Below are 221,315 nucleotides of genomic sequence, written 5' to 3'. Positions count from 1 at the left end.
ACAAGCAGACGCCGTTCAAGTCCTGCCGCATGCTTGTGCTTGCGCCGACGCGCGAACTGGCCGGCCAGATCGCCCAGAGCGCCAAGGATTACGGCGCGCTCGCGGGCCTCAAGGTGCATTCGATCGTCGGCGGTACGAGCGTAAACAAGGACCGCAACAAGCTGCACCGCGGCACCGACATCCTCGTCGCGACGCCGGGCCGCCTGCTCGACCTTATCGACCAGAAGGCCTTCAAGCTCGACGGCGTGGAAATCCTCGTCCTCGACGAAGCGGACCAGATGCTCGACCTCGGCTTCATCCATGCGCTCAAGCGCATCAGCCAGCTGGTGCCCAAGGAACGCCAGACACTGTTCTTCAGCGCCACCATGCCGCGCTCGATCAAGGACCTCGCCGCGCAATACTGCCAGTCGCCGGTGCATGTCTCGGTGACGCCCGAGAGCACGACGGCCGAGCGGATCGACCAGTATCTCTTCATGGTCCAGCAGGACGAGAAGCAGACGCTGCTCGAACTGATCCTGTCCGAACGCCACGACACGCCCGGCGATTTCGAGCGCGTGCTGGTCTTCGCGCGCACCAAGCATGGCTGCGACCGGATCGTGAAAAAGCTGGCGCAGAAGGGCATTCCGGCCAACGCCATCCACGGCAACAAGTCGCAGCCCCAGCGTGAGCGGGCGCTGGGCGAATTCCGCTCGGCCCGCACGCCGATCCTCGTGGCGACCGACGTGGCCGCGCGCGGGATCGACATTCCGGGCGTCAGCCACGTGATCAATTACGAGCTGCCTAACGTGCCCGAGCAATACGTCCATCGCATCGGCCGGACCGCGCGCGCCGGCAAGGACGGCATCGCCATCGCCTTCTGTGCAGAGGACGAGCGCGATTACCTCAAGGACATCCGCAAGAAGACCGACGCCGAATTTGAGCGCCTGCCGCTACCGGACAACTTCCGCGCGGTGGTCGAAGGTGTCGGCCCGACGAAGCGCGAACAGAAGCCGCGTCTTGCCAAGCCCAAGGTTCGTCCCGCAGGCGGTGCAGCCAAGAAGCCGAAGCCCAAGAACAAGCACCAGAGCCGCGCCGGCGCGCCCAAGCGCGACGGTGCCGGCGGCGGCGGCAAGCCCGGCGGCGGCCGGCCCGGAGGCAATCGCAACCGCAACCGACGCCGTTCCGGGCGATAAGCCCTCCGCCGAAATGGCGTAAATTTCCAAACCTTTACCGCGCACAATGGCTAGTCTCTCCTGCCAAAGGGGAGGGGCGATTGGCCAGGGGCAATTACGGCTTTCGTCGTGCGCGTGCACTTGGCGCGATGGGCGCTGCCTGCGCGCTCGCGGGATGCACGGTCGTGAACGTCGATGGCCCGGCGACCGTTACCCGCACTTATCCCGGTGTCTTGCGTATCCTCCCGGCGGAGGATGCGTCCACGGTCGCCTACACCGCGCGCGGTTTCGGGCTCGTCCCGGGACGCAACGGCGCGACGCTGGGCTTCGCGCGCGAAACCGTCGTGGCTGTTTCGGATCCGGAAGAATGCCGGCTGATCCTGATCGAACCCGATGAAGAGGAAGCGGGCAGGATCGCCGAGTTGCTCGGCCAGGCCGTCGAGGACGGACAGATTTGCAGGGGAGGGTGAGATGAAGAGGAACGCAGCAGGATTGGTGCTGGCCGCGCTGGCGGTGACCGGGTGCAGCTCGGTCGATCAGGTGCCGCTGGTCTACGTGTCGACCGCGAAGGTCGGGGTGAATGTGGAGAGCGGCTCTGCCGAAACGCCGGGCGCCAGCATCCTGATCGGTGTCGACCTGACGGACGCGGCTTATGTGCCGGTCGCGGTTGCGCGAAAGTGCGATGACCAAACCGGCAACGCCCTCAGCAGATGCGTTGATAGCGTGGTACAGATAGCCAAGATATTCGGCACCTCCAATGATGTAACGGAAAACGATCGTGAGAAGTATCTCGGCATCGCAACCGAAGCGCGCGTGTTGGAAGAGCAAATTTCGCAAGCGGATACGGCCTACAGAACCGCGCTGAGCGACGAGGAATCGAGGCAAAAGGAGTTGACTGAGGCGAAGGCTGCAAAGAGCTTCATCGAGAGCTTCGCGTATGACGAGGCGAGCGACGACTTCAGTAAGCTGCCCCCGGACGCCCAGGAAAAGTATCGGACGGAAAAGGCGCGGGCTGACAGTCTTGCTGGCTTGGAGACCGCCGTAGAGCGCTCGCGCCAGGAATCCGGAAGGCGACTTCAGGCTTTGAACGAGAGGCGTCAGAGTCTTTTGGAATTGGCGAAGAAGCTTGAGGAAAGCGTGCCGCTTCAGAACAGCACCGCTCTGCGCCAAAATGATGCGCTTTCCGTTTTTGGGACCTTCTCTGGAGATATCAACGGATCGGCTGGGCAGGACAGCGGTGCGAACGTACGGCTTGGGAAAAGCTTCAGCACTGGTGTAGCCGCCCAGAACCTTGCTCGTGGCGTAGCCGACTCGTCCGTGGAACTGGCGAAGAACCGCTCGAACTGCCTAAGCTCGGTGGCGACTGCGTTCGAGAGCCTCAAGCCAGAAGAGCGGACAACGGCAACACTCGAAAAGCTATTGGCTCGATGCTGAAGCGGCACTCTTGTCCTATGGGGGGATGCCGCTTCAGGGCGAAAGTTTCTGGCTAGCTTGTAATCTTTGGCGCGCTCCTTACGAACACCCCCGCGCTATCCGAGGAGCTGCCCGCATGTCCGAGACTTACGACTACGACCTTTTCACCATTGGCGCCGGATCGGGCGGCGTGCGCGCCAGCCGCGTGTCCTCGGCCCACGGGGCGAAGGTCGCGATTGCGGAAGAGCACCGCGTGGGCGGCACCTGCGTCATCCGCGGCTGCGTGCCGAAGAAGATGCTCGTCTACGGCGCGCATTTCGCCGAGGATTTGGAAGACTGCAAACGCTTCGGCTGGGAGGTCGAGGGCAAGAGCTTCAACTGGCAGACCCTGCGCGACAACGTGCTGGCGGATGTCGACCGGCTCGAGGGCGCCTACACCGACACGCTCGAAAACCACAAGGTGACCGTGTTCAAGGAACGCGCCGAGATCACCGGCCCGCACGAGATCACGCTGGCGAGCGGCAAGGTCGTGACGGCCAAGCACATCCTGATTGCCACCGGCGCGCGCCCGCAGGTGCCGACCTGCAAGGGCGCCGAACACGCGATCACCTCGAACGAGGCGTTCCATCTCGAAAAGCTGCCCAAGAAGATCATCATCGCGGGCGGCGGCTATATCGCCAACGAATTCGCCGGCATCTTCAACGAGTTCGGCTGCAAGGTCTGCGTGGTCAATCGCGGCGACCAGCTGCTGCGCTCCTATGACGAGGCGCTGCGCGAACGGCTGCTGTTGATCTCCTTGAAAAAGGGCATCGAGTTCAAGTTCAACACGGTGTTCGAATACATCGAGAAGACCGAGGACGGCCGCTTCAAGGTGAAGCTGTCCGATTGCGACGAGGAGATCGTCGACCAGGTGATGTTCGCCACCGGCCGCAAGCCCAACACCGAAGGCCTGGGGCTGGAGAACGCGGGCGTCGAGCTGGGTGAGAAGGGCGAGATCAAGGTCGACCGCTTCTCCAAGACCAATGTCGACCACATCTACGCCGTGGGCGATGTGACCGACCGCGTGCAGCTGACCCCGGTCGCGATCCGCGAAGGCCAGGCCTTTGCCGACACCGTCTTTGGCGGGCACGAGCCGATTGCGGTCGATCACTCCTGCATCCCGAGCGCGGTCTTCAGTCACCCGCCGATTGCGGCGGTCGGCATGACCGAGGGCGAAGCCAAGAACAAGCTCGGCAGCGTGAAGGTCTACCTGTCCGATTTCCGCCCGATGAAGAACGTACTCGCCGGACGCGACGAACGCAGCCTGTTCAAGATGGTCTGCGACAGCGACACGGGCCGCATAGTCGGCATCCACATGATCGCGCCCGAAGCGGCCGAGATGATGCAGGCCGCCGCCATCGCGGTGAAGGCCGGCCTCACTAAAGAGGATTTCGACGCGACGACGGCAATCCACCCGACCATGGCGGAAGAGCTGGTGCTGATGCGCTGACGCGCGGCTCCTAGACCCTCTCGAGAGGGTGATGGGGCAGGGGCGGCGGCTCGACCGCGATCGCATCGCCGGGGCGGATAACCCCGCCCGTGCGGGCAATGGCCATGATCCCGCATTTGCGGATGATCGTACCATCGGGCCGCTTGTCGAGGACAGCAGCAAGCAAACCCTTCTGGAAAGCTTCGATCTGCGCGCAGGGGTTGCGCAGGCCCGTGACTTCCAGCTCCGCGCCCGATCCGAAACGCAAGGTAGTGCCGCGCGCGAGGCCGAGCAGGTCGATCCCGCGCGTCGTGATGTTCTCGCCCAGATCCGCTGGGCGGACCGAGAAGCCCTTGCCAGCAAGCTCGTCAAACAGCTCGGCGTGGATGAGATGCACCTGCCGCAGGTTCGGCTGAGTCGGATCGACCCTGGCTCGCGAGCGATGCTGGACGCGGTCCCCCAAGTGGGCATCGCCGCGCACGCCGAGACCGGCGACGATCTCGATCCGCTCCCGGGCCTGCTTGGAGAAATTGTGCGCGCCATCGGAGGCGACCGCGAGCACCTGCGCGCCCATCACGCGCGCTCCAACCGGCGGGGCGAGAGCATGGCGGCTTCGACCCCTACAGCCCGCAATTCGTCCGGCCACTCGCTTCTCGTCGCCAGCGCCTGCGCCGCCAACGCCATCGCGGGCGAGGTCTGCAAGCCGAAGCCGCCTTGGCCCGCCAGCCAGAAGAAGCCCGGCGCCTCCGTGTCGAACCCGCACACCGGCAGCCTATCGGGCGCAAAGCTCCTGAGGCCCGCCCATTTGCTCGCAAGGCGCGGGATGTTGAGGGTGGTGACTTCCTCCACACGCCAGGCGGCGAGGGCGACGTCCTCCTCCTCGGGCTGGGCGTCGCAAGGCTCGCTCGGGTGTTCGTCCATCGGGCAGGCGAGCAGGCGGCCGCTGCCTTCGGGCTCGATGTAGAAGCCCGGGCCCACCGTCTTGGTGAAGGGCCATGCGGAGACGTCTTCGTTCACGTCGAAGGTGATCACCGTGCGCCGCAAGGGACGGATGCCGATGGGCGCGACGCCTACGAGCCTCGCCACCTCGTCCACCCACGCCCCCGCAGCATTCACCACTACCCGCGCGGCGAAGCTTTCCCCCCGAGTGTCGACGATCCAGCGGCTGCCGTCGTGATGCAGGGCCGTCACCGGCGCCTTGACGGCAATCCGTCCGCCACCTGCGACCAGCGCCTTGCGATGCGTCTCGAGCAGCGCATGCGCGTCGAGCTTGCGCCCAGCCGGATCGAGCAGCGCCCCGGCAATCGCATCCCCGCGCAGGACTGGCACAAGCTCGCGGGCCTCGTCCACCGACAGTCGCCGCACATCGCCCGACCACTCGCGATAGTTTGCCTCCAGCCCGTCGAGCGTCTCATCCTGCCCCTTGAGCGCCAGGAACAGCGCCGGATGTGGACGCGCGCCCGGCTCTTCCAGCAGCGGTATGCTCGCCGCCGTCAGCGCGCGGACCAGCCAGCTGTCCATGTCGAAATGCGCAAAAGCAGCGCTGCGGCCCGAGGAATGGACGCCTGGCGCCGCTTCCGCCTCGCACACCACGGTCTCGCCATGCCGCGCCAGCCGCGCCGCTGCCGAGAGGCCGGCAATCCCGGCACCCACCACGAGGAAATCGACCGCCTTCACTTGCGACTCCGTTGCTCGCCTGCCGCAACCGGCCTAGTCTCTCCTGCATCAAAAGACACAAGGGGAGCGGGCCGATGGCTGGCACTGTACTGGTAACCGGGGGCACGGGCTATATCGCAGGCGAGCTCATTCGCCAGCTCTTGGCGAAAGGCTGGACCGTCCATGCGACCGTCCGCAACAAGGCGAAGAGCGAAGCGCTGCTGCGCAGCCGCGTCGGCGATCCGGGCGAGGACCGTTTCAAGGTCTTCGAGGCCGAGCTGATGAGCGACGATGGCTGGGCCGAAGCGGTCGCGGGTTGCACGCATGTGGCGCATGTCGCCTCGCCCATCGCGGCCTCCACGCCCAAGGACGAGAACGAGATGATCGTGCCCGCGCGCGAAGGCACGCTGCGGGCGCTGCGCTTTGCGCGGGATGCGGGCGTCAAACGCTTCGTCCAGACGAGCTCCATGGCCGCGGTCGCCTATGGCCGCAGCGAGAAGGAATACACCGTCGACGAGAGCGACTGGACCGATGTCAGCCACCCCGATGTCTATCCTTACGTCAAGTCGAAGACCATCGCCGAGCGCGCCGCGCGCGACTGGATGGCGGCCGAGGGCGGGGATATGGAATTCGTCTCGGTCAACCCGGCGATGGTGCTGGGCCCGGTCGACGATCCCGACTTCAGCCCCTCGGTCGAGGCGGTGAAGCAATTGCTCAACGGGTCGATGCCGATGGCGCCTGACCTCGGTTTTGCCATCGTCGACACGCGCGATGTGGCGGACCTGCATGTGCGGTGCCTGGAAGAGTCGGGGCTGGCGGGTGAGCGGTTCCTGGCCGCGGGCAAGTTCTACAGGATGATCGAAGTGGGCGAGGCGCTGCGCCGCGGCCTGCCGGCCGAGCATACGAAGAAGGTGCCGACCAAGGTGATGCCCAACTGGATGGTCTCCGTCCTCAGCCTGTTCAACGCGGGCGTGCGCTCGATCAAGAGCGAGCTTGGCAAGAGCCGCCATGTCGATGCGAGCCATGCGCTCGAGCGGCTCGGCTGGAAGACCCGCAGCGAGGAAGAAAGCATCGTCGATTGCGGACGCAGCCTCATCGAACACGGCGTGGTGAAGCCGTAATGGAGGTGGCGGGCAAGCGCGTGCTCCTCACAGGAGGCACGGCGGGTATCGGCGAGCAGATGGCGCTCCAGCTCAAGGCCAAGGGCGCCGAGGTGATCATCACCGGCCGCTCGCTCAAGAAGCTGGAGGCGATGCGCAAGGCCGGGTTCGAGGCGATCGAGGCGGACCTGCATTCGCCGCTGGGTGCGGACCGGATCGTGCAGGCGCTAGGCGGCCGCACTCTCGATGTGCTGATCAACAACGCGGGGCAGGGCGTCGACCATGATTTCCGCGAGGAAGCGCCCGATGCGGACGCGGCCGACGATTGCATCTACGCCAATCTCAACACGCCGATCCGCCTGATCACCGCGCTGCTGCCGCGCCTCAAGGAACGGCCCGAGGCGGCGATCATCAACGTGACCAGCGGACTTGCGATTGCACCGCGCGCGGGCGGGCCGGTCTATTGCGCTACCAAGGCGGCGCTCAGGAGCTACACGCAGGCCATTCGTGCGCAGCTTGCCGATACGAATGTCGCGGTGATCGAGGCGCTGCCGCCGGTGGTCGACACGCAGATGACCGCCGGCCGGACGAACAAGAAGATGGCTCCGCAGGAATGCGCGCGGCAGATCCTCGATGCGCTGGAGAAGGGCCATGCGGAAGCCAATGTCGGCATGGTGAAGGTACTCAAAGCGGTTCACTCCGCATCGCCCGCCCTCGCGCGCAAGGTGATGCTGCGCTTCTGACCTGACCGCACCGCCTTGGGACGAACGGGCCTTGCCGCATTGCAACAGGGCCGGGCCCTCGTCACAAGGCGCAGGAAACGAATCGCAATCGGGGTATTCGCATGAACATGCTGGCGTCGCGCGGGCAGCTGCGCGCAAGTTTCCTTCGTTGGGCCCTTTTCCTGGTGCCGCTGTGTGTGCTTCTGGGGTTCCTTTCCGGCATGTTCGGCAGCCCCAACACGGCCTGGTTCCAGGGGCTTGAAAAGCCTGGCATCTATCCCGAGCCCAGGTGGTTCGGCATCGTGTGGACCATCCTCTACGTCATGATCGGCCTGTCGGTTGCGCTGGTCGCCTCGGCCTGGGGCGCGCGCGGGCGCACGGCGGCGCTTTCGGTATTCGCCGTGCACTTCGTGCTGAACCTCTCGTGGAGCTACGTGTTCTTCGGCGCGCAGCAGATCAGCGGGGCGCTGTACCTGCTGGTCGCAATCGTGCTGTCGCTGCTGGTGGTGATGGCGCTGTTCTGGCGCGTGCGGAAGCTCGCCGCTGTCCTGCTCATTCCCTACCTCGCCTGGGTCTGCTTCGCGACGGCGCTGAATTACCAGTTCCTGCAGCTGAACCCGGACGCTGACGGCGGGAACGCGGACGGCGCGGTGGAGCGTGTGAGGATTTAGTTTTTTGTTTTGCGAACCCGCATCTGCGGGTTCGTCCTCGCTAGACGTGCAGCAAGCTGCACCCGCTGCGGGCGGGCGTGCAGGTGGCCTTTGGCCAGCGCACCTATGGTGCACTTCCGCCCTTGCCGGGCCTCCGCCGGCCCGGTGCTCTTGCGATCTCGGTCAGCGTTCCGAGCCGCTAGGCGAGGCAAGGCCGACTGGCCGCCCGCAGCGACGCGACCGCAAGGTCGCATGAGCGAGGATAGCCTAAGGCCGCGGACGCGGCCGCCGGCGCTTGAGGCTAGACAAAATCCGCAGCGCGTCCCAAGGGGACGGGATGCAATCTCAAAACCCCCTGATCGCCGACTTCGTCAAACTCGCCAATTCGGCGGCCGGTACGCTCGCTGGCATGGGCCGCGAGGCGCGCGATGCGGCGCGTGAGCGGGCCAAGGGCAGCTTTGCCGGAATGGACTTCGTCAGCCGCGAGGAATTCGACGCGGTGAAGGCGCTTGCGAGCAAGGCCCGCGAAGAGGCGGAAGACCTCAAGGCCCGCGTCGAAGCGCTCGAAGCCAAGATCAAGTGACCCGCGCCCCTGCCGCAGGGTAGGGACGCGCCATGCACCTTTCCGCACCCGCCATATTGATTGCCGCGCGCCCGCATGGGGAGACGGCGGTCATCGCGCGCCTGCTGACGGAAGAGAGCGGCGTCGTTGCCGCCTATGTCGCGGGCGGGCGCGGGCGGCAACTGCGCCCGGTGGTGATCCCGGGCAACCTCGTCCAGGCCGAAATCCGCGCGAAATCCGACAGCCAGCTGCCCTTTGCCCGACTTGAGCTGGTAAAGAGCCGCGGGCCGTGGCTGTCGGAACCGCTGCCCGCTGCGGCAATCGCCTGGGCCACCGCGCTCACCGCCAGCGCGCTGCCCGAACGCAACCCCTATCCCACGCTCTACGCCGCACTCGGCGGGGTGCTCGACGCGATCTGCTCTGCCGAGGCCGCGCGCCAATGGGTCGAGGCGCTGGCGATCTACGAAGCGCTGCTGCTGCGCGAGCTGGGCTATGGCGGCGAGCGTCCGGCAATAGCGAACCTTGGGCAGGCCTTGGAAATTCTCGACCGCCAGGAGCCGCTAATCGCGCGCTACCTGCTTGCCGACACCCACGCCGACGTCCTAGCTGCACGGCAACTCTTGCGGCAGCGTTTGGCACGGATGGTGGAATGAAGATTGCGGTATTTGCAGGCGATGGAATTGGCCCTGAAGTCACGGCGCAGGCGCTGCGCGTGCTTGAGGCGCTGGAGCTGCCCGGCCTGACGCTGTTCGAAGGCGATGTGGGCGCCGCCGCCTATCGCCGCCACGGCCACCCGCTGCCTGAAGAAACGCTGGAGATGGCGCGCGCCGCCGATGCGATCCTGTTCGGCGCGGTGGGCGATTTTTCCTGCGACGATTTGCCGCGCAACCTGCGGCCCGAACAGGCGATCCTGGGCCTGCGCAGCGAACTCGGCCTGTTTGCAAACCTTCGTCCGGCCGCCGGTTTCCCGGGGCTGGAGCACCTGTCGTCGCTCAAGCCCGATGTCGCGCGCAGCATCGACCTGCTGGTCGTTCGCGAACTCAACGGCGACGTCTATTTCGGCGACAAGGGCGAACGCGAGAGCGCCGGCGGTCGCGAGGGCTGGGACGCGATGAGCTACAACGAGGCGGAGGTGCGCCGCATTGCGCACACCGCCTTCCGTGCGGCGATGGGGCGGTCCAAGCGCCTGACCAGCGTCGACAAGGCCAACGTGCTGGAAACCAGCCGCATCTGGCGCGAGACGATTATCGAGGTGGCGAGCGAGTATCCCGAGGTTGAGCTCGACCACATGTATGTCGACAACGCGGCCATGCAGCTGGTGAAGTCGCCCGGCCAGTTCGACACCATCGTTACCGGCAACCTCTTCGGCGATATCCTCTCCGACCAGGCCAGCGCCTGCGTCGGCTCGATCGGCCTGCTCGCCAGCGCTTCGTTGGGCGAACGGCAGACCGAGTTCGGCACTTTCGGCCTTTATGAGCCGATCCACGGCAGCGCGCCCGATATTGCGGGCGAGGGCAAGGCGAACCCGGTCGCCGCTGTCCTCAGCCTCGCCATGCTGCTGCGCCATTCGCTGGGGCGCGAGGCGGAAGCGGCCCGGATCGAGCGCGCGGTCGAAGCTATTCTGGCCGATAGCGTCTTCGGCGGGGACCTGGGCGGAACCGCCTCCACCGCGGAGGTTGGCGATGCGATTGTTAGGAAGCTGGTAACCATATCTTGAGGATTGCGGCATAACCGGGTCATGCAATGGATATGAACCCGGAAACGCAGCCCACCATGGCTACCGCCGCCGAGCCCAGCGCAAAGCCGCTGGACCTTGCCATCATCCTGCCGACGCTCAACGAGCGCGACAATCTCGAGCCGCTGGTCGAGCGGATCGAGGGCGCGCTGGGTGTGTCGGGCTGGGAAGTGCTGATTGTCGACGACAATTCGGCCGATGGCACCAGCGATGAAGGCCGCCGCCTGTCGCTCACCGATCCGCGCGTGCGCGTGATCCAGCGCATTGGCCGCCGCGGCCTGTCGAGCGCGGCAATCGAAGGATTCTGCGCCACCGCCGCGCCCTATGTCGCGGTGATGGACGCCGACCATCAGCACGATCCCAAGCTGCTGGTCGACATGCTCGCAGCTGTGAAATCGGGCGAGGCCGAAGTCGCCGTCGCCAGCCGTTTCGCCGAAGGCGCGAGCATGGAGGAATGGGGCCGCCCCGACCGCGAGAAGCTGTCGAGCGTTGCCAATTTCCTCGCCCGCAAACTGACCGGGGTGGAACTGTCCGACCCGATGAGCGGCTTCTTCCTGCTGCCCGCTGCCACCGCGCGCCGCCTGGTGCCGAACCTGTCGGGCATCGGCTTCAAGATCCTGCTCGACCTGCTCGCTACTTCCGAAACGCCGCTCAAGGTGAAGGACTTCCCGATGAATTTCTCCGCTCGCCGTTCGGGCGAATCGAAACTCGACCGCGCCATCGCGCTCGATTTCCTCGCCGGGCTCTACGACAAGAGCTTCGGCCGCATCATCCCGACCCGCTTTGCCCTGTTCGGCACGGTCGGGGTGCTCGGCATCGGCGTGCACATGGCGATCCTCTACGCCTTCCTGCTGGTCGCCGGCACGAACTTCAGCTGGAGCCAGGCGGTCGCCACCTTCGGGGCGATGACCTTCAACTTCTGGCTCAACAACTTCCTCACCTATCGCGACCGCCGCCTTAAGGATGCCGACAAGGTCTTCTGGGGCTGGGTCAGCTTCATCGCGGCCTGTTCGATCGGCGCTTTCGCCAATGTCGCGGTTGCCACGACGCTGCACGACCGGGGCCTGCACGAGGTGCTCGCTGCGCTGGTTGGCATCGGTATCGGCTCGGTGTGGAACTACGCCCTGTCGAGCCGCTTCGTGTGGGGTCGGTATTGAGGTTCGAGGTGTGCGCTATCGACATCCGTCGATAGCTTGCGGCTGCGCCATCCCACGCCTGAGTTTTCCGGTGCGTGAAGCGCTTCCGCGCTTCCCTTAGCTGTGCCGTTCCACGCCCCCACCCGGCCACCCACGGAATTATCCTGAATGGGTGGCCGGGTGGGGGCGTGGGCTGGAACAGCAAGCCTTCGACGGATGTCCTGACCGCACCCCAACCAAAACCCTCTATCTCCAGCTTTCCAGCCAGGTCCACACCGCGAAACTATCCGGTCCAGCCAGCGGGTCGCCGCTGATGATCGGGTAGAACCACGCAAAGACCAGCGCGCTTGCCACCACCGGGGCCAGCGCGCTCTTGCGCCAGCCGTTTTGCCATAGCCGGTCGCAGGCCAGCGCCAGCGCGGCGAGCAGCGCCATGCTGGGCAGGGCGTAGTGGTAGTAGAACTGCACCGGCTTGCTCGCGACGATCCAGAAGCCGAGGCTGACCGCGTAGAGCACCGCCACGCCAAGCGCCGTCCAGTGGCGGCGCAGCACGCCATGCCAGGCGCACCAGGCGAGGGCGGGCAGGCCCAGCAGCATCGTCAGCGGGTTGCCGATCAGCATGATGCCGCGCTGCACCCCGTCGATCGGCTCGTAGAGATACCAGATCGAGCGGGCATTCAGCACCCATTGCTCCCAGGTCGACTGGTAGGGATGCGCCTTGATCACCTGTTCCTGCTGCGAGAGCATGAACTGGTGGTGGAAGACGAGCCCCTCGGTGATCGGGTGGAAGCGGAAGAAGAAGGCGGGCGTATAGGTGGCGGCGTAAACTGCCAGCGGCACGAGGCCGAGCCACAGCGCGGCTTCCACCAGCGTGATCCCCGGCACGGGCGCGCCCCTGCGGCTGAGAAATAGCCGGCGGCGGCCGGCGGCGGCGCGGGCGAAGAAGAACACGAGGCCCGGCAGCATCGCCACCACCAGCGCGTTCCATTTCGACCCCATCGCAAGGCCCAGCGCCACGCCGGTCAGTGCAAGGCGCCAGCGGCCTTCCTCGGGCTGGCGGATCGCGGCGGCGAACTGCCAGGCGGCTAGGCTGAGGAAGGCGAGGTAGAATATGTCCAGCATCGCGATGCGCGCGTGGATGAACAGGTGGAACCCGGTCGCCAGCAGCACGCCGTAGGCGAGGGTGGCAAAGCGGCTCTGGGTCGCGAACCACAGCGCGCGCATGGCGCCGAACAGGGCGAGCGTGCCGAACAGCGTCGGGACAAGGCGCCAGCCCCAGGGATTGTCGCCGAACAGCGCGATTCCGGCAGCGATCAGCACCTTGCCCAGCAGCGGGTGCTCGCGGTTGGTGAACTCGCCCATGACCAGCAGCTCGCGCGCGGCGGGCAGGTAATGGACCTCGTCGAAATAAGGGTGCGGGATCGCGGTGAGGTGTGGCAGGCAAGCCACCCAGAAGGCGAGCGACAGCGCGGCGCACCAGCGCAGGGGATCCTGGGGTTGCTCCGGCGCGCGGGTCATGGAGCGGCGGTGTAGAAAGCCGCCGCCCGCGCTTCAAGCGCTAAGCTTCGGCGCGCCCGCGCTTTTCGAGCCAGAACAGGCGCGCGATCATAGCGAGCAGGCCGATGCTGGCGGTCGCGGCGATGAAGAGCAGCCACAGAGGGATGTTCATCCCCTGCGCCCTTGCGCGCGGCACGATGAAGAACGTCGCGATCCCGACAGCAAAGAGCAGGTCCCACCAGACCTGCACGCCCCACAGGTTCGTCGTGTGGTTCTCCCACACGGGAAGGATGCCTTCGCGGGCGATGGTGATGACAGAGTAGCCGAGAAACAGCACGAAGAGGACCGCGGCAAGCGCGCTGCTGCCCGTCGCCTCGCGGGTCATGGCGATATGCAGCAGGACGAAGACTACGGCGAGGAGGCCGCCGGCGGCGAGATACTCGAACGGTGTCATGACGTCAGGCTCCCGAATCGTATGTAGCGAGTGCTACACTTGTAGCTTCATGTAGCACTCGCTACAAGTGCGCGCATGGCACCCTCCCGCATGTCCCGCGAAACGCTCCTCCCGCTGCTGGCCGCCCATGTCATGCAGCACGGGCTCGCCGAGCTCTCCCTGAGACCGCTCGCCAAGGCCGCGGGGACGAGCGACCGGATGCTGATCTACCATTTCGGCAGCAAGGGGCAGCTTGTCGCCGCGCTGCTCGATTACCTTGCCGACCAATTCGCGCTGGCGCTCGACACCGCCTTTCCTGCCGAGCGCAGCGCCTCGCGCCGGGCCTGCGCGCAAACGGTCTATGCCATTACCGGCGATCCGGCCTTCGCGCCGTTCTTCCGGGTGTGGTGGGACATCGTTTCGGGCTGCGCCAACGGCAACGCCGCCTATCTCGAAGCGGCCGGGCGGATCATGGACCGGCTGCTCGATTGGGTGGTCGACCATCTCCCCGAAGACGAGCCCGACCCGCAGGCCGGCGCCCGGGCCGTCCTCACCGCGATCGAGGGATCGCAGATGCTGCGCGCGGTCGGGCGCGGGGATATGGGCGAAGCGGGGCTTGCCGCCTTGGAAGGCTGAGCCGCTTGCCGCGTCACGCCCGCGTGCTATTCGCTGCCACCATGAAGAAGACCACCGGCACCGACCGTTCGATCACCTCCAAGTGGCGCCCCGCGACGCAGGCTGTGCGCGGCGGCACCTGGCGCTCCGAGCATGGCGAGACCAGCGAAGCGCTGTTCCTCTCCAGCGGCTACACCTACGACAACGCGCAGACCGTCGCCGACCGGTTCGCGGGCGAGGCCGAGGGCATGACCTATTCGCGTCTCCAGAACCCGACCGTCGCCATGCTGGAAGAACGCATCGCGCTGATGGAAGGGGCGGAGGCCTGCCGCGCGCAGGCAAGCGGCATGGCGGCGATGACGACCGCGCTCCTGTGCCAGCTTTCGGCGGGCGACCACGTGGTCGGCGCGCGCGCCGCCTTCGGATCGTGCCGCTGGCTGCTCGACAGCCTGCTGCCGCGTTTCGGGATCGAGACCACCGTGGTCGACAGCGCCGATGACGACGCCTGGGAGGCCGCGATCCGGCCGAACACCAAGGTCTTCTTCTTCGAAACGCCGGCCAACCCGACGCTCGACGTGGTCGACCTTGCTCATGTCTGCGCCGTCGCCAAGGCGCATGGGATCACCACGGTGGTCGACAACGCCTTTGCCACCAGCGCGCTGCAGAAACCGATGGAGTTCGGCGCGGACGTTGTCGCCTACTCCGCCACCAAGCTGATGGACGGGCAGGGCCGCGTGCTCGCAGGCGCGGTCTGCGCGAGCCAGGATTGGATCGATGAGGTGCTGCTGCCCTTCCAGCGCAACACGGGTCCGAACATTTCGCCCTTCAACGCCTGGGTGGTCTTGAAGGGCCTCGAGACGCTGGACCTGCGAGCCCGCCGGCAGAGCGAGAACGCGGTGGCGCTCGGCGCGTTCATGGAGCCCCGCGTGCCCAAGATGCTGCACCCGGGCCTTGCCAGCCACCCGCGCCATGCGCTCGCTACAAGCCAGATGGTCGCCACGGGTCCGATCTTCGCCTTCGACGTGGGCGACCGGGCGACCGCCTTTGCCGTGCTCGACGCGCTGCAGCTGGTCGATATCTCCAACAACATCGGCGATGCGCGCAGCCTGATGTGCCACCCGGCCAGCACCACCCACGCAGGCATGACTGCCGAAGCGCGCGACGAGATGGGCGTGACCGAAGGCCTGCTGCGCATCAACGTAGGGCTGGAGGATGTCGAGGACCTGAAGGAAGACCTCGACCAGGCGCTCGCTGCCGCGGGGCTTTAACGTCGCCAGCCGTTGCGCAGGGCGACGGCTTCCAGTTCCTCGCCAAGGGCGTGCGCGGTGGTCAGCGCCGTGCGGCAGCGCGCGTCGTCGGTCAGCGCGCCGTGCACGTCGAGCCCGCCGCCGCCGACCATGGCCATGAGCAGCCCTTCGTCGCGCGTCATGCCTGCCGCGCAGCAGGGCGCGAGGCGGATCTTGCGCTGTGAACTGCGCGCAAGGTCGACCACCAGCGCCCGTGTCAGGACCAGCAGCCGGCGGAAGCCCGGCCCGGCCGCGTCGAGCGCAAGCATGGTCGCGCGCGCATCCTGCAGGCCATGCGCCACCATCCGGCGCAGGAGCACGAGGCCCAGCGTCTGGCTGCGCAGGGCGGGGAGGGGAAGGTCGAGGGCGGTCGAATCCGATCGGTCGGTCATGGGCGTCTCCTTGCCTGCCCGATAATATGCTATTGCAAATCATTCGCAACAGTGAAGCGGCAGAAAGATGCGCTTTGCCCTTTGCTGCCGCATCTGGAAGAAGGGCGAGCAAGGGAGAACGCCGTGACCAAGACCGTCGAGTTCATTTTCGATTTTGTCAGCCCAAACGGATACCTCGCGTGGTATCCGCTCAAGGGCGTGCTGCAGCGCACCGGAGCCGAGCTGGTCGTGACGCCCGTGTTCCTTGGCGGGATGCACCGCCTGACAGGCAACGCGCCGCCGATGATCCGCGACAAGGATGTGAAGGGCAAGGTCGAGTATTCCTCGCTCGAGATGCGCCGCTTCATCGAGCGGCACGGCTACGACAAGTTCCGTCTCCATCCGCAGTTCCCGTTCAATTCGGTGACCTTCCAGCGCATGCTGCTGGCGGTTGAGGGGGAGGAGCGCGTAAAGCTCGTCGAAACCCTGCTCGTCGCGCTGTGGGAAGAAGGGGTCGCGATCGACGATCCCGCCGCCATAGGCGCAAAGCTCGCCGGCGCGGGGTTCGATGCCCAGGCCTTGCTTGAAAAGACGCAGGACCCGGCAATCAAGCAGCAGCTGATCGACAACACCTCCGCCGCGGTGGAACGCGGTGCCTTCGGCATCCCGACCTTCTATGTGGACCGGGGCGAGGGGCCGGAAATGTATTTCGGCAAGGAACGTCTCGGGCAGATCGAGGAGTACCTAAACGGCGGTAAACCCTGAGCGGATTATTTTTCCGCAGAAATACCCGTTCGGCGGTTGAATCCTCTTTGTCTTGCGATACCGTGAAAAGCGGATCGTAATACTTGAGGGGTCGTCATGTTTCGTATTAGCGCGCTTGCCGCGTCGTTTGTCGCTTTGTCCGCCGTTCCGCTGTCCGCGCCGCTCGCGCAGACCGCACAGGCTTCCGCCGAAGCCCGCCCGGCACAGATTCCGGAAGCCGCCTTTGCCAAGCGCAGCCCGTTCACCCGGGTCACCGTTTCGCCCGACGGGCGCCTGATTGCCTCGCGCGCTCGCGCAGGCGGCAAGGAATTCGTCGCCCTGATCGATGCCTCGACGCAGAAGCTGGTGCAGCGCTACTCGGTCGGCGAAGGCAACGAGATCACCCGCATCCGCTGGGCCGGTCCGAAGCAGCTGCTGGTCTCCATCCGCGGCACGGCGGAGCGTGCGGGCAATTCCTATTCGGCAACCCGGCTTGCCTATGTCCATGTCGAAACCGGCGCGATGGAAATGCTCGGCGATTTCGGCGGCCGTGACGGCGACAACGTGATTTTCATCGCCGAGGATGGCTCCTACGCGCTCGTTTCCGTCCAGCGCCTGCGCACGCAGTATCCCTCGGTAGTGCGGTATGATTTCGGGTCGGAAGTGCGCACCTCGATCGCGCAGCGCCCGATCGAAGGCGTGTGGGACTGGTACGCCGACAACGAAGGCGTGGTGCGCCTCGGCCTTGGCCTGCGGTCGCGCAACCTGCGGGTTCACTACCGCTCGGGCCCCGACGACAAGTTCCGCCTGGTCGAGAAGATCAAGGACCGGGACATCGAGGACAATTACCTCGACGTGACCTACATCCGCGCCGGGTCCGACCAGGCCTATGTCCTGACCAAGGGCGATAGCGAGCGCATCGGTCTCTACACCTTCGACCTCGCCACGCGCGAGGTCATCGATCTCGTCTACGAAAACCCGGATGCGGATATCGACAGCGTGCAGATGCGCGATGGCAAGCCGATGGGCGCGTTCTGGACCAACGACCAGTCGAATGTTCACTGGTTCGACGAAGGGCTGGCCCAGACCTACGACGCGCTGTCCAACGCGCTGCCGGAAGAGCTGGTGTGGATCCAGTCGCGTTCCGAAGAGGACGAGCGGCTGGTCATCTGGGCCGGCGGACCGGCCGACCCGGGCGCCTATTACGTCTACACCCCGGCCGAAGGCCGCCTGTCGCTGCTGACCGAGCAGCGGCCCGAGATCGACGAGACCCAGCTCGCGCGGCCCAAGGCCATCGGCTACACCGCGCGCGACGGCACGAAGATCCGCGCGATCCTGACCCTGCCCAAGGGACGCGAGGCGAAGGACCTGCCGCTGATCATCCTGCCGCATGGCGGGCCTTACGAAGTCCACGACACGCTCGACTACAGCGACGAGGTCCAGCTTCTCGCCAACCGCGGTTACGCCGTGCTCCAGCCCAACTTCCGCGGCTCGGGCGGCTACGGCGAAGCCTTCGTCGAGCTCGGCTATGGCCAGATTGGCCAGGCGATGCAGGACGACCTCGACGATGCGATGGACTGGGCCGTTGCCGAAGGCATTGCCGACAAGGACCGCGTCTGCCTCGTGGGCAGCTCCTATGGCGGATACGCCGCGCTCTGGGGCGTCATTCGCAATCCGGAACGCTATCGCTGCGCGGCAAGCTTTGCCGGGGTGACCGATTGGGAGCTGGTGCTTGAACACGACGACCAGTTCTTCCGCAACTGGGCGAACGAGCGGCGCGAGGCGAAGATCTTCGGCGAGGGAGACTTCGATTTCGACGCGGTTTCGCCTTACCGGCTCGCCCACACGCTGACCCGCCCGATCCTGATTGCACAGGGCAAGGACGATGAGCGCGTGCCCTATTCGCAGTTCACCAAGTTCCGCAGCGCGCTGAAGAAATCCTCGATCACGCCGGTTGAGCTGGTGTTCGAGGACGAGGGCCACTCGTTCAAGGAACCGGAGAGCGAGCAGCAGTGGTACGAGGCGCTCACCGCCTTCCTCGCCCAGCACAACCCGGCGGACTGAGGCCGCCGGGGAAGGGCAGGGGCCGGGCCGGACGCGCGGCGCGCGTCAGTTCGGCAGGTAGATCGTCTTCGTCTCGGTCAGCGTAATCGGCGGGACCGCGGCGAAGGGGATCACCGGCGTCAGGCGCAGCGTCAGCGTGAGCGTGCCCTGTTCGATATTGTTGGTGGTCGACCGGTTGAAGGTCAGCGTCTGGATTCCGGTCTGGTTGACGCCCAGCAGCTGCGCCTTGACGCGGTCGGTCACCTCGGTGTCGGTGGCCGTGGTGTCGACCTTGGCCAGGCGCAGGCCTTCGCCCATCGCGTGCCGCATCGCGCCGTTGGCGTTCAGCACGAGGCCGAACTGCAGCACGCCGATGATCAGCGCGACCAGCACCGGGATGGCGATGCCGAACTCGAGCCCGACCGAGCCGCGCTCGTCCCTTACAAGCCGCCGCATCACTGGAGCCTCACCACGCTGTCACCGGTCACGGTGACCGGGCGGTAGGTGCCGCTGCCGCCGCCGAACATGGCGGCGATGGCGCGCCAGTTGAACCCGGTCGAAACCTGCCGCTTGATGGCAACCTCGGCAAAGCGCGCGGTGACCTGGCCGGAGCTGCAGCTGTCGGTGAAATTGGCCTGCACCGTGCCGTCGCATTCGAGCGTCAGCTTCACGGTCACATCGGCGGTGTTGGTCACGCCCGAAGCGTTCTTGGCCTCGGTCACCAGATAGGCGGTGTTCCCGTTGGGCGGACGCTTGGCGAGCGCGAAATCGGTGGTGCGCTGGGCGGCCTGTTCGAGGTCGACGCGGGTGGTCACGATCTTGGACAGGTCGATCATGCCGAGGAACAGCAGCGCCAGCAGCGGCGCGACCAGCGCCAGTTCGACGAAGCCGACCCCGTTCTGGTCGCGCAGGAGACGTTGGAAAAAGGCAAACAGCATGGGTGCTTACTCCACCACGCGAACGACGCGGGCGACAGCGTCCACGCTGTCCACGTCGGAGTTGCAGTTGTTCTCGATATTGTTGGTCCCGCCGAAGCGGACCCGCTCGGTGATCAGCAGCAGGCACTGCGCATCGGCCGAAGCGCTGCCGTTATAGGTCACGTCGCCCTTGGGCATATAGATGATGCCTTCAAGATCGATATCCGCGCCGCCGTTGATCGTGTGAACCGCGGGCCCCAGCGGGTCCTGGTAGAACAGGATGCCGCCCCAGGTGGCGTTCTCGGCCGAGGTCGGCGCGGCGATGTCGATCGTGGCGCTGCCGTTGATGGAGATTTCGGCAATGGTGCTGGCGTTGTTGCCGGTGAGGATGAAGGTCACCCCGCCGCTGCCGGCCAGGTACACCTCGGCGCCCGAGTTGATCTTCAGGTCCCCGCCATCGATGATGTAGACCCCGCCTTCGAGATAGGCGGTGCCCTGGATGGTCAGGCCGTTGCACCAGCGCTTGTCGCCCGGCAGCGTTTCGGTGTCGCTCGGATTGATCTTGTAATTGTTGGCGTGACAGGCGCTGGGGCTGCTCGGCGGGGTGAGGCCGCGGCTGGCCAGCGGGTCTTCTACCGGCAGGCCGTAGGAAACGATCGCCGCGTCGGAGGGAAGGTTGCCGCTGGCGTAGTCGATCCCGCCGACCGAGTTGACGAGGTCCGTGTCTAGATAGGCGCCGCCGTTGAAGTCGATCGACACGCCCCCGGGGGAATTGCTGGCCACCGGGCAATCGAGCGAGACGGTTGCGCTACCGAAAACCTCGACGCCCGTGCCGCTGTCGGCAAGGCCGATGACGCAGGGCTCGCCCACGGCCACGGCGCGCGCGACGGCGCGGGTGCGGATGGTCGGGGCCTGCGCGAGGAAGACCGAGGAGAAGGGCAGCGAGGCGCTGGTCGTCGCGATGACCTCGATCGCCGAGGCATCGCCTGCGAAAGTGCCCGTCGCTGGCGGCGTGTTGACCGCTTCAAGGACATAGGCTGTGTTGGCAGTACGCGTGATCTCGCTGGTGACGGCGGCGGAATGCGCCAGCCCCTGCGTCTTCATCAGCGCGCCGGCGACCGCGCCGGTATCGACCGCCTGCTGCATCTGGCGCTTCCACAGGTACCACTGGACGGTATCGACGCCGATACCGGCGGCGCCGACCATCCCGGTCAGCGCCGCACCGGCGATCAGCAACACGTTGCCCTTCTCGTTTCGCCCCAGGCGGCGCAACAAATCGGCGATACGCGCGATCATGCCGTTTTCTCCCTCGTCAGGTGCGACCCATTTCGACGCTGACAGGGCTAGGGCGCACGCGGTTAGGGGAGTGTCACATTTCCCGGTAAATCCATTTTAACCATGTTCGGGAGGGCGCAGGTAAGCGCGCTGCCGGGGAAAATCGCCGGAATCGCCTTGCACGCGGGGGCAGGCGTATTACGTTGAGGGTGTGATCAAGGAGCTCTTCCAGCATGCTGCGACGACCGACGGGGTTACCGTCCGGGTCGCTGTGAACTTTCTGCCCGAACAGTCCCGCCCCGAAGCGGGCAAGTGGTTCTGGGTCTATCACATCCGCATCGAAAACGGCTCGCATGAGCGCGTCCAGCTGGTCACCCGCCATTGGCGGATCACCGATGGCGCGGGCATGGTCAGCCATGTCGATGGCGAAGGGGTGGTCGGCGAACAGCCGATCCTGCACCCGGGGCAGAGCCACGACTATGTCTCGGGCTGCCCGCTCGACACGCCGCATGGCTCGATGGAAGGCTTCTACACCTTCCACGCGGAAGACGGGTCGCCGCGCGAAGTGCGCATCCCCTTCTTCCCGCTGGCAGCACCGGCCACTGCGGACTGAGGGTCAGTCGTCCTCTTCGTCTTCTCCGATGCCGGAGAACTTGAAATCGCCGATCTTGATCTTGGGCTTCAGGTCCAGCCAGTCGGCCAGCATCTCGAAGTCCTTGGTCGCCGGGTAAGCGGCGAGCGCCGAACGGCTTTCGTTGAGGCGCAGGACGAGGCTCTTCTTCTTGCGCCTCAGCGCGCTGGTCGAAAGCGACACCTTGCTGCCCCCGCCAAGCCGGCGGGCGAGACGGAAGCCGAGGCCCCAGGTCATGCCTTCGCGCAGATCGTCGTCGCTGGCGAGCTCGCGCAGCTTTTCGGGCAGTGCGGTGCGCCCGAGGCTGCCGAACAGAGCCGCGCAGATCATCGCGCGGCCGCGCGCGTCGAGATCGATCCAGCGTTTGCCCAGCGCCCATTCGATCGCGTGGCTCGACCGCAGGTTCGGCTCAACGCGCTGGAGCGCACCCGATAGCTGGGCGGCGGCGAGGCGCAGCCGCTCGTTCACCCGGCCATCGCCATCGGCAAGATCCACCGTCCAGGCCGCCAGCAGCGTGGCTTCGGTGACCGAGGCGTCGCGCGGCGCGGTGTAGGCGGTGACCCCGGCCAGCAGCGGGTCGGCGCGCATCTGCGCCGGTGCCAGCCGCGAATAGAGCAGGCCTTCGCGAATGCCCCATGAAGAGAAGATCAGCTCGTCCGGTTCCACCGCGTCGAGCAGCGGGCGCAGCAGCGCCGCTGCATCGGGCAGGTAATGCGCGCGCATCGGGCTGATACCGCTGATCTCCATCAGCTTTTCCGGCTTCGCGCCGTCAAGCTCGCGCGCCAGGCGGCGGGCGTCGTCAGGCATCAGCGTGTAGCCATGCGGGTCGGTCAGCGGGTAGTCGAAATAGCGCATGGCGTAGGCGGCCAGCGCGCGCCAGGTGCCGCCGATCATGTACATCGGCCCCGAATGCGCCGCAGCCCAGCCGACCGACGCGAGTTGGTCGTGCACGGCGGCGGTGAAACCTTCCGGCCCCTTTTCGCGCAGCGCGGGCAGGCGCAGCGTGCCGAGCTGCAGACTGGAGGCCTCGTGGCATTCGTTCTCGGCGATCGAAACCAGCTCGAGGCTGCCGCCGCCAAGGTCTGCAACCACGCCGTTCGCGCCGGGGAAAGCGCCCAGTGCGCCCATTGCCGAGGCGCAGGCCTCTTCCTCGCCCGAGAGCAGGCGCGGCTCGAGGCCGAGGTCGGCCACGGCCTTCAGGAACTCCGCCCCGTTTTCCGCGTCGCGCGCGGCTGCCGTCGCGACCGTCTGGATGTCGTCGATCCCCAGGTCGCCCGTTATCAGCGCGTAGCGGGCGAGGGCGGCGATGGCTTCGTCCCAGGCCTCCTGCGGGATGCGCCCGGTCTCGGACAGGTCGCGGCCAAGGCGGGCGGCGACCTTCTCGTTCCAGACCACTTCGGGCGCGCGGGCGGTGCCTTCGTAGATCACCATGCGGACCGTGTTTGACCCGATATCGATAACCGCGCGCGGCGGCTGGATCAGCCGGCGTTGCCACTTCGCCGAACGGGATTTCTTCACTGATCGGCTCCTGGCAGGCTGAGGCGCGGCACTTCATGATCCGCTAGCGCGGCACCGCGCCCGGACAGCGAGGGGTTGGCCATGAAATATTCGTGGCAATTGAAACCGCCATCGCCCTGCCGCATGCGGTGGTACTGGCCGTCGGGCGCGAGGCTCCAGCTCTGTTCGGTGTCGAGAATGTTGGCGAGCATGACCTGGCCCAGCACCTGGTCGTGGACGGTCTTGTTGGTGATCGGCACCAGCACCTCGACCCGGCGGGTGAGGTTGCGGCTCATTGCATCGGCGCTGGTCACGAACAGCTTGGCCTGGCGGCTCGGCAGCTCCTTGCCGTTGGCAAAGGCCCAGACGCGCGAATGTTCGAGGAAGCGGCCGATGATCGATTTGACGCTGATGTTCTCCGATACGCCGGGAATCCCCGCGCGAAGGCTGCAGATGCCGCGCACGACCATGCGGATTTCCACGCCCGCCTGGCTGGCTTCGTAGAGCTTGTCGATCATCGCCTTGTTGGTGATCGAATTGAGTTTCACCCAGATGCCGGCGGGCTTGCCGTCGCGGGCGTTGGCGATCTCGGCATCGACCATCTGGAACAGCTGCTCCTGCAAGCCGATGGGGGAGACGGCGATCTTCTCCAGCTCGTCGGGTTCGATGTAGCCGGTGATGAAGTTGAACATCTTGGCCGCATCGCGCCCCAGCGCCGGGTCGGCGGTGAAGAAGCTGAGGTCGGTGTAAATCTTGGCGTTGATCGGGTGGTAGTTGCCCGTCCCGAAGTGGCAATAGGTGCGGTAGCCGTCTTCCTCGCGCCGGACGACAAGGCTGACCTTGGCGTGGGTCTTCCACTCGGTGAAGCCGTAGATCACCTGGACGCCCGCGCGTTCGAGCTCGTTCGCCCAGTGGATGTTGCGCTCTTCGTCGAAGCGGGCCTTCAGCTCGACCACGGCGGTCACCGCCTTGCCGTTCTGCGCCGCCTGGATCAGCGCGGCGATGACCGGCGACTGGTCGCCCGCGCGGTAGAGCGTCTGCTTGATCGACACGACCGCCGGATCGCGCGCCGCCTGCGACAGGAAATCGACCACCACGTCGAAGCTTTCGAAGGGGTGGTGGATGACGATGTCCTTCTCGCGGATCGCGGCGAAGCAATCCCCGTCATGTTCCAGGATGCGTTCGGGATAGCGCGGCGCGAAGGGGGCGAACTTGAGGTCCGGGCGCGGTTCGTTGCAGATCGCCGACAGATCGGCGAGGCCGAGCATCCCGGCGCTCTTCACGATCATGCCCTCATCGACCTCGAGCTGTTCGCGCAGCAGCGCTTCGGCCACCTCGTCGCACTCGTCATCGAGTTCCAGCAGCACCGTGCGCCCGCGGCGGCGGCGCTGGATCGCGGTGCGGAAGAAGCGCACGAGGTCCTCGGCCTCTTCCTCGACCTCGATATCGCTGTCGCGGATGACGCGGAAAATGCCGTCGCCGAGGATCTTGAAGCCGGGGAAGAGCTGGCCGGCAAAGCGCGTCACCAGCTGTTCGATGGCGACGTAGACCGCCTTTTCGCCCGGTACGCGCACGAAGCGCGGCGCCCCGCTGGGGATCAGGACCATCTCGATGAGGTCGGCCTTGCGCTTGCCGCGCTTCAGCCGGAAAATCACCCCGATCCCCTGGTTGGCGACGAAGGGGAAGGGGTGGCTGGGATCGATCGCCTGCGGCGTGATCAGCGGCAGGATGTCGCTCTCGAAATACTCGCCGAGCCACTTTTGCTGGTCCTTGGGAAGCTCGTCGATCGCGGCCAGCAGGATGCCTTCCTCGGCGAGCAGGCCGCTCAGCGTGTCGAGGTTCTTCTGCTGCCGGACTTCGAGCGCGAGCAATTGGTCGCGAATGGCCTCGAGCTGCTGGCGCGGCGAGGCGCCGTCGATGCCCTGCGTTTCGATGCCGCGCTGCACCTGGCCTTCGAGGCCGGCCACGCGGACCATGGTGAACTCGTCGAGATTGTTCGCCGAAATCGACAGGAAGCGCAGCCGTTCGAGCAGCGGATAGCGCTCGTTCTCGCATTCGGCGAGCACGCGGCGGTTGAACGAGAGCCAGCTCAGCTCGCGATTGGTATACCGATCCTCCGGCGCCGTGGGCGCGTCGGCTCCCGGATCGTTGGCCGGGAGTTGGGGGGAGACGTCGGCAGGCATTTCGCGTTGGCTTTCGGGCATGATCCTCGTGTGTGACGGTTCGGTTACAATGTGCGCATTCGGGGCGCTAATGCAAAGCCTTGTTCGCTGCACCTTGTTTAAGGCCCCTGCCGCATTTATGTCGCAATGCACCATGAAGCGCACCCATCTGCCCCTGAACGCCCTGCGCGTGTACGACGCCGCCGCCCGGCACCTGTCCTTTACCCGCGCCGCGGACGAGCTTGCCGTTACGCCTGCAGCCGTCGGCCAGCAGATTCGCGCGCTCGAAGATCACCTAGGCACCGTATTGTTCCGCCGCACGAGCAAGGGGCTGGAGCTGACGCAGGAAGGCTCGGCCGGTCTCGACGCGCTGCGCGAAGGGTTCCTGAAGTTCGAGGAAAGCGTGTCGGCCATGCAGGCTGGACAGGCGTCCGACAGCTACACCATCGCCTGCCCGCGCGAATTCTACGCCCAATGGCTGGCCCCGCGCCTGGCAAAGTTCGGCGAGGCAAACCCGGACATCAAGTTCACCTTCGTCGCCGACGAACACGCCGATTTCACCGAGGCAAACCTCGACTGCGCGATCCGGCTGGTCGACGGCCCGGGCGACTTGCAGGGCATCGAGCTCGACGAAGCGCGCCGCGTCACCGTCGCCCGGCCGAAGGAGCATGGCGGCGCGCCCGACCAGTGGATCGACTGGGGCCTCCCCCTGCAGGATGGCATTGCCGCGCATGTTACCGTTTCGAACGCCGGACAGGCGCTGTCCTCGGCGCTTGCGGGTCTCGGCAAGGCGATCCTTCCCGAGCTTCTCGCCAAGGAATCGATCGAAGCGGGCAAGCTCGAAGTGCTCGACGGACCGCACACGGGCACGCGCGCCTACTGGTTGGTCGCCCCGACGCCGCAATGGCGAACGAAGAAGGTAAAGGCGCTGGTCGGCTTCCTCGCCGAAAATTAGGCGTCCGCCGCGCAGGTTCTGCGCCCCTAGCGTTAACCATTGGAAGCTCCCGAAGTCTTGGGAACGCTCCCAATAAGGGGGCCGAGTAACCTCCTGTAAACCATAGACGGTTCCGGTATTTTACGGAATTTGTCCGATAGCCTGTGGTCGGGTTGACTATGGGGCATTGGCTTATGAGGGGCTTTCTACGGAAGCTTTGGAGTGATCAGAAGGGCAACGCGCTGGCGATTTTCGCCGCCGCGCTGGTGCCCCTGACCGTGGTGATCGGCAGCGGTCTGGACCTGAGCTTTGCCTATATGGCCAAGGCCAAGTTGCAGAACGCGTGCGACGCCGCCGTCCTTGCCGGGCGCCAGTCGATGACCGGCACCGCCTGGACGACCGCCAACGAAGACGAAGCCGACAAGTTCTTCCATTTCAATTTCCCCTCCGGCACGCTGGGCACGACCGACCTCGCGTTCACCGTAGCCCCCAACGCGAGCGACGCGGCCGAACTCGTCGGCTCCGCCAGCGTTACCGTGCCGACCTCGCTGATGTTCATTTTCGGCTATGACAGCATTCCGGTGGCAGCCAGCTGCGATGCGCGCCGCGACCAGGGGCATAACGATGTCATGCTGGTGCTCGACGTGACCGGCTCGATGAACAACGCCCCGTCGATCGGTGGCGATACGAAGATCGTGCGCCTGCGCAACGGCGCTGCGGGTCTCTATCGCGCGCTGGAAGACACCACCGGCAACGTCACCACGCGGTTTGGCATCATGCCCTATTCGCACACGGTCAATGTCGGCCGGAGCCTGAAGAACCGCGATATTATCAAGAACCAGCTCTACGCGTCGGGCGAGTACACCTACCAGTATTGCGATACGGACGGGTACTGGATCTGGGACTGCGTCGAGACGGTGACCGAAGAGCGCCAGATCACCGGCTTCTTCGAAAGCAACACCAAGTACCGCTACATGTCCTCCTTCAGCTATGACGGCGAGGAATATGTGAACATCAACCGTTCGACCTGGAACTTGGGTCAGGGCGGCACGGTCGGCGGCAACCGCCAGGCCTTCCGCACCAGCGGCGATGCCTGCATCGAAGAGCGGTCCAGTATCGGCCAGGGCGACGATCCGATCGTGATCCTGCAGACGGTCAGCCAGTCCGACATCGACGACCTGGCCAACAACGGCAACGACAAGGAACGCCAGTTCGGTCGCTACGACCCCGGTGTGCAGGCCGGCTACACGCAGGATGGCTGCCCGGCCGAAGCGACAAAGCTGACGGAATACGCCAACGAAACCGCGTTCAACACCGCAATTTCCACCGCGACCGCGCGTGTCACGGGCGGCACCTATCACGACATCGGCATGCTGTGGGGCTTCCGCTTCATCTCGCAGACCGGCTTCTTCGAGGACGACAACCCCTCGGAGATCAACAACTTCCCGGTCAATCCGCACATCGTCTTCATGACCGATGGCAAGCTCGACACGGGAGGCACGCTCTATTCGGCCTATGGCGTCGATACCTACCAGGACCGTGTCGACGGGACCGAGAGCCGCAACCAGAAGCACATCAACCGCTTCCACGCGATCTGCAACCTCGCCAAGGCGAACGGCATCACCATCTGGGTCATCGCGTTCGACGTCACCGATACGGACGATATCGACGACTGCGCGACCAGCGATGCGCATTTCTACACCACCGACGGATCGGATCTCGAGGACATCTTCGAGCAGATCGGTTCGGGCATCGGCAATCTGAGGCTGACCCGCTGATGCGACCGGTGGGCATCCTTCGCCAGCTGCGCCGGGACGAGGAGGGCGCGACCATCGTGGAATTCGCGATGATCGCCGCTCCCATGCTGCTCTTGCTGCTGGGCGGGCTCGATCTGGGCTACCAGAGCTATATCCGCTCGACCATGCAGGGCGCGCTGAACGATGCCGCGCGCGCCGCCGCGGTCGAAAACCCGATCATCGGCGTTTCGGGCAACACCGTGGAAGAGCAGGTCGAGAACCTGATCAAGAACACCGTGTCCCCCATTTCTCCGAACGCGACCATCAGCGTCACTCAGAAAAGCTACTTCGACTTTTCCAGCGTCGGAAACCCGGAGAAGCTGATGACGGACAACAACGGGAACGGTCTTTACGACGACGATGACGGGGATTGCTTCGAGGACGCGAACGGCAACGGGACCTTCGATACCGACGCGGGCGCCGACGGCATCGGCGGGGCGGACGATGTCGTGCTCTACACCGCGACCATCTCCGCGCCCCGCCTGATGCCGATCCACGCTTTCCTGCCCGGCCTCGGCTCGACCATCGAATACACGCTGGAAACCGCCGTGCGAAACCAGCCCTATGAAACCCAGGCAACCCCATCGGTGATCTGTGCGTAAGCTGCTGGCGAACCTTCGCCGCGACACGCGCGGCCTGGCGCTGATCGAGTTCGCCTATGCGGCGCCGATCTTCCTCACCATGGTGCTCACCGGGCTCGAGCTGTCGAACCTGGCGCTTGCGCACATGCGCGTCAGCCAGATGGCCATGACGGTCGCCGACAACGCGGGCCGCGTGACCTCGGGTATCGACGAAGCCAATATCTACGAGGTCTTTGCCGGTGCCGAAGTGACCGCCGGAGGCATCGATTTCGAGGATAACGGCCGCATGGTGCTCTCGAGCCTTGAAGACAACGGGAAGAACGGCTCGAACGCCGGACAGGTGATCACCTGGCAGCGCTGCTGGGGCAACGACACCACCATCCTGCCGGCCTATGGCGAAGAGGGCGACGGGGCGGACGACGACAGCCTCGAAGACGGGCTGGGCGCGGGCACCAACAAGATCGCGGCCATGTCGGGCACGGCGGTGATGTTCGTCGAAGTGACGTACCAGTACCAGCCGCTCGTCACGACCGGCTTCTTCGATGCGCCCACGATCCGCTACGAAAGCGCCTTCAACGTGCGCGGGCGGCAGAACAACGCGATCAGCAACACGCAGGGCCTCACGGTCCACAGCTGCTGACTTGCGCGCGCGGGCAGGCGCGCTAAACGCGCCGCCATGCCTGCTCCCGATACCTTCTCGACCGAGCGGTTCGCCCTGCGCCCCTTGCAGCGCGCCGATGCGGCCGCGCTTATGGGCACGCTGGGCGATGCCGGCCAGTGCCGCTTCCTCAGCCGCGCGGAATTTACCTCGGAAGAGGAGCTGTGGGGCTGGCTCGCCGATCCCGAGTGGGACGGACGCACGTGGATCGCCGTGGATGGCGAGGACAGGGTCGTGGGCCGCTTCGTCGCGGTTCCGGGGCACGAGGATGGCGTGGTCGAGATCGGCTACATCACCTGTGCCGAGACCCAGGGCAGGGGCGTCGCGCGCGAATGCACCGCCGTGCTGGTCGAACACCTGCTGGCCGAGGGCAACCGCAAGATCCTCGCCGAGATCGATTTCGAGAACACTCCCTCGATCCGGCTGGTCGAACGCCTCGGCTTCACCCGCGAGGCGCTGTTCCGTGAGCATGAGACCACGCACGCAGGCCTGCGCGATGTGGCGATCTACGCGCTGCTCGCGAGCGGGCGGGGCTAGCCGCCGCCCTCCAGCGCGTCGAAATGGGCGAAGATGTCGGCAAGGCCCGGCGGTTCGCTCTCTTCTCGCAGGCGGGCGAGCGCCTCGGCTATGTCGAGCCGGAATTCCAGCGTCCCCCCGTCGCGGTCCACTTTCTCGGCCCCGAGCCGCTTGATGAAGCGCATCGCGGCGGTGTTTTCGTAGAGGACATGGGCGGACAGGGCGTCCAGATCGTCGTCGCGCGCGTCGAGCAGCAGGGTCGCCGCCAGCATCCGCCCGAGGCCGAGGCCGTGATACTCGTCGACCACCCCGATCGAGAATTCCGCCACCCGCTCGCCCGGGTCGGGCCGCATGGCGTGGACCACACCCATCGCCGGCTGGGCGGGGTCGGAGGTGTCGATCGCCCCCCAGGCGAGGTGGAGGACCCCGTCGACGTCCAGCAGCCGCTCGATCACCCAGTCGGGCGGGCTCGCGGCGCCGGAGAAGAAGCGCAGATAGCGTGAGCGCGGGCTCATGCGCGCAATGCCTTCGCGCAGTCGCTCCTCGTCATGGGCGGCGACGGTGCGTATGCAGATGTTGCGCCCGTCTTCCAGCTGCGTGTTGATCGAGGCGTCCCCGCAGGCGCCCTGCCAGCGAAGCCCAGGATCGGTGTTGCGATCGTCCTGCATGGCGAGGGTTTCCGAATGACGCGGCGCGACCCGCTGGTTCCTTGCCTTATATCCGGATAGCCGCCCGGACGCGAGGCTAATCCCCGGGCGATTATCTCACTGCCCTTGCAGGTTGCGCTCGGGAGGCAATCAGCCCTCGGCCGTCACATACATGAGGATCGAGAAGAGCGAGATGCTCAGCATGAAAAACAGGCCGCTGGTGAGATAGAGGAAATACAGCTTGCCCAGCGGTATGCGGACGCGTTTCTGGAGGTAATCGAACAGGGGGGTGTCCTCATCGCCTTTCTCCGGGTCTGCGCTGTCCTTTTGAACAGCGCTTTCCTCTGTCCGCTGGAGTTCCAGCACGGGCGCGGGGTCGGACTGACCGGCGAGGTCGGGATAGGCAATCGGCAGCGGCGCGGCGCTGGCGCGATAGTCGCGGATCGGGATGTAGATGTAGAGCCCGTGGTCAGGGGGATTGCGGGTGTAGGTCTTGGCATAGACTTCCGACAGCATGCGCCGCAAGCGCGAGACCTGGACACGGGGGTAGCTGTCGTCGCCGTCGCTGGGCTTGTCGAGACCGGCCTCGGCCACCTCGTACTGCGAAATCGGATCGCTTGACGCGAGGGACCGTTCCACCAGAAAGGACAGCAGCTTCTTGCCCACGGGCGAGCTTTTGAGCGGTTCGATCAGCGACAGCCGACCGACCTCCTTTCGCATGAAATCGGCAAGCAGCGGACTGCCTGTCATCGCGAAGGTTTCGATCACTCCATCCCGGACCATAGAATCACCCAATACTTTCTGGCTTAAACTCTCTCCATTCCGTCCATCGGCGCGTTGAAGGCCCTCTAAGCCTTACATGCTGGCGTTCAGCGCGTGGCATCCCTTTGAATTACAGCGCGATAGGCTGGAATCCCTTACCGCACTTGTACGTATGCGTCACTTTCCGAGTTGTTCCCCGGTTTCTTGCAACTAGGGTGTTTCACGTAGGTTACGCAGCAGAAAACCGTGAATCGCGGTCAAATACTGGTTCTGCAAATTGAGACCGTTCATTGGTAGGATTACGGAAAGCAGGGACAATAACCCGCCTCCGAGTTCTTCGAACGCTGGTCATTTAACATATGACGGGTCGCAACGCCTCGCTTTCGGGTCGCGGGGCCTGGAAAGCTTGGGAGTTGTGTTTGTGTCGTTCATGAAGTTGTTGCCGGAAGTATCGGGCAGGATGGCGGACCCGGCCGCGCCGCGTGCAGCGGGTGGTCAGCCGGCAGCCAGCGCGCTGGACCTTGCCACCCGGAACGGGGCGGTGAAGGTCATGCGGCCCTGCGGTATCGAGCTGGGGGACAAGGTTTTGCCAGGCATCCTGCGTGCGCTGTCGCACCAGGGCGGGCAGATCGAGGTCCTCCACCCCATCGAACCGGGAACCCGCATCGCCTATTTCGCCGACGGCGACCGCGCGCTTCCGGCCCATGTCCTGTGGGCCGAGCGCGGGCTGATCGGCTTTCGCAACCTGCGCCCGATCCAACCGCGCCACAGCCTGCGCCCGCGCTGCGCCCGCATTCCCTGCAGCATCCCGGTGGAGGTCGAGGCCGGGGGCGGCCTGCACCGGGCCCGGATCGTCAACGCCTCCATGCGCGGCGTGCAGCTGCTCGACCTGCCGCCGACCGAATTCGACACGCCGCTCATCGTCCGCAGCGAAGACGGGCGCAGCTTCAGCGGCGTCACGCGCTGGCACCGCGCGGGCCGCACGGGCGTCTACCTGCGCAGCGCGATGGGCCTGCCCGACCTCACCGAGCTGATCGAAACCCAGTTTCCCGAGAGCGAGCGGGGTGAGGCGCAAGCCCGGGTCCGCACGGGCGACAGCCCGCCGGACAATCGCATCTCGGACCGCCAGCTCGCCTATTGGAAGGATGTTCTCCACGGATAGACAAGGATCCACAAACACGCCGCCCGGCCCCCTGGGACAGTTCCAAACTTCGCAAGAAGAGTCCCGCTTTCACCGGGTGGCGCAGCGCCGGTATGCCGGACGGAAAGCCACGATCTCCTAACCAAGCGCTTTCCCGATGGGCCATGCCGGACATCGAAGCCGGGCCGACGGGTCCGGTCACAGGGGCCGCGTCGACGGGCGCGGCCCCTTTTCCGTGCGCGCTGCCTCTCGACAGGGGAGGGGCGCTATTCGCGGGTGAGGGCGAAGAAGGCGTCGCGGTCGGCGTCGATTTCGCGCTGTTCGGCCTCGGACGGGGTGAGCTCGCCCAGGAGCAGCATCTTGCGCCGCTGGACCTCGAAGCGAAGGTTCAGCCGGTGGAGGAAATCGTCCGATTCCTCGTAAGGGTCCTTCGCTGGCGAGGGTTCGGGCGAGGGCGCAGGCGCGGCGCCCTTCATCCCCACGGCCACGCGCTGCACGCCGTAGGTCTGCGGCAGGCGGTGGGCGAGGAGGAAGCGCAGCAGCGCGTTGTCGGGCTTGTCCCAATGGCCGAGGATTTCCCCGCCGGAGACGATCGGCGTGCGCGTGCCGAGCATGGCGCGCTCCATCGCCAGGTCCTCGAGCCGCCGCGCCCCGCGCTCCACCGCCGCGTCCCAGGCCTCGGCAAACCCCTCCGCCCCGGGCCGCGCGCGCAGCTTGTAGAGCGCCTCGATGCTCTTCCCGATCCGCTTGGCCGCGACCTTGACGATGCCGGTGGCCGCCAGCGTGGCGACGAACCGGCGCTGGAGATCGGGCGTGATCGAATTGCGGCGCGGCTGCGTGTGGAGGAACGGCTCGAACGCCAGCAAGGGATCATCGGCCCCCGGCTCCTCGCCGACAAAGGCGACGGCGGAGGTCGCCTGGCGGGGAGTGGCGCGGGTGGGGGCAGGGCGGTCTGAACTCATGGCCCACCCCAAAATGCATATTCCAGAGGAGTAGGAAAATGGTTTCTTGAGGCCGCAAGCATAAGCCCTTTGATGAGAGCAGAATTAGCTTGTCTTACGACAAATTGTAAAGTGACGAATAAATGAGAGATGAATTCGCCTTCGGAACAGGGAATAGCGAGACTTATCGCATGGAATGAGGAGAAAAGTGTGCCAGATTATTGAATTCGATTGATCGCGATGCGAAGAAGATAGAATACCGAGAAAGTGCGGAGGTAAGTATGCGCAGTTGGAATGAAGATCTATTTGAGCGTCGACAACTAGCTCAAGATCTGATTGCCTACTGCAAGACTGTCTCTCGACACGGGACACTCCTTGATGGGGACCGGTCGCTAGTCGTTGCGGTGGATGCGGACTACGGTATTGGAAAAAGCTTCTTTCTCCGAGGTCTTGAGCTTGAGTTGGAGGGGGGCAACCCGGTCGCGTTCATAGACGCTTGGAGCGGCGATCTTCTCGATGATCCTCTGACAGCGATTGCGTCTGTGTTGAAGCGATCAATTGGATCACAGATTGCCAAAGACGATAAGGTGAAGGCGAAGTGGCTGGAGTTTGCTTCGAAAGCCGGACGGGTAATGATTATCGGAGGCAAGGGTGCGTTAAAGCGCGGGGCGCAGCTAGCTGTCACTCAAGGAGCGGTTGAGGGAATTTCGCAGGTTTTAAGTGGTGCTTCAGAAGGGGTGATGGATGATGTGGAAGATGCGATTGATGATGCCGTCAAGGACTCGATCGAGGAGTTTGATCGAGAGCTGAAGGCAATCGACTCGAATAAAATAATCTCTGCGAGAATTACCGAATTCGAATCTGGCGTAAGAGCTATCGAAGATATGAAAAGGTCGCTCGCGGCCTTGGTTGCTTCACTTAGTGAAGGGAGTGACGGTAAATCGATTTTTATTATCGTCGACGAGCTAGATCGTTGCCGTCCTTCTTATGCGATAAAATTCCTTGAAGAGATAAGGCACTTGTTTGGTGTTCCGGGTGTCGTCTTCATTCTCGGCGTGAATTCCGACCAGCTAGGAAAGGCGGTCTCTGGTCTCTACGGAAATCGCTTTGATGGAGGTGCGTATCTGCAGCGCTTCATCGACCGCAGGATTAATCTGCCATTCCCTCCGCTAACCGCGCTTGTGCAGAAACTCTTTTCCCGCCTGCAAGATGGTGAGTGTCTTGCCTTCCCCAAGATCAATGATGCAAATCGGCGCGAGATTGGTCGAGACCAATACATTTCTTCCCTGCTAAGTTTCTACAACGTTTCCCCAAGAGATGTTTTTAAGTTTTTTGACATGCTGCAGACGTCTATCGCGATATTAAGAAATGATGACATTGAGGCAATTCATCTAACTGAAACAATTTGTAGAAATATTGTCGGTGAAGACAGGGCGGAGGGTCGAAATTGGTCATTCGGATTCGGCAACAGTATTAGGCAATTTAAATGGGTTGAAGCTGATTCTGTCATTAGAGTTCTTGGGGATATTTACCGGCATTCGGATCGCGATGCGATGCGTGTTGCCGGTGACTCGGAGGACCCAATGTATGAGTACATTTCTTGGTTCTTGGGTAAGACCAATCTCCGGGCATCCCCAACGAATTATCCGAACTTGTTGAACGATGTCGCCGCGTTGACAGGGGAGGATTGACCGTTCCTCCACCCTTGACCCATCCCCCCTCCCGCACTATGTGCGCGCCCATCCGGTGTAGGGTCCGCCTTGTGCGATTCCCTCCAACGGGCAGATAGAGCTGAACATTGCCGGTCATGTCCCGGGGCTCCCCTTTTACCAGGCGGGCCCTTTTCTATTGCAGCGAAAGCTGGGGGCAGCCGTCAAAGTAACCCGGTGGCCGTGTGGGCCGATGGGTGGAGCGTTTCAGGCTCGTGCGATCACGCCGCCCCGGTGCTTTTCCAGCGCCGCGCGCGAGCCAGGCACGAACCCGACGCATCGCCGATCAACCCGCTAGTCGCCACTTAGTATGCTGATCCATCCGGGCGCAAAACCGGTGCCCACTTTTGCTGATGGGTCAGTCCAAACGGTGAAGAGAAGAGTATTCTATGCCGACGATTAACCAGCTGGTCCGCAAGGGCCGCGTTCCGCAGAAGGCCAAGAGCAAGGTCCCTGCAATGGAGCAGAACCCGCAGAAGCGCGGCGTTTGCACCCGCGTCTACACGACGACCCCGAAGAAGCCGAACTCGGCTCTGCGCAAGGTCGCCAAGGTTCGCCTGACGAACCAGCGCGAAGTCATCTCCTACATCCCGGGCGAAGGCCACAACCTGCAGGAGCACTCCGTTGTGCTCATCCGCGGCGGCCGTGTTCGCGACCTTCCCGGCGTCCGCTACCACGTCCTTCGCGGCGTGCTCGACACGCAGGGCGTGAAGGACCGCAAGCAGAGCCGTTCGAAGTACGGCGCCAAGCGTCCGAAGTAAGGGATTTTTGTTGGGTGCGCTGACGACATCCGTCGTCAGCTTCGGCACCGGCCCGCTCCCCCACCCGGCCACCCAAGGCATTATCCTCATAGGGTAGCCGGGTGGGGAAGCGGACCGGAACCGAAGGCCCAAGGTTTCAACGCGGGGACAGTCCTCTCCTCCGCCCGGACACCATACGAAGGTAGTGTCCTGGTGGCCGGCCAAAGGGCCGGAGACTCGGAGAGGGCTGGCACCGCAAGGCGGATCGGATGATCCGCCGCACTCCAAAGGAGTTTAAAAAGATGTCACGTCGTCGTCGTCCCGAGAAGCGGGAAATCCTGCCTGATCCGAAGTTCGGTGATCAGGTCCTGTCGAAGTTCATGAACAACCTCATGCTCGACGGTAAGAAGGCTGTTGCCGAAGGGATCGTCTATTCGGCCCTCGATACGGTCGAAGCCAAGGCCAAGTCGAACCCGGTGGAACTGTTCCACGCAGCGCTCGACAACATCAAGCCGCAGGTCGAAGTGCGCAGCCGCCGCGTCGGTGGTGCGACCTACCAGGTGCCGGTCGAGGTTCGCCCCGAGCGTGCCCAGGCCCTCGCGATCCGCTGGCTGATCTCGGCCGCGCGCGGTCGTCCGGAAACCACCATGTCGGCGCGCCTGTCGGGCGAGCTCATGGATGCGGCCAACAACCGCGGCAACGCGGTCAAGAAGCGCGAAGACACGCACCGCATGGCGGACGCGAACCGCGCCTTCTCGCACTACCGCTGGTAAGGCTCGGCCGGTGGCTGGTTCCGCGAATGGGCGGAACGGTCACCGGGCGGTCACATTGATCATCAAAGGGGTGGCGGCACGTCACTCCCCCTCACGAGGAATTCCACATGGCACGCGAATATCCGCTGGAGCGGTACCGCAACATCGGCATCATGGCCCACATCGATGCCGGCAAGACCACCACGACCGAGCGTATCCTCTACTACACCGGCAAGTCCTACAAGATCGGCGAAGTCCACGACGGCGCTGCGACCATGGACTGGATGGAGCAGGAGCAGGAACGCGGCATCACCATCACCTCGGCTGCGACGACCACCTTCTGGTCGGCCGAAGACGGTGAAGGTCCCAAGCACCGCATCAACATCATCGACACGCCCGGCCACGTCGACTTCACCATCGAAGTTGAACGCTCGCTGCGCGTGCTCGACGGCGCCGTCGCCGTTTTTGATGGAGTCGCCGGCGTAGAACCCCAATCCGAAACCGTCTGGCGCCAGGCCGACAAGTACGGCGTTCCCCGCATGTGCTTCGTCAACAAGCTCGACCGCACCGGCGCTGACTTCTACTACTGCGTGCAGTCGATCATCGACCGCCTCGGCGCGAACCCGCTGGTCCTCTATCTCCCGATCGGCGCGGAAAGCGACCTTCAGGGCGTTGTCGACCTCGTCAACATGCGCGGCATCGTCTGGGAAAACGAAAACCTGGGCGCGACGTTCAACTACGTCGACATCCCGGCCGACCTGGCTGACAAGGCTGCCGAATACCGCGAAAAGCTGGTGGAAACGGCTGTCGAGCAGGACGACGACGTGATGGAAGCGTATCTGGAAGGCGAAGAGCCCGACGCCGCGACCCTCAAGCGTCTCATCCGCAAGGGCACCATGGAGCGCGCGTTCGTTCCCGTGCTGTGCGGCTCGGCGTTCAAGAACAAGGGCGTTCAGCCCCTGCTCGACGCGGTTGTCGACTACATGCCGTCGCCGCTCGACGTTCCGGCCATCAAGGGCGTCCTGCCCGATAGCGACGAAGAACAGACCCGTCCGTCGTCGGACGAAGCTCCGTTCTCGGCTCTAGCCTTCAAGATCATGAACGACCCGTTCGTCGGCTCGCTCACCTTCACCCGCATCTATTCGGGCCAGCTGACCAAGGGCAGCGTCCTGAACTCGGTGAAGGACAAGAAGGAAAAGATCGGCCGCATGCTGCTCATGCACTCGAACAACCGCGAAGACATCGATGAAGCCTTTGCCGGCGACATCGTTGCTATCGCCGGCCTCAAGGAAACGACCACCGGCGACACGCTGTGTGACGCTTCGAAGCCGATCATCCTCGAGCGCATGGAATTCCCCGAGCCGGTGATCGAACTGTCGGTGGAACCGAAGACCAAGGCCGACCAGGAAAAGATGGGCGTCGCCCTCAACCGCCTGGCCGCCGAGGATCCGAGCTTCCGCGTTTCGACCGACCACGAGTCGGGTCAGACGATCATCAAGGGCATGGGCGAGCTTCACCTCGACATCCTCGTCGATCGCATGAAGCGCGAATTCAAGGTCGAAGCCAACGTCGGCGCTCCGCAGGTCGCCTATCGCGAATACCTGAGCAAGCCGGTGGACGTGGACTACACCCACAAGAAGCAGTCGGGTGGTTCGGGTCAGTTCGGCCGCGTCAAGCTCAAGGTCACCCCGGGTGAGCGCGGGCAGGGCTTCGTGTTCGAAGACGAGATCAAGGGTGGTAACATTCCGAAGGAATACATCCCCGCGATCGAAAAGGGTCTGCGCGAGCAGGCCGAGAGCGGTCACCTGGTCGGCTTCCCGATCATCGACTTCACCGTCAACCTTTACGACGGTGCGTACCACGACGTCGACTCGAGCGCGATCGCGTTCGAAATCGCCGGTCGCGGTGCGATGCGCGAAGTGGCCGAGCGTTCGGGCATCAAGCTGCTCGAACCGATCATGAAGGTCGAGGTCGTGACCCCCGAGGATTACCTCGGTGACGTCATCGGCGACCTCAACTCGCGTCGTGGCCAGATCCAGGGCACCGACAGCCGCGGCAACGCCCAGGCAGTCGAAGCCTTCGTGCCGCTCGCGAACATGTTCGGCTACGTCAACGAGCTGCGTTCGTTCACGCAGGGTCGTGCGCAGTACTCGATGCAGTTCAGCCACTACGACGAAGTGCCGGCAAACGTCGCGCAGGAAGTCAAGGAGAAGCTTGCGTAAGCCAGCTTTGAGGTCTAGGGGCGGCGCCTGATTCCGCGGGCGCCGTTTCCTCCCCGCAGAAATCCCAAATTTTAAGACAGAGGTTATTGGAAAATGGCGAAGGAAAAGTTCGAGCGTAACAAGCCGCACGTCAACGTTGGCACCATCGGTCACGTCGACCATGGTAAGACCACGCTGACCGCGGCGATCACCAAGGTTCTCGGTTCGGCCGTCGACTTTGCAAACATCGACAAGGCTCCCGAAGAGCGCGAGCGCGGCATCACGATCTCGACCGCACACGTCGAGTACGAGACCGACAACCGTCACTACGCTCACGTCGACTGCCCGGGTCACGCCGACTACGTGAAGAACATGATCACCGGTGCTGCCCAGATGGACGGCGCTATCCTGGTCGTGAACGCTGCTGACGGCCCGATGCCGCAGACCCGCGAGCACATCCTGCTCTCGCGTCAGGTCGGCGTTCCGGCTCTGGTCGTGTACATGAACAAGGTCGACCAGGTCGACGACGAGGAAATCCTCGAGCTCGTCGAACTGGAAGTCCGTGAACTCCTCAGCGAGTACGGCTTCGACGGCGACAACATTCCGATCGTCAAGGGTTCGGCTCTGGCCGCTCTCGAAGGTCGCGATCCGGAAATCGGCGAAAACTCGATCAAGGAACTGATGGACGCCGTTGACGCGAACATCCCCGAGCCCGACCGTCCGGTCGACCAGGCCTTCCTGATGCCGATTGAAGACGTCTTCTCGATCTCGGGTCGTGGTACGGTTGTCACCGGCCGTGTCGAAACCGGCATCGTGAACGTTGGCGACGAAGTTGAAATCGTCGGCATCAAGGACACCACCAAGACGACCGTCACCGGCGTTGAAATGTTCCGCAAGCTGCTCGACTCGGGCCAGGCTGGCGACAACATCGGCGCCCTGATCCGCGGCGTTGGCCGTGACGAAGTCGAGCGTGGCCAGGTTCTCGCGAAGCCGGGTTCGGTTACCCCGCACACCGAGTTCAGCGCAGAAGTCTACGTCCTGTCGAAGGACGAAGGCGGCCGTCACACGCCGTTCTTCGCGAACTACCGTCCGCAGTTCTACTTCCGCACCACCGACGTCACCGGCGAAGTGATCCTTCCCGAAGGCACCGAAATGGTGATGCCGGGCGACAACGTGACGATCAACGTCAAGCTGATCGCTCCGATCGCCATGGACGAAGGTCTGCGCTTCGCAATCCGCGAAGGCGGCCGCACCGTCGGCTCGGGCGTTGTTGCGAAGATCACCAAGTAATCTTCGCGCTTCGGCGCTTTGAAAAACGTGGGCCCGCCTCTCCAATCCGGAGGGGCGGGCCTTCGCTTTAAGTGAGGGCAGTCAAACCACGCGAATGCACGGTTTGTCGCGTCACAATCCGTCACATGGAAATGGGCGGAAAACGGGGGTTGCCAGATACGGGAGTCATCCGTATATGCGCGCCCACAGACGGGGATTCGTCCCCGACACACAATTTCAGTAGGGCCGCCCACTGACGGGAAACCGATGTGGGGCAGGCCTTTGTTTTTTGAGGGGCGGGAACGCTCCTTTGGCTCTTTCGCATCGGTGTAGGTAATGGAAGCTCAGAATATCCGCATTCGCCTCAAGGCGTTCGACCATCGCGTTCTCGACCAGGCAACTGGCGAAATCGCAGACACCGCGCGTCGTACGGGTGCTCTTATTCGTGGCCCCATTCCCATGCCGACGCGTATCGAGAAGTTCACCGTGAACCGCGGCCCGCACATCGACAAGAAGTCGCGCGAGCAGTTCGAGGTGCGCACCTACAAGCGGCTGCTCGACATCGTGCAGCCCAACGCCCAGACCGTCGACGCGCTGATGAAGCTCGACCTCGCTGCGGGCGTGAACGTGGAAATCAAGCTCGCCTAAATCGCGATTTGGTTTCCGTCCTCCTGCCGGACGTTAAGCGGGCAGGGAAGTTAAGGGGCGCTCGATAGCCCCGCCCGATCGCGAGATCAGGCAAGACATCGGGATACCGCCGGATCTGATCCGGGTCTGCGTCCCCCGTCTCGCTACCAAGGCTTTCCAGGCTGCGGTGGCACTCAGCCCGGACGGGGCGACGCATCATAAAACGGGCTGGCAAGCACCTCGGATGGGCCGGGGTGCCTCTGTTTAGGAGTTTTACGATGCGCACTGGCGTTATCGCAAAGAAAGTCGGGATGACCCGCCTCTTCCAGGAGGACGGTCGGCACGTGCCGGTCACCGTTCTCGCTCTGGAAAACTGCCAGGTCACTGCTCACCGCACCGAAGAGCGCGATGGTTATTTCGCGGTCCAGGTCGGTTCGGGCGAAGCCAAGCAGAAGAACGTGAACAAGCCGCAGCGCGAAGCCTTTGCCAAGGCCGAGGTTCCGCTGAAGATGAAGGTCGCCGAATTCCGCGTCGACACCGAAGAGGCGCTGCTTCCGGTCGGTGCCCGCATTTCGGCAGAGCACTTCATTGCCGGCCAGAAGGTCGACATCACCGGCCACACCCAGGGTAAGGGCTTTGCCGGCGCCATGAAGCGTTGGGGCTTCGGCGGTCTGCGCGCCACCCACGGTGTTTCGCTCTCGCACCGCTCGCACGGTTCGACGGGTAACCGTCAAGATCCGGGCCGCGTGTTCAAGGGCAAGAAGATGGCTGGCCACATGGGCGACCGTCAGCGCACCCAGCAGAACCTCGAAATCGTGCGCACCGACGCCGACCGCGGCCTCCTCTTCGTCAAGGGCTCGGTCCCGGGTGCGAAGAATGGCTGGCTGCTGGTCAAGGACGCGGTCAAGATCAACCACGAGGAACTGCCGTTCCCGGGCGTGATGTACCGCAACCAGGAAGAGTTCGCTTCGGAAGATGCGGCACCGGGCCTGGTCGAGAGCGCCGCCGAGCACGAAGTGGGTACCGAAGTTTCCGCCGAGCAGCAGGAAAAGCTGGCTGCCGAGCAGGAAGCCGGTGCTGACACCGAAACCACCACCGATACGCCCGCAGCCGACACCGGCTCGGACGAGAACAAGGAGGGCTGATCCGTGAAGGTGAAGGTCCAGAAAATCGACGGCAAGGCGTCGGGCGACATCGAACTTAACGATGACGTGTTCGGTCTCGAGCCGCGTGCCGATATCCTGCATCGGGTTGTCACCTGGCAGCTCGAAAACCGCCGCGGCACCGCCCGCCCGACGCGTGAGCGTTCGGACGTTGCGCGTACCGGCAAGAAGTGGGGTCGCCAGAAGGGCGGCGGCACGGCTCGTCACGGCGACCGCGGCGCTCCGATCTTCATCGGCGGCGGCAAGGCTCACGGTGCGCGCAAGCGTGACTTCGAGCAGTCGCTGAACAAGAAGGTCCGCGCTCTCGGTCTGAAAATGGCTCTTTCGAGCAAGGCGAAGGACGGCCTCGTCGTCGTCGACAGCCTCGAGCTCAAGGACGCCAAGACCAAGGCTCTCAAGGGTCACTTCGACAAGGCTGGCTGGAACGGCAAGGTCCTCGTGATCGACGGCGAAAGCGTCAACGACGGTTTCAGCAAGGCTGCCCGTAACCTGCCCGGCGTCAATGTGCTGCCGGCCATGGGCGCCAACGTCTACGACATCCTGAAGCACGACACGCTGGTCCTCACCAAGGACGCGGTCGAAAAGCTGGAGGCCCGTTTCAATGGCTAAGAAGCAGGAAGTGGAAGCGCGTCACTACGACGTCGTGCTCGCACCGCACATCACCGAGAAGGCAACCCTGGCGTCGGAAAACAACGCCGTGGTCTTCAAGGTCGCCAACGACGCCACCAAGCCGCAGATCAAGGAAGCCGTCGAGGCGATCTTCGGTGTCAGCGTCACCGGCGTGAACACCATCAATGTGAAGGGCAAGACCAAGCGCTGGAAGGGCAAGCCCTACAAGCGCAACGACCTCAAGAAGGCCGTGGTCACCCTGAAGGACGGCGACTCGATCGACGTCACCAGCGGTATCTGAGGGGCTAGAGAGAAATGGCACTCAAGAACTACAAACCTACGAGCCCGGGCCGTCGCGGCCTGATCCTCGTCGACAAGTCGGGCCTCTACAAGGGCAAGCCGGTCAAGTCGCTCGTCGAAGGCAAGCGCAAGACCGGTGGCCGTAACAACAAGGGCCACGTCACTTCGCGCGGCATGGCCGGTGGCCACAAGCAGAAGTACCGCTACGTCGACTTCAAGCGTCGCAAGTGGGACGTCGAAGGCACTGTCGAGCGTCTGGAATACGACCCGAACCGCACCGCGTTCATCGCGCTGGTGAAGTACGACGACGGCGAACTGGCTTACATCCTTGCCCCGCAGCGTCTCGCTGTCGGCGACAAGGTGATCGCTGCCGAAAAGGCCGACACCAAGCCTGGCAACGCCATGCTGCTGGGTCAGATGCCGGTCGGCACGATCTGCCACAACGTCGAAATGAAGCCGGGCAAGGGCGGTCAGATCGCTCGCGCCGCTGGTTCCTATGTCCAGCTCGTCGGTCGTGACCGCGGCATGGTCATCGTGCGTCTGAACAGCGGTGAGCAGCGTTACCTGCGCGCCGATTGCATGGGTACGGTTGGCGCGGTTTCGAACCCCGACAACCAGAACCAGAACCTGGGCAAGGCCGGTCGTCGCCGTTGGATGGGCATCAAGCCGCTGACGCGCGGTGTCGCCAAGAACCCGGTCGACCACCCGCACGGTGGTGGTGAAGGCCGCACCAGCGGTGGCCGTCACCCGGTTACGCCGTGGGGCAAGCCGACCAAGGGCGCCCGCACCCGCAAGAACAAGCAGACGGACAAGATGATCATCCGTTCGCGCCACGCGAAGAAGAAGAGGTAATCCGACATGGCTCGTTCCGTCTGGAAAGGTCCGTTCGTCGAGCTCAGCCTTCTGAAGAAGGCCGAGACCGCTCAGGACGCTGGTGGCTCCAAGCCGATCAAAACCTGGTCGCGCCGTTCCACCATCCTGCCGCAGTTCGTTGGTCTGACGTTCAACGTCTACAACGGTCACAAGTTCATCCCGGTCTCCGTTTCGGAAGAGATGGTCGGCCACAAGCTCGGTGAATTCGCGCCCACGCGCACCTTCCCGGGTCACGCCGCCGACAAGAAGGGTAAGCGCTGATGAGCAAGCAGAAGGCACCCCGTCGCGTTGCCGACAACGAGGCGCTCGCCGTCGGGACCACGATCCGTGGTTCGGCGCAGAAGCTCAACCTCGTCGCCGGCCTGATCCGCGGCAAGAAGGCCGAAGAGGCCATGAACATCCTCGCGTTCTCGAAGAAGGCGATGGCGAAGGACGCCAGCAAGGTGCTCGCTTCGGCGATCGCCAACGCGGAAAACAACCACAACCTCGATGTCGACGCCCTGGTCGTCGCTGAGGCTTCGGTCGGCAAGTCGATCACGATGAAGCGTTTCCACACCCGTGGTCGCGGCAAGTCGACGCGCATCCTGAAGCCGTTCAGCCGCCTGCGCATCGTCGTTCGCGAAGAGGAAGAGGCGTAAGATGGGCCATAAGAGCAACCCGATCGGTCTGCGCCTGCAGATCAACCGCACCTGGGACAGCCGCTGGTACGCCGAAGGGCGTGACTACGCCAAGCTGCTCAGCGAAGACGTCGAGATCCGCAAGTACATCGTCGAGAACCTGCCGCAGGCAGCGATCTCGAAGGTGGTGATCGAGCGTCCGGCGAAGCTGTGCCGCATTTCGATCTACGCAGCCCGTCCCGGTGTGATCATCGGCAAGAAGGGCGCGGACATCGAGAAGCTGCGCGCCAAGCTGTCGACCATGACCGAAAGCGAAGTGAAGCTGAACATCGTCGAAATCCGCAAGCCGGAAATCGACGCCAAGCTCGTCGCCCAGGGCATCGCCGACCAGCTGATCCGCCGCGTCGCTTTCCGCCGCGCCATGAAGCGTGCCGTGCAGTCGGCTCTGCGTCTCGGCGCAGAAGGCATCAAGATCACCTGCGGCGGCCGTCTCGGCGGCGCAGAGATCGCTCGCGTCGAATGGTACCGCGAAGGCCGTGTGCCGCTGCACACCCTGCGCGCCAACATCGACTACGCGGAAGCCGAAGCGCTGACCGCCTACGGGATCATCGGCATCAAGTGCTGGATCTTCAAGGGCGAGATCATGGCGCATGACCCGACCGCCCAGGACCGCCTGATGATGGAAGCCCAGACCTCGGGCGTCCGTCCGGCGCGCTGATTGCAGGATTAGGAAAGAACCATGCTGCAACCGAAGAAAACCAAGTACCGCAAGGCGTTCAAGGGCAAGATCCATGGCAACGCCAAGGGCGGCACCACGCTGAACTTCGGGTCGTACGGCCTGAAGGCGATGGAACCGGAGCGTATCACTGCGCGCCAGATCGAAGCGGCTCGCCGTGCGATCACCCGTCACATCAAGCGCCAGGGTCGCCTGTGGATCCGCGTCTTCCCGGACGTTCCGGTGTCGAAGAAGCCTGCCGAAGTCCGTCAGGGTAAGGGCAAGGGTTCGGTCGAATACTGGGCCGCTCGCGTGAAGCCGGGCCGCATCCTGTTCGAACTCGACGGCGTTGCCGGCCCGCTGGCCGCCGAAGCGTTCGAGCGCGCAGCAATGAAGCTGCCGATCAAGACCAAGGTCGTTGCCCGCCTGGGCGACACCTCGCACCTCGGAGGCGAATGATGGCCAAGACTGAAGACCTGCGCCAGAAGTCGGACGACCAGCTGGCCGAAGAGCTGACGACGCTCAAGCGCGAGCAGTTCAACCTCCGCTTCCAGGCGGCGACGAACCAGCTCGAAGCCCCGGCTCGCATCCGCGAAGTGCGCCGCACGATCGCCAAGATCAAGACGCTGCAGAGCGAGCGTTCGCGCTCGGCTGAAGCGAAGGCCTAAGGAGTAGACCATGCCCAAGCGTATCCTGATCGGGACCGTCACCTCCGACAAGACCGACAAGACCGTGACCGTGCTCGTCGAGCGTAAGGTGAAGCACCCCCTCTACGGGAAGATCATCCGTCGCTCGAAGAAGTACCACGCCCACGACGAGAAGAACGAGTTCACCCTCGGCGACGTCGTGCGCATCGAAGAAACGAAGCCGATCTCCAAGACCAAGACCTGGCAGGTGATCGATCGCGTTACCGCAGGTGGCACGCAGGCTGTCGAGGCTGACCTCGACGTCGAAGCCGCCGGTAACTGAGCCAAGTTTGACGTAGGAACTGCCGGGCACCTGTCCCGGCAAGCCATTGAGAAGGAACCGGATCGATGATCCAGATGCAATCCAATCTCGACGTCGCGGACAACAGCGGCGCAAAGCGCGTCCAGTGCATCAAGGTACTGGGCGGCTCGAAGCGCCGGACTGCCTCCGTGGGCGACGTGATCGTGGTTTCCGTCAAGGAAGCCCAGCCGCGCACCAAGGTGAAGAAGGGCGATGTCCATCGCGCTGTCATCGTGCGCACGAAGAAGGACGTTCGCCGCCCCGATGGCAGCGTGATCCGCTTCGACAGCAACGCCGCGGTGCTCGTGAACAAGAGCGAAGAGCCGATCGGTACCCGTATCTTCGGCCCGGTGGTGCGCGAACTGCGCGGCCGCGGCTTCATGAAGATCATCTCGCTTGCTCCGGAGGTGCTGTAATGGCCGCCGCTAAGATCAAGAAGGGTGACAGCGTCGTCGTCCTGTCCGGCAAGGACAAGGGCAAGACCGGCACCGTCGCGAAGGTCATGCCGAAAGACGGCAAGGTCGTCGTCGAAGGCGTGAACGTCGCTGCCCGTCACCGCAAGCCGACCCAGCAGAACCCGCAGGGTGGCATCGACCGCTTCGAAGCGCCGATGTCCATCAGCAAGGTTGCGCTGGCCGATCCGAAGGATGGCAAGCCCACCCGCGTCCGTTTCGAAGAAAAGGACGGCAAGAAGGTGCGCGTCGCCGTTAAGTCCGGGGAGACCATCGATGGCTGATTACACGCCCCGCATGAAGCAGCGCTACGACGAGCAGATCGTCAAGGCGATGACCGAGAAGTTCGGCTACAAGAACCGTCTCGAAGTCCCGAAGCTGGAAAAGATCACGCTCAACATGGGCGTTGGCGAAGCCAGCCAGGACAAGAAGAAGGTCCAGACGGCCGCGGAAGAAATGGCTCTGATCGCTGGTCAGAAGCCCGTTATCACCAAGGCAAAGAAGTCGATCGCGCAGTTCAAACTGCGTGAAGGCATGCCGATCGGCTGCAAGGTCACCCTGCGCCGCGACCGCATGTACGAGTTCATGGATCGTCTGGTGACCGTGGCCATGCCGCGCATCCGCGACTTCCGTGGCCTCAACCCGAAGTCGTTCGACGGCCGTGGCAACTACGCCATGGGCCTGAAGGAACAGATCATCTTCCCCGAAATCTCGTACGACCAGATCGACAAGGTCCGGGGGATGGACATCATCGTAACCACCACGGCGAAGACCGACGAAGAGGCGCGCGAGCTTCTCAAGCTGTTCGGTTTCCCGTTCCCGGCTGAAAAGTCGGAAGAGAAGGAGGCGGCGTGAGCCGCTAATAGAGGAACTTAAGTCCAATGGCGAAACTGAGTTCGATCAACAAGAACGAGCGTCGCAAGAAGCTCGTCAAGCAGTATGCGGACAAGTACGCGAAGCTGAAGGCTATCGCGAACGACGAAAGCCTCGACGAGACCGAGCGTCTGATCGCTCGCCTCAAGATGGCGGAACTGCCGCGCAACGCGAACCCGACCCGGGTGCGCAACCGCTGCTCCACCACCGGCCGCCCCCGCGGCTACTACCGCAAGTTCGGCCTCAACCGCATCGAACTGCGCGACCTCGGCAACAAGGGCCTGATTCCGGGCCTGACCAAGTCGAGCTGGTGAGGTAAAGACAGATGGCTATGACCGATCCCCTGGGTGATATGCTCACCCGCATCCGCAACGGCCAGCGCGCGAAGAAGGACAGCGTCCTTTCGCCCGCGTCGAAGCTGCGTGCAAACGTCCTCGAAGTGCTCCAGCGCGAAGGCTACATCCGTGGCTATAGCGACGACGCTTCGGGCAAGCACCCGCAGCTGCGGATCGAACTGAAGTATTTCGAGGGCGAACCTGCGATCAAGCACGTCGCTCGCGTCTCCAAGCCTGGCCGCCGCGTCTACTCGGGTTCGAAGGAACTCCCGGTTGTGCGCAATGGCCTCGGCATCACCATCGTCTCGACGCCGAAGGGCGTGCTTTCGGACAACGAAGCGCGCACCGAAAACGTCGGCGGCGAAGTGCTGGCGGAGGTGTTCTGATGAGCCGCATCGGCAAGAAGCCGGTGGCGATCCCTAGCGGCGTCACCGCCAACATCGAAAACGGCACGCTCAGCGTGAAGGGCCCCAAGGGCACTCTCACCATGGGTCTGTCGGATCTGATCGAGTACAAGCTCGAAGACGGCGAGATTTCGGTCAAGCCGGCCAACGACACCCGCGCCGCCCGCAACCACTGGGGTATGCAGCGCACGCTCGTGTCGAACCTGGTCGAAGGCGTGACCGAAGGCTTTACCAAGGTCCTCGAGATCAACGGTGTCGGTTACCGTGCGCAGGCGCAGGGCAAGAAGCTCAAGCTTCAGCTCGGCTTCAGCCACGACGTCGACCTCGATGTGCCGGAAGGCCTCGAGGTGAAGACGCCCGACCAGACCACCGTCGAGATCAGCGGTATCGACAAGCAGGCCGTGGGCCAGTTTGCGGCGAATGTCCGCAAGTGGCGCAAGCCCGAACCCTACAAGGGCAAGGGTATCAAGTACCGCGGCGAGTATATCTTCCGCAAGGAAGGGAAGAAGAAGTAAGATGGCAAAGCTCTCTCTCTTTGAACGCCGCCGTCGCCGTGTCCGCACCGCGCTCCGCAACGTGTCGGGTGGCAAGCCCCGCCTGTCGGTGCACCGCACCGGCCAGCACATCTACGCGCAGATCATCGACGATGCTGCCGGCAAGACCGTTGCCGCTGCCTCGACGCTGGGCGCGAAGGGCTCGGGCGCCAATGTCGAAGCCGCCAAGAAGGTCGGTAGCGACATCGCTGCTGCTGCCAAGAAGGCCGGCGTGACCACCGTCGTGTTCGATCGCGGTGGCTTCCTGTTCCATGGCCGCGTCAAGGCGCTGGCCGACGCCGCTCGCGAAGGCGGGCTGGAGTTCTGATGATGGCTGACGAAAACAAGACCGAAGAAGCCGTGACGGCTGAAACCGCACCTGCGGTGACCAACGAGCAGCCGGCTGTGGCCGACACGCCGTCGGAAGCAGCGGCCAACCAGTCGCCCGCACAGGGCGACGAAGGCCAGCCTCGCCAGGGCCGTGGCCGTGGTGGCAACCGTGATGGCGGCCGTGGCCGTGGTCGTGGTCGCCGTGACGACCGTCGCCGCGAGGAAGAAGATGATGGCATCATCGAAAAGCTCGTCCACATCAACCGCGTCAGCAAGACGGTGAAGGGCGGTAAGCGCTTCGGTTTCGCTGCTCTCGTGGTTGTCGGCGACGGCCAGGGCCGTGTCGGCTTTGGCAAGGGCAAGGCCCGCGAAGTGCCTGAGGCGATCAGCAAGGCGACTGCCGCTGCGCGCAAGAAGATGATCCGCGTTCCGCTGAAGGAGGGCCGTACCCTCCATCACGACGGCAAGGGTCACTTCGGTGCCGGCAAGGTCACCGTTCGCACCGCGCCTCCGGGTACCGGCATCATCGCCGGTGGTCCGATGCGTGCCGTGTTCGAGAGCCTCGGCGTTGCCGACGTGGTGACCAAGTCGGTCGGCACCTCGAACCCCTACAACATGATCCGCGCCACCTTTGACGCGCTGACCGACCAGACTTCGCCGAAGTCGGTTGCCCAGCGTCGCGGCAAGAAGGTCGCCGACCTTCTCGGTCGCGGTGGCGCATCGGAGGCCGAGGCTGAAGCCGACGCCGCCGCAATCGCGGAGTAAGATCGATGGCCAAAGCGAAAACCGTCAAGATCAAGCAGATCGGTTCGCCGATCCGTCGCCCGGAAAGCCAGCGCCAGATCCTCATCGGTCTGGGCCTGAACAAGATGCACAAGGTCGTTGAGCGCCAGGACACCCCCGAGGTGCGCGGCGCGATCGCCAAGATCCCGCATCTGGTGACCGTGGTCGACTAAGACCGCTTCGCCGCAAGCGATAAGGAAAGCCCCGGCCTTTGTGCCGGGGCTTTTCGTATGCGCGGCGCTCGCCTATCGCTTCGCCCATGAGCGAGGCTGACGAAACGGGGCAGAGAGCCAGCGAGACCTTCGTCTGCGTCTTCAACCGGGATCGCGATAGCTACCAGGTACCCCTGGCTCTGCACGAAGCGGGCATGCTGGAAGCGCTCGTCACCGATTACTATGCGCCCGACAAGGCCAGCTCCCGATTGCCGGGTTTTCTGCGCCGAAAGCAGCACCCCAATCTTCCTCGCAAGCGCGCCGTCGCGGATCGGCTTGCCTTTGCAGTCCAATATGCGGCGCTTGCGCTGCGCTTCCCGATGGGCCCGGTATGGCGCTTCGTCGGCCGCCGCTTGGGCGAGCGAGCCGCAAAGCTTGCCCAGGCTCGGGAGGCGCATCTCTACTGCTATCATCACTACCTTCCGGCGCAGGTCGATGAGAGGGCGGCGCTGGTCACGTTCGTGTTCCATCCCTTGCCGCAGCGGTACCTGCCCGCGTTGAGGGAAGACGCAGAGGCCTATCCCGAGGCCCGGCGATCCTTCGAGGAAGAGCAATCGCGCGAGCCGGCGTTCCACCCGCCGATCCCGTGGGATCGGATGGACGCAATCGTCTGCGCGTCGCAGGTCACAGCGGACACCCTGGAGGCGGAAGGCGTCGATCCGGAAAAGCTTGCGGTCATCCCCTATGGCACGCCGAATACGGAACGCGTTCAGCAGGTGGAGCGAAGGGAAGGCGGTTGCCGCTTCCTGTTCGTGGGGCAGGGCGTCCAGCGCAAGGGGTTGCACCATCTCATCCGCGCCTGGCAATCGGCGCCGCGCGGGGATGCAGAGCTCACCATCGTGAGCTACGCCTGCGATCCGGATATTGCAGCCATGATCACCGACCCGTCGATCCGCCTGCTCGGTTACCAGGAGCGCGAGGCGCTGGCCGAGCTGTTTGCGCAAAGCGATGTCTTTGCGATGCCCTCCATGGTCGAAGGGTTTGGCCTCGTCTATCTCGAGGCGCTGGCGCATGGCTGCCATGTGCTCGGCACCCGCCAGACGGGGCTGCCTGATCTCGATCTTAACGAGGCGAGCGCGACACCCGTCGAGGCGGGCGACGTCGACGCGCTGGGCGTGGCGCTCGATGCTCTGATCGAGCGGGCAAACGGCGAAGGCTTCGATCGGGCCGCCATCGCTGAGCAAGCAAACCGTTGGACGGAGGCCGATTTTCGCGCTGCAATCGCGGATCATGCGCTGCGGGTCCTGTCTGCGAAACGGGGGCAGGGGGCGTATCCCACGGCCTACCGCGCCGGCCCCGGTCGCCGGGGGTAAACGGCTGGCCCCCTCAAGGCCGCTCTTGGGGGTCGACAAAGGCGGCGAATCCGCCTATCGGGCCCGCTTCCCAACAGCGCGAACCCCGTTTCGGGGCGTTAGAAAGCGAAAGCGAGTGCACTATGAAACTGAATGATATCCGCGACAACTCCGGCGCCCGTAAAGAGCGCATGCGCATCGGCCGTGGCATCGGCTCGGGCAAGGGCAAGACCGGCGGCCGCGGCCAGAAGGGTCAGAAGAGCCGTTCGGGCGTTGCCATCAAGGGCTTCGAAGGCGGCCAGATGCCGCTGCACATGCGCCTGCCGAAGCGCGGCTTCAACAATCCGTTCGGCAAGGACTACGCCGAAGTGAACATCGGCATGGTCCAGAAGTTCATCGACGCCAAGAAGCTCGACGCCAAGGCCGTGCTCGACCACGAAGCGCTGCAGGCTGCCGGCCTTGCGCGTGGCGGCAAGGATGGCGTGCGTCTCCTCGGCAAGGGCGAGATCAAGGCCAAGGTCACCTTCAAGGTTGCCGGTGCGTCCAAGGGCGCCATCGAGGCAGTCGAAAAGGCTGGCGGCAAGGTCGAAGTGATCCCGGCCGACAAGCCGGAAGCCGAGAAAAAGGCCGCCCGGACCGAAGCCAACAAGGCTAAGAAGGCTAAGTAAGCGGGAAAAATTCGGGGGGCGGGGTTCGACATTCCGCTCCCCGCTTCCTATCTAGCCTTCCTGTGCCGGGAGGGACCGGCGCCAATTCAGGATTGAACAGATTCCCATGGCATCACGCGCCGACAATATCGCGAGCAACATGAGCCTCGCCAATTTTTCCAAGGCCACCGAGCTGAAGAACCGCATCTGGTTCACGATCGGGGCCCTGGTGGTCTTCCGCTTCCTCAGCTTTGTTCCGCTTCCCGGTGTGAACCCGCTGATCCTGAGCGATCTCTACGACCAGACGCGGGGCGGCATCCTCGACCTGTTCAACACCTTCTCGGGCGGCAGCCTTGAGCGCATGAGTCTCATCGCGCTCGGCGTCATGCCCTACATTACCGCTTCGATTGTGGTGCAGTTGGCCGCAGCCCTGCATCCCTCGCTCGCAGCTCTCAAGAAAGAGGGCACTGTCGGGCGCCAGAAGCTCAATCAGTACACCCGCTACGGTACGGTCTTCCTGTGCGCGATCCAGGGCTGGTTCCTTGCCTCGGGCCTCGAAAGCTTCGGCGCGCAGAGCGGTATGCAGGCCGTGGTCGAGCCAGGCGTCATGTTCCGCGTGGGCGCGGTCATCAGCCTTGTCGGCGGCACCATGTTCCTTCTGTGGCTGGGTGAGCAGATAACCAGTCGCGGCATCGGCAACGGCGTGTCGCTGATCATCATGGCGGGCATCGTCGCCCAGTTCCCGACTTTCGTCTCGAACCTCGGCTCGGGCTATTCGGAAGGCTCGATCGCTACCGGCATCATCGTCGGCCTGATCGCCATGGTGGTGATCCTGATCCTCGTGATCTGCTTCATGGAGCGCGCCCAGCGCCGCCTGCTGATCCAGTATCCCAAGCGTGCGACGCAGAAGGGCATGATGCAGGCCGACCGCTCGCACCTGCCCCTGAAGCTGAACACGGCCGGCGTCATTCCGCCGATCTTCGCCAGCTCGCTGCTGCTGCTGCCGCTGACGATCACCCAGTTCGCGGGCAATTCGGTCGATACCGATACCGCTGCGGGCGGGGCGCTGCAGACCACGCTGCAATACCTCCAGCACGGCCAGCCGCTCTACATGACGCTCTATGGCCTCGGCATCATCTTCTTCTGCTTCTTCTACACCGCGATCGTCTTCAATCCGGAAGAGACTGCGGAAAATCTGAAGAAGAACGGCGGCTTTATTCCCGGCATCCGCCCGGGCAAGCGCACCGAAGAATATCTCGACTACGTGCTGACGCGTATCACGGTGATCGGGGCAATCTACCTGACCATCGTCTGCGTGCTGCCCGAATACATGATCGCGCAGACCGGGGTTCCGCTGTTCCTGGGCGGCACCAGCCTGCTCATCGTCGTCAACGTGACGGTCGATACGATCAGCCAGATCCAGTCGCACCTGCTGGCGCACCAGTATGGTGATCTCATCAAAAAGGCGAAGTTGAAGGGCCGCCTGCGTTAAGGCACAAGCAGGGGCGAAGGGGACTTTACGCAATGGATATTATCCTCCTGGGCCCTCCGGGCGCCGGTAAGGGGACGCAGGCACAGCGTCTGGTCGAGCATCACGGCATGCTCCAGCTTTCGACGGGCGACATGCTGCGCGAAACCCGCAAGGCCGATACCGAGCTGGGCCGCAAGGTTGCCGACATCATGGATTCGGGAAGCCTCGTTTCCGACGATATCGTTTCGGCCATGATCGATGCGAAGCTGACCGAGATGGGTCCGGACGTGGGCGCGATTTTCGACGGCTACCCGCGTACCGCTGCGCAGGCCGACCAGCTTGATGAAATCCTCGCCAAGCATGGCCGCAGCCTCGATCACGTGATCGAGCTGGAAGTGAACGAAGAAGCTCTGGTCGAACGCATCACCGGCCGCTTCACCTGCGCCAACTGCGGCGCCGGCTACCACGATATGTTCAAGCAGCCGAAGACCGAAGGCGTGTGCGACGAATGCGGCTCGACCGAATTCAAGCGCCGCGCCGACGATACGGAAGAAACCGTAAGGCACCGCATGAACGTGTACCGCAGCGAGACCGCTCCGATCCTGCCGGGCTATGAAGAGCGCGGCATCGTGAGCCGTGTCGACGGCATGGGTGGGATCGACGAGGTCACCCACGCGATCGACGCGATCCTGAAAGGCTGAGCGAGGGGCGGCTTCCAAAGCCGCTCCGCTTGTCCTAGACCCTCTGCTTCCAGTTCCAGGAAGAGAGGTTCCATGCGTTTCACCGCCACCGTTCTTGCCGCCGGCGCGCTTGTCGCCGGCGCGCCGCTATCGGCCGAAGTTGCCGAAACGAACGCGAACGGTTTTGTAACCCGCGATGTTGCCGAAGTTGCCGCAACCCCTCTCCAAACGTGGCTGGCGCTGATCAAGCCTGGCGACTGGTGGAACGATTCCCACACATGGTCGGCTGATGCGTCCAACATGACGCTTACACCGCAGGCCGGTGGCTGCTTTTGCGAGCGCGTGCCCGGCGAGGACCGTGAAGACGGCTTCTCGCTCGATGGCAGCGTCCAGCACATGGAAGTGATCCAGGCCTATCCCCTGCGCAACCTGCGCATGCGGGGCGGGCTCGGCCCGCTGCAGAGCGAGCCCGCGACCGGCGTCCTCACTATCACTCTTGAGGAAATTGACGGCGGCACACGAGTGCGCTGGGAATATGTCGTAGGCGGCTACATGCGCTACGAAACGGATATCATCGCCCAGGCGGTGGATGGGGTCATGAGCCAGCAACTGGCCGGCTTACGGGATCTTCTTGGACCGCTTGCTCCCAGCGAGGAGATGGAACCAGAAGTTGAAGAGGAAGATGGTGCCTCCGAGGGGGAGGAACCAAGCATCGAAGCGCAGATTGATGCTTTGCAAACGGAAGAATAGCGTCCGCTGACGGGAGTCCGCTTTCCAAGCTGCCCCTGCTTGCGCTGGCGCAAGAAAGGACACCTATGGCATCCGTCTACGACCGGCACGTCGATCTCCCGACTTTCATGGAGGGCGTGAAGAAGCGCAATCCGGGGCAGGATGAGTTCATCCAGGCCGTCCATGAGGTAGCGCAGGACATCTTCGATTTCATCGAGGACAAAGAGGAATACCACGAAGCGCAGATCCTCCGGCGCATCGCGGAGCCGGATCGGGTCGTCTCCTTCCGTGTATGCTGGGAAGACGACAACCACTGCATTCGCGTGCAACGCGGATGGCGGGTCCAGAACAACAACGCCATCGGTCCCTACAAGGGCGGTATCCGGTTCCACCCGAGCGTGAACGAGAGCGTCCTCAAGTTCCTCGCCTTCGAGCAGACCTTCAAGAATTCGCTGACCGGCCTGCCGATGGGCGGCGGCAAGGGCGGGGCGAACTTCAACCCCAAGGGCAAGAGCGACAGCGAAGTCATGCGCTTCTGCCAGTCCTTCATGACCGAACTCCAGCGGCACATCGGCCCTGATACAGATGTCCCGGCCGGCGATATCGGCGTCGGCGCGCGTGAGATCGGCTACATGTTCGGCCAGTACAAGCGCATTACCAACCGCTGGGAAGGCGTGCTGACGGGCAAGGGCACCGAATACGGTGGGTCCAAGATGCGCCCGGAGGCGACCGGCTACGGCGCGGTCTACTTCCTCCAGAACATGCTCAAGCACTCGGGCAACGATGTCGAAGGCAAGACCGCCGTGATCAGCGGGTCCGGCAATGTCGCGACTCACGCAGCCGAGCAGATCGTGAAGCTGGGCGGCAAGGTGCTGACGTTGTCGGATAGCGGCGGCTTCGTCCACGACCCCGACGGCTTCGACCAGGAAAAGATCGACTGGGTGAAGCGACTCAAGAACGAGCAACGCGGCCGGATCAGCGAATACGCAGACCACTTTACGAACGCCTCCTTCCATGAAGGCAAGCGCCCCTGGAATGTCGAATGCGACCTGGCGCTTCCGTGCGCGACGCAGAACGAGCTCAATGAGGAAGAGGCAAAGGCGCTGGTCGAGAACGGCGTGATCGCGGTCAGCGAAGGCGCCAACATGCCCACGACCCTCGACGGCGTTAAGGTCTTTCACGACGCGAAGATCATGTACGGCCCGGGCAAGGCTGCGAATGCGGGCGGTGTCGCTGTATCCGGTCTCGAGATGAGCCAGAACTCGGAGCGGATCAGCTGGAACCAGGAGCGTCTCGGCGACATGCTGACGGACCTCATGGAAGGCATTCATGAGAAGTGCGTCGAGTACGGCCAGAAGGATGGCGACTACGTGGACTACGTGAAGGGGGCCAATATCGCCGGCTTCAAGAAGGTCGCCGACGCCATGCTCGCCTTCGGGGTGATGTAGGCGGGCTTTGACCTCGCCACCGCGCTGGTCTATACCTCTTGAAACAGTGATCGAGCGGCCCATATGGGCTGCCTCGACGTTGCGCGCGCGCTGGGATGTTGACGCGGAAAGCGAATCCTCCTAAGCGGCCCCTTCATTCGACATTGCGGTGAGTCCGGCAGGCGGCAGCCATTTGTACGCCATCCGGGCTTTTTGCGTTAGCTAGCGTCCCAGCGATGTCGGTGAATTGAGCGATGAGATAGGGAGCGCCGGATCGCCGGCCCCTGTGGAGCATGGAGAAGTAAGTGGCTCGTATTGCCGGGGTAAACATCCCCACCAACAAGCGCGTTATCATTGCGCTTACCTATATTCACGGTATCGGCCGCACGAAGGCCGTTGAAATCGCCGACAAGCTCGGCATCGATCACGCGCGCCGCGTGCAGGACCTGTCCGACGAGGAAGTCCTGCGTATTCGCGAAACGATCGACGCGGATTTCACCGTGGAAGGCGACCTTCGTCGTGAAACCGCGATGAACATCAAGCGGCTCATGGACCTCAAGTCCTACCGCGGCCTGCGTCACCGTGCCGGCCTGCCCGTTCGCGGCCAGCGCACTCACACCAACGCCCGTACCCGCAAGGGTAAGGCCAAGCCGATCGCCGGCAAGAAGAAGTAAGCCTCGGCTAGTCCGAGAGCTTTTCCCTTCTTGAGAATATAGAGGAACACACACCATGGCACGCGAACCCGGCCGCGTAAGGCGCCGCGACAAGAAGAACATTTCGAGCGGCGTTGCGCACATCAACGCCAGCTTCAACAACACGATGATCACCATCACCGACGCACAGGGCAATGCAATCAGCTGGTCCAGCGCCGGCATGATGGGCTTCAAGGGCAGCCGCAAGTCGACTCCCTACGCGGCTCAGGTTGCCGCCGACGACGCCGGCCGCAAGGCCGCCGAACACGGCGTGCGCACCCTTGAAGTCGAAGTGAAGGGCCCGGGCTCGGGCCGTGAAAGCGCGCTGCGCGGTCTCGCCGCAGTCGGTTTCACGATCACCTCGATCCGCGACGTGACGCCGATCCCGCACAACGGGGTCCGTCCTTCCAAGCGTCGCCGCGTCTGATCCGTACCTGCCTGGCGGCTCGCTAGCGGGCCGCCGACACCCTCTCACGGACCGGACGCTCTAACGAAGAGCGCCGGTCCTGCCCGCATCCGAACCAGGGGATTTCAATGTCCGTCAACATCAAGAACTGGCAGGAACTCAAGAAACCCAATGTCCTTGATATCAAGGAATCCGGCGACAAGACCCGCAAGGCGACCTTTGTGGCCGAACCGCTCGAGCGTGGCTTTGGCCTGACGCTCGGCAACGCCCTGCGCCGCGTGCTCCTGAGCTCGCTTCAGGGTGCTGCGATCACCTCGATCAAGATCGAGAACGTGCTGCACGAATTCAGCAGCCTCGCCGGTGTGCGCGAAGACGTCACCGACATCGTCCTCAACGTGAAGCAGATCGCGCTGAAGATGGAAGGCGAAGGCATGAAGCGCCTCCAGCTCTCGGCCACCGGCCCGGGCGAAGTGAAGGCTGGCGATATCGCTGTTTCGGGCGACATCGAGGTCATGAACAAGGACCTCGTGATCTGCCACCTCGACGAAGGCGCCACGCTCAACATGGAGCTGACCGCCGACACCGGTAAAGGCTACCGCCCGGCCGTCATGAACCGTCCGGCCGATGCGCCGATTGGCCTCATCCCGGTCGACAGCCTGTACTCGCCGGTTCGCCAGGTGAGCTACAAGGTCGAGAACGCCCGCGTTGGCCAGGAACTGGACTACGACAAGCTTTCGCTGACCGTCGAAACCGATGGCACCGTCACCCCGGAAGACGCCGTGGCTTACTCGGCCCGCATCCTCCAGGACCAACTGACGCTGTTCGTCCACTTCGAAGACGGCATCCCGCAGCCGACCTCGGCCATGATTGGCCAGGCCGCCGAGCCGCAGGAAAGCGACACCAACCAGCTCAACCGCTACCTTCTCAAGAAGGTCGACGAGCTGGAACTGTCGGTCCGTTCGGCGAACTGCCTCAAGAACGACAACATCATCTACATCGGCGACCTGGTCCAGAAGACCGAGGCCGAGATGCTCCGCACGCCGAACTTCGGCCGCAAGAGCCTCAACGAGATCAAGGAAGTGCTCTCGTCGATGGGTCTGCGCCTCGGCATGGACATCCCCGGCTGGCCGCCGGAGAACATCGAAGAAATGGCCAAGAAGCTCGAACAGGAACTTCTCGGCTAATCACAGGTACCGGCGGCGCACCTCCCAATCTCGGGGAAGCGCCGCCAGCACTGGGCTACCTGAAACGGGCCCTTTTCGAACGAAGGAAGAAGTATAATGCGTCACAAGATTTCCGGCCGTAAGCTTCAGCGCAAGACCGGCCACCGCAACGCGATGTTCCGCAACATGGCTGCCGCGCTGATCAAGCACGAGCAGATCATGACCACGCTGCCCAAGGCGAAGGAAATGCGCCCCTACATCGAAAAGCTGATCACGCTCGCAAAGCGTGGCGGCCTGTCGAACCGTCGCCTCGCCATGAGCCGCCTGCAGGACGAAACCCAGCTCAAGAAGCTGTTCGACGTCCTCGCCGAGCGTTACGCCGACCGTGAAGGCGGCTACACCCGCGTGATCAAGGCCGGCTACCGTGGCAGCGACGCCGCACAGATGGCTGTCATCGAACTCGTCGACCGTGACGAAGACGCCAAGGGCCAGGATTCGGGCCCGGTCCTCAACGAAGAGGACATGGAAGAAGCGTAAGCTTCACGCCAATCCAACAGACAAGCGGGGCCGGGAGGGAGACCTTCCGGCCCTTTTGTTTTGCATGGCGGAAAAGGCGTGCCACAAGGCGCGCATGATCCGACACACACTTGCCGCCGTCGCCATGCTCGCAACCGCTCCGCTCGCTGCGCAGAGTACTACCCAAGACGAGATCACGGCCCGCTACGACCGCGCGTTGGCCGCAGGCTACAAGGCGATGTTCCTTTGCAGTGCGCTCGCAAACACCGAGCGGGCTGGAACCAAGCGGACCGAGCAGAGCGTGCTCGATTGGGAGCTCTCGGGCATCCAGGCGCCGCTCGATGAGATTGTCCCGACGCTTGAGCATACGGTCTATCGTTTTGCCAACGGCGAGGGCGCCGTCTCGCATGTCTCGGTGGAGTGGGCCGACGACATGCCGCCGCGCATGGCCTGGCATCGGCAGGAAGGTGGCTGCGCCATTGCACCCATCGGCACCACCGAGCCTCCCGAACGCGAGTATGTCGCCTTCTCCGACAGCATCTACATGTGGCACGGCCGGGTTCCGCAGAACCGCAAACTCGCGGCCGTGATCGAACGGGCTTTCGAGGCGGGATATGGCGACAGGACGCGCACAACCGCTGTCATCGTCAGTCAGGACGGTGCCCTACGTCTCTCGCGCTATACCGGCGAATACAGCCCGGCGACGCCGCAGCGGACTTGGTCGGTCGCCAAGAGCTTGGCCGCAACGCTGGTCGGCGCGGCCGTGCATCGCGGCGAGGCCGACGTCTCGCAATCGGCAGGGCTGGGAGAATCTGCAGAAGACCCGCGCCGCGCAATCACCATCGACCACGCTTTGCGCATGGCATCCGGGCGCTATTCGGACACGCCGGGTAACCGCACCGACCCGCTCTATTTCGGCGGCGCCACGGTGGACGAGGTTGCGATCGACTGGCCGCTCGTCAGCGCGCCGGGGACGGTCTACCGCTATGCCAACAACGATACGCTGGCTGCCGTGCAGGCGATCGAGCAGACCTTTGCCGAGCACCCGCCGGCCGATTTCCTGCAAGCTGTGGGCATGAACCACACGGTCGCCGAGACCGACTGGCAGGGCAATTACATCCTCTCCAGCCAGGTCTGGGCCACCGCACCCGACCTGTTGAAACTGGGCCAGCTCTATCTCGATGACGGCGTCCTGCCCGATGGCACCCGGGTGCTGCCGGAAGGGTGGGCGGAGCATGTGGCGACGCCGTCCGGACCGCAGCCCGATGGGCCCTTCGGCTACGGCGCAGGCTTCTGGCTGTTCAACAAGACCGACGGAGTACCGTCCGATACTTACGCCGCCATGGGCAATCGCGGGCAGTTCATAATAATCGTCCCGAGCATGAACGTCGTGATTGTGCGCAGGGGTGAGGATCCGGCGGGCCACCGCTTCGATATTGCCGGGTTCACACGCGATGTGCTTGAAACGCTTGAGAAATAATTGTTCAGAAAAGTGCAGACTAATCTGAACATCGGCTGTAGTACGAGTTCAGCCTGACCTCACAGCGAATCATCTAGAACCCTTCTCATAGCCGAGGCAATCCCGCCACGGCCCTTCAGAGGAGGACCTCGAGATGAACCAACTTACCAAGACGTTCGCGAAAGGTGGGATCGCAACGGCTGCTGTCGGCGCGATGGCGCTGGCCGGAGCCACCCCCGCACAAGCCGCTGACCGTGACCGCGACGGCATTTCCGTCGGCGACGTCATTGCCGGTGCCGTTATCATCGGCGGTATCGCCGCTGTCGCCAGCGCCGCTAGCAAGGATCGCGATTACTATCGCGGCGGCCGTTACTACCGCGACGGACGCTATTACCGCAATGGCGGGGAATACCGCAGCCATGCCTACGCCCGCCGGGGCAACCCGCGCCGCGCCGTGGAACGCTGCGTGCGCGCCGCCCAGCGCGATGCGCGCCGCTACGGCTACCGCTACGCCCAGGTCACCGACATTCGCGATGTCGATGACACCCGCTACGGCTGGAGGGTGAAGGGCCGCATCGTGGTCGATGGCCAGCGCGGATACCACCGCAGCCGCTACGATCGCTATGATCGCCGCTACGACCGCAACTACCGCGGCTATGGCGACCAGGATCGCGGCAAGTTCACCTGCTACATCGAGCGCGGCCGCGTGGCCGGTGTCGACTTCCGCGGCATCCGCGGGCTCTGATCCAGCAAATGGCTTCCACCAGGGCGGTTCAGGCTTGATTTAGCCTGGGCCGCCTAAGCCTTTGCCTTTCTCACACGCGCGCCATGGTGGGGGTGCGCCACAAGGGGGACTGGCACCATGCCTTCCGTGTCCAAGCTTACCGCCGCGCCGGCGCTGCTCGCCGCGCTTTCCATGACCGCCATGCCTGCCCAGGCCGCAGAGCTGCCCGCGCCGGTTATTGCCGCGCCGCAGCAGGTCGCGCCTGCCTGGGCGCCGGGCGACGACAACGCCGACCGTTACCGCCGCTATCGCTATCGCCGCCATCGCGGCATCGATGCGGGCGATGTGCTGACCGGCGTCCTGATCCTTGGCGGGATCGCCGCCATTGCGAGCGCGGCAAAGGGATCGGGCGATCGTGACGTTCGGCGCGACCGCCGCTACCGCGAGCCCTATCGCGGTGACTACCGCTACAACGATGGGCGCGGGATCGACCGTGCCGTGTCGATGTGCGTGCGCGAGATCGAGCGCAATGTGCGCGTCGAAACGGTCGACAACGTCAACCGCAGCGCTGTCGGCTGGAATGTGACCGGATCGCTCTACAACGGGCAGGGCTTCAGCTGCTCGATTGGCGAGGATGGCCGGATCGAGGCGATCGATTACGGCAACGGGGTCACCGGCTATTCGGACGTTCCGACCGACTATCAGGCGGGCGCGGATCGCCAGCACAGCGATGACGTCTACACCGCCGCCCGTTTGCGCACTGACACGGCGCAAGCCGACTATGCCGGCGGGCCGCAGCCGGCCTACCCCGGTGGTCCGTTGCCCGGGGAAGATCCGCAGCAGCTACCCGAATACGACGGCGCCGGCGGCTAATTGCGCGTGTAGGCGGGCAGCGAGAGGTTCCAGCGAATTGCGGCGAGCCGCAGGCCGTAGCCCGCCGCTGTCGCGCCGATCCAGACCGCCTCGCGCATGATCCCGGCGATTTCGCCGAGGACCGTCACGCTCGCGGAAAGCGCCGCGGCGGTCACATAAAGTTCGGGCCGCATCAGGATCGACGGGCGGCCGGCGATGACGTCGCGGATGATGCCGCCCACGCACCCGGTGATCACGCCCATGAGCGCTGCAGGGACCGGCGGAATCCCGTATTCGAGCGCCTTGGCGGCGCCGAGAACCGCGTAGGCGGCAAGGCCGAGCCCGTCGGCAATCGAGAGGAACCGTCCTTCCCACCAGCGCGTCGGCGTGAACCAGGCGAAAAGCGCCACTGCAAGGCACACGCCTGCCACCCAGGCATCGTGGATCCAGAACACCGGCGCCCCGATCAGCAGGTCGCGCACGGTGCCGCCGCCAACGCCAGTGATTAGCGCAAAGAAGGCGAGTGTGACGAAGGTCTGCCTTTCCTTTGCCGCGACCAGCGCTCCGGTGAGCGCGAAGATGGCCACGCCCGCAAGGTCGAGGATATCGAGCAGTGGGGTAAGGACTGCGGTGTTCATGCCTTGGGCACCTTCACCCGCGCCTTGCGGCGACGGAACATGAGGATGCAGCCGATGAGCGCGCCGATGGCCGAAAGCAGGGCGAAGAGGATCAGGATCGGGTGGCTGGTGTCCTCGCGCGTTTTCAGGTCCATGATGTGCAGGCCCCAGGCAAAATCGAAGGCGCGCCACCACCGCGTGCGAACAGCCTCGATCCGCGCGGTCTCGGTGCCGACATAGACGTTGGTGCCATCCTCGAGCACGACCTGCCAGACCGGCATCGCGCGGCGGAAATCGAAAGGCACCGCGTCCGCTTCGAAACGCTGCGTGCTGACGACCGCGTCTCCGCCGACGATGGCCTCTGCAACGATCAGCCGGGCTTCGAGCTCGGACAGCGACCCCATCTCGCTGCCATCGGGGCGGAAGCGCGCGCTGGTCCCGTCCATATAGGCGATGCGCGTGATCGTCTCGCCGCGCTCGACCTGCGTGGTAACCGAGCGCACCGGCCGGGTGCTATCGGCTGGCAGCGAGACGGCGATCTGCGTGTCGGCGGGCAGGGCACGCTCTGCCACGTCCTTGCGCAGGTGATTCCCGCGCACTTCTTCGATGGGCTTGGCGACCATCAGCAGGCCGGTCAGGGTCCACATCAGGATGGGAACGCCGATCAGCCAGGCGAGCCAGATATGCCAGCGGGCAAGCAACCGCATTTTCTTGTCCTTCTATTGGGTGGGCGGCCCATGGCGCGGCAGGTTCAGCCGTGCAAGACTTTCCCGATCGCCTCGGCAGCAGCGATGCAGTCGAGATCGGCCCAGCGGCGCGACATGACCTGCATGCCGCAGGGCAATCCGTCCGTTTCGCCTACCGGCAGGACCGTGGCGGGAAGGTTGGGATAGGTGGCAAGGCCGGCCCAGCACAGGGTCGATCCGCCCGGCTGTTCGCCGCCGTTGATGGTCACGCTTGCGTCGAACACGCGCCCTTCGCGGTGCGGCACGGCAAGGATCGGTGCAGGCGGCGCGAGCACGAAATCGTAGGTCTCGAACAGATGGTTCCACGCGTTCTCGTTGCGGGTCTGCAGGTCGAGCATGTCGAACCAGTCGGTCGCCGTGGCGCGCTGGCCGTCGGGGCCCGGCATGCCGCGGGCCATGGCGACGTTGAGCATGCGCATGTACTGGCCCTGCTGCGCGGCAAGATCGGGCAGGAGGTCGCTGCTCCGATCGACAGTGACACCGGCGCTCTCGAGCGCCTGCGCTGCGGCTTCGATCGGACCCCGCACGGCATCATCGGTCGGGCAGGAAGGGTGGTCGATCAGGACCAGCAGGCGGCAGTCGGTCAGCGCTTTGCCGCGCGACTTCAGCGGGAAGGCCTGGGTGAGTTCGACAAGCAGCCTCAGGTCGGCCGCGTTGCGCGCCAGCGGTCCGGCGATTGAAAGCGCGCCATCATGCGCGTCCTGGCCCGCCATCGCCGGATGGTCGTGGCCATGCTTGGAGATCAGCCCCCAGCTCGTCTTGTGCCCCCAGACGCCGCAGAAATGGGCGGGCACGCGGACCGAGCCGCCGATATCGGTGCCGTATTCGCATGGCACCATCCCGCTGGCGACGGCCGCCGCCGAACCGCCGGAGGATCCGCCCGGCGAGCGTTCGTGGTCGTGCGGATTGTTGGTGCGTCCGTAGACCGGGTTGTTCGATTGCCAATCGGCCAGGTCGGGCGGGACATTCGTCTTGCCGAGGAAGATTGCGCCGGCGTCCTTGAGCTGGCGCACCACGGTGGAATCGCGCGTGGCGGTGTTCTCGGCATAGGCCTCGTGCCCCCATGTGGTGGGCAGGCCGGCAATGTCGAAGCTTTCCTTGATCGTCATCGGCACGCCGAACAGCGGCCGGTCGCCGGAAGGCCCCGCCTTGGTCATGGCCCTGGCCTGTTCGAGCGCGCGGTCGAAATCGGTGACGACCACGGCGTTGATATGCGCATCGAGATGTTCGATCCGGGCGATCGCGGCCTCGACCGCCTCGCTCGGTGTCAGCTCGCCGCTGCGGATGGCCTGCGCGGTTTCGATCGCGCCGGGTTTATCGGTCAGTTTCGGATATGCCACGTCTATGTCTCTCCCCACCGCGGCGCAGGATAGGCCGCGGTGGGGAGAGGCGCAATTATTCCTTTGCCGCCGGGAATTCGCGGCCGTTCTGGAACAGGGTGATGCCCGAAACCGCACCGCTTTCGTCGCGGTTGAAGGCGATCTGCGCATCGATGGCGGTGAGGAAGAAGCGGTCCTCGGCCTCGGGGAATATCTCCGCCGCGCCTTGCCCGGTTGCCTGGGTCATCAACCGGCCATCCTGCGCAAAGACAGTGATCTTGAATTCGGGCGAGAGGGCATAGACCCCTTCGAACTGGGAGAGGTCTTCCGGCATGGCAATCGTCTGGCGCTCATTCGCCAGCGTGACCTCGCCGCCGCGCACGAGGGTCATCAGGTCCTGCCCCAGCTTGCTCGCCGCCCCGCCGTTGAGGTTGGCGAGGACCGCGACGGTCACTTCACGCACCGGGTCATAGCTCAGCCAGGCGTTGAAGCCCTGGATGCCGCCGCCGTGCCAGTAGTAGACGTCCTCGCCCTCGCGATCGACCAGCACGCCGTGCGCGTATGTGTCGCCGAAGAAAGCTTCGTAGTCATGCGGGGTGAGGTAGGTTTCCAGACTTGCAGCCGACAGCACCTTCCCGCCGAACAGGCCGCGCTGCCACGCAAGCAGGTCGTCCGTAGTGGAATAGAGCGCGCCCGCGCCGGTGGGGATGCCCATGTCGACATAGGCCGCGTTCACATAGGTGGCGCCGTCGCCCGAAGGCGAGTAGCCTTCGACCCGCATGGGAACGACAGCGGCGGTGTTGTCGAGCGCAGTGTCGTCCATGCCGAGCGGATCGAACAGGCGTGTCTTGTAGAATTCGCCAAGCTCCATCTCGCCAACCTTTTCGACGATGCGCGAGAGAAGGACGTAGCCGGAATTCGAATAGGCGAACTTGCTGCCCGGCTCGAATTCCAGCGGCAGGTCGCGGAACATGGCGATGAGCTCGTCCTGCGTCGTCGGCAGGAGTGCTGCGCGCCCGAATTCCTCGAGCGAGGTGACGTTGGGAATGCCCGATGTGTGGCGGATAAGGTTGCGCACGGTGATCGCGTCCCAAGCCTCAGGCGTATCGTCCAGATAGGTGGAGATCGGCGCGTCGAGATCGATCTTGCCCTCTTCGGCCAGCAGCAGGATCGAGACCGAGGTGAACTGCTTGGTCACCGAACCGATGCGGAACTTGCCCTGCGGCGTGTTGGCGACGTTCCATTCCGCGTCGGCAAGGCCCCAGGCCTGGTCGACCAGTTTCTCGTCCCCGCGCGCGACGAGCACGGCGCCCATGAAGGTGCCGCTGTCGGCCTCGGCCTGGGCCAGCTCGATCATGCGGTCCGTATCCTGCGCCTGCGCTGCTGTGCCCGAAAGGAGCAGCGCGAGGGGCGAAAGGGCCAGCGCGGCCCGGCGAAATGCGATCATGGAAACCTCCCAAGTGATTTGCTTGCATAATACACCTCTGGAAGGTGCGGGCAAGCGTCAGGGAGTGGGGTCGTTTGCCGTTCGTCGAGCGGTAGCGGCGGCCAGTCCGATAGCAAGGCCGAAACCGAGGATCGGGGCCGCGCCGTAGCCCACGAGGATCGTCGGGTAATTGGACACGAGGGCGGCGACGCAGAAGCCGAAGAATGCGCCGGCGAGGCCATGGCGCACACTCTTTTCCGCGGCGAGCGCGTGGGCGAGCAGGAAGAAGGTGGCCAGAAGCGCGCCCGCAAGCGCCAAAGCCCCGACCGGGGCCTCGAACGCGAGGTGGACGAGGATCCGCTCGACAAAGGGTTGGGCAGGCAGTTCTCCGCGCAGGCCAGCAACGAGGCTGGCGAAGAAGGCGATGCCGGCGACCGGCACCATGCGCCAGTCGTCGCGCGCGGTGTAGATGCCCACCGCAGCCAGCATGACCGCAAGCGAGGTCGCCGCGTCCGGCTGGAGCGTGGCGGCAAGCAGCGCCGCGAGCAGGATCGGTGGGGCGAAATCTTCGTCGCGTGCGGCAAGGACGACGAGCGCAGGCAGGAAGAGCGCGCCGCTATGCAACGTGAAGGGACCGAGCGGAAGCCACCGGGCGATACCGTTGACGTATGGTCCCGTGATGAGCGGGAGGAAGATCAGCGCGATCAGGACTACCGTGATCACGCGGCGTTTCCCGATGCTTGGCAGGGGTGGGGCGAACAACCCGAACACGGCCGCGACACCGAATGCCGCCGCATTGAGGATTGCGTAACTTGCAGGCGCGCCCATCAGCTCGAGATAGGCGATCCCGGCCAGCACGGGGATCGCCAGCGCGAGGAGACCGGTTAGCCGCGCCTTCACCTAAAGCGCGTCCATCGCGGCGTCTTCGGCGGCATAGTCGAACAGGTCCCACGGATAGACGGTCATCTGCGGGAAGGCCGCGCGCCAGTTTGCGGGATTGTGCTCGATCAGCCACTCGACCGCGTCGCGGGCATTGGGCCAGTAGGTCGAGCCTGCCCGCCCGCAGGCGTTGCGCGCTTTCGAACCGTCGATGAGGAAGGGGCGCGGCACCGACCAGGGCGTCCGCCCGATGGTCGAGCCCTTGTCCGCCGGCACCTCGACCAGCTCCGCTTGCCTGCCGGTGAACTCGCAAATGTTTTGCGCGATGTCGGCAACCGAGGGGCCGTATTCGTCGGCGATGTTGAAGGTTCCGCCGATCTCCGCATGAGCCATCTCGAGCGCGAGCTCGGCGATGTCGCGCGCATTGGTGGTCTGGAAGCGTGAGACTTCGGGGTGCAACACCGGGATGCGCGTGCGCCCGTCGAGCAGGCGCTTCACGAACCAGTATTCGCGCGGATGGCGCGACCAGAGACCGTAGATTGCGCAGGGGCGCAGGATCGTCGCGCGCTCGCCGAACCGCGCGCGGGCGGCCATCTCCATGCGGATTTTGCGGGTGGAATAGGTGTCAGGCCCGCGGGCGACCGTCGCCTGATCCTCGGTGATCGGGCCCGCGAATTCGGGAAAGCCGCAAGTCGCCGCCTCGTCGAGCGTGCGCCCCTCGGCATCGCGATAGACACTGGCCGAACTGATAGCGATCAATCGGCCCACGCGGTCGGGATCGTAGCCGCTCACATCGCCCTCATCGAAGGCGATGGTGTCGATAACGCAGTCAGCGGAAGGTGGTTCGTCCTCGCCGCGAAGGAAAGGGACGAAGTGGCAGGGCATGACGCCCAGCCATTGCGGGGCAGAGCGCGCGTGGAGGGTGATCCGCCAATCGTCGCTGAAGGCAGCGACCATCTCGTAGGCGATCTGGCCCGCACCGATGATTGCAACGCTGCGGGCCATGATCGTTTACTCCTTCGAGCGAGATCAGATGTGGATCGGCTTGCCCTGGACCGCCATCGCCGCTTCCTTGATTGCTTCGGAATGCGTCGGGTGGGCGTGGCAGGTGTAGGCGATATCCTCGCTGGTGGCGCCGAATTCCATCGCCTGCGCGGCCTGCGCGATCATCGTGCCGGCCACTGAAGCGATGGCCCACACGCCGAGCACGCGGTCGCTTTCGGCCTCGGCGATGATCTTCACGAAGCCATCGGGCTCGTGATTGGTCTTGGCGCGGCTGTTGGCCATCATCGGGAACTTGCCGACCTTCACCTTGGTCTTGTCGCCGCCCATCTTCTCGATGGCTTCTTCCTGCGTCAGGCCGACACCGGCGAACTCGGGCAGGGTGTAGACCACGCCCGGGATGATGTCGTGATTCACGATGCCGGTCTGGCCCGCGATGTTTTCCGCGCAGGCAATGCCTTCATCCTCGGCCTTGTGGGCGAGCATGGGGCCCGGGACGACGTCGCCGATGGCCCAGACACCGTCGACCGCGGTGCGGAAGTCGTGATCGGTTTCGATCTGGCCGCGCTTGTTGACCTCCAGCCCGATGGCATCGAGGCCGAGGCCTTCGGTGTTCGGACGGCGGCCGATCGAGACCAGCACGCAATCGGCTTCGAGCGTTTCTTCATCGCCGCCGGCAGCTGGCTCGAGCGTGAGGGTGGCCTTCTTGCCCTTGACGGTGCAGCCCGTGACCTTGGTCGACAGGCGCAGTTCCATGCCCTGCTTCTTGAAGATCTTGGCCGCTTCCTTGCGCACATCGCCGTCCATGCCGGGCAGCAGCTGGTCGAGATATTCGACCACGATCACTTCGGCGCCGAGGCGGTTCCAGACCGAACCGAGTTCGAGCCCGATCACACCGCCGCCGATAACGACCATCTTCTTCGGAACCTTGGGCAGTTCCAGCGCGCCGGTGGAATCGACCACCACATGCTTGTCGTTCTCGACTTCGACCCCGGGCAGCGGAGTGACCGAGGAGCCGGTGGCGATGATGATATCCTTGGCGGTGACGGTTTCCTCGCCGACCTTGACCGTGTGCGCATCCTGGAAGGTGGCGTGACCCTGCTTCCAGTCGACCTTGTTCTTCTTGAACAGGAAAGCGACGCCCTTGGTCAGGCCTTCGACCGCATCGCGGCGCTGGGCGTGCATCTTGTCGAGGTTGAGCTTGGGGCTGGTCTCGATGCCCATGTCGGCCATCGCGCCGTTGCTGGCTGCATCGAAGAACTCGCTCGCATGCAGCATCGCCTTTGAAGGAATGCAGCCCACGTTGAGGCAGGTGCCGCCCAGCGTGTCGCGGCTTTCGGCACAAGCGGTCTTCAGGCCCAGCTGAGCCGCGCGGATCGCGGCGACATAGCCACCCGGGCCAGCGCCGATGACGAGGACGTCGTAGTCGTATTCAGCCATGTGTCTTTCCTCAGAGGTCGATCAGCATCCGGGTCGGATCTTCGATCGCTTCCTTGATGATCTTGAGTGCGGTGACCGCCTCGCGGCCGTCGATCAGGCGGTGGTCGTAGGACAGGGCAATATACATCATCGGGCGGATGACGATTTCGCCGTTCACGACGACCGGGCGATCTTCGATGCGGTGGAGGCCGAGGACGGCGCTCTGCGGCGGGTTGATGATCGGGGTCGACATCAGCGAGCCGAACACGCCGCCGTTGGAGATGGTGAAGGTGCCGCCCTTCATGTCTTCCATCGTCAGCGTGCCTTCCTTGGCGCGCTTGCCGAAGTCCGCGATATCCTTCTCGATGCGGGCAAAACCCTTGTCCTGCGCATCACGGATGACCGGGACCACGAGGCCGTTGGGGGCCGAGACCGCGACCGAGATGTCGACGTAATCGTGGTACACGATCTCGTCGCCTTCGATGTAGGCGTTGACCGCGGGCACGTCCTTCAGTGCAAGGCAGGCAGCCTTGGCGAAGAAGCCCATGAAGCCCAATCGGATGTCGTGCTTCTTGGCGAAGAGGTCCTTGTACTTTGCGCGCGCTTCCATGACCGCCGACATGTCGACGTCGTTGAAGGTGGTGAGCAGCGCCGCGTTTTCCTGCGCGCCCTTGAGGCGCTTGGCGATCGTCTGGCGCATGCGCGTCATCTTGACGCGTTCCTCGCGGCGCTCGCCGCCACTTGCAGCGGGCGCGGCCGTGCTTGCGGCCGGGGCGGAGCCGCCGTCGCGCTTGGCCTTGGCCGCGGCGACGACATCTTCCTTGGTCAGGCGGCCGTCCTTTCCGGTGCCCTTGATTGTCGAAGGATCGACGCCGTGTTCAAGAACCGCGCGGCGGACCGCCGGCGACAAGGTCTGCGAGGCGTCGGAAGAGGCTGCGGGAGCTTCCGCGCGCTCGGCCTTTCCCTCTTCGCGCTGCTCGCTGGCGCGGCCGGCTTCGGCGCCCTTGGCGGCCGGTGCGGCGCCTTCTTCGATCACCGCGATGACCGCGTCGACCTCGACCGTGTCGCCCACGGCAACCTTGAACTCGGTAATGACACCGGCGACGGGCGAGGGGGCCTCGACCGCGACCTTGTCGGTCTCGAGGCTGATGATCGGCTCGTCCGCCGCGACAGCGTCGCCGACATTCTTGAGCAGCTCACCGACGCTTGCTTCGGTTACCGATTCGCCCAGCGTGGGGACTTTGACTTCAGTGGCCATGTGTTGGGGTTCCTTCGGCCTTCTTGGATCAGTTGCAGTCGCTGCGGACCTTGGGCGTGTCACCGCCGTTCAGTCCGAGCGCGATATTGACGAGAGCTTCTTGCTGCACCTGGTGGCGGCTGGCGTAGCCCGTGGCGGGAGATGCAGCGACTTCGCGGCCGGCGTAGCAGGGGCGCATGCCGTCCTTGCCTGCAGCTGTGAGCGATTCCTCGATCAGGCGGTCGACAAAGAACCAGGCGCCGTTGTTCTTAGGCTCTTCCTGGCACCAGACCACGGTCTCGAGATTCGTCATGCGCTTGAGGCGCACCGCCAGCGGCTCGCCCGGGAAGGGATAGAGCTGCTCGATGCGTACGATCGATACGTCCTCGAGGCCCGCTTCGTCGCGGCGCTGCATCAAATCGTAAGCGACCTTGCCGCTACACAGCACGAGGCGTTTCACCTTCTTGTCGTCGATCTCCGTCATGTCGGACTTGATCCGCATGAAGTGGTGATCGCCCATGAACTCGCTCGCGTCCGACTTCGCCAGCGGATGGCGCAGCAGCGACTTGGGCGTCATGATGACCATCGGCTTGCGGAAGGAGCGCAGCATCTGGCGGCGAAGCACGTGGAAATAGTTCGCCGGCGTGGTGATGTTGCAGACCTGGATGTTGTCGTTCGCGCACAGCTGCAGGAAGCGTTCGAGACGCGCGGAGCTGTGTTCCGGGCCCTGGCCTTCGTAGCCGTGCGGCAGCAGCATCACGAGGCCGTTGGCGCGCAGCCACTTTACCTCGCCTGCAGCAATGAACTGGTCGATCATGATCTGCGCGCCGTTGGCGAAATCGCCGAACTGCGCTTCCCACATGACCAGGCTCTTCGGGTCGGCCATGGCAAAGCCGTATTCGAAGCCGAGCACGCCGTATTCCGACAGCGGGCTGTCGTAGACCTCGAACTTGCCATGTGGCAGCGTGGTCAGCGGGATGTACTTGCGCTCGTCCTTCTGGTCGACCCAGACAGCGTGGCGCTGGCTGAAGGTGCCGCGGCCCGAATCCTGGCCCGACAGGCGCACGCCGAAGCCTTCGGTCACAAGGCTGCCGAACGCGAGCGCTTCCGCCGTCGCCCAGTCGAAGCCTTCGCCCTTGGCGAACATGTCTTCCTTGGCTTTGAGCACGCGGCCCAGCGTCTTGTGGATCGTCAGGTCGTCCGGCACGGCGGTCAGTGTGCGGCCGAGGCTGTCGAACAGCTTCTTGGGGATCGCGGTTTCCACGTTGCGACGCGCGGTTTCCGGATCGGCCGGCTTGTTCATGCCCGCCCAGCGGCCTCCGAACCAGTCGGCCTCGTTGGGCTTGTAGCTCTTTGCCGCGGTGAACTCTTCTTCGAGATGGCCGGTGAATTCGGCAATCAGTCCGTCGGCATAGGCCTGGTCGACCACGCCCTGTTCGATCAGGCGCTTGGTGTAGATCTGGCTGACCTTGGGATGCTTGCGGATCTCGTCATACATCAGCGGCTGCGTGAACTTGGGCTCGTCGCCCTCGTTGTGGCCGAAGCGGCGGTAGCACCACATGTCGATCACGATGTCGCGGCCGAAGGTCTGGCGGTATTCGATCGCCAGCTTGCAGGCGAAGGTCACCGCTTCGGGATCGTCGCCGTTGACGTGGAGGATCGGCGCCTGGACGCCCTTGGCGACGTCCGAGGGGTAGGGCGAGGACCGCGCGAACTGCGGGCTCGTGGTGAAGCCAATCTGGTTGTTGATCACGAAGTGCAGGCAGCCGCCGGTGTTGTACCCGCGCACGCCCGAGAAGCCGAGGCACTCCCACACGATGCCCTGGCCGGCAAAGGCCGCATCGCCGTGGAGGAGGACGGGCAGGACCTGTTCGTGCTGCTTGAGGTCATCGCGGATCGCCTGCTGCGCGCGGCTCTTTCCGAGCACGACGGGGTTCACCGCTTCGAGGTGACTGGGGTTGGGGACCAGCGACATGTGCACGTTGATTCCGTCAAACTCGCGGTCGGTGCTGGTGCCGAGGTGGTACTTCACATCGCCCGAACCGCCGACATCGTCGGGGTTGGCGCTTCCGCCCGAGAATTCGTGGAAGATGACCTTGTAGGGTTTGCCCATCACGTTCGCGAGAACGTTGAGGCGGCCGCGGTGGGCCATGCCGTAGATGATCTCGCGCACACCGAGCTGGCCGCCATACTTGATGACCGCTTCGAGCGCCGGGATCATGGACTCGCCGCCATCGAGGCCGAAGCGCTTGGTGCCGACGTACTTCTTGCCGAGGAAGGCTTCGTACTGCTCGCCGCGGATGACCGAGGCAAGGATTGCGCGCTTGCCTTCGGCGGTGAACTGGATTGTGTCCTCGGGCACCTCGAACTTGTCCTGGAGGAAGCGGCGCTCCTCCGTGTCCGAAATGTGCATGTATTCGAGGCCGACGTTGCCGCAGTAGGTTTCGCGCAGCACCCGGTAGAGTTTGCCCACGGTGACCCAGTCGAAGCCGAACACGCCGCCGACGTAGACTTCCTTGCCTTCCTGCCCTTCGAACCCGTGCCATTCGAGCGTAAGGTCTTCAGGCACTTCACGGTGCGAGAGGCCGAGCGGGTCGAGATTTGCCGCCAGGTGGCCACGCACACGGTAGAGGCGCACCAGCAGCATCGCCTTGATGCTGTCGTCGGCCGCCTGCTCGATTGCCTTGGGGTCGAGCGCCTTGCCTGCCTTTTCCGCTGCCTGGGCGACAGCGAGACGCATCTGCGTCGGGTCGAGCGCGGCGGTCAGGTCCGCGCCGCTGTCGACCACATCGGCCAGCCAGCGGGGGTTGCCCCAGCTCGGGCCCGGCTGCGGGCCTTCCTGGTCGCCCATTTCGGGCAGGAAATCGTGGCTCTCGTTACCCATCGGGTCCCTTTCGCACCGACGCTAGTGTCGGCTTACTCTTTGCCAATGCATCGGCGGTGCGGAAGGCTCCCGGGGAGGAACAAGCCGTTCCGCAAAGCGGATCAGGCGAGTTCCTTCAGCAGCGCATCGAGCGTCGTGCCGAGCTCGCTCGGGCTCGGCGAGACGCGGATGCCTGCATCTTCCATGGCTGCGATCTTGTCTTCCGCGCCGCCCTGGCCGCCCGAAACGATGGCGCCAGCATGGCCCATGCGGCGGCCCGGAGGCGCCGTGCGGCCGGCGATGAAGCCAACGGTAGGCTTGGAGCGACCCTTGGCGGCTTCGTCCTTGAGGAAGGCGGCGGCCTCTTCTTCGGCGCTGCCGCCGATCTCGCCGATCATGATGATCGACTTGGTTTCCTCGTCGTCGAGGAACAGGTCGAGCACGTCGATGAAGTTGGTACCGTTGACCGGGTCACCGCCGATGCCGACTGCCGTGGTCTGGCCGAGGCCGACCATGGTGGTCTGGTGCACGGCTTCGTAGGTCAGCGTGCCCGAGCGCGAGACGACGCCGACGCTGCCCTTCTGGAAGATGCTGCCGGGCATGATGCCGATCTTGCATTCGCCGGGCGTCAGGACGCCGGGGCAGTTCGGACCGATGAGGCGCGACTTCGAGCCTTCGAGGGCACGCTTCACGCGCACCATGTCGAGCACGGGGATGCCTTCGGTGATCGCGACGATCAGTTCCATCTCGGCGTCGATCGCCTCGAGAATCGAGTCGGCGGCGAACGGCGGCGGGACGTAGATGCACGAAGCGGTCGCGCCGGTTTCGGCCTTGGCTTCGGCAACGGTGTTGTAGACCGGCAGGTCGATGTGCGTCGTGCCGCCTTTGCCGGGGGTCACGCCTGCGACCATCTGCGTGCCGTAGGCGAGCGCCTGCTGCGTGTGGAACGTCCCGGTGTCACCCGTCATGCCCTGGGTGATGACCTTGGTGTTCTTGTCGACGAGGATACTCATTCGGCACTCTCCTGGGGAATGGCTGTAATTTCGAAACGGGCGATCGGCTTGTCGCGATCCCCGGCCGGATCAAGGCGCATTTCCTTGTCGTCCATGATCCAGAAATAGGTCGGCCCTTCGGCGCGAACGGGCATGCCGACAAATTCGGACACGCCCTGCGCGGTGGGGCCATAGTCGGCCGTGTTGTCGAGTTTGGCGAAGACCACGCAGGCCTTCTGCTTGAGCTCTTCCTTGCTGATGATGATCAGTGCCTCGTTGCCCACTTTTTCGTAGGCACCCCGAACCTTCATCGCCCCGCGGCGACCGCCACGCTTTTCAAAGGGCTTCCAGCCATGGCTGGGGAGCTGCTTGAGCTCCAGCCAGGTGGGCGAGGTGATCGCAGCGCAGGCGTCGATCGCGTCGGCGATCTGGGCCGGGGTGGCCGGCTTGTCCTGGGCTGCGGCGGGCGCAGCCATCAGGGCAAGTGCGGGCAGGAGGTAACGGCGCATGGGGCTCGGGCTCAGTCTCAGGCGAGCGATCCGTCGAGGCCCTTGCAGGCTTCGAGCAGTTCCTCGACAGCGTCGGTCGAGACCTTGAGGTTGGCCTTTTCTTCGTCCGAGAGTTCGATCTCGACGACGTCTTCGGTGCCTCCCGAACCGATCACGGTTGGGACGCCGACATAAAGGCCGTCGAGGCCGTACTTGCCGTCAACGTAGCTTGCGCAGGGCAGGATGCGCTTCTGGTCGCCGAGATAGGCTTCGGCCATCGCGATGGCGCTGGTGGCCGGAGCGTAATAGGCCGAGCCGTTGCCCAGCAGGGCGACGATCTCGCCGCCGCCGGCGCGGGTGCGCTTGACGATTTCGTCAAGGCGATCTTCCGACACGCCCTTGATCTTGGCCATGTCCTTCACCGGGATGCCGTTGATGGTCGAGTAGGACAGGACCGGCACCATGGTGTCGCCGTGGCCGCCGAGGACGAAGGCGTTCACGTCCTTCACCGAAACGTCGAATTCCCATGCGAGGAAGGTGGCGAAGCGCGCGCTGTCGAGCACGCCGGCCATGCCGACGACCTTGTTGTGCGGCAGGCCGCTGAATTCGCGCAGCGCCCAGACCATCGCGTCCAGCGGGTTGGTGATACAGATCACAAACGCGTCGGGGCAGTTGTTCTTGATGCCTTCGCCGACCGACTTCATCACCTTGAGGTTGATGCCGAGCAGGTCGTCGCGGCTCATGCCGGGCTTGCGCGGCACGCCGGCGGTGACGATCACGACGTCAGCACCAGCGATGTCGGCGTAGTCGTTCGAGCCGGTAATCTTGGCGTCGAAGCCTTCGATCGGGCCGCACTGCGACAGGTCCAGCGCCTTGCCCTGGGGCATGCCTTCAGCAATGTCGAACAGGACGATGTCGCCCATTTCCTTCTTCGCCGCGAGGTGGGCGAGGGTGCCTCCGATCATGCCGGAGCCGATGAGGGCGATTTTCTTGCGTGCCATGGAAGCGTGGGTCCTTGTTCCTGCCGTGCGGGACAGTGATGTTACCCCGACCGATACGGGCCATGCTTCATGTGTCCCGCAAAGGAGGCACGGCACCCGGTCAATTGCGAGTGCGACCTAGGCCTCTGGGCGCGGGAATGCAACCGGCAAAAGGTCTAGCCTCGAAAGTATCTTTGCAAATGGTTCGCAATTGCAATAAGGGTGCTTTCGCGTGCATCTACACGCTTTGGGACTCGTCTGGGGTGTGGAAGTTCCCGGCCGGGACCGGTGACAGGATCAGCCGACGCGCCGTTTGCGCAGCTCGCCCTTCGCGGAATCGGTTTCCTCGGCCAGCAACAGGGCGGCCTTGTAGTCCGGAATGGCGCGGCTGAAGTGATAGCCCTGGCCCAGCGTACAGCCCGCCGAGCGCACGGCTTTCACCTGCTCGACCGTCTCGAGCCCTTCGGCAACGATTTCCATGCCCAGCGTGTGACCCATTTGCGAAACCGCGCGAATGATCGCATCGCTCTTGCGGCCCGCCTGCGCGCCCGAGACGAAGCTGCGGTCGACCTTGATCTTCGAGAACGGCCACTGGTTGATATAAGCCAGCGAGGAATAGCCGGTGCCGAAGTCGTCGAGCGCAAAGCGCACGCCGGCGCGGGAAAGCTCCTTGATGAACAGTGCGATGCTGGGACTGTCCTCGAGAAATAGGTTCTCGGTTACTTCCAGCTCAAGTCGCTCGGGCGGGAGGCCTGCCTCGCGCAGCGCGTTGAGGATGCCGAGCGCAGCGCCCGGCGCCTTGAGCTGCAGCGGCGAGAGGTTGACGGCAACGTGCACGTCTTCGGGCCATTGCGCGGCAACCCGCGCCGCTTCGCCGGTCAGCCAGTTGCCCAGTGTGACTATGGCGCCGCTGTCTTCGGCAACCGGAATAAACTCGTCGGGCCGGATCTCGCCCTTTTCCGGGTGGAACCAGCGCACCAGCGCCTCGAAACACCGCACGCGGCCCGTTTCCAGGTCCACGATCGGCTGGAAGTAGACCGATAGCTCGTCGCGCGAGAGGGCGAGGCGCAGCTCGGTCTCGATTTCGCGCCGATGGGCCAGATCGCGGGTCATGTCCGTTGTGAAGAAACGCACCTGCGAACGGCCGGCGATTTTCGCTTCGTACAGCGCAAGGTCGGCGTGGCGCATCAGCTCCTCCGCCGTGCATCCGTCTTCAGGCATCAAGGCAATACCGATAGACGCACCCATCTCGATGCGCTCGCCGTCGATACGCATGGGGCGGCGGACCTCGCCAAGGATCTGGCTTGCGAGCATGGAGGCGGCGTTGCGGCTGTCGATCCGTGTGGTCACGACAAACTCGTCACCGGCAAAGCGCGCGACGATACCGCCATCTTCGACCAGTGCGGAAAGCCGGCTACCGATCTCGCGCAGGACCTGGTCGCCCGCCTGGTGTCCCTTGAGCTCGTTGACCTCCTTGAAGCGGTCGAGATCGATCCACAGGACGGCGGCATTCCCGCTATCGGCTGCGCGTTCGAGTACGCCCGGAAGATCACGGTCGAGGCCCGACCGGTTGGCGAGGCCCGTGACCGGATCGGTCAGGGCAATCGTTTCCATCTGCGCGGCCAGTTCCGCGCTGCGGTCGGCCGCATCGAGCGAATCGCGCAAGGTTCCGAAGATCGAAAAGACGATCGAGAACATGGCCGGAAAGAGCAGCGCGATGGTGAGCGCAAGGAATGCGCCGGCAACAGATCCTTCCGCCAGCACAGCCCAGACCACCGGCACCGAGACCAGGGTGAGCTGGCCCAGCGCGATCGTGGGCCGGGCCGCGTTGTGCGCGCATATACCGATCCCATAGCCCACGGCGTTGGTGATCATCAGCACTTGCGCCATGGCCCCAGTATCGAGCGCGACGGTCGCTGCCGCGACCAGCCCAAGGACCAGAGCATAGCTGAAAGCTCCGAACTTGTAGGTGAGCTCAAGATAATCCGCGTCGATGTCGTCCGGGTTTCTTGCCAGGTGCCGCGCGTTGACGATGCGCAGGATGGCGATGCTGGAGAGCAGGAAAGCCAGCGAGTAGAGCAGTGAATTGTCGGACAGGAAGGCAACGACGGTGCTGGCCATGGCGCCGCAAATCGCGCCCATCGCAAGCGCCGTGCGCCTTTCGTAAAGCGAGCGCACCAGAGCACCGCGCGCCTGATCGGTGAGCGGGTCGGCGCCCTCTCTAAGGTCCTGGATACGTGCCCAGGCGGTGTTTATGTGCTGCTTCCCCATTGCGACTGACCTACGGGAAAACCGTCATGTTTCGGTTAACGCGAGGGTCACCCTGACACGCACCGTTCGATGGTCAGTAGACGAGCTGCGCGTCGTCGCCTTCGAGCCGGCGCTCGCACCGCTCGGCCAGGCGGCGATCGAGCGTGCGACACACGCCAAGCCACCAGGCGTAGGCGTCATGGTCGCCGGTGAAATAGGCCTGTTCCGCCTGTTGGCGAGCGGCTTCAGCAGCGCCGAGGCCGTGTTCGGCAAAATGCTTGAGCGCGGCACGCATCATGGCATCGAAGCTGGAGGCTTCAGCCTGCATCTGCGCCGCATCGCCGTTGTCGTTGGCCGCACGGGCCAGCGCCTTCTTCGCCAGCGCGCGGGCAATCGGCGAATGAGCAGTCGAGCGGGCGGCGGCGAAATGGACGGGCATGCCTACATCCTTGTGAAGCGGCGTTGCGAACACACCCTCTCTAGGCACCCTCGCGCTAAGCTTCGGTTCCGTGACATGGTTGTGAAGAGGTAAAGGCGCAGCGCAGAACAGCGCGCAGGCGGGCTTAGCGCTTGCCGGGTTCGTTAATCCACTTGCCCGAATTCGCATATTCCTCGCGCACGCGGCCAGACTGGGGCAGCGCGTCGTTGGCGCTCGGTTGGGCCTGCGCAGAAGAAGTTGCCGCCGGATTCGCCGTCACGGGGGCCGAGGTCAGCCGATCGTTGGGAGGCGGCGTGATTGCGGCTGCCGCCGTGGTTTGGGTGCGGCGGTTGGGCGCTGCCAGCGGTTCGCTTCCGGCGTAGCGATCCGTAAAGGCGCGTGCGGTCCCGGCGCCGCCTTTCCAGCGGTAGAAACGGTGCGCGCCGATGGTGCCGACGAAGTCGAGGCTCGCCGCCCAATAGGGGTTCACGTAATTGGTGTGGTAATGCGTTGCGAGGCCGATGGGCTTGTAAACCTCACCCGCCAGCGCTGCGAGCGCGACCGACTGGGCGACGGCCCAGGCCTGGCGCGAGGGTCGCCGCGCCATCGACCCGTCGCAGGTAAAGCTGAACTGGCAGCCGGTCTTGCGTTCCGATCCCTGGAAAACCACTCCGCACACGCTCGCCGGATAGGCCGGGTGCGCCACGCGGTTGAGAACGACCTGCGCGACCGCTTGCTGTCCGGCGTAGCTCTCGCTCGCGGCTTCGTAGTACACCGCGGTGGAAAGGCATTGCAGCGCGCGCGCCTTGTCGAGACCGCTGCCGGCTGTGCGGAAGGCCGCTGCTGCCGCGCCTGCACCGTGGCTTTCCGCGAACTCGACCGTCTCTGCGCCAATCTCTTCATCGCGCAGCTCGGGCACTTCGACAGCAAGGCGCGGGGCGTCCTCAAGATAGTAGAAGGCGGAGCCCGGGAAGCTTTCGCCGGCGGTTTCGAAGGGCATGGGCGCAAAGGCTACGGTTTCTTCGCCAAGGCCCATCGCCTGTTTCAGATCGGTCCATTCGCCCTGCGCGGCAACGGTGGGCAGGGCGATGGCCGCGCCCAGGATCGCGCCGCGCCCCAGCAGCCGGCGCCGGCTCTTGCGGCGCTGGTCGAGACGGCGCGCGCGCGGCGACGGTTCGCGCGGCGTGCGCGGGGTCCGTCCGGCCGGGGCCATCGTCTCGTCCACTGCGGGTCCTTCCCTGGATTGCGTCCAATCATAGCCGAGTTGCCGCCCATGCGACAGGCGGCGGCTTGCGCCCATCCCGCTAAGGGACGATCGGCCTTCAGGCCCTTACCACAGCAAAGCTTAACGAAGCCCGGCTCTTGTGCATCGCAAAATCGCGCGATAGGGGCGCGATTGCGTCATAGGTTGGCCTGCCGACGCAGGCCCTAAGAGGGAAGGAGGTTCAAGACCTCCGCTGCCCCCGCAACTGTGACCGGGGAGGTTCGCTTCATTACGCCACTGCGCAAGCGGGAAGGCGAAGCGGAACCAGCGATCCGGGAGCCAGGAGACCTGCCTGTGCGCGTCGTTCGGCCGCGGGCGGGGTGTACCGATGGCAAACGTGGATGGGGCGAATGAGCGCTCCCTCCCGTCATGGACGGCATTCGTCTGTGATAGGAGGTATTGTGCGTAAATTTCTGTTTCTTCTAAGTATATCTGCATTTCCGGTTGCCGTTCAGGCGCAGGAGGCCGAGCACGAGCCGTGCCCGCCCGCCGAGGTCACTCCGCTGACCGAAGTGTGCGTCACCCCGGATGGCGCGCTCTTCGTTCCGCATCCGCGCCGAAGTGCGGATGACCTTGGTGAGCCGGTCCCGGTGAGCGTCGACGACAGCATTGTGTTTGGTGACATGGTGCGGCCCACGATTACCGTGACGGCGAACGGCCTTGCCACCCCGGTCGCCTCGACCGGACAGGCCGTTACCGTGATCGATCGCGAGGAGATCGAGAGTATCCAGGGCGCCGACGCGACCCGCGTGCTGCAGCGCACACCCGGCGTGACTCTCAGCCGCAATGGCGGGGTGGGCGGCTTTACCGGCGTCAACTTGCGCGGCGCGAATTCTGAGCAACTTCTGGTGTTGGTCGATGGTGTTCGCGTCGCCGATCCGGCCTCGCCCGGTGGAGGCTTCGACTTCAGCAACCTGCTCCTCGGCACGGCCTCCAAGTTCGACATCCTGCGCGGGTCAAACAGCACGATCTGGGGATCTGAGGCGATCGGCGGGGTCGTTGACATCTCGACCCGCGGCGAGACTGGCGCGAGCGGAAATATCGAGTACGGATCGCGCGACACGCTGTTCGCCAGCGCGGCGGCCGGCGTGGATGGCCAGGGCTTCTATGCCGGGCTGACCGGCTCCTTCTACCGCACCGACGGCTTCTCGACCGCGGCCAGCGGCACCGAGAAGGACGGCTTCGAGCAGCTGGCGCTGGGCGGGCAGGTCTTCGTTGACGTGACCGACAATCTGGAGGTCTTCGCCCACGCCAACTGGAGCGAGGGCGATCTCGATCTCGACGGCTTCCCGCCGCCGACATTCGCCTTTTCCGACACGCTGGAAACGCAGGAAACGCGCCGCCACTGGGGCGATGTCGGCTTTGCCTATTACGGCGGCGACCTGACCCTGCGCGGCGCGTTCTCGCTCTCGAATACCGAACGCGACAACCGCGACGCGGCGGGCACGACCACCTTTGCCTCCGATGGCGAATCCCAGCGCGTGTCCCTGCGCGGAGAGTACCGGGCGATCGGCCCGGTCACCGTGGCCTTCGGCGCGGAGAAGGAGTGGACCGACTATTCGGCCAGCTTCAGCCCCGATGGCGAGGCGGACATCTTTGGCGCCTATGTCCAGCTGGGCTTCGTGATGGGCCGCTTTGCCGCGCATGTCGGCTCGCGCGTGGACGACCATTCGCTGTTCGGCAGCAACGCGAGCTACGGTGCGGATGTGTCCTACGGCTTTGGCGACGACTGGCGTGTTCGGGCGAGCCTTGGCGAAGGCTTCAAGGCCCCGACGCTGTTCCAGCTCCTGTCCAATTTCGGCAATGCAGCGCTGCAGCCGGAAGAAAGCACCAGCTTCGACCTCGGCGTCGAGAAAGGCACACGCGGCCGGGGCACGCATGTCGCGCTCACCGCTTTCCGCCGCGATAGCGAGGACCTCATCAGCTTCGTGTCCTGCTTTGGTGTAGCCTCAACGATTTGCACCGGTCGCCCCTTCGGCACCTATGACAATGTCGCACAGGCGCGCGCGCAGGGGTTCGAGGCAGAGGCGGGTTTCGACGTTACCGGCACCTTGCGCGTCGCAGGCGTGTTCACCCTGCTCGATGCCGAAGATCGCACCACGGGTCTCGAGCTTGCACGCCGGCCGCAGGTGTCCGGCACATTGTTCGCCGATTGGGAGACGGGGCTCCTGGCGCGTCCGTCGACGACCGGCCTGAAGCTGGGTGCCGATGTGCGCTTTGTCGGCGAAAGCTTCGACAACGCGGCCAACACCGTTCGTCTCGAAGGCTATGAGGTCGTGGACCTGCGTGCCGCATTGCCACTGGGCGAAACGCTTGAAGTCTATGGCCGGATCGAGAACCTGTTTGGCGCCGATTACCAGACAGTGGCGGGCTACAACACCGCCGGGCGCAGCGGGTTCATCGGAGTGAGGGCGCGGATGTGACGCGTTTCCTGCCCGCGCTGTGCCTCCTGCTCGCGTCCTGCGCGGGCAGCGGGCCGGCGCGGGCGCCCGGGGGCGAGGGGCCGACGATCGTCAGCCTCAACCCCTGCACGGACGCGATCCTTGCCGAGGTAGCCGCGCCGGGCCAGCTGCTGGCGATTTCGCACTACAGCAAGGATCCGCGCGCCAGCTCCATGGCACCCGAGGACGCCGCGGGCTTTGCCGCCACCGGAGGAACGGTAGAGGAAATCCTCGCACTCGATCCCGATGTGGTTGTGGCCAGCACTTTCCTTGCGCCCGCGACCCGCGCAGCGCTGGGCGACCTCGGCATCGAGGTCGTCACATTCGGCATGATCGCCGATGTCGAGAGCAGCCTCGCGCAAGTGCGCGAACTCGCGGCGCTCGCGGGCAACGCCGGGGCCGGAGAAGCGCTGGCGGCGCGCATCGAGCGCGCGCTTGCCGCTGCCGAACCGGAAAGCGGCGAAAGGGTGGAGGCGCTGCTGTGGCAGCCCGGCGGCATCGTCGCGGGCGAGCAGGAGTTGGTGAGCGACCTCCTCGCGCGCACCGGTTTTCGCAACGCCGCGCCCGCGCGCGGGTTGTCGCAAGCGGACTTCGTTGCGCTTGAGGATGTGGTGGCCAACCCGCCGAAGGTGCTGCTTGTCGCTGGCGGCGAGCGCAGCCAGCAGCACCCGGCGCTCGATCGCCTGCCCGGCATGCACCGCGCCGCATTCGACACGCAGCTGCTCTATTGCGGCGGACCGACGATCATCCGCGCCGCCGAGCGACTGGCCGCAATCCGGGAGGCGGCGCTGTGAACCGCGCCGCGTGGATCTTCGCGGGGCTGCTCGCGCTGGCCCTGCCGCTCTCGCTGCTGGCGGGCCGCGTCTGGCTCGATCCTTCCGCGACCCCCAATGCGGCGCTTATCCTGTCCGAACTGCGCCTTCCCCGCGCGCTCCTCGCGATCATCGTGGGCGCAGGGCTGGGGGCGAGCGGGGCGGCGATGCAGGGCTACCTGCGCAATCCGTTGGCCGATCCGGGCCTCTTCGGTATTGCCCCCGGCGCAGCGCTGGGCGCAGTCGCCGCGCTGTGGTTCGGCTATGCGGTCTCACCATGGCTGCTCCCGGCTTTCGCGCTTATCGGCGCGGGCGGGGCGATGGCGCTGCTCGCTGCGATTGCCGGGCGAACGGGGGGCATTGCGCTGTTCACTTTGGCCGGCCTGATGGTGGCGAGCCTTGCCGGCGCGCTGACCGCGCTCGCCATCAGCATGGCGCCCAACGCCTTTGCCATGAGCGAGATCGTGCTGTGGCTCAACGGCGCGCTGACCGACCGCAGTTGGCGCGAAGTCACGCTGGCCGCGCCGCTGGTTGCGCTGGGCGTGCTGCTGCTGTGGCGTAGTGGCCGCTCGCTTGATGCGCTGACGCTGGGCGAACTGGTGGCCCGCTCGCTCGGCGTTGATACGCGCAAGCTTCTCTGGCTGCTGATCGCCGGGATCGGCCTGACCGTGGGCGCGAGCGTTGCGGTGGCGGGCATTATCGGCTTCGTTGGTCTGATCGTGCCGCACCTTGTGCGCCCGCTGACCGACCGTCGGCCATCGCAACTGATCGTGCCGAGCGCGCTTGCCGGCGCCTTGCTTGTGCTGCTGGCCGACAGCGCGGTGCGCGTGCTGCCCTTCGTCACCGAACTGCGCCTGGGCATTGCCCTGAGCCTGCTCGGCGCGCCGTTCTTCCTCTGGCTCCTGCTGCGGATGAGGAGGGGGCTGGTATGACCCTTTCGACCGACAGACTGACGGTCGCTGAGCGCCTCTCGGGCGTCTCACTGTCGCTTGAGCCGGGCCGGATCACCGCCATCTGCGGCCCCAACGGGGCGGGCAAGTCGACGCTGCTCGAAGCGCTGGCCGGCCTGCTGCCTCCCGCTTCGGGATCGGTTTTGCTCACGGGCGAGGCGCTGGCCGCGCTGGAGCCGAAAGAGCGTGCAAAGCGTCTCGGCTATCTCCCGCAAGCGCATGAAATTGCCTGGGATGTGCCCGTCCGGAGCCTCGTCGAGCTGGGCCGCATGCCGCATGGCGACCGGCGGGCTGAGCCGGTCGAAGCGGCGCTCGAAGCGCTCGACATTGCGCACCTCGCGGGCCGCCGCGCGCAGTCGCTCTCTGGCGGCGAGACTGCGCGGGTGCTGCTGGCCCGCGTGCTGGCCGGCGAGCCCGAATGGATCCTCGCCGATGAACCGCTCGCCGCGCTCGATATCGGCCACCAGCTTGCACTCCTGCGCCACCTGCGCCGCGCGGCCGAAGCAGGGGCTGGCGTGGTCCTTGTCCTCCACGATCTCGCCCACGCCATGAACCATGCCGACCGCGTCATCGTACTCGAAGAGGGCCGCGTGGCCGCCGACGGCGCATGCGAAGACGCGCTCGACCACCGGGTGATCGAGCGCGTCTGGAAAGTTCCGGTCCGGTGGATCGGCGAGCCGGGCCACCGGGCCCTGATCAGCGGCTGATCAGTCCACCTTGTCGGCGGGCAGAGCGCCGTCGGACACTTCGCTGTCGACCGCTTCCTCACCCGAGGTGAGGCCGCGCGCGGCTAGCATCGGGCCCACATCGGGCGCCCGGCCGGCGAAGTTTTCGAACATGTCGAAATAGTCCATCGTGCCGCCGCGGCTGAGCACGGTGGCGCGGTAGTGATCGCCGTTTTCGCGGGTCATGCCGCCGTTTTCGATGAACCACTTGCGGCTGTCACGGTCCAGCATCTCGGTCCACAGGTAGCTGTAGTAGCCGGCCGAGTAGCCCGAGGGCGAGCTGAAGATGTGGTTGAAGTAAGTGCTGCGGTAGCGCGGCGGGACGAGGCCGATCTCGAGACCGAGCTCTTCCAGCGCCTTGCGTTCGAAGGCGTCGACCTTCTCCGGCATGTCGATCGCAGCCGCTTCTTCGGGCGACAGCGCGCTCCACTTCATATCGAGCAGCGCGGCTTCAACGACTTCACCGAAATCGTAGCCCTGATTGAACTTGGCCGCTTCCTCGATCTTGGCGATCATCTCGTCGGGGATGGTTTCGCCCGTTTCGTAGTGCTTGGCATAGTTCGACAGCACGCTCGGCCAGGTGGCCCACATCTCGTGGACCTGGCTCGGGTATTCGACGAAGTCGCGCGCCGTGGCCGTGCCCGAAAGGCTTTCGAACTTCTGGTCGGCGAAGAAGCCGTGCAGCGCGTGGCCGAATTCGTGGAAGGTGGTGTTCACCCAGTCGAAGCTGACCAGCTGCGTTTCGCCTTCGGGCGCCTTCGGGATGTTGAGGACGTTGTAGATGACCGGCTTGTTGCCCGAGAGGTGGCTCTGCGAGACGAAGTTGCTCATCCACGCACCGCCGCGCTTCGATGCGCGCTGGAACGGGTCGAAGTAGAACAGGCCAAGCTCCGACCCGTCACGGTCAAAGACGGTGTAGGTCCATACATCGGGGTGGTAGACCGGCAGGTCGGTGCGACGCTGGAAGGTGAGGCCGTAGAGCTTCTCGGCCATGAAGAACACGCCGTCCTCGAGCACCTTGTCGAGCACGAAATATTCCATCACCGCGTCTTCATCGAGATCGTAGCGCTCGGCCTTGATCTTGTTGGCGTAGCGGTACCAGTCCCACGGCTTGACCTCGTAATCGCCGCCATCGGCAGCAATCGCTTCGTTCAGCATTTCAGCCTCGCGGCGCTGCGTTGCAGCGAGGGCCGGGACCATCTGTTCCATGAAGTCGAGCGCGGTCTTGGGCTTTTCGGCCATGCGGTTCCACATGGCGTAGGTCGCCCAATCGGGCTTGCCGAACAGCGCGGCCTTTTCGGCGCGCAGCGTGGCGATCTGCGCGATCAGCATGCGCGTGTCGACATCCATCTGGCCATCGGCACGGTGGTAGCTGGCCTTGAACAGCTTTTCGCGAGCCGCGCGGTTTTCCATGGTCGGAAGGAGCGGCTGCTGGGTGGTGTTCTGCAGCGCGATGGCGAACTTGCCCGGCTGGCCGTTTTCGGCTGCGAGGTCTGCGGCCGACTGGATGTCGGCGTCCGACAGGCCGGCAAGGTCGTCGCGGCTGTCGAAGAAAACCGGGTTGTCGCTCATTGCCGAACGGGCGGCCTGGCCGAATTCGGTGGTCAGCGTGGACAGCTTGGAGTTGATCTCCTTCACCTGCTCGCGCTCGGCATCGGTCAGCAGCGCGCCGGCCTGGACCATGCCGTCATAGGTGTTTTCGAGCAGCGTCAGGTCTTCGCCTTCAAGGCCGAGCGTCTCGCGGGCGTCGTAGACCGCCTTGACGCGCGCGAAGAGCACCGGGTCGAGGGTGATGGCATCGCCGTGCGCGGTCAGCTTAGGGCTGATTTCAGTGTTGATGGCATCGAGCGTGTCGGTCGTGTTCGAACCGGTCAGCGCGAAGAACACGCGCGCCACGCGGGTCAGCATGTCGCCGGAAGTTTCCAGCGCGACGATGGTGTTTTCGAAGGTGGGCGCTTCGGGATTGTTCTTGATCGCCTCGATCTCGCCCATGTGGATCGCCATGCTCGTCTCGAAGGCGGGCAGGTAGGCGTCTTCCGAAATCTTGTCGAACGCCGGCGCGTGGAACGGCAGCGTGCTGTCGTTGGCGAAATAGGCAGCGGCCCAGGAGGCCGACTGCTCGGAAGAGCTGTCTTGCGCCATGGCGGGTGTTCCCGTTGCTGCGGCGATGGAAAGGGCGGCTACGGCAGTGGTAGCCAGAATGCGGGCCTTCATGGTGTTCCCCTCAAAGGATGGACGCGCCGGGCGGACGCCGGGCGCGGGTAATGCGACAATGCAAAACCCGATAGAGGGCGATCAAGCACGCGCGCAAGCGCGCGCACGTCGCCGGTCGGCGGTTTTGCTACATTGGTCGAACGCGCGGGCCTTGCCGCCGGTTCCTGCGGGTTTGCGGGCTCACCGCGTGATAAATGCGCCCTGGCGCATGACAGCCGCGATTGCGCGGGTTGCGGTGATATCCTCCAGCGGATTGGCGGTCAGCAGGACCATGTCCGCCTGCGCTCCTTCGGCAAGGTATCCGGCGTCCGCTACCCCGACGAGGCGGGCCGCGTTCAGGGTTGCCGAGGCGAGCGCGTCCTGCTCGCTGAGGCCTAGCGCAACATGCAGTTCGAGCACCTTGTGCAGCGCCCGGCCAAAGCCTTGGCAATCGGTCGGTGCATCGCTCCCGGCAACCAGCGTCACGCCGGCGCCGGCGAGTCGCGCGTAATGATCGCGTAGGGCGGCCATCATGCGCGCTTCCAGTTCGGGAGCGACACTCTCCTGCGCCTCCAGCGTGTTGCGGCAGCCGCCGCGCGCGGCAGGCGAGAGTGCGGCGAGGGCCTCTTCGTCCATCACCAGTCGCAGCGGCAAGTCGAGCTGCGGCGTGATGGTCACGAAGGTTCCGCGCTCTCCCAGCTCGGCGAACAGAGCATCGCACTGGGCGCGGTCATGCCCGTCGTAGAGTTCGAGAAACCGCGTATAGCGGCCCGTATAGCCTTCGCGCATCCACGCGCCGAGCACAGAGCCGAAGGCGCCATTGCCCGCTTCTGTGCAATCCTTGATGAGGTTCACATAGGTGTGCTCGATGTCGGTGAGCCCGCCGCGTACAGCCTCGCGCGTGGTGACGGTGAAGGGGATGTGCCCTGCCAGCGCAAGGCCGCGCGCGTCGGCGGCGGTCTTCACGGCGGCAAGCGTTTCCGGGTTGAGTCCGCCGTAGACCTTGAGGAAATCGACACCTGCGCCCGAAAGCCTTGCGACCGCCGGTTCTGCGTCTTCGGGGCCTTCGAGATTAAGCTCGACGTCCTTGCTCCACTGGTGACGCGGACCTTCGAGTAGTGGGCCGGAAAGCGCGACGCGCGGGGTGGGCCGTTCGCCCTCGATCGCGCGCACAACAGGCACGAGGTCGAGCCGCATGCCGGTATCGCGCACGGAAGTGACGCCCCAAGCGAGATAAGCGTCGAGGCGGCGGGTCAGTGTATCGCGGGCTTCGGGGCCTTCGAGATGGACGGACGCTTCTTCGCCATCGCGGTTGGGGCCATCGCGCGAGGCGATGTGCGTGTGGCCATCCCAGAGGCCCGGGATAGCGAACAGGTCCGTGCCGTCGTAGACCGTGTCGCCCTCAAGGGGGCGGGCCCGGTCGTGCGGGACCACCGCCGTGATGCGACCGTCCTCGATGACGATGTCGTGTCCGGGAAGGGCACCCTCACTGCTGATCGGGATCACGGTCGTGTTGGCGATGACCGTGCGCGCGTGGGAAGCAGTAGCCTGCATGGGCAGTGCGAGGAGGGCGAAGGCGGCGGCGAGCCGGTGGACGGGGTTCTTCATGGCCGGGAGGTATGAGTGCGCGACACCAGCTAGCGGCGCGATTTTCCGCGGAATGCGACCGCGCGTCGGTGAACGGTCGCGCCTGTCGGTGAACGGTCGCTAGAGCGTGCGGGTGCGGATTGCTTTCGATCCGGTGCGCGAGGCGGTGACCGTATCGCCATTGGCCATGTGCAGGGCCAGCCGGCCGCTGCCAGCCGGTTCCATCCGTTCCACCTTGTCGAGATTGACGAGCAGCGAGCGGTGGACCCGCATGAACCGATCCCCCAGGGTCTCCTCCAGCTCGGAAAGTGAAGTGCGAAGCAAGCGCGAACCACCCAACGCATGCATCTCGGCATAGTCGCCTGCGCCGGAGAAATAGAACACCCGCTGCGGATCGAGGGGGACGGTCTCGTCACCGTCCTTCACGAATTGCCGGGCGGGGCTGGCTTCGGCCGAGGTCACCTCCCGTGCGCGCAGCGTTGGCAGGGCCAGCTCCCAATGCGCGAGCACGGCGAAGACGGCATAATAGGCAAAGCCTTGCTTGAGCTGCCAGGCGGCCGCTGCACCGGTGAAGGGGCTGACCGAGAAGGTGACGGCGTTGTCCCCTCCCAGCACGCCGAGCGCTACCATGAGAAGCCAGAACCATAGCAGCGCGAACACGAAGGCGCCGCCGCCATGCAGAGCGAGCAGCGCGAGAGGGGAAAGCCGCGTGCCAAGCAGTCGGACCAGCCAGCGCACGCCCAATCCGAGCAGCGCCAACGTCAGCACATTGGCCAGCGTCGCGGTCAGCGCCGTTGCAAGGGGCGAGGACTGGACGATGGCGAAAAGCACGAAATAGAGCGCGGCAGCGACAGCAAGCAGGCCCAGGGCGATGCGAAAGGGCAGGCTGCGGGCGGTCATGGGGCGAGTTTGGCCAATCCGTCTTGAAGGTCAAGCGCTTCGGATCAGGCGAGTGCGTAGCGCACCACGGGTTCGTATAGTGAGCCTTCGGGTCGCAGCGTGCTTTCATAGAGCAGGTAGGCTTCGACCGGGAATGGCGGGAGCCTGAAAGACGCGGTGCGCGCTAGGAACGGCGCAATCGGTCCCACCGAACGGTTCAGCCGTGCGAGCGTGATGTGCGGGTGGTACTTGCGGTGCTCCGGCTCGAGGCCGAACGTTACACAGGCGCGCTCGATGCGGCGCTGAAGGGCGACGAGTTCCTTGTTCGGCTCGATCCCGACCCACAGCGTGTGCGCGTGCCCTTTCTTCTCGAACACGCCGGTGCCCGCGACGGTCAGCTCGAAAGGATCGGTGTCGGTGAGACGCAGGCGCTCGGCCAGCTCGTCGCCCTGGTGAGTGTCGACCTCGCCAATGTAGCGCAGGGTAAGGTGGAGCTGGTCGTCGTCTTGCCAGCGCGCATGGTCGACACCCTCCATCAGGTCGAGCAGAGCGTCGCGGATAGTTTCTGGCGGACGGATGCCGACGAACAGACGATGGGTCATGCAGTCAGGTTCACCTGTTACGCGGTCTCGCGGCGCACCCGGTTCCGGCCGCCTTGCTTCGCTCCATACAAGGCGTTGTCGGCCCGCTGGAGAGCATCGCCGATTCCTTCCCCGCGGTTCATATGCGTGAGACCGATCGAGGCGGTGGCGAGGCCATCCGATAGACCAAGGCCGGCCGCTGCGTCGGCAATCCTGCCCTTCAAGGCGGCGGCCGTCCGGTCGGCGGCAGCATCGTTGTCCATCCCAAGGAACACAGCGAATTCCTCACCGCCGAGCCGGGCCGCGAAGTGGGCTTCACCAGGAAGGTCCCGGAGGACCTCCCGAAATACATCGGCTACTCTGATGAGAACCTTGTCTCCCATATCGTGGCCGTACCGGTCGTTGACCTGCTTGAAGTTGTCGAGATCGACGATCATCACATGATGGCGATCACCCGGGGCGCCTTCATAGAGCCTGTCCTCGAACAGGGCCCGGCGGTTGTAGAGCCCGGTCAGAGGATCGCGTACGGCGAGGAACTCGGCGTTTGCGAGCGCTTCCTCAAGGTCTTCGGTCAGCAACTGGTTCTCGATCAGCAAGTCGGCCGCTTCACGCCGCTGACGCGCGGCGCCGATGGCGAATACCCCGATCGCACCCATGACGAATGTGAGACCGATACCCAACCAGAGCGCCATTTCCAGCGTGGTAAAAAAGAGAGCGGAAAGGAATGTCCCGAGAAAGCCGAGGGCGAAGGGCACTGAAATGCGCTTGATCGCCGCGGTGCTCGTGATCACCAGGGCGACCGAAATGAACACCCCGGCAGTCACGATGTAGGATGCGGGATGGAGCGCGGGTTCAAGGAATACCGGTATCACCAGCGATGCCCAGCTCGCCCCGGCAAACGCCGCGATGGCAACAGCGAGCCGCAGGGGCACAAGCACGCTTGCGTTCTCCGCAAGCCTGCGCCGGATCGTCTCGTAGAGCATTGCAGTGCCGAAAAGCGCAATGAAGCGCAGCAGCATGGGCAGGTAGAAGTCGGCAGCGTTCGGCAGCCATTGTGCAAAGCCAACGATCAGCAACGTGCCGAGGATGTTCGCGATCAGCGTCCTGCGCTCGATCTCCGCAGTCGATCGGACCAGGACGAGCAGGCGCTCGCGGTCTCTTTCATCCTGCGAATGTGGAGTTCGTGCGACCGTCAGCGGTATTTCCCCTTTGGCCGCGTTTCGCTGAAATTCCGCCGAAACGCAAGGGTATCGGCGGGTTTGGGCCCTATGCGTTCGCGCTCAGGTCGCGTGGGTCTTCATACATGGCGTCCATGAAGATCTGCGCTCGGCGTTCGCTGCGGTACTGCAGGCCGCGCGCGACACGTCCGGCGGCGTGGGTGTAGTCCAGTTCGCTCGCAATCGCCTCGTAGTCGCCAGCATCGATGGCAGCGTTGAGGCGCGGGCTTTCGGAAGGCGACACGTTGCCGATCCCGACGTTGAAAACGAGGTCGACCAGCGCGTCGAATTCGTGCTGGTAGAGGGGCAGGTCGCCCACCAGTTGCCGTACGCCCTCTTCGGCTTCTACCAGGTCGGCGTCGAGGAACTGCAATACCCGTTCTTCGCTAATGCGATCACCAACGCGTAAATTGTCGCCCGGCTCGACCAGATGGCCCACGCCCACGGTGGGATAGCCAGCCACGTCGCGGTAGACGGAAAAGCGCACGCCCTCCTCCTCTAGGAGCGCCTGTTTGAAATCGTCGCTGGCGCGCAAGAGCGCGGCCGGCTGACGGATTTCCTCGCCCGGGTTGACGGTGGCCGCTGCGACCGAGCCTGGCATCGTGGCCGAGCGCGGCTTGGGCGGACCGGTAAAGGCGGCAACGCCCAGGGCGCCGGCGCCCAGCATCAAAGTGGCGCGCTTGCGCGTGGACATCCGGGGACGCACGCCGAAAGCCTTGGCCGCGGCGCGGCGCGCGCGGCGCAGTTCGCGGCGATGCTGACGTTCGCGCCTGAGGCGCTGGACGAAATTCTTCGGAGTCTTCCCTTTTTCCGGCCGCAAGGACGTATGCGACCAGTTGATGTCGTCAAGAGGGCGGTCAAGCTCCTTAAGGAGCGCTTCCAGCTTAGCGTTGCTTTGCGGCAGGCGGCCGGGTTCTTGTTTTGTCGGGGTGTCCGATTCCATGAGGAAGGCACCTTTCTGCTGTGTGTTCTCATGCTGCGCGCCGCGGTCTGCCGGGCAGATCCCTGCGGGGGCGTTGGTCTTGCTATGAGAACGGTTGGCAGCGTGCTTTTGGTCCGCGCTTCGTCGTGGTCGAGCCACGCCCGGGCCGGACCCGTCCCCGGCGTTCAGGCCGCGCGGCGGACCTTGTTGCGACCGGTGTTCTTGGCCTCGTAGCAGGCGATGTCGGCGCGCATGAGCGCATCGTCGAGGCTTTCGCCAAAGCGCCAGGCCGAGAGGCCGATCGAGGCGGAAATCGCAATGCCCGGATGGTCGGTAAACTGGTCTTCCAGCGCGGAAATCTGCATCCGCAAGCGCTCTGCCTGGTCGAGCGCCGCTGTGTCATCCAATCCGCGCAGGATAACCAGGAACTCCTCTCCGCCGAGCCGGAAGGCAGGATGCTCGTCGGGATCGCCAAGCGATGCGCTCCAGTCGCGTATCGCATCGGCAGCGGCGATGAGGACATGGTCGCCGACGCCGTGACCGAATGTGTCGTTGATTGCCTTGAACCGATCAAGATCGATGGTCAGCAGGTGCCGCGCCCTCGCGCTGCGTTCCTTGCGGGTTTCCTCGAAGAGCATGCGGCGGTTGAACAGCCCGGTCAGCGGATCGCGCCAGCTCAGGAACTCGGCGTGCGCCAGCGCATCCGCAAGGTCTTCCGACAGTTCGCGGTTCTCGACCAGGATGCGGGCCGAGGAGCGCATGTGTTGGCCGGTGTTGGCGCTGTAGATGCGGACGCCGGTTACGCCCAGCGTGATGACGGCGATCAGCATCGGGTCAATATCGGCAGGGTGCAAGAGGATCAGCGCGCTGGCCGTTCCCCAGAAGGCAAAGAGCATGGCGTCGCGCGAAGCGGGCAGCGCAGCCAGCGTGACCGAAATCAGGGTGATCGCGACGATAATGACGATTTGTATGAGGGCTACCGCGACAGGCGGCGCCGCCTGCGGCTGCGGCCAGAGCATCAGCGCCAGGGTCACGCCGGTCAGCAGCATGGCGCCAAACAGGATCCAGCGTGATCGGCGCAGCGGATCGCGCGCGCGGACCTTCTTCTCGAGCCGCGACGCGGCGGTGCGGGTGAACAGGAAGGATACGACTCGCAGGGCCAGAAGAACCACCATGAGCCCCGGGTTGGGCAGCATAGCAACGCCAATGGCCAGCAGGCTGAGGGCGACCAGGCTTGCGGTAAGCGAGCGCCGCTCGCGTTCGAGCATGGCGATGACCGCTTCGCGCTCGATCTCGTAGTCGTCGACCGGAACGCGCGACGTCACGCCGGCGAGCTCGCCGTCAAATGGACGTTCGTTCGACACCGATGGCGACCCTAAGACTCTCTCTCCGATTGAAAAATCGGCGCTACATCGAAAGTGTAAACGAATCGCCCACTTTTGTTTACGGGTTCGTAGAGCCTTCTCGAACGGTGCGGCGTTGCAATAGCTGCGCCCGACCCCACATTTGCGGAACGTCGAGGCGCGCGGCGCGCTCCTTTCATACCGCCCCTTGACCCATGCGAACAATTCGGGAACACGCTAGCCACATGGCTCTTACCAAGATATCCGTCCGCGGCGCGCGGGAGCACAACCTCAAGGGGGTCGATATCGACCTTCCGCGCGATAGCCTGATCGTGATCACGGGTCTTTCCGGCTCGGGTAAGTCGAGCCTCGCGTTCGACACGATCTATGCCGAAGGGCAGCGGCGTTATGTCGAGAGCCTGTCGGCCTATGCGCGCCAGTTCCTCGAAATGATGCAGAAGCCCGATGTCGAGCACATCGACGGGCTCTCTCCCGCGATCTCGATCGAGCAGAAGACGACGAGCCGCAACCCGCGCTCGACGGTGGCGACGGTGACCGAGATTTACGACTACATGCGCCTGTTGTGGGCGAGGGTGGGTGTGCCGTATTCGCCGGCCACCGGCCTGCCGATCGAGGCGCAGACCGTCTCCAACATGGTTGACCGCGTGATGGCGCTGCCCGAGGGCACGCGGCTCTATCTGCTCGCGCCCGTGGTGCGCGGGCGCAAGGGCGAATACCGCAAGGAACTGGCCGAGTGGCAGAAGGCGGGCTTCACCCGCGTGCGCATCGACGGCGAGATGTATCCGATCGAAGAAGCTCCTGCGCTCGACAAGAAGTTCAAGCACGACATCGAGGTAGTGGTCGATCGCCTCGCGGTGAAGGAGGGGCTGGAAACGCGCCTCGCCGACAGTTTCGAGACGGCGCTGAAGTTGGCCGACGGTCTCGCCTATGTCGACCTTGCCGATGGCGTGGTGCCGGGGCGCGAGGATGAAGGCGCAGCGGGCGGCGCGATGAAGGGGGCGGGCATTCCCGCCAACCGCATCGTCTTTTCGGAGAAGTTCTCCTGCCCCGTCTCCGGTTTCACAATCGAGGAAGTCGAACCGCGCCTGTTCTCCTTCAACGCGCCGCAGGGGGCGTGCCCGACCTGTGACGGCATCGGCGAGAAGCAGCTGTTCGACCCGCAGCTGGTCGTGCCGAACGAGGCGCTCAGCCTCAAGAAGGGCGCGGTGGTGCCCTGGGCGAAGAGCAACCCGCCTTCGCCCTATTACATGCAGGTCCTCGCCTCCCTCGCGAAGGAATACGAGTTCAGCCTCGAAACCCCGTGGGAGGAGTTCGACCGCGAGATCCGCGAGATCATCCTCTACGGCACCAAGGGCCGCGCCATCCCGCTCACCTTCAAGGACGGGCGCAAGGAGTACACGGTCAAGAAGCCGTTCGAGGGCGTCATCGGCAACCTCAACCGCCGCATGCTCCAGACCGAAAGCGCGTGGATGCGCGAGGAGCTGTCGAAGTTCCAGACCAGCCAGCCGTGCGAGACCTGCCACGGCAAGCGCCTCAACGAGAAGGCGCTGGCGGTGAAGATCGCGGGCACGGACATCGCCACGCCCACCAAGATGAGCGTCGCCGATGCGAAGGAGTACTTCCTGAAGCTGCCCGAGGCGCTGAACGACACGCAAAGCCAGATCGCCAAGGCCATCCTGAAGGAAATCAACGAGCGGCTGGGCTTCCTCGACAATGTCGGGCTCGATTACCTCAACCTCGACCGGACCAGCGGTACGCTGTCGGGTGGTGAAAGCCAGCGCATCCGCCTCGCCTCGCAGATCGGCTCGGGCCTTTCGGGCGTGCTCTACGTGCTCGACGAGCCCAGCATCGGCCTCCACCAGCGCGACAACGACCGGCTGCTCGAAACATTGAAGCGCCTGCGCGATCTCGGCAACACGGTAATCGTGGTCGAGCACGATGAGGACGCGATCCGCCAGGCGGACCATGTGGTCGATCTCGGCCCGGGCGCGGGCGTGCGCGGGGGCGAGGTGGTGGCGCAGGGCACGCTCAAACAGGTGCTCAAGTCGAAGAAGTCGCTCACCGCGGACTACCTTACCGGCCGGCGCGAGATTTCCGTCCCGCAGACGCGCCGCAAGGGCAACGGGCACGCGCTCACCGTCCACGGCGCGCGGGCGAACAATTTGAACGACGTCACCGCCTCCATCCCGCTCGGTACCTTTACCTGCATCACCGGCGTCTCGGGCTCGGGCAAGTCGTCCTTCACCATCGACACGCTCTACGCCTCCGCCGCGCGCCAGCTGAACGGCGCACGCATCGTGGCGGGCGCGCACGACAAGGTCACCGGCCTCGAATATTGCGACAAGGTGATCGAGATCGACCAGTCGCCCATCGGCCGCACCCCGCGCTCCAACCCGGCGACCTACACCGGCGCCTTCACCCAGATCCGCGACTGGTTCGCCGGCCTCCCCGAAGCGCAGGCGCGCGGCTACAAGCCCGGCCGCTTCAGCTTCAACGTCAAGGGCGGCCGCTGCGAGGCATGCCAGGGCGACGGCCTGATCAAGATCGAGATGCACTTCCTGCCCGACGTCTATGTCACCTGTGAGGAATGCGGCGGCAAGCGCTACAACCGCGAAACGCTGGAGGTGAAGTTCAAGGGCCACTCCATCGCCGACGTGCTCGACATGACGATCGAGGATGCGGAGGATTTCTTCAAGGCCGTCCCCCCGATCCGCGACAAGATGCACATGCTGAACGAGGTGGGGCTGGGCTACGTCAAGGTCGGCCAGCAGGCGACCACGCTGTCAGGCGGCGAGGCGCAGCGCGTGAAGCTGGCCAAGGAACTGTCGAAGCGCAGCACCGGCCAGACGCTCTACATCCTCGACGAGCCCACCACGGGCCTCCATTTCGAGGATGTGAGGAAGCTCCTCGAAGTGCTCCACCGGCTGGTGGACCAGGGCAATTCGGTGGTGGTGATCGAGCACAATCTCGACGTCATCAAGACCGCCGACCACATCCTCGACCTCGGCCCCGGCGGCGGCGTGCGGGGCGGCGAGGTCGTTGCGCAGGGTACGCCGGAGGATGTGGCCGAGGTGCCGGAGAGTTATACTGGGCAGTATCTCAAGCCGATGCTGGAACGGCAGCGGGAGGCTGCGGAGTAGACTATCTCAGCAAAAGGAGTGTAGCGGTAGCTGGCATACACTACTTGGAGACAACAATGACACTTGCCCGAACAGCGCCAGTAATTACTGAGTTCGACGAAGAAGACGACGTCAAGGGCATCGTTATTCGCAGCTACACACCTGTGGGTTCCGTCTCTGGCCTCAGCTATGGCATGCTCCAAGTTGAAGCTCGTGAAGCCATCATAACCGATACCAATTCTGCTTCATACTTCGCTCGATTCGAACTCAGCACCGGCGACGATTACCCTCAAACCGCAGCTACTTTAGTCAAACTTAGCGATCTCGACGCGTTGATACCCGCATTGGATAGGTTGGCTACAACCAATATAACCACCGAACGTTTTCAGTTCTCGGAAGTGGAATTCGAGATAAGCGGCTTATCCTTCATCGTGTTTAACAACGAGCGCGGGAGCATGATGTTTGCAGTTGGGTGCAATGGTTTGACGGTCCATTTCAACTCCCTCTCAAAAATCTCAGAGATTTCAAAATACGTCCGAGAGGTCAAAAGGCTTCTTGGTGAAAAGAAGCTCTAAGCGCGCGTCAGAGCGTTTCCCATGGCGGCGGCTCTGTGCAGTGATGTCCTGCACAGGCCCCGCGAATCAAAGTACAAAAAGATCTCTAAATTCCCCGCCAACAATTCTCCGAAAAGGCGTTATATCGCCAGCGTAAAGAAACGAATTTAACGGATCCGCACCTTTTGGTCTTCGTCCAGATATAGCATAGAGCGAATGACCATTTTATATTTTGGAGAGCGGAAGCTGTAGTGACTATTGCGAGGTGATTTTCTAATTATCGGATGGGATCCTTTCTGAAAATCCGCTAAGATCTGTGGAATGTTCAAACTCTTTGTATGTGGAACGGAAAAAGTCCTCCTCACTTCGTTTTCCACATCGGTCAATTTGAACTCTTCTTTAGGCATGTGACCAAGGCAATAAATGGTTTGGTCTTTCCTCCCAACTTTCGTCTCTTGCGAATTCATGTGTCCAATAACGGCATTTCTATCCGCCGAGAGGGTTGCGTTAAGCCACTGTTTTTCCGATTGAATGAGAGTCTTCTCAGTTATTTTTCCGCCTTCCTTGCTGGCATTGATTGCGATCTGAAGGCAGAGTTCTTGAACCTGTTGGGCTATGCCATCGGTTTTGTAACTGATTTCGCGGTACAGTTTGTTCTTATCGATGATGAACGTCGTATCGAGGTGCTTTTCGAACCCTTGGCTCATGATGTAGCGAGACTCTGCCAAGCCAAGGCGGGCTACCTCGGGTATTTCTACGAACCTATTCGCGATCGTAGAGGCGTCCGAGACTTTTGAAAGCATCTCCATAATGTTCGTTGGAGTGCCCACAATTAGAAATTTTATGCCCGTACTAGCAATCACATCCTCATCTGCGGAGATAATAAGCGCAGCAATTTCTTCAACGTAATTATCCTTCGATATAATCTGTTCAAAGTTATCGAGGACGACTACGCCTGGCTTTCCGTGAAGTTTCTTTAAATGTAAGGCTAGCGCCTCGATTGCGCCGATTTGACGTCCCTCGTAAGTGTACTTGTGCTTATAGTTTGCACCAATTCCACCAGGTTTTGCCCCTGCATCGAGTTCTTGTGTTTGAGAGGTTTGTTCCTCATAGCCAAGTTCGCCGAGTTTCGATGAAATGACAGCATTCAATGATTTTTCAGTAATCAATTTGGCGAGATTTATTACCGTGCATGGGGTGCTGAGTTCTTCAAAAACCTTTTTATAAAGCCAAGTTTTACCATTTCCGCTTTCGCCATGTACGATGATGTATTTGTGACCTAGCATCGCGTCCTTAAGCGCTGTTTCCAGTTCATCTCGTCTTGCGTAAGTTCTTTGATTTAGTTCGTGCGCCCTTGGGGTGAATACGTCACGCGGTGTAAGCCTTTTTCCGAACATTTGTTCAATTGCCCTGTAAGTTTGCTGTATCTTAGCCCTTATAGCGAAGTTCTTGTCGATTGGAGTGCTCGACATAGACGTATCCAGGATGGATGGTCTTTTCCACAGATATGGTCCTGCGGAGTTAGGGCGCGTCAATCACTGTCCTACTCCCACGCACGCGTATAACTAACCCGGTTCACTCGAACCCATGAGGTGAACCATGAACGCTCTCGTCACCATCGAATCCGCCCCCACCACCGGACCTCACGGCGAGGGGCACACCATTTTCGGCCCCAAGGCGCCGGCCGAGTTCCTCCAGAACCTCCAGCTGTTCGGCAATGTCCGGCTCGCCTGCCGTGCCACGCGCATCTCGGCGCAGACGGCCGATCACCTTTGGTGAGCTTCGCTTCCGCCAGCGGCGGGCCTCTCCGGCGCTTGCGCAGGCGTGGGATGCGGCGCTGCTCGCGGCGCGGGCGCATGCCGAGGCGAGGCTCGCCGACCGGGCGTTGGGCGGGGTGGAGGAGGCGGTGTTCTATCACGGGGAGGAGGTCGCGCGGCGCAGGCGCAATGGGTTCCCATTGAAGTCATACTTCGATGGGGCCCCTGACAGCCGCCTGCTGCTCGCGCACCTGGCGCGGCTCGTTCGAGTCGGTTGTGTTGGCGGTAAGGGAGCGCGCCACGCTCGGAAGCTCGCTCGCCAAGGAGAAGCGGCGCGATAACAGGGGCTTGGCGCGTCGCCTTAACCCCGTCCTCACCACGATTTGGCGTTTTCGGCGGGCAGGCGTAGGCTCCGGCTCGGGGTCGCAAGTCCTGCCGGAGATGGAACACCGCCCGGCGTAAAACTTGCGAGAGGAACTCACACCATGAAAACCATCAGCGCAGCCGCCGTCGCGGCTCTCGTGATCGCATCCACCGTTCCGGCCGTGCCCGTCGCGGCCAAGTCCGACAACGCGGCCACGGTCCTGAAGGGCGACAATTGCACGACCGGCTTTGCCGGCTTTCTGCTCGTCAGCGACTATCGCTACACCGAGACCAAGAACGGCAATGCCAGCCTCACCTGCAACGGCGTGGCCGATGGCGATCCGGACATCCAGCGCCCGATCGAATTCCGCGGCTACAACTGCTTCGCCTTCGGCAAGGTAACCACCCGCTCGCGCGTGAAGCTGATGCCGAGCGGCCAGTTCACGGTCAGCTGCCACTTCGCCAAGGACTGAGCGAGGGTAGCAACTCGGCATGAGAGGGGCTCGCTACGGCGGGCCCCTTTTTCGTGCAGCCGGCTTCACTTGGCGGGGTTGAGCCGTTGTCGGGCGCCTAGACCGGGATCCAGGGCGACACGGCGGCGATGACCGCGAAATGGGCGAGGACGAGGACGAGCAGGGCGAGCGCTAAGCGCGCGTGGCTCACGAAGGGGAGGGCAATCAGCGCCAGCGAGCCGACCGTGTCCGCCCCGTCGGCGAGGCGGAACATCCAGGCCGGGTCCTGCGTCTCGGTCTCGATCGAGTAGGTCGCACGGGCCAGCTGGCCGAGCAGGGCGATGGCGATCACGCCGAACCACACGAAGCGGCGGTGGGCCATGTAGAAGGCGTCGAAATCGGGCCAGGCCTCGGGCTCCTCGGGCCAGATCGCGGCGCTGATGAGGTAGTACCAGCCGATGAGGGCAAGCAGCGCGAGGATCGAGAGGAAGTTGAGCGGCACGTTCCCGCGCACTTCGTAAAGGTAGAGCCAGAAGGTTGCCTGGTGGCACAGCAGGACCAGCGCGGAGAGCGGGACGAGCCAGCCGATGCGCACCGGCTCGAGACCGGGTTCACGGCCGTGGCGGATGCGGCTTTGGAGCTTGTAGGCGCGGGCGAAGCCCTGCAGCACCTCGGCCATGGCCAGGCCCAGGATGAGCAGGAAAAGCTCGAAGGTTATGCTGAATTCGCTCACGTCCCGGCCCCCTGTGATGCGCCAAGGCTAGCGCGGGGGCGCTGGTGGCGAAAGGGGGGCGGCTCAGCCCTCGACGAGGGCGAGCTCGACCGTGCCGTGGCCCCGCTGGACCAGGCCGATCTGGGTCGCGGCGGCGCGGCTGAGGTCGATGGTGCGGCCCGGGGTGAAGGGCCCGCGATCGTTGATGCGCACGGTGACCGAACGCCCGTTGCGAGGATTGGTGACCTCGACAAGCGTGCCGAAAGGCAGTGTTTTGTGGGCCGCAGTCATGGCGTGCATGTCGAACCGCTCGCCACTGGCGGTGCGGCGGCCGTGGAAGCGGCGGCCGTAGTAGGACGCTACGCCCGAGCCGATGGAGCGAGCGGCGGGTGGCTGCTCGATCGGCGGCTCGAACGTGTCGAGATCGACCGCGATGCCGGCGGGTTCGGGCGCGGGCGGCAGCGCTTCGAAGCGTGCAAAGCTGGTTTCGAAATCGATCTCGGGGCCGATGGCATGCGAATGCTCTTCGGGCAGCGCTGCCGAGGCAGGCAGGGTCAGGGCCGCCAGGAAAAGCAGGCTGTGAAACGCGCGTTTGGCCATGATGCGGACCTCCCGTTCAGCTCCCGCGTCTATACGGGAGGAAGAATGGGAAGTCCCTAATGTGGACAAAAACTGCCCCGTTCCCGCCACAGTTCGTCGCGGTTTCACCGCGAAAACGCGCTGTCCGGGCCAATTTGCGGGGGCGGGGGTGTTCCAAAGCAAATGGGGCCGGCATCGCTGCCGACCCCACTCTCACCGATGCGTGGTCTTGCCCGAAGGCAGGAACTTGGCATCCGATGCTTTTCCCTTTCGCTGCGTCCGAAGACACCGCGTCCGGGTCTGTCACCGGCGCTCGCACCGGCATCCGGCTCCGCCCTCCACCTGATCCGGTCAAGTGCGCCAGGTCGTGAAACCCTCGCTTCTGTCCCAGACCAACCTTCAACAGGCGGCTCCGCGATCGTGCCTTCCGTTAGTGGCCGGTTGCCTCAAGCGGTTGCATCGCTGTCCGGTCCGAAGACCTTCCTTCGACGCCTCCTTCGGCATCCGAGCCGGGTTGGCTCGATCCATGAATGAAGACCTAAGCGTTCCCGTCATCGACCTCCTTGCGCTTGGCCGAAGCCTCCCGCATCTCGGTCTCAAGAAACACATGGACAGCTTCTTCCATGTCTTTCCGGTCTGGAATTTCTCCTAGATTTCAGGCCGTTAAGCCGTCGATCCGGTGGAAGTCCTTCGCCGTTCCGATGACTTGAAGCTGCCCCTGATCGGACGATTCGGCAAGCTGGCAAGGCCGCAGTTATCCACTTTCCGCAGAATCGCTTGTGGAGTGCGGTGGATAACTCAACCGCTCGTCGCAAATTTGTAACGATCGTCACGCCGGCGACGCAATATTGCGCCGCACAACCGTGTTGCAGCGCAACTAACGGTCGCGCTTGGCGAGCAGGCGCAGGCGCAGCGCGTTCAGCTTGATAAAGCCTTCCGCGTCCTTCTGGTCGTAAGCCCCGGCGTCATCTTCGAAGGTCACATGCGCTTCGGAGTAGAGCGAGGCGTCCGACTTGCGGCCAACGACCATCGCGTTGCCCTTGTAGAGCTTGAGCCGGACGGTCCCGGCCACTTTTTCCTGGCTGAGGTCGATTGCAGCCTGCAGCATCTCGCGCTCGGGGCTGAACCACAGGCCGTTGTACACCAGTTCGGCGTAGCGCGGCATGAGCTCGTCTTTGAGGTGTGCCGCGCCGCGATCAAGCGTGATCTGCTCGATGCCGCGGTGGGCGCGCGCATAGATCTCGCCGCCGGGCGTCTCGTACATGCCACGGCTCTTCATGCCGACGAAACGGTTCTCGACCAGGTCGAGCCGGCCGATGCCGTGCTTGCGGCCGAGATCGTTGAGCGCGGTCAGCAGCGTAGCCGGGCTCATCGCTTCGCCATTGAGCGCGACGCCGTCACCCTTCTCGAAATCGATCGTGATGTATTCGGGCGTGTCGGGCGCGTCTTCCGGATGGTCCGTGCGCGAATAGACGTAGTCCGGCGTCTCTTCCCACGGGTCCTCGAGCACCTTGCCCTCGGACGAGGTGTGGAGGAGGTTCGCATCGGTCGAGAAGGGGCTCTCGCCGCGCTTGTCCTTTGGCACCGCGATCTGGTGCGCCTCGGCCCAGGCGATCAGCGCGGTGCGGCTGGTGAGGTCCCATTCGCGCCAGGGGGCGATGACCTTGATGTCCGGATCGAGCGCGTAGGCCGACAGCTCAAAACGCACCTGGTCGTTGCCCTTGCCGGTCGCGCCATGGGCGATGGCGTCGGCGCCGGTTTCGTGCGCGATTTCGACGAGGCGCTTGGAGATCAGCGGGCGCGCGATGCTGGTGCCGAGCAAATAGTCGCCTTCATAACGGGCGTTGGCGCGCATCATCGGGAACACGAAATCGCGCACGAATTCCTCGCGCAAATCTTCGATGAAGATGTGCTTGTCGGGAATGCCCATGGCGCGGGCCTTCTCGCGCGCCGGTTCGATTTCCTCGCCCTGTCCGAGATCGGCGGTGAAAGTCACCACCTCGAGCCCTCGCTCGACTTCCAGCCATTTCGCAATGACGGAAGTATCGAGACCGCCGGAATAGGCGAGGACGACGCGTTTGATATCGGACATTGGGAGCACCTTGCTGTTACGGGCGCGCCGCTAGCAGGGGAGGGGGTTGGCTTGCAATCGATTCACGCTTGGCGTGAGCGAAGTTTCGCTCGCGCCGGGATGGCTTCGCAGCTGTTAGCGGAGCTGGCTGTCCTTACTCCCGCGCCGGTTGATGCCGGCGCTGCGGACGGCAGAATCCTGGCCGGACTGGCATTCGACGCAGCGCTTCACCCCTGGGAGCGCCGCGCGGCGTTTCTCGGGAATTTCCTCGCCGCACTCCACGCACCAGGTCTCGCTTTCGCCCATGGGAAGGCGGGCGCGAGCCGCGCTGACCGCGTCGGACACGGTGTCGTCGATCTGATCCTGAACCGCGCCATCGCGCGCCCATCCACCGGCCATTTCCAACCTTCCTTTCATCCCGGAATATGGGGTGAAACGCCCGATTTTCAATCCGATCGGACAGAGGTCGGCGCGGCCCTACTCCGCGGCTTCCTTCAGCGCCGGGTCGAGATGCCAGGTCGGAACGTTGCCCTCGTCCGCCGCGCGCAGGCGGGCGCTTTCGGCCTCCATGTATTCGCGCGTCATGGGGATTGCCTCGCGGTCCTTCACATACTGGATTTGCCAGTTGACCATGTTCCCGTGGCGGAAGCTCTGCTCCGCGCCGGCGAGGTAGTAGAGCCACATGCGATAGAAGCGCTCGTCATAAAGCTCGACGATCTTCTCGCGGTGGAGGACGGTGCGCTTGTACCATTCCTCCAGCGTGTGGCTGTAGTGGAAGCGCATGGCTTCGACGTCCATCACCTGCCAGCCGAACTTCTCGCTCTGCGTCACAAGCTCGGACAGGGCGGGAATGTAGCCGCCCGGGAAAATGTACTTGCGGGTCCAGGCGTCGGTCATCCCCGGGCCCTTTGCGCGGCCGCAGCAGTGGCTGATCATCACGCCCTTGGGCGTCAGCAGCCGCGCGGTGTGTTCGTAGAACTGGGGGTAGTGCGGAGTGCCGACATGTTCGAGCAGGCCGACCGAACTGATGCGGTCGAAAGACCCTTGCACGTCCCGGTAATCCATCAGCTCGAAAGTCACCTTGTCGGCGACCCCTGCTTCCTCGGCGCGTTCCTTGCAGAAGGCGATCTGGTCGGGGGCGAGGGCGACACCCATCACTTCGACATCGTAATGGCGCGCAAGGTAGAGCGCGAAACCACCCCAGCCGCAGCCGATATCGAGGATGCGCTGCCCGGGCTGGATAAACATCTTGGCGGCAAGATGCGCCTTCTTGTCGAGCTGCGCCTTCTCGAGCGAGGTGTTGTCCGGATCCTCGCGGTAATAGGCCATGGTGTACTGGCGATCCTCGTCGAGGAAGCGTTCGTACAGCTCGCGAGTGAGGTTGTAGGTGTGCTCGGCGTTCTTGCGCGCCTTGGTCCTCAGGTTCACGCTGTCGGCCTTCGCCAGAAGCTTCTGGGCTGCCTTGCGCAGCGGACCCTTGGCTTTCAGCGATGCACCGGCCTCGCGCTTGGCGTTCATGGTCACGAATAGGATGAGGTCGCGGATGTCGTGCGGCTCGTCGACTTCCAGCCAGCCCCACATATAGGCCTCGCCCGCACCGACCTGCGGATAGCGTGCGATATGCTTGGCGGCCTTCTTGTTCGTCAGGCGGATATGCAGGGGCGCCTGCCCGTCCTCCGGCGCGCCGTATTCATAGGCCTTCCCGTCGTAGTCGGTGACCTTCATATGGCCGCGCTTGATTGCGGTTTTCAGAAATTTGTCGAGCAGCCACATCGGCGCTTCTCTCCCCTGGATTTCCCCTGATGTGCAGAGTGTGGCACACTGCAGCGCAAGTCAAATGGTGGGAGGCAACGCGTTGTGGCCGAAGCGAAAACCCAGGTGACCGATGTCGATCCGGCGGATTTCCTTGCGGCGGTCGAACCGGAGCGCAAGCGCGAGGAGGCCAAGGTGCTCGACGCGCTCTTTCGCAAGGTGACCGGGGAAATGCCGCGGATGTGGGGGCCGAGCATCATCGGCTACGGATCCTATCGCACCACCTATGCAAGCGGGCGCGACGTTCACTGGATGCGGACCGGCTTCAGTCCGCGCAAGGCCAAGCATTCGCTCTACCTGATGGGCGGCTATTGCGACCCGGAAACGGGCGAGAAACACGCCGCCATGCTGGAACGCCTCGGCAAGCATTCGCGCGGCAAGAGCTGCGTCTACGTCAACAAGCTGGCGGACATCGACCTCGAAGTGCTCGAAGAGATGCTCCGCAACGACTGGGACGAAATGAACCGGCGCTATCCGGAATGATCAGATGCCGGCGTACCACTGGTATCCGGCCCGATCCTCCCAATAGCCGCCCTGGCCCCCGGCGATGTCCTCAAGGCTCGCCACGGCCTCGATCGCGGTCAGGTACTTCGCTTGCTTGTAGCCGAGCTGGCGCTCGATCCGCATGCGCAGCGGCGCGCCATTGCGCACGGGCAGGGGCTCGCCGTTGAGGCTGTGGGCGATGATCGTCTGCGGATGGAAGGCATCGATCAGGTCGACACTTTCGTAATAGTCCTGGCCGTTGAGATTGTCGGCGCAGCGGAAGACGATGAACTTAGCATCCTCGCGCAGGCCCGCCGCTTCGAGCAGGAGCGAGAGCTGCGGGCCGGTCCATTCGCCGATCGCGCTCCATCCTTCCACGCAGTCGTGGCGCGTGATCTGGGTGCGCTGTGGCAAGGCCTTCAGGTTGTCGAGTGTCAGGCTGAGCGGCGTTTCGACGAGTCCGCCGACTTCAAGACGCCAGTTGGCGAAGCCTTCCTCGACATGGCGCGGGTAGTCGCCGTTCTGCGGGTCAGTCGATCCGTTGCCGCGGAAGAAGGGCGAGATTGCGCTGCGCGGATACTCCGGGGCAAGCGCCTCGCGATTTGTCAGCAGGCGGTGCGCGCTCTTGTGCCAGCCTTCGGCCGCACCGAGCAGCGATTTGCCGGCATCGGTTTCGGCAATGCGGTTGCATCCGGCGACGAAGGCCGCGCCTGCGGCGACCAGGAAATTCCGGCGTTTCATGGCTGCTTTCCTCCCGTGATCATGTCGCGGATCTGGTGGATGGGCCCTGCCAGAATAACGAGCGCCAGGTGCACCACGAAGAAGCCGGCGATCAGGAACGCGAAGATGAAATGCAGGCTGCGCGCCGATTGCCTGCCGCCGAGGATCTCGACCAGCCAGCTGAAGGTCGGCTCCATCCCGGGACTGATGGCGATGCCGGTGAAAACCATCATCGGGAGGAAGACGCCAAGGACAAGGCCATAGGCGAGCTTCTGCAGGAAATTGTACTTGCTGCCTTCGTGCTCGAAATTGAGCTTGAGGTGCTGGACGATGTCGTTCCAGATTGCGGCGGGGCGCCATTCGGAACCGCTGGTCGCGATGTCGCGCTTGAAGTGGCGGTTGGCGAGCATGGCGACCCACATGAAAAGGAGGCCGAGCGCGAAGGGCCAGGCCATCAGGATGTGCCAGTCGCGCGCTACGGCGAGGCTGTAGTAGCCGGGAATCGTCATCCAATCGGGAAAGCGCGGCACTTCCAGCCACGCCTGCGCCCGAGAGAAACCCCAATCGCCCCAGTACAGGAGGCGGTGCGCGTTGGAGATGGTCAGCCCCGACATGAACAGAACGACGACGCAGACTAGGTTGATCCAGTGCCAGAGACGCGTGGTCAGGGCGTGACGTTTCATGCGGTTTCCCCCTCTCGCGCAAGGTAGATCACGTCGCGCGGCTGATCCAGCAGGTGCTGGCCGCTGTCGACGAAGAGCGTCTGTCCGCTCGCAAGGTGCCCCTGCGCGAGGAACAGCGCGGCCTCGGCGATCTCATCGGGCCCGGTCTTGCGGCCGAGGAGGTTGAGGCGGTGTGACACCTCGGTCTCTTCCTCGCTCTGGTCGTGGCTTGCGAGGATCGCTCCCGGGGCGAGGGCGTAGACGCGGTCGTCCGCCTTCGCGGCTCCCATTGCCAGCATCTCCACCGTCGAGGCCAGCGCGTGCTTGCTCATCGTGTAGCTGAAGAAGTCCGGATTGGGATTGGCGAGCTTCTGGTCCGTGAAATGGATCACGCGCCGCCCGCCGACGGCCTTTGCCTTGGCGAGATAGGTTTGCGCCATGCGCGTAGGAGTACGGGCGTTGATCTGCATTGCCCGTTTGTTCGTAACGGGATCGAGTCCGGTTACATCGTCCGGGTCGAATATGGCGGCGCAGTTGATCAAGGCCTGCCAGTTGCCGAGCCGCGATGCGAGCGTTTCGACCATCGCGATCGCGGCGTCTTCGTCCGCCAGGTCGCATTGGTAAAGCTCGGCCGAGGGCAGTTCGGCGGCAAGGCGCTCGGCTGCATCGGACGAGGTACGGTAATGGATGACAACATGCCAGCCGGCTTCGGCGAACCGGCGGGTGATGGCTGCCCCGAGGCGTTTGGCACCGCCTGTCACGAGCACGGCTGGGAGATCGGCGGTCATGGACCGCGACCATAACGCGCGCGCCGCCAATGGAAAGGCGCGCCGTCACCTGAGGGGAGGGTGACGACGCGCCTGGTATCCGACTTCGAGGGTCGGGAAGGGATTAGCGGCAGCTCAGGCTGCCACGGTCGATCTCGCGGCCGACAATCGCGCCCACTGCTCCGCCGAGGATGGCGCCAAGCGTCTTGTCGCCGCGACCGGCCAGCTCATGGCCTGCCAGCGCGCCGACTCCCGCGCCGATCACGAGGCCGGTCGTGCCGTTGTCGCGGCGGCAGTAGTAGCGTCCGTCATTTCCGCGCCACATGCGGTCAGCACGGGTGATCCGGCGCGGGTTCACATAATAGCCGCGGCTGTCATAGACCGCGCGGTCCTTGGCTCGCTTGCCGTGGGCAGGGGCCCAGCTTGGCGGATCGGCTGCGGCCGGGGCAGAGGTGCCAATGCCGGTGATCGCAAGCGTTCCGGCGGCGATGGCGAGGCTGAGTTTCTTCATTGTATTTGCCTTGTTTTCGGAAGTGTCTGGCTCAACAACGGCGAGCTTTGGCTGCAGGTCCACAACCTCAGATGAACACGCAGCGTTAATCCGTATTTCGCGCCGAGCCGACCCGGCTGAGGCGATGAACCGTTACCGGTCGAGCGCCTGCTGTGCCCGTTCGCGCAGGTAAGCCGACAGGGGCTCGAGCTGTGCGATGGCCTCCAACTCGTCGCGAGTCGGTTTGTGCGCGGGGTCGTAGAGCTTGGCAAACAGGCGGGCGACGCTCCACTCGGAAGCACCGGCCTCTACTCGTTCCAGCGTATCGCCGGCCTCGGCCTCGCCTTCTTCGAGCACGCGGTAGTACCAGCCGCAGATGTGCTCCTTGACGATACGCGCCACCATGCCCTTGCGATCAAAACGGTGCTCGATCTTCCAGCAGGGCTGGCGCGGCTGGCTGACTGCCAGCAGTGCGCCGCCCAGACGAAAGCGATCTCCGATGAAGACCTGCGTTTCGGCCAATCCGCCGGCGTTGATATTCTCCCCGAAGGCCGATGGGCGGGCGAGCAGTTCATGGCCACCCAGCCAGTCATTCCAGCCCGCGTAGTGATCGTGCGAATAGTGGTGCACGGCCAAGTCGGGACCGCCATGGTGCTTGGTATCGGCCACCATGTCGCCTTCGAGACCGAAGCTGCGGATCATGACCGGTCCCTCGACCGGATGCTTGTCGATCGCGCTGAGTTCAACGCCGTTGAACGGCTTGGGCAGGCCAACGGACAGGGCGGTCACACGGATGGTCAAGGCTGGTCCTTTCGGCAGGTGAGGGCGAGCCAGTCGCGCTGGACGCCGTCGGCGCCCTTGCCGGCATAGCGCTCCGTCTCGACCACGGTGAAGCCCGCAGTGCGATAGGCGCGCTCCAGCCAGGCCTCGTCCGGCAGGTTGGTCAGGCGGCCGAGCGGATCGCGCCCTTCGCCCGTGCCGAGCTTGTAGTTCGCAAAGTGCCAGCCACCCGGGCGCAGCGCTGTCAGGAGGCTGTCCAGAATGCCCGGCAGGTCCGCGCGTGCGGCGTGCAACAGGCAGGCGTGGGCCCAGATCGCGTCGTAGGCCTCGACCGCTTCGATCTCGTCAAAACGCATCACACGCGCTCCCACATCGAAGCGCTCGTTCGCCTTGCGCACCATCGCCGGCGTGCCATCGGTGGCATCGAGGTCGAAGCCGCGTTCGAGGATGCGGGCTGAATCGCGTCCCCCGCCGCAGCCGATCTCGAGGACGCGCGCGCCCGGTTCCAGCCGGTCGAGGAAGGCATCGAGATGGCGACTGGGCGCTTGCCCGAAGCTCAGCGTGTAGCGCGGCGCGTTTGCCTCGTAATAGGCAATCGTCGCCAGATCGGCGCTCACGCTTCGGCGGCTGCGGCTTCTGCCGCTTCCCGGTCGCGTTGGGCGCGGCTTTTCTTTTCAGCTGCCGTCTTCAGCTGGCCGCAGGCCGCATCGATGTCTCGCCCACGCGGGGTGCGCACGGGGGCGGAAATGCCGCCTTCGAACACGATGTCGGAGAAGCGCTTCACACGTTCCGGCGTCGAGGTGTCATAGGCAGCGCCGGGCCAGGGGTTGAACGGGATGAGGTTCACCTTGGCGGGCAGCTTGTAGTGCTTGAGCAGGCGGACCAGCTCGCGCGCGTGCTCGTCGGTATCGTTCTTGTCCTTGAGCATGACATACTCAAAGGTGATGCGGCGCGCGTTGCTGGCGCCGGGATAGGCGGCGCAGGCTTCGAGCAGTTCCTCGATGCCGTATTTCTTGTTGAGCGGGACGATTTCGTCGCGGATTTCCTTGGTCACCGCGTGGAGCGAGACGGCCAAGTTCACGCCGATTTCCTCGCCGCAGCGGTCCATCATCGGAACGACGCCGCTGGTCGAGAGCGTGATGCGGCGCTTCGACAGGGCAAGGCCGTCGCCGTCCATGACCAGCTTCAGCGCGCCCTTGACGTTGTCGAAATTGTAGAGCGGCTCGCCCATGCCCATCATGACGATGTTGGTGAGGAGGCGCCCGTCCGAGGTGTAGTGGCCCTCATCCTCGGCATCGTCGAGGCCGGCCATCGAACCCTTGGGCCATTCGCCCAGCGCATCGCGCGCGAGCATGACCTGGCCGACAATTTCGCCCGGCGTCAGGTTACGCACCAGCTTCATCGTGCCGGTGTGGCAGAAACGGCAATTCAATGTGCAGCCGACCTGCGAAGAGACGCACAGAGTGCCGCGGTCGGCATCGGGGATGAAGACCATCTCGAACTCGTGCCCGTCGGCAGTCTTCAGCAGCCACTTGCGCGTGCCGTCGGTCGAATGCTGGGCTTCGACCACTTCGGGTCGGCCGATCACGAAGCGTTCGGCGAGCCAAGGGCGCATCGTCTTGGCGATGTCGGTCATCGCTTCGAAATCGGTGACGCCGCGGTGGTAGAGCCAGTGGAACACCTGCTTCGAGCGCAGCTTGGCCTGTTTCGCGTCGAGGCCCGCCTCGGCGAACAGTTCGCGAATGCGCTCTTTCGGCAGGCCGATCAGATCGATGCGGCCGTCTTCGCGCGGCGTGATGTCACGCGCCACGGGGACCGGGTCCACCTGCCCGGGGATGCTCATGAGGTTCGTATCGGCCATGGGAGCGGCGCATATAGTGCCGCTGCGTGCGTTTGGCTAGCGCCGAGAACAGGCGAGCGTGGCAGCGTCCATCGCAGTTGCAGCGCCGGCCAGCGAATAGGTGTTGGAGAAGCGCCGCCCGCGGCTGTCGGTGGCGCGGATCGTCATGCGGCTGGCCGAACGCATGGCGGCCACGATGGCGGCGTCCATGGTGCGGTCTTCCGCCCAGGCGTCGCCGCCGCCACCGGTGAGGCGAAAGCTCCGACTGCCGATCGCCAAAGTGATGGTGCCGCGCTGCGAAAGCTGGCGTGAAAGGCGGAAGTGGACCTGCCCGCGCAGGTTCTGGCGCGGCCAGGTGCCGATCGTCGCAAAGGGCTCGAAATCGCGCTGCAACCGGCTGGGGGCGGGCATGGCGATGGCGTAGCAGCGCGGAACGGACGGATCGCGAAACGCGCCCCAGTCGGAAAACACGCCGAGGCTGTCCTTGGCCGCGAGCGGTGCGGCGAGCAGAAGGGCGAGGAGGGCGGCAAGCCTAGTCATAGTCTATGCCCGTGATCTCCCACTCCTTGAGCCCGCCGGGAAGCCTTACGCTGCGCAAATCCCCGATTGATGCACCTTTCAATGCACGGGCGAGGGGGGAGGACCAACCGATCCGGCCTGCGCTTGCGTCCTGCTCGTCGTCGCCGACCAGCGTCACGACCTTCTCGTTGTCGTCCTCGTCGGCCAGCGTCACCCGGGCGCCGAAAAAGGCGCGGGACTTGTCCGGCTGTTCGGACGGCTCGATCACGCGCGCCGCCTTCATCCGGCGCGAGAGATGCGCGAGCTCGCGGTCGATCTCGCGCATGCGCTTGCGGCCGTAGAGATAGTCGCCGTTCTCGCTGCGATCGCCATTGCCCGCCGCCCAGCTGACGATCTCCACGATCTCCGGCCGCTCGGTGCCGAGCAAATGGTCGTAGCGCGCCTTCATCGCGGCGTAGCCGGCGGGCGTCACGGGGTTGGTCTTGCCTTGCATCAGGCCGGCGGCCCTAGCGCATGTCAGCGGCGAAGGTAATTGCGGATATCGCGTTCGTAGCTGGCGGACTTGTCCGGGTGCATGTTGGCGTAGCTGACCGCGTTCCCGATCACGCGCATGACATAATAGCGCGTCTCGAAATTGGCGGGGATTTGCTCGATCCAGGTGACCCAGTCGACTGCGCCGGTGCGTGGATCGCCGTTGAGGCGCAGCCACTGGCTGACCCGTCCGGGGCCTGCGTTATAAGCAGCGATGGCCAGCGGATAGGCGCCTTCATAGCGGTCCATCAGCCGCGCAAAGTGCGCGTCGCCAAGGCGAATGTTGTAGCTCGGGCTCTCGGTCAGGCTGGCGGACATGTACTGGACGCCGATCTTGCCCGCTTCTTCGCGCGCGGTGCCCGGCATCAGCTGCATCATACCGCGCGCGCCGGCGTGGCTGACGCGGTTGCGGTCGAACTCGCTTTCCTGCCGGGCGATGGCATGAACCATGGTCCAGTTGGCGCCCGAATGGGTCGGAACCGTTGGATAGCCGATGCGCTCGAAACCTTGCAGGCCATGCTCACCGGCAACGAGACCGGCGACGACCGCCATTTCCTCAAGCCCGGTGTCGCGCGCAAGCTGCGCAACGAGCGCCATCTCCTGCGGCGTGTCCGCCTTGTCCGCGATCGCTTCGAAGAAGGCGCGCTCGGTGCGCCAGTCGCGGCGGTTGCGGGCGATGGCCTGCAGCGCGCCGGTCAGCGGGTCGGCGTCGAACGCAGCGCGGTCCGCCTCGCTCGGCTGCGGGACAGAGGCAAAGGCCGGCATCGGGCGGCCGAGTTCGCTCAGCGCCAGCTGTCCGTAATACCAGTCGGGAAACTGGGCAGCCATGTCCCAATAGCGTTCGGCCTCGGCCCGGTTACCGGATTGCGCAGCGGCGCGGCCCGCCCAGTAGAAGCCCTTGGAACGGGTCAGCGGGGTCTTGGCCGCGGTGCCATAGCGATAGAACAGGGGCGCGGCGCGCTCGCCGTCGCCCAGCGACCAGAGCGCCTTGGTGCCGCCCAGCCACATGAGATCGGTGTACTTGTCGCGCAAGCGGAAGCTGCCTTCGGAAATATCGGTGCCGGGCGCGAAGAGATCGTCAACCTTGGATGCGATGGCGACTGCCTGGCTCGCTCCAGCGCCCTTCGCCACGGCAAGGGCTTCGGCAACGAATTCGGTCCCGTCGAAGGCCGGTGCGGCGAAGTCAGCGCGCGAGGCCAGCAGGTTCACCGCCTGGTAGGGCTGGCCCGAAGTGCGGTAATGCCGCGTGAGGTTGTAGACATACCCAGCGTCGGACATCGCGTCCTCGGGCACAGTCACGCCAGAGTTTGCGGGCAGGCTGCCCTGAAGCAAAGCAAGCCGCGCCTGCGCCATGTCGCGATAGGCAGGCGAAACGCGCAAGGCATGGCGCGAGGCGGCTTCGAAATCGCCCTGCCACAGCAGCGCGTCCATGCGGGCATCGTGATCTTCAGGAACGAAGCGGCTGCCGAAGAGGCCCTGCATGTAAAGCTCGGCCGGACCGCTCATCGTGCCGCCGCGCCAGGCCTGGCGGGCGTTGTCGAAGGCTTCGGGACGCTGGAGCGAGGCCAGCGCCAGGGCGTAGCGCGCACGGCCGCTGTTGGTGAGCGGCGGATATTTGTCGAAATAGGCCACCAATGCCTGCGGCGTAGGTGCGTCATTATCCAGAGCCGCTTCCGCGCGGGAGCGCAGCAGCGCTTCCTTGGGGAAATCCGGATAGGTGACGAGGAAGTTTGCGTAAGAGGCGAACGGCAGGTCGTCTTCCCGCGTCAGATATTCCCACTGGCCGACAGCCTGGTCCATCCGGGCCGGTTGCTGGGCGACCATCTGGGTCTGCGCCTGCGCCATTGTGGGGAAGGCCAGCGAAGAACCGACCATAAGTGCAAGCGAGAAAATAGTTTTTGAGCCCATGCTGGACATACTGCCCGGCCCCTCCTTATCAGGCGCTGAATGAATTATGGCGCGGCAGGCCAAAACCTGCCTTGTTTCATACCCCTAACGCAGGACAGCGGTAAATGTTCTCTGGCTCAATTCCGGCTCTGGTGACTCCTTTTCGCGATGGATCGTTCGATGAGACCGCTTTTCGCCGCCTCGTCGACTGGCAGATCGAAAGCGGCAGCAAGGCGCTGGTGCCCTGCGGCACGACGGGCGAGGCCTCGACACTGTCGAACGCGGAACACCACCGCGTCATCGAAGTGTGCATCGAACAGGCGGCCGGCCGGGTCCCGGTAATTGCCGGATGCGGGTCGAACGATACACGCAACGCGCTCTTGCATATGCAGTTTTCGAAGAAGGCCGGCGCGGCTGCGGGCCTGTGCGTTGCGCCCTATTACAACCGTCCGAGCCAGTCGGGCCTGATCGCGCATTTCAGCCACCTTGCGGAAAACAGCGACCTGCCGATCGTGCTCTACAATGTGCCCAGCCGCACGGTGACCGATATCGAGGACGAAACTGTGGTCGAGCTGGTTCGCAAGTATCCCGACCGCATCGTGGCGATCAAGGATGCGAGCGGTGACCTCTCGCGCGTCGCCGATCACCGCATGGGCATCGGCCACGAGTTTTGCCAGCTGTCGGGCAATGACGAGCTGTGGTTGCCGCACTCTGCGGCCGGCGGCGCAGGGTGCATCTCGGTCACGGCCAATGTCGCCCCGGCGCTGTGCGCGGAATTTCATGAGGCCATTGCCGCCAACGATCTGGTCAAGGCGCGCGAGATCAACGACCGCCTCTTCCCGCTGCACTACGCCATGTTCTCCGATGCGAGCCCCGCGCCGGTGAAATACGCCCTCAGCCGCGTCCACGACTGGGTCGAATACGGCGTGCGCCTGCCGCTGTGCGAGGCCAGCGAGGCCAGCCGAAAGGCGGTCGACGAGGCCCTGGTCCACGCCGGACTGCTCTGACTTGGCAGGGGGCGCATGAACGCCTACATGCGCCCACCTTATGGCCCGACCCAAACCCGCCACATTCGACAAGCAGAAAGTCGTCGCCGACAACCGTCGCGCGCGCTTCGATTATCATGTCGAGGACACATTCGAGGCCGGCCTTGCCCTGCAGGGGACCGAGGTGAAGGCGCTGCGGGCGGGCGAGGCGAGCATCAAGGAAAGTTACGCCGAGGTGCGTGACGGGCAGGTCTGGCTCATCAACGCCAACATCCCCGAATATTCGCACGGCAACCGCCTGAACCACGAACCGCGCCGGCCGCGCAAGCTGCTGCTCCATGCCCGCGAAATCGAGAAGCTGTTCGGCGCGGTCGAGCGCAAGGGCATGACGCTGGTGCCGCTGTCGGTCTATTTCAACGCAACCGGTCGGGCCAAGGTCGAACTCGCGCTGGCCAAGGGCAAGCAGGCGCACGACAAGCGCGCGACGATCAAGGATCGCGACTGGAAGCGGGACAAGGCGCGCCTGATGCGCGATCGCGGCTAAACCTTCTGCCCGCTAGCCCATTCATCCCTTACAAAGCTGCCGGGCGGTAACCACATCGATGCTCATGCCGCGTCTGTCGCTTTTCCCTTTCCGCGCCCCCTTGAACTCGCCCATCAGGCAGAGCATGGCGGAGCCGTGGGAATGAACAAGCGCACCTCCAAGACCTGGCTGGCGGACTGGATCCGCATGCGCATGCCTTCGCGTGAGGAAATGGCGCGCAACAAGTACTTGCGCCCGATTGCCCACCGCTTCCTGACGCCCGAGCTGTGGCGCTTTACCCGCCGCAGCGTGCCGCGCGGCGTGGCGCTCGGCATTTTTGCCGGCTTCATTATCCCGGTCGGCCAGATTTTCCTTGCCGCCTTCATGGCCCTGCCGGCGCGCGCCAATGTGCCGCTGTCGGCGCTGGTGACCTTCATCACCAACCCGTTCACTTTCCCCTTCTGGGCCGTGGTCGCCAACCGGCTCGGTGCGTTCATCCTGAAGATCGACCTCGCCACAACAGGCGGTGCGGCGCAGGAAGAGATCAACAGCGGGCGCTGGGCCTGGCTTGTCGAGATGTTCGAAGGCGTCGGCGTGACGGTGCTGGTGACGATCTTCGGCTTCACAGTCCTGGCCGTAGTGGGCGCGGCGATCGGCTACCTCTTCGCCGGCGTCGTGTGGCGCTTCGTCGTTGCGCGCAAACGCCAGCGCCGGCTGCGCGCGATGGAGCGGCGGCTGGACGAACGCCTGACCAAGGACGCCGAGGCGTGATGGTCGACGACACCAACGAGGTGACGCGCCTTCCTCCCATTCCGTTGATGGTGGCCGTTGCGGCTGCCAGCGTGATTTCGGTAGGGCTGGTCTGGCTGGTGGGCGAACAATCGGTCGTTGCCTTTGCCTATGGCGGCGCGCTGGTGGCGGTGCTGCTGATGCTGCTGCTTGGCGCCCGGCTGCGTTCGCCGCCCGCGCAAGCCGAAGCGGTCGCACCCGACTGGTCGGTGACCACCGCCGCGATCGAGAACCGCCGCCGCGCAATTGCGATCATCGACCGGGCGAACCGGCTCGTGTGCGCCAATTCGAGCTATGAGGGCTGGTTCCAAAGCGAAGCCGCGCCCTTCGACCTGCCGTTCGACGACGAATCGCGTCAGGCGATGATCGAGGCCGCGCGCGAAGCCTGGCGCGACGGATCGGCCAAGATCGATACGCTCTACCTCAACGCGACCAAGGCTGCCTACAGGCTCTCGATCCAGCGCACGGGCCGGGGCGAGGCCTATCTCGTGTGGAGTTTTGCCGAAATCCGCGAAGAGCGCAGCTACGACGGCCTGTCCGAACGCCTTGAAGGCCGCTTTGGCGAAGTCATGTCGCGGGCGGGGCTGGAGCTTGCACTGGTCGCACCCGACGGCATCGTGCAGACCACGACGCCCGGACTTGTGGAGCGCGCTACCGGCAGCCGGGAGACGGGGCTGAACGGTCTGGAATTCGTCCAGCTGCTGCGCTCCGACGATCGCGACCGCATCTTCTTTGCGCGCGAAGGCCAGCAGGGCTCGCCGCAAACGCTGGTCCACGTGCCGCTCGATACGGCCGGGGGCGGGCGGATGAGCGATGCGGACGAGGCGCCTTCACTCATGCTGCTGGTGGACAGCACGGTTGGTATTGGCGGCGGCTGGGAAGGCAGCGGGAAAGCCGCGATCCCCCAGCTCGAAGCGCTGTTGTCGGCCTTGCCCTTGGGGCTGGCACTGACTGACCGCGACGGCCGCTTCCTGTTCGCCAACAAGGCTTTCCTGCGCGCAGTGGAGCGCGAAAACCTTGGCCTACCGCAATTCCCTTCGGACCTCGTGGTGCGCGAAGACAAGGCCGCCATGGCTGATACGGTGCGCCGCTTTGCCAAGGGCGCGACGGCCAGCGGCGACATGGCGGTGCGCCTTGCCAACGACAAGGAAGAGCCGGTCTCGATCGGCCTAGCCGGGATTCGGGGGCTGGGCGAGGCAGCGGTCCTGCTCTCGATCAGCGACAGCACCGAGGAAAAGCGCCTGCGCCGCCAGGTTGCGCAGGCCACCAAGATGCAGGCGGTCGGCCAGCTGGCGGGCGGCGTGGCGCACGACTTCAACAACGTGCTGACCGCGATCATCGGCTACTGCGACCTCATGCTGCTGCGCCACACGCCGGGCGACAGCGACTATGACGACATCCAGCAGATCAAGGCGAACTCGAACCGCGCCGCATCGCTGACGCGCCAGCTGCTCGCCTTCAGCCGCCAGCAGACGCTACGGCCGGTCGTGCTCCAGCTGCCCGACGTGGTGAGCGAGGTCAGCCAGCTGCTGAAGCGCCTGATGGGCGAGAAGATCGAGTTCCTCGTGCGGCATGACCGGGAACTTGGTTCTGTGCGGGCCGACCCGCAGCAGCTCGAACAGGTCATCATCAACCTTGCCGTCAACGCGCGCGACGCGATGCAGGCGAATGCGATGCGCGCCGGAAAGCAGGACTGGAAGGGCCGCCTCACGCTCGCCACACGCCGCGTTTCGGCCCGCGATGTGCGCAAGATGGGCATCGATATCATGCCCGCCGACGATTACACGGTGCTGATCGTGCAGGACACCGGCGGCGGTATCCCGGAAGAGCATCTCAACAAGATCTTCGAACCCTTCTTCACCACCAAGGAGCAGGGGAAGGGCACCGGCCTCGGCCTCTCGACCGTCTACGGTATCGTCAAGCAGTCGAACGGCTTCATCTTCGCCGACAACGTGCAAGGCCCCGACGGCACGCCCATGGGCGCGCGTTTCACCGTCTACCTTCCGGTGCACAAGGGCGAGTTGCCCGCCGCCATGCGCAGCGAGGAGACGGAAGAGCCCAAGGCCACCGAATGGTCGGCCGGCGGCAAGCTGCTGCTGGTTGAGGACGAGGACATGGTCCGTGCCGTGGCCGAACGCGCCCTCGTGCGCGCGGGCTACACCGTCACCACGGCGTCAGACGGCGAAGAAGGCCTTGCCGCCATTGCCAATGGCAACACCGAGTTTGACCTCATCGTGTCGGACGTGGTCATGCCTGCGATGGACGGCCCGGCCATGGCGCGCGCAATCCGCCGGGTGAAGCCCGATATCCCGATCCTGTTCATGTCGGGCTATGCCGAGGAACAGCTGCGCAACGATATCGATATCGAGAACATGCACTTCATTCCCAAGCCCTTCAGCGTGCAGCAAATCAACGCCAAGGTCGCCGAAGTGCTGAGCGAACAGCGCGGCTGAAGCGCGGAATTCCGCGGTTTCCTCCGTTCTGGAACAAAACAGGAAAATAATTTCCGTTCCCCCCTTGTTCCAAGAGAACAAAATGGATACACCAATTGCCAGTTGAAGAGTCGATAGCGGCTCTGGCCAAGCGCAGGAGGTGATGTCATGGCGGCAAGTCTGAAGCTCGTAGAGGACAAGAAAGTGGACGCAGACCGTCAGAAGGCATTGGACGCCGCGCTCGCGCAGATCGATCGCGCGTTCGGCAAGGGTTCGGCAATGAAGCTGGGCCAGAAGGAAACCATGCAGGTGGAGGCGATCTCCACCGGTTCGCTGGGCCTCGATATCGCGCTCGGCGTCGGCGGCCTGCCCAAGGGCCGCGTGATCGAAGTCTACGGTCCGGAAAGCTCGGGCAAGACTACGCTGGCGCTGCATGTGCTGGCCGAAGCGCAGAAGGCCGGTGGTACGGTCGCCTTCGTTGACGCGGAACACGCGCTCGATCCGGTTTACGCAAAGAAGCTCGGCGTCGATATCGACGAGCTGATCGTGTCGCAGCCCGACACCGGCGAACAGGCGCTCGAAATCACCGACACGCTGGTCCGCTCGAACGCGATCGACGTGCTCGTCGTCGACTCGGTCGCCGCGCTGGTGCCGCGCGCCGAAATCGAAGGCGAGATGGGTGACAGCCACGTCGGCCTCCAGGCCCGCTTGATGAGCCAGTCGCTGCGCAAGCTCACCGGTTCGATCAACCGTTCGAAGTGCATGGTGATCTTCATCAACCAGCTGCGCATGAAGATCGGTGTGATGTACGGTAACCCCGAAACCACCACCGGCGGCAATGCCCTGAAGTTCTACGCCTCGGTCCGCCTCGACATTCGCCGTACCGGCCAGATCAAGGACCGCGACGAAGTCATCGGCAACACCACCCGCGTCAAGGTGGTCAAGAACAAGGTGGCCCCGCCGTTCAAGCAGGTCGAGTTCGACATCATGTACGGCCAGGGCATTTCGAAGATCGGTGAAATCCTCGACCTCGGCGTGAAGGCCGGCGTGGTCGAAAAGTCGGGCAGCTGGTTCAGCTATGACAGCGTCCGCATCGGCCAAGGCCGAGAAAACGCGAAGAAGTTCCTCGCCGAGAACGAAGAGATGTGTGCCAAGTTGGAAGCCGCCATCCGCGGCCGCACCGACGAGGTCGCCGAAGAGATGATGACCGGCCCGGACGCGGACGAGGACTGATATCTCTTCAAGCGGGAGCGCGCCCGACCCTACTCCCCCAGGGCTCGCGCCTCAGCCGGACTGTCCCCCGGCGCTCCCGAAGAAACGGAAAGCCGGTGCGCGCCGCTTTAGGGCCGCACCGGCTTTTCCGTTTGTATGGCAGGCGCTTGGCAGGATTGTGGCGAGGGCTGGCGAAGCGCAGCCCGCTTGCCTAGGGTCGCCTGCGAATCGTCCCGGCCATTCGCTTCGGGACAGGGGAGAGCCGAATGACCATCACCGTCCACCATCTCAACAATAGCCGCTCGCAGCGCATTCTTTGGCTGCTGGAAGAACTCGGCGCCGAGTACGAGATCGCGCACTATCAGCGCGACGCGGAAACCAACCTTGCTCCGCCCGAACTCAAGAACGCCCATCCGCTCGGCAAGTCACCGGTGATCGAGGACGATGGCCTGATGGTGTCCGAAAGCGGTGCGATCATCGAATATCTGTGCGAACGCCATGGCGGCGAAGCCTGGCTACCGGAAGCGGGCAGCGAAGAGCGCGTTCGCCATCTTGAGTGGATGCAGTTCGGCGAAAGCAGCTTCTTCGTTCCGGTCATGCTCAAGATCTACGCCGACCGCCTTGGCGAAGCCGCCGCCCCGCTGATGCCCCGCGTCGAGGAGCAATTTGCCGCCCATGTGCAGTTTTCCGAGGACAATATCTCGGATGACCTCCATTTCGTCGGGTCGGACTGGTCGGCGGCGGACGTCATGATGAGCTTCCCGGCCGAAATCGCGGTCATGCAGGGTTACGCCGAGAAAGCGCCCAAGCTGGCCGCCTTCGTTGCGGCCATCCACGCCCGTCCGGCCTGGCAGCGCGCGCGCGAGCGCGGCGGTCCCTACTTCATCTGGTGAGCGGCGGACGGGGCAGGCTTGCAATCGCGCGGGCCTGCCCACAGAAGGCGAGCCGGATTGCGCGCCTGCGATCCGGCAAAGAGATACGGACTATTCGATGAAGATCGCCGTTTTCGGCCTTGGCTATGTCGGCCTTTCCAACGCCATCATGCTCTCGCAGCACAACACCGTGGTGGGCTGCGATATTTCCGCCGATCGCGTGGCCATGCTGCAGGAACGGCGCTCGCCGATCCAGGACGACCTTGTCGAGGAATACCTCCTGCGCGATACGCTCGACCTCAGATTCACGACCGATAGCGCCGCAGCGATCGACGGGGCCGAGTTCGCGATTGCGGCCGTTCCGACCAATTACGATGTCGAGACGAACTTCTTCGACACTTCGGCTGTGGATGCCGTGATCGAGCAGGTCCTTGCCGCGAACGACACCACGGTCGTGGTCATCAAGTCGACCGTGCCCGTGGGCTATGTGACCCAGGCGCGCGAGCGCTTCGCGACCGACCGGATCATCTTCAGCCCCGAATTCCTGCGCGAAGGCAAGGCGCTTTACGACAACCTTCACCCTTCGCGCATCATCGTGGGCGAACGGTCCGAGCGGGCGCAACGCTTCGCCGACCTGCTGCTGGAGCCCGCGCTCGAGGAGGACGTTCCGGTTCTGCTGACCGATGCGGATGAGGCCGAGGCGATCAAACTCTTCGCCAACACCTACCTCGCAATGCGTGTCGCCTTCTTCAACGAGCTCGACAGTTACGCGCTCTCACACGGGATCGACACGCGCCAGATCATCGAAGGCGTCGGTCTCGATCCGCGCATCGGCAGCCACTACAACAACCCCTCCTTCGGCTATGGCGGCTATTGCCTGCCCAAGGACACCAAGCAGCTGCTGGCGAACTATTCCGAAGTCCCGCAGAACCTGATCCGCGCGATCGTGGACGCGAACCGGACCCGCAAGGATTACCTTGCCGATCGGATCATCGCGAAGGAGCCGAAGACGGTCGGCATCTTCCGCCTGGTGATGAAGGCGGGATCGGATAATTTCCGCCAGTCCTCCATCCAGGGCATCATGAAGCGGGTGAAGGCCAAAGGTATCGAGGTCATCGTCTACGAGCCGGTGATGGAAGAAAACAGCTTCTTCGGCAGCCGGGTCGAACGCGACCTCGAGGCGTTCAAGGCCGAGGCCGACGTCATCGTCGCCAACCGCCTCGATCCGGATATCGCAGATGTGCGCGAAAAGGTCTTCACCCGCGACCTGTTCGGCGCCGACTGATGGCGCAGGCGCGGACCGCACTGGTCACCGGGGCCGCCGGGTTCATCGGCTACTTCCTGTGCCAGCGCCTGCTGGCCGAGGGCTTCCGGGTAATCGGCGTGGATTCGCTGTCGGACTATTACGATCCCGAGCTGAAGCGCCGGCGCCAGGCGGGGCTGCTGCAGAGCCCTGGCTTTACGGCCGTGAACGAGGCGATCGAAACGCCCGAACTGCTCGCCGGCCTGTTTGCCGAACACACGCCGGATGTCGTGGTCCATCTCGCCGCGCAGGCGGGCGTGCGCTATTCGATCGACAATCCGCGCAGCTATCTGGAAAGCAATCTCGTCGGCACGTTCGAACTGCTCGAGGCCGCCCGCGCGCATCCGCCGCAGCACATGCTGCTGGCCTCGACCTCTTCCGCCTACGGCGCGAACACCGAGATGCCGTACCGCGAGACCATGAAGGCCGACCACCAGATGTCCTTCTACGCGGCGACCAAGAAGGCGACCGAGGCGATGGCGCATTCCTACGCGCACCTCTTCGGGCTGCCGGTGACGATGTTCCGCTTCTTCACGGTCTATGGCCCGTGGGGGCGGCCGGACATGGCGCTGTTCAAGTTCACCCGCGCCATGCTCGCAGGCGAGCCGATCGACGTTTACAACCACGGCAAGATGATGCGGGACTTCACCTATGTGGACGATCTCGTCGAAGCCATCCGCCGCCTGATCGATACGCCGCCCGTGCGGCCGGAAACGCCGGAGGATATCGCGCCGGGCGACAGCCTCTCCCCGGTTGCACCCTGGCGTATCGTCAACATCGGCAACTCCCAGCCCGAGCAGCTGGGCGAGATGATCGCGGCAATCGAAGAGGCGCTAGGGATCGAGGCGCAGCGCAACCTCATGCCGATGCAGCCGGGCGACGTGCCGGCAACATGGGCCGATGCCGAACTGCTGAAGTCGCTCACAGGCTATGTGCCGCAAACCGGCATTCGGGACGGTGTGAAGCGCTTCGTGGACTGGTACCGCGATTACTACGATGTGTGAGGCAGGATGACCGATCAATCCGAATGGGTCGGGCGTGTGGGTCATGTCTGGGCAGCGGAATGGCAGCGCACCGACCGCAGCTTCGGTCCGCTGACCGATCGCCTTCTCGAAGTCGCTACGGCATCCCAGTTCGCGCAGGCGCTCGACATCGGGTGCGGCGCGGGTGAGCTCTCCCTGCGCCTTGCCGAGGGACATCCATCCTCCCGCGTCATAGGCGTCGATGTAAGCGAGGAGCTGCTGGACGCCGCACGCTTTCGCGCTTCGGACCATGCCAATCTTCGCTTCGAACACGGGGACGCGACGGAATGGGCTGCCGTAGAGGGCGAGCGGGCCGATCTCATTGTATCGCGCCACGGTGTCATGTTCTTCGGCGATCCTGTCGCTGCCTTCACGCATATCGCGAGCGAGGCCTCTCCTGCAGCGCGGCTCGTCTTCTCCTGCTTTCGCGAACCGTCCGAAAACGCATGGGTTCGCGAGCTGATGTCGGCGCTCCCGAAAAGCGACGGCCCGCCGCCCGATCGCGATGCTCCCGGCCCCTTCGCTTTCGGCCGCCGCGACAAGGTCGAGCGGATCCTATCGGAAGCGGGATGGCGCGACATCGGGTTCGAGGCGATCGACTATGGCATGGTAGCGGGCGAGGGGCCGGACGCGGTGGAGGACGCGCTGTCCTATTTCCTCCGCATCGGACCCGCCGCGCGCGCCGTAGCGGCGCTCGAAGGGGATGATCGGGAAGCCGCGCTCGACCGCTTGCGTAGGGTAATCGAGCGCCATCACGAGCACGGACGGGTATCGCTGCCCGCCGCCTGCTGGATCGTCACTGCCCGCGCACCCGGCTGATCGCCATTCCTGCACAGTCTGACGGGTCATTCGCGCTTGTAGCACCGAGTGCGATTGCCTAACTGCGCAGGCATGACTTCGACCAACGATATTCGCCGCAGCTTCCTCGACTATTTCGCGCGCAACGAGCACGCCGAAGTCGCCAGCGCGCCGCTCGTTCCCTTCAGCGATCCCACGCTGATGTTCGTCAACGCGGGCATGGTGCCGTTCAAGAACGCCTTCACTGGGCTCGAGACCCCGCCCGCGCCGCGCGCCACCAGCGCGCAGAAATGCGTGCGCGCAGGCGGCAAGCACAACGATCTCGACAACGTCGGCTACACCGCGCGCCACCACACTTTCTTCGAGATGCTCGGCAATTTCTCGTTCGGCGACTATTTCAAGGAGCAGGCGATCGAGCACGCGTGGACGCTGCTCACGAAGGAATGGGGTCTCGACAAGGACCGCCTTCTGGTCACCGTCTACCACACGGACGACGAGGCCTTCGATCTTTGGAAGAAGCTGACCGGCTTTGCCGATGACCGCATCATCCGCATCCCGACTAAGGACAATTTCTGGGCCATGGGCTCGGACGGGCCTTGCGGGCCGTGCTCGGAAATCTTCTACGACCATGGCGATCACATCTGGGGCGGCCCTCCAGGATCGCCGGAAGAGGACGGCGACCGCTTCGTCGAGATCTGGAACCTCGTTTTCATGCAGTTCACGCAGGAAGCGGACGAGATCGTCGGCGATCTGCCCAAGCCGAGCATCGATACCGGCATGGGGATCGAGCGCGTGGCCGCCGTCATGCAGGGAGTCCACGACAATTACGATACCGACACCTTCAAGAACCTGATCGCGGCAAGTGAAAGCCTGACGGGCGTGAAGGCCGAAGGCGACCGGACCGCCAGCCACCGCGTGATCGCCGATCACCTGCGCTCGACCAGTTTCCTGATGGCCGACGGGGTTCTGCCGTCGAACGAGGGCCGCGGTTACGTGCTTCGCCGCATCATGCGCCGCGCCATGCGCCACGCTCACCTGCTGGGTGCGAGCAAGCCGCTGATGCATCGTCTCGTGCCCGCGCTCGTTACCGAGATGGGCGCTGCCTATCCCGAGCTCGTTCGAGGGCAGGCGCTTATCCAGGAAGTGCTCGAGCGCGAAGAAACGCAGTTCCGCCGCACGCTCGACAAGGGCCTGAAGCTGCTCGACGATGCAACCGGCGACATGGGCGAGGGCGGCACGCTCGACGGCGAGACCGCCTTCAAGCTCTACGACACCTACGGCTTCCCCTACGACCTTACCGAAGACGCGCTGCGCAGCCGCGGCATCGGGGTCGACAAGGAGGGCTTCGATGCGGCCATGGAGCAGCAGAAGGCTGCCGCGCGCGCTGCCTGGAAGGGTTCGGGCGAAGCGGCCAGCGAGGAAGTCTGGTTCGATATCGCCGAACGCGAAGGCTCGACCGAATTCACCGGCTATAGCTCGACCACGGGCGAAGCTGCCGTGGTGGCCATCGTCAAGGACGGCAGCGAAGTGCAGTCGGCTTCCGAAGGTGAAGAGGTTATCCTGCTGGTCAACCAGACGCCCTTCTATGGCGAAAGCGGCGGCCAGACGGGCGATGCCGGACGCATCTGGACGCCCGAAGGCCTCGAGATCGCGGTCGAGACGACCAACAAGCCGCTCGGCCGCCTGCACACCCATGTGGCCAAGGTTACAAAGGGTACGGTTTCGGTGGGCGATGCGGTCCACCTCGAAGTCGATGCGGATCGCCGCGACCGCATTCGCGCCAACCACTCGGCAACGCACCTCGTGCACGCAGCGCTGCGCAACCGCCTTGGCGGGCATGTGACCCAGAAGGGCTCGCTGGTCTCGGACGACCGCTTCCGCTTCGACTTCTCGCACCCCAAGCCGCTCGACGACGCGGATATCGCTGCGATCGAGGCCGAGGTGAACGAGGAAATCCGTGCCAACGAACAGGTCGGCACGCGCTTGATGACGCCCGAAGATGCGGTCGAGGCAGGCGCGCTGGCGCTGTTCGGCGAAAAGTACGGCGACGAAGTCCGTGTGCTCTCGATGGGCCGCAAGGGCGGCGAAGGTCGCAACTACTCGGTCGAGCTGTGCGGCGGTACCCACGTCAAGGCGACCGGCGATATTGGCGTTTTCAAGATCGTCTCGGAAAGCGCGGTCAGCTCCGGCGTGAGGCGCATCGAGGCGCTGACCGGTGAAGCGGCGCGCCAGTGGCTGGTCGCGCGTGACCAGGCGGTCAAGGCTATTGCCAGCGCACTGAAAACCTCGCCCGACGAGGCTCCGGCCCGCGTCGCAGCGCTGGTGGACGAGCGCAAGAAGCTCGAAAAGGAACTGGCAGATGCGAAACGCGCCCTGGCGCTTGGCGGCGGTGGCGGCAGCGATGCCGGTCCGGCCGACGAGGATATCGGCGGTGTCACCTTCTCGGGCCAGGTCATCGAAGGGCTTAGCCCCAAGGAACTGCGCCCGCTGCTCGACGAAGCCAAGACCCGCATGGGCTCGGGCATCGCAGCGATCTGCGCGGTCAACGAGGGCAAGGGTGCCTTTGCCGTCGCCGTAACCGATGACCTTACCGACCGCTTCAGCGCGGTCGATCTGGTGCGCGCGGGCGTAGAAGCGCTGGGCGGGAAGGGCGGCGGCGGCCGCCCGGACATGGCGCAGGGCGGTGGTCCGGACGGCAGCAAGGCTGGTGACGCGCTCGACGCGGTGCGGAGCGCGATAAAGGGCTAGGCCCGCCTAGCCCTGGCGCGAGACTTCGGGTTCGCTCCCGCGCGGAATGTCCTGACCGCCCGTGTCGGCGGGCTTGTCGGCATTGGCCGTCGGCGGCTCGGTGGTGCTCACCGGGTCCTGCACATTTTGCGGCTTGAACTTCTCGCTGTTGGGCGTCGGCTTTGTCGGGTCGGGATTGCTCATGATTGTCTCCTTCACCCAGCCAATGTCCGGGTGAGGAAAAGGTTCAGGATTTGAGCAGCTTGGCCCGATCGATCGAGGCGTAGATGCGCCGGATCGTTTGCTCCGCCGCACCAATCCGGGCCTGATCGGACAGTCCCACGCGCGTGCTCGCAATGTCGGCCAGCTCTGTCTGGACATTGGCAAGCGCGCTGCGCTGCGCATCGTCGAGCTCCACCGCCAGCGCGCTTTCAACGAGATAGGCGAGATCGCTCACCGGTCGCATGGCGAGGAAGGTATCGACCATCGGCCCGAGCAAGGCGGGATCGCCGCGCCAGTCCCGTCCATCGAACAGCGTCTGGACCACGTGCTGGCCGGCTCCGAAGCATTCGAAACGGATGCACCCGCCAAAGCCATCCTCGGCCCGTGTCTCGTAGATCGAACACAGACCGTCGACCTTCAGCTTGGGGCAGGGCTCGCCGCGCGCCTTGCTTGCGGCAAAGCCGGGCATTTCGTCAGAGGGGTAGGCAATGCAGCACAGCGCCGCGCAGCGCGCGCAGTCCGACCGCGTTTCGAGTGCCGGCATGCCTCAGGCCTCGGTCGTGCTGGTCCGCAGCTTGGGCTTGTAGGCGAGCGCGCCTTCCTGCTCGATCTGCTCGCGGAACTCGTCGCGCTTTTCGTGGATCGAGGCGATCACCGGCCCCATGGCAACGCCAATGTCGACCAGCACGGCTTCGGACAATTGCAGCGAGCTTTCGAGCGTTTCGGGCACTGCGTGGCTGGCTCCAGCACGGTACAGGGCGGCAGCATGCCCGACATCGCGCGCACGGCACACGATCAGGAGGTCGGGGTGCTCCTTGCGCAGTTTCGAGACGAGGCGCTGGACCAGCACGGGTTCGTCCATGGTGAGGACCACGGCAAGGGCCTTCTCGATGCCGAGGCGGGTCATTGCATCGCCGCGCGCTGCATCCCCGAAGGTGGCCCTGAAGCCCTTGCGCTTGGCGCTCTCAATCAGGTCCGGGTCGGAATCGAGCGCGACATAGGGTTTGTCATGCGCGCTCAGCATTTGCGCGATCAGCAGGCCGACACGGCCCGCACCGACGATGATGACCCGCGGTTCGTCCTCCGCATCCTCGGGAAGTTCGGGCACCGGCTCAACCCGCCGAGCGATCGCTCTCCCGAGGCGGGCGAGCAGGGGCGTGACGGTGAGGCCGATGGCGGTCACGATCTGCCAGAACTGCGCCGTACCGGGCTGGATGAGCAGGGCAGAGCTGGCCGCGGCAATGATGATCAGGCTGGTTTCCGAAGGGCTCGCCATCAGGATGCCGGTTTCCGCCGCCGTGCTGCGTCGGGCGCCCATCAGGCGCAGCAGCACGCCGGTGACCAGCGCCTTGAAGGGCAGGATCAGCAGGACCGCCGTCGCGATCAGGCCGAGATTCTCCCATATGGTCTGCAGGTCGATGCTCATGCCGACGGTAATCAGGAAGATACCGAGCGCGAGGCCCTTGAAGGGGTCCATGATCGCCTCGACCTCGCCGTGATACTCGGTCTCGGCGATCAGCAGCCCTGCAATCAGCGCGCCGACGATGGGCGACAGGCCAACCGCCGCCGTGGCGAGGCTTGCGCCGATCACCACGAGCAAGGAGGCGGCAAGGAAGAGCTCGGGGCTCTTTGTGCGCGCTGCCTGGCCGAACAGGCGGGGAAGGGCGAAACGCCCAAGGATCATCATGGCGGCGATCACGAGGCCGCCCTGCCAAAGCGTGGTCAGCATGCCTTCCCAGCCTTCGCCCGCCGCATTGGGAGCCATGGCGCCAAGGATGAAGATGATCGGGACGATCATGATGTCTTCGAACAGCAGCATGGCGAGCGCCGCGCGCCCGACCGGCGAATGCGTGCCTGCGATCGGCAGCACGATGGCAGTCGAGGAGAAGGCAAGGGCAAAGCCCAGCGCCAGCGCGCCGGTCCAGAACTGGCCCATCATCGACAGCGCGATGGCAAGGCAGCTGCCGATCACGATCAGCTCCATCGCCCCGAGGCCGAATACGAGTTTTCGCATTTGCCACAAGCGGTTGAAGCTGAGTTCGAGACCGATTGCGAAGAGCAGCAGGATGATCCCAAACTCGGCAAATGGCTCGAGGGTCTCGGGATCGGATATGGTTATGTAGGATAACCAGGGATGCTCGAAGACGAGCCGGCCGAGCCCGTAAGGACCCACGGCAACGCCGATCAGGATGAAACCGATGATCGGGGTAACCCGGAAGCGGGTGAACACAGGGATCACGAGCCCTGCGGCCCCCAGGATCACCAGCGCGTCCGCGACCGCCGGGCTTGCAAATTCAGCCGATGCCATGCGCCCTGACTATTGAACCTTCGCGTGCTTGTCACCTGTGGTTCGCAGGGTTCCGGCGGGCTTTTTGGGCACCTAGCGCAGCGGCGCTGCTTTCAGCGCGCGATCAATGGCAGCGTAGGTGGGGGTCCGGCGCAGCCCGGTATCGAACACGCCGCCTAGGAAGCTCTTGTTGGCGGGAATCCAGCGAGGGCGCGTGGCGCCTTTCCAGAAGGCGTCGATATCGGTGTCGACCGCGGTCCAGGCGACGACTTGCCGGACATTGGTGTTGTCGAGCGTCAGGTCGAGGTAGCGCTCGGTTTCCTCCGCGAAAAGCTGGTCGCGGCGGGCGGGGCTGACCCTGCCAAGGTTGCGGTCGTCGCAATCGAGCTCGGTGATGATCACGGGAAGACCAAGGTCGGCAAGCTCGTCGAGGAACGCCGACCAGCCGCGATAGTCGGCCTCTCGCCCAAGCCAGGGTCCGAGATGGCCTTCGATCCCTACGGCATCGATCGGAACGTCGCGTTTGAGTGCGCCTTCGAGCAGGCGCAGGATGCCGTCGCGATGGGCGCCGTTGGGCCGCCAGTCGACCGCGTCGTTATAGACGAGCTGCGCGCCGGGCGCCTTGGCGCGCATGATCTGGAAAGCGAGATCGAAATAGCGATCGCCCAGCGTGCGGGTGAGCACGGAGTTGCGCAGCTTGCCCGAGCGCGGGTTCACCGCCTCGTTGACGACATCCCATGACCGGACCTGGGGGAAGGCGGCCTCGAGCCTATGGGCGTGGTGCCACATCTCGCTCTTCATGTCGCGGCGAGCCTGCCGGCGCGGCTGGCGTTCCATTTCCACGAACCAGTCGGGCATGAACACGTCCATGGCCCACACGACGTTATGGCCGCGCAGGGCCAGCCCGTTGCGCTCGGCAAAGTCGGACACTGTCCGGGCGTGGGTGTAATCGCGCGTCCCGCGTTCGGCCTCGACCCGGCCCCACTTCATGTCGTTGCGGGTGAGGGTGACCGAAGCGTTGCGCGCGATCAGCTCGGCCAGGGCCGGGTTGGCGACTTCGATCCGGTTGGTGGCGATGCCAAATTGCAAGCCGCGGGCATTGGCGGATGCCTTCAGGCCCTCAGCAGGCCCGGCAAGCGCAGCACGGGCGCCGCCACCCATCATGGCGAGCCCGCCGATCGCAGCGCCTTTCAAAAGCGTTCGTCTGGTCGTCTTCATGGGAGGACCTTCGCAAGGCCGCGCTGAATGGCGGGTGAAACGGCTGTTAAGCGGCGGTCAGCCGCCACCGGCGTGCGAGGGGCCGAGCGGTTCGCGGCGCGGGCGCGGCTTTCCGGGGTGCTTGCCGTCCTCGTCCCACTCGATGCGGTAGAGATCGAAACGCCGGTCGGCGAGATTGCGGACCGTTCCTTCGGCGCGGGCCCAGCTCAGGTCGGCAAGGTTGATGTCGCTGATGGTCAGCGTCTCCACGTTCTCGCTGGCCTCGGCCGCGATCCCGTCGCGCGCGAAGGGAAAGTCGCAGGGCGTCAGGATGCAGCTTTGCGCATACTGGATGTCCATATTGGCGACGTTTGGCAGGTTCCCGACATTGCCCGAGAGGACCACGAAACACTGGTTCTCGATCGCGCGCGCCTGGCCGCAATAGCGCACGCGCAGATAGCCCTGGCGGCTATCGGTGCAGAAGGGCACGAAGATGATCCGCGCGCCTTCGTCGGCGAGCCGGCGGCTGAGTTCGGGGAACTCGCTATCGTAGCAGATCTGCACGCCGATCGGCCCGCAGTCGGTCTGGATAACCTCGACCTTGTCGCCGCCCTTGATGTTCCACCAGTAGCGCTCGTTGGGCGTCGGGTGGATCTTCTCCTGAGCATGGACCGACCCGTCGCGCAGGCAGACATAGGCGACATTATGGATGTCCCCGTCCTCCATCCGCGTGGGATGCGATCCGGCGATGATGTTGATGTTGTAGCGCATCGCCATCTCGGAAATGTCGCTGCGCAGGCGGGGGGTGTATTCGGACAGGCGCTCGATCGCCTCGACCGGCGAGAGCTCCTTTTCCTCGAAGCTCAGCAGCATCAGTGTGAACAGCTCGGGAAAGACGATGAAGTCGCTTTCGTAATCGCTTGCAACATCGACGAAATATTCGATGGCGCGCATGAATTCGTCGTAGTCGGCAAGCTGGCGTGCCTGCAGCTGGCAGGTCGCCACACGCACCGATTCCACCCCGCGCGGCAGGCGCTTCTTCACCGGCTGGTCGCGCTCCACATAGGGGTTGCGCCAGACCATCATCACGGCGTTGGCCATGCTCGCCTTGTCTTCGGGCAGGTAGCCTTCGAGGATGCGTTCGGGCTCGAACCCGTTGGCCATCTGGAAGCGCAGGACGGGATCGTGCAGCTTTTTCTCGACCACCTTGTCCAGATAGTCCTGCGGGCCGTCCACACGCCGGCGGAAGCGGCGATAGTTGGGCATGCGGCCGGCAAAGACGATGCCAGTGAGGTCTTTTTCTTCGGCCAGCGCGCGGCGCTCTTCATACAGGCGCCGTCCGATGCGCACACCGCGCACCTTGGGATCGACGCACATCTCGTAGCCGTAGAGCCAGTCGCCGGTGGGATCATGGCGGCTGCCATAGCCATTGCCGGTGATCTCGTCCCAGTCGTGGTCCTGGAAGGCCAGCGCTTCGGCGATCTGCATGGTCGCGCAATAGCCGACCACCTCGTCGTCCAGCAGCGCGACAAAGCAGCCTTCCTTGAAGTTGTTGATCTGCCCGCGGATTTCGCCGTGGGTGTAGGCGGGCATGTCCTCGTACACACGGCGCACAAGGTTCGCGATGCCGGGGATGTCCTTGATCATCGCCCCGCGGACTTCGAGCCGGCGCTGGCCAAACTTCTCCGGGCCCTTGCGTTTGGCAGTGCGTTTCTTCGTCGGCGGCTTGGCCATGCTGTTTCCCGTTCTTCAAGAGCCCCAAACGACAGGACCGGGACCGGCAGTGCGCCGATCCCGGTCCGTCGCGTCACTGCCTAGGCAATGACGAAGTCGCGAGAAGGTTTCAGCCCCAGGCCTGCATTTCCTTCTCGAGGTTTTCGACGATCGCTTCGAAGAACTGTTCGGTGGTCATCCAGCTCTGCTCCGGACCGATCAGCAGCGCGAGGTCCTTGGTCATCTTGCCGCTTTCGACGGTCTTGATGCAGACGCGCTCGAGCGTTTCGGCGAACTTCACGACGTCGGGCGTGTTGTCGAAACGGCCGCGATAGATAAGGCCGCGGGTCCAGGCGAAGATCGACGCAATCGGGTTGGTCGAGGTCGCCTTGCCTTCCTGGTGCTGGCGGTAGTGGCGCGTCACGGTGCCGTGGGCGGCTTCCGCTTCGACGGTCTTGCCGTCCGGCGTCATCAGGACCGATGTCATCAGGCCGAGCGAGCCGAAGCCCTGCGCCACGACGTCCGACTGCACGTCGCCGTCGTAGTTCTTGCAGGCCCAGACGAACTTGCCGCTCCACTTCAGAGCCGCGGCGACCATGTCGTCGATCAGGCGGTGCTCGTAGGTGATGTTCGCTTCCTTGAACTTGTCGGCGAATTCGGCGTCGAACACTTCCTGGAACAGGTCCTTGAAGCGGCCATCGTACTTCTTGAGGATGGTGTTCTTGGTCGACAGGTACACCGGCCAGCCGCGGTCGAGGCCGTAGTTCATACAGGCACGCGCGAAATCGCGGATGCTGTCGTCGAGATTGTACATCGCCATGGCGACGCCCGAGCTCTGGAATTCGTAGACGTCGAGGTCGATCTTCTCGCCGTCTTCGCCTTCGAAGACGAGGCGCAGCTTGCCGGCGCCCGGGATCAGAGTGTCCTTGGCGCGGTACTGGTCGCCGAACGCGTGACGGCCGACCACGATCGGGTCGGTCCAGCCCGGCACCAGGCGCGGCACGTTGTCGATCACGATCGGCTCGCGGAAGACCACGCCGCCCAGGATGTTGCGGATCGTGCCGTTCGGGCTAACCCACATCTTCTTGAGGTCGAATTCTTCGACGCGGGCTTCGTCGGGCGTGATGGTGGCGCATTTCACGCCGACGCCGTGTTCCTTGATCGCGTTGGCTGCGTCGATAGTGATCTGGTCGTCGGTTTCGTCGCGCTTCTCGATCGAGAGGTCGTAATACTTAAGGTCGACGTCGAGATACGGCAGGATCAGCCGCTCACGGATCCACTGCCAGATGATTTTCGTCATTTCGTCGCCGTCGAGTTCGACGATCGGGTTCGCAACCTTGATCTTCGCCATGGGTTTCCTGTTCGTTCGGATAAGTGTTGCGCGCGCCATAGCAGAGCGCGGCGCAAGGGCAAGGGAGGGCTGGGCGATGGACGCAGGGGCCGCGCCGGATTGCGCCGCGAGCAGGGCATTGTTGCAAGAAGGTCCCGCAATGACGCAAATTAACAATACACATTGCCACCAGGGGGTAACGAAAGCTATGGGCAGTGAAGTGCTACGTTGCACTGCAACAAGAACATAGTCGCATGATCATCAAAACCCCCCGGCTGAAGAAGGGCGGAGCGAAGAACGTGTATCTAGAAAACGTCTCACATGCGGTTACTAGGCCGGCGATGGAAAGTCGCCGCGTGCAGATGTATCTGCTCATGCTGCTTGCCGACACCGCCGTGCTGTTGGGCAGCTTTGTCTTGGCAGGCGGTGTGTACCGCGACCAATGGCCCAACGAATTCGCGATGGCGATGGGCTGGGCTTTCCTGCCGATCTTCCTCGTCATTGCTGTCTACCAGCGCTGCTACTCGATTCGCGCGCTCGATGAAGTTCGCTACGCGATCGGGCAGGCCGGCATTGCGCTGGTCCTGTCGGCGATGCTGTGCACGGTCATGATCTTCTACGCCAAGGCGGCTACCGAGTTCTCGCGTGTCATGCTCTCGCTGGCGCTGGTGGCTGCCTTTGCCGGCATGGCGCTCGTGCGCGTGGTCATGCATCTTGTCCTGCGCCGGATCTACGGCCCGAGCGTGAGCTCGGTGCTGGTGGTGATGGATGGCGGGCCCAAGGTGGACATTCGCGGCGCGCAGATTGTTCACGCCGAAGACTTCGACATTTCGGGCGTGCAATCCTCTCCCAACAGCCTTGACCGGATCGGCCGCCTGATGCGCGGAATGGACCGCGTCGTCGTCAGCTGTGCGGTGGACCAGAGGACCAAATGGGCCAACGTGATGCGCGGTGCGGGCGTTCGCGGCGAGGTGGTCTCCACCGCTCTGCAAGAGCTGGGCGCTATTGCGCTGGAGCGTGAGGGTGGGCAGTCGTTCCTGGTCGTCTCGACCGGTCCGCTCGCCTTGCACGCGCGCATCTTCAAGCGGGGCATGGATCTTGCCATAACCGTCCCGGCGGTGCTGGTGTTGAGCCCGCTTCTCCTGCTGGTTGCCTTGCTGATCAAGCTGGAAGACGGCGGCCCCGTCTTTTTCGTGCAGCAGCGGATGGGCGCAAACAACTGCCTCTTCGACATGCTCAAGTTCCGCTCGATGCGAGTGGAGAAGCTGGACAGCAAGGGCGCGCGCTCGACCTCACGCGATGACGATCGCATCACGCGGATCGGACGATTCATCCGCAAGACCTCGATCGATGAGCTGCCGCAGCTCCTCAATGTACTGCGCTCGGAGATGAGCATTGTGGGGCCCCGGCCGCATGCCCTGGGCTCACTGGCCGGCGAGAAGCTGTTCTGGGAAGTCGACGCCGATTACTGGCAGCGTCACGCGTTGAAGCCTGGCCTGACGGGTCTGGCGCAGGTCCGCGGCTATCGCGGTGCGACCGAAACGGAGAATCATCTGAAGGACAGGCTGGAGGCGGATCTGGAGTATATTCGCAACTGGTCGATCCTGCGGGATATCAAGATCATCTTCGCTACGGCCAGGGTTCTCGTGCATCCGAATGCATATTGACGACTTGGGTCAAGGGCGTAAGGTGATTGTCACATAAGACGGGTACGTGCTGTGAGTGGTTGTAAAAATGCGACGTAACAAGGGATTAACCGGTTGCCTCGTATTCGAATCACTGCTAGCCCAGAATTGAATTCTCGCGAAGAAGAACACTAGGAGACTAAAAATGAAGACCAGCCGCCTTCTTGCCGGCCTCGGTGCTGTCGCTATGGCAGCCACCTCGGTTTCGGCCACTGCAGGTACTCGTGCTGCTGACGCTGCTGGCGTCAACGTGCAGCCCGTCAAGCTTTCGACCGTCAGCGGCGAAGCTGCTCGTTCGACCCTGACCGAGCGTAAGGCCAACGAAAACGGCGGTGGTGGCATCATCATCGCAATCATCGGTGGTATCGCTGTCATCGTCGGCATCATTGCTGCTGCGAGCGACGACGACGATCTGTCGCCGGGCTCGTAAGACGCCGTAAAAGTTTAAATGGCCCGCCGACCTCGGTCGGTGGGCCATTTTTCATTTGAGCGCCTGTGGCGTAGACGCGGGGGAGTCCGATGGGGGCTTCAGGACGGAAGGCGGCTCGCGCCTTCTCCCTTGGTGAAATGGCGTCGCTTACGTGGCCGTTTTGCGCGCTGATTGTTTTGATCTTCCTCCTGGGTGGGGGTGGTAGCCGCTACGGTATCCTAAACGGCATCCTCCAGGTTTCGGCCCTGGGATTTGGCCTCTTCTATTTCGACAGGATGGTTGCCGGCTGGCGATCGCTTCCGCTCGTTCTGCGCGGGCTGATAGCGGCTACCCTTGCGGTGCCGCTGATCCAGTTGGTCCCGCTGCCGCCGGCCGTATGGCAGGCGTTGCCCAGTGCAGACCTTGCCCTTCCGGCTCGCGCGCTGGTCGGAGCTGAGGCGGGTTGGTACCCTTGGTCCCTCGATCCTGCGCGCACCGCTTTGGCCGCGTTCGCGCTCATTCCGCCGCTCGTCCTGCTGTTGTACGCCCGTTCGCTGGGGGCGGTCGCCTATCCGATCATGGCGCTGGTCGTGGCGCTTGCTTTCGTCAGCATGCTCGTGGCGCTCATCCAGATTGCCGGCGGTTCGAATCCGCTGCCTTATCCCATCCTCGAACCTGGTCGCCTCTACGGAGTGTTCGCGAGTCACAACTCGAGCGGGCTCATGTTCGTCCTGGCGCAGTGCTGCCTGATTCCCTTCTGGTCGAGTTCTCCCGCTGGTGTCCTGACCAAGCCGTTGCTTGTCTCGTTGGCTGCCGTTCTCGTTCTTGCGGTGGTTCTGACGCAGTCGCGTTCGAGTATTGCCCTCCTGCTGGTTCCCTTTAGCGCCTTCGGGCTGCGACTTCTCCTCGCGCGCAAGTCCGAGGGGCGCGCTATGCGTTGGCCGGTGGTGGTCCTGGGGCTGGCCCTGGTTGGCGGTATCCTCGCGGCCGTTGCTTCGAGCGACCGTGTCGGGGCAACGATATCGCGGTTTGAAAACCTCGAGGATCAGCGCCCAAACATCTGGGAAGACAGCAAACTCGCCATTGAGGATTTGTGGCCCATGGGTAGCGGAATGGGGTCGTTCGACGAGGTGTTCCAAACCTACGAATCTCTCGAGACCTTGCTGCCGGGATTCGCGCGACGAGCGCATAACGACTATCTCGAACTTGGCGTGGAGGCCGGAATTCTTGGCTGGCTGCTCTTGCTCGCCTGGACCGTTTACCTTGTCCTGCAATATTGGAAGCGCAGGAGCGGACCGGACGCACCAATCGTTCTTGCCGCGTCCATGGGACTTCTTATTTTTGCGCTGCAATCACTCGTGGATTACCCGTTGCGGAACGAGATCCACTTGAGCCTTGCCGCGCTCCTGATTGCCGTGTTAGCGCCAACCTATTCCAGGACTGGGGATCGCGATTTTTATGAGGCTTAAGCTAGTAGCGCTTTGCTGTGGAGCATTGGCGCTTTCAGGTTGTTTTTCACCGGCACGCGACTTGCCGCGCGGGCAGTCGGCGTATTCCGTCATGCCACCGGTCGATCCGAACCGGCAGATTGCGGAATACCGTATCGGCGTGCTCGACACCTTGTCGATCCGCGTGTTCCAGGAGCCGGAACTCACCTTCGAAACCGTTGCGGTGGATTCGGCGGGCCTGATCAACTTCCCGCTGATTGGGGAGGTTTCGGCCGCCGGACGCACTCCGCTCGAACTGAGCAACGCAATCGAGGACGGCCTCGCCACGCGCTTTATCCGCGATCCGCAGGTCGTGGTCGGCGTGGTTGCGTCGGCAGGGCAGAGGGTCGTCGTCGACGGGAGCGTCGTGGAACCGGGTGTCTATGAGATCGCCGGGACCTCCTCGCTCATCGAATCCATCGCGCGCGCCAAGGGCCTGAACGATGTGGCCGTCGATGATGAAGTCATCGTTTTCCGCTTCATCGACGGCGAGCGCTACGGCGCGGTGTTCAATTTCAAGGACATCCGCGAAGGCAGGGCGCCCGATCCCGAAATCAAGGGTGGTGACCGAATTGTCGTCGGCTTCTCCGCCGTCCGTGCAGCGTATCGCGACTTCCTCCGCGCGGCGCCGCTCTTCAACGTTTTTACAAGGTTCTAACTGGTGGTTGAGAAGCTTAACTTGCAGCCTGTCGACGCGCCGGTGCAGCCGTTTGGCGAGACCTATCCGGGCGCCGGAGGCGTTTTCGACCTCCACGCGATCATGGCTGCGGTCCGCCGCAACATCATCCCGATTGTTGCCATTGTTGTCGGGGCGCTGATCCTTGCGGTCGTCGCGACCCTGCTGATGGTTCCGCGCTATATCGCCAGCTCACGCGTGATGATCGAGCAGCAGGCCGAACAGATCATCGAGAACGATACGGCGACCTCGCCGGCAGCCTACCAGGACGCCGACCGCTTCCTGCAAACGCAGGTCGACATCATCCGTAGCCGGACTCTCGCTCAGCAGGTCGTCGAGGCTGAAGGCCTCGCCAGCGATGCCGAGTTCTTCGAAGCGCAGGGTGCGGAGCTTCCGACGGAAGAGGACGTGGAAGGCCTCGCGCTCGACCAGCGCGGTCTTGCAGGCTTCCGGCAGGATCTCGCGATCGACCTTGTCCAAGACAACATGAACGCGGGTCTCCCGCTCGACAGCCGGATCGTGACGATCAGCTTCGAGAGCGCTGACCCGGTCATCGCGGCCCGGCTCTCCAACGCGCTGTCGGAAAACTTCATCAACGGGAACCTCGTCCGCAAGTTCGAGAGCTCGGCCTACGCGCGCGAATTTCTCGCTCAACAGCTGGCCGATGCCCGCGAAAAGCTCGAGACCAGCGAACGCGACCTTAACCAGTATTCGCGCCAGGCGGGTCTGATTCGTGTTTCCGGACAGGGTCAGAACGCGGATCGTGAAACGACGCTCTCAGTTACCAACGATACGCTGGTCCAGCTCAACGCTGCGGCGAGCGCGGCAACCGCAGAACGCGTTGATGCGGAGAACCGCTGGCAGGCGGTCATCAACAAGCCGGTGCTCTCGGTGCCGCAGGTTGTCCAGAACCCGGGCGTGCAGTCGCTGATCTCGCAGCGCAGCCAGATCGAGGCTGAACTGGCCGACGAACGCCAGCGTCACCTTGATGATCACCCCAATGTGAAGGCACTGGAAGCCCAGCTTGCGCGGATCAACGACCAGATCCAGTCGGTCGGCTCCGCCATCAAGGATTCGCTTCGGGTCCAGTACGAATCCACCCGTGAGCGCGAGCAGCAGCTGCGCAGCCAGGTCACCACCTTGCGTGACGAAGCTCTGGGCGAACAGGATCGCGGCGTTCAGTACAACGTTCTGAAGCGTGTCGCGGAAACCGACCGCGCGCTCTACAACACGCTGCTGACGCGCTACAACGAGCTCAACGCTATTGCCGGTGCGACGTCGAACAATCTGTCGCTCATCGATGTCGCCGAAGTTCCGCGCGAACCGTCTTCTCCGAACCTGGCCCTCAACGTTCTCGTGGCGTTGGTTGCAGGCCTTGCCGCGGCAGGTGCGTTCGTCTTCCTGCGCGAGCAGCTCGACGATGTCATCCGCTCGCCGGACGATGTGGAGAACAAGCTGAAGCTGTCGATGCTTGGGCTCATTCCGCAGGCGGACAACCTGCAGGAAGACCTGCAGGATCCGAAGTCTCCTGTCAGCGAAGCCTACCAGTCGCTGGGAACCAACCTGCGCTACAGCTCGGCCAACGGCATGCCTGCCAGCCTCATGATCACGAGCGGCAAGGCCAGCGAAGGCAAGAGTACGACGGCGAACGAACTGGCACGCCAGTTCGCCTCGCTCGGCCGCCGTACGCTGCTGGTCGACGCCGACCTTCGCCGCCCGACGCTGCACAAGCGCATCGGCAGCAGCGTGGAGGGCCTTACCTCGGTTCTTGCTGGCGAAAAGCGTATCGAAGAGGTCATCGTTCCTTCGGACATTGCGAACCTTTCGTATATGACCGCGCTTCCGATCCCGCCCGATCCGGCGGCCTTGCTCGGCTCGCCGCGCCTTGAGGAAACGCTGTCGCAGATCAAGGAGAGTTACGACTGCGTCATTATCGACGCTCCGCCGCTCCTCGGCCTGTCCGATACGCCGCTGCTTTCGGCCAATGTCGAAGCCATCGTTATGGTCATCGACGCCTCGTCCGGTACGCGCGGCGTGGTCAAGGCCGGCCTTCGCCGCCTGAACCTCGTCCACGCGAATGTGCTCGGCGCCGTGCTGACGCGCTTCGACGCTAAGGCCGCTGGCGGATCGTATTCCTACTACGGTTCTGACTACTACACGTACGAGAGCCGAGAGGCCTGATGGCATTGCAAGCGGGAAAGGTTGGGGGCTGGATCGCCCGTCTCCTTTTCTTTGGGCTCCTTTCCGCCTGCATCCTCCTGGTGCAGGCGGACCGATCGTCGCGCAGCAATCGCTCGCTCGTCGAGCTGGTCCCGGCCGGCTTTGGCGGAAACGCGGATGAGATCCGCGCGCGCACGATCGTACTGGAAGATCCGGAGCTTGCCTTGCCCGTGGCCGCGGGAATCGTTGCAGCACGTCCGGTATCGGCTTCGCATCTTGGGCTCCTTGGCCTTGCCGCTGCCGAAAGCGGTGACCTGGAACTCGCCTCCGCGGCGTTGAGCCTCGGCGCGCGCCGGGGATGGCGCGACGACTATACGCAGATCGCCGTGCTCGGGTCCTACAGCGCGAGCGGCGACTACGAAGCGGCGATGCAGCGCCTCGAGGCGCTCGTGCGGACCGAGCGTTCGGACGAAATCGTCCGGGCCGCATTTCTCGAGCTTGCGAGCCGCGACGATGCGCAGGATGATCTGGCGGCCTATGTCGGCCCGAACGAGACGCTTCAGCGCCGCCTGATGGCCATTAGTGCAGAATTCCCGGATATCATCGGTCCGCTTACGCGGAGCATGCAGGCGGCCGAGGCCATGACGCCTCCGCCCAGTTGCGCGATGCTCAACGATCTCACGCGCATCCATTTGCGGCGCAATCTCGGGACGGATGCGGCTGCCAGCTGGCCCCAGCGCTGCGAGCGCGCCGGGATGAAAGGGTTCGGCTTTGCCAGTCTGACCAGTGCCGATGACTACCCGTTCCGCTGGTCGGTTTCTAACGCGGTCGGGGTTTCGGTGTTTCCCTCCTCCGACGGAGAGGGCGTAACGATGATCAATCGCTCGCCGCTCAAGCAGGAAATTGCGCTTCGCTACCTTCAGTTGGCCGCCGGGCCGCACAGGCTCGCGGTCGACTTGGGCGATTCGACAGCCCAGTTCACGCCCGTTGTCGACCTTGCGATCCGCTGTGTGGAGGGGCGCCCGGCACGGCTTCTCGGCAGCCTGGAGACCCGGACTTCAGATGCATTCGAATTCGTCGTGCCGGAGGATTGCCCCGCGCAGCGGTTGAATGTTCGCATGCGCAAGGGACGGGTCGACTCGATGAGACTTACCGGGAGCTGATTGCACTCCATTTGCGATAGGCAGGTTCCCGCTTCCTTTACCCGGACCACGTCCGGACAATGAAAACAAAAGGCCCGATTGTGATCGAAGAAACTCCCCTCAAAGACGTGTTCGTTATCACGCCCAGACGCTTCGGGGACGACCGCGGCTTTTTCAGCGAGAGCTGGAACAGGCTGACGCTGGAGAAGGAGGGGCTGAACCTGCCCGAGTTCGTCCAGGACAATCACTCGATGTCGCGGGTCCCGGGAACCGTGCGAGGCTTGCATTACCAGTCGCCACCGCATGCGCAGGGCAAGCTCGTTCGATGCGGGCGCGGCAGCCTGTTCGATGTGGCGGTGGACGTGCGCAAGGGCTCGCCGACGTTCGGCCAGTGGTTCGGTGCGACCCTGAGCTTCGATAACGGCAAGCAGCTCTGGATTCCGGCCGGCTTCTTGCACGGATTTGTCACACTCGAACCCGATACGGAAATCATCTACAAGTGCACGGACCGTTACGCTCCCGAGTGTGACGGATCGGTGCGCTGGGACAGTGTCGGGATCGACTGGCCGCTTGGCGGCAACGAGCCGGTCCTGTCGGACAAGGACCGCGACGCCGTTGCGTTCGCGGAGTTTGAAACCCCCTTCGAATACGGAAACGATCAATGAAAATCTTGGTAACCGGCGGCGCCGGCTTCATCGGTTCGGCCGTCGTGCGACTGGCCATTTCGCGTGGTCACGAGGTCGTAAACGTCGATGCGCTGACCTACGCTGCGTGTCTGGCCAACCTCGATTCGGTGTCCGACAATCCTGGCTATTCGTTCGAGCATGTCGACATCCGTGACCGTGATGCTCTCAACGCCGTCTTTGCCAAGCACGAGCCCGATGCGGTGATGCACCTGGCGGCCGAAAGCCATGTCGACCGTTCGATCGATGGTCCTGCCGATTTCATCGAGACCAACATCCAGGGCACCTTCAACATGCTCGAAGCCGCCCGCAGCTACTGGACGGCCAAGGGCAAGCCGGAAGGGTTCCGTTTCCATCACATCTCGACCGATGAGGTTTTCGGATCGCTCGGCGCAGAAGGGCTGTTCACCGAGGACACGCCCTACGATCCGCGCTCGCCCTATTCGGCCAGCAAGGCTTCGTCCGATCATCTCGTGAACGCCTGGCATGAGACTTACGGCCTGCCGGTGGTGCTGACCAATTGCTCTAACAACTACGGCCCCTATCACTTCCCCGAGAAGCTGGTTCCGGTCGTGATCCTCAACGCGCTCGCCGGGAAAGCCATCCCGATTTACGGCAAGGGCGACAACGTGCGTGACTGGCTTTACGTCGAAGACCACGCCGATGCCCTGCTGCTGGCGATGGAGAAGGGCGAGATCGGCCGCAGCTACAACATTGGCGGCGAGAACGAGCGCACCAATCTCGAGCTCGTTGAAAGCCTGCTCTCAATCCTCGACGACAAACGCCCGAAGGCCGATGGTTCGAGCTACAAGGACCAGATTACCTTCGTTGCCGACCGCCCGGGTCACGACCAGCGCTACGCCATCGACCCCACGCGCATTCGCAACGAGCTGGGATGGCGCCCTTCGGTGACGGTCGAGCAGGGGCTCGAACTCACCGTGCAGTGGTACCTCGATAACGAGGACTGGTGGCAGGCGCTGCTTGATCGCAAGGGCGTTGGCGAAAGGCTGGGCGTCAAGGCATGATCCTCGTCTTCGGCAAGACGGGGCAAGTCGCTCTCGAATTGCAGGCGCTTGCTCCCGACGCGGTCTATCTGGGCCGCGATGTGGCGGATCTCTCCAATCCGGCCCAGTGCCGCGAGGCTATCCTTGCGCATCGACCCACGGCCGTGATCAACGCGGCTGCCTATACCGCGGTCGACAAGGCGGAAGACGAAGAGGACCAGGCCACCGTGATCAACGCCGAAGCGCCGGCGGCCATGGCAGATGCATGCCGCGAGCTGGGCGTGCCTTTTGTCCATATCTCGACCGATTACGTCTTCGACGGTTCGGGCGAAGACTCGCGTGTCCCGTCCGATCCGGTTGCGCCGGCGAACGCCTATGGGCGCAGTAAGCTGGCGGGCGAGGAGGCGGTCAAGGCCGCGGGCGCCACCTACGCAATCCTGCGCACGAGCTGGGTCTTCTCGCCCCATGGCAAGAATTTCGCAAAAACGATGATCGGCCTGTCGGACAAGCATCCCGAGCTGCGCGTCGTCGACGACCAGATCGGCGGGCCGACGCCAGCCTCCGCGATTGCCGCGGCCTGCCTTCGCATGGCGGACACGCTCAAGCAGCGGCCCGAACTTTCGGGCACCTATCACTTTTCCGGCACGCCCGATGTCAGCTGGGCTGATTTTGCGCGCGCCATTTTCGAACACACTCCGAACCAGCCCACGGTGCATGGTATTCCTACCAAGGATTACCCCACGCCGGCGCAGCGACCGCTCAACAGCCGGCTCGATTGCAGCGATCTGGCTAAGTTCGGACTTGAACGACCGAATTGGGAATCCGCCATACCGGCGGTCATCGAAGGGGCTTAAGTTTTATGACGCAGCGTAAGGGCATCATTCTGGCCGGGGGATCGGGCACGCGGCTGTATCCGCTGACCATGGCGGTCTCGAAGCAGCTCATGCCGATCTACGACAAGCCCATGATCTTCTACCCGCTGTCGATCATCATGCTGTCCGGCGTGCGCGAGGTTGCGATCATCACGACGCCGGCCGACCAGGAACAGTTCCGCCGCTTGCTGGGCGATGGATCGCAGTGGGGCATGGAGTTCACCTATATCGAGCAGCCGTCGCCCGATGGCCTTGCACAGGCCTATACGCTGGCCGAGGATTTCCTCGACGGCGCGCCGTCGGTGATGGTGCTGGGCGACAACATCTTCTTTGGGCACGCGCTTCCCGACATGCTGCGCGCCGCCGATAGCCAGGCTTCGGGCGGCACGGTTTTCGGATACCACGTGGCCGAGCCGCAGCATTATGGCGTGGTCGGCTTCGACGCCGATGGCACAGTCAACCAGATCATCGAAAAGCCGTCCGATCCGCCGTCGAATTACGCGGTGACCGGTCTCTACTTCCTCGATGGCGAAGCGCCCCAGCGCGCGAAGAGCATCAAACCCTCGCCGCGCGGCGAACTTGAAATTACTTCGCTGCTAGAGACCTATCTGGTCGAAGGCGCGCTCGATGTGCAGACCATGGGCCGCGGCTTTGCCTGGCTTGATACCGGAACGCATGGCTCGCTGCTCGACGCTGGCAATTTCGTGCGCACGCTGTCGCTGCGCCAGGGCATGCAGGTCGGCAGCCCGGAGGAAATCGCTTTCGACAACGGCTGGATCGACGAAGCGCAGCTCGCCGAACGCGCGGATCTTTTCGGCAAGACCGAATACGGCAAGTACCTGCGCGGGCTCCTGTCGAAGTGAGCCGGCGTAAGGTCATCCTGGTCACGGGCGCGCCGCGGTCGGGAACGACCGTGGTTGGCGAATACCTGCTGTCGTCCTGGCGGATCCGCGAGCTCTACGAACCGATGAACGTCAATGTCGGCGACCGGTCCATCCGCAACCAGTTCGAAGTGCCCGGATCGCAGGATTTCCCGGCGGCCGCGCTCGATGACCTCCACGATCGCATCGTGCGTGGCCGCCTCCGGCTGCGCCGGGCAAACAACGCGCGCCGCAACCGGTATCTGAACCGGACAAACCGCACGATGCTGGCGGCCAATGTGGCGCCCTTCGCCTCGCACCTCATCTGGAAGGATCCGTTCGCCTTTTTCTGTGCGCCCCAGCTTGCGCGCAAGGGCGTGCCGGTGATCGTCACGGTGCGCGACCACCTGAGCCTCGTGGGCAGCTTCAAGCGCATGGAATGGTCGGCCCCGGTGGCAAGCCTGTCGCAGAGGATGCGCGAGGCCGGGCTGCCCGTCAGCGACGATATCTTCGCGCAGTGCCAGACTGCGGAGGGTCACGCCTACACCGGTGCGCTCATGTGGCATCTGCTCCATTCTGCGCTGGTAGGCTGGATGGAAGCCGGCGAGCCGTTGACGGTGCTGGAGAACACCGAGCTCCTGGACAATCCCGCACAGGCAGCAGCGACCCTGACCAAGGTGACCGGCATTCCGGTCACGATTGAGCGCCAGGAAGAGCCGCAGGATACCCAGCCGGATGCCGACCTTCCGACGAAGGCGCACATCAAGAACCGCGATGCGAAGAGCATCACCGATTATTGGCGCAAGGTCCTCTCCGACGAGGAAGTCGAGCAGACGCTGGCGATCAACGCCGAGCTGATGGAACGGCTGCGCGCAGCCCTCGGCTCCTGACGCGACCGGGCGGCTGGATCAGAGCCGCTCGCGCATCAGCGCCGTGATGGCATCGCGATAGGGCTGGAGCTTCGAGGCTGCCGTATCGGCTGCGTTCTGTGCATCCTTGGTCAGACCGGCGTGATCCGCGATCGCCTGCTCCATCTGAGCCTTGGCTTCCTCGCCGCTGGCGCTCTTGAGATCGATGATGTGGGTGTAGCCCAACTGCGCGAAGAGGCCGCGAAACTTCACGCTGTAGCTCATCGGTAGGCAGGCGGTGCCCGTTGAAACAGCTGCAATCGCCGCGTGCATGCGCGCCGCGAACATCACGTTCATCGAGGAGATGAAGCGCTTGGCTTCGGGCGCAGCCTTGAACAGCGGCGCCAGCTTCGCGTGCGGATACTTCTCCGCCAGTTCGCGGGCGACGGCGAGGTCGCTTTCCATGGCGGTTCCGGTCAGGCGATAGACGTGAGGGATCAGCCAGACCTGCACGTCTTCGTTGCCAGCGTGCTGCTCGAGGAATTCGTGGATCAGCTCGCTATAGTTGAGCGTCAGGCCGAACTGGTTCCCGCCGGTGTATCCGCCGCGATAGAGGAGGCCGGAGACGTTGAGCCCGGCATGGGTCTTGCCCGCGTCGCGAACCGGCCAGTCGGCGGGCTCTTCGGCCAGCGGCTTCATGGCGAAGGCGACATCGGTGGCAAGGGCCAGGTGGCTGCTCGCAGCCTCACCCAGCATCTCCTGCGCGCGCAGGAGCGAGGGCTCGTCGCGCGCGAAGACCTTGTGGCAGCTCGCCATCGCGCGCTTGGCGATCGCGCGCATCGCCGTGTCATCGAACGGGCCAAGCGTCTGCGGCGACATGACCAGCTTCTTGCGCCCGTTGGGGACGAGAAACTTCAAGCCGCCGATCTTGGCGAAGCGGCGCCAGCCGTAAATATCGGCGAAACTGTCTCCCGAGCCGATGTCGAACACCAGCTCGCAATCAGCGAGCATCCGGCGGTACTTAAGCGCTTCCTTGATCGCCGAGGCTTCGACATATTCAAGGGGCCCGAATTCGGTCGGTTCCGGGAAGGCGCGATCGCCCTTGGGGCCGAACAGCACGAAGCGCGGTTCGATCCCGAGCTCTTTGGCCGCCTCGGCGATGATGCTCATGTTGGCATGGGCGAGGGCCGAGACCCCGAGATTGCCAGAGAAGAAGCTATGCCAGAGCAGGCCGATACGCATGGTGCGGTTTGCTGCGGTGGTTGGGGTGGTCATCGAATGGGTGTCCTGGATTTTCGCGTAGCGGCGCTGGATAGGGGAGGGCTAGCTGCGGCGGATCATGACGCGCACGATCCGGCGGATCGTACCGAATAGGATCTTCACCTTGTCCTTGCCGGACATGCCCCGCTGGTACTGGCGTAGCGCTTGAGAATTGTATTTCGGAGTGGCCTTGCCGAACATGCGGAAAGCCATGACGCGCATGGCGAGTTCCTTGCGGCGCTTGAGCTGGCCGGGCTGCATGCGGTCGATTTCGCGCACCGGCAGCTCTTCGGTGGCAAACTTGCCCTCGGCAACGGCGCGCGCGAGCAGGTCGCGACCCCGCGGTGTGCGCGTCATTATGAGGCTCCGGCCGTCGGCTTCCTCGAACTGGGGGTAGCCGTCATCGTCGCCATACCAGGCGTCGGCGGCAACGATGTCGGCCTGTTCGCCGATCCCGTCGGGACAGATGGTGCACAGGTTATGCGTGTGCCGGCGCAGGATCTTGCCCCAGCTTTCGTTGTAGGTGCAGGTCTTTTCCTCGCCGCTTTCGGTCACCGCGCGGGTGTCGCCCGGCCAGCCGTTGCCACGGTGGCGAAACTCGCGAATGGATTCCGCTTCGCCCGCGCCCAAGTAATCCAGTACCTCGCGGTTGCCGCGATCGCCCGGCGTTCCGGCGCAATAGAAAGACAAAAGGACCGTCGCTTTGAGGGCGACCGGATCGCCTGCAGCCTGCGCGCGGCGCAAGGTGGCGATATCGCACGGCTTGCCGACTACGGCGTAGCTGCCGGGCTTGTCGGAAATCTCGGCCAGCGCAGCAAGCGGCGAAGCGGGCGAATATTTCGAACCGCCGGATCCGGCGCCTTCTGCCGCGTCCTTCGCGATGAAGGACTTCGTACCGATGGGGAAGGCCGGATCGTAGCCGGTCACGATCACGCCATCGACCTCGCCGGTTTCCACGAGCCAGGCTGCGATGCCACTGACCACGCCCCCCGAAGAGCCATGGCGGCGGATCGCTGCATCGGTCGAATGGCCGGTGAGGCATTCGTAGAACTGACCCCACATGTGGTCTTTTATCAGGCCATCCTCGGCCGGGCTATCGCTGGCGACGGCAACCGAAGTGCCGACCACGCCGGAGCAGGCCTTCTCGATGAGGCCCAGATCGGAGGCTGAATAGGCGCCCGGCGCAGCCGCTGGCTCAAGGAATCCGCTGGGCTTCTTTTCCATCTCCACGCCATCGAAGCGGGCGCAGTAGCCGCATCCGATGCACAGATTGTTCTGCGGGGCAGAGGGAAGGGAATTCACGGCATTTCTCCGGCTTCTCGCGTCACTAGTAGCGCGTTTCCTTTGCGCCATGCCGCGGTCGAATAGAAAACGAGCAGGCTGGCAGCGCAAGCGGCCGTAGCCACCGCTGCACCCCACGCCCCGTACTGCCAGCTCATGACAGCACAAAGAGGCACGAGTATTGCGAAGTTCAAGGTGTTCATCGCCAGACGAATCCTCTGCTGGCCGATCGCCACCAACCACATCGAGGGCGCCACCGAGACGAGCCGCGCCATCAGCGTGATGCAGAAGGCAGGCACGAGCAACCACACTCCGGCGTATTCTTCGCCGACAAAGTAATTCTGGACCACGAAGGTCGTGAGGAGGAATACTCCCACCATCACGGAGCCGAACGCAACAAAGGCGGTGGCCAAACCCTTGAGATTGCCCATGTGCAATTCGCCGGCACGGTAGGCCTTGGCCAAACGCGGCAGCATGACGTTGGTTGCTACTTGCCCGGTCGGCAAGGCGACCTGCATCAGCTTTTGCGCGAGCTGGTAGATGCCCACGCCCGCTGGATTCACGAAGATCGAGAGAATCACGACGTCCACTACCCCGTAGGAACGGACCACGAAAACGTCGGAGGCGTAACTGACGCCGCGCCGCAGTTCATCCATCAACGCTTTGATGGTGATCGTTTCGCCGCGGAATTCGATCAGCGACCGACAGGCAGAAAAGCCAAGGACTGCGTATGTCCCGCCAATCAGGAGGAAGCTGCACGCATAGTGGAACAGTTCGGTATCACCCCGAACAAGGAGGAAGGCGGACCAGCTCGCACCGATTGCCGCTGCGATGAACATGTTGGTGCTGTCCCGCCCGTGAAGCTCCATGCCGCGCAGGGTCACGCCTGCAACCTGCCCGAAGGAGAGCAGCAATAAGCCACACCAGACCACAGCGAAAACGAGGACGGGGAAGGCCAGAAGGACATATGCAAGAGCCGCAAGGAGGCACCCGGCTAGCGTCAGCAGCAGCTTCAGGTGGAATATCCGCGCCGGCAAACCGCCGTGCGTTTCCTGATACTCGTCCAGGTCTCGCAAGATGCGTTGCGGATACCCGAAGTCGACAAGCAGCGCCAACAGGCTCGCCGTCGCATAGGTCTTTGCAAAGAGGCCGAAATCCTCGACGCCCACCGCTCGCGCGATGATCAGGAAGATCACGGCGTTCCCGAGAAGAGACGACGCAAGTCCGACCCCGCTGTCGAGCAGCTTGCGAGCAAGAGGTTTTGCGGGTTTCAGCGTGTGTCTCGACAATCGTGTAGGCCGACGGAAGCCGTTCGATATGAAGTGGCCGATTTTATTGCAAGTGCGAATACCTTTGCGCGGCGTTGCGGAATTCTCCTAGAGCCCTTAGGACGACCATGGCGGGCAGGTCCCGTCGAAAGACTTTGTTACACCAATACCTTCTCGCGACTTTTCCGGATCGATCCCGCTAGCAATATGCTCTTCGTATACATCGCATTGGCGTATCTCGTGGCGCTGCTGCTGGTGCCGTTCTATATCGGCATCGAGCCGGTGGAGAATGCGCAGATCAATCTTGAGCGCGGCCTCCTGATCCTGCTCGCCGCCAGCGTAGCCAAGCGGGATGTCCTGCCCACCTTCTCGGCAGGCGTAAGAGACCTGTTTGCCTACCGCAACGGGCTGGCGTTGTTTCTGACAGGCTATTTCCTGGTTCGCGCTATCGCAGCTGCCTTGTCACCGTTCGCCGTTTCCATTCCGATCGTCATCAATGACATCGCTTCGAACTTTTTCGTTTTCCTCGCCTTCTTCGTGATCTTCTCGCAGGTGCGGGTCGAGAAAGAGATCGCAAGGATCCTGGAAGTCTCGGTCCTGATAATTGCAGGTGTGGTGGCGCTCGAGCTTGTACTCGGGTTCAATGTGTTCACATCACTCGCCCCGGAAGGTGCCGGCAAGGCGATCAACGAGGCATCGATCCAGCGTAGCGGGTTGCTGCGCGTGAAGGGACCATTCGAACACCCCCTCACGCTCGCGCATATGGTCGTCATGATCTTGCCGCTCTTCCTTTTCTCCAAGCTCCCGTTCTCCAATCCCCTTCGTGTGCTTTGCGTGGTCTTGCTCGTCGGTATGGGCTTTGCGACCGGATCGCGATCGGGCTTGGTGCTCGTCGCATTCCAGTTGGGCCTCTGGGCGGTCCTTCGCCCGATGCGGATCAACCTTGGGAGCGGGTACATTACCACTCGCGGCGTAGCCTTTGCCGTTGCCCCGCTGGTTCTTGCTGCTGTGCTCGTCCTCGCTGAGCAGCGCTCTGGCTCGGGCCTTTTCGAATCGCATGTCCGCGAGGCGCAAATTCGCAATGGCCTGATCGCCATTCGCGAGAAGCCGTTTTTCGGCTTTGGTCCCGGACCGGGCGCGATTGCGGCGATTACCGAGGGTATGCGCGGCGGCATCGGGGCCATGAAACTGTGGCGCGCCAACCTTGGTACAGTCGACAATTGGTACCTGTCGGTGCTGCTGAGCTCCGGTTTCATGGGCTTTGCCGCGTTTATCCTGCTTATCGGCAGCATCCTCTACCAAGGTGTAGAGCTGTTCTCGAATGCGGCGCGTCGGTACTGGCTGGAGCAGCAGGGCTGGGACGGCCTGGCCCTTGGTCTCCTGATCGGCTGCACCTTCGGCGCGATCTTCATGGCCATTCTCTCGATCTTCACGCTGCACCCGCTGTTCTTTATCCTGGCAGCGTGGCTTACAGCCATAACCGTTCTGGCGCGCCGCCATGCCTGAGGCCCGATTGCCTGAAAACACGCTTACGATCGTCGTGGTGACCTACAATTCGGCCGCCTTCGTGCGCGGCTGTATCGAGAGCCTTTTGGCCCACGCGCCCAAGGTTCCGCACCGCATTGTCTTCGTCGACAACGCCTCCAGCGACGACACCGTTCGCATCGTGAAGGAGGAATTCCCCCAGATCGAACTGGTGGAGCTGGAAGAGAACATCGGCTTTGGCCGCGGCAACAACGCCGGCTTCGCGCACGCGCCGGCGCGTTACTACTACTGCCACAACGCCGATGCCTATCTGCAGGACGACATTCTCGACAAGGCGGTCGAGGCTTTCGAGCAGGACCCGAAGCTGGGGATTGCCGGCCTCCCGCTGGTCTATCCCGACCACAGCCCCCAAACCTCGGCCTATGCTGCCAGCACGCCGATGAAATGGGCTCTGCAGGGCCTTGCGATCGGACCAATCGCGAAAGCCGTGATTGCCAAGGATCCCACGGGGCTGGCTGCAAAAGCGCTCGGCAAGACGCGCATGGGCAAGACCTTTGCCGCGACGCATTCGGGGCAAGATCCCGTGCAATCGGAGCGTCCGTTCGTGGAAGAGGTCGACTGGGTCTGCGGCGCTGCCTTCCTTCTGCGGCACGAGCTGCTTGAAACGTTCGGCTACGGCTTTGACCCCGACATCTTCATGTATGGCGAGGACGAGGAGTTTTGCCTGCGAGCATCGAGCGCAGGCTGGCGCATTGCCAAACTCAACACGACACCGGTGATCCACGAGTTCGGTTGGGGCAAGAGCGTCAAATCCTCGCGGCGGGTTGTCGATCTCAAGTTCGATGGTCTTACCACGACCATCAACAAAACCTTCGCGGACCGGCCGTTCTCCCGTGCGGCCATGCACGCGATGCTTCGCATGAAATACGCAGTCTGGAAGTCGAGGTCGGCTAGCAAATGACCGATAGAGTGCACGCGCGGACCACCTCCGCGCAGGATCCCGACACACAGGCGCCTGCCTCGCTGGAAGGGCTGGCCGACGGGGTGCTGGAGAGCCTGTCGACCTTCGCGGATGAAGCCGAATGCCTGGCAGCGATCGATCAGCGGATCGCGAAGGAGGGCTGCGACACGCTCGCCTTCATCAACGCGCACGCCTTCAACATGATGTGCGAGCGGCCATCCTTCGCGAAAGACCTTCTGGCAGCCTCGCTGCTGGTTCGCGACGGCAAGGGCATGGAAATTTTCCTCGACCGGTTGGGTCATGAACCGGGTGCCAATCTCAACGGTACCGATCTCATTCCGGCGGTGCTCGCGCGGCATACGGACAAGAAGGTTGCCGTCTTCGGCACCCGCGATCCCTGGCTGAGCAAGGGATGCGCCGAGTTGGAGGCGCGCGGCAACACCATCGTATCCAAGGTCGATGGCTTTCAGGACGAGAGCGCCTATCTCGGCGCTGTTGACGAGACCAAGCCCGAAATCGTCGTTCTCGCCATGGGCATGCCGCGGCAGGAAGCGGTGGCTTCGGCCATTGCGGAGCGCTGCAGCTGGCAACCGCGCCTGGTCATTTGCGGCGGGGCTATCATCGACTTCCTTTCGAACCGGCATTCGCGCGCACCGAAGTGGCTGCGCGCATCGGGGTTCGAATGGGTCTATCGCCTGGCGCTCGAACCGCGCCGCTTGTTCCGGCGCTACGTCATCGGAAATGTCCAGTTTCTCAATCGTTTGAAGACGATCGAGCGGAATCGGAAGTAGGTTTGGAAATGAGCGAAAAACTCCCCAGCTTCGTGTGTGTCGGCGGGCCGAAATGCGGCACGACGTCGCTCTACCACTACCTGCGTGACCATCCGGAAGTCTTCCTTCCGGCGCAAAAGGAGCTGCACTTCTTCTCCGCTCCGGACCTGCTGGAACGGCCGAACGGGCCGGGCATGCGCTCGGTGCTGGCCGATATCGTTTCCAACGAGGCGGAATACCGCAAGATGTTCCGCGCCAGCCCGCAGGGCGCCGTCAGCGGTGACATCTCGCCGTCCTACCTGACCTCGCCGAGCGCACCGCAGGCGATCAAGGACCTTCTGGGCAGCCCGAAGATCATCATCATGCTGCGCGATCCGGTCGACCGGATGTTCTCGCAATATATGCACCTGCGCCGTTCGGCTCGCGAGGATCTCGAGTTCGAGGATGCGCTGGCAGCGGAGCCGGCACGGCTCGCGCAGGGCTGGGGGGACATGTGGCTCTATCGCAATGGCGCGTTCAGCGCAGACGCGGTCGAGCGCTATTTCGACACCTTCGGCAAGGAGAATGTGATGGTCATTCTCGTGCCCGAAATGCGCGCCGATACCCGCGGCGTGATGAAACAGGTGATGGAATTCATCGGGGTAGACAGCAGCGTCGAGCTGGACCTTGAAGGCGAGTTCAACAAATCGGGCATGCCTAAGTCGAAGGTGGTCGCCCGCCTGATCGATGCGAGCCCGCTCGCGACTTTTGCCAAGCGCGTCATCCCGCGCGGCATCGGTGCTTCGATCAAACGACGGATCCAGGAAATGAACACCGGCCCGCGCCTGACCCTGTCGCAGGAGAAGCGTGACGAATACCGCGCCGAATTCGCCGAGGACACGCGCAAGCTCGAAGCGCTGATCGGTCGCTCGACCGGCTGGCTCGACCAGACGGCCTGATTCGCGTCCGGAGAGGCGTCAGGTAGCGTACCGCCAGAGCATGGCGGCGATCAGGAAATCAGGTTTTCAGGAAGTCTTGAGGCTTTGATGGTGGGCGTACCAAGGTTCGAACTTGGGACCCCTACGATGTCAACATAGTGCTCTACCACTGAGCTATACGCCCACTCATCAAGCGGCCCTTATTCAGGGCAGGGCGGCCCAATAGCGGCCTTGCCACACCCGCGCAAGGCCAAAAGAGGCCCTAAAGACGGGCGCTCACTTTTTCTTCGAGAACGCGTTCCACTTCGAGCACGAGATCGCGCAGGTGGAAGGGTTTCGACAGCACTTTCGCATGCGGTTGTTCGCGGCTGGCCTTCAAGGTCACGGCGGCGAAACCGGTGATGAACATCACCTTGGTGTGCGGGCTCACTTCGTTGCACTTCTGCGCCAGTTCGATGCCGTCCATTTCGGGCATGACGATGTCCGAAAGCAGCAGATCGTAGCTTCCCTCTTCGAGAAGGGGGAGCGCAGCCGTGCCGCGATCGACCGAGTCGACCGAATAGCCGGCGTTGGCAAGCGCGCGCTCGAGGTAGACGCGCATGGCTTCGTCATCCTCGGCGAGCAGGATCGAGTGAGTCGGTGCTTCCGTCATGCGCATCGGTGTAGCGCCTTGGATTTAAAAAACCATGTATCCGAAACGATCGTTGTTAACGCGCCCCGGAACGGAACAGATTGCGGGCGCGGCATGAACAGGGGCCTTGCGAGGGCATTGTGCTTGGTTTCCTGCGGTTTTCAGCGATTCCCGGCTTGATTAATTCCGGGGAGCGACCAAGCTTGGCTCCATGGATTCAACGCCCCCCCAATTCCCGGAGGATCCGGTGTGCGAAAGCGGAGGGGCCATCCCCGGCCTGGGGGAGCCGGCCTATCGCCTGTGGCGCTATGCGGAGCAGGCGGCGCCGATCGTGGTCGCAATGCCGCACGCCGGCAGGGCCTATCCCGATCCGGTTCTGGAGACGCTGCGCGATCCGGCGCAGGCCAAGCTGCGGCTTGAAGACCGCCATATTGACGCTGTGGGTAAGCCGGTCGCCTTTGCGACTGGAGCGAACCTGCTGCTTGCCACCGCTCCCAGGGCGATGATCGACCTCAATCGGTCTTCAGAAGACATCGATTGGGCGATGGTGCGCGGAACGCGTCCGCCGCAGACGCGCCATTCGCTGGCCAACCGCCGCTCGCGCAGCGGGCTCGGACTGATTCCGCGACGGGTTCCCGGCATGGGGGAGCTATGGCGCCGACCGCTCGAGCGGCAGGAGGTCGATGCGTGGATCGAGGGGATTTACGAGCCCTATCACGGCGCTCTCGCTGCCGAGCTTGAACGGCTTCGCGACCAATGGGGCGTGGCCCTGCTGATCGACTTGCACTCGATGCCGCCCCTTCGCCCATCGCACCCCCAGGACCAGCCGGCAGAGTTCGTCATCGGCGACCGCTTTGGTGCCTCTTGCGATCCCGGCCTTGTCGATCTAACAATGCGCTATCTCGCCACCCAGGGGCGTCGTGTGGCGCACAACCGGCCCTATTCGGGAGGCTATGTCCTCGACCGCTACGGGCAGACCCAGAGGGGCATCCACGCGATCCAGATCGAGGTGTGCCGTAGCACCTATCTCGACGCACGCCTCGACCAGCCGAGCGCGCGCCTTCCGGCGATCGTCAAGCTGCTGGCAGGCCTCGTGCGCACGCTGGGCGCGGAAACCGCCCTGATGGGGCGAGGCGGCGGCTTCTCGCAGGCTGCCGAATAGGCGCTTCCAAGAAAAAACCACCCCGTGAATGAAGATACACGGGGTGGCCAAGGTTCAGGGAGGAAATGCACAGAAGTGCATTTGTCCGTGCGCCATGAGGGGAAGCGCAGCGGACACATCAAAGATAATCTCTGGAAACCGGCTTTCAAGCCCGGGGGAACGGGGCTGCGGCGGTTTGCCGCAGGGGAAAAACCGGTGAGCGGCTTAGCCAGCCTTGGGCTGCGAAACCAGCACCGAGCCAGTCCCAGTGATCGCCATGCCCGCCATATCCTCGACCAGCAGGCAGTCGCCAAGCGACAGGCTCTCGTCGCCTACCTTGGGCGACCCGTCGAACGCGATCGCAATGGCTGGGCCGGTCAGCCCATGCGCCGGGCCGGTTTCGGCGGAAAAACAGTCGAGGCGGAAGTGCGGGCCGTCGACAAGCGTTGCCGAACCACTGCCAACACGGCTCCGCAGGTCTGCGGAATAAGGGCCTGTTTCGGCAACGGAAAGGCCGCCGTCGAGATGCAGTTCGCGCGGGCGGCCATAGTCGAACAGGCGGAAGGTGATATCGCTGTTCTGCTGGACCTCGATGAGGTTCACTCCGGCGCCAATCGCATGCACCGTGCCGGAGGGAATGTAGAACACATCGCCCTTGGTAACCGGGTGCCATTCGAGCAGGTCGACGATCGACCCGTCGAGCGCGGCGGTGCGGAGCGCTTCGGGGGAATGTTCCTCGCGGAAGCCCACCGCGATGGTTGCGTCGGGCGCGCTTTCGAGGATCACCCAGCATTCGCTCTTGCCGTTGCGCCCGAACCCCATGGCTTCGGCCTGTGCATCGCTCGGGTGGTTCTGCACCGACAGCCGCTCGCTGGTGAAAATGTACTTCGCCAGCAGCTGCGGCAGCTCGGGAGGCGGTTCGAACCAGACTTCGCCGAAGCGGGCATCGCTGGGAACGTCGAACGCGTCCGGCAGGCGGTCCGCGCCCCAGACCTTCTCGACGTATTTGCGGGGAAGCTTGCGGCTCATTGCGACTTGCAGCGGCTGGCTTCGCCGACGCGCTGGACGGCGGACCGCGCCGCAACCAGGATATCCTCGCCGTCGACCACGACCACGGTGTCGCTTGCGCCGACCACGGTGACGTGCGGCCCGTCGGTATCGATCATGGTTCCGCTGGCCGCGATGATCTCGCCGCTGCCCAGCACGACATTGCCGTCATCATCGGCGCTGCGCTTGCTCATCAGCGCATCCCAGTTTCCGATATCGGACCAGCCCATCGACACATCGACCATGGCGGCCCGATCGGTGTTTTCCATGACCGCGTAGTCGACCGATTCCCCGGCGATGGCGCCAAAGGCCCCGGCATCGGGGAAAATCCTGGCATCCTCTGTCCGCGCATTGTCGAAGGCCGCGGCGACCTGTTCGGCCATGGCGCTGCGATGCGCGGCCAGCTCATCGAGGAAAAGGCCGGCCGGCAGCGCGAAAATACCGCCGTTCCAAGCGTATCCTCCGTCCGCCACAAAGGCGAGGGCGCGTTCGAGGTCGGGCTTTTCGACAAATTGGGCGACCTTGCTGCCGGTATCCAGCGCCTCGCCCCGCCGCAGATAGCCATAGCCGGTTTCAGGCGCCGTTGCGGCGATCCCGAAGCACACCAGCCAGCCGTCTCTTGCCAGGCCGGCCGCCGCAATGGCAGCCTCCTGGAAGGCGTCGGGCTGGGCGATGAAGTGGTCGCTCGGGCACACCAGCATGATGTCGCCGGGGTCGACCGCGTGCGCGGCAAGGGCCACGGCAGGCGCGGTATTGCGGCCGCAGGGTTCTACAATGAAGCGCGCGTCGGGGGCGATGGGCCGTGCCTGTTCCTGGGCAATCGCGAGATGTTTTTCCCCGATTACGACCACCGGAGCGCCGAATTCGCTGCGATCCGCGCAGCGCGACAGCGTCTCCTCAAACAGGGTCTTCTCACCAAGCAGGGGGATGAAGGGCTTCGGCTTGTCGGCGCGGCTGCGTGGCCACAAGCGGGTGCCGCTGCCGCCGCACAAAACCACCGGAACTATGCGGGACATCGCTCTCTCCACGGACCCACGGCAGGCTCGCGGGTGCGGGCTGCCGTCTCGCAATCGGAAATAGCCGAACTATTGCTCCGGCAGCAATCGCGTGAAGTGGGTTTTCCAATCCACTGTGCCTTCTGGCGATGCGAATGCGAGGACCAGAGGCAATTCGGCCTCGATTAGGTCCACTCGTTCATCCCAGCCGTCGTGCGTGCGTTTGCGGAAGATGCCGCCGTCGTGGCGCGGCCCCCAGACCTGCATGAAGGTCACAGCAGCGCTCGGCTCGTAGCCGGCGTTCTGCAGCAGCCAGGGCATCAGGCGATCGGCGTCGCGCTCAGAGACCCGGACGAGGCGGCGCTTCCAGCCGATCCGGTTGAACGTCTCAGCGTGGCGCAAGATATTGTGGGCCATCTCGTGCGCGACCAGCGCGGCGAGAGTGGGCTCGTCATAGCTGAAACCGGGAAAATCCTTGCCGACCATCACGCGATCGCCATCGGCTGCGGCGTTCTTGCGGTTATCGACCAGCTCGAAGCGGGTTGGGCAGGCGGGCACGCCAACAAGAGTGGCGGATTGCGGTTCACCGCCGGGGGAGCGCCAGGTGAGCTCGACCGATCCGCTTGCAAGCGCAGCGTCGATCGAATCGCGCAGGTTGAAAACGCGCTTCCAGCGCGGTTCGGCCCGGGGCCAGCCATCGTCGATGGAGCGTCCGTTTACTGCGAGGATGGTGTCGTTCTGGCGCAGGCCGGCGAGAGCGGCGGGCGAGCCTTCGGCGACCGACTGCACGCCGATATCGCCGCTCAGCTGGAACAGCAGGCGCACCGCTTCGGGACTGCCATAGCTGTGCGCATCATGGAGCAAGAGGCCGGAAACGCTGATAGCGCCTTCGCAAAAAGGCGCATTGTGGGTCGCCAGCCGGTAGCCGATTCGGAACAGGCGGTCTTCCTTCTCCTGGAAGACCTCGAGCGGGACACGCGGGCGGTCCGGATCGTGAAGGTCGAAATCCGCCAGCGCGGGCGTACCGCACAGCAATGCGAGCGCAAGAACCGCGCGTCGCAGGAAAAGCGCTAGGGGGGCGCCCGCCGTGTGGCGCGGCGCCCCCTTTGCGAAAGGATCAGATCGTCGGAGCACCGGCGGTCATGGCGTCGCCAAGCGGCACCTTACCCTGCTGGAGCTGACGACCGAAGATCGTGCGCATCACGTCGAGCGAGAAGATCTGCGCCCAGATCAGAGGCAGCAGGCCGCTCTCGGTCCACTTGCGCAGCTGGTCACCGCGCAGTTCGCGCAGCTTGTCCTGGTTGATCATCTGGAAGCCGCGATAGACGAACGGCTTGTCGTTGCCCTGCTGCTGGATGGCGATTTCGCCGTCCATGAGGAGGTCGTGCTGGCGCAGCTCGTCCATGAAGGCCTTGGTGCGCTGACCGGCCTGCTCGAACTGCTCGCAATACTCGAGGATCTGCTTGGTGAATTCGGTCGGCTTGCCGTCTTCGAACAGCGGTTCGCCGTCTTCGAATTCGCCGATGTTTTCGGCGGTCGGGTCGAAGCAGAGCGACATTTCGTCGGCATCGGGCTTCAGGCGGGCCAGCATGTAGGGGTGGCGGCGGATGTAGGCCGGCAGGTACAGGTTATCCATGACCTTGCCTTCGTCGTCGACGAAGGTGTTGACCCCTTCGTTGAGGCCCATCAGCGCCAGCGGAACAGCATCTTCGCCGGTCGAGAACACGATCGGGAGATCGCGCTGGGCGGAGACGAATTCGTCGACCGTCAGCGGGATGGCGTGCTGGCCGACAAGCCAGGGAGCCTTGCTCATCGGACGCGCGCGGTAGTTCGCGTGGTCCTTGCTGTTGAGCGGCATGAGGTCTTTGAAGAACAGGGGCAGGTTGGATTGCGGCGCGCTGGCCATGGATCTCTCCGAAATTCGAATGGATTGGGCGGCATGCCCGGAGGGCATACGCACGAAGCGCGCGCTTTACGGTGTTGCGGCCTCGGGTGCAAGCGGCACGAGCTTGCCGGGGTTGAGTATCCCCCGCGGGTCGAGCGCCTGCTTCACGCTGCGCATCATCGCCAGCGCCACCGGATCGCCCAGCCGGCCCAGCTCGTCGCGCTTCATCTGGCCGATTCCGTGCTCGGCGCTGAGCGATCCGCCGAACGCGGCCACGCGGTCGTGAACGAAGGCAGAGACCTGCTTGCCCTGCGTGGCTTCCCATTCTCCGCGCACCGCGCCTTCGGGGGCGAGGACGTGGAAATGGATGTTGCCATCGCCCAGGTGGCCGAAGCCAACGGCGCATGTCCCCTCGAACCGGGCTTCCACTTCGGGCGAGACGGTTTCGACGAACTCGGGCATCCGCGCGACCGGCACGGAAATGTCGTGCTGCATGGCGGGGCCGATCGCGCGTTCGGCCGGCGCAATGGAATCGCGAAGCTGCCAGAAGGCTTCCGCCTGGCTTTCGCTCGCCGAGATTACCGCATCTTCGAGCAGGTCGGCCTCCATCGCGCTGGCGAAGAGGTCCTCGACCAATGTGTCGAGCGCATCGGTGCGGCCTTCGCCGGCGACCAGCTCGACCAGCGCGTGCCAGGCGTGCTCGCCATCGAGCGGGCTTCGCGCATCGGGCAGGTGAGCGAGCACCGATTGGAGGCAATGCGCGGGGAGCACTTCGAAGCCTTCCAGCGCGTCGCCTGCGACAGCTTCGCAGTGGAGCAGCAATTTCCGCGCTTTCGAGAGGCTGGGCAGGCCCACCCAGGCCACCCGGCGCTCGCCGATCTGCGGCACGAGCTTCAGCGTCGCGCCGGTCACGATGCCAAGCGTGCCTTCCGATCCGATCAGCAGCTGCTTGAGATCGAAACCGCGGTTATCCTTCTTGAGCGGTACGAGGCCGGAATAGACCGATCCGTCGGCCAGCACCGCCTCGACCCCCAGCACCTGCGCGCGCATGGTGCCGTGGCGCAGCACCTGGGTCCCGCCCGCGTTGGTCGAGATAAGGCCGCCTACGGTCGCCGATCCCTTGCCGCCGAGTGTAAGCGGGAAGCGCAGGCCCTCAGCCTCGACCGTTTCGTGAAGCGTCTGGAGGACAAGGCCCGCATCGCAGGTGATCTGCTGGGCCGCGATGTCGAAAGCGCGCACCGCGTTCATCCGCCTCAGCGAGATAATCACGCTGGTCCCGCTTTCATCGGGAGTCGCGCCGCCCGACATGCCGCTGTTGCCGCCTTGCGGGACGATCGGCACGCCGTGCTGCGCGCACAGTTTCACAAAGGCAGACACCTCGTCCGTAGAGGCCGGGGAGGCAAGGCCCAGCGCCCTGCCGGTGTAGCGGCCGCGCCAGTCGGTCAGCCAGGGTTCGACCAGCTCGGGATCGACAGTGAAGCCGCGCGGGCCAAGCAGCTCCTGTGCTGCGCTCAGAAAGGACTCGGTATCGCTCATGTGCGGCGCCTTTGCCACAGGTGGACGGGCAAAGGCCACCACTTGCCAACCCTGCCAGAACAATTAAGCCCGCATTCAAGCGTGGTGGGGCAACGGCAACGCCAACAGTGTCGGCCCCTATCCGTGACCGGCGTTTCGAGGAGCGTTCCCGAGCAAAGCCAATGTCCTTCCTGTCACCTCTTGCTGCCATGCTGATTGCATTGGGCACGCCGCAGGGCGCGCAGGCCGAGGACGTGGCCGGCAAGGCGCGCGAGAGCGAGAGCGGGACGATCGACCTTGGTTCCTTGTCGGACCGGCGTCCGTCGTGGATCGGCTTCTCCGGTATCGCCAGCGTCCCCGTGGCGCAGCAGGTCCGTATCGAACAGCGCGTGATCCTGCGCATCAACCCGCAACCCAGCAGCACGCGGCGTAGCATGCTCGCGCAGCTTCCGCGCCAGGGACAGCCCGCCCGCCTCGTTGAACGGCCACACGGCAGCTGTCTCAACGCAGGCGATATCGTGGGCGTGTCCGACCGGGGCAGCCGCCTCGTGATGTATATGCGCAACCGGCAGATCATCACCGCCAGCCTCGAGAAAGCGTGCAGCCCGCGCGATTTCTACCTCGGCTTCTATGTCGAGCGGAACGAGGACGGGCGCCTTTGCGTCGACCGCGACCGGCTGATGTCGCGTGCAGGCGCGAAGTGCCGGATCTCCAGTTTCAACCGCCTCGTTGCGGTTGCCGGGGAACGCTGAGGCGCGCGAAGCGCCGAATTCTTGACTTTTCCGGCATTTCCGGCGAAGGGCGCGCCCAGCCGATACTGCGGACGCGCGGGTTTGGGTCGGCCAACGTTCCAGGGACAGTTTCGAACCGCATGACTTTCGCCGATCTCGGCCTTTCCGAAGACTTGCTCAAGGCAGTAAGCGAAGCCGGCTACACCGCGCCGACCGACATCCAGCGCGAAGCCATTCCGCCGGTGCTGATGATGAAGGACATGATCGGCATTGCGCAGACCGGCACGGGCAAGACCGCCAGCTTCGTGCTGCCGATGATCGATGTGATGGCCGCCGGCCGCCGCCGGGCGCTCATGCCGCGCAGCCTCATCCTCGAACCGACCCGCGAACTCGCCGCCCAGGTGGCCGAGAATTTCGAGAAGTACGGCAAGTACCACGATCTCAAGATGGCACTGCTTATCGGCGGCGTGCAGATGGGTGACCAGGTCAAGGCGCTCAACGAAGGCGTCGACGTGCTGATCGCCACCCCGGGTCGCCTGATGGACCTGTTCGAGCGCGGCAAGATCCTGCTGAATGGCTGCGAACTGCTGGTCATCGACGAAGCCGACCGCATGCTCGACATGGGCTTCATTCCCGATATCGAGTTCATCTGCGACAAGCTACCCGACACGCGCCAGACCATGCTGTTCTCGGCGACGATGCCGCCGCCGATTGAAAAGCTGGCCAAGAAGTTCCTCAGCAATCCCAAGCGGATCGAGGTGAGCCGCGCGGCAACCACGAACAAGGATATCACCGCCTTTAAGGTCCCGGTGAAGAGCCGTCAGAAGCGCGAAACGCTGCGCTGGCTGCTCAGCCACGACCATGTCGAGACGGCGATCATCTTCGCCAACCGCAAGACGACCGTGCGCGAGCTGAACAAGAGCCTGCAGAGCTATGGTTTTGCCAGCAGCGAGATCCATGGCGACATGGACCAGTCGAACCGCCTCAAGGAACTGGATCGCTTCAAGAAGGGCGAGGTCAACATCCTCGTTGCGTCGGACGTTGCGGCACGCGGGCTCGACATCAAGGGTGTCAGCCACGTGTTCAACTTCGACACGCCCTGGCACCCGGATGACTATGTCCACCGCATCGGCCGCACCGGCCGCGCGGGCGCCAAGGGCCGTGCCTTCACCTTCGTCGCCGATGAGGACGCCGAGGCGATTGCCAATGTCGAGAAGCTGACCGGATCGGCGATCAAGGTCTTCGGCAAGGAAGATGTCCGCGTCGATCTCGTCGAAAAGCCGGCCGAAAAACGTGAAGAGCGCGAAGAACAGGGCGAAAAGCCCAAGCGCGCTCGCAAGAGCCGGGACGATGAAGAGGCTCCGCGCGAAAAGCGGGAGCGCAAGGCCAAGGATGCCGCGCCCAAGGAACCCAAGCCCAAGCGCGAAAGCCGCCGCAAGCGCGGTGAAGACGACGCGCCGGTTGCAGCCGGCGAGTGGAACGGCCCGCGTCCCGGCTTTCTCGACGTTTCGGCGACCTGATTTAACGTCTTCCTAACCATGCGCACCGCATAGCTAGCGGTGCGATGGAGATTTTTGCCAAACACGCCGAAAGCACGCTGCTGTGGCTCGCGATGACGGGCGCGGTGTTTGGTACGCTCGCCCTGCTCATGAAACGCAAGACTATTGTCGCGGCGATGGGGCGTGCGCGGGACGAGTTTACGACCAATCTCGGCCTGATGCTGCTCAACCTGGTGCTGATCGCGCCACTCTTCGCTGTTCCCGAAGGCGCCATTCGCGATCAAATCGTGGCCATGCCGGCGCTCGGCACCTTCTGGGACAGCCAGAACGAATTCCTGGTCCTGTTCGCGGCGATCGCGATTGCGGATTTGACCGTCTACTGGCGCCACCGTTTCGAGCACCATCCGCTGCTCTGGCGCATTCACGCCACGCACCACGCCGACACGGCGCTGCATTGGCTCTCGGTCCAGCGCAAGCATCCGCTAAGCAAGCTGCTCAGTGTGCTCGTGGATTTCGTACTGCTGCTCTTCCTAGGCCTGCCCGAATGGGCCATCGCGGGATCGGCGTTCCTGCGCGGCTGGTGGGCCTATTTCATCCACTGTGACGTGCCCTGGACGCTCGGCGTCTTCGGCAAGGTCCTGATCTCGCCCGCAGCGCACCGCTTGCACCATATTCGCGACGAAGAGCTGATGGGCACCAATTTCGGCAACACCATCACGCTGTGGGACCGGGTGTTCGGGACTTATATGGACCCGGCGCCCTATCTCGATTGCGAAACCGGGATTGCGGAAGGGACACGCGGGTTTCTCGGCGAACTGGCCCGTCCGTTCGAGCGCCGGTACTGGACCCGCAAGCCGGAGGCCCGGACTTCGCAGGAGCCGGCCGCCTAAGGAGCGCCGCCCGCATTTCGGCTCTGGAACCGGGGGCGAACTGGCCCTATCGAGCCGCCCATGTATCCAAGCAAGACATCGCCGGAACGCCGCGCTGACGGCATTGTCCACGCGGTCAGCCTCAGCGCCTTTGCGATAGCCAGCGTGTTCCTCCTCAACCGGGTGATGAGCGCAGGCAACGCCACGCTGATCCTGGCAGTGCTGGTCTATGTTATCTCGGCGCTGGCCTCGGTCGGCATTTCCTTTGCTTACCATTTGCACCCGCGCCACGAGCTGCGGCCGGCCCTGCGCCGCTGGGATCATTCGGCGATCTACATCGTGATCGCGGGCACCTTCACGCCGCTCCTGCTCGCGACCGGCAGCTACAGCGCGATGGGTATCCTTGCCCTCATCTGGCTGTTCGCCCTGGCGGGGGTCTGGTTCAAGGTCTCCGCCGCCGAGATCGATTCGCGCTGGTCGCTGATGTCCTACCTCGCCCTCGGCTGGTTCGCGCTTGCCGCCTTGCCGGACTTCCTGAGCGGCCTGCCGCTCGCCTCGACCCTCGCGGTCGTGGCCGGTGGTGTTTTCTACACGATCGGGACTTTGTTCTACAAGAACAAGGAGATGGCCTTCCGTTACCCGATCTGGCATGCCTTCGGGACGCTGGGCGGAACGGCCTTCCTCACCGCGATCTGGGTGGCCGTCGCCTAGGTGTTTTCAGCGAGGGTGACGAAGCTGTCGAGCACGCGCTTTTCGCCGGCCTGCTCGAACTCAATGGTCAGCTTATTGCCTTCCTGATCGGTCACGCAGCCATAGCCGAACTTGTCGTGAAACACGCGCGCGCCCAGCGCGATGTCGCTGCGCGGCTTGGCGGCAAAGCTGGCAGCGCTGCGGCCGGGTTCGGCCAGGCGCTTCGGCGTCGTGTCATAGCCATTCGACAGCGCCCGCTGCCAGCCGGGCCCACGCGCGCCGGAGCGATCGGGACGGTTCGACGAGACATGCGCAAACGGGTCCTCGTTCTCGCTCCAGTTGGCCCGCCAGAGGGAGGCGCCGCCGGTCATGGTCGTCTCGCTGTTGACGAATTCCTCGGGCAATTCCTCGACGAAGCGGCTGGGTATCGAGCTGGTCCACTGGCCATAGATCCGCCGGTTCGCGGCGTGCAGGATCGTGCAGCGCCGCTTTGCGCGGGTAATCGCGACATAGGCTAGCCGGCGTTCCTCCTCGAGGCTCGCCAGCCCGCCTTCGTCGAGCGATCGCTGGCTCGGAAACACGCCTTCCTCCCAGCCCGGCAGGAACACATGGTCGAACTCCAGCCCCTTGGCCGCGTGCATGGTCATGATGGTGACCTTCTCGCCATCGTCGGCGCGGTCGTTGTCCATCACCAGGCTGACATGCTCGAGGAAGTCGCCGAGCGTCTCGTATTCCTCCATCGCGCGGGCGAGTTCGGTGAGGTTTTCAAGGCGTCCGGCGCTTTCCGCGCTGCGGTCCTTCTGGAGCATGTCCTCATAGCCGCTTTCCGCCAGCACGGTGCGCAGCAGTTCGGACGGCGTGACCTTCTCCGCCTCCTCGCGCCAGTGGACGAACTGGCCGAGCAGGGCGACGAGGTTGTTGCGCGCGCGCGCCGGGAGCTCGTCGGTTTCGCACAGGTCGAGGCTGGCAGCGGCTAGCGGGGTCTGCGTGCGGCGGGCGTGGCGGCGCATGGCTTCAAGCGTTTTTGCGCCGAGGCCGCGCTTGGGCTGGTTGTAGATGCGCTCGAAGGCGAGGTCGTCGGCCGGCTGGGCGATGGTGCGCAGGTAGGCGAGGGCGTCGCGAATTTCAGCGCGTTCGTAGAAGCGGAAGCCGCCCACGATGCGGTAGTTGAGGCCGATCTGGATGAAGCGATCTTCGAACTCGCGCGTCTGGTACTGGGCGCGCACGAGGATGGCGACCTCGTCGAGCGGGGCGCCTTCGCTTTCGAGGCGCTCGATCTCCTCGCCCACGCGGCGGGCTTCCTCGGGTGCGTCCCATACGCCGATCACGCGGACCTTCTCGCCCGCCGGAAGCTCGGTCCAGAGCGTCTTGCCGAGCCGTTCGCTGTTGGCGTCGATCAGGCCCGATGCGGCTGCAAGGATCTGCGGTGTGGAGCGATAGTTCTGCTCCAGCTTGATCACCGCCGCGCCGGGAAAATCCTTTTCGAACTTGAGGATATTGGCGACTTCCGCGCCGCGCCAGGAATAGATCGACTGGTCGTCATCGCCCACTACGCAAATGTTCTTGCGAGCCTGGGCGAGCAAGCGCAGCCACAGGTACTGGACCTGGTTGGTGTCCTGGTATTCGTCGACAAGGATGTATTTGAAGCGCTGCTGGTACTGCTCCAGCACGTCGCGGTGCTGGCGGAAGATGTTCAGCATATGGAGCAGCAGGTCACCGAAATCGCAGGCGTTCAGCGCCTTCAGCCGGTCCTGATAGAGCTTGTAGAACTGCGCGCCGCGACCGTTGGCATAGCTCTCGTTCTCGACCGCATCGAGGTCGCCGGGGTTGAGCCCGCGGTTCTTCCAGCGGTCGATCAGGCCGGCCAGCTGACGCGCGGGCCAGCGCTTCTCGTCGAGGTCGTTTTCCTGGATCAGCTGCTTCAGCAGGCGCAGTTGGTCGTCGGTGTCGATGATCGTATAGTTGCTTTCAAGGCCCACCAGCTCGGCATGACGACGCAGCATGCGCGCGCCGATCGAATGGAACGTGCCGAGCCAGGGCATGCCCTCCACCGCATTGCCGATATGGCGCCCGACACGCTCGCGCATTTCGCGCGCGGCCTTGTTGGTGAAGGTCACGCAGAGGATCTCGCTCGGCCACGCGCGGCGGGTTGCGATGAGATGTGCCAAACGCGCGGTCAGCGCAGCCGTCTTGCCCGTGCCCGCTCCCGCCAGCATCAGCACCGGCCCTTCGGTCGTCAGGACGGCCTCGCGCTGGGGTGTGTTGAGACGCGCGGCGTAGGGCGGAACAGCGCCGTTTTCGGCGGCTTTCGGAGGGGATTCGGGCAGGGACATAGGTCGGTGAACAGGTAGGGAACACTGCGGCGATACGCAAGGCGCTGGCGACCTCCACAGCGCGCATTCCGCCGGAGCCATATCGGAACCTTGTCAGCGGCTTGGGCGTTGGGCGACTTGTAAGATACAGAAATTAATGGAGAACACCATGAAAGCCCTCTTTGCCGCAGCCGCCGCAATGGGTCTCGCGATGACCGCAGCCCCCGCCGCAGCCGATGATCACGGGACCAAGGCAAAATCGCCGGAGGTCGTCGAAACAAACGCACGCGGCCAGGCGACCAAGGTCCGCATCGAGGGCAAGGTCTACGATGTGTGCATGAAGGAAGACCAGGACGGCTGCATCAACCCGCGTGCCGCCGGTCTCAAGTGGGGCGACCGCCCGCTGGATTACTGGCCGGGCAAGCCCGCCAGCGACATGTAAGACCGAGCTTCAGCTCGTGCCGGTCGCACCTGCGGCCCGCGCACGGCGCTTGGAGGGGGCGGGGCTGCCATGGCGGCTCCGCCCCCGATTGCGTTGGGGCGAAGCGCAGGCGCGATCGGCCGCTGGGCGCGTTTGCGAAACGCTCCACGCCGGACCGTTGGCTCGCCGCGCCGAGCACAGGCGCGCGCGATTGCCAAGCGGAGCCCTTGGGAGGATGCTGGCCCTGTCCCTCGGGGAAGGGGCCAAGGGTCGCGTTCGTTGCGCATGTTCGAATCCCAAGGAGGATCGCATGCGAAAGACATTTTGGTACCTCGTCGGCGGCCAGCTTGCCGTCATCAGCATTCCCGCGCTTGCCCAGTATGAGGCTGTGGATCCGGCGCACAGCGCCCAGCAGCCGGCAGAAGAATCGGCCGCTCAGCCGGATACGCCGGGTGACGAACTGGAGGTGATGGAGAGCTGGCCGGCCGAGCGGCGAGCAACCTACGAGAGTTGGCCCCCCGACGCGCAGGCCTATTTCTGGACGCTCACACCCGAGCGGCAGGAGCTGTTCTTCGCTCTGACCGACACGGATCGGCTGGCTCTTGTCGCCATGGACGAGGCGGGCCGATCAGAAGCGTGGCGAATGATCGAAGAGCGCGCCGCGCAGCCGGCCGAGACTCCCGATGGGTCTGACGCGGCCACCCAAGGCGACGAGCCCATGGGTCGCTCCTGAGGCCGCGTCACGCCGCGTCGGAAGCCAGCCTCAATAGCCACAGGCGGGCCTTTCCGACGCGGCGATCGGCCACGCAGTCCAGCCCCTTGATCGAAACCGTTTCCTTCGCGCCGGTCTCGAGCGCCATCCAGGTGGCTGGCCCGATCCAGCCGAGACGAAGCATCCGGTCGAGCGCCACCTCGCCCGCGCCCGTACCGTAGGGCGGGTCGAGCAGGATGAGGTCATGCGGCTGCTTTGCCGGACCCAACGACATGACCGAGGCCTGTTGCACCGTGGTCTGCCGGCGCGCATCGAGAGCGTCGATATTGGCACGGATGGCCTTCACGGCCGACGCTTCCTGTTCGACGAAGGTGCAAGATGCAGCGCCGCGCGAGAGGGCTTCGAGGCCCAGCGCGCCCGATCCGGCAAACAGGTCGAGTACGGCGAGCTCTTCGAAACTGCCGAGGCGGCTGGTGAGCATGGAGAACAGCGTCTCGCGGGTGCGGTCGGCAGTTGGCCGTGTAATCTCGCCGGACGGGGCGACCAGCTTGCGCCCGCGCCATTGGCCCGCAACGATCCTCATGCGCGGTTCCGCTTGATCTGCTTGCGGAAGCGTTCGACATCGGCCTGGCGGATTTCGACCGCCTGGCCGCGGGCGAGCTCGCCCAGCTCGAAGGGACCGTAGCCGATGCGCAGCAGGCGGTTCACCTTCATGCCAAGGTGTTCGAGCACGCGGCGCACCTCGCGGTTCTTGCCCTCGGTCAGCGTCATCTGGACCCAGCGGTTCTTGCCCGCGCCGCGCTCAAGGTCCGCTTCGATGCGGCCGTAGCGCACACCGTCGATTTCGATGCCTTCGATAAGCTCGTCGAGCTGTGCCTGCGTCACGTCGCCGAAGGCGCGCGCACGGTAGGTGCGGGGGATGCCGGAGGAGGGCAGTTCCATCGAACGCTTGAGCTCGCCATCGTTGGTGAGCAGCAGCAGCCCCTCTGTGTTGAAGTCGAGACGCCCCACCGGCATCACGCGGCCCGCACCCTTGGGCAGGGCGTTGCGCAGCGCAGTGTAGATCGTCGGGCGGCCCTTGGGGTCGCGCTCTGCGGTCAGCAGGCCCGAGGGCTTGTGAAACGCGAAGAGCCGGGCGGCCTCGGCCTGGCCGACTGGTTTGCCGTCGACCGTCACGCCCTTGAGACTGGTCAGCTTGACGGCCGGTGTATCGAGCACCTTCCCGTCGATTGCCACGCGCTTGTCCGCGATCATGCGCTCGATCTCGCGGCGGCTTGCGACACCGGCGCGGGCGAGCAGCTTGGCGATCCGGTCGCCTTCTTCGGGTAGTCGCTTGTCGGCCATGGCCGCGCAGCTAGGCGTTCAGCCTGCCGCCCGCAAGGCTTCTTCGACGGTCTCGTAATATCGCCGGATGCCGCCCTCCATCGTTCCGAGGGTCAGATGCGGGACCGCGCCCGTGGCGAGACCCTGCTGGCCGAGCTCCGCCGCGCGGAAATCCTCGCTTGCGAATACGCCGCCGTCGAGCAGCGCCCAGCTGCGTTCCCAGTGGTTGCGCGCCTTGTCAGTCGCGGGCGGTTCGGGGATCAGCATGAAGTCTTCGACCAGCGTGCGGTTATGCGCCTGCGGCATCATGACCATCACGTTGATGTAGTCGGGGCTGGGGATGATAAGGGCGCCGGGCAGCAGCTGGTAGGCGTAGGTCACCACGCGGCGCAGCGCGGCCATGTCGGTAAGGTCGACGCCCTCCATCTCCTCCAGCCGTCCGACCGCCGCGCGCGCGTGCGGGCCGATCCGGTCGCCGCTGGTCGCCCCGTCCTTGAAGAAGGGGCCGATGGTGTTCGCGTGCAGCCGGGTGACATGGTAGCTTTCAAGGAAGGCATCCATGATAAGCTTCCAGTTGCCCGCGACCTCGTGCGTCTTGCGGCGGAAGAGCACCTGTTCGCCCATGCCGAGAGCATCGAAATCCTCGCCGATAGCTTCGGCGAGAGTGAAATCGGCCGTGTCCTCACGCGGGCAGAACCAGATGAGGCCACCGGTTTCCTTCGAAGGCAGTTCGACGAGGCCGTGTGTGCCCTTGTCGAGGCCGGGGAAAGTGTCGGGCCGGGGCAGGGCCAGCAGCCGCCCGTCCACCGAATAGGTCCATGCATGGTAGGGGCACACGAGCTTCTTGGTGCATTGCACCTCGCCGCCCTCGACGAGCCGCGTCCCCCGGTGGCGGCATACGTTCAAAAAGACATGCGCCTGCCCGTCGGCATCGCGGGTGATGAGCAGGGGACGGCCGGTGGCATCGTGCGGCACCGCCATGCCCGGATCGGGCAGCAGCGCCGACGGGCAAAGGATTTGCGGCAGCCGGTCGTAAATCGCGGCCTTCTCCGCCTCCCAGCGCGCGGGGTCGGTGTAGACGCTCGCCGGTACGCTGGTCATGTCCGATGAGTCGCGTTTGCGGCCCTCGGCAATATCCCTGGCAAGGGCGACCATGCCGTCGGTGGGACGACGCGGTGGATGTTTGATGTCGACAGCGCTCATGACGCCTGTTCCTCGCTCTCTCCTGCCGCTAGTGTCGCAAAAAATACGCCGAAGTGGAAGGACGCTAGGGAATGGCCGAGGTCGCCGAAAAGAAAAAAATCTCCGCCTGGCGCACGCTCGGCATGGCTCTGGGCAACCGCAAGACCGGTTTCATGCTGATCTTCGGTTTTGCCAGCGGCCTGCCTTTCGCCCTGTTCCTGGGCACGCTGTTCGCCTGGCTGACCGAGGCGGAGGTCGACCTCGAGACGATGGGCATCTTCTCGCTGATCGGGCTCGCTTATGCCTTCCAGTTCCTGTGGTCGCCGCTGATCGACAAGGTCGACATTCCGCTGCTGCGCAAGCTTGGCAAGCGCAAGCAGTGGATCATCCCGATGCAGCTGCTGCTGGGCACGATCCTCGTCACCATGAGCCTCCTCGAACCGCGCACGCAGCTCGGCATGTTCTCGCTACTCGCCGGTATCGGCGCCTTCGCCAGCGCCACGCAGGACATTGCCATCAACGCCTGGCGCATCGACGTGGCCGACGAGGTGGCGACAATCGATATCCTCTCGACCGTCTACCAGATGGGCTACCGTCTCTCTTCGCTGGTGGGCGGGGCGCTGGGCCTTATCATTGCCGCACGCATCGGCTGGCCCGAAACCTACATGCTGATGGGCGGGATCCTGCTTGCCGTCGGCACGGTCGGCCTGTTCGCGCCCAACGCGGAAGGCGCCGCCGAAGCCAGCGCAGGCGATGAACAGGTGCGCGCGCTGCGCAAGGCGGGCGAGCTTGCCCCGGCGGTCCGCAACCGCGCGCTCGCTGCCGTCGGCCTGCTGTGGGCGGTCGCGATTGGCGCGGTGCTGGCCTTCATGATCATGTCGATGACCTACGCGCCGGAAGACCGCCCGAACCCCACGCAGTTCACGCTGACCTGGGGCCCGTGGATCATCGTCGCCACGATCATCCTGCCCGCGCTGATCGCGGGCTGGCTGTCGAGCCAGAAGAAACAGGGCAAGAACCTGCTGGCCGAAGATGCGCCCGAGGCGAGCGGCGGGTCCTACGCCCTCGACCACCTCTACCGCGCGCTCGTGCTGCCTTTGGTCGAGTTCGTCGGCCGGATGGGCTGGAGCCTGGTGCTGATCCTCGCGGTGGTCCTGACCTACCGCATCTGCGACGCGATCTGGGGCACTTTCGCCTATCCCTTCTACCTCGGCGAACTGGAGTACACGAACGACGATGTCGCCTTCGCTTCCAAGTTCTTTGGGGTGGGCGCCATCATTGCAGGCCTTGCGCTGGGCGGACTGATGCTGACGACCATCGGACGCATGGCGACGCTGCTGATCGGCGGGGTGCTTGCGGCGCTGACGAACCTGCTCTACGCCGACATGGCGGTGGGCGGGGCCAATATGCAGGCCTTCAGCGATGCGGTCGGATTTACCTACCTGATCATGCAAATCCCCGAGATCGGCGATGCAGAGCTGGCCAAGCTGACCATCACCATTGCCTTCGAAAACCTCGCCATTGGTATCGCGGGCGCGGCCTATATCGCCTGGCTTTCCTCGATCGTGTCGAAGAAATTCAGCGCGGTGCAGTATGCGCTGCTGTCGTCGCTTACCTTGCTGGTCGGCACGCTCGGCCGCGGGGCGCTGGGCGAGATGATCGAGAACCAGGGCTATTACGACGTCTTCATCCTGACCACCTGGATCGGCCTTGCCGCAGCCGTGCTGGTGTGCATCGAATGGTGGCGCGAAAGCCGGGCAAAGGATGGCGGGGGCGTGGTCGCTCCCGAAGCGCGCGAGGCCGTGCCGGCCGAATAACCCGCAGCCTGCATTTTAAGCGCGTGATAACCATTCCGCGCTAGCCTGCCCGTCTATGACCGAGCCTATGTCCAAGCCAGACACTCCTCGCCGCGATTTCGCGCGGCTGCGTCTCGGCGTCCCTGCCGTGCTGGAAACTCTGGACGCGCGGCTCAAGGTCGAAATCGTCGATATCTCGCAGGGCGGGGCGCATCTGGTGCTGCCGAGCAAGGACAGTTTCGCCAGGGAATGCCTGCTCGTTTGGCTGCGCTACGAAGCGTTTGGCGAAGTAAGCTGGCGCGATGGCGCGCATATCGGAATCCGATTCGAAGAACCGATTTCGCACCGGGCGATCCTCGAAACCCGCAAGAACGCCGAAGCGATTCTTGGCGAAGAGGGTGTCCAGACTAAGGACGAGGCCAAGCGCTGGGCGCAAGGGCCCGTTCGGCTCTAGTCCGGCATTTCGCCGTTCAGGCGCAGCGCTTCTCCGGCAAGGTAGAGCGATCCCGCAATCAGCACGGGGAGCCCGTCTTCGGGTAGGCTTGCCATGGCATCGGTCAGGGTGTCGGCTTCCTTCGCGCCCGGCCCGAAAGCATCCACGCCGTGCCAGTCATGCCCCGGCACCGGGACAACGGTCACCGTCTCGATCGACCCGGCAAGCGGGCCTGTCAGAGCAGCGGGATCTTTCGCGGAAAGCATCCCGAGAACCAGGTGCATCCTGCGGCCCTCGAAATGCGCCGCGAGCGTATCGCCCGCGCTGGGGTTGTGCCCCCCGTCGAGCCACACTTCGCGGGTTCCGGTGAGCGCGCCCGGTGAAAGCCGCTGGAGCCGGGCCGGCCAGCGCGCGCTGGCGGCGCCCCGGGTAATCGCATCCTCGCTGACGCGCAGCTTTGACTGGTGACGTATCATGGCGGTAGCGAGGCCGACATTCAGGGCCTGGTGGCGGCCGCGCATCGCGATATCGCGGATATGGAAATGACCGAGGTCGTCGGCATAGGCGACGCTTAGATCGTCCTCAAAGGGAGGATGCGCGCCGCGTCCCACGGGCTTTGCACCCCAATCGCTCCCTCGCTCGAAAAGCGGGCTGCCCTTGCCCTCCGCAACTGCCCGGATCACCGCGCTGGCCTCTGCCGGATAGTCGTAGCGCTCCGCCAGGGTGACCAGCGGCACGCCGGCTTTCGCTATCCCTGCTTTCTCGAACGCGATGCGCGCGATGGGCTCCGTTGGCACCCCGTCCTCGGGCGCGAGGAGGAAGCGTTCGTGATCGATGCCGAGCGCGGCAATACCGCAGGCGGCGAGGACGTCGGGCTCCAGAACATTGGTCGCATCGAACCGCCCGCCAAGGCCAACTTCGACCACGCAGGCATCGGCCGGCACGCGCGCAAATTCGGTGAAAGCGGCCGCAATGGTAACTTCGAAAAAGCTCGGGTTGAGGTCCTCGCCCGCGTCCAGCACCTCGGCGAGAAGCGCGGCCAGCCGGTCGTCCTCGATCAGCGTGCCTGCGACGCGAATACGCTCGTTATAGCGCACGAGGTGCGGGCTGGTAGTAACATGAACCGCGTAGCCATCCGCTTCCAGCATCGCGCGCAGGAAAGCGCAGGTCGAACCCTTGCCGTTGGTCCCCGCGATATGGAACACCGGCGGCAGCCTGCGGTGCGGATTGCCGAGACGGTCGAGCAGCGCGCGGATCGTCTCGAGACCCAGGCGCCCGTCGGGCACGGAGAGCGCGCCCAGCCGGTCGAGTTGGGCCTGAACTCCTTCATGGTCGGAGCGGGCGAAGTCCCGCATGGCGCGGATCAGGCAGCCTTGGCGGGCGCCAGATAGTCGATCAGCGTCGCCAGCGTGTCCTTCAGGTCGTGGCGGTGGACCACCATGTCGACCATGCCGTGCTTGTGCAGGTACTCGGCACGCTGGAAGCCGTCGGGCAGTTGCTCGCGGATCGTGTCCTGGATCACGCGCTGGCCGGCAAAGCCGATAAGCGCGCCGGGCTCTGCGATATGGATGTCGCCAAGCATGGCGTAGCTCGCGGTGACGCCGCCCGTGGTCGGGTCGGTCAGCACGACGATATAGGGCAGTTTGGCTTCCTTTAGGCGGCGGGTCATCACCGTCGCCTTGGGCATCTGCATGAGGGAGAGAATGCCTTCCTGCATGCGCGCACCGCCGGCTGCGGTGACGACGATATAGGGGCAGTGCCGCGTCAGCGCGCGTTCGGCGCCCTGGCAAAAGGCAGTGCCCACGGCCATGCCCATCGATCCGCCCATGAAGCCGAAGTCCTGCACGCCGACTACGGCCGCCTTGCCTTCGATCTCGCCCGATCCGACGAGGAAGGCGTCCTTGTGCGGATTGGCGGCGCGGGCCTTCTTGAGGCGGTCGGTGTATTTCGACGTATCGCGGAACTTGAGCGGATCTTCGGTCACATCGGGGATCGGAAGCGTTTCGAACCCGGCGTCGAGCAGCTGGCGCAGGCGCTCGTCGGCGCCGATGCGGCCATGGTGGTCGCAGCGCGGGCAGACGAAGGAATTGTCCTCATACTCCTGCGCGAACACCATCTGCTGGCAGCTCGGGCATTTGACCCAGAGGTCTTTCTCCGTGCTGCGCTTGGACAGCGAGGTGATCGAATTGCGGACGCGGGTGAACCAGTTCATGCCGCGCCCTTTGCCGCCGAATGGACCGCCTTGGCAAGTCCTGCGGTAAGCTCGCGCAGCTTTGCCGGGGCGTTCGCGCCGTGTTCGGCCACGATGTCGATCAGTGCGGAACCCACCACCACGCCATCGGCAACCTGCGCGATTTCACCCGCCTGTTCGGGGGTGCGGACGCCGAATCCGACGGCGACAGGGATATCGGTAGCCTTCTTGATACGGGTGACGTTCGCTTCGATCGATTCGATCGCCGCCTGCTGCATGCCGGTGATCCCGGCGACCGCGACGTAGTAGAGGAAGCCTTCGCTGCCCTCGATCACCGCGGGCAGGCGCTTGTCGTCAGTGGTAGGCGTGGCAAGGCGGATCGGGGCAATTCCGGCCTCGCGCAGCGCCGGGCCAAGCGCATCGTCTTCTTCGGGCGGAATGTCGACGCAGATCACGCCGTCGACCCCCGCGTCCTTCGCGGCGGCAGCGAACCATTCGGGCCCGCGACGGACCATCGGGTTGGCATAGCCCATCAGCACCAGCGGCACTTCTGGATGTCGCGCGCGGAAATCGGTCGCAATGCGCAGCGCGTCGGCGGTCTTGGTCCCCGCGCCGAGACTGCGAAGATTCGCCGCCTGAATCGCGGGGCCATCGGCCATGGGGTCGGTGAAGGGCATCCCGAGCTCGATCACATCCGCGCCGCCCTCGACCAGCGCGTCGAGATTGGCCGCGGTGTCGCCATCGCCTGCGGTAAGGAAGCAGACGAGCGCGGGGTGGGGCTTGGAAAATGCGTTGGATAAGCGGGTCATTCAGCGGACTTCCGAAATGCTGCAACGGCACCCGCAAGGAGCGCGATTGAAAGAGCCCAAGGGGCCATGGCGGGTGCGTCGATCGCACGGCCTGTCACCACAAAACCGAGCGCAGTCAGGATGAAGCCGATCGGCAAGGCGATCAGGAAGAATACGGCGGCGCGCCCGGCTGAGATGCTCACATCTCCACTCCAAGACGCTCGGCGACGGTGAAGATGTCCTTGTCACCTCGGCCGCACAGGTTGGCGAGGATTACGCTGTCCTTGGGCATGTCCTTGGCGATCTTCGCCACCGCCGCGATAGCGTGGCTCGGCTCCAGCGCGGGGATGATTCCCTCGGTACGGCAAAGGAGCTGAAAGGCTTCGAGCGCTTCCTCGTCGGTCACGGCGGTGTATTCGACACGCTCCATCTCTTTCAGCCAGGCGTGCTCGGGGCCGATGCCGGGATAGTCGAGGCCGGCGCTGATCGAGTGGCCTTCGGTGATCTGGCCGTCCTCGTCCTGCAGCAGGTAGGTCTTGTTGCCGTGGAGCACGCCCGGAACGCCGCCGAGCAGGCTCGCTGCGTGTTCGTCGCCATCGAGACCGTGGCCGGCCGCTTCGACGCCGAGCATCTTCACATCGGGATCGTCGAGGAAGGGGTGGAACAGGCCGAGTGCGTTGGAACCGCCGCCGATGGCCGCCACCAGAAGGTCGGGCAGGCGGCCGATGCGGTCCTGCATCTGCTGGCGCGCTTCTTTGCCGATCACGCTCTGGAAATCGCGGACCAGCTCGGGATAGGGGTGCGGGCCGGCCGCGGTGCCGATGATGTAGAAGGTGTCGTGGACGTTCGCGACCCAGTCGCGCAGCCCCTCGTTCATGGCGTCCTTCAATGTCGCGCCGCCGCTGGTGACGGGGACGACTTCGGCGCCGAGCAGTTTCATGCGGAAGACGTTGGGCGACTGCCGCTTCACGTCCTCGGCGCCCATGTAGATCACGCAAGGCAGGCCGAAGCGCGCGCAGACGGTGGCGGTGGCGACACCGTGCTGGCCCGCACCGGTTTCAGCGATGATGCGCGTCTTGCCCATACGGCGGGCAAGCAGGATCTGCCCGATGCAATTGTTGATCTTGTGCGCGCCCGTGTGGTTGAGCTCGTCGCGCTTGAACCAGACCTGCGCGCCGCCGAGCGCCTCGGTCAGCCGCTCGGCGAAGTAGAGCGGGCTGGGGCGACCGACATAGTGTTCGAGCAAATCGTCGAACTCGCGCTGGAATTCCGGATCGGCCTGCGCGGCGCGGTATTCGCGTTCCAGGTCTAGGATCAGCGGCATCAGCGTTTCGGCGACATAGCGTCCGCCGAAATCGCCAAAATGGCCGCGCTCATCGGGCTGGTTGCGGAAGGAGTTGGGGGCGTCTTGAGTCATACGCCGCCGCGCTTCGCATCGCCGGGACAAGATGTCCAGAAAGCTCTGGTCGCAGGGTCAAAATTCGTTCTGACTCCTGCAAAGCGTGAACGCCGTAGCGCAAACTGGAGTATCATCTGGTCAGTCGCGCAACGGATACTGTGCTTCGACTGCAACAAATATCTTCATGATGAGTATAAATGTGCATCGTCTTGTTGTATTATGGCGGAACCGCCTCCAGATGCCGCGCCCCGCTCGCACTTAAGCGAGCGCGACAACAAGGAAAAAACATAATGCGCAAGATTGCTCTGTTCGCAGCAGTTGCAACTGTCGCCGTCGCCGCACCGGCTTCGGCCAACGAAGCTCGCGTCGAAGCTCGTGGCGGTATCGCCTGGGCAAACGGCGTTGAAGAAGCCGTCGCTGGCGTCGCCGCTGGCTACGACTTCGACCTCGGCACCGGCGCCTTCATCGGCGTCGAAGCTTCGGCCGACAAGATCCTCGCCGACGGCACCGACGTCGTGTTCGGCGCAACCGCACGTGGCGGCGCGAAGCTCGGCGATGCCGGCAAGCTCTACGTCACCGCAGGTTACAGCTTCAACGATGGCGACGCGTTCCACGCTGGCGCCGGTTACGAGCACAAGGTCGGCGAGCGCGTCTACCTGAAGGCCGAATACCGCCGCTTCTTCGACTTCGTCGACGTGAACACCGCCGTCGTCGGCGTTGGCATGAGCTTTTAAGCGATCTCTTTCGCTTGAAACGCTTGGGGGCGGTCCTTCGGGATCGCCCCTTTTTCTATGCGCGGACGGCGGCGCAAAAGGCCGCGATTGCAGCGGAATCCTTGACGCCGGGACCGCTCTCGACACCCGAGGACACATCGACCATCGGCGCGCCGGTCGCAGCTATAGCCTCCGCCACATTGGCACGCGACAGGCCGCCCGCCAGGCCCCAGGGCAGGGGGGTGGGGCTGCCCGAAAGCAGCGACCAGTCGAAGCGCAGGCCCATGCCGCCGGGCATGGCGGCGTCCTTCGGGGTCTTCGCATCGAACAGGATGAAATCGGCGACCTCGCGGTATTGGGCGGCGCGCGCCACATCTTCTGCGGTGCTGACCGGGATGACCTTCCAAACGGGGAGGCCGAAGCGCGCCTTCACATCGGCGCAGCGCTGCGGGCTTTCTTCCGCATGGAGCTGAATCGCATTGAGGCGGGCGGCTTCGACGGCGGCGGACAGCAGGCTGTCATCGGGATCGACGAATACCCCGACCCGGGTGATCCGCCCACCAGAGCGGTCGGCCAGGGCGCGGGCTACACCGAGATCGACATGGCGCGGGCTGGGCGGGAAAAAATTCAGCCCGACATAATCCGCTCGCGCCTCGAGCACGGCGTCGAGCGTCTCCGGCGTCGAAATCCCGCAAATCTTGATGGCTACCGGCATCAGAAAGGAGCTTTAAAGCGTCGCCTCGATATCGCGGGCGGCTTGGGCGGGATCGTCGGCGCGGCTGATCGGCCGGCCGATCACGAGCACGCTGGCCCCGTCGTCGCGCGCCTGTCGGGGCGTGACGACGCGTTTCTGGTCGCCCACCGCGCTGCCGGCGGGGCGCAAGCCTGGAACGACGAAATAGCCGTCCTTCCACTGGTCGTGGACGGCCTTGATCTCCTGGCCCGAGCAGACAATCCCGTCGAGCCCCGCGTCATGCGCAAGATCGGCCAGCCGCATGACGTGATCGTGCGAGCTGCCTTCGATGCCGGTGCGCTGGAGATCGCGGTCGTCCATGCTGGTGAGCATGGTCACGCCGACCACCTTGGTGTTCTCTCCCGCCGCAGCCTTTGCGTCTTCGAGCATGGCGCGCCCGCCGCTCGCATGGACGGTCACGATGCTGGGTTCGAGCACATGGATCGCCTGCATCGCGCCGGCGACGGTGTTGGGAATGTCGTAGAGCTTGAGGTCGAGGAAGATCGGCAGGCCGAGCTGGCCGATCATGTGTACCCCGTGCGCGCCGTGAGCACAGAAGAACTCCAGCCCCAGCTTGATGCCGCCGACATGTCCCTTGACCTTCTTGGCGAGGTCAAGGCCGTCGCGCAGGTGCGGGACGTCGAGGGCGAGGTAGATCGGGTTGCTCATGCGGGTTTCGTAGGTTCCGGATCGATCGGGTTGGCGGGCTCGGGCGGCAGGTCCTTCTTGGGCGAAGAGGCTGCTTCGGCCGTCGGGGCAGGGGTGGGTGAGGGGGTCGCAAGGCGCGTGGTCGCCGCTTCAAGCGCGTTGATGCGCCGGCTCGCGCGCCACTTGCTTGCCCGGTGGAGCAGCCACATCGGTACGAGGCCGAGCAGGAAGGAGATGATCACCAGCGCGGGCAGCTTGGTTTCCAGCACGAGGTTGGACCAGATCTGCACTTCGACCGGCTTCCAGTTAAAGAAGCTGAAGGCCAGCAGCGAAAACAGCAGCAGGACCCAGACGATGGTGCGCACGATCTGCATATGGAAGGCTCCCCCTTTGTATCCTTTGGCGCGATGCTAGGCGGCGCAGGCGCGCGCGTCTAGCCGAACACCCGCGCGAAGATCGTGTCGACATGCTTGAAGTGGTATTCGAGGTCGAATTTCTCTTCGAGCTGTTCGGCGCTGAGCGCGGCGGTCACTTCCTCGTCCTGCTTCAACAGGTCGAGCAGCATGAGCTTGCCGTCCGATTCCCACACCTTCATCGCGTTGCGCTGGACAAGGCGATACGCGTCCTCGCGGCTCACGCCGTTCTGGGTGAGCGCCAGCAGCACGCGCTGCGAATGGATGAGGCCGCCCATGCGATCCATGTTGGCCTGCATGCGGTCGGGATAGACCAGCAGCTTGTCGATCACGCCGGTGAGGCGGGCCAGCGCGAAGTCGAGCGTGATGCAGGCGTCGGGCCCGATAAAGCGCTCGACCGAGGAATGCGAGATATCGCGCTCGTGCCACAGGGCTACGTTTTCAAGCGCGGGCAGGGCGTAGGCGCGGATCATGCGCGCCTGGCCGGTGAGGTTTTCGGTCAGGATCGGGTTGCGCTTGTGCGGCATCGCGCTCGAGCCCTTCTGGCCGGGCGAGAAGTATTCTTCAGCCTCGAGCACTTCGGTGCGCTGCAGGTGGCGGACCTCGACGGCGACGCGTTCGATCGAGCCGGCGATGACTGCCAGGGTCGAGAAGAACATGGCGTGGCGATCGCGCGGGATGACCTGCGTCGACACCGGTTCGATCGAGAGGCCGAGCTTCTCGGCAACATGCTCTTCCACCTGCGGGTCGATATTGGCGAAAGTGCCGACAGCGCCGCTGATCGCGCAGGTGGCGATTTCCTCGCGCGCGGCGATCAGGCGGGTCTTGCAGCGGTCGAATTCGGCATAGGCCTGGGCGAGCTTGAGGCCGAAAGTGACGGGCTCGGCATGGATGCCGTGGCTGCGGCCGATAGTCGGGGTGTATTTGTGCTCTTCGGCGCGGCGCTTAATCGCTTCCAGCAGCGCGTCGAGATCGGCCAGCAGGATATCGGCCGATCGGGCGAGCTGGACCGCCAGCGTGGTGTCGAGCACGTCGGAGCTGGTCATGCCCTGGTGCATGAAGCGCGCTTCGTCGCCGACATTTTCGGCCACCCAGGTAAGGAAGGCGATCACATCATGCTTGGTCACCGCCTCGATGGCGTCAATGGCCTCGACGTCGATCTTGGGGTTCGTCGCCCACCAGTCCCACAGCGCTTTGGCCGCGCTTTCCGGCACCACGCCCAGCTCGCCGAGCTTCTCTGTCGCATGCGCTTCGATTTCGAACCAGATGCGGTACTTGGCTTCCGGCTCCCAAAGGGCGGTCATGTCGGGGCGGGCGTAGCGGGGGACCATGTAAGAACTCCGGGCTGGTCGTGGCGGGATTCGGGACAGGGCGCGGCTAGGCGCAGCGGCCCGCGATGGCAAGGCGTGTCGGGGTGTTTGGCCCGTCTTTTGATAGCCCTTCCCGTGACAAAATCGCGAAGCTTTCGCCTCGGCCATGTTGGCAAATCATAATATGCGTCATAGGCTTGCCGGTGAGAGGGTATTTCGGGGGAGTTGATGCACCGCTTCGCGCTGGCCGCCGCGCCGCTAGTTGTTTTGTCCGCACCGGCCATCGCCGGTGACGAGGTCCGTTTTGTCGATAGCCCCGGCTGGGTCGAAGCGGTCGATGCCGAAGCGGCGTTCCAGACCCGTGACGATGTGCCGCTCTACGATCGCCAGGTGCGGCTCGAGGATGGGGTGGTCTCGCGTTACACCGATATCGGCTATCGGATTTCCACGACCGAGGCGCTGCAGGAACTCGGGACGCTGCAATTCGTCTGGATGCCCGACAAGGGCGACCTTGCAATCCACCGGCTCCACATCCTGCGCGATGGAGCGGTGATCGACCTGATCGCCGACGGATTGCGGCCTGAAATCCTGCGCCGCGAACGCGAGCTGGAGCAGCGATCGGTCGACGGGGCGCTGACCGCCGTTTTTGCCATACCCGGCCTCAAGGTCGGCGATATCCTGCGCGTCACCAGCTCGACCAGCCAGCGTGACCAGGCGCTATCGGGCGAGATGCAGGCCACCGAGGCAGTGCTTGCCAAGCCAACGCAGGTGGGCCTTGGCCGCCTGCTGATGTCCTGGCCGACGGAGCGCCCCATGGAGTGGCGCACGCTTGGCGATGTCGCGCAGCCCGAGGTGGAAGAGCGCGGCGGTTTTACGGTCCTCTCCTTCGACTTGCCGGTCGAGCAGCCGGCCAAGATGCCCGACGACGCGCCGGGCCGGTACCGCGTCTCCCCGCAGCTCCAGGTCGGCAGTTTTGCGGATTGGCCCGAAGTCTCGCGCACGATGGGCGCGCATTTCGGGACCGAAGGCGCGATCGCGGCGGGCGATCCGGTGCACCAGCAGGTCGAGCGGATACGCGCTGCGACCAATGACCCGCTCGAGCGCGCCGCGCTTGCACTGCGGCTGGTGCAGGACGAGGTCAGCTATCTTTTGAACGGCATGGACGGCGGCAATTACCTGCCCCAGTCGCCGGCCGAGACTTGGTCCAAGCGCTACGGCGATTGCAAGGCCAAGAGCCTGCTGCTGCTCGCCATGCTGCGCGAGATGGACATCGTAGCCGAAGCCGTGCTGGTCGACACGACCAATGGCGATTCGGTGGCGATTTCGCAGCCGCTTCCCGGCGCCTTCGACCACATGGTCGTGCGTGCGGTGATCGGCGATACCGAATACTGGCTCGACGGGACCAGTTCGGGCACGCGCCTCGATACGATCTCCGAAGTGCCGGACTTCGCCTGGGCGCTTCCCCTCCGCGAGGCGGGGAGCGAGCTCATTCCCGTCACCCAGCGCTGGCCCACGGCCCCGGACCGCTCGATCCGCGTCACCTACGACATGTCGGCAGGCGTCGACCTGCCGGTGCTTTATGAAGCTGATGTGGAGCTGCGCGGCATCATGGGCTCGCGGCTGCGCGCGCAGGCGGCCCAGCAGGATCGTGCGACCCTGATCGGCGTAGCAACAAAATATCTTGAAGAGGTGCTGGGCGGCTTCGTCTACGATGCCCAGATTACCTACGACGATGACGCCGGCGTTGCGCGGCTGATTGCCGAGGGCATGACCTTCGAACAATTCGGCTTCGAACGCGGCATGGCCAGCCACCAGGTTCCCGGAGCGACCACCAACTGGAGCTTCAAGCCCGACCGGGCGCGCTCGATTTGGCGCGACATTCCCTATCGCACCGGCGGACCGCTGACGATGCAGGAACGCTGGATCTACACTCTGCCTGAAGGCGCGGACAGCGTGCAGCTGACCGGGCTTGCCGAACTGGACGAAGTCGCCGCTGCCGTGCGTTTCTCGCGCAAGACGAAACTCACCGCCGATCGTTTCGAGATTTCGGATTCAACCTCCTATATCCCGACCGAAATTCCGGTTTCGGAGCTGGGTGAGGGGCGCCGCGCCATCCGCCGCATTGCCAGCGGCGACCCGGTGCTGCGGCTGGAAAACCCGCAACGCTATTGGGACCTCGATGACCGGGTCATCCGCCGCAAGCTGCAGCCGCATATCGACGCGGCAACCTCGCTCATCGCGATGCGTGACGATGTGGCGAGCTTCTACAGCCTGCGCGCGGGCTTCTACACACTGCGACGCGACTTCGAGGAGGCCATTGCTGATTTCGACCGCGCGATCGATCTGGAAGCCACCCCGCAGATGTACCGCCTGCGCAGCGAAGCCTACAACGCGCTTGGCCGCTACGAGGAGGCGCTGGCCGACGCGCAGACCGCTTTCGACCTGCAGGGCGATATCGCCTACGCCTCGCACCTTGCCAAGCAATTGTCGAAGGCCGGGCGCGCGGACGAGGCACTTGAGCTCATCGACCAGTTGGGCCTGTCCGGGGACGAGGGCCTCGACGCCGAGATCGTCTGGTCGGAGCTCTCCGGCCATGCCGGGCGCGAACCGGAGGCCTGGGACCGGCTCCAGGTTGCCCTCGACGAGCGCCCCGACGAAGCGGCCTTGCTCAATTCGCAGTGCTGGACGGCGGGCATCTGGAACTACCAGGTCGAGCTTGCCGAAGAGGTTTGCGACCGGGCGGTTGCAGTCTCGGGCAATTCGGCAGGCGTGCTCGATAGCCGCGCGCTGGCCTTCTATCGCCTCGGCCGCAAGGATGATGCGATGAAGGACCTCGAAGCCGCGCTGGCGCAGGAACCTGGACAGGCGGCGAGCCTGTTCCTGCGCGGTCTCATCCGGCTTGAGGATGGCGATCGCGGCGGTCGCGAGGACTTGGTGAAGGCGCGCCGGATCAGCCCCGACATCGATCATCTCTACAAGAGCTACGGCCTCGTGCCGGACTGATCAGATCAGCCCTTTTGCGCGCAGCGAGACATGCCCGTCGCGTCCGACGATCACATGATCGTGCACCGTCACGCCCAGCAAGCGCCCGGCTTCGGCAATCCGGCCGGTAATTGCGATATCGGCCCGGCTCGGCTCCGGATTTCCGCTCGGGTGGTTGTGAACGAGGATCAGCGCGGTTGCGCCCACGTCGAAGGCCTTGCGGATTACCTCGCGCGGATGGATGGCTGCCTCGTCGATCGATCCTTCGCCCAGCAAGTGGTCGAGGATCAGGCGATTCTGGGTGTTGAGGTAAAGCACGCGCACACGCTCGTGGTTGAGATGCGCCATGTCGATCGCGAGATAATCGAGCAGCGCCTGCCAGCTACCCAGCACCGGTTTGTCCTGCACCGCGCCGCGCGCCATCCTGCGGGCGGCGAGATTGACCGCGAACAGTGCCGCCGCGCTCGCTTCGCCCAAGCCTTTGACCTGCTGGAGGGCCTGCGGATCGGCGGCGAGGACGGCCGATAGCGATCCGAAATGGGCGATCAGCGCCTTGGCCAGCGGCTTGGTGTCGCCCTGACGCTTGGCCGCATACAGCAGGAATTCCAGCAATTCATAATCGGCAAGAGCCTCCGCGCCGCCGCCCAGAAGGCGTTGCCGGAGCCGCTCGCGATGCCCGGCGCCTGCGTGCTTTGCGGAAATTTCTGCGTCCCCCGGCAACAAAACCCCCAAGCCCGGCGTTAGTGAGCATTGCATTGCCTTTCCAAGGCTTAGGGCGCAAGTGTGGCTTCGATGGTGCGGGACGCAGACGATCCTCAGATGATGAGCGAAAACGACGCCGTGCACCGCGCACGGTGGCGCAAGAAGCGCTGGGCGATCCCCAGCGTCCTGATGACCCTGCTCATTGCCGCGGGGATATTCGCGTGGTTCTCGCGCGAGGTTATCGTCGACGACATCATCCGTGACCAGCTCGAGGCGAACGGCGTCCCCGCCAGCTACACGATTGAACGGGTCGGCGGGCGCACGCAGGTGCTCGGCAATGTCGTGCTTGGCGATCCGGAGATGCCCGACTTCACGGCAGAGCGTGTCGTGGTCGAATTGCGCTACCGGCTCGGCGTGCCGGAGATCGGTGCCGTTACGCTCGAAGAACCCCGGCTCTACGGCAGCTATCGTGGTGGGGAGCTTAGTTTCGGCAGTCTCGATTCCCTCATTTTCGGTCCGAGCGAAGAACCCTCCTCCGGCTTGCCCAACCTAAACCTCGCCATTCGCGACGGCCGGGCGCGTATTGCTACGGACTACGGTCCGGTCGGAATCAAGCTGGTCGGATCGGGTACGGTCAGCCACGGCTGGGAAGGCATGCTGGCCGCTGTGGCGCCCGAACTGGCCTTGAACGGATGCACGGCGGGTCGCACGAGCCTTTTCGGAGCTGTGACGACCACGTCGGGCGAACCCCGGTTCGAAGGGCCCGCACGGCTTGCCTCTCTGGAGTGCGAAAGCGCAGGGATCGCCTTGCAGGATTACGCGATGGAGGTCGATGTCACGGCCGATTCGCGCCTTGCCAATCCATCCATCGAAGCGCGGCTCGAAGGCGGCGAGAGCCGCCTCGCGACGACCTCGGCCAGCGCGATACTCGGCACGATCCGCGGCCAGATGCGCGACGATCTCGTCACCTCGCGCTTCTCGCTGGCGGCGCGCGGAGTGGAAACGCCGCAAGCTCTCGCAGCGGTCCTGACCGCCGAGGGGCAGGTCCGCGCGACCGACGGGTTTTCCCGTGTGCAGCTCGACAGCACGCTTGAGGGCAACGGTCTCAGGCTTGGCGCAAGCAGCGTTGCTAGCCTCCGGTCGCTCTCGCAATCGGGTGAGGGCACCCTTGTCGCGCCGCTGGTGCGAAAGCTGGTGCGGGCTCTCCAGTCGGAAACGCGCGGCAGCGCGCTGAGCGCCGATGTGCGGCTGCGCACCGATCCTGATGGTTATTCGCTGATCGCTCCGCGCGCCGAATTGCGCGGTGGTAGCGATGCGCGGCTCGTATCGCTTTCGCGGGTCGAGATTGCCGGGCAGGGCGATGGCATGGCGCGGCTCGCCGGCAATATCGCGACCGGCGGCCCGAACATGCCGCGCATTTCCGGCCGGATGGAGCGGAGCGAAAGCGGTGGATCGATCTTCCGCCTCGCCATGGAACGCTACGAGGCCGAGGGAGCGGCCGTGTCGGTGCCGCAGATCGTCATCGCGCAAGGTGCTAGCGGCGCACTCGGATTTTCCGGGCGTATGCTGGCAAGCGGCCCTCTTCCGGGCGGCTCGGCGACGAACCTGCTTGTCCCGATCGAAGGGCGTTATGCGAACGATCGGCTGAGCCTGTGGCGCAGTTGCATGGACGTGCGGTTCGACCGGCTGGAGCTGGCCAATCTCGCTTTTGAACGGCGTGGCCTCACTCTTTGCCCGGCTTCGGGGCGCGCGATCCTGACATCCGACAACGCGGGCCTTCGAATTGCTGCCGGTACGCCTTCGCTCGATCTCGAAGGATCGCTTGGCGACACGCCGATCCGCATTGCATCAGGGCCCGTGGGCTTTGCCTATCCCGGCGTGATGACGGCCCGCACGATCGACGTCACACTTGGCCCAGCGGACACCGCCAGCCGCTTCCTCCTTTCGGATTTCGAAGCGCAGCTCGGAGGCGACCTCTCGGGGAGCTTCTCGGATGCAGACATCGCCCTGGCTGCGGTCCCGATGGACCTCGAAGATGTGCACGGGACATGGACCTATCGTGATGACCGCCTCGTCATCGACGATGCCCGGTTCACACTGGTCGATCGCGAGGAAACGCCGCGGTTCGAACCGCTCGTCGCGCGCGATGCGTCGCTGACGCTCTATGACAATCTCATCGAGGCGAGCGCTGCCTTGCGCAATCCGGCTAGCGACCGGCTGGTCACCAATGTGAGCCTGCGCCACAACCTCGCGACCAGCGCTGGCTCGGCGGACATCGATGTGCCTGGTCTGGTGTTCAACGAAGGGCTCCAGCCCGACGACCTCTCGCTGCTCGCTCTTGGCGTCATCGCCAATGCCGACGGCACGGTAACGGGGAGCGGGCGCATCGACTGGGCGAGCGATGGCACGATCACGAGCTCGGGTGCCTTTTCCAGCGACGACCTGGATTTCGCCGCCGCGTTCGGCCCGGTCGAAGGGGCAAGCGGGACGATCGAATTTATCGACCTGCTCAACCTCACGACCGCGCCCAACCAGACAATCCGCGTGGCGGGCATCAACCCGGGCGTCGAAGTGCTCGACGGCGAGGTTTCCTTCGAGCTGCGCAACGGCGAGCTCTTGGCGGTACGGGGCGGAAGCTGGCCCTTCATGGGCGGCCAGCTGATCCTGCGCGATGTCGACCTCAATCTCGGCATAGAGGAAGAGCGCCGGTACATCTTCGAGATCGTCGGCCTCGACGCGGCGATCTTTGTGGAAGAGATGGAGCTCGGCAATCTCTCGGCCACCGGACTGTTCGACGGCACCGTGCCGATTGTGTTCGACGCGAACGGCAACGGGCGCATCGATACGGGCGTGCTGATTTCGCGGCCACCGGGCGGCAACATCTCCTATGTGGGCGAGCTGACCTATGAGGACCTTTCCGCCATCGCCAACTTCGCCTTCGATTCGCTGCGCAGCCTCGATTATTCGCAGATGCGGGTAATCATGGAGGGGCCGCTGACCGGCGAAATCGTGACCCGCGTGCGCTTCGATGGCGTGCGGCAGGGCGAGGGGGCGGATTCGAATTTCGTGACTCGGCGGCTTGCGGCGATCCCGCTGCAGTTCCGGATCAACATTCGCGCACAGTTCTACCAGCTGCTGACGAGCCTCAAGTCCATCTACGACCCGGCCGCGGTGCGCGACCCGCGCGAGCTGGGGCTTCTCTCCGACGACGGCACGCGCTTCCTGCGCCGTTCGATCACCGGAGAGGAAGCCGAACCCGATATCACGCCGGAGGATATACTTCCGGATGAACCCGTTATTCAGGAGCAGGAAAGCGAGTGAGCGCTATGAGGAATGCCAAAGTGACACGGGGGATGGCCACGGCCATGCTTGCACCGGTCGCGCTCGGGGGCTGCATCACAGTCAATGCGCCCGAAGAGCCGATCGTGATCGAGCTGAACGTGAACATCCGCCAGGAAGTGATCTATCGCCTCGCGGAAGATGCGGGCAATACGATCGAGGAAAACGCGGATATTTTCTGATGGGTGATACGATGAACACATGGACCAAAACGCTGCTTGGCGCCGCTGCCGCCGCGACCGCGCTCACGGGTCTTGCGACCCCCGCTTTCGCCCAGCGCGACCCGGCCTATGCGGCTGCCCGTTCGGCCGGGCAGGTCGGCGAGAAGATGGACGGCTACCTCGGTATCGTGGGCGCCTCCACGCCCGAGCTGCAGCGCATCGTCAGCGACATCAACATCAAGCGCCGCGCGGTCTATTCGCAGCGCGCGCAGGCAACCAACGCCACGCTGGAGGAATACGCGCTGACCGCTGGCTGCCAGGCGATCCTGGCAACGACGCCGGGCGAAAAATACCAGGCGCCGGACGGCAGCTGGCAGACCCGTACCTCCGCGCCGCCGATGCGCGATGCGCGTTGTCCGTAAGGGCATCCGGCTAATTCCAGAGGAAGCCCCTCATCCCCTTTTCGGGGGTGGGGGGCTTTTTTGCGCCGCCAAGACGCTTTTCCGGCCCTTCCTCATGTTGACTCGCTTGCACCCCCCTTCTAAGGGGGCGGCGCCCTCGGCGGGCAAGTCCGTGCCCGTGCCGCGCAACCCCCTTAAAGGAGCAAGGCATGAGCGACGACAAACCCGCACGGGAACCTCTCGAGGAGGATGCGCGGATCGACGCGCTGGAGAAGCGGCTTGCGGCCGCCCAGCAGCGCGAAGAACAGCGTAACCGTCCGCAGAATACCGGCTCCGATGCGAATTACCGCAGCGGCAACCGGGTCCTCGCGGATCTCCTTGGCGGGCTTCTCGGTGGTTCGGTGATCGGGTATGCCATCGGGCATCTCACGGGCACCAATCCCTGGGGTCTGTTGGTGGGGCTGTTCCTCGGAATAGTCGTTGCCTTCAGGAACATCATCCGCGCGGCAAACGAGCGTCCCGACGACTAGTCCTGCACAGGCAGGGTTTCGGGGCGTTGTTTATAGGATTTAGGGACTATCTGACGTGGCAGCCGAACAGGCCAAAGTCGACCCGATGAAGCAGTTCGCGATCGAACCGATCGCTGGAACGCAGGGCTGGGAAATCGCCGGCTACAACATCGCCTTCACCAACAGCGCCATGTGGATGCTGGTGACGACCGTTGTGCTCTTCCTCTTCGTGCTTGGCGGCATGAAGCGCGAGCTCGTGCCCGGTCGCTGGCAGATGATGGTGGAGACCTTCACCGGCTTCATCGACAACATGCTGGAAGCGAACATCGGCAAGGAAGGGCGCAAGTACGTGCCCTATGTCTTCAGCCTGTTCATGTTCATTCTGGTTGCCAACCTCCTCGGCCTCCTGCCGCTGGGCCTCGTCGGGATCCACCCGTTCACCTTCACCAGTCACTTCACCGTGACCGGCGTCCTGGCCATCATCAGCTTCTCGATCGTCCTGATCGTCGGCTTCTGGAAGCATGGCCTGCACTTCTTCAGCCTGTTCGTGCCGCACGGCACGCCGCTGCCGATGGTTCCGGTGATCGCACCGATCGAGTTCATCTCGTTCATGGTGCGCCCGTTCAGCCTCGCGCTGCGTCTCTTCGTCGCAATGATGGCGGGCCACGTCCTGCTCAAGGTGCTGTCGAGCTTCGTGATCGACGGCGTCAGCGCGGGCGCAGGCTTCGGCCTCCTCGTCGGCCTGCCGAGCTTCCTGCTCATGGTCGGCATCAGCGCACTCGAAATTCTGGTCGCAGGCATCCAGGCGTATGTCTTCGCCCTGCTGACCTCGCTCTACATCAACGATGCAGAGCACCTTCACTAAGTTTGCCATTCAACAGTTTGATTTCCCAAAGGAGTTTATCATGGAAGTAGAAGCTGCAAAGCTGGTTGGTGCCGGTCTCGCTGCAATCGGTGCCGGCATGGCCGCCATCGGTGTGGGTAACGTCTTCGGTTCGTTCCTCGAAAGCGCCCTGCGCAACCCGGGTGCTGCAGACGGCCAGCAGGGCCGCCTGTTCATCGGCTTCGCCGCTGCCGAACTTCTCGGCCTGCTGGCGTTCGTCGTCGCGATGATCCTGATCTTCGTCGCCTAAGCACGACTACCGATTTCGCGCCGGCCGGGACCGTTCCTGGCCGGCGTGCATGACTTTATCGAACCCGCCTTTCGAGAGCTGCAATGCCCCAGATAGCACAGCTTGCTGAAACATGGTCCAGCCAGGTCTTCTGGCTGCTGGTCTTTTTCGGCATCACCTTCTTCGTCATCGGTCGCGGCATGGTGCCCAAGGTGATGGAAACCGTCGCCCAGCGTGACGGCCAGATCGCCGCCGACCTCGCCGCAGCCAAGGCCGCGCGCGACGCTGCCGACGAGCAGGAAGAAGCCTGGCGGGTGAAGGAAAACGAGAACCGCGCAGCCGCGCAGGCGATCGTTGCCAAGGCCAAGGACGAGGCTGCTGCCAAGTCCGAAAAGAAGCTCAAGGCAGCGCAGACGCGGCTCGACAAGAAGCTGGCCGAAGCCGAAACCCGCATCGCCGAAGCCCGCACCGCCGCGCTCGCCGAAGTGGAATCGGTTGCGGTCGAGGCGGCCCAGGACATCGTGAAGACCCTCGCCGGGGTCAAGGTGACCAAGCCGACCGCTTCGAAGGCCGTGAAGGAGGCCATGAACCATGGCTAATGTACCTGAGGTCTTCACCACCGAAGCGCCCGATCCCTTCGTGGAACCGGCCGCCGAAGTCGCCAAATACGCCGAACCGTCGCTCTGGGGTCTCGAACCCTACCAGTGGGTCTCGGTCTCGATGCTGGCGCTGCTGCTGGTCGCCTTCTTCGGCGCCAAGGTGCATAAGAGCATTGCCGGCGGCCTCGACAGCAAGATCGCCGCGATCAAGGAGCAGCTCGACGAAGCCAAGCAGCTGCGCGCCGAAGCCGAAGCGCTCCGCAAGGAGTATGCGGACAAGATCGCCGGGGCCGAAAAGGATGCCGAGGCCATGCTGACCAACGCGCAGCACGAAGCCGATGCCATCCTCGAAAAGGCCGAAGCCGACAGCAAGGCGATGGTCGAGCGCCGCAAGCGCATGGCGGAAGACAAGATCGCCGCTGCCGAGCGCGAAGCGGTCGAAGACGTGCGCAACCGCGCCGTCAACGCCGCCACGAGCGCGAGCCGCAAGCTGATTGCCGACAAGCACGACGCCGAAGCCGACAAGGCGCTGGCCGACAAGGTGATCGCAGGGATCTGATCCTTCGGTTCCAATAGGTTTTTCGGAAGGGCGGTCCCGTTGGGGCCGCCCTTTTCGTATGGGCGAACTGGACGTCAGGGTTCGAGGACGATCTTCCCAATGATCTCGCCGCGCGCCATTGCCTCGAAGGCCTCGCACCAGTCGGCTAGTGGAAGCGTGCGATCGATATGCGGCGCAATGCGGCCTTCGGTGACCAGGGCGTCAACCGCCTCTGCAATCACCGGCCCGCGAGCGGGGAAACGGCGCACATATTCACCCGCCCGCGCGCCCACGACGGAAAAGCCCTTCATCAGCGGGATATTGACGGCGATGGTCGGAATGCGGCCTGCGACAAAGCCAATCACCAACAGCTTGCCGCCAAAGGTCACGCAGCGGGTGCTCTCGTCGAACACATCGCCGCCCACGGGATCGTAGACGAGATCGCAGAGCCGTCCGTCCGTCAGCTGTGAAACCTCTTCGCGGAACCGGCCCGTGTTGAGGATCACCGCGTCGGGGCCGGCAATGGCCTTCAAGGGTTCGATCTTGTCCTCGCGGTGGGTTGCCGCAATGACCTTTGCGCCCAGCGCCTTGGCGAGGTCGCATGCGGCCAGCCCGACGCCGCCGCTCGCGCCATGGACCAGTACGCTCTGGCCCGCTTTCAGCCCGCCGATTTCGACCAGCGCGACATAGGCCGTGTGATAGGCCGCGCCCATGGCGGCGGCTGTCGGAAAGCTCATCGAATCCGGCATGGCGCGCAGCGCGGCGGCGGGCAGGGCGACATATTCGGCAAAGGCCCCGGTCTTGGCACCGCCGCGCACCCGGTCACCCGGGGAAAATCCGCTGCCCTCGGGCGCAGACACGACTTCGCCCGCCATTTCCAACCCGGAGACGAAAGGCGGCTCGGGTTTGAACTGGTACTTGCCCTGCGTCATCAGCAGGTCGGGGTAGTTGAGCGAAGCAGCGCGCACGCGCACCATAACTTCGCCCTCGGGCTTATCGATCTCGGTCAGCGCGACCCCGGAAAGGTCGGGCGAGAGCTCGCGGACGAGGAGCGCTTTCATCGCGCTCAGAAACTGTCCTTGGCCGCGCGCAGGGCGGCGAAGGTTTCGGCCGGGCTGGTTCCGCCCCAGCGGTCGCGCAGATCGGCATCATCGGCGCGCAGGAAGGGGTTGGTGGTCAGTTCGCGCGAGAGGAGTGCGGGGACGGTCGGTTCGCCCTTGGCCCGCTTTTCGTCGATCTGGGCCGCATAAAGCTGGAGCTCTGCGTTGTCGGGATCGGCGTGCAGCGCGAACCTGGCGTTCGCCTGCGTGTATTCATGCGCGCAGTAGAGCAGCGTGTTGTCGGGCAGTTGGCGGATGCGGTCGAGGCTGTTCCAGAACTGCTCCGCTTCGCCTTCGAACATGCGCCCGCATCCGAGCGCAAAGACGCTGTCGCCGACAAAGGCGAGGTCCGCATCGCCAATATGGTAGGCGATATGGCCATTGGTGTGGCCCGATACGTCGATCACGCGCGCGGACCAGTCGCCAAGGGCCACGCTGTCGCCATTGCCGACCACCCGGTCGATCGGGCTCAGCTTCTCGACCTCTTGCGGGGCGACGATGGTCGCGCCGGTCGCCTCGACGATGGCCTTGTTCCCGCCGGCATGGTCGGGATGCCAGTGCGTGTTCCAGATCTGCGTGATCCGCCAGCCCTTGGCTTCGGCCTGCTTGAGGTATTCGGCGCCGTCGGGCGTATCGATCGCCGCGGTTTCGCCGCTGTCAGGGTCGTGGAGGAGGTATCCGTAATTGTCGGACAGGCAGGGGAACTGGTGAACTTCGAGGGGCATCCTATCGGCCATCCCTTCCGCGCGGGAAGCGCTGTGCTGTGTCGGGGACTTCCACCCAGGGGTGGCGGTTTTCTTCGAACACCGAACGGACAGGCCCGGCGCTTTCGTTCGATTCGATCGCGCCGACGGCAATGCCGATTCCGGCGGGGTGTTTCGCGGTCTTGAGCCAGAACGGCGTGCCGCACACCGGGCAGAAGCCGTGGGTGAGATCATCGCCGCTATCGGCCGTGCGGGTGTATTGGGTGGACGTGCCGCTGAGCTTCACATCCTCGGCTGCGAAATAGACCATCATGCCGAAGGGCGATCCGCTGCGGCGCTGGCAGGCCTTGCAGTGGCACATCACGCCGTGCCCTTCACCGGTGATGGTGGCGGTCAGTTGTCCGCATTGGCAGCGCGCTTCCATGGGTGAGGGTGTAAGCCATGGCGCAGGCAGAAGAAAGGCCCGCCTGCCAGAGTGGCAAGCGGGCCTTCCTGAATACCCTTGAGAAGGGTGGAAGAGCTTAGTCTTCCTTCTTCTTCAGCGCTTCGCCGAGGATGTCGCCGAGCGATGCGCCCGAATCCGACGAACCGAACTGAGCAACCGCTTCCTTCTCTTCAGCGATCTGACGCGCCTTGATCGAGAAGTTCGGCTTCTTCGAGCGGTCGAAACCGGTGACCATGGCGTCAACCTTGGCACCCGGCTGGAAGCGATCGGGACGCTGTTCGTCGCGGTCGCGGCCGAGGTCGCTGCGCTTGATGAAGCCGGTCGCGCCGTCTTCGCCAACCTGCACTTCGAGGCCGCCATCGCGGACTTCGAGGACGGTGACGGTGACGGTTTCGCCCTTGCGGAGCGAGCTGCCGGCGCCGGCTTCGGTCGGTGCACCCTTTTCGAGCTGCTTCATGCCGAGGCTGATGCGCTCCTTGTCGGTGTCGACGTCGAGAACGACGGCTTCGACCTGCTCGCCCTTGCGGTGCAGGGCGAGGGCGTCTTCACCCGAGATGCCCCAGGCGATGTCCGACATGTGGACCATGCCGTCGACGTCGCCATCGAGGCCGATGAACAGGCCGAATTCGGTGGCGTTCTTGACTTCGCCTTCGACCTTCGAGCCAACCGGGTGCTTCTCGGCGAACTCTTCCCACGGGTTGCGCTGGGCCTGCTTGAGGCCGAGGCTGATGCGACGCTTTTCGCTGTCGACTTCCAGGACCATGACTTCGACTTCCTGCGAGGTCGAGACGATCTTGCCCGGGTGGACGTTCTTCTTGGTCCAGCTCATTTCCGAAACGTGGACCAGGCCTTCGATGCCCGGCTCGATTTCGACGAATGCGCCGTATTCGGTGATGTTGGTGACGGTGCCCGTCATCTTCATGCCGACCGGGTACTTGGCGGCAACGCCGTCCCACGGATCCGATTCCAGCTGCTTCATGCCGAGGCTGATGCGCTGGGTTTCTTCGTTGATGCGGATGATCTGGACGGTCACGGTCTGGCCGATCTCGATCATTTCGCTCGGATGGTTGACGCGCTTGTAGCTCATGTCGGTGACGTGGAGCAGGCCGTCGATACCGCCGAGGTCGACGAAGGCGCCGTAGTCGGTGATGTTCTTGACGACGCCGTCGATCACCTGGCCTTCAGCCAGCTTGTCGATCAGTTCGCTGCGCTGTTCGGCGCGGGTTTCTTCGAGGACGGCGCGGCGCGAGACAACGATGTTGCCGCGGCGACGGTCCATCTTCAGGATCTGGAACGGCTGGGCCATGTCCATCAGCGGGGTGACATCGCGCACGGGGCGGATGTCGACCTGCGAACCAGGCAGGAAGGCCACGGCGCCGTCGAGGTCGACGGTGAAGCCGCCCTTGACGCGGCCGAAGATGCGGCCTTCGACGCGCTTGCCTTCGCCGAATTCGTTTTCGAGCTTGTCCCAGGCGGCTTCGCGGCGGGCGCGGTCGCGCGACAGCATCGCTTCGCCTTCGGCGTTTTCGACGCGGTCGACATAGACTTCGACTTCGTCACCGACCGAGGGAGCGGTTTCGTTTTCCGAGCGCTGGAATTCCTTGAGGTCGACGCGGCCTTCGCTTTTCAGGCCGACATCGATGTGTGCCATGCCGTTTTCGATGGCGGTGACGGTGCCCTTGACGACGCGGCCTTCGAAGCCGCCGTCATCGGCGCCACCGAGCTGCTCGTCGAGCATTGCCGCGAAATCGTCGCGGGTGGGGTTGGCGGAAGTTGCCATGGTTGAGTAGTCCTAACTAACGTTTGCTACCGGCCACCGGTTTTCCCGGGGTCTTTACCCGTCTCCGCCGCACCATTGCGGTGGCTAACGGGGCAAGAGGGCCGACGTCTCCGCGAGGCCGGATGCCGCCGCGAAGGTCCTTTCAATCGACAGATTGCGAGAACGGGCGCGCGCCTAGGCGAAAGCGCACGCGAAAGCAAGGGAAATGCGCCTCGATAGCGCTTGCCTCTAGCCCTTGTAGAGCATGGCGACATCGCACCGTTCGTAACGCGCCGCGTAGGTGTCCATTATATCGGGATCGTGCACGAATCCCAGTTTCTCGTAGAGATGGATCGCAGCCGCGCACTTGCGGTTGGTGAGTAGGTAGAGCTTCTCGGCACCCAGATGCTTGGCGCGGGAGATAGCGGCGCCTAGCAGGAACTCGCCCGCCTTGAGGCCTCGCGCGCTTTCGCGCACTCCCATCTTGGTCAGCTCGAAGGCCTGCGGCCCGGTCTTCTGGAGCGCGCAAGTGCCGACGATGCCCAGTCCTGAGGCCTCGACGAACAGAATGTCGCCGCCCGGAGCGATGATCCGTTCCTGCGGGTTCTCGAGCACTTCCCGGTCGGCCGTCTCGAGCGTGAACATCGCGTCGATCCATTCCCGGTTGATATCATGGAACTCGCGGGCGAGGGCGGGAGAGTAGGGGCGCAGCGTAAGGGGCGGCCCGGCAGTGCGCGCTGCACGCTGCGCGATAGAGGCCTCGGCTAGCGCCTGCTCGATCTGCGTTAACTGGCGGAGGAAATCCCCGTCGAGCTGCGATAGGATTTGCTGCGCGGCCGCACCGACCCTTGGCCACACCTCGCGCGCGATTACGCCGGCCATGCGTTCGCCTTCTTCTGTCAGCGCTATCAGGCGGCTGCGCTGGTCGTCGCAGGCTTCGTCTGTGGCGAGGCCAAGCTTCTTCAACTGGCCGACGGTACGGGTCATCCCCGGCTGGCTGGTGCCGCTCGCCTCGGCCAATTGGCCGACCGTCTTGGGTCCGGTCCTGAGCGCTGCCATGGCCGCCATGTGGCCGGGCTGGAGCGGGACGCCTGCTTCGGTCAGCACGCTGGCAGCGCCGGCCTGCATGCGCTCTCCGAGGCGCTTCAAGCGACTGCCGAGAAAAGCGGGACCCATCTGGGCAACGACATCGACCATGCGAATCTCCATAGCGTGCTATATAACATGGTATTTAAAATCAGGAGAAACGGCAAGACCGAGCCGTGTGGAGTTAGGAGATAGCGTGTTCGACGGCCGCGATGGCAGCGGCGATGGCCTCGTCCTTGCCGAGGTTGCTGGTGTCGATGACGTGGGCCTCCTCGGCCGGCACCAGCGGGGCCACCGCGCGGTTGCGGTCGCGTTCGTCGCGGCGGCGCAGGTCGTCGGCGATTTCGGCGAGGCTTACCGGTACGCCGCGCTGGCGCATTTCGAGGAAGCGCCGCTGGGCCCGCGCTTCGACGCTGGCGGTGATGAACAGCTTGGCCTCGGCCTCGGGTGCGATGACGGTGCCGATATCGCGCCCATCGAGCACCGCGCCGCCATCCTGCATGGCGAAGGCACGCTGGCGTTCGAACAGCGCCTGGCGCACCGCGGGGTGGACCGAGACCTGGCTGGCGAGGCCGCCGACCTCCTCGGACCGCAGGACGGGGTCTTCCAGCAGTCTGTCGTCAAAAGAGCAGGCCGCCAGCGCATCGGCCAGCGATTGCGGCTCGCCCCCGTCGCGGCGGCACTGATAGCCGACCGCGCGGTAAAGCAGGCCGGTGTCGAGATGGGGGAGGCCATAGTGCTCGGCGAGCGCCTTGGCGATGGTGCCCTTACCCGAGGCTGTGGGGCCGTCGACGGCGATAATCATGCGCGGTTCCTGCGCGCTTTGACCGCTTTCGCCAAGCCCCAGATCGCAATCGCTGCCCAGAAACCTTCGAGGACAAGGCTCGGCCAGTTGGTGTGGACCAGCAGCGACACGGTCAGCAACGCGGCACCGGTCAGATTGGTGCCGTGGAGTATGAAGGGGTTCGGCTCGTCCTTCCAGGTGAGATAGGCGTAGGCGCCGATGATGCAGGCGGTCCCGACGAAACCGATCAGCGAATAGACGTCGAGCCCGGTCACGCCGCCGCGCTTTCGAGCAGCGCCGTGAAATTGGGGAAGCTGGTCGCGATCGGTTCGAGGCTGTCGATCTGCACCCCGTCGCGGCTGACGAGCCCGGCAACGGCCATGCTCATCGCGATGCGGTGGTCGAGATGGGTTTCGACCTCGGCGTTGGCTGTTCCGCGCAAGGGTGCGCCGCCGCTGCCGGTGATGACCAGCCCATCCTCGCGCTCTTCCAGAGACACGCCGCTTGCAGAGAGGGCACTCGCCATGGCCGCGAGGCGGTCGCTTTCCTTGACGCGCAGTTCGTCGAGGCCGCTGGTGACCGTTGTGCCTTCAGCCATTGCCGCAGCGACGAAGAGGACGGGGAATTCGTCGATCATGCTGGGCGCGATCGCCGGGTCGACCTCTATGCCTTTGAGCTGCGCATGCCGCACACGCAGGTCGGCGACGGGCTCGCCGCCTACCTCTCGCTCATCCAGCTTCTCGATATTCGCGCCCATCTGGGCAAGTACGCGGAATATCCCGTCGCGGGTCGGGTTGAGGCCGACGTTCTCGATAACAAGGTCGCTCCCCGGCACGATGCTCGCGGCCACCGCGAAGAAGGCGGCGGAGGAGGGATCGCCGGGGACCGTGATGTCGCAAGGGGTAAGGTCGGCCGGGCCATGAATGCGGATGACGCGCTCGCCATCCGCCTCTTCGACGGTCAACTGGGCGCCAAACCCGCGCAGCATGCGTTCGGTGTGATCGCGTGTCGGCACCGGTTCGATGACCGTGGTGATCCCGGGCGTGTTGAGCCCGGCCAGCAGTACCGCGCTTTTCACCTGCGCGCTCGCCACGGGCAGGCGGTATTCGATCGGCACGGCCGGCTGCATGCCCTCCATCATCAGCGGCAGCGTTCCGCCGGGGGAGGGGGTGAAGTGTGCGCCCATGGTCGAGAGCGGGTCAATCACGCGGCCCATGGGACGCTTCGACAGGCTGGCATCGCCGGTGAAGGCCGCGGTGATGCCGTGGCTTGCGACTAGGCCCATCAGCAGGCGCGTGGAGGTGCCCGAATTGCCCATGTCGAGCGCCTGTTCGGGCTGCAGCAATCCGCCGACACCCACGCCGTCGACCACCCATTCGTCCCCGTCGCGCTCGATCCGCGCGCCCATGGCGCGCAGCGCGGCCGCCGTGGCAAGCACGTCCTCGCCCTCGAGCAGGCCCGAAATTCGGCTGCGCCCCACTGCCAGCGCGCCGAACATGAGGGAGCGGTGGCTGATCGATTTGTCGCCGGGCACACGGATGCGTCCGGTCAGCGGTCCGGCGGGCAGGAAGCGGTGGGCAGTCACGAAAGCGTATCCATATGAGGGCCAGCGCTTTGACAGCGCACATACGTTCTGGCAAGGCGCGCGCGCTGTAGATTCCTCCCCCTTTACTTTAGGCGGATGGAGCCCACCTTTATTCGAGAATTTCCGCCTCGCCGCGCCGGCGGGGCCAGCATCCAAGGATTACACATGGTCAAACCGGAATGGGGCACCAAGCGGACCTGCCCGAACTGCGGCACCCGCTTTTACGATCTGAACAAGGAAGATCCCGTCACCTGCATCGAATGCGGTGAAGAGTGGACGCCCGAGCCCGTGCTCAAGTCCAAGCAGCCGATCCTCGCCGAGGAAGAGAAGAAGGACAAGAAGGGCGAAGCGGACAGCGATCTGTCGGGCGATGACGATGACGATCTGGACCTCGACATCGACGAGGACGACGATTCGCCGGACAACGAGGTCGACCTCGGCGGCGACGACGATCTCGGCGTCGAAACGAAATCGAAGGGCGACGACGACGACGCGGACGAGTCCTGATTTTTTCTCTTGCGTTGCGCGGGGCGGCCTCATAAAGGGCTGCCTCCGCAAGGCTGGTGCGCCTCCCAGGGTGCACCGTTTGAAAAATGGCACGGGGCCTTAGCTCAGCTGGGAGAGCGCTACAATGGCATTGTAGAGGTCAGCGGTTCGATCCCGCTAGGCTCCACCATTTTCCCGGATCTGATGGTAGCAGGCCGTGGCGACGGCTGCGGCTTGCTTCCACCACACCCGGGTCAAAACTTGGGTTTCATCGGGGAAATCCCCACGCTGGCCGACGAGTTCTCGTCCGCCGGCGTTTTTCGCGTTTAATCGGGCCAGTCATGGTTCGATGAGGAGTAAACAGGCATGTTCGACAATCTGTCCGACCGCCTTGGCAATGTATTCGACCGCCTGAAAGGGCGCGGCGCGCTGTCGGAAAACGACGTGCGCGAGGCGATGCGCGAGATTCGCATCGCGCTGCTCGAAGCCGATGTGGCGCTGCCGGTTGTCCGCCGCTTCATCGATGCGGTCACCGAAAAGGCGATCGGGCAGGATGTCCTCAAGTCGGTCACGCCGGGCCAGCAGGTCGTCAAGATCGTCGACGATGAGCTCACCGCGATGCTCGGCGGCGGCGAAGATGCCGATCCTGCCGATCGCGAACTGAACTTCGCGGCCAAGCCGCCGGTCGTCATCATGATGGTCGGCCTGCAGGGTTCGGGTAAGACGACGACGACCGCCAAGCTCGGCAAGCTGATCAAGGAAAAGCACGGCAAGAAGGCGCTGATGGCGTCGCTCGACGTCAACCGTCCCGCCGCGCAGGAACAGCTCAAAGTGCTGGGCGAGCAGGTCGAAGTTGCGACGCTGCCGATCATCGAAGGCCAGCAGCCGGTCGACATCGCCCGCCGCGCGATGGACAGCGCGAAGCTTCAGTCGGCCGATGTGCTGCTGCTCGACACCGCAGGCCGCCTGCATGTCGACGAAGCGCTGATGGCCGAAATGAAGGCCATTTCGACCGTTTCCGCACCGACCGAAGTGCTGCTGGTTGTCGACAGCCTGACCGGCCAGGACGCGGTCAACGTCGCGCAGAGCTTTACCGGCGAAGTGCCGCTCACCGGTGTGGTGCTGACCCGCATGGACGGCGATGCCCGCGGCGGTGCGGCGCTTTCGATGCGCTATGTCACGGGCAAGCCGATCAAGTTTGCCGGCACGGGTGAAAAACTCGACCAGATCGAAGCCTTCGATCCCAAGCGCGTGGCCGGCCGCATTCTCGGCATGGGCGATGTTGTCAGCCTCGTCGAGAAGGCCGCCGAAACAATCAAGGCCGACGAGGCCGAAGCGCTCGCCAAGAAGATGGCGAAGGGCGAATTCGACCTCGAAGACCTTCGCATGCAGCTCAAGCAGATGCAGAACATGGGCGGCCTCGGCATGCTCGCCGGCATGCTCCCGGGCATGAAGAAGGCCAAGCAGGCCATGGCCGCCTCCAACATGGACGACCGTGTGCTGCTGCACATGGACGCGATCATCGGTTCGATGACTCCGAAAGAGCGCAAGAACCCCAAGCTGCTCAACGCCAAGCGCAAGAAGCGCGTCGCGGCCGGTTCGGGCACGCAGGTGCAGGACGTGAACAAGGTGCTCAAGATGCACCAGGAAATGTCCCGCGCGATGAAGCAGATCAAGAAAATGGGCGGTTTGAAGGGCCTCGGCGCGCTGTTCGGCGGCGGCGGGCTCGGGGCAGCGATGCCCGGTCTCGGTGGAGCTGGGGGCGGCCCGGGCGGCGGCCTTCCCGGCATGGGCGGCGGCAAGGGTCCGGGAGTGGATCCCAGCACGCTTCCGCCCGACCTTCAGGACCTCCTCAAGAAGAAATAAGTTTCAGACGTTTACATTCGAAAGGTAATACCAAATGGCAGTTGCAATCCGTCTTTCGCGTGGTGGTGCCAAGAAGCGCCCCTACTACCGCATCGTCGTTGCTGACTCGCGCTCGGCGCGTGACGGCAAGTACCTGGAGCAGATCGGCACCTACAACCCGATGCTGCCGAAGGATTCGGGCGAGCGCGTGAAGCTCAACGAAGACCGCGCGCGTCACTGGCTGTCGGTCGGCGCGAAGCCGTCGGACCGCGTCCACCGCTTCCTCGACGCCGCCGGCATCCTCGAGCGTGCGCCGCGCAACAACCCGAAGAAGGGTGAGCCGGGCGAAGCCGCCAAGGAACGCGCCGAAGAAAAGGCCGCCAAGATCGCTGAAGCCGAAGAAGCCGCCAAGGCTGCCGAGGAAGAAGCCAAGGCTGCTGCCGAAGCTCCGGCTGAAGAAGCTGCCGCTGAAGAAGCGCCGGCTGAAGAAGCCGCTGCTGAAGAAGCAACCGAAGACAAGGGCGAGTAACCCCCGCCCATGTCGGACAAGCCCCTCACGCTGGCCGCCGTCACCGGTGCGCATGGCGTGTCGGGCGAAGTCCGCCTGAAGCTGTTTGGCGAAGGCGTCGATGCGCTCAAGGCCATCAAGAGCTTCAACGAGGGTTCGCTGACCCTCAAGAAAATCCGCAGCGACAACAAGGGCGGTGCCATCGCGCGCTTTGCCGAGGTCTCCAATCGTACCTCGGCCGAGCAGCTGCGCGGCACCGCCCTTTCTGTTTCACGCGAGGCCTTGCCCACGCTGGATGAGGACGAGTTCTACTTCTCCGACCTTCTCGACCTCGCAGTCGTCACCGATACGGGCGAAGCGGTGGGCCGGGTGTGCGCGGTCGAGAACTTTGGCGCGACCGACATCGTCGAGATCGAAAAACCCGACGGCAAGAAGTTCATGGTCCCGCTGACCAAGCAGGCCGTGCCCGGCTGGACGACAACCGAGTTGACCATTTCGGAGGACTTCTGGGATAGATGATCGCCGGATGACGGCGCATTCCTCAGACCTCTGGCAACGCCTTGCCGCCTACGAGATCGGCCCCGCCGATGCGGCGTTCAGCTTTACCCAGCGCCTTTCGCGCGAAAACCGCTGGAGCGATGCGTTCACCGAGCGTGTGCTGCGCGAATACAAGCGCTTTTGCTACCTTGCGAAAACCGCCGGCCACCCGGTCACCCCCTCCGATGCAGTCGATCAGGCCTGGCACCTCCACCTGACTTACAGCCGCGACTATTGGGAGCGCTTCTGCCCGGAAGTGCTGGAGGCCGATTTCCACCATGGCCCGACCGCAGGCGGCAAGGTCGAGCGGGCGCGTTACTACGACCAGTACGCGGCGACGCTGAAAAGCTATGAGGACGCCTTCGGCGAAGCGCCGCCGGAGGACATTTGGCCCGATGCGCAGCGCCGCTTTGGAGCCGATCCCCTGTCTTTCCGCGTTAACCCGCGCGATGTAGTGGTTATGCCGAGGCGGCTTGCCGGCGCGCTGGCGATCGGCGCTATCGTTCTTGCCGCGGCGGCGGTTTTGCTGGGAGGTTGGGTACGGTGATCGAAGGCTTTTCCACCTACACGGGCGGCGATTTCCTCGCCTTCTATGCGCTCCTGCTGGTTGCAACGATCGTGGCCGGAGTCTGGCTGCCGGGCTTCCTGCGGTCCGACGGTTCGAACCGCCGAGTGACCGATCGCTACGACATGGCCTATCTCGTCGGCGGCCCGCGCCGCGTGACCGAAGCCGCGCTCGCGCAGTTGTTCGGCATCGATGCGATTGCCGCGGCGGGCGAGCGCAAGATGCGCGTGGTGCGGCAAGAGGGAGCGGAAAACGCGCTCGAAAAGGACCTGCTGCGCAAACCGGGCGATTTCGGCCTGACCGAAGCGCACAAGACCGTATCGCCTTACATTGAGGACATCGAGGAACGGCTGGTCCGCGGCGGCCTCCTCCTCGACAAGGGCGAGCGCAATCAGTTGCGCCTTGTCTCGGTCCTGCCCTATGTCGCGGTGCTCGCCGTCGGCTGGTATCGCCGCTCGGCCGGCGTCGCGGAAGGGGAGCCCGTCGGCTACCTCACCGCAGTGATGGTGGCCGCCGCCGTGTTTGGCTTCATCCGGCTGGTAAAGCTCGATCCGCGCACCCGCGGTGGGCTGGCTGCCGTGGCGGAAGGGAAGGCGGCGAGCAAACGCCTCAAGACCGCGCCCACCGGACCGGAGATGGGCTTCGGCGTGGCGCTGTTCGGTACGGCTATCCTTGCCGGCACGCCCTATTCGGAGCTCCACGCCATGCGCCAGGCTGCGACCAGCAGCGACAGCGGCTTTTCGAGCGATGATGGCGGCGATTCCGGGGGCGGAGACGGCGGCTGCGGTGGTGGCTGCGGGGGCTGCGGCTAAAGACCTCCCTAGCGCCAAACCTGCGCGGGATGGCCAACCCGCACATCGCGCGCTAACCGCTTGGTCCCATGACCACGCTTCCCGTCGCTATCGTCCAGGCCGCTCCCATCCCGCTCGCCATTGGCAATGGTATCGACAAGGCCGTGCGCCTTGCCCGCGAGGCAATCGAAGGCGGGGCAAAGCTTGTCGCCTTTGGAGAGACCTTCCTCGGCGGCTACCCGCTGTGGCTCGACGAGGCGCCCGGCGCGGCGCTGTGGGATCACCCGGGCACCAAGGCGCTGCATCGCATCCTGCTGGAACATGCAGTTGTCGCAAATGACGAGCGCCTCCTGCCTTTGCAGGAATTGTGCGACGCGACCGGCGCGGTGATCAGCATCGGCGCGCATGAGCGGATGCGGTCGAGCCTCTACAACAACCAGATGACTTTCCGGCCCGGCCTGCCGGTGCTCGACCACCGCAAGCTGGTGCCCACGCATGGCGAGCGGCTGGTCTGGATGCGCGGCGATGGCTCGACGCTCGGCGTTCATGAGGCCGAATGGGGCAGCGTCGGCAGCCTGATCTGCTGGGAGCACTGGATGCCCTTGGCGCGCGCCGCGATGCACAACCTCGGCGAGAGCGTGCATGTCGCTTGCTGGCCTACCGTGCGCGAGGAATACGCGCTCGCCAGCCGCCACTATGCGATGGAAGGCCGTTGCTTCGTGCTGGCGGCAGGACTGGTGCAGGCGAAGCACGATCTTTTCGACGGTCTGGAGCGTGCCGGCGGAGGCGAAAGCGCTGCAGCGCGCGAGCTGCTCGACGCTATCGAGGCGGAAACGCTCAACCGCGGGGGCTCGCTTATCATTGCACCCGATGCGCGCATCATCGCGCAGGCGGGCGAGGGCGAGGAAACGCTGTTCGCAGAGCTCGATCTTACCGAGATAGAGGAAGGCTTGGCTTCCCTCGACACCGACGGCCATTATTCGCGGCCTGATGTATTCGAGCTACGCGTGGACACGCGCGCGAAGAGCGGGGTGGAGTGGAATGATCGATAGTGCAGCCTTCCTGATCGGCAGCTACGGGGCGATGGCCGCAGGCCTCAGCATGACCATTGCAAAGGTCTCGCCGACCATTGGCCCCAAGATGCGCCATCTGTTTTCCGGCGCGGCCCCGCTCGCGGCCGTTCTTGCGACCCGGCTCGGCGGTGCCGACAGCGTGGTGCTTCAGGGCATGGACCTGTTCGCGGCTGGCGGGCTCGTGGTGCTGGGCGTGGTGACCTCGAGCGCGGTCGGCAAGGTCGTTCCGACCGCGGACGCCAAGGATCGCAAGCTTCTCTCGCGCTAAACTGCCCGGGATGGCGCTGCGGCGGATGTGCCGCTAAGGGCGCGGTCCATGAGTTTCGCCGCCACCATCCTGACCCTCTATCCCGAGATGTTTCCCGGGCCGCTGGGCGTGTCGCTCGCAGGCCGCGCGCTCGAGCGGGGCGACTGGTCGTGCGAGACCGTCCAGATCCGCGAATTCGCTAGGGACAAGCACCGCACGGTCGATGATACGCCGGCAGGCGGCGGCGCGGGCATGGTGCTCAAGCCCGATGTGCTTGGTCCTGCCATCGAAAGCGTAGGCGAGGGCAGGCCGATCCTCGCCATGACCCCGCGCGGGAAACCGATCACGCAGGCCCGTATCCGTGAGATCGCGGCAGGCCCCGGCGTTGCCATCCTGTGCGGCCGGTTCGAGGGCTTCGACGAACGGATTTTCGATCAGTACCCGCAGATCGAGCAGGTCAGCCTTGCCGACATCGTCCTGTCGGGCGGAGAGACCGCCGCGATCGCGATTCTCGACGCTTGCATTCGGCTGCTTCCCGGAGTAATGGGCGCGCCCACAAGCGGGCATGAGGAATCGTTCGAGGACGGTCTCCTGGAATACCCGCAATATACCCGACCTCAGGAATGGGAAGGGCGCACGATCCCTGAAGTGCTGCGATCGGGGGATCATGCGAAAATCGCTGCTTGGCGCAAGGCAAGGAGCGAAGACGATACACGGTTACGCAGGCCGGACCTTTGGGATCGCTACAGTGGCGATCGGGACCAGCCTGCCTCTGGCGCGCGGCGAAAAGACTAAGGACTTAGGTTCATGAACCTGATTCAGCAGCTCGAAGCGGAAGCGATCGAGAACCTCGGGAAGGACATTCCCGAATTCCGCGCCGGTGACACCGTGCGCGTTGGCGTGAAGGTTGTCGAAGGCACCCGTGAGCGTATCCAGAATTTCGAAGGCGTTGTCATTGCCCGCTCGAACCGCGGCATGGGCAGCAATTTCACCGTGCGCAAGATGAGCTTCGGTGAAGGCGTGGAACGTGTGTTCCCGCTTTACTCGCCGATCGTCGACAGCATCACCGTGGTCCGCCGCGGCGTGGTGCGTCGCGCCAAGCTCTACTACCTGCGTGGCCGTACCGGTAAGCGCGCTCGTATTGCCGAGCGCAAGGTCAACGCACCGAAGTAAGCGCACGACCCGCGTTTCTCTTCGCGAGAGAATTAAGGGCGGCCTCCCGGACATCCGGGAAGCCGCCCTTTTTCGTGGGGATCGTGAAGCGCACCGGACATGGCGCGCTTTCGAACAACCCCGCTTGGCCTGTGAGCCGGAAGTGGCCGCCCGGGGTCGAGGCCCTTTTCGCGCCCATGTCTTAGCCGGATTTCAACACACGCGCTTAACTAGAAATTCAGCATGTTCGCGCGCCCTTGCGCTCGCGCGCTGCCTTCTCCATCACTCGCGCCGAGAATGTGAGGAGAGATTTTTGCGTCACCCGACCTTTGCCGCCGCGCTTGCCCTTGGCATCGGCCTGTCCGCCCCTTCCCATGCCCAGACCCAGGAGATCGCGCCCATGGAGCTTACCTTCGAACGCGTCTTCGCTTCGCCCGACCTCGACGGCCCGGCGCCGCGCCAGGTGAAGCTGTCGCCCGATGGCCGCTATCTCACCCTTCTGCGCAACCGCGAGGATGACCGCGAGCGCTATGACCTGTGGGCCTATGACCGCGAGGCGGGCGAGTGGACCATGCTGGTGGACAGCGAAGCGCTGGGCACGGGCCGCGAGTTGTCGGAAGACGAGAAAATGCAGCGCGAGCGCGCGCGCGTCGGGAGCCTCAAGGGCATCATCGCCTATCAATGGACCGAAGACGGCACCGGCGTGCTCGTCCCGCTCGACGGGGACCTATACCTTGCCCGCCTTGGCGGCGAGGTCGTTCGCCTGACCGATACGGAAGAAAGCGAGCTCAATCCCGCGCTAAGCAGCGAGGGGCGCTATGTGTCCTTCGTGCGCGATCGCCAGCTGTGGGTCGGCGAAGTGGGTGCCGCTGCGAACCCGATTACGCCGAAGGAAGGCGAAGCCATCCGCTGGGGCGAAGCGGAATTCGTCGCGCAGGAAGAGATGGCGCGTCTCACGGGCTACTGGTGGAGCCCGGACGACAGCCGCATTGCCGTGCAGCGTTTCGATGAGAGCATGGTCGGCATCGTCACCCGGGCGGCGATCGGCGCGACCGGCACGCGGGTGTTCGACCAGCGCTATCCGGTCGCCGGAAGCGAGAACGCCGATGTCGAGCTTTACGTCATGGACCCGGACGGCACGAACAGGGTCAAGGTCAACCTCGACGACTTCCAGCACCCCAGTGTCTATACCGATGGCGATCCGACCGATTTCTACCTTGCGCGGGTGGATTGGGCGCCCGATGGCAGCGCGCTTTATGTCCAGCGCCAGAACCGCGAGCAGACCGTGCTCGACATGCTCCGGGTCGACCCTGCGACGGGCGCGGTATCACCGGTGTTTACCGAGCGCGCGGCGGTAGAGGATTACTGGATCAACCTCGGCGACGATTACAAGCTGCTGGACGATGGCAGCCTTGTCTGGTGGTCCGAGCGGGACGGCTTCGGGCACCTTTACCTCTATTCGGGAAGCGACGGCTGGGCGAGCTCGCGCCAGCTGACGCGCGGCAAATTCGTCGTGACCAAGCTGGTCGGGGTCGACCAGGATGCCGGGCGCCTGTTCTACACCGCCACGAGCGAGGAGGACCCGCTCGAGCAGCATATCTACAGCCTCGATTACTCCGATCCCGCGGCCAAACCCCAGCGGCTGACCGAAACCGGCTACACCCATTCGGCAACGATGGACGGGAAGGGGCAAACGCTTGTCATCACCCGTTCGAACGACGACACACCGCCGCACAGCTACATCGCCGACCAGCAGGGCGAGCGATTGGCATGGGTCGAGGAGAACGCGCTGGATGCCGATCATCCCTACGCCCCCTACCTCGCCAGCCACCGGCCCACGCAATACGGCACGATTACTGCTGAAGATGGAACGCCGCTCTACTGGGAGATGCTCACGCCCGAGATGGAGCCGGGCAAGCGCTATCCGGTCTATTTCTACCACTACAGCGGTCCAGGTCCGCAGATCGTGACCAAGGGCTGGAACGGCGCCCTGAGGCAGGCAATCGTCGACAAGGGCTACATCTGGTTCGCGCTCGACAACCGCGGCAGCGCCAACCGCGGCGTGGCCTTCGAGCAGCCGCTCTACCGCGCGATGGGCGGGGTCGAGGTTCGCGACCAGAAGGCAGGGGCGGAATTCCTCAAGACGCTCGATTTCGTCGATCCCGACAAGATCGCGATCGATGGCTGGTCCTACGGCGGCTATATGACATTGAAGCAGTTGCAGGCCGATCCGGGGCTCTATGCGGCCGGCATAAGCGGCGCGCCGGTGACCAAGTGGGAGCTTTATGACACCCATTACACCGAACGCTACATGGGCACGCCGCAGGCCGATGGGGATGCCTATGAGACCGCGTCAGCCATTCCCGATGCGACCACGATCACCGATCCGCTTCTGCTGATCCACGGCATGGCCGACGATAACGTGGTGTTCGAGAACGCGACCGAGATCATCTCGGTCATGCAGGAAGCCAACGTCCCCTTCGAGATGATGCTCTATCCCGGCTATACGCACCGCGTGTCGGGGCCGCAGATCAGCCCGCACCGATACAACACCGTGTTCCGCTTCCTCGAACGGCATGGCGTAACGCCGCCCGGAAACGAGGCGGAGTGAGCCTTTAGGCCGCGCAATCGAATGTGCGCTTGCGGGCGCGGCGGCAGTCGCTATCTCGGCGGCGCACAGAATATTGGAGACGCAAAGTGGGTTATCGTGTTGCCGTGGTCGGCGCGACCGGGAATGTCGGGCGCGAAATGATGATGGTGCTGGCCGAGCGGGAATTCCCGATCGACGAGATTGCAGCTGTCGCATCCAGCCGTTCGCACGGCTCCGAGGTCGAATTCGGTGACACCGGCAAGATGCTGAAATGCCGCAACATCGAGCATTTCGACTGGTCCGGCTGGGATATTGCCCTGTTCGCGGCCGGGAGTGGCCCGGCAAAGGAATACGCGCCCAAGGCCGCCGCCGCTGGCTGCGTCGTGATCGACAACAGCTCGCTCTACCGCATGGACCCGGATGTGCCGCTGATCGTGCCGGAAGTGAACCCCGATGCGATCCACGAGTATTCCAAGCGCAACATCATCGCCAACCCGAATTGCTCGACTGCGCAGCTGGTCGTGGCGCTGAAGCCGTTGCACGATGCGGCAAAGATCAAGCGCGTGGTCGTTTCGACCTACCAGTCGGTTTCCGGCGCGGGCAAGGCGGGCATGGACGAGCTGTTCGAGCAGAGCCGCAACATCTTCGTCGGAGATCCGGTCGAACCGGTGAAGTTCACCAAGCAGATCGCCTTCAACGTCATCCCGCACATCGACGTCTTCCTCGACGATGGTTCGACCAAGGAAGAATGGAAGATGGTGGTCGAAACCAAGAAGATCCTCGACCCCAAGATCAAGCTCACCGCGACCTGTGTGCGTGTGCCGGTCTTCGTCGGCCATTCGGAAGCGGTCAGCATCGAGTTCGAGAACGAGCTTTCGGCCGAGCAAGCCCAGGAAATCCTGCGCGAGGCGCCCGGCTGCATGCTGGTCGATAAGCGCGAGGACGGCGGCTACATCTCGCCGGTCGAAGCAGCCGGCGACAGCGCAACCTACATCAGCCGCGTGCGCGAGGACCCGACGGTCGAAAACGGCCTCAACCTGTGGTGCGTCTCGGACAATTTGCGCAAGGGTGCAGCGCTCAACGCGGTGCAGATCGCGGAACTCCTGGGCCGCGAGTGCCTTAAGAAGGGATGATGCGCACCGTCTCCCTTCTCGCCCTCCCGTTGCTCCTCCTTGCATGCTCGCAGGAGCCGGAAGGGGAAGCGCTGGAAACGCGTGACCTTGAAGGGAGCGAAGCGCCCCTGACCAATCCGCTCATCGAACGATTCGACAAGGCGCTGGTGGTCGTCGATGCGGACGGCCTTGGTCCCAAGGGCGCCGAGCCGTTCCGCTTCGGTGCGGAGCGCTCCGAGGTCGACGCCGCGCTGGAAGAGGCCTTTGGCGAGGCACCGAACCGCGAACGCAACGAGGAATGCGGGGCCGGGCCGATGGACTTCAGCCAGTTCGGCCCGCTGCAGGTCGCCTATATGGACGGCGAGCTGCGTGGCTGGTTCCTGCGCGAGGGCGATACGGTGGTGACGTCGGATGGCGTGCAGCCGGGTGTGACCACGCTCGAAGGCCTCAAGCTCGAACGGCAGGTGCGCGAACTCGACACGACGCTCCCGGGCGAGTTCGAATACACGACTAGCGCCTTTGGCACGATCACCGGCTTTGCCGAGGACGGGGCAAACGTAACAGCGCTTCAGGCCGGGATAAGCTGCTTCTTTCGCTAAGCCGCGATCTGCGTATAACAGGCGGCATGACCCTATCCGCCGACCTCTTCTTCAGCTTCCGCTCACCCTACAGCTACCTGTCGATGGGGCGGTACAAGACGATGGTCGAGACCTATGATCTCGACATCACCCTGCGCACCGTCTGGCCGATCGCCATTCGCGATCCCGACATCCTGTTTACCGGTAACCCGGCGGTCGGGCGCTATATCGTTATCGATTCCATGCGCTCGGCGCAGATGCTCGGCATTCCGATGAGCTGGCCGCGCCCCGACCCGGTGGTGCAAAACATGGTCACGCGCGAGATCGCTGAGGACCAGCCCTACATCTATCGCATCGGCCGGCTCGGACAGGCCGCGACCCGGCGCGGGAAGGGCCTTGCCTTCGCCTATGAAGCCTCGAAGCTGATCTGGTCGGGCGAGATCGACGGCTGGCACGAGGGCGACCACCTCGCCGGCGCGGCCGAACGAGCGGGTCTCGACCTTGCCGAGATGGACGCCGAAGTGGTCTCCGAAGCCGAAGCTCTCGATGCCGAGATCGAGGAAAACCAAAAGGCCCTCGAAGCCGCCGGCCATTGGGGTGTTCCGACTCTGGTGTTCGAAGGCGAGCCTTTCTTCGGCCAGGACCGGATCGCAATGGCCCAATGGCGTATGGAGCAAAAGGGCCTGACCAAGCGGTGAGGACCGAGTTTTTCGAAAGCTTCGACGGGACGCGTCTTGCCGTGCACCGGCATGGCGAGGGCAAGCCCTTCGTGCTGCTGCACGGCCTGTTTTCCAGCGCCGAGATGAACTGGATCAAGTGGGGCCATCACGAGGCAATCGCGGCGCGGGGGCTCGAGGTGCTCATGCTCGATTTCCGCGTGCATGGCGAAAGCGAAGCGCCGCATGATCCGGACCGATACCCGACAAACGTGCTGGTGCGCGACGTCGCCGCGCTGGTCGATCATTTCGGCCTTGAGAGCTACGACCTCGGAGGGTTTTCGCTCGGCGCGCGCACTTCGCTTCATGCAACGGCGCATGGCGTGCTGGAGCCCGAGCGGCTCGTCATCGGCGGGATGGGAACGGCAGGGCTCGGCGAATGGCACCGCCGCGCGGCCAAGTTCCGCCGCGTGATCGACGAGTTCGATGCGATCCCGCGCGGCGATCCGGACTATTTCTCGATGCAGTTCCTCAAGTCCCAGGGCGTGGACCGGGCCGCGGCGCGCCTGCTGCTCGACACCATGCCCGACCTCGATCTCGCGCTGCTGGATAACATCATGATGCCGACGCTGGTCGTGTGCGGCGATGAGGACCGGGACAATGGGTCGGCCGAGGAGCTTGCAAGGCTCCTGCCCCGCGCGGATTTCGTCGAAGTGCCCGGCACGCACATGAGTTCGGTGACCAAGCCGGATCTAGGGAAGGCCATGGCCGCCTGGTTGGGGGAGACTGCATGACATCACAGAAATCCGACATCCGCCTTTGGCTCTGGGGCCTCCTTGCCTTTGCCATCGTGATCGCGCTCAGCCTGGCGATCACCGCGCCAGAGGATGTTACGCTTGGCATTGCCGAACACCAGGCTGCCGGCAGCGCAGCGCGGGTGGACGAAATCCAGGCGCAATGGCGCGAGGGCGGGGTGCGAACGCTGGCGATCGTGGCCATGCTCGGTGATCTGGTCTTTATCGGGATCTATGGCTGGGGCAGCTGGCGTGCAGGGCGCAGCTTCATGGCCGGAACCGGGTCGGTCAGCATGCTGGGACTACTCGTGGCCATATCCGCGCTGGTCTTCCTCGTGACCGATTACACGGAAACGATCCTGCAGTTGATCCAGCTCATTCAGGACAAGGGCTCTGACGCGATGGCTGCGGTCGCCGCGACGGTGCGGCCGATCAAGATGCTGTCGTGGATCGCGACCTTTGGCGGAGTTCTGATGGCGCTCGCCATTCGTCGATTTGGCGCGCCCGCCGCTTGATAAAAACCGGTTGCAGGTGCAATCGCCTTGGCTGTGCAAACCAAGAACAGACTCACATCCGAGAGGACGCCCATGAAATTCGCAACCGTTGCGCTGTCCGCGCTGGCCATTTCGCTCGCCACCCCCGCGCTGGCCGACCATCATTCCGGCGGCGAGACCGCGGCCTCCGAGACCGCCTATCCCATGACGCCGCAGGGCGCGGCCGACTGGGTAGCCATGGTCGAGAAGACGATGTTCGATTTCTCGGTCGAATACGGCCGGGTGCTGTGGATCAACTCGACCTACATCATTCATGACAGCGACCAGCTGGCGGCGAAATACGGCGCCGAGGCGACCGAGATGTCGGTGCGCTTCGCCAATGAAGCGGCGAAATACGCCCGCGTCGAAGGTCTCGACCCCGAGGTCGCCCGCAAGCTCGATATGCTGCGCAACGGCATCGTGATGCCCGCGCCGGTGCGCGACGGGGCGGCGACCGAGCTGAACACGATCGCGACCCGGCTGGGCTCCGCTTACGGGCGCGGCAAGGGCACGCTCAATGGCGAAGAGATCAACGGCAGCGATATCGAAGCCGAGATGGGCAATCTCGATCGCACGCCTGCCGAAAAGGCCGAGATGTGGACCAGCTGGCACGACAATGTCGGGGCGCCCATGCGCGAGGACTACCAGCGCATGATCGCCATTGCGGGCGAGGGCGCTGAGGAGCTGGGCTTCGACGATCTGGGCGCCATGTGGCGGTCGAACTACGACATGTCGCCCGACCAGTTCGCGGCGGAAACCGAGCGCATGTGGCAGGAAGTGAAGCCGCTCTACATGGCGCTGCACACCTATGTCCGCGGCAAGCTCAACGAGAAGTACGGCGACGCGGTCCAGCCCGCCACCGGCCCGATCCGCGCCGACCTGCTCGGCAATATGTGGGCGCAGGAATGGGGCAACATCTACCCGCTGGTCGCGCCCGAAGGCGCGGGCGACATCGGCTATGACCTTACAGAGCTGATTGCGGAAAAGGACCTCGACGAGGTCGAGATGGTCCGCGTGGGCGAGCAGTTCTTCTCCTCGCTGGGCTTCGAGCCGCTTCCCGAAACCTTCTGGCAGCGCAGCCAGTTCGTGAAGCCGGCGGACCGCGAAGTGGTCTGCCACGCCAGCGCCTGGGACGTCGACAATGTCGATGATCTGCGCATCAAGATGTGCATCAAGCGCAACGCGGACGACTTCAAGGTCATCCATCACGAGCTTGGCCACAACTACTACCAGCGCGCCTACAACCAGCAGGACTACCTGTATCTCAACGGCGCGAACGATGGCTTCCACGAGGCCATTGGCGACATGATCGCTCTCTCGATCACGCCGGAGTACCTGGTGCAGATCGACATGCTTGATCGGGCGCAGGTGCCGAGCGCGGACAAGGACATCGGCCTGCTGCTGCGCGAGGCGATGGACAAGATCGCCTTCCTGCCGTTTGGCCTGCTGGTCGACCGCTATCGCTGGGAGCTGTTCAACGGCTCGATCCCTGAAGACCAGCTCAACAAGGGCTGGAACGACCTGCGCCTGCAGTACCAGGGCATCGTTCCGCCGGTGGAGCGCGACGAGACCAAGTTCGACGCTGGCGCGAAGTATCACATCCCGGGCAACGTGCCCTACACGCGCTACTTCCTCGCGCGGATCCTGCAGTTCCAGTTCTATAAGGCCGCCTGCGACCAGGCAGGCTGGGAAGGCCCGCTGCATCGCTGTTCGTTCTACGGCAACGAGGAGGTTGGCGAGAACCTCAACGCCATGCTCGAAATGGGCGCCAGCAAGCCTTGGCCCGATGCGCTGGAAGCCTTCACCGGCGAGCGACAGATGAGCGGCAAGGCGATGGCCGAGTACTTCGCGCCGCTTAAAGCCTGGCTCGACGAGCAGAACGCCGGGATGACTCAAGGATGGTAAGCCGTATCGCAATGATGCTCGCTCTCCCGGTGGCGGTCGCCTGTGCGCCCGTCGGCGGAGAGGCGGAAGCTCCCACACCCCTCGCGTCTAGCGAAGCGAGCGGTGCGCTGTTCGTGGCGGGCAAGTTCGGCGATACGCTGTCAAAGGTCGATCTCGCTAGCGGCGAGCAGGTTGTCAGCGTCGAGAGCTGCGCCAACCCGCACGAACTGGCCACCTCGCCCGACGAACAGTACGTCGCGCTGGCCTGCTACGGTGGGCAGACGGTCGATATCTTCCGCACCAGCGACCTGTCGCGCGTCTCCAGCATCGACCTTGGCGAAAACGCCCGACCGCACGGGATCGTGTGGCACGCGAACGGTGATCTCTACGCTACGGCCGAAGGGCGTCAGGCGATCTTCTGGATCCGCGATCCCATGGGAGCGGCCCAGACCTTCGAGTACGGCTCGGGCAAGCAGGGCACGCACATGCTGGCCGTGGCGCCGAGCGGCAACCACGCCTGGACGACCGATCTCGGCTCGCGCACGGTAACACGGATCGACTTGAAGACCCGCCGTGCGCCATTCTCGGTCGAAGTCGGGGAAGAGCCCGAAGGCATCTGGCTTTCCGGCGATGGTGAGACGCTGTGGGTTTCGGCGCGCGGATCGAACGCGGCCTTCATGCTCGATCCCGAATCGCTCGAGGTGCGCAAGCGGATCGAGACCGGCGCTTTCCCGCTGCGGATCACGCTGCGCCCGCAGGGCGATTTTGCGGTCACCTCCGATCTCGCGGATGGCGGCCTGACCGTAATCGATACGGCCAGCGGCGAGGTCGTGCGCCAGATTGCCGTCTCCAGCCCCGCAGAAGCTGAAGCGCGCACGCAGGTCACAATCCTCTTCTCTCCCGATGGCGAACGGATCTACGTGGCTGAAACCCGCAACGACACGATCGCCGAGGTCGATTTCGCCACGGGCGAGGTTCTGCGCCGCCTGCCGGGCGACGGCGGCGGTGATGGGATTGCGATCATCGAATGAGCGCCAAACGCAAGGAGCTGCCCGTGGTGGGTTGGCGCGAGCTGGTCCACCTGCCGGAGCTCGGCCTTTCCGGTATCCCTGCAAAGATCGATACGGGCGCCCGCACATCCTCGCTTCACGGCGAGGTGCTCGAAGAGATCGTCCGGGACGGCGAGAAATACGTCCGCTTTGCCGTCGACTGGGACGGCGAGCGGCGTGAGTGCGAGGCGGTGCATGTCGATGTGCGCGGGATCACGAGCTCGAACGGCAAGACCCAGTACCGCTATGTCATCAAGACCCCGATGCGCATCGGGGACGTCGAATTTCGCGCGGAAGTCAGCCTTGCCGACCGCAGCGACATGAAGTTTCCCATGCTGATCGGCCGCTCCTCGTTGCGTCGCCGCTTTGTCGTCGACAGCGGCTATTCCTGGCTGCAGACGCCGGAAATGAAGATCAAGAAAGGCCACAAGCCATGAAAATCGCCATGCTGGCGCGCAACCCCAACCTCTACTCGCACAAGCGCCTGAAAGAGGCCGCCGAGGCCCGGGGTCACGAACTGGACATCCTCAACACCTTGCGCTGCACGGTCCATATCGCCAGCCATCGGCCCGAGGTGTATTACAACGGCGAGCCGTGTGTCGGATATGACGCGGTTATCCCGCGCATCGGGGCCTCCATCACCAACTATGGCCTTGCCATCCTGCGGCAGTTCGAAATGCGCGGCTGCTGGCCCTTGAACGAAAGCGTCGCCATCGGCCGCAGCCGCGACAAGCTTCGCTCCATGCAGATCCTGGCAAAGCACGGCCTTGGCCTGCCACTGACGGCCTATGCCAATGATCCCAAGCAGGCGGAGGAAATCATCAAGGCGGTCAAGGGTCCGCCAGTCGTTATCAAGCTGCTCGAGGGCACGCAGGGTATTGGCGTCGTGCTTGCCGAAACCATGTCCTCGGCAAAGTCGGTGATCGAGGCCTTCCGCGGCGCCAATGTGAACATCCTGGTGCAGGAGTTTATCAAGGAAGCCGGCGGTACCGACATTCGCGCGCTGGTGGTTGGCGGCAAGGTCGTCGCGGCGATGAAACGCACCGGTGCAGCGGACGATTTCCGATCCAACCTGCACCGCGGCGGAAGCGCGGAACTCGCCAAGATTACCCCCGCCGAGCGGGCCACCGCCGTCTCTGCCGCCAAGCGCATGGGGCTCAACGTGTGCGGCGTCGACATGCTGCGCTCCAATCACGGGCCGGTGATCATGGAAGTAAACAGCTCGCCCGGACTTGAAGGGATCGAGAAGGCGACGGGTAAGGATATCGCCGGAATGATCATTGAATTCATGGAAAAAAGTGCGAAGGACGGGAAGACAAAGACAAAGGGGAAGGGTTGATGAAAAACGCATGTATCGGGCTGGCGCTGGCAGCGATCGCCGCGCCCTCGCTGGCACAGGACCAGGCCATGGTCAGCGCTGAAGATCCAGAAGGTCTCGTGGCCGCGCTGGACATGGCAGGCTATGATCCCGAACTCGGCACCGACGCCGCTGGCGATCCCAAGATTACGCTCGATATTGGCGGGCGCTCGGCCGGTCTGTTCTTCTACGGCTGCGACGAGACCACCAATGATGGCTGCGACTCGGTCCAGTTCAGCATCGGTTTCGACCGGGCCAAGCCATGGACTGCGGACGAGGCGATCCAGCTCTCGACGCGCTTCCGCTACGCCGCTGTCAGCCTGGACGATGAAGGCGATCCCTTCCTTACCTGGGACGTGGTGACCGGCGAGGGCATCCCGACCAAGGTCTTCCTGCGATCGGTGCTGGCGTTCACCAGCGTGGTCGAGGATGCCGAGAACATCATCTTTGCCGAAGAACGCGCGGAAGAGGGCGAATAGCCCTGCGCGATGGAGGGTGGCGACGGGGGTGTCCCTAGGCGTTGCGCACCATCAACCCGCCATCGACCGGGATCACCGCGCCGGTAATGAAACTCGCGGCGGGGAGCACCAGCGACAGCGTCATATGCGCGACCTCTTCGGGCTCGCCATAGCGTTTCAACGCGGTGCGGCGCTTGGCGTAGATGATCTTGTGTTCGTCGGGGATGGCTGCGGTCATGTTGGTCTTGATCGGGCCCGGGCAGATGCAATTGACCGTGATGCCCTCAGGACCGAGATCGACGGCCAGTCCGCGCGTCAGGCCAGTTACGCCGGTCTTTGACGCGACATAGGGGGTGAGCCCGGGCGTCGCGCCCAGGCCTTCTGTGCTGGCGATGTTTACGATGCGCGCCGCGTCGCTCTTGCGCAGGTGGGGCAGGGCGGCGCGCACCATGCGCTGGTGCGCGGTCAGCATGACCGCAAGGGCGCTGTGCCAGACATTCTCGTACTCCTCGCCCCCGTCGAGCGAGGCGTGCCGCGAGATGCCGGCGTTGTTCACGAGGATATCGATCCGCCCCATGTCCGCCGCGATCTGTGCAACCGTGGCGGCGATGGCGCCCTTGTCGGACACGTCGAGCGCATAGGGCCGCGCGTTGGTCCCGCATTCGCGCGCAACCTCCTGGCAGGCGGCAAGGTCGAGGTCGGTCACCGCCACCTTCGCGCCCTCGGAGGCGAACAGCTTGGCGGTGGCGCGTCCCATGCCGCTTGCGGCCCCGGTGACAATGGCAACCCGCCCGGCAATCGAGCGCGAGCGGTTCGGCGTATCGGTCATGTCTCTCTCCCGTTTCGCAGGAGAGACTATCGCAGGATCACTCCGCCGTCATGGGACAAACGCCGTTCTTTGACTTAGCTGTGTTGCTGACGTAATACGGAATAGCAGATAAGCGGAGATCCAGCATGCAGACCCTATCAACGAGCCGTTGGACCGGCGCCGCACTCCTGGCTGGCGTTGTACTGGGCATCGTTAACGCGGTGAGCGTTTCGCCGGGTATCGACATCAACCTTTCGGGCGATTTCCGTGCGACGGCGGAAGCGATGCTCCAGTCTCCGGATCGATTGCAAGCGCGCGGCTGGATGCTGATGGCGATTTTCGCCTGCCAGGCAGCAAGCCTTTCGGGTTTCTACCTGCTGACCCGTAATCGCAGCCCGCTTCCTGCAATTTGGGCACTGCTTGCCGGGCTTGTGGCGGCAAAATTCTCGCTCTCGGCTTCGGTCAATGCCTTTGCCGCCGGGAAGCTGGCCAGCGGTGTTTTGGCCCCTGACAGCGCGTCGGCTCACGCAGTGATGGAGACCGTGGCCAATCATTCGAGCTTCCACCTCGCGCTGGTACTATCGAGCCTTGCGAGCGCAGTTTTTTACGGCGTTTTCCTTCGCTTTCGCCTCTTGCCACCCCTGCTCGCCGGGTTCGGCCTGTTCGCCTCGCTGTTTGTTTCAGCCACCATAGTCGGGCGCGATTTCGTGGCAGTGCTGGGGCATGACGCTTTTACCGCTGCGATCATGGGCGCAAACCTGATCGCCATAGTGGCGACCGGCTTGTACCTGATCGTGAAGGGCGTTCGGGAGGGCGTGCCCTCCGCCGCGACTACCGGAACGGAGGCTCGTTGAAAGCGCGCAGCTTGCGGCTGTGGAGGCGGGGGCCTTCTTCGCGCAGCAGCTTGCAGGCGGTGACGCCGATCTGGAGGTGGGCGGCAATCGCCTCCTCGTAAAAGGCGTTGGCCTGTCCGGGCAGCTTGATCTCGCCGTGCAGCGGCTTGTCCGACACGCACAGCAACGTGCCGTAGGGCACGCGGAAGCGGTATCCCTGGCCGGCGATGGTCGCGCTTTCCATGTCGACGCCGACCGCACGGCTGAGGCTCATGCGCTTGGCCGACTGGGTGAAGCGAAGCTCCCAGTTGCGATCGTCGGTGGTGACAACGGTGCCGGTGCGCATGCGCTTCTTGAGGTCGGCGCCGTGCTCGCCCGACACCTCTTCCGCTGCACCGGCCAGCGCCTGCTGGACCTCGGCAATGGCAGGAAGGGGGATCTCTGGCGGCAGGACCGGATCAAGCACATGATCGTCGCGCAGATAGGCGTGGGCAAGCACGTAGTCGCCGATCTTCTGGCTCGGGCGCAGGCCGCCGCAGTGGCCGATCATCAGCCAGGCTTCGGGGCGCAGGACGGCAAGGTGGTCGCAGATCGTCTTGGCGTTGGACGGGCCGACGCCGATGTTGACCAGCGTGATGCCTTCCTTGTTCGGGCCGACAAGGTGGTAGGCGGGCATCTGGTGGCGCCGCCATGCGGTATCGGAAAGCTGCTCGCGCGCGTTGTCGGTTTTCTCGGTCAGCAGCAGGCCGCCGGCGCCGGCCAGCGCGGTGTAGCCGTTGGAGCCGAGCTGTGAGCCGGCCCAGTCAACGAATTCATCGACATAGCGATGGTAGTTAGTGAACAGGATGAAGCGCTGGAAGTGTTCGGTGCTGGTGCCGGTGTAATGCGCGAGGCGCGCCAGGCTGAAATCGGTCCGCAGCCCGTCGAAGAGCGACAGGGGGATCGGATCCTCGTCGTTTTCCAGCACGATGCCGTCGGCCAGTTCGTCGCCAATGTCGGCGAGCTCGGTCGAGGGGAAGTGCCGCGCGATGAGATTGGGATCGACCCCGACCAGTTCCGCGCCGGCTTCGCCGTCGAGGACATAGGGGAAGGGGATCTCCTGCTTGGAGGAGCCCACTTCGACCTCGATCTCGTAATTTTCCGAGATCAGCTCCAGCTGCTCGCGCAGGTAGTCGCGGAACAGGGCGGGGCGCGTGACGGTGGTTGTGTAGAGCCCCGGCGCGTTCAGCCGGCCGAAGGCGCGGTTGCGGTCTTCGGGCTGGTCGCCGCCGCGAAAGCGCAGGCGCAGCTCGGGATAAGAGTAGCTGCCGTCGCTGCGGCGTTCGGGCGCCGGGAGGGCGCGCTCGCGTCCGAAGGCGATCACGTCTTCGCGCAGGCGTTCTACCGCTGCGTCGTAAATGGTCTCGAGCCGGTCGAGTGTCTGTTCAATCGTTTCCATGGGCGTTTCTCCTGCCTCTTGTTGTTTTCGAATGTGTGTCGCCGCCCAAGATAGGTACGGCGCACGCCTCTTACAAAAAGGGCGCGGAGACCGAAGCCGCCGCGCCCTTCATGCTCTGTGCGAATGCGAGGATCAGCCTTCGGCCGTCTCTTCGCCTTCGTCGGCCGATGCTTCGGCGCCTTCTTCAAGCATGTCGGCGGGGATTTCGCCGGGCTCGAGAGTCGGGTCGATGCGGTTGGCTTCGGCCTGCTCTTCGATCTCGCGCTGCTCTTCTTCGAACATCTGCGCCATCACGTCGATGCCCTGGCTCTGCAGTTCGGCTTCGTCGTCCGAGCGGGCGACGTTGGCCTTGATCGAGACCGAGACTTCGGGGTGAAGGTCGATGCGGACTTCGTGCATGCCGATCGTCTTGATCGGGTCACCCATGATGACCTGCTTCTTGTCGATGTCGTGGCCCTTCTCGTTGAGAGCGGCAGCGACGTCGCGAACGTTGACCGAGCCGTAGAGCTGGCCAGTGTTCGACGAAGCGCGGATCAGGATGATTTCCTCGCCTGCGACCTTTTCACCGGCCTTTTCGGCTTCGGTGCGGCGTTCGGCGTTTTCCTTCTCCAGGCGCTCGCGGTTCGCTTCGAAGACCTTCTTGTTGGCTTCGTTGGCGCGCAGGGCCTTCTTCTGCGGGAGCAGGAAGTTGCGGGCGTAGCCGTCCTTCACGGTGACGACGTCACCGATCGAGCCGAGCTTTTCGATCCTCTGAAGGAGAATGATATCCATGAGTCTTCCCCTTACTTCACGATGTACGGCAGCAGGCCGATGTGGCGCGCGCGCTTGATGGCCTTGGCCAGTTCACGCTGCTTCTTCGCGCTGACGGCGGTGATACGGCTGGGGACGATCTTGCCACGCTCGGACATGAAGCCCTGGAGGAGGCGGACGTCCTTGTAGTCGATCGCGGGGGCGTTCTTGCCCGAGAACGGGCAGGACTTGCGGCGGCGGAAAAACGGACGGGCCATCAGTTACGCTCCTCGCGGTCGCGGCGCTTCTTGGCATCGCGTTCGTTCTTGCGCATCATCACGGACGGACCTTCTTCGTGCTCTTCGACACGGATGGTCATGTAGCGGATGACGTCTTCGTTGATACGGGTCTGGCGCTCGAGCTCTTCCACGACGGCACCGGGGCCTTCGATGTTGAGCATCACGAAATGCGCCTTGCGGTTACGGTCGATCTTGTAGGCGAGGTTCTTGAGGCCCCAGGTCTCCGTCTTGGTGACCTTGCCTTCGTTCTTCTCGACGATCTCGGTAGCGGTGGCGGCGAGCTGGTCCACCTGAGCCTGGCTCAGGTCTTGTCGCGCCAGGAAAACATGCTCGTAAAGAGCCATGCCCTTGTCCTTTCACATATGGGCCGATCGCTGGCTGATCCGCGGGATTGCGGGGCCCCTCCGGCTTTCTTCGAATCCCTGCGCCGAAGCGAGGGATGCGCGCACATAGCCTAGAATGCGGGGAATGCAAGTCTTGGCAGGGCGGAACAGGGCGGGCAGGGGCGCATTGGGTGTGAAACGAAGGAGAGATGCCGGTGCCCAGTGGACTTGTAGCCCTGCTTGACGACGTATCGATTATCGCCCGCAGTGCTGCGGCCTCCGTCGACGATATCACGCTGGCTGCCTCGCGTGCCGGTTCGAAGACCGCGGGCGTTGTCATCGACGATGCTGCGGTAACCCCAAGCTACGTCACCGGGCTGAGCCCCGCGCGCGAGCTGCCGATCATCTGGAACATCACCAAGGGCAGCCTCAAGAACAAACTCATCATCCTGCTACCCGGAGCGCTGCTGCTGAGCTGGCTGCTGCCGAGCGCGATCATCTTCATCCTCATGCTGGGCGGGGCCTACCTCTCCTACGAGGGCGCCGAGAAGGTGATGGAGAAGCTCGGCGGTGAGAAGCACGGCAAGACGGTCGAGGACGAGATCGACGATCCGGTTGCGTTCGAAAAGCAGCGCGTGGCGGGCGCGATCCGGACCGACCTCATTCTCTCGGCCGAGATCATGGCGATCACGCTCAACGAAGTGGCGTCGGAAGACATTGTCGTGCGGGCAGGCGTGCTTGCCATCGTGGGCATTGCCGTGACCCTGGTCGTCTATGGCTCGGTCGCCCTCATCGTGAAGCTCGACGATATCGGACTGCACCTGCGCGAGAAAGCGTCCACGCTGGCGCAGGCGCTCGGCAATTTCCTAGTCAAATCGGTGCCTTACCTGCTGACTTTCCTGTCCTTCGTCGGCACGATTGCCATGCTGTGGGTCGGCGGCGGGATCATCTTGCACGGGACGCACGAGCTGGGCTTTGATGTCCTCTACGACCTTGCTCACGGCGCCGAATACGCGGTGAAGGCGGCGACCGGCGCGCTGTCGGGCTTCCTGGGC

General features: G+C 64.2%; 230 protein-coding genes, 2 tRNA genes and 1 riboswitch (2 of these 233 running past the window's edge). Of the genes, 138 read left to right on the top strand and 94 right to left on the bottom strand.

All coding sequences use genetic code 11. From position 1 onward, the window contains the following. The 4 genes from KUV82_RS10505 to gorA form a co-directional block, all read left to right on the top strand. Positions 1-1,172 carry the 3' portion of a DEAD/DEAH box helicase gene (locus KUV82_RS10505; protein WP_219954224.1) on the top strand. It extends 202 nt beyond the left edge of the window, so 1,172 of the gene's 1,374 nt are visible here — the last part of the coding sequence; its start codon lies off the left edge, out of view; its stop codon occupies positions 1,170-1,172. A gap of 80 nt (positions 1,173-1,252) precedes the next feature. Beyond that, complete coding sequence (locus KUV82_RS10500; RefSeq protein ID WP_219954223.1) at positions 1,253-1,621, top strand: hypothetical protein; 369 nt, start codon at positions 1,253-1,255, stop codon at positions 1,619-1,621. Position 1,622: 1 nt separating this feature from the next. Further along, a complete protein-coding gene (locus KUV82_RS10495; protein WP_219954222.1) occupies positions 1,623-2,585 on the top strand; it encodes a hypothetical protein in 963 nt (320 codons plus the stop codon). 115 nt (positions 2,586-2,700) lie between these two features. Then, a complete protein-coding gene (gene gorA / locus KUV82_RS10490; RefSeq protein ID WP_219954221.1) occupies positions 2,701-4,053 on the top strand; it encodes a glutathione-disulfide reductase in 1,353 nt (450 codons plus the stop codon). 10 nt (positions 4,054-4,063) lie between these two features. Here gorA and KUV82_RS10485 read toward each other — a convergent pair whose 3' ends face one another. Together KUV82_RS10485 and KUV82_RS10480 are read right to left on the bottom strand one after the other, a co-directional pair. After that, complete coding sequence (locus tag KUV82_RS10485; RefSeq protein ID WP_219956295.1) at positions 4,064-4,606, bottom strand: MOSC domain-containing protein; 543 nt, start codon at positions 4,604-4,606, stop codon at positions 4,064-4,066. After that, positions 4,606-5,709, bottom strand: a complete 1,104-nt coding sequence (locus tag KUV82_RS10480) for an NAD(P)/FAD-dependent oxidoreductase (protein ID WP_219954220.1) — start codon at positions 5,707-5,709, stop codon at positions 4,606-4,608. Before KUV82_RS10480 ends, KUV82_RS10485 begins: the two co-directional genes overlap by 1 nt. Before the next feature lie 74 nt (positions 5,710-5,783). On the opposite strand from KUV82_RS10480, the gene KUV82_RS10475 reads away from it, so the two are divergent. The 7 genes from KUV82_RS10475 (at position 5,784) to KUV82_RS10445 (ending at position 11,614) form a co-directional block, all read left to right on the top strand. Continuing rightward, positions 5,784-6,809, top strand: coding sequence for an NAD-dependent epimerase/dehydratase family protein (locus KUV82_RS10475; protein WP_219954219.1), 1,026 nt, complete (start codon positions 5,784-5,786; stop codon positions 6,807-6,809). Then, the gene (locus KUV82_RS10470) at positions 6,809-7,531 is read left to right on the top strand and encodes an SDR family oxidoreductase (protein WP_219954218.1); all 723 of its coding nucleotides are present in this window, start codon (positions 6,809-6,811) and stop codon (positions 7,529-7,531) included. Before KUV82_RS10475 ends, KUV82_RS10470 begins: the two co-directional genes overlap by 1 nt. A gap of 101 nt (positions 7,532-7,632) precedes the next feature. Next, positions 7,633-8,181 carry a TspO/MBR family protein gene (locus tag KUV82_RS10465; protein WP_219954217.1) on the top strand — a complete coding sequence of 183 codons (549 nt, stop codon included), beginning with the start codon at positions 7,633-7,635 and terminating at the stop codon, positions 8,179-8,181. A gap of 316 nt (positions 8,182-8,497) precedes the next feature. Further along, positions 8,498-8,743, top strand: coding sequence for an accessory factor UbiK family protein (locus KUV82_RS10460; RefSeq protein ID WP_219954216.1), 246 nt, complete (start codon positions 8,498-8,500; stop codon positions 8,741-8,743). A 32-nt stretch (positions 8,744-8,775) separates the two neighbouring features. Then, positions 8,776-9,375, top strand: a complete 600-nt coding sequence (gene recO / locus KUV82_RS10455) for a DNA repair protein RecO (RefSeq protein WP_219954215.1) — start codon at positions 8,776-8,778, stop codon at positions 9,373-9,375. After that, a complete protein-coding gene (leuB, locus tag KUV82_RS10450) occupies positions 9,372-10,439 on the top strand; it encodes a 3-isopropylmalate dehydrogenase (protein WP_219954214.1) in 1,068 nt (355 codons plus the stop codon). Before recO ends, leuB begins: the two co-directional genes overlap by 4 nt. Positions 10,440-10,495: 56 nt before the next feature. Continuing rightward, the gene (locus tag KUV82_RS10445) at positions 10,496-11,614 is read left to right on the top strand and encodes a glycosyltransferase (RefSeq protein ID WP_258319725.1); all 1,119 of its coding nucleotides are present in this window, start codon (positions 10,496-10,498) and stop codon (positions 11,612-11,614) included. 225 nt (positions 11,615-11,839) lie between these two features. On the opposite strand, the gene KUV82_RS10440 is transcribed toward KUV82_RS10445, so the two are convergent. Then, positions 11,840-13,111 (bottom strand): phospholipid carrier-dependent glycosyltransferase, encoded by a 1,272-nt coding sequence (locus tag KUV82_RS10440; RefSeq protein ID WP_219954212.1) that lies wholly within the window; start codon positions 13,109-13,111, stop codon positions 11,840-11,842. A 40-nt stretch (positions 13,112-13,151) separates the two neighbouring features. Continuing rightward, positions 13,152-13,544, bottom strand: a complete 393-nt coding sequence (locus KUV82_RS10435) for a hypothetical protein (protein WP_219954211.1) — start codon at positions 13,542-13,544, stop codon at positions 13,152-13,154. 90 nt (positions 13,545-13,634) lie between these two features. On the opposite strand from KUV82_RS10435, the gene KUV82_RS10430 reads away from it, so the two are divergent. Further along, positions 13,635-14,159: a TetR/AcrR family transcriptional regulator gene (locus tag KUV82_RS10430; protein ID WP_219954210.1), complete on the top strand. Its 525-nt coding sequence runs from the start codon at positions 13,635-13,637 to the stop codon at positions 14,157-14,159. A gap of 41 nt (positions 14,160-14,200) precedes the next feature. Next, on the top strand, positions 14,201-15,406 hold the full coding sequence (locus KUV82_RS10425) for a trans-sulfuration enzyme family protein (RefSeq protein ID WP_219954209.1): 1,206 nt from the start codon (positions 14,201-14,203) through the stop codon (positions 15,404-15,406). Here the strand turns inward: KUV82_RS10425 and KUV82_RS10420 are convergent. After that, positions 15,403-15,816, bottom strand: a complete 414-nt coding sequence (locus tag KUV82_RS10420; protein WP_219954208.1) for a DUF6628 family protein — start codon at positions 15,814-15,816, stop codon at positions 15,403-15,405. The genes KUV82_RS10425 and KUV82_RS10420 overlap by 4 nt on opposite strands. 123 nt (positions 15,817-15,939) lie before the next feature. Here KUV82_RS10420 and KUV82_RS10415 point away from each other — a divergent pair, with 123 nt between their 5' ends. Together KUV82_RS10415 and KUV82_RS10410 are read left to right on the top strand one after the other, a co-directional pair. Beyond that, positions 15,940-16,560 carry a 2-hydroxychromene-2-carboxylate isomerase gene (locus KUV82_RS10415; RefSeq protein ID WP_219954207.1) on the top strand — a complete coding sequence of 207 codons (621 nt, stop codon included), beginning with the start codon at positions 15,940-15,942 and terminating at the stop codon, positions 16,558-16,560. Between the two features lie 96 nt (positions 16,561-16,656). Beyond that, complete coding sequence (locus KUV82_RS10410; RefSeq protein WP_219954206.1) at positions 16,657-18,603, top strand: S9 family peptidase; 1,947 nt, start codon at positions 16,657-16,659, stop codon at positions 18,601-18,603. Between the two features lie 45 nt (positions 18,604-18,648). Here KUV82_RS10410 and KUV82_RS10405 read toward each other — a convergent pair whose 3' ends face one another. Genes KUV82_RS10405 through KUV82_RS10395 form a run of 3 tightly spaced genes read right to left on the bottom strand, consistent with a single transcriptional unit; the run spans position 18,649 to position 20,795 of the window. After that, complete coding sequence (locus KUV82_RS10405; RefSeq protein WP_219954205.1) at positions 18,649-19,038, bottom strand: TadE/TadG family type IV pilus assembly protein; 390 nt, start codon at positions 19,036-19,038, stop codon at positions 18,649-18,651. Continuing rightward, the gene (locus KUV82_RS10400; protein ID WP_219954204.1) at positions 19,038-19,520 is read right to left on the bottom strand and encodes a TadE/TadG family type IV pilus assembly protein; all 483 of its coding nucleotides are present in this window, start codon (positions 19,518-19,520) and stop codon (positions 19,038-19,040) included. Before KUV82_RS10400 ends, KUV82_RS10405 begins: the two co-directional genes overlap by 1 nt. Before the next feature lie 6 nt (positions 19,521-19,526). Continuing rightward, complete coding sequence (locus KUV82_RS10395) at positions 19,527-20,795, bottom strand: TadE/TadG family type IV pilus assembly protein (protein ID WP_219954203.1); 1,269 nt, start codon at positions 20,793-20,795, stop codon at positions 19,527-19,529. A gap of 193 nt (positions 20,796-20,988) precedes the next feature. Between KUV82_RS10395 and apaG the strand changes: the two genes are divergently transcribed. Further along, on the top strand, positions 20,989-21,387 hold the full coding sequence (gene apaG / locus KUV82_RS10390) for a Co2+/Mg2+ efflux protein ApaG (protein WP_219956294.1): 399 nt from the start codon (positions 20,989-20,991) through the stop codon (positions 21,385-21,387). 3 nt (positions 21,388-21,390) lie between these two features. Here apaG and KUV82_RS10385 read toward each other — a convergent pair whose 3' ends face one another. Continuing rightward, positions 21,391-22,923: a Ppx/GppA family phosphatase gene (locus KUV82_RS10385; RefSeq protein WP_258319724.1), complete on the bottom strand. Its 1,533-nt coding sequence runs from the start codon at positions 22,921-22,923 to the stop codon at positions 21,391-21,393. After that, a complete protein-coding gene (locus KUV82_RS10380) occupies positions 22,920-25,085 on the bottom strand; it encodes an RNA degradosome polyphosphate kinase (RefSeq protein WP_219954202.1) in 2,166 nt (721 codons plus the stop codon). The genes KUV82_RS10385 and KUV82_RS10380 overlap by 4 nt, the downstream gene beginning before the upstream one ends. A gap of 133 nt (positions 25,086-25,218) precedes the next feature. On the opposite strand from KUV82_RS10380, the gene KUV82_RS10375 reads away from it, so the two are divergent. From KUV82_RS10375 to KUV82_RS10355, 5 genes are all read left to right on the top strand, one after another. Then, entirely contained in the window at positions 25,219-26,019 is an 801-nt protein-coding gene (locus KUV82_RS10375) for a LysR family transcriptional regulator (protein WP_219954201.1), read from the top strand. Between the two features lie 173 nt (positions 26,020-26,192). Next, the gene (locus KUV82_RS10370; protein WP_219954200.1) at positions 26,193-27,776 is read left to right on the top strand and encodes a pilus assembly protein; all 1,584 of its coding nucleotides are present in this window, start codon (positions 26,193-26,195) and stop codon (positions 27,774-27,776) included. Then, positions 27,776-28,396, top strand: coding sequence for a TadE/TadG family type IV pilus assembly protein (locus KUV82_RS10365; protein ID WP_219954199.1), 621 nt, complete (start codon positions 27,776-27,778; stop codon positions 28,394-28,396). The genes KUV82_RS10370 and KUV82_RS10365 overlap by 1 nt, the downstream gene beginning before the upstream one ends. Next, entirely contained in the window at positions 28,389-29,015 is a 627-nt protein-coding gene (locus KUV82_RS10360) for a TadE/TadG family type IV pilus assembly protein (RefSeq protein ID WP_219954198.1), read from the top strand. The genes KUV82_RS10365 and KUV82_RS10360 overlap by 8 nt, the downstream gene beginning before the upstream one ends. A 36-nt stretch (positions 29,016-29,051) precedes the next feature. Then, the gene (locus KUV82_RS10355; protein ID WP_219954197.1) at positions 29,052-29,570 is read left to right on the top strand and encodes a GNAT family N-acetyltransferase; all 519 of its coding nucleotides are present in this window, start codon (positions 29,052-29,054) and stop codon (positions 29,568-29,570) included. On the opposite strand, the gene KUV82_RS10350 is transcribed toward KUV82_RS10355, so the two are convergent. Next, entirely contained in the window at positions 29,567-30,217 is a 651-nt protein-coding gene (locus KUV82_RS10350) for a GNAT family N-acetyltransferase (RefSeq protein WP_258319723.1), read from the bottom strand. The two genes, KUV82_RS10355 and KUV82_RS10350, sit on opposite strands and share 4 nt — an antisense overlap. 129 nt (positions 30,218-30,346) lie before the next feature. Continuing rightward, positions 30,347-30,946, bottom strand: coding sequence for a hypothetical protein (locus tag KUV82_RS10345; protein ID WP_219954196.1), 600 nt, complete (start codon positions 30,944-30,946; stop codon positions 30,347-30,349). A gap of 442 nt (positions 30,947-31,388) precedes the next feature. Here KUV82_RS10345 and KUV82_RS10340 point away from each other — a divergent pair, with 442 nt between their 5' ends. Continuing rightward, complete coding sequence (locus KUV82_RS10340) at positions 31,389-32,120, top strand: PilZ domain-containing protein (RefSeq protein WP_219954195.1); 732 nt, start codon at positions 31,389-31,391, stop codon at positions 32,118-32,120. A gap of 245 nt (positions 32,121-32,365) precedes the next feature. Here the strand turns inward: KUV82_RS10340 and KUV82_RS10335 are convergent, their stop codons facing one another. After that, positions 32,366-33,061: a hypothetical protein gene (locus tag KUV82_RS10335; protein ID WP_258319722.1), complete on the bottom strand. Its 696-nt coding sequence runs from the start codon at positions 33,059-33,061 to the stop codon at positions 32,366-32,368. 200 nt (positions 33,062-33,261) lie between these two features. Between KUV82_RS10335 and KUV82_RS10330 the strand changes: the two genes are divergently transcribed. The 38 genes from KUV82_RS10330 to KUV82_RS10145 all read left to right on the top strand — a co-directional run bounded on the left by KUV82_RS10330 (position 33,262) and on the right by KUV82_RS10145 (position 61,603). Continuing rightward, positions 33,262-34,731, top strand: coding sequence for a KAP family P-loop NTPase fold protein (locus KUV82_RS10330; protein ID WP_219954194.1), 1,470 nt, complete (start codon positions 33,262-33,264; stop codon positions 34,729-34,731). Positions 34,732-35,138: 407 nt separating this feature from the next. After that, positions 35,139-35,510, top strand: a complete 372-nt coding sequence (rpsL, locus tag KUV82_RS10325; protein ID WP_006831873.1) for a 30S ribosomal protein S12 — start codon at positions 35,139-35,141, stop codon at positions 35,508-35,510. A gap of 281 nt (positions 35,511-35,791) precedes the next feature. Further along, positions 35,792-36,262, top strand: coding sequence for a 30S ribosomal protein S7 (rpsG, locus tag KUV82_RS10320; RefSeq protein WP_219954193.1), 471 nt, complete (start codon positions 35,792-35,794; stop codon positions 36,260-36,262). A gap of 107 nt (positions 36,263-36,369) precedes the next feature. Next, entirely contained in the window at positions 36,370-38,463 is a 2,094-nt protein-coding gene (gene fusA, locus KUV82_RS10315; RefSeq protein ID WP_219954192.1) for an elongation factor G, read from the top strand. A 93-nt stretch (positions 38,464-38,556) separates the two neighbouring features. Further along, on the top strand, positions 38,557-39,732 hold the full coding sequence (tuf, locus tag KUV82_RS10310) for an elongation factor Tu (RefSeq protein ID WP_219954191.1): 1,176 nt from the start codon (positions 38,557-38,559) through the stop codon (positions 39,730-39,732). A 315-nt stretch (positions 39,733-40,047) separates the two neighbouring features. Beyond that, positions 40,048-40,359 (top strand): 30S ribosomal protein S10, encoded by a 312-nt coding sequence (gene rpsJ, locus KUV82_RS10305; RefSeq protein ID WP_006831877.1) that lies wholly within the window; start codon positions 40,048-40,050, stop codon positions 40,357-40,359. Positions 40,360-40,616: 257 nt separating this feature from the next. Next, positions 40,617-41,483: a 50S ribosomal protein L3 gene (rplC, locus tag KUV82_RS10300; RefSeq protein ID WP_219954190.1), complete on the top strand. Its 867-nt coding sequence runs from the start codon at positions 40,617-40,619 to the stop codon at positions 41,481-41,483. Between the two features lie 3 nt (positions 41,484-41,486). Continuing rightward, positions 41,487-42,110 (top strand): 50S ribosomal protein L4, encoded by a 624-nt coding sequence (gene rplD, locus KUV82_RS10295; RefSeq protein WP_219954189.1) that lies wholly within the window; start codon positions 41,487-41,489, stop codon positions 42,108-42,110. Continuing rightward, positions 42,103-42,411, top strand: coding sequence for a 50S ribosomal protein L23 (locus KUV82_RS10290; RefSeq protein WP_067690130.1), 309 nt, complete (start codon positions 42,103-42,105; stop codon positions 42,409-42,411). The genes rplD and KUV82_RS10290 overlap by 8 nt, the downstream gene beginning before the upstream one ends. A gap of 14 nt (positions 42,412-42,425) precedes the next feature. Further along, positions 42,426-43,262 (top strand): 50S ribosomal protein L2, encoded by an 837-nt coding sequence (rplB, locus tag KUV82_RS10285; RefSeq protein ID WP_067464765.1) that lies wholly within the window; start codon positions 42,426-42,428, stop codon positions 43,260-43,262. Between the two features lie 6 nt (positions 43,263-43,268). After that, positions 43,269-43,544, top strand: coding sequence for a 30S ribosomal protein S19 (rpsS, locus tag KUV82_RS10280; protein ID WP_050599053.1), 276 nt, complete (start codon positions 43,269-43,271; stop codon positions 43,542-43,544). Beyond that, positions 43,544-43,921: a 50S ribosomal protein L22 gene (rplV, locus tag KUV82_RS10275; protein ID WP_219954188.1), complete on the top strand. Its 378-nt coding sequence runs from the start codon at positions 43,544-43,546 to the stop codon at positions 43,919-43,921. Before rpsS ends, rplV begins: the two co-directional genes overlap by 1 nt. Position 43,922: 1 nt before the next feature. Beyond that, a complete protein-coding gene (rpsC, locus tag KUV82_RS10270) occupies positions 43,923-44,618 on the top strand; it encodes a 30S ribosomal protein S3 (RefSeq protein ID WP_219954187.1) in 696 nt (231 codons plus the stop codon). 21 nt (positions 44,619-44,639) lie between these two features. Continuing rightward, positions 44,640-45,074 (top strand): 50S ribosomal protein L16, encoded by a 435-nt coding sequence (rplP, locus tag KUV82_RS10265; RefSeq protein ID WP_219954186.1) that lies wholly within the window; start codon positions 44,640-44,642, stop codon positions 45,072-45,074. Beyond that, complete coding sequence (rpmC, locus tag KUV82_RS10260; RefSeq protein WP_067464826.1) at positions 45,074-45,283, top strand: 50S ribosomal protein L29; 210 nt, start codon at positions 45,074-45,076, stop codon at positions 45,281-45,283. Before rplP ends, rpmC begins: the two co-directional genes overlap by 1 nt. A 10-nt stretch (positions 45,284-45,293) precedes the next feature. Continuing rightward, complete coding sequence (gene rpsQ / locus KUV82_RS10255) at positions 45,294-45,584, top strand: 30S ribosomal protein S17 (RefSeq protein ID WP_219954185.1); 291 nt, start codon at positions 45,294-45,296, stop codon at positions 45,582-45,584. A gap of 65 nt (positions 45,585-45,649) precedes the next feature. Further along, positions 45,650-46,018 (top strand): 50S ribosomal protein L14, encoded by a 369-nt coding sequence (gene rplN, locus KUV82_RS10250; protein ID WP_067464754.1) that lies wholly within the window; start codon positions 45,650-45,652, stop codon positions 46,016-46,018. After that, positions 46,018-46,338 (top strand): 50S ribosomal protein L24, encoded by a 321-nt coding sequence (gene rplX, locus KUV82_RS10245; protein WP_067464752.1) that lies wholly within the window; start codon positions 46,018-46,020, stop codon positions 46,336-46,338. Before rplN ends, rplX begins: the two co-directional genes overlap by 1 nt. Further along, positions 46,331-46,909: a 50S ribosomal protein L5 gene (gene rplE, locus KUV82_RS10240; protein ID WP_219954184.1), complete on the top strand. Its 579-nt coding sequence runs from the start codon at positions 46,331-46,333 to the stop codon at positions 46,907-46,909. Before rplX ends, rplE begins: the two co-directional genes overlap by 8 nt. 26 nt (positions 46,910-46,935) lie before the next feature. Then, positions 46,936-47,241, top strand: a complete 306-nt coding sequence (gene rpsN, locus KUV82_RS10235) for a 30S ribosomal protein S14 (protein ID WP_219954183.1) — start codon at positions 46,936-46,938, stop codon at positions 47,239-47,241. Between the two features lie 11 nt (positions 47,242-47,252). Next, complete coding sequence (rpsH, locus tag KUV82_RS10230; RefSeq protein WP_219954182.1) at positions 47,253-47,648, top strand: 30S ribosomal protein S8; 396 nt, start codon at positions 47,253-47,255, stop codon at positions 47,646-47,648. Next, positions 47,648-48,181, top strand: a complete 534-nt coding sequence (gene rplF / locus KUV82_RS10225) for a 50S ribosomal protein L6 (RefSeq protein WP_219954181.1) — start codon at positions 47,648-47,650, stop codon at positions 48,179-48,181. Before rpsH ends, rplF begins: the two co-directional genes overlap by 1 nt. Position 48,182: 1 nt before the next feature. Continuing rightward, positions 48,183-48,527: a 50S ribosomal protein L18 gene (gene rplR / locus KUV82_RS10220; RefSeq protein ID WP_219954180.1), complete on the top strand. Its 345-nt coding sequence runs from the start codon at positions 48,183-48,185 to the stop codon at positions 48,525-48,527. Next, the gene (gene rpsE / locus KUV82_RS10215) at positions 48,527-49,294 is read left to right on the top strand and encodes a 30S ribosomal protein S5 (RefSeq protein ID WP_258319721.1); all 768 of its coding nucleotides are present in this window, start codon (positions 48,527-48,529) and stop codon (positions 49,292-49,294) included. Before rplR ends, rpsE begins: the two co-directional genes overlap by 1 nt. A gap of 5 nt (positions 49,295-49,299) precedes the next feature. Beyond that, a complete protein-coding gene (gene rpmD, locus KUV82_RS10210) occupies positions 49,300-49,485 on the top strand; it encodes a 50S ribosomal protein L30 (RefSeq protein WP_219954179.1) in 186 nt (61 codons plus the stop codon). 86 nt (positions 49,486-49,571) lie between these two features. Next, positions 49,572-50,837, top strand: a complete 1,266-nt coding sequence (locus KUV82_RS10205) for a glycosyltransferase family 4 protein (RefSeq protein ID WP_219954178.1) — start codon at positions 49,572-49,574, stop codon at positions 50,835-50,837. 122 nt (positions 50,838-50,959) lie between these two features. Beyond that, positions 50,960-51,484, top strand: a complete 525-nt coding sequence (rplO, locus tag KUV82_RS10200; protein WP_219954177.1) for a 50S ribosomal protein L15 — start codon at positions 50,960-50,962, stop codon at positions 51,482-51,484. A 106-nt stretch (positions 51,485-51,590) separates the two neighbouring features. Further along, positions 51,591-52,955, top strand: coding sequence for a preprotein translocase subunit SecY (gene secY / locus KUV82_RS10195; protein ID WP_219954176.1), 1,365 nt, complete (start codon positions 51,591-51,593; stop codon positions 52,953-52,955). A 32-nt stretch (positions 52,956-52,987) separates the two neighbouring features. Next, positions 52,988-53,635, top strand: a complete 648-nt coding sequence (locus tag KUV82_RS10190; RefSeq protein ID WP_219954175.1) for an adenylate kinase — start codon at positions 52,988-52,990, stop codon at positions 53,633-53,635. Positions 53,636-53,707: 72 nt separating this feature from the next. Beyond that, positions 53,708-54,364 (top strand): SRPBCC family protein, encoded by a 657-nt coding sequence (locus KUV82_RS10185; RefSeq protein ID WP_219954174.1) that lies wholly within the window; start codon positions 53,708-53,710, stop codon positions 54,362-54,364. Between the two features lie 65 nt (positions 54,365-54,429). Next, the gene (gene gdhA, locus KUV82_RS10180) at positions 54,430-55,791 is read left to right on the top strand and encodes an NADP-specific glutamate dehydrogenase (RefSeq protein WP_219954173.1); all 1,362 of its coding nucleotides are present in this window, start codon (positions 54,430-54,432) and stop codon (positions 55,789-55,791) included. A 284-nt stretch (positions 55,792-56,075) separates the two neighbouring features. Then, positions 56,076-56,444, top strand: a complete 369-nt coding sequence (gene rpsM / locus KUV82_RS10175) for a 30S ribosomal protein S13 (RefSeq protein WP_067464710.1) — start codon at positions 56,076-56,078, stop codon at positions 56,442-56,444. A 55-nt stretch (positions 56,445-56,499) separates the two neighbouring features. Then, the gene (rpsK, locus tag KUV82_RS10170) at positions 56,500-56,889 is read left to right on the top strand and encodes a 30S ribosomal protein S11 (RefSeq protein ID WP_006831904.1); all 390 of its coding nucleotides are present in this window, start codon (positions 56,500-56,502) and stop codon (positions 56,887-56,889) included. A 107-nt stretch (positions 56,890-56,996) separates the two neighbouring features. Then, positions 56,997-58,052, top strand: coding sequence for a DNA-directed RNA polymerase subunit alpha (locus KUV82_RS10165; RefSeq protein ID WP_219954172.1), 1,056 nt, complete (start codon positions 56,997-56,999; stop codon positions 58,050-58,052). Between the two features lie 96 nt (positions 58,053-58,148). After that, on the top strand, positions 58,149-58,568 hold the full coding sequence (rplQ, locus tag KUV82_RS10160) for a 50S ribosomal protein L17 (RefSeq protein WP_219954171.1): 420 nt from the start codon (positions 58,149-58,151) through the stop codon (positions 58,566-58,568). Positions 58,569-58,662: 94 nt separating this feature from the next. Continuing rightward, entirely contained in the window at positions 58,663-60,027 is a 1,365-nt protein-coding gene (locus KUV82_RS10155; protein ID WP_219954170.1) for a serine hydrolase domain-containing protein, read from the top strand. 133 nt (positions 60,028-60,160) lie between these two features. After that, the gene (locus KUV82_RS10150) at positions 60,161-60,751 is read left to right on the top strand and encodes a hypothetical protein (protein WP_219954169.1); all 591 of its coding nucleotides are present in this window, start codon (positions 60,161-60,163) and stop codon (positions 60,749-60,751) included. Between the two features lie 117 nt (positions 60,752-60,868). Beyond that, positions 60,869-61,603: a hypothetical protein gene (locus KUV82_RS10145; protein ID WP_375541203.1), complete on the top strand. Its 735-nt coding sequence runs from the start codon at positions 60,869-60,871 to the stop codon at positions 61,601-61,603. Here the strand turns inward: KUV82_RS10145 and KUV82_RS10140 are convergent. The 15 genes from KUV82_RS10140 to KUV82_RS10070 all read right to left on the bottom strand — a co-directional run bounded on the left by KUV82_RS10140 (position 61,600) and on the right by KUV82_RS10070 (position 79,443). Then, positions 61,600-62,220: a trimeric intracellular cation channel family protein gene (locus tag KUV82_RS10140; RefSeq protein WP_219954168.1), complete on the bottom strand. Its 621-nt coding sequence runs from the start codon at positions 62,218-62,220 to the stop codon at positions 61,600-61,602. The two genes, KUV82_RS10145 and KUV82_RS10140, sit on opposite strands and share 4 nt — an antisense overlap. After that, positions 62,217-62,906, bottom strand: a complete 690-nt coding sequence (locus tag KUV82_RS10135; protein ID WP_219954167.1) for a PepSY domain-containing protein — start codon at positions 62,904-62,906, stop codon at positions 62,217-62,219. Before KUV82_RS10135 ends, KUV82_RS10140 begins: the two co-directional genes overlap by 4 nt. A 44-nt stretch (positions 62,907-62,950) precedes the next feature. Beyond that, on the bottom strand, positions 62,951-64,285 hold the full coding sequence (locus KUV82_RS10130) for an amidase family protein (protein WP_219954166.1): 1,335 nt from the start codon (positions 64,283-64,285) through the stop codon (positions 62,951-62,953). Positions 64,286-64,340: 55 nt separating this feature from the next. After that, a complete protein-coding gene (locus KUV82_RS10125; protein WP_219954165.1) occupies positions 64,341-65,711 on the bottom strand; it encodes a serine hydrolase in 1,371 nt (456 codons plus the stop codon). A gap of 57 nt (positions 65,712-65,768) precedes the next feature. After that, a complete protein-coding gene (locus KUV82_RS10120; RefSeq protein ID WP_219954164.1) occupies positions 65,769-66,590 on the bottom strand; it encodes a hypothetical protein in 822 nt (273 codons plus the stop codon). Further along, the gene (locus KUV82_RS10115) at positions 66,591-67,574 is read right to left on the bottom strand and encodes a hypothetical protein (protein ID WP_219954163.1); all 984 of its coding nucleotides are present in this window, start codon (positions 67,572-67,574) and stop codon (positions 66,591-66,593) included. 24 nt (positions 67,575-67,598) lie between these two features. Continuing rightward, a complete protein-coding gene (gene lpdA, locus KUV82_RS10110) occupies positions 67,599-69,011 on the bottom strand; it encodes a dihydrolipoyl dehydrogenase (protein WP_219954162.1) in 1,413 nt (470 codons plus the stop codon). A 10-nt stretch (positions 69,012-69,021) separates the two neighbouring features. Then, a complete protein-coding gene (gene odhB, locus KUV82_RS10105) occupies positions 69,022-70,248 on the bottom strand; it encodes a 2-oxoglutarate dehydrogenase complex dihydrolipoyllysine-residue succinyltransferase (protein WP_219954161.1) in 1,227 nt (408 codons plus the stop codon). 28 nt (positions 70,249-70,276) lie between these two features. Continuing rightward, on the bottom strand, positions 70,277-73,111 hold the full coding sequence (locus KUV82_RS10100; protein ID WP_219954160.1) for a 2-oxoglutarate dehydrogenase E1 component: 2,835 nt from the start codon (positions 73,109-73,111) through the stop codon (positions 70,277-70,279). Positions 73,112-73,212: 101 nt separating this feature from the next. Continuing rightward, positions 73,213-74,103, bottom strand: coding sequence for a succinate--CoA ligase subunit alpha (sucD, locus tag KUV82_RS10095; protein WP_219954159.1), 891 nt, complete (start codon positions 74,101-74,103; stop codon positions 73,213-73,215). Then, positions 74,100-74,591, bottom strand: coding sequence for a hypothetical protein (locus KUV82_RS10090; protein ID WP_219954158.1), 492 nt, complete (start codon positions 74,589-74,591; stop codon positions 74,100-74,102). Before KUV82_RS10090 ends, sucD begins: the two co-directional genes overlap by 4 nt. Positions 74,592-74,608: 17 nt before the next feature. Beyond that, positions 74,609-75,571: a malate dehydrogenase gene (gene mdh / locus KUV82_RS10085; RefSeq protein ID WP_219954157.1), complete on the bottom strand. Its 963-nt coding sequence runs from the start codon at positions 75,569-75,571 to the stop codon at positions 74,609-74,611. A 276-nt stretch (positions 75,572-75,847) separates the two neighbouring features. Then, positions 75,848-77,821, bottom strand: a complete 1,974-nt coding sequence (locus KUV82_RS10080; protein WP_219954156.1) for a putative bifunctional diguanylate cyclase/phosphodiesterase — start codon at positions 77,819-77,821, stop codon at positions 75,848-75,850. Positions 77,822-77,894: 73 nt separating this feature from the next. Beyond that, entirely contained in the window at positions 77,895-78,239 is a 345-nt protein-coding gene (locus KUV82_RS10075; RefSeq protein ID WP_219954155.1) for a hypothetical protein, read from the bottom strand. A gap of 124 nt (positions 78,240-78,363) precedes the next feature. Then, positions 78,364-79,443, bottom strand: a complete 1,080-nt coding sequence (locus KUV82_RS10070) for a cell wall hydrolase (RefSeq protein ID WP_258319719.1) — start codon at positions 79,441-79,443, stop codon at positions 78,364-78,366. A 164-nt stretch (positions 79,444-79,607) separates the two neighbouring features. Then, positions 79,608-79,792, top strand: a riboswitch (cobalamin riboswitch). A gap of 91 nt (positions 79,793-79,883) precedes the next feature. Here KUV82_RS10070 and KUV82_RS10065 point away from each other — a divergent pair. Genes KUV82_RS10065 through KUV82_RS10050 form a run of 4 tightly spaced genes read left to right on the top strand, consistent with a single transcriptional unit; the run spans position 79,884 to position 84,392 of the window. Further along, on the top strand, positions 79,884-81,905 hold the full coding sequence (locus KUV82_RS10065) for a TonB-dependent receptor plug domain-containing protein (protein WP_219954154.1): 2,022 nt from the start codon (positions 79,884-79,886) through the stop codon (positions 81,903-81,905). Next, positions 81,902-82,717, top strand: coding sequence for a helical backbone metal receptor (locus tag KUV82_RS10060; RefSeq protein ID WP_219954153.1), 816 nt, complete (start codon positions 81,902-81,904; stop codon positions 82,715-82,717). The genes KUV82_RS10065 and KUV82_RS10060 overlap by 4 nt, the downstream gene beginning before the upstream one ends. Continuing rightward, complete coding sequence (locus KUV82_RS10055) at positions 82,714-83,667, top strand: FecCD family ABC transporter permease (protein ID WP_219954152.1); 954 nt, start codon at positions 82,714-82,716, stop codon at positions 83,665-83,667. Before KUV82_RS10060 ends, KUV82_RS10055 begins: the two co-directional genes overlap by 4 nt. Continuing rightward, entirely contained in the window at positions 83,664-84,392 is a 729-nt protein-coding gene (locus KUV82_RS10050; RefSeq protein ID WP_219954151.1) for an ABC transporter ATP-binding protein, read from the top strand. The genes KUV82_RS10055 and KUV82_RS10050 overlap by 4 nt, the downstream gene beginning before the upstream one ends. Here the strand turns inward: KUV82_RS10050 and KUV82_RS10045 are convergent, their stop codons facing one another. From KUV82_RS10045 to KUV82_RS10015, 7 genes are all read right to left on the bottom strand, one after another. Continuing rightward, positions 84,393-86,552 carry a M3 family metallopeptidase gene (locus KUV82_RS10045; RefSeq protein ID WP_375541243.1) on the bottom strand — a complete coding sequence of 720 codons (2,160 nt, stop codon included), beginning with the start codon at positions 86,550-86,552 and terminating at the stop codon, positions 84,393-84,395. A gap of 252 nt (positions 86,553-86,804) precedes the next feature. After that, positions 86,805-88,211: an amidohydrolase family protein gene (locus KUV82_RS10040; RefSeq protein ID WP_219954149.1), complete on the bottom strand. Its 1,407-nt coding sequence runs from the start codon at positions 88,209-88,211 to the stop codon at positions 86,805-86,807. A 99-nt stretch (positions 88,212-88,310) separates the two neighbouring features. Then, positions 88,311-89,090, bottom strand: a complete 780-nt coding sequence (locus KUV82_RS10035; protein ID WP_219954148.1) for a LytR/AlgR family response regulator transcription factor — start codon at positions 89,088-89,090, stop codon at positions 88,311-88,313. A 44-nt stretch (positions 89,091-89,134) separates the two neighbouring features. After that, positions 89,135-89,671, bottom strand: coding sequence for an RNA 2',3'-cyclic phosphodiesterase (gene thpR / locus KUV82_RS10030; RefSeq protein WP_219954147.1), 537 nt, complete (start codon positions 89,669-89,671; stop codon positions 89,135-89,137). Between the two features lie 17 nt (positions 89,672-89,688). Then, on the bottom strand, positions 89,689-90,726 hold the full coding sequence (locus tag KUV82_RS10025; RefSeq protein WP_219954146.1) for a GGDEF domain-containing protein: 1,038 nt from the start codon (positions 90,724-90,726) through the stop codon (positions 89,689-89,691). A gap of 190 nt (positions 90,727-90,916) precedes the next feature. Continuing rightward, complete coding sequence (locus KUV82_RS10020) at positions 90,917-91,810, bottom strand: lysozyme (protein WP_258319718.1); 894 nt, start codon at positions 91,808-91,810, stop codon at positions 90,917-90,919. Positions 91,811-91,974: 164 nt separating this feature from the next. Next, the gene (locus tag KUV82_RS10015) at positions 91,975-93,153 is read right to left on the bottom strand and encodes a GGDEF domain-containing protein (RefSeq protein ID WP_219954145.1); all 1,179 of its coding nucleotides are present in this window, start codon (positions 93,151-93,153) and stop codon (positions 91,975-91,977) included. 224 nt (positions 93,154-93,377) lie between these two features. On the opposite strand from KUV82_RS10015, the gene uvrA reads away from it, so the two are divergent. Together uvrA and KUV82_RS10005 are read left to right on the top strand one after the other, a co-directional pair. Further along, a complete protein-coding gene (uvrA, locus tag KUV82_RS10010; protein WP_219954144.1) occupies positions 93,378-96,293 on the top strand; it encodes an excinuclease ABC subunit UvrA in 2,916 nt (971 codons plus the stop codon). A 56-nt stretch (positions 96,294-96,349) separates the two neighbouring features. Next, positions 96,350-96,847 (top strand): hypothetical protein, encoded by a 498-nt coding sequence (locus KUV82_RS10005; RefSeq protein WP_219954143.1) that lies wholly within the window; start codon positions 96,350-96,352, stop codon positions 96,845-96,847. Positions 96,848-96,993: 146 nt separating this feature from the next. Here the strand turns inward: KUV82_RS10005 and KUV82_RS10000 are convergent, their stop codons facing one another. Further along, a complete protein-coding gene (locus KUV82_RS10000; RefSeq protein ID WP_219954142.1) occupies positions 96,994-98,298 on the bottom strand; it encodes an AAA family ATPase in 1,305 nt (434 codons plus the stop codon). Between the two features lie 127 nt (positions 98,299-98,425). Between KUV82_RS10000 and KUV82_RS09995 the strand changes: the two genes are divergently transcribed. Continuing rightward, on the top strand, positions 98,426-98,605 hold the full coding sequence (locus KUV82_RS09995) for a hypothetical protein (RefSeq protein WP_219954141.1): 180 nt from the start codon (positions 98,426-98,428) through the stop codon (positions 98,603-98,605). 463 nt (positions 98,606-99,068) lie between these two features. Next, complete coding sequence (locus tag KUV82_RS09990; protein ID WP_219954140.1) at positions 99,069-99,419, top strand: hypothetical protein; 351 nt, start codon at positions 99,069-99,071, stop codon at positions 99,417-99,419. Between the two features lie 97 nt (positions 99,420-99,516). Here the strand turns inward: KUV82_RS09990 and KUV82_RS09985 are convergent, their stop codons facing one another. After that, on the bottom strand, positions 99,517-100,131 hold the full coding sequence (locus KUV82_RS09985) for a hypothetical protein (protein ID WP_219954139.1): 615 nt from the start codon (positions 100,129-100,131) through the stop codon (positions 99,517-99,519). 63 nt (positions 100,132-100,194) lie between these two features. After that, positions 100,195-100,710 carry a septal ring lytic transglycosylase RlpA family protein gene (locus KUV82_RS09980; protein ID WP_219954138.1) on the bottom strand — a complete coding sequence of 172 codons (516 nt, stop codon included), beginning with the start codon at positions 100,708-100,710 and terminating at the stop codon, positions 100,195-100,197. A gap of 505 nt (positions 100,711-101,215) precedes the next feature. Between KUV82_RS09980 and KUV82_RS14235 the strand changes: the two genes are divergently transcribed. Beyond that, the gene (locus KUV82_RS14235; RefSeq protein WP_258319717.1) at positions 101,216-101,341 is read left to right on the top strand and encodes a hypothetical protein; all 126 of its coding nucleotides are present in this window, start codon (positions 101,216-101,218) and stop codon (positions 101,339-101,341) included. Positions 101,342-101,566: 225 nt separating this feature from the next. On the opposite strand, the gene KUV82_RS09975 is transcribed toward KUV82_RS14235, so the two are convergent. From KUV82_RS09975 to KUV82_RS09965, 3 genes are all read right to left on the bottom strand, one after another. After that, positions 101,567-102,781, bottom strand: a complete 1,215-nt coding sequence (locus KUV82_RS09975; RefSeq protein WP_219954137.1) for an argininosuccinate synthase — start codon at positions 102,779-102,781, stop codon at positions 101,567-101,569. Positions 102,782-102,895: 114 nt separating this feature from the next. Next, complete coding sequence (locus tag KUV82_RS09970) at positions 102,896-103,159, bottom strand: DksA/TraR family C4-type zinc finger protein (RefSeq protein ID WP_219954136.1); 264 nt, start codon at positions 103,157-103,159, stop codon at positions 102,896-102,898. A gap of 78 nt (positions 103,160-103,237) precedes the next feature. Then, positions 103,238-104,533, bottom strand: coding sequence for an SAM-dependent methyltransferase (locus KUV82_RS09965; RefSeq protein ID WP_219954135.1), 1,296 nt, complete (start codon positions 104,531-104,533; stop codon positions 103,238-103,240). 84 nt (positions 104,534-104,617) lie between these two features. On the opposite strand from KUV82_RS09965, the gene KUV82_RS09960 reads away from it, so the two are divergent. Then, complete coding sequence (locus tag KUV82_RS09960) at positions 104,618-105,055, top strand: DUF1801 domain-containing protein (RefSeq protein ID WP_219954134.1); 438 nt, start codon at positions 104,618-104,620, stop codon at positions 105,053-105,055. Here KUV82_RS09960 and KUV82_RS09955 read toward each other — a convergent pair whose 3' ends face one another. The 10 genes from KUV82_RS09955 to KUV82_RS09910 all read right to left on the bottom strand — a co-directional run bounded on the left by KUV82_RS09955 (position 105,056) and on the right by KUV82_RS09910 (position 113,209). Further along, positions 105,056-105,796, bottom strand: coding sequence for a molybdopterin-dependent oxidoreductase (locus KUV82_RS09955; RefSeq protein WP_219954133.1), 741 nt, complete (start codon positions 105,794-105,796; stop codon positions 105,056-105,058). Continuing rightward, positions 105,793-106,458, bottom strand: a complete 666-nt coding sequence (locus KUV82_RS09950) for a cytochrome b/b6 domain-containing protein (RefSeq protein WP_219954132.1) — start codon at positions 106,456-106,458, stop codon at positions 105,793-105,795. The genes KUV82_RS09955 and KUV82_RS09950 overlap by 4 nt, the downstream gene beginning before the upstream one ends. Then, on the bottom strand, positions 106,455-107,225 hold the full coding sequence (locus KUV82_RS09945) for an SDR family oxidoreductase (RefSeq protein ID WP_219954131.1): 771 nt from the start codon (positions 107,223-107,225) through the stop codon (positions 106,455-106,457). The genes KUV82_RS09950 and KUV82_RS09945 overlap by 4 nt, the downstream gene beginning before the upstream one ends. A 103-nt stretch (positions 107,226-107,328) precedes the next feature. Next, complete coding sequence (locus KUV82_RS09940; RefSeq protein ID WP_219954130.1) at positions 107,329-107,715, bottom strand: glycine zipper 2TM domain-containing protein; 387 nt, start codon at positions 107,713-107,715, stop codon at positions 107,329-107,331. A 132-nt stretch (positions 107,716-107,847) separates the two neighbouring features. Beyond that, positions 107,848-108,495 (bottom strand): MOSC domain-containing protein, encoded by a 648-nt coding sequence (locus KUV82_RS09935; RefSeq protein WP_258319716.1) that lies wholly within the window; start codon positions 108,493-108,495, stop codon positions 107,848-107,850. Beyond that, positions 108,492-109,091 (bottom strand): class I SAM-dependent methyltransferase, encoded by a 600-nt coding sequence (locus tag KUV82_RS09930; protein WP_219954129.1) that lies wholly within the window; start codon positions 109,089-109,091, stop codon positions 108,492-108,494. The genes KUV82_RS09935 and KUV82_RS09930 overlap by 4 nt, the downstream gene beginning before the upstream one ends. Next, the gene (gene rlmN, locus KUV82_RS09925; protein WP_219954128.1) at positions 109,088-110,335 is read right to left on the bottom strand and encodes a 23S rRNA (adenine(2503)-C(2))-methyltransferase RlmN; all 1,248 of its coding nucleotides are present in this window, start codon (positions 110,333-110,335) and stop codon (positions 109,088-109,090) included. Before rlmN ends, KUV82_RS09930 begins: the two co-directional genes overlap by 4 nt. 36 nt (positions 110,336-110,371) lie before the next feature. Further along, a complete protein-coding gene (locus KUV82_RS09920) occupies positions 110,372-110,854 on the bottom strand; it encodes an invasion associated locus B family protein (protein ID WP_219954127.1) in 483 nt (160 codons plus the stop codon). Next, positions 110,847-111,326: a GreA/GreB family elongation factor gene (locus KUV82_RS09915; protein WP_219954126.1), complete on the bottom strand. Its 480-nt coding sequence runs from the start codon at positions 111,324-111,326 to the stop codon at positions 110,847-110,849. The genes KUV82_RS09920 and KUV82_RS09915 overlap by 8 nt, the downstream gene beginning before the upstream one ends. Positions 111,327-111,349: 23 nt before the next feature. After that, positions 111,350-113,209, bottom strand: coding sequence for a lytic transglycosylase domain-containing protein (locus tag KUV82_RS09910; protein WP_258319715.1), 1,860 nt, complete (start codon positions 113,207-113,209; stop codon positions 111,350-111,352). 167 nt (positions 113,210-113,376) lie between these two features. Between KUV82_RS09910 and dapA the strand changes: the two genes are divergently transcribed. The 10 genes from dapA to alaS all read left to right on the top strand — a co-directional run bounded on the left by dapA (position 113,377) and on the right by alaS (position 125,936). After that, positions 113,377-114,258, top strand: coding sequence for a 4-hydroxy-tetrahydrodipicolinate synthase (dapA, locus tag KUV82_RS09905; protein ID WP_219954125.1), 882 nt, complete (start codon positions 113,377-113,379; stop codon positions 114,256-114,258). A gap of 40 nt (positions 114,259-114,298) precedes the next feature. Then, positions 114,299-114,781, top strand: a complete 483-nt coding sequence (smpB, locus tag KUV82_RS09900) for an SsrA-binding protein SmpB (RefSeq protein ID WP_219954124.1) — start codon at positions 114,299-114,301, stop codon at positions 114,779-114,781. A 141-nt stretch (positions 114,782-114,922) separates the two neighbouring features. Further along, positions 114,923-115,531, top strand: coding sequence for a DUF2062 domain-containing protein (locus KUV82_RS09895; protein WP_258319714.1), 609 nt, complete (start codon positions 114,923-114,925; stop codon positions 115,529-115,531). Continuing rightward, positions 115,531-118,002 carry a hybrid sensor histidine kinase/response regulator gene (locus tag KUV82_RS09890; RefSeq protein ID WP_258319713.1) on the top strand — a complete coding sequence of 824 codons (2,472 nt, stop codon included), beginning with the start codon at positions 115,531-115,533 and terminating at the stop codon, positions 118,000-118,002. Before KUV82_RS09895 ends, KUV82_RS09890 begins: the two co-directional genes overlap by 1 nt. A 147-nt stretch (positions 118,003-118,149) precedes the next feature. Further along, the gene (recA, locus tag KUV82_RS09885; RefSeq protein ID WP_219954123.1) at positions 118,150-119,214 is read left to right on the top strand and encodes a recombinase RecA; all 1,065 of its coding nucleotides are present in this window, start codon (positions 118,150-118,152) and stop codon (positions 119,212-119,214) included. Between the two features lie 245 nt (positions 119,215-119,459). Further along, positions 119,460-120,086: a glutathione S-transferase family protein gene (locus KUV82_RS09880; protein ID WP_219954122.1), complete on the top strand. Its 627-nt coding sequence runs from the start codon at positions 119,460-119,462 to the stop codon at positions 120,084-120,086. A 97-nt stretch (positions 120,087-120,183) separates the two neighbouring features. After that, on the top strand, positions 120,184-121,350 hold the full coding sequence (locus KUV82_RS09875; protein WP_219954121.1) for a nucleotide sugar dehydrogenase: 1,167 nt from the start codon (positions 120,184-120,186) through the stop codon (positions 121,348-121,350). Then, positions 121,350-122,372, top strand: coding sequence for an NAD-dependent epimerase/dehydratase family protein (locus KUV82_RS09870; protein WP_219954120.1), 1,023 nt, complete (start codon positions 121,350-121,352; stop codon positions 122,370-122,372). The genes KUV82_RS09875 and KUV82_RS09870 overlap by 1 nt, the downstream gene beginning before the upstream one ends. Before the next feature lie 6 nt (positions 122,373-122,378). Then, a complete protein-coding gene (locus KUV82_RS09865; RefSeq protein ID WP_219954119.1) occupies positions 122,379-123,209 on the top strand; it encodes a class I SAM-dependent methyltransferase in 831 nt (276 codons plus the stop codon). Positions 123,210-123,281: 72 nt separating this feature from the next. Continuing rightward, positions 123,282-125,936, top strand: a complete 2,655-nt coding sequence (gene alaS / locus KUV82_RS09860; protein WP_219954118.1) for an alanine--tRNA ligase — start codon at positions 123,282-123,284, stop codon at positions 125,934-125,936. 6 nt (positions 125,937-125,942) lie between these two features. Here alaS and KUV82_RS09855 read toward each other — a convergent pair whose 3' ends face one another. From KUV82_RS09855 to KUV82_RS09830, 6 genes are all read right to left on the bottom strand, one after another. After that, positions 125,943-126,119, bottom strand: coding sequence for a hypothetical protein (locus KUV82_RS09855; RefSeq protein ID WP_219954117.1), 177 nt, complete (start codon positions 126,117-126,119; stop codon positions 125,943-125,945). A 43-nt stretch (positions 126,120-126,162) separates the two neighbouring features. Next, positions 126,163-126,681 (bottom strand): hypothetical protein, encoded by a 519-nt coding sequence (locus KUV82_RS09850; RefSeq protein WP_219954116.1) that lies wholly within the window; start codon positions 126,679-126,681, stop codon positions 126,163-126,165. Between the two features lie 3 nt (positions 126,682-126,684). Continuing rightward, positions 126,685-128,445, bottom strand: a complete 1,761-nt coding sequence (locus KUV82_RS09845) for a cation:proton antiporter domain-containing protein (protein WP_219954115.1) — start codon at positions 128,443-128,445, stop codon at positions 126,685-126,687. A 72-nt stretch (positions 128,446-128,517) separates the two neighbouring features. Next, positions 128,518-129,642: an endo-1,4-beta-xylanase gene (locus KUV82_RS09840; protein ID WP_219954114.1), complete on the bottom strand. Its 1,125-nt coding sequence runs from the start codon at positions 129,640-129,642 to the stop codon at positions 128,518-128,520. 57 nt (positions 129,643-129,699) lie between these two features. After that, positions 129,700-131,355: a bifunctional GNAT family N-acetyltransferase/carbon-nitrogen hydrolase family protein gene (locus KUV82_RS09835; protein WP_219954113.1), complete on the bottom strand. Its 1,656-nt coding sequence runs from the start codon at positions 131,353-131,355 to the stop codon at positions 129,700-129,702. A 109-nt stretch (positions 131,356-131,464) separates the two neighbouring features. After that, complete coding sequence (locus KUV82_RS09830; RefSeq protein ID WP_219954112.1) at positions 131,465-132,685, bottom strand: NADP-dependent isocitrate dehydrogenase; 1,221 nt, start codon at positions 132,683-132,685, stop codon at positions 131,465-131,467. A 233-nt stretch (positions 132,686-132,918) separates the two neighbouring features. Between KUV82_RS09830 and KUV82_RS09825 the strand changes: the two genes are divergently transcribed. The 11 genes from KUV82_RS09825 to KUV82_RS09775 all read left to right on the top strand — a co-directional run bounded on the left by KUV82_RS09825 (position 132,919) and on the right by KUV82_RS09775 (position 144,532). Next, on the top strand, positions 132,919-134,331 hold the full coding sequence (locus KUV82_RS09825) for an exopolysaccharide biosynthesis polyprenyl glycosylphosphotransferase (protein ID WP_258319712.1): 1,413 nt from the start codon (positions 132,919-132,921) through the stop codon (positions 134,329-134,331). Between the two features lie 163 nt (positions 134,332-134,494). After that, positions 134,495-134,779 (top strand): hypothetical protein, encoded by a 285-nt coding sequence (locus KUV82_RS09820; RefSeq protein WP_219954111.1) that lies wholly within the window; start codon positions 134,495-134,497, stop codon positions 134,777-134,779. Between the two features lie 89 nt (positions 134,780-134,868). Beyond that, on the top strand, positions 134,869-136,227 hold the full coding sequence (locus tag KUV82_RS09815; RefSeq protein WP_219954110.1) for an O-antigen ligase family protein: 1,359 nt from the start codon (positions 134,869-134,871) through the stop codon (positions 136,225-136,227). A 91-nt stretch (positions 136,228-136,318) separates the two neighbouring features. Beyond that, positions 136,319-136,903 carry a polysaccharide biosynthesis/export family protein gene (locus KUV82_RS09810; RefSeq protein WP_258319711.1) on the top strand — a complete coding sequence of 195 codons (585 nt, stop codon included), beginning with the start codon at positions 136,319-136,321 and terminating at the stop codon, positions 136,901-136,903. Positions 136,904-136,906: 3 nt separating this feature from the next. Beyond that, positions 136,907-139,102: a GumC family protein gene (locus tag KUV82_RS09805; RefSeq protein ID WP_219954108.1), complete on the top strand. Its 2,196-nt coding sequence runs from the start codon at positions 136,907-136,909 to the stop codon at positions 139,100-139,102. After that, positions 139,102-140,244, top strand: coding sequence for a hypothetical protein (locus tag KUV82_RS09800; protein ID WP_219954107.1), 1,143 nt, complete (start codon positions 139,102-139,104; stop codon positions 140,242-140,244). The genes KUV82_RS09805 and KUV82_RS09800 overlap by 1 nt, the downstream gene beginning before the upstream one ends. A gap of 80 nt (positions 140,245-140,324) precedes the next feature. Continuing rightward, the gene (gene rfbC, locus KUV82_RS09795) at positions 140,325-140,888 is read left to right on the top strand and encodes a dTDP-4-dehydrorhamnose 3,5-epimerase (RefSeq protein ID WP_309148073.1); all 564 of its coding nucleotides are present in this window, start codon (positions 140,325-140,327) and stop codon (positions 140,886-140,888) included. After that, positions 140,885-141,931, top strand: coding sequence for a dTDP-glucose 4,6-dehydratase (rfbB, locus tag KUV82_RS09790; RefSeq protein ID WP_219954105.1), 1,047 nt, complete (start codon positions 140,885-140,887; stop codon positions 141,929-141,931). The genes rfbC and rfbB overlap by 4 nt, the downstream gene beginning before the upstream one ends. Continuing rightward, positions 141,928-142,764 (top strand): dTDP-4-dehydrorhamnose reductase, encoded by an 837-nt coding sequence (gene rfbD, locus KUV82_RS09785; protein WP_219954104.1) that lies wholly within the window; start codon positions 141,928-141,930, stop codon positions 142,762-142,764. Before rfbB ends, rfbD begins: the two co-directional genes overlap by 4 nt. Positions 142,765-142,769: 5 nt before the next feature. Continuing rightward, complete coding sequence (gene rfbA / locus KUV82_RS09780) at positions 142,770-143,645, top strand: glucose-1-phosphate thymidylyltransferase RfbA (RefSeq protein WP_219954103.1); 876 nt, start codon at positions 142,770-142,772, stop codon at positions 143,643-143,645. Beyond that, entirely contained in the window at positions 143,642-144,532 is an 891-nt protein-coding gene (locus KUV82_RS09775) for a sulfotransferase (RefSeq protein ID WP_219954102.1), read from the top strand. Before rfbA ends, KUV82_RS09775 begins: the two co-directional genes overlap by 4 nt. Positions 144,533-144,550: 18 nt before the next feature. On the opposite strand, the gene KUV82_RS09770 is transcribed toward KUV82_RS09775, so the two are convergent. Genes KUV82_RS09770 through KUV82_RS09760 form a run of 3 tightly spaced genes read right to left on the bottom strand, consistent with a single transcriptional unit; the run spans position 144,551 to position 148,227 of the window. Continuing rightward, positions 144,551-145,765 (bottom strand): polysaccharide pyruvyl transferase family protein, encoded by a 1,215-nt coding sequence (locus KUV82_RS09770; RefSeq protein WP_219954101.1) that lies wholly within the window; start codon positions 145,763-145,765, stop codon positions 144,551-144,553. A 48-nt stretch (positions 145,766-145,813) separates the two neighbouring features. Continuing rightward, positions 145,814-147,052, bottom strand: coding sequence for a Coenzyme F420 hydrogenase/dehydrogenase, beta subunit C-terminal domain (locus tag KUV82_RS09765; protein WP_219954100.1), 1,239 nt, complete (start codon positions 147,050-147,052; stop codon positions 145,814-145,816). Next, positions 147,049-148,227, bottom strand: a complete 1,179-nt coding sequence (locus KUV82_RS09760; RefSeq protein WP_219954099.1) for a lipopolysaccharide biosynthesis protein — start codon at positions 148,225-148,227, stop codon at positions 147,049-147,051. Before KUV82_RS09760 ends, KUV82_RS09765 begins: the two co-directional genes overlap by 4 nt. 126 nt (positions 148,228-148,353) lie before the next feature. On the opposite strand from KUV82_RS09760, the gene KUV82_RS09755 reads away from it, so the two are divergent. From KUV82_RS09755 to KUV82_RS09740, 4 genes are read left to right on the top strand one after another with little or no spacing between them, the layout of a single operon-like run. After that, positions 148,354-149,805, top strand: coding sequence for an O-antigen ligase family protein (locus tag KUV82_RS09755; protein WP_219954098.1), 1,452 nt, complete (start codon positions 148,354-148,356; stop codon positions 149,803-149,805). Continuing rightward, a complete protein-coding gene (locus KUV82_RS09750) occupies positions 149,798-150,745 on the top strand; it encodes a glycosyltransferase family 2 protein (RefSeq protein ID WP_219954097.1) in 948 nt (315 codons plus the stop codon). Before KUV82_RS09755 ends, KUV82_RS09750 begins: the two co-directional genes overlap by 8 nt. Continuing rightward, positions 150,742-151,536, top strand: a complete 795-nt coding sequence (locus tag KUV82_RS09745; protein ID WP_219954096.1) for a WecB/TagA/CpsF family glycosyltransferase — start codon at positions 150,742-150,744, stop codon at positions 151,534-151,536. Before KUV82_RS09750 ends, KUV82_RS09745 begins: the two co-directional genes overlap by 4 nt. Positions 151,537-151,544: 8 nt before the next feature. After that, entirely contained in the window at positions 151,545-152,453 is a 909-nt protein-coding gene (locus KUV82_RS09740) for a sulfotransferase family protein (RefSeq protein WP_219954095.1), read from the top strand. Between the two features lie 88 nt (positions 152,454-152,541). Here the strand turns inward: KUV82_RS09740 and KUV82_RS09735 are convergent. Beyond that, positions 152,542-152,616 (bottom strand) — tRNA-Val (locus tag KUV82_RS09735). 78 nt (positions 152,617-152,694) lie between these two features. Further along, positions 152,695-153,090: a cell cycle two-component system response regulator CpdR gene (gene cpdR, locus KUV82_RS09730; RefSeq protein WP_375541202.1), complete on the bottom strand. Its 396-nt coding sequence runs from the start codon at positions 153,088-153,090 to the stop codon at positions 152,695-152,697. A 184-nt stretch (positions 153,091-153,274) separates the two neighbouring features. Between cpdR and KUV82_RS09725 the strand changes: the two genes are divergently transcribed. Continuing rightward, complete coding sequence (locus KUV82_RS09725) at positions 153,275-154,225, top strand: N-formylglutamate amidohydrolase (protein ID WP_219954094.1); 951 nt, start codon at positions 153,275-153,277, stop codon at positions 154,223-154,225. A 204-nt stretch (positions 154,226-154,429) separates the two neighbouring features. On the opposite strand, the gene KUV82_RS09720 is transcribed toward KUV82_RS09725, so the two are convergent. The 5 genes from KUV82_RS09720 to KUV82_RS09700 form a co-directional block, all read right to left on the bottom strand. Continuing rightward, complete coding sequence (locus KUV82_RS09720; RefSeq protein ID WP_219954093.1) at positions 154,430-155,233, bottom strand: class I mannose-6-phosphate isomerase; 804 nt, start codon at positions 155,231-155,233, stop codon at positions 154,430-154,432. Beyond that, positions 155,230-156,267: a mannose-1-phosphate guanylyltransferase gene (locus KUV82_RS09715; protein WP_219954092.1), complete on the bottom strand. Its 1,038-nt coding sequence runs from the start codon at positions 156,265-156,267 to the stop codon at positions 155,230-155,232. Before KUV82_RS09715 ends, KUV82_RS09720 begins: the two co-directional genes overlap by 4 nt. A 69-nt stretch (positions 156,268-156,336) precedes the next feature. Next, on the bottom strand, positions 156,337-157,281 hold the full coding sequence (locus KUV82_RS09710; RefSeq protein ID WP_219954091.1) for a PDZ domain-containing protein: 945 nt from the start codon (positions 157,279-157,281) through the stop codon (positions 156,337-156,339). 82 nt (positions 157,282-157,363) lie between these two features. Further along, complete coding sequence (locus tag KUV82_RS09705) at positions 157,364-158,152, bottom strand: SapC family protein (RefSeq protein WP_219954090.1); 789 nt, start codon at positions 158,150-158,152, stop codon at positions 157,364-157,366. A gap of 66 nt (positions 158,153-158,218) precedes the next feature. Next, positions 158,219-159,667, bottom strand: coding sequence for an FAD-binding oxidoreductase (locus tag KUV82_RS09700; protein ID WP_219954089.1), 1,449 nt, complete (start codon positions 159,665-159,667; stop codon positions 158,219-158,221). A gap of 161 nt (positions 159,668-159,828) precedes the next feature. On the opposite strand from KUV82_RS09700, the gene KUV82_RS09695 reads away from it, so the two are divergent. From KUV82_RS09695 to trhA, 4 genes are all read left to right on the top strand, one after another. Then, positions 159,829-160,398 (top strand): hypothetical protein, encoded by a 570-nt coding sequence (locus KUV82_RS09695; protein ID WP_219954088.1) that lies wholly within the window; start codon positions 159,829-159,831, stop codon positions 160,396-160,398. Positions 160,399-160,517: 119 nt separating this feature from the next. Continuing rightward, the gene (locus tag KUV82_RS09690; RefSeq protein WP_219954087.1) at positions 160,518-161,897 is read left to right on the top strand and encodes a DEAD/DEAH box helicase; all 1,380 of its coding nucleotides are present in this window, start codon (positions 160,518-160,520) and stop codon (positions 161,895-161,897) included. A gap of 44 nt (positions 161,898-161,941) precedes the next feature. Beyond that, positions 161,942-162,766, top strand: a complete 825-nt coding sequence (locus KUV82_RS09685) for a sterol desaturase family protein (protein WP_219954086.1) — start codon at positions 161,942-161,944, stop codon at positions 162,764-162,766. A gap of 60 nt (positions 162,767-162,826) precedes the next feature. Further along, complete coding sequence (gene trhA / locus KUV82_RS09680) at positions 162,827-163,456, top strand: PAQR family membrane homeostasis protein TrhA (RefSeq protein ID WP_219954085.1); 630 nt, start codon at positions 162,827-162,829, stop codon at positions 163,454-163,456. On the opposite strand, the gene KUV82_RS09675 is transcribed toward trhA, so the two are convergent. Further along, positions 163,453-165,768 carry an ATP-dependent helicase gene (locus tag KUV82_RS09675; protein ID WP_219954084.1) on the bottom strand — a complete coding sequence of 772 codons (2,316 nt, stop codon included), beginning with the start codon at positions 165,766-165,768 and terminating at the stop codon, positions 163,453-163,455. The genes trhA and KUV82_RS09675 overlap by 4 nt on opposite strands. A 148-nt stretch (positions 165,769-165,916) precedes the next feature. On the opposite strand from KUV82_RS09675, the gene KUV82_RS09670 reads away from it, so the two are divergent. Both KUV82_RS09670 and KUV82_RS09665 read left to right on the top strand, forming a co-directional pair. Next, positions 165,917-166,189, top strand: coding sequence for a hypothetical protein (locus KUV82_RS09670; protein WP_219954083.1), 273 nt, complete (start codon positions 165,917-165,919; stop codon positions 166,187-166,189). A gap of 289 nt (positions 166,190-166,478) precedes the next feature. Further along, a complete protein-coding gene (locus KUV82_RS09665; RefSeq protein ID WP_219954082.1) occupies positions 166,479-166,901 on the top strand; it encodes a hypothetical protein in 423 nt (140 codons plus the stop codon). 7 nt (positions 166,902-166,908) lie between these two features. Here KUV82_RS09665 and rsmD read toward each other — a convergent pair whose 3' ends face one another. Genes rsmD through KUV82_RS09650 form a run of 3 tightly spaced genes read right to left on the bottom strand, consistent with a single transcriptional unit; the run spans position 166,909 to position 169,406 of the window. After that, complete coding sequence (rsmD, locus tag KUV82_RS09660; RefSeq protein WP_219954081.1) at positions 166,909-167,463, bottom strand: 16S rRNA (guanine(966)-N(2))-methyltransferase RsmD; 555 nt, start codon at positions 167,461-167,463, stop codon at positions 166,909-166,911. Then, on the bottom strand, positions 167,460-168,224 hold the full coding sequence (locus KUV82_RS09655; RefSeq protein WP_219954080.1) for a pseudouridine synthase: 765 nt from the start codon (positions 168,222-168,224) through the stop codon (positions 167,460-167,462). Before KUV82_RS09655 ends, rsmD begins: the two co-directional genes overlap by 4 nt. 18 nt (positions 168,225-168,242) lie before the next feature. After that, on the bottom strand, positions 168,243-169,406 hold the full coding sequence (locus tag KUV82_RS09650) for an aromatic ring-hydroxylating oxygenase subunit alpha (RefSeq protein ID WP_219954079.1): 1,164 nt from the start codon (positions 169,404-169,406) through the stop codon (positions 168,243-168,245). 71 nt (positions 169,407-169,477) lie between these two features. Between KUV82_RS09650 and KUV82_RS09645 the strand changes: the two genes are divergently transcribed. Together KUV82_RS09645 and KUV82_RS09640 are read left to right on the top strand one after the other, a co-directional pair. Beyond that, positions 169,478-171,202: an AmpG family muropeptide MFS transporter gene (locus KUV82_RS09645; RefSeq protein ID WP_219954078.1), complete on the top strand. Its 1,725-nt coding sequence runs from the start codon at positions 169,478-169,480 to the stop codon at positions 171,200-171,202. A gap of 67 nt (positions 171,203-171,269) precedes the next feature. After that, the gene (locus KUV82_RS09640) at positions 171,270-171,635 is read left to right on the top strand and encodes a PilZ domain-containing protein (RefSeq protein WP_219954077.1); all 366 of its coding nucleotides are present in this window, start codon (positions 171,270-171,272) and stop codon (positions 171,633-171,635) included. On the opposite strand, the gene KUV82_RS09635 is transcribed toward KUV82_RS09640, so the two are convergent. The 5 genes from KUV82_RS09635 to trpB are packed head-to-tail and all read right to left on the bottom strand — an operon-like array spanning position 171,632 to position 176,010. Further along, positions 171,632-172,969 carry a bifunctional folylpolyglutamate synthase/dihydrofolate synthase gene (locus tag KUV82_RS09635; RefSeq protein ID WP_219954076.1) on the bottom strand — a complete coding sequence of 446 codons (1,338 nt, stop codon included), beginning with the start codon at positions 172,967-172,969 and terminating at the stop codon, positions 171,632-171,634. The genes KUV82_RS09640 and KUV82_RS09635 overlap by 4 nt on opposite strands. An 8-nt stretch (positions 172,970-172,977) precedes the next feature. Next, positions 172,978-173,826 carry an acetyl-CoA carboxylase, carboxyltransferase subunit beta gene (gene accD, locus KUV82_RS09630; protein ID WP_219954075.1) on the bottom strand — a complete coding sequence of 283 codons (849 nt, stop codon included), beginning with the start codon at positions 173,824-173,826 and terminating at the stop codon, positions 172,978-172,980. Beyond that, positions 173,823-174,614: a tryptophan synthase subunit alpha gene (gene trpA, locus KUV82_RS09625; protein ID WP_219954074.1), complete on the bottom strand. Its 792-nt coding sequence runs from the start codon at positions 174,612-174,614 to the stop codon at positions 173,823-173,825. The genes accD and trpA overlap by 4 nt, the downstream gene beginning before the upstream one ends. After that, positions 174,611-174,796 (bottom strand): hypothetical protein, encoded by a 186-nt coding sequence (locus tag KUV82_RS09620; protein WP_219954073.1) that lies wholly within the window; start codon positions 174,794-174,796, stop codon positions 174,611-174,613. The genes trpA and KUV82_RS09620 overlap by 4 nt, the downstream gene beginning before the upstream one ends. Beyond that, positions 174,793-176,010, bottom strand: a complete 1,218-nt coding sequence (gene trpB / locus KUV82_RS09615; protein ID WP_219954072.1) for a tryptophan synthase subunit beta — start codon at positions 176,008-176,010, stop codon at positions 174,793-174,795. The genes KUV82_RS09620 and trpB overlap by 4 nt, the downstream gene beginning before the upstream one ends. Positions 176,011-176,282: 272 nt before the next feature. On the opposite strand from trpB, the gene KUV82_RS09610 reads away from it, so the two are divergent. Beyond that, the gene (locus KUV82_RS09610) at positions 176,283-176,726 is read left to right on the top strand and encodes an outer membrane protein (protein ID WP_219954071.1); all 444 of its coding nucleotides are present in this window, start codon (positions 176,283-176,285) and stop codon (positions 176,724-176,726) included. Positions 176,727-176,781: 55 nt separating this feature from the next. Here KUV82_RS09610 and KUV82_RS09605 read toward each other — a convergent pair whose 3' ends face one another. Genes KUV82_RS09605 through purB form a run of 4 tightly spaced genes read right to left on the bottom strand, consistent with a single transcriptional unit; the run spans position 176,782 to position 179,830 of the window. Further along, positions 176,782-177,420: a phosphoribosylanthranilate isomerase gene (locus tag KUV82_RS09605; protein WP_219954070.1), complete on the bottom strand. Its 639-nt coding sequence runs from the start codon at positions 177,418-177,420 to the stop codon at positions 176,782-176,784. 12 nt (positions 177,421-177,432) lie between these two features. After that, positions 177,433-178,107, bottom strand: a complete 675-nt coding sequence (gene pyrF, locus KUV82_RS09600) for an orotidine-5'-phosphate decarboxylase (RefSeq protein WP_219954069.1) — start codon at positions 178,105-178,107, stop codon at positions 177,433-177,435. Then, entirely contained in the window at positions 178,104-178,460 is a 357-nt protein-coding gene (locus tag KUV82_RS09595; RefSeq protein ID WP_219954068.1) for a LapA family protein, read from the bottom strand. Before KUV82_RS09595 ends, pyrF begins: the two co-directional genes overlap by 4 nt. 59 nt (positions 178,461-178,519) lie before the next feature. Further along, entirely contained in the window at positions 178,520-179,830 is a 1,311-nt protein-coding gene (purB, locus tag KUV82_RS09590; protein WP_219954067.1) for an adenylosuccinate lyase, read from the bottom strand. 207 nt (positions 179,831-180,037) lie between these two features. Here purB and KUV82_RS09585 point away from each other — a divergent pair, with 207 nt between their 5' ends. After that, positions 180,038-182,812, top strand: a complete 2,775-nt coding sequence (locus KUV82_RS09585) for a DUF3857 domain-containing protein (protein WP_219954066.1) — start codon at positions 180,038-180,040, stop codon at positions 182,810-182,812. On the opposite strand, the gene radC is transcribed toward KUV82_RS09585, so the two are convergent. Beyond that, the gene (radC, locus tag KUV82_RS09580; RefSeq protein ID WP_258319710.1) at positions 182,813-183,511 is read right to left on the bottom strand and encodes a RadC family protein; all 699 of its coding nucleotides are present in this window, start codon (positions 183,509-183,511) and stop codon (positions 182,813-182,815) included. Positions 183,512-183,610: 99 nt separating this feature from the next. Here radC and KUV82_RS09575 point away from each other — a divergent pair, with 99 nt between their 5' ends. The 8 genes from KUV82_RS09575 (at position 183,611) to KUV82_RS09540 (ending at position 190,173) form a co-directional block, all read left to right on the top strand. After that, positions 183,611-186,814 carry an intermembrane phospholipid transport protein YdbH family protein gene (locus KUV82_RS09575; protein WP_219954064.1) on the top strand — a complete coding sequence of 1,068 codons (3,204 nt, stop codon included), beginning with the start codon at positions 183,611-183,613 and terminating at the stop codon, positions 186,812-186,814. A gap of 32 nt (positions 186,815-186,846) precedes the next feature. Then, positions 186,847-187,014: a YnbE family lipoprotein gene (locus KUV82_RS09570; RefSeq protein WP_258319709.1), complete on the top strand. Its 168-nt coding sequence runs from the start codon at positions 186,847-186,849 to the stop codon at positions 187,012-187,014. A gap of 11 nt (positions 187,015-187,025) precedes the next feature. Then, entirely contained in the window at positions 187,026-187,415 is a 390-nt protein-coding gene (locus KUV82_RS09565) for a YdbL family protein (RefSeq protein WP_219954063.1), read from the top strand. 188 nt (positions 187,416-187,603) lie between these two features. Next, positions 187,604-187,924 (top strand): AtpZ/AtpI family protein, encoded by a 321-nt coding sequence (locus KUV82_RS09560; RefSeq protein WP_219954062.1) that lies wholly within the window; start codon positions 187,604-187,606, stop codon positions 187,922-187,924. Positions 187,925-188,009: 85 nt separating this feature from the next. Then, on the top strand, positions 188,010-188,768 hold the full coding sequence (locus KUV82_RS09555; protein WP_219956280.1) for a F0F1 ATP synthase subunit A: 759 nt from the start codon (positions 188,010-188,012) through the stop codon (positions 188,766-188,768). A 40-nt stretch (positions 188,769-188,808) separates the two neighbouring features. Then, on the top strand, positions 188,809-189,036 hold the full coding sequence (locus tag KUV82_RS09550; RefSeq protein WP_040964046.1) for a F0F1 ATP synthase subunit C: 228 nt from the start codon (positions 188,809-188,811) through the stop codon (positions 189,034-189,036). An 83-nt stretch (positions 189,037-189,119) separates the two neighbouring features. Then, entirely contained in the window at positions 189,120-189,614 is a 495-nt protein-coding gene (locus KUV82_RS09545) for a F0F1 ATP synthase subunit B family protein (protein WP_219954061.1), read from the top strand. Further along, positions 189,607-190,173: a F0F1 ATP synthase subunit B family protein gene (locus KUV82_RS09540; RefSeq protein ID WP_219954060.1), complete on the top strand. Its 567-nt coding sequence runs from the start codon at positions 189,607-189,609 to the stop codon at positions 190,171-190,173. Before KUV82_RS09545 ends, KUV82_RS09540 begins: the two co-directional genes overlap by 8 nt. Positions 190,174-190,247: 74 nt before the next feature. Here KUV82_RS09540 and KUV82_RS09535 read toward each other — a convergent pair whose 3' ends face one another. The 8 genes from KUV82_RS09535 to aroA all read right to left on the bottom strand — a co-directional run bounded on the left by KUV82_RS09535 (position 190,248) and on the right by aroA (position 197,615). Then, on the bottom strand, positions 190,248-191,213 hold the full coding sequence (locus KUV82_RS09535) for an NADPH:quinone oxidoreductase family protein (protein WP_219954059.1): 966 nt from the start codon (positions 191,211-191,213) through the stop codon (positions 190,248-190,250). Between the two features lie 5 nt (positions 191,214-191,218). Beyond that, entirely contained in the window at positions 191,219-191,977 is a 759-nt protein-coding gene (gloB, locus tag KUV82_RS09530; protein WP_219954058.1) for a hydroxyacylglutathione hydrolase, read from the bottom strand. A gap of 1 nt (position 191,978) precedes the next feature. Then, the gene (locus tag KUV82_RS09525; RefSeq protein ID WP_219954057.1) at positions 191,979-192,380 is read right to left on the bottom strand and encodes a GFA family protein; all 402 of its coding nucleotides are present in this window, start codon (positions 192,378-192,380) and stop codon (positions 191,979-191,981) included. A 97-nt stretch (positions 192,381-192,477) separates the two neighbouring features. Beyond that, entirely contained in the window at positions 192,478-194,181 is a 1,704-nt protein-coding gene (gene rpsA, locus KUV82_RS09520; protein WP_219954056.1) for a 30S ribosomal protein S1, read from the bottom strand. 228 nt (positions 194,182-194,409) lie between these two features. Next, positions 194,410-195,357, bottom strand: a complete 948-nt coding sequence (locus KUV82_RS09515) for a bifunctional helix-turn-helix transcriptional regulator/GNAT family N-acetyltransferase (RefSeq protein ID WP_219954055.1) — start codon at positions 195,355-195,357, stop codon at positions 194,410-194,412. Between the two features lie 73 nt (positions 195,358-195,430). Then, a complete protein-coding gene (cmk, locus tag KUV82_RS09510) occupies positions 195,431-196,051 on the bottom strand; it encodes a (d)CMP kinase (protein ID WP_219954054.1) in 621 nt (206 codons plus the stop codon). After that, positions 196,048-196,305 (bottom strand): CBU_0592 family membrane protein, encoded by a 258-nt coding sequence (locus KUV82_RS09505; protein ID WP_219954053.1) that lies wholly within the window; start codon positions 196,303-196,305, stop codon positions 196,048-196,050. Before KUV82_RS09505 ends, cmk begins: the two co-directional genes overlap by 4 nt. Further along, positions 196,302-197,615 carry a 3-phosphoshikimate 1-carboxyvinyltransferase gene (aroA, locus tag KUV82_RS09500; RefSeq protein WP_219954052.1) on the bottom strand — a complete coding sequence of 438 codons (1,314 nt, stop codon included), beginning with the start codon at positions 197,613-197,615 and terminating at the stop codon, positions 196,302-196,304. The genes KUV82_RS09505 and aroA overlap by 4 nt, the downstream gene beginning before the upstream one ends. Positions 197,616-197,780: 165 nt before the next feature. Between aroA and KUV82_RS09495 the strand changes: the two genes are divergently transcribed. From KUV82_RS09495 to KUV82_RS09390, 22 genes are all read left to right on the top strand, one after another. After that, positions 197,781-198,122, top strand: a complete 342-nt coding sequence (locus KUV82_RS09495) for a TIGR02300 family protein (RefSeq protein WP_219954051.1) — start codon at positions 197,781-197,783, stop codon at positions 198,120-198,122. Between the two features lie 93 nt (positions 198,123-198,215). Next, a tRNA-Ala gene (locus KUV82_RS09490) sits at positions 198,216-198,291 on the top strand. Positions 198,292-198,467: 176 nt separating this feature from the next. After that, complete coding sequence (gene ffh / locus KUV82_RS09485) at positions 198,468-199,967, top strand: signal recognition particle protein (RefSeq protein WP_219954050.1); 1,500 nt, start codon at positions 198,468-198,470, stop codon at positions 199,965-199,967. 34 nt (positions 199,968-200,001) lie between these two features. Then, positions 200,002-200,475 carry a 30S ribosomal protein S16 gene (gene rpsP / locus KUV82_RS09480; RefSeq protein WP_219954049.1) on the top strand — a complete coding sequence of 158 codons (474 nt, stop codon included), beginning with the start codon at positions 200,002-200,004 and terminating at the stop codon, positions 200,473-200,475. A gap of 9 nt (positions 200,476-200,484) precedes the next feature. After that, entirely contained in the window at positions 200,485-200,973 is a 489-nt protein-coding gene (gene rimM, locus KUV82_RS09475) for a ribosome maturation factor RimM (RefSeq protein WP_219954048.1), read from the top strand. A gap of 7 nt (positions 200,974-200,980) precedes the next feature. Beyond that, positions 200,981-201,538 (top strand): glycine-rich domain-containing protein, encoded by a 558-nt coding sequence (locus KUV82_RS09470; RefSeq protein ID WP_219954047.1) that lies wholly within the window; start codon positions 200,981-200,983, stop codon positions 201,536-201,538. Continuing rightward, positions 201,535-202,368 (top strand): TIGR04222 domain-containing membrane protein, encoded by an 834-nt coding sequence (locus KUV82_RS09465; protein ID WP_219954046.1) that lies wholly within the window; start codon positions 201,535-201,537, stop codon positions 202,366-202,368. The genes KUV82_RS09470 and KUV82_RS09465 overlap by 4 nt, the downstream gene beginning before the upstream one ends. 68 nt (positions 202,369-202,436) lie before the next feature. Further along, positions 202,437-203,399 carry a carbon-nitrogen hydrolase family protein gene (locus KUV82_RS09460; protein WP_219954045.1) on the top strand — a complete coding sequence of 321 codons (963 nt, stop codon included), beginning with the start codon at positions 202,437-202,439 and terminating at the stop codon, positions 203,397-203,399. After that, positions 203,389-203,688 carry a hypothetical protein gene (locus KUV82_RS09455; protein WP_219954044.1) on the top strand — a complete coding sequence of 100 codons (300 nt, stop codon included), beginning with the start codon at positions 203,389-203,391 and terminating at the stop codon, positions 203,686-203,688. The genes KUV82_RS09460 and KUV82_RS09455 overlap by 11 nt, the downstream gene beginning before the upstream one ends. 48 nt (positions 203,689-203,736) lie before the next feature. After that, positions 203,737-204,462, top strand: coding sequence for a tRNA (guanosine(37)-N1)-methyltransferase TrmD (gene trmD, locus KUV82_RS09450; protein WP_219954043.1), 726 nt, complete (start codon positions 203,737-203,739; stop codon positions 204,460-204,462). A gap of 12 nt (positions 204,463-204,474) precedes the next feature. Beyond that, entirely contained in the window at positions 204,475-204,840 is a 366-nt protein-coding gene (rplS, locus tag KUV82_RS09445; RefSeq protein WP_309148072.1) for a 50S ribosomal protein L19, read from the top strand. Between the two features lie 292 nt (positions 204,841-205,132). After that, positions 205,133-207,430 (top strand): S9 family peptidase, encoded by a 2,298-nt coding sequence (locus KUV82_RS09440; protein WP_219954042.1) that lies wholly within the window; start codon positions 205,133-205,135, stop codon positions 207,428-207,430. Between the two features lie 86 nt (positions 207,431-207,516). Continuing rightward, positions 207,517-208,542 (top strand): aspartate-semialdehyde dehydrogenase, encoded by a 1,026-nt coding sequence (locus KUV82_RS09435; protein WP_219954041.1) that lies wholly within the window; start codon positions 207,517-207,519, stop codon positions 208,540-208,542. Then, entirely contained in the window at positions 208,539-209,120 is a 582-nt protein-coding gene (locus KUV82_RS09430) for a hypothetical protein (RefSeq protein ID WP_219954040.1), read from the top strand. Before KUV82_RS09435 ends, KUV82_RS09430 begins: the two co-directional genes overlap by 4 nt. Positions 209,121-209,146: 26 nt before the next feature. Then, positions 209,147-209,797: a 2-hydroxychromene-2-carboxylate isomerase gene (locus KUV82_RS09425; RefSeq protein ID WP_219954039.1), complete on the top strand. Its 651-nt coding sequence runs from the start codon at positions 209,147-209,149 to the stop codon at positions 209,795-209,797. Beyond that, on the top strand, positions 209,794-210,549 hold the full coding sequence (locus KUV82_RS09420; RefSeq protein ID WP_258319708.1) for an alpha/beta fold hydrolase: 756 nt from the start codon (positions 209,794-209,796) through the stop codon (positions 210,547-210,549). Before KUV82_RS09425 ends, KUV82_RS09420 begins: the two co-directional genes overlap by 4 nt. Beyond that, positions 210,546-211,064 (top strand): hypothetical protein, encoded by a 519-nt coding sequence (locus KUV82_RS09415; protein WP_219954037.1) that lies wholly within the window; start codon positions 210,546-210,548, stop codon positions 211,062-211,064. Before KUV82_RS09420 ends, KUV82_RS09415 begins: the two co-directional genes overlap by 4 nt. Before the next feature lie 72 nt (positions 211,065-211,136). Further along, positions 211,137-212,987 carry a M2 family metallopeptidase gene (locus KUV82_RS09410; RefSeq protein ID WP_219954036.1) on the top strand — a complete coding sequence of 617 codons (1,851 nt, stop codon included), beginning with the start codon at positions 211,137-211,139 and terminating at the stop codon, positions 212,985-212,987. A gap of 11 nt (positions 212,988-212,998) precedes the next feature. Further along, entirely contained in the window at positions 212,999-213,997 is a 999-nt protein-coding gene (locus tag KUV82_RS09405; RefSeq protein WP_219954035.1) for a YncE family protein, read from the top strand. Continuing rightward, positions 213,994-214,452, top strand: a complete 459-nt coding sequence (locus KUV82_RS09400; protein ID WP_219954034.1) for an ATP-dependent zinc protease family protein — start codon at positions 213,994-213,996, stop codon at positions 214,450-214,452. The genes KUV82_RS09405 and KUV82_RS09400 overlap by 4 nt, the downstream gene beginning before the upstream one ends. Next, positions 214,449-215,354 carry a 30S ribosomal protein S6--L-glutamate ligase gene (gene rimK, locus KUV82_RS09395; protein WP_219954033.1) on the top strand — a complete coding sequence of 302 codons (906 nt, stop codon included), beginning with the start codon at positions 214,449-214,451 and terminating at the stop codon, positions 215,352-215,354. The genes KUV82_RS09400 and rimK overlap by 4 nt, the downstream gene beginning before the upstream one ends. Then, positions 215,354-215,851, top strand: coding sequence for a YbjN domain-containing protein (locus KUV82_RS09390; RefSeq protein ID WP_219954032.1), 498 nt, complete (start codon positions 215,354-215,356; stop codon positions 215,849-215,851). Before rimK ends, KUV82_RS09390 begins: the two co-directional genes overlap by 1 nt. Positions 215,852-215,885: 34 nt before the next feature. Here the strand turns inward: KUV82_RS09390 and KUV82_RS09385 are convergent, their stop codons facing one another. Continuing rightward, positions 215,886-216,659, bottom strand: a complete 774-nt coding sequence (locus KUV82_RS09385) for an SDR family NAD(P)-dependent oxidoreductase (protein WP_219954031.1) — start codon at positions 216,657-216,659, stop codon at positions 215,886-215,888. Positions 216,660-216,784: 125 nt separating this feature from the next. Between KUV82_RS09385 and KUV82_RS09380 the strand changes: the two genes are divergently transcribed. Then, positions 216,785-217,492, top strand: a complete 708-nt coding sequence (locus KUV82_RS09380; RefSeq protein ID WP_219954030.1) for a DUF4386 family protein — start codon at positions 216,785-216,787, stop codon at positions 217,490-217,492. Here the strand turns inward: KUV82_RS09380 and KUV82_RS09375 are convergent. The 4 genes from KUV82_RS09375 to rpsF all read right to left on the bottom strand — a co-directional run bounded on the left by KUV82_RS09375 (position 217,470) and on the right by rpsF (position 220,281). Continuing rightward, a complete protein-coding gene (locus KUV82_RS09375; protein ID WP_219954029.1) occupies positions 217,470-218,909 on the bottom strand; it encodes an AMP nucleosidase in 1,440 nt (479 codons plus the stop codon). The two genes, KUV82_RS09380 and KUV82_RS09375, sit on opposite strands and share 23 nt — an antisense overlap. Before the next feature lie 132 nt (positions 218,910-219,041). Beyond that, positions 219,042-219,680 carry a 50S ribosomal protein L9 gene (gene rplI / locus KUV82_RS09370; protein WP_219954028.1) on the bottom strand — a complete coding sequence of 213 codons (639 nt, stop codon included), beginning with the start codon at positions 219,678-219,680 and terminating at the stop codon, positions 219,042-219,044. A gap of 11 nt (positions 219,681-219,691) precedes the next feature. Further along, the gene (gene rpsR, locus KUV82_RS09365) at positions 219,692-219,916 is read right to left on the bottom strand and encodes a 30S ribosomal protein S18 (protein ID WP_094062939.1); all 225 of its coding nucleotides are present in this window, start codon (positions 219,914-219,916) and stop codon (positions 219,692-219,694) included. After that, positions 219,916-220,281 carry a 30S ribosomal protein S6 gene (rpsF, locus tag KUV82_RS09360; RefSeq protein ID WP_050601122.1) on the bottom strand — a complete coding sequence of 122 codons (366 nt, stop codon included), beginning with the start codon at positions 220,279-220,281 and terminating at the stop codon, positions 219,916-219,918. The genes rpsR and rpsF overlap by 1 nt, the downstream gene beginning before the upstream one ends. A 194-nt stretch (positions 220,282-220,475) precedes the next feature. Here rpsF and KUV82_RS09355 point away from each other — a divergent pair, with 194 nt between their 5' ends. Next, positions 220,476-221,315, top strand: partial view of a DUF808 domain-containing protein gene (locus KUV82_RS09355; protein WP_219954027.1) — the 5' portion only. Its footprint extends 111 nt past the window's final position; only the first 840 of its 951 coding nucleotides appear in the window; it begins with the start codon at positions 220,476-220,478; its stop codon lies off the right edge, out of view.

This window comes from Qipengyuania flava (genome assembly GCF_019448255.1).
Classification (GTDB): Bacteria; Pseudomonadota; Alphaproteobacteria; order Sphingomonadales; family Sphingomonadaceae; genus Qipengyuania; species Qipengyuania flava_A.
The sequence above is the reverse complement of the archived record's forward strand: the minus strand, read 5'-3'. Positions and strand labels throughout refer to the sequence as shown.

What these genes read in the sequence shown, in the direction of transcription:
- KUV82_RS10495 (WP_219954222.1), top strand. Translation starts at nt 1,623, where the DNA reads ATGAAGAGGAACGCAGCAGGATTGGTGCTGGCCGCGCTGGCGGTGACC.
- gorA (WP_219954221.1), top strand. Translation starts at nt 2,701, where the DNA reads ATGTCCGAGACTTACGACTACGACCTTTTCACCATTGGCGCCGGATCG.
- KUV82_RS10485 (WP_219956295.1), bottom strand. Translation starts at nt 4,606, where the DNA reads ATGGGCGCGCAGGTGCTCGCGGTCGCCTCCGATGGCGCGCACAATTTC.
- KUV82_RS10475 (WP_219954219.1), top strand. Translation starts at nt 5,784, where the DNA reads ATGGCTGGCACTGTACTGGTAACCGGGGGCACGGGCTATATCGCAGGC.
- KUV82_RS10470 (WP_219954218.1), top strand. Translation starts at nt 6,809, where the DNA reads ATGGAGGTGGCGGGCAAGCGCGTGCTCCTCACAGGAGGCACGGCGGGT.
- KUV82_RS10465 (WP_219954217.1), top strand. Translation starts at nt 7,633, where the DNA reads ATGAACATGCTGGCGTCGCGCGGGCAGCTGCGCGCAAGTTTCCTTCGT.
- KUV82_RS10460 (WP_219954216.1), top strand. Translation starts at nt 8,498, where the DNA reads ATGCAATCTCAAAACCCCCTGATCGCCGACTTCGTCAAACTCGCCAAT.
- recO (WP_219954215.1), top strand. Translation starts at nt 8,776, where the DNA reads ATGCACCTTTCCGCACCCGCCATATTGATTGCCGCGCGCCCGCATGGG.
- leuB (WP_219954214.1), top strand. Translation starts at nt 9,372, where the DNA reads ATGAAGATTGCGGTATTTGCAGGCGATGGAATTGGCCCTGAAGTCACG.
- KUV82_RS10445 (WP_258319725.1), top strand. Translation starts at nt 10,496, where the DNA reads ATGGCTACCGCCGCCGAGCCCAGCGCAAAGCCGCTGGACCTTGCCATC.
- KUV82_RS10440 (WP_219954212.1), bottom strand. Translation starts at nt 13,111, where the DNA reads ATGACCCGCGCGCCGGAGCAACCCCAGGATCCCCTGCGCTGGTGCGCC.
- KUV82_RS10435 (WP_219954211.1), bottom strand. Translation starts at nt 13,544, where the DNA reads ATGACACCGTTCGAGTATCTCGCCGCCGGCGGCCTCCTCGCCGTAGTC.
- KUV82_RS10430 (WP_219954210.1), top strand. Translation starts at nt 13,635, where the DNA reads ATGTCCCGCGAAACGCTCCTCCCGCTGCTGGCCGCCCATGTCATGCAG.
- KUV82_RS10425 (WP_219954209.1), top strand. Translation starts at nt 14,201, where the DNA reads ATGAAGAAGACCACCGGCACCGACCGTTCGATCACCTCCAAGTGGCGC.
- KUV82_RS10420 (WP_219954208.1), bottom strand. Translation starts at nt 15,816, where the DNA reads ATGACCGACCGATCGGATTCGACCGCCCTCGACCTTCCCCTCCCCGCC.
- KUV82_RS10410 (WP_219954206.1), top strand. Translation starts at nt 16,657, where the DNA reads ATGTTTCGTATTAGCGCGCTTGCCGCGTCGTTTGTCGCTTTGTCCGCC.
- KUV82_RS10405 (WP_219954205.1), bottom strand. Translation starts at nt 19,038, where the DNA reads ATGCGGCGGCTTGTAAGGGACGAGCGCGGCTCGGTCGGGCTCGAGTTC.
- KUV82_RS10400 (WP_219954204.1), bottom strand. Translation starts at nt 19,520, where the DNA reads ATGCTGTTTGCCTTTTTCCAACGTCTCCTGCGCGACCAGAACGGGGTC.
- KUV82_RS10395 (WP_219954203.1), bottom strand. Translation starts at nt 20,795, where the DNA reads ATGATCGCGCGTATCGCCGATTTGTTGCGCCGCCTGGGGCGAAACGAG.
- KUV82_RS10380 (WP_219954202.1), bottom strand. Translation starts at nt 25,085, where the DNA reads ATGCCTGCCGACGTCTCCCCCCAACTCCCGGCCAACGATCCGGGAGCC.
- KUV82_RS10375 (WP_219954201.1), top strand. Translation starts at nt 25,219, where the DNA reads ATGAAGCGCACCCATCTGCCCCTGAACGCCCTGCGCGTGTACGACGCC.
- KUV82_RS10370 (WP_219954200.1), top strand. Translation starts at nt 26,193, where the DNA reads ATGAGGGGCTTTCTACGGAAGCTTTGGAGTGATCAGAAGGGCAACGCG.
- KUV82_RS10365 (WP_219954199.1), top strand. Translation starts at nt 27,776, where the DNA reads ATGCGACCGGTGGGCATCCTTCGCCAGCTGCGCCGGGACGAGGAGGGC.
- KUV82_RS10355 (WP_219954197.1), top strand. Translation starts at nt 29,052, where the DNA reads ATGCCTGCTCCCGATACCTTCTCGACCGAGCGGTTCGCCCTGCGCCCC.
- KUV82_RS10350 (WP_258319723.1), bottom strand. Translation starts at nt 30,217, where the DNA reads ATGCAGGACGATCGCAACACCGATCCTGGGCTTCGCTGGCAGGGCGCC.
- KUV82_RS10345 (WP_219954196.1), bottom strand. Translation starts at nt 30,946, where the DNA reads ATGACAGGCAGTCCGCTGCTTGCCGATTTCATGCGAAAGGAGGTCGGT.
- KUV82_RS10340 (WP_219954195.1), top strand. Translation starts at nt 31,389, where the DNA reads ATGAAGTTGTTGCCGGAAGTATCGGGCAGGATGGCGGACCCGGCCGCG.
- KUV82_RS10335 (WP_258319722.1), bottom strand. Translation starts at nt 33,061, where the DNA reads ATGAGTTCAGACCGCCCTGCCCCCACCCGCGCCACTCCCCGCCAGGCG.
- rpsL (WP_006831873.1), top strand. Translation starts at nt 35,139, where the DNA reads ATGCCGACGATTAACCAGCTGGTCCGCAAGGGCCGCGTTCCGCAGAAG.
- rpsG (WP_219954193.1), top strand. Translation starts at nt 35,792, where the DNA reads ATGTCACGTCGTCGTCGTCCCGAGAAGCGGGAAATCCTGCCTGATCCG.
- fusA (WP_219954192.1), top strand. Translation starts at nt 36,370, where the DNA reads ATGGCACGCGAATATCCGCTGGAGCGGTACCGCAACATCGGCATCATG.
- tuf (WP_219954191.1), top strand. Translation starts at nt 38,557, where the DNA reads ATGGCGAAGGAAAAGTTCGAGCGTAACAAGCCGCACGTCAACGTTGGC.
- rpsJ (WP_006831877.1), top strand. Translation starts at nt 40,048, where the DNA reads ATGGAAGCTCAGAATATCCGCATTCGCCTCAAGGCGTTCGACCATCGC.
- rplC (WP_219954190.1), top strand. Translation starts at nt 40,617, where the DNA reads ATGCGCACTGGCGTTATCGCAAAGAAAGTCGGGATGACCCGCCTCTTC.
- KUV82_RS10290 (WP_067690130.1), top strand. Translation starts at nt 42,103, where the DNA reads ATGGCTAAGAAGCAGGAAGTGGAAGCGCGTCACTACGACGTCGTGCTC.
- rplB (WP_067464765.1), top strand. Translation starts at nt 42,426, where the DNA reads ATGGCACTCAAGAACTACAAACCTACGAGCCCGGGCCGTCGCGGCCTG.
- rpsS (WP_050599053.1), top strand. Translation starts at nt 43,269, where the DNA reads ATGGCTCGTTCCGTCTGGAAAGGTCCGTTCGTCGAGCTCAGCCTTCTG.
- rplV (WP_219954188.1), top strand. Translation starts at nt 43,544, where the DNA reads ATGAGCAAGCAGAAGGCACCCCGTCGCGTTGCCGACAACGAGGCGCTC.
- rpsC (WP_219954187.1), top strand. Translation starts at nt 43,923, where the DNA reads ATGGGCCATAAGAGCAACCCGATCGGTCTGCGCCTGCAGATCAACCGC.
- rplP (WP_219954186.1), top strand. Translation starts at nt 44,640, where the DNA reads ATGCTGCAACCGAAGAAAACCAAGTACCGCAAGGCGTTCAAGGGCAAG.
- rpmC (WP_067464826.1), top strand. Translation starts at nt 45,074, where the DNA reads ATGGCCAAGACTGAAGACCTGCGCCAGAAGTCGGACGACCAGCTGGCC.
- rpsQ (WP_219954185.1), top strand. Translation starts at nt 45,294, where the DNA reads ATGCCCAAGCGTATCCTGATCGGGACCGTCACCTCCGACAAGACCGAC.
- rplN (WP_067464754.1), top strand. Translation starts at nt 45,650, where the DNA reads ATGATCCAGATGCAATCCAATCTCGACGTCGCGGACAACAGCGGCGCA.
- rplX (WP_067464752.1), top strand. Translation starts at nt 46,018, where the DNA reads ATGGCCGCCGCTAAGATCAAGAAGGGTGACAGCGTCGTCGTCCTGTCC.
- rplE (WP_219954184.1), top strand. Translation starts at nt 46,331, where the DNA reads ATGGCTGATTACACGCCCCGCATGAAGCAGCGCTACGACGAGCAGATC.
- rpsN (WP_219954183.1), top strand. Translation starts at nt 46,936, where the DNA reads ATGGCGAAACTGAGTTCGATCAACAAGAACGAGCGTCGCAAGAAGCTC.
- rpsH (WP_219954182.1), top strand. Translation starts at nt 47,253, where the DNA reads ATGGCTATGACCGATCCCCTGGGTGATATGCTCACCCGCATCCGCAAC.
- rplF (WP_219954181.1), top strand. Translation starts at nt 47,648, where the DNA reads ATGAGCCGCATCGGCAAGAAGCCGGTGGCGATCCCTAGCGGCGTCACC.
- rplR (WP_219954180.1), top strand. Translation starts at nt 48,183, where the DNA reads ATGGCAAAGCTCTCTCTCTTTGAACGCCGCCGTCGCCGTGTCCGCACC.
- rpsE (WP_258319721.1), top strand. Translation starts at nt 48,527, where the DNA reads ATGATGGCTGACGAAAACAAGACCGAAGAAGCCGTGACGGCTGAAACC.
- rpmD (WP_219954179.1), top strand. Translation starts at nt 49,300, where the DNA reads ATGGCCAAAGCGAAAACCGTCAAGATCAAGCAGATCGGTTCGCCGATC.
- KUV82_RS10205 (WP_219954178.1), top strand. Translation starts at nt 49,572, where the DNA reads ATGAGCGAGGCTGACGAAACGGGGCAGAGAGCCAGCGAGACCTTCGTC.
- rplO (WP_219954177.1), top strand. Translation starts at nt 50,960, where the DNA reads ATGAAACTGAATGATATCCGCGACAACTCCGGCGCCCGTAAAGAGCGC.
- secY (WP_219954176.1), top strand. Translation starts at nt 51,591, where the DNA reads ATGGCATCACGCGCCGACAATATCGCGAGCAACATGAGCCTCGCCAAT.
- KUV82_RS10190 (WP_219954175.1), top strand. Translation starts at nt 52,988, where the DNA reads ATGGATATTATCCTCCTGGGCCCTCCGGGCGCCGGTAAGGGGACGCAG.
- KUV82_RS10185 (WP_219954174.1), top strand. Translation starts at nt 53,708, where the DNA reads ATGCGTTTCACCGCCACCGTTCTTGCCGCCGGCGCGCTTGTCGCCGGC.
- gdhA (WP_219954173.1), top strand. Translation starts at nt 54,430, where the DNA reads ATGGCATCCGTCTACGACCGGCACGTCGATCTCCCGACTTTCATGGAG.
- rpsK (WP_006831904.1), top strand. Translation starts at nt 56,500, where the DNA reads ATGGCACGCGAACCCGGCCGCGTAAGGCGCCGCGACAAGAAGAACATT.
- KUV82_RS10165 (WP_219954172.1), top strand. Translation starts at nt 56,997, where the DNA reads ATGTCCGTCAACATCAAGAACTGGCAGGAACTCAAGAAACCCAATGTC.
- rplQ (WP_219954171.1), top strand. Translation starts at nt 58,149, where the DNA reads ATGCGTCACAAGATTTCCGGCCGTAAGCTTCAGCGCAAGACCGGCCAC.
- KUV82_RS10155 (WP_219954170.1), top strand. Translation starts at nt 58,663, where the DNA reads ATGATCCGACACACACTTGCCGCCGTCGCCATGCTCGCAACCGCTCCG.
- KUV82_RS10150 (WP_219954169.1), top strand. Translation starts at nt 60,161, where the DNA reads ATGAACCAACTTACCAAGACGTTCGCGAAAGGTGGGATCGCAACGGCT.
- KUV82_RS10145 (WP_375541203.1), top strand. Translation starts at nt 60,869, where the DNA reads ATGCCTTCCGTGTCCAAGCTTACCGCCGCGCCGGCGCTGCTCGCCGCG.
- KUV82_RS10140 (WP_219954168.1), bottom strand. Translation starts at nt 62,220, where the DNA reads ATGAACACCGCAGTCCTTACCCCACTGCTCGATATCCTCGACCTTGCG.
- KUV82_RS10135 (WP_219954167.1), bottom strand. Translation starts at nt 62,906, where the DNA reads ATGCGGTTGCTTGCCCGCTGGCATATCTGGCTCGCCTGGCTGATCGGC.
- KUV82_RS10125 (WP_219954165.1), bottom strand. Translation starts at nt 65,711, where the DNA reads ATGATCGCATTTCGCCGGGCCGCGCTGGCCCTTTCGCCCCTCGCGCTG.
- KUV82_RS10115 (WP_219954163.1), bottom strand. Translation starts at nt 67,574, where the DNA reads ATGGCCCGCAGCGTTGCAATCATCGGTGCGGGCCAGATCGCCTACGAG.
- lpdA (WP_219954162.1), bottom strand. Translation starts at nt 69,011, where the DNA reads ATGGCTGAATACGACTACGACGTCCTCGTCATCGGCGCTGGCCCGGGT.
- odhB (WP_219954161.1), bottom strand. Translation starts at nt 70,248, where the DNA reads ATGGCCACTGAAGTCAAAGTCCCCACGCTGGGCGAATCGGTAACCGAA.
- KUV82_RS10100 (WP_219954160.1), bottom strand. Translation starts at nt 73,111, where the DNA reads ATGGGTAACGAGAGCCACGATTTCCTGCCCGAAATGGGCGACCAGGAA.
- sucD (WP_219954159.1), bottom strand. Translation starts at nt 74,103, where the DNA reads ATGAGTATCCTCGTCGACAAGAACACCAAGGTCATCACCCAGGGCATG.
- KUV82_RS10090 (WP_219954158.1), bottom strand. Translation starts at nt 74,591, where the DNA reads ATGCGCCGTTACCTCCTGCCCGCACTTGCCCTGATGGCTGCGCCCGCC.
- mdh (WP_219954157.1), bottom strand. Translation starts at nt 75,571, where the DNA reads ATGGCACGCAAGAAAATCGCCCTCATCGGCTCCGGCATGATCGGAGGC.
- KUV82_RS10080 (WP_219954156.1), bottom strand. Translation starts at nt 77,821, where the DNA reads ATGGGGAAGCAGCACATAAACACCGCCTGGGCACGTATCCAGGACCTT.
- KUV82_RS10075 (WP_219954155.1), bottom strand. Translation starts at nt 78,239, where the DNA reads ATGCCCGTCCATTTCGCCGCCGCCCGCTCGACTGCTCATTCGCCGATT.
- KUV82_RS10050 (WP_219954151.1), top strand. Translation starts at nt 83,664, where the DNA reads ATGACCCTTTCGACCGACAGACTGACGGTCGCTGAGCGCCTCTCGGGC.
- KUV82_RS10045 (WP_375541243.1), bottom strand. Translation starts at nt 86,552, where the DNA reads ATGGCGCAAGACAGCTCTTCCGAGCAGTCGGCCTCCTGGGCCGCTGCC.
- KUV82_RS10040 (WP_219954149.1), bottom strand. Translation starts at nt 88,211, where the DNA reads ATGAAGAACCCCGTCCACCGGCTCGCCGCCGCCTTCGCCCTCCTCGCA.
- KUV82_RS10035 (WP_219954148.1), bottom strand. Translation starts at nt 89,090, where the DNA reads ATGACCGCCCGCAGCCTGCCCTTTCGCATCGCCCTGGGCCTGCTTGCT.
- thpR (WP_219954147.1), bottom strand. Translation starts at nt 89,671, where the DNA reads ATGACCCATCGTCTGTTCGTCGGCATCCGTCCGCCAGAAACTATCCGC.
- KUV82_RS10020 (WP_258319718.1), bottom strand. Translation starts at nt 91,810, where the DNA reads ATGGAATCGGACACCCCGACAAAACAAGAACCCGGCCGCCTGCCGCAA.
- uvrA (WP_219954144.1), top strand. Translation starts at nt 93,378, where the DNA reads ATGGCTCTTACCAAGATATCCGTCCGCGGCGCGCGGGAGCACAACCTC.
- KUV82_RS10005 (WP_219954143.1), top strand. Translation starts at nt 96,350, where the DNA reads ATGACACTTGCCCGAACAGCGCCAGTAATTACTGAGTTCGACGAAGAA.
- KUV82_RS10000 (WP_219954142.1), bottom strand. Translation starts at nt 98,298, where the DNA reads ATGTCGAGCACTCCAATCGACAAGAACTTCGCTATAAGGGCTAAGATA.
- KUV82_RS09995 (WP_219954141.1), top strand. Translation starts at nt 98,426, where the DNA reads ATGAACGCTCTCGTCACCATCGAATCCGCCCCCACCACCGGACCTCAC.
- KUV82_RS09990 (WP_219954140.1), top strand. Translation starts at nt 99,069, where the DNA reads ATGAAAACCATCAGCGCAGCCGCCGTCGCGGCTCTCGTGATCGCATCC.
- KUV82_RS09980 (WP_219954138.1), bottom strand. Translation starts at nt 100,710, where the DNA reads ATGGCCAAACGCGCGTTTCACAGCCTGCTTTTCCTGGCGGCCCTGACC.
- KUV82_RS14235 (WP_258319717.1), top strand. Translation starts at nt 101,216, where the DNA reads ATGAATGAAGACCTAAGCGTTCCCGTCATCGACCTCCTTGCGCTTGGC.
- KUV82_RS09975 (WP_219954137.1), bottom strand. Translation starts at nt 102,781, where the DNA reads ATGTCCGATATCAAACGCGTCGTCCTCGCCTATTCCGGCGGTCTCGAT.
- KUV82_RS09970 (WP_219954136.1), bottom strand. Translation starts at nt 103,159, where the DNA reads ATGGCCGGTGGATGGGCGCGCGATGGCGCGGTTCAGGATCAGATCGAC.
- KUV82_RS09965 (WP_219954135.1), bottom strand. Translation starts at nt 104,533, where the DNA reads ATGTGGCTGCTCGACAAATTTCTGAAAACCGCAATCAAGCGCGGCCAT.
- KUV82_RS09955 (WP_219954133.1), bottom strand. Translation starts at nt 105,796, where the DNA reads ATGAAACGCCGGAATTTCCTGGTCGCCGCAGGCGCGGCCTTCGTCGCC.
- KUV82_RS09950 (WP_219954132.1), bottom strand. Translation starts at nt 106,458, where the DNA reads ATGAAACGTCACGCCCTGACCACGCGTCTCTGGCACTGGATCAACCTA.
- KUV82_RS09945 (WP_219954131.1), bottom strand. Translation starts at nt 107,225, where the DNA reads ATGACCGCCGATCTCCCAGCCGTGCTCGTGACAGGCGGTGCCAAACGC.
- KUV82_RS09940 (WP_219954130.1), bottom strand. Translation starts at nt 107,715, where the DNA reads ATGAAGAAACTCAGCCTCGCCATCGCCGCCGGAACGCTTGCGATCACC.
- rlmN (WP_219954128.1), bottom strand. Translation starts at nt 110,335, where the DNA reads ATGGCCGATACGAACCTCATGAGCATCCCCGGGCAGGTGGACCCGGTC.
- KUV82_RS09920 (WP_219954127.1), bottom strand. Translation starts at nt 110,854, where the DNA reads ATGACTAGGCTTGCCGCCCTCCTCGCCCTTCTGCTCGCCGCACCGCTC.
- KUV82_RS09915 (WP_219954126.1), bottom strand. Translation starts at nt 111,326, where the DNA reads ATGCAAGGCAAGACCAACCCCGTGACGCCCGCCGGCTACGCCGCGATG.
- KUV82_RS09910 (WP_258319715.1), bottom strand. Translation starts at nt 113,209, where the DNA reads ATGGCGCAGGCGCAGACCCAGATGGTCGCCCAGCAACCGGCCCGGATG.
- dapA (WP_219954125.1), top strand. Translation starts at nt 113,377, where the DNA reads ATGTTCTCTGGCTCAATTCCGGCTCTGGTGACTCCTTTTCGCGATGGA.
- smpB (WP_219954124.1), top strand. Translation starts at nt 114,299, where the DNA reads ATGGCCCGACCCAAACCCGCCACATTCGACAAGCAGAAAGTCGTCGCC.
- KUV82_RS09895 (WP_258319714.1), top strand. Translation starts at nt 114,923, where the DNA reads ATGAACAAGCGCACCTCCAAGACCTGGCTGGCGGACTGGATCCGCATG.
- KUV82_RS09890 (WP_258319713.1), top strand. Translation starts at nt 115,531, where the DNA reads ATGGTCGACGACACCAACGAGGTGACGCGCCTTCCTCCCATTCCGTTG.
- recA (WP_219954123.1), top strand. Translation starts at nt 118,150, where the DNA reads ATGGCGGCAAGTCTGAAGCTCGTAGAGGACAAGAAAGTGGACGCAGAC.
- KUV82_RS09880 (WP_219954122.1), top strand. Translation starts at nt 119,460, where the DNA reads ATGACCATCACCGTCCACCATCTCAACAATAGCCGCTCGCAGCGCATT.
- KUV82_RS09875 (WP_219954121.1), top strand. Translation starts at nt 120,184, where the DNA reads ATGAAGATCGCCGTTTTCGGCCTTGGCTATGTCGGCCTTTCCAACGCC.
- KUV82_RS09870 (WP_219954120.1), top strand. Translation starts at nt 121,350, where the DNA reads ATGGCGCAGGCGCGGACCGCACTGGTCACCGGGGCCGCCGGGTTCATC.
- KUV82_RS09865 (WP_219954119.1), top strand. Translation starts at nt 122,379, where the DNA reads ATGACCGATCAATCCGAATGGGTCGGGCGTGTGGGTCATGTCTGGGCA.
- alaS (WP_219954118.1), top strand. Translation starts at nt 123,282, where the DNA reads ATGACTTCGACCAACGATATTCGCCGCAGCTTCCTCGACTATTTCGCG.
- KUV82_RS09855 (WP_219954117.1), bottom strand. Translation starts at nt 126,119, where the DNA reads ATGAGCAATCCCGACCCGACAAAGCCGACGCCCAACAGCGAGAAGTTC.
- KUV82_RS09850 (WP_219954116.1), bottom strand. Translation starts at nt 126,681, where the DNA reads ATGCCGGCACTCGAAACGCGGTCGGACTGCGCGCGCTGCGCGGCGCTG.
- KUV82_RS09845 (WP_219954115.1), bottom strand. Translation starts at nt 128,445, where the DNA reads ATGGCATCGGCTGAATTTGCAAGCCCGGCGGTCGCGGACGCGCTGGTG.
- KUV82_RS09840 (WP_219954114.1), bottom strand. Translation starts at nt 129,642, where the DNA reads ATGAAGACGACCAGACGAACGCTTTTGAAAGGCGCTGCGATCGGCGGG.
- KUV82_RS09835 (WP_219954113.1), bottom strand. Translation starts at nt 131,355, where the DNA reads ATGGCCAAGCCGCCGACGAAGAAACGCACTGCCAAACGCAAGGGCCCG.
- KUV82_RS09830 (WP_219954112.1), bottom strand. Translation starts at nt 132,685, where the DNA reads ATGGCGAAGATCAAGGTTGCGAACCCGATCGTCGAACTCGACGGCGAC.
- KUV82_RS09825 (WP_258319712.1), top strand. Translation starts at nt 132,919, where the DNA reads ATGATCATCAAAACCCCCCGGCTGAAGAAGGGCGGAGCGAAGAACGTG.
- KUV82_RS09820 (WP_219954111.1), top strand. Translation starts at nt 134,495, where the DNA reads ATGAAGACCAGCCGCCTTCTTGCCGGCCTCGGTGCTGTCGCTATGGCA.
- KUV82_RS09815 (WP_219954110.1), top strand. Translation starts at nt 134,869, where the DNA reads ATGGGGGCTTCAGGACGGAAGGCGGCTCGCGCCTTCTCCCTTGGTGAA.
- KUV82_RS09810 (WP_258319711.1), top strand. Translation starts at nt 136,319, where the DNA reads ATGCCACCGGTCGATCCGAACCGGCAGATTGCGGAATACCGTATCGGC.
- KUV82_RS09800 (WP_219954107.1), top strand. Translation starts at nt 139,102, where the DNA reads ATGGCATTGCAAGCGGGAAAGGTTGGGGGCTGGATCGCCCGTCTCCTT.
- rfbB (WP_219954105.1), top strand. Translation starts at nt 140,885, where the DNA reads ATGAAAATCTTGGTAACCGGCGGCGCCGGCTTCATCGGTTCGGCCGTC.
- rfbD (WP_219954104.1), top strand. Translation starts at nt 141,928, where the DNA reads ATGATCCTCGTCTTCGGCAAGACGGGGCAAGTCGCTCTCGAATTGCAG.
- rfbA (WP_219954103.1), top strand. Translation starts at nt 142,770, where the DNA reads ATGACGCAGCGTAAGGGCATCATTCTGGCCGGGGGATCGGGCACGCGG.
- KUV82_RS09770 (WP_219954101.1), bottom strand. Translation starts at nt 145,765, where the DNA reads ATGACCACCCCAACCACCGCAGCAAACCGCACCATGCGTATCGGCCTG.
- KUV82_RS09750 (WP_219954097.1), top strand. Translation starts at nt 149,798, where the DNA reads ATGCCTGAGGCCCGATTGCCTGAAAACACGCTTACGATCGTCGTGGTG.
- KUV82_RS09745 (WP_219954096.1), top strand. Translation starts at nt 150,742, where the DNA reads ATGACCGATAGAGTGCACGCGCGGACCACCTCCGCGCAGGATCCCGAC.
- KUV82_RS09740 (WP_219954095.1), top strand. Translation starts at nt 151,545, where the DNA reads ATGAGCGAAAAACTCCCCAGCTTCGTGTGTGTCGGCGGGCCGAAATGC.
- cpdR (WP_375541202.1), bottom strand. Translation starts at nt 153,090, where the DNA reads ATGCGCATGACGGAAGCACCGACTCACTCGATCCTGCTCGCCGAGGAT.
- KUV82_RS09725 (WP_219954094.1), top strand. Translation starts at nt 153,275, where the DNA reads ATGGATTCAACGCCCCCCCAATTCCCGGAGGATCCGGTGTGCGAAAGC.
- KUV82_RS09720 (WP_219954093.1), bottom strand. Translation starts at nt 155,233, where the DNA reads ATGAGCCGCAAGCTTCCCCGCAAATACGTCGAGAAGGTCTGGGGCGCG.
- KUV82_RS09715 (WP_219954092.1), bottom strand. Translation starts at nt 156,267, where the DNA reads ATGTCCCGCATAGTTCCGGTGGTTTTGTGCGGCGGCAGCGGCACCCGC.
- KUV82_RS09705 (WP_219954090.1), bottom strand. Translation starts at nt 158,152, where the DNA reads ATGGCCAGCGCGCCGCAATCCAACCTGCCCCTGTTCTTCAAAGACCTC.
- KUV82_RS09700 (WP_219954089.1), bottom strand. Translation starts at nt 159,667, where the DNA reads ATGAGCGATACCGAGTCCTTTCTGAGCGCAGCACAGGAGCTGCTTGGC.
- KUV82_RS09695 (WP_219954088.1), top strand. Translation starts at nt 159,829, where the DNA reads ATGTCCTTCCTGTCACCTCTTGCTGCCATGCTGATTGCATTGGGCACG.
- KUV82_RS09690 (WP_219954087.1), top strand. Translation starts at nt 160,518, where the DNA reads ATGACTTTCGCCGATCTCGGCCTTTCCGAAGACTTGCTCAAGGCAGTA.
- KUV82_RS09685 (WP_219954086.1), top strand. Translation starts at nt 161,942, where the DNA reads ATGGAGATTTTTGCCAAACACGCCGAAAGCACGCTGCTGTGGCTCGCG.
- trhA (WP_219954085.1), top strand. Translation starts at nt 162,827, where the DNA reads ATGTATCCAAGCAAGACATCGCCGGAACGCCGCGCTGACGGCATTGTC.
- KUV82_RS09675 (WP_219954084.1), bottom strand. Translation starts at nt 165,768, where the DNA reads ATGTCCCTGCCCGAATCCCCTCCGAAAGCCGCCGAAAACGGCGCTGTT.
- KUV82_RS09670 (WP_219954083.1), top strand. Translation starts at nt 165,917, where the DNA reads ATGAAAGCCCTCTTTGCCGCAGCCGCCGCAATGGGTCTCGCGATGACC.
- KUV82_RS09665 (WP_219954082.1), top strand. Translation starts at nt 166,479, where the DNA reads ATGCGAAAGACATTTTGGTACCTCGTCGGCGGCCAGCTTGCCGTCATC.
- rsmD (WP_219954081.1), bottom strand. Translation starts at nt 167,463, where the DNA reads ATGAGGATCGTTGCGGGCCAATGGCGCGGGCGCAAGCTGGTCGCCCCG.
- KUV82_RS09655 (WP_219954080.1), bottom strand. Translation starts at nt 168,224, where the DNA reads ATGGCCGACAAGCGACTACCCGAAGAAGGCGACCGGATCGCCAAGCTG.
- KUV82_RS09650 (WP_219954079.1), bottom strand. Translation starts at nt 169,406, where the DNA reads ATGAGCGCTGTCGACATCAAACATCCACCGCGTCGTCCCACCGACGGC.
- KUV82_RS09645 (WP_219954078.1), top strand. Translation starts at nt 169,478, where the DNA reads ATGGCCGAGGTCGCCGAAAAGAAAAAAATCTCCGCCTGGCGCACGCTC.
- KUV82_RS09640 (WP_219954077.1), top strand. Translation starts at nt 171,270, where the DNA reads ATGTCCAAGCCAGACACTCCTCGCCGCGATTTCGCGCGGCTGCGTCTC.
- KUV82_RS09635 (WP_219954076.1), bottom strand. Translation starts at nt 172,969, where the DNA reads ATGCGGGACTTCGCCCGCTCCGACCATGAAGGAGTTCAGGCCCAACTC.
- accD (WP_219954075.1), bottom strand. Translation starts at nt 173,826, where the DNA reads ATGAACTGGTTCACCCGCGTCCGCAATTCGATCACCTCGCTGTCCAAG.
- trpA (WP_219954074.1), bottom strand. Translation starts at nt 174,614, where the DNA reads ATGACCCGCTTATCCAACGCATTTTCCAAGCCCCACCCCGCGCTCGTC.
- trpB (WP_219954072.1), bottom strand. Translation starts at nt 176,010, where the DNA reads ATGACTCAAGACGCCCCCAACTCCTTCCGCAACCAGCCCGATGAGCGC.
- KUV82_RS09610 (WP_219954071.1), top strand. Translation starts at nt 176,283, where the DNA reads ATGCGCAAGATTGCTCTGTTCGCAGCAGTTGCAACTGTCGCCGTCGCC.
- KUV82_RS09605 (WP_219954070.1), bottom strand. Translation starts at nt 177,420, where the DNA reads ATGCCGGTAGCCATCAAGATTTGCGGGATTTCGACGCCGGAGACGCTC.
- pyrF (WP_219954069.1), bottom strand. Translation starts at nt 178,107, where the DNA reads ATGAGCAACCCGATCTACCTCGCCCTCGACGTCCCGCACCTGCGCGAC.
- KUV82_RS09595 (WP_219954068.1), bottom strand. Translation starts at nt 178,460, where the DNA reads ATGCAGATCGTGCGCACCATCGTCTGGGTCCTGCTGCTGTTTTCGCTG.
- purB (WP_219954067.1), bottom strand. Translation starts at nt 179,830, where the DNA reads ATGGTCCCCCGCTACGCCCGCCCCGACATGACCGCCCTTTGGGAGCCG.
- KUV82_RS09585 (WP_219954066.1), top strand. Translation starts at nt 180,038, where the DNA reads ATGCACCGCTTCGCGCTGGCCGCCGCGCCGCTAGTTGTTTTGTCCGCA.
- KUV82_RS09575 (WP_219954064.1), top strand. Translation starts at nt 183,611, where the DNA reads ATGATGAGCGAAAACGACGCCGTGCACCGCGCACGGTGGCGCAAGAAG.
- KUV82_RS09570 (WP_258319709.1), top strand. Translation starts at nt 186,847, where the DNA reads ATGGCCACGGCCATGCTTGCACCGGTCGCGCTCGGGGGCTGCATCACA.
- KUV82_RS09565 (WP_219954063.1), top strand. Translation starts at nt 187,026, where the DNA reads ATGAACACATGGACCAAAACGCTGCTTGGCGCCGCTGCCGCCGCGACC.
- KUV82_RS09560 (WP_219954062.1), top strand. Translation starts at nt 187,604, where the DNA reads ATGAGCGACGACAAACCCGCACGGGAACCTCTCGAGGAGGATGCGCGG.
- KUV82_RS09555 (WP_219956280.1), top strand. Translation starts at nt 188,010, where the DNA reads ATGAAGCAGTTCGCGATCGAACCGATCGCTGGAACGCAGGGCTGGGAA.
- KUV82_RS09550 (WP_040964046.1), top strand. Translation starts at nt 188,809, where the DNA reads ATGGAAGTAGAAGCTGCAAAGCTGGTTGGTGCCGGTCTCGCTGCAATC.
- KUV82_RS09545 (WP_219954061.1), top strand. Translation starts at nt 189,120, where the DNA reads ATGCCCCAGATAGCACAGCTTGCTGAAACATGGTCCAGCCAGGTCTTC.
- KUV82_RS09540 (WP_219954060.1), top strand. Translation starts at nt 189,607, where the DNA reads ATGGCTAATGTACCTGAGGTCTTCACCACCGAAGCGCCCGATCCCTTC.
- KUV82_RS09535 (WP_219954059.1), bottom strand. Translation starts at nt 191,213, where the DNA reads ATGAAAGCGCTCCTCGTCCGCGAGCTCTCGCCCGACCTTTCCGGGGTC.
- gloB (WP_219954058.1), bottom strand. Translation starts at nt 191,977, where the DNA reads ATGCCCCTCGAAGTTCACCAGTTCCCCTGCCTGTCCGACAATTACGGA.
- KUV82_RS09525 (WP_219954057.1), bottom strand. Translation starts at nt 192,380, where the DNA reads ATGGAAGCGCGCTGCCAATGCGGACAACTGACCGCCACCATCACCGGT.
- rpsA (WP_219954056.1), bottom strand. Translation starts at nt 194,181, where the DNA reads ATGGCAACTTCCGCCAACCCCACCCGCGACGATTTCGCGGCAATGCTC.
- KUV82_RS09515 (WP_219954055.1), bottom strand. Translation starts at nt 195,357, where the DNA reads ATGGTCGATGTCGTTGCCCAGATGGGTCCCGCTTTTCTCGGCAGTCGC.
- cmk (WP_219954054.1), bottom strand. Translation starts at nt 196,051, where the DNA reads ATGATTATCGCCGTCGACGGCCCCACAGCCTCGGGTAAGGGCACCATC.
- KUV82_RS09495 (WP_219954051.1), top strand. Translation starts at nt 197,781, where the DNA reads ATGGTCAAACCGGAATGGGGCACCAAGCGGACCTGCCCGAACTGCGGC.
- ffh (WP_219954050.1), top strand. Translation starts at nt 198,468, where the DNA reads ATGTTCGACAATCTGTCCGACCGCCTTGGCAATGTATTCGACCGCCTG.
- rpsP (WP_219954049.1), top strand. Translation starts at nt 200,002, where the DNA reads ATGGCAGTTGCAATCCGTCTTTCGCGTGGTGGTGCCAAGAAGCGCCCC.
- rimM (WP_219954048.1), top strand. Translation starts at nt 200,485, where the DNA reads ATGTCGGACAAGCCCCTCACGCTGGCCGCCGTCACCGGTGCGCATGGC.
- KUV82_RS09470 (WP_219954047.1), top strand. Translation starts at nt 200,981, where the DNA reads ATGACGGCGCATTCCTCAGACCTCTGGCAACGCCTTGCCGCCTACGAG.
- KUV82_RS09460 (WP_219954045.1), top strand. Translation starts at nt 202,437, where the DNA reads ATGACCACGCTTCCCGTCGCTATCGTCCAGGCCGCTCCCATCCCGCTC.
- KUV82_RS09455 (WP_219954044.1), top strand. Translation starts at nt 203,389, where the DNA reads ATGATCGATAGTGCAGCCTTCCTGATCGGCAGCTACGGGGCGATGGCC.
- trmD (WP_219954043.1), top strand. Translation starts at nt 203,737, where the DNA reads ATGAGTTTCGCCGCCACCATCCTGACCCTCTATCCCGAGATGTTTCCC.
- rplS (WP_309148072.1), top strand. Translation starts at nt 204,475, where the DNA reads ATGAACCTGATTCAGCAGCTCGAAGCGGAAGCGATCGAGAACCTCGGG.
- KUV82_RS09430 (WP_219954040.1), top strand. Translation starts at nt 208,539, where the DNA reads ATGATGCGCACCGTCTCCCTTCTCGCCCTCCCGTTGCTCCTCCTTGCA.
- KUV82_RS09425 (WP_219954039.1), top strand. Translation starts at nt 209,147, where the DNA reads ATGACCCTATCCGCCGACCTCTTCTTCAGCTTCCGCTCACCCTACAGC.
- KUV82_RS09415 (WP_219954037.1), top strand. Translation starts at nt 210,546, where the DNA reads ATGACATCACAGAAATCCGACATCCGCCTTTGGCTCTGGGGCCTCCTT.
- KUV82_RS09410 (WP_219954036.1), top strand. Translation starts at nt 211,137, where the DNA reads ATGAAATTCGCAACCGTTGCGCTGTCCGCGCTGGCCATTTCGCTCGCC.
- KUV82_RS09405 (WP_219954035.1), top strand. Translation starts at nt 212,999, where the DNA reads ATGATGCTCGCTCTCCCGGTGGCGGTCGCCTGTGCGCCCGTCGGCGGA.
- KUV82_RS09400 (WP_219954034.1), top strand. Translation starts at nt 213,994, where the DNA reads ATGAGCGCCAAACGCAAGGAGCTGCCCGTGGTGGGTTGGCGCGAGCTG.
- rimK (WP_219954033.1), top strand. Translation starts at nt 214,449, where the DNA reads ATGAAAATCGCCATGCTGGCGCGCAACCCCAACCTCTACTCGCACAAG.
- KUV82_RS09390 (WP_219954032.1), top strand. Translation starts at nt 215,354, where the DNA reads ATGAAAAACGCATGTATCGGGCTGGCGCTGGCAGCGATCGCCGCGCCC.
- KUV82_RS09385 (WP_219954031.1), bottom strand. Translation starts at nt 216,659, where the DNA reads ATGACCGATACGCCGAACCGCTCGCGCTCGATTGCCGGGCGGGTTGCC.
- KUV82_RS09380 (WP_219954030.1), top strand. Translation starts at nt 216,785, where the DNA reads ATGCAGACCCTATCAACGAGCCGTTGGACCGGCGCCGCACTCCTGGCT.
- KUV82_RS09375 (WP_219954029.1), bottom strand. Translation starts at nt 218,909, where the DNA reads ATGGAAACGATTGAACAGACACTCGACCGGCTCGAGACCATTTACGAC.
- rplI (WP_219954028.1), bottom strand. Translation starts at nt 219,680, where the DNA reads ATGGATATCATTCTCCTTCAGAGGATCGAAAAGCTCGGCTCGATCGGT.
- rpsR (WP_094062939.1), bottom strand. Translation starts at nt 219,916, where the DNA reads ATGGCCCGTCCGTTTTTCCGCCGCCGCAAGTCCTGCCCGTTCTCGGGC.
- rpsF (WP_050601122.1), bottom strand. Translation starts at nt 220,281, where the DNA reads ATGGCTCTTTACGAGCATGTTTTCCTGGCGCGACAAGACCTGAGCCAG.